The following is a 221368-nucleotide window of genomic DNA, read 5'->3' on the forward strand; positions in this document are numbered from 1 at the left end:
CGCCGCAGCGCTGCAGGCCCAGGCGATCGACTTTATCCACCGGCTGCGCGGCATCGACCTGTTCAAGGCGCCGGGCATCGCCGAGGCCATCGACTGGTGCCGCGCGCTGTCCGCGCTGGGCGCGACCGAGCTCGATCCGCAGTCCGTGCGCGACACGCTGGGCGTGCTGCTCAAGTACCAGGACGACCTGGCGCGCGTGGACGGCCCCACCGTGGCCGAGCTGCTGGCGGGTGCCACGCCGGGAGGCTGAAGATGGCCACGCTGCACGCCGCGGTACGGCCTGCCGCACCGGCCCTGCCGGTGCTGGCGCGCAACGTCACGCACTTCATGCGCCTGTTGCGCGACGGCGGCTTCGCGCTGTCGCCGGCCCATGCGGTCGATGCCTTGCAGGCGCTGCGCCATGTCGATATCGGCCAGCGCGACGAGGTGCGGGCCGCGCTGGCGGCGCTGGTGCTGTCCGGCCCCGACCAGCGCCCGCTGTTCGATGCCGCCTTCGACCTGTTCTGGCGCGACCCCGACTGGGAAGGCAAGCTGCGCGCGCTGCTGCTGCCGCGCGTCGACAGCGGCGCGCCGCCGCCCAAACGCAGCAACCGGCTGGCCGATGCCCTGGCCGCGCGCCAGCCCGAAGCGCAGTCACGCCCGGCACAGACAGAAGCCGAGCGCATCCACGTGCCGCTGACCTTCTCCGACCAGGAACGCCTGGCGCAGCGCGACTTTGAAACCCTGACCGCGCAGGAATGGCGCGCGCTGCAGCACCTGGTGCGCACGCGCCGCGCCCACCTGGCCTTGCAGCGCACCCGCCGCCTGCGCGCCGCCACCTGCGGCACCCATGCTGACCTGCGCGCCAGCGCGCGCCTGGCGGTGCGCCAGCATGGCGAGTGGCTGCGCTGGAAATTCCGCAAGCACGCCGAGCGCAAGCCGCCGGTGGTGCTGCTGCTCGACATCTCCGGCTCGATGAGCCAGTACTCGCGCGCGGTGCTGTACTTCTGCCATGCGCTGATGCAGTCGCGCGAGCGGCTGTCGGTATTCCTGTTCGGCACGCGGCTGACCAACATCACGCGATCGCTGCGCGAACGCGACCCGGACGAGGCCGTCGCGCTGATCACCGGCCAGGTGCGCGACTGGGCCGGCGGCACCCGCATCGGCGCCGCGCTGGCCAGCTTCAACCGCCACTGGGCACGCCGCACGCTGTCCGGGCGCGCCACCGTGCTGCTGGTCACCGACGGCCTGGACCACGAGCATATCGACCTGCTGGGCGACGAAATGGCACGGCTGCGCCGTTTTGCGCACCGCATCGTCTGGCTCAACCCGCTGCTGCGCTACCCCGGCTTCACCCCGCAGGCGCGTGGCGTGCAAGCCATCCTGCCGCACGTGGACGCACTGCGCCCGGCCCATAACCTGGACAGCCTGCTGGCGCTCGAGACGCTGCTGTCCGACCATGGCGGCCCGCCCCGGGCCGCCACCCCTGCCCTCGCCAGGCACAACAAGGAAGCCCCGCCATGGAAATGAACCAGAGCCAGCGCCTGCCGGTCCCGCAGCAGGTGGCATGGGAAGCGCTCAACGACACCGAGCTGCTCAAGCAATGCATCCCGGGATGTGAGAGTATCGAGCCCGACGGCGACAACGCCTACCAGCTGGCCCTGACGGCCGCGGTGGGCCCGGTCAAGGCGCGCTTCAAGGGCCGCATGGCACTGGAAGACATCCAGGCCCCCGACAGCTACACCATCCGTTTCGATGGCCAGGGTGGCGCGGCGGGCTTCGGCAAGGGCAGCGCCCAGGTCCGGCTGGAACCAGACGGTGACGAGACCGTGCTGACCTACACCGTCAACGCCCACGTGGGGGGCAAGATCGCACAGATCGGCTCGCGGCTGGTGGACGCCGCGGCACGCAAGATGGCAGATACCTTCTTTGCGCGCTTCACCGAGGCCGTCACCCCTGACGCCACAGACGACACGCCAGCGGCCGAGGGCGCCCCCGCCGCAGCCGCCGGCGACAATGAACCGACAGAGGAACCGAAGCGGAAACGATCATGGACAGCGTGGATCTCGAAGTCCTGAAGAACAGCGTGCAGTGGCAGCAGCAAGGCCATCGCGTGCTGCTGGTCACGGTAGTGCGGACCTGGGGCTCGTCGCCCCGGCCCGAAGGCGCGATGCTGGCCGTGCGCGACGACGGCCTGGTGGTGGGCTCGGTCTCGGGCGGCTGCATCGAGGACGACATCATCGACCGCGTGCGCCGGCAGGGCATCACCGCCGACCACCCGGAAGCGATCAAGTACGGCATCAGCGCCGAGGAAGCCCACCGCTTCGGGCTGCCATGCGGCGGCACCATCGAGCTGGTCACCGAACCGCTGACCCCGGCCAGCGGCATCGCCGAGCTGCTCGATGCGGTGGAGAACGGCCGCCTGGTCGCGCGCACGCTGGCCATGGCCACCGGCACCGCCACGCTGGGCCCGGCCAACGCCACCGACGGCCTGGTGTTCGACGGCAAGACCCTGCTGACCATCCACGGCCCGCGCTACCGCATGCTGGTGATCGGCGCCGGGCAGCTGTCCAAGTACCTGTGCCAGATCGCCGTGGGCCTGGGCTTCCAGGTCACCGTGTGCGACCCGCGCGAGGAATACACCGAGACCTGGGACATCCCCGGCGTGACCATGGTGCGCACCATGCCGGACGACACCGTCACCGACATGAAGCTGGACGAGCGCTGCGCCGTGATCGCGCTCACGCACGACCCCAAGCTGGACGACCTGGCGCTGATGGAAGCGCTGCGCACCCGGGCCTTCTATGTGGGCGCGCTGGGTTCGCGCCGCAACAACCAGGCGCGCCGCGAACGCCTCAAGGAATTCGACCTGACCGAGCTGCAGCTGGCGCGGCTGCATGGCCCCGTGGGCATCTACATCGGCAGCCGCACGCCGCCGGAGATCGCCATCTCGATCCTGGCCGAGGTGATCGCGGCCAGGAACCACGTATCGCTGCCCGACATCCTGCAGGTGGAAGGCGCCAAGGCCGCACGCGAGATGGCTGCCAGCACCGGCAGCAGCTGCGACGTCGCGCCCGATCCCACCTGACGACTTCGCGAGTGCCGCCATGACCGCCGCCCCCAACGCTCCCCTGCTCCGCACCGACCTGCCCACCGGCATCCTGCTGGCCGCAGGCTTCGGCCGCCGCTTCGACGCCGCCGGCAAACGCAACAAGCTGCTGGAGGTGCTGCCCGGCGGGCGCTCCGTGGCCTGGCGCAGCGCCCGCACGCTGGCCGCGGCGCTGCCGGAATCGATCGCAGTCATTCGTCCGGGCAACCCGGCACTGGCGGAGGAACTGCGCCGCGGCGGCTGCCGCGTGGTGGAGTCGCCCGACGCCGATGCCGGCATGGGCGCAGCCCTGCGTGCCGCCGTGGCAGCCACGCCCGAAGCGCGCGGCTGGGTGGTGGCGCTGGCGGATATGCCCTGGTTGCCGATGGAGCTGATCCGGGCGGTGGCGTTGACGATCACCACGCCCGATACCATCGCCGCGCCGTGGCGCAACGGGCAGCGCGGGCATCCGGTGGGTTTTGGCGCGGCCTGGCGAGAGGAATTGCTGAAGCTGGACGGGGATGAGGGCGCGCGGGCGTTGTTGAAAGACAAGCCTGTGACGCGGATCCTGACCGAGGATGAAGGAGCGTTTCGCGATATTGATACGCCAGGAGACTTGAAGTGACGCGGACAGCCGCGGTCTGCTTCGCTTCTTGAGCCTGCGCAGCAGCCGCAGGCGTCCCCGCGTTGCCGTTCGCAGCAGGCGGCCTACACCCTGCATGGGGATCGTTCAATAGTGGGTGATCGAAGGCACTGTCCCTGACTCACATGGCGTAGCAGGGTCGAACGAGCAACCACGCCCAAACGGCAAGCACCGCCGTATGAACCACCAACGCCGTGTAATGGATGGCCAGCCGCCCAGGCGACGCGTTCTTTGCCTACTTTCTGTCGCTCGGACAGAAAGTAGGTCGCCGGCTACGCCGGCGAAACAGCCACGCTAGTCAAAAGCGATGACGTACCGCACGCCCCCAACCAGCCCTCACTCACCCAATCCCCCCCGCCACCTCACTAGTCTTCACCGCCATGATGAAATCATTCCGGTGCAACCCCTTGATCTTCTTGGTCCGCCACGACACCGTGGCATGCCCCCACCCAAAGCTGATCTCCGGATGATGCCCCTGCGCCTCGGCCAGTTGCCCGACGCCGTTCACGAACGCCAGCGCCTGCGCAAAATTGCCGAAGGTGAAACGCCGTTCGAGCCGCGTCGCGCTATCGACCAGCTCCCACCCCGGCGCCTGCTGCAATAACACCTCGGCTTCAGCCGGCGTCAGCGGCGGCACCCCGCCACGGCAAGGCGTGCACGATTGCGCTGCCAGGTCTTCGCTCATGGTCATGCTCCCCGACCGGAAGACAGCCCGCCTCTCAGGCCCCTTCGGTCTCAGTCAGTGCGCGCAGGAACTCACCGCTCCACCAGTGCACATCCTGCGCGCGGATGCGCTCCAGCAGTTTCTGGTGCCGCTGCTGGCGCTCGGCCAGCGGCATGTGCAGCGCCTGCTGGATCGCCTGCGCAGTGGCGCGCGTGTCGTACGGATTGACCAGCAGCGCCTCGCGCAGTTGCTCGGCGGCGCCGGCAAAGCGCGACAGCACCAGCACCCCCGGGTCCTCCGGGTCCTGCGCGGCGATAAACTCCTTGGCCACCAGGTTCATGCCGTCGCGCAGCGGCGTCACCAGTGCCACGCGGCTGGCGCGGCACAGGCCGGGCAACCGCTTGCGCGCGGTGGTGCGGTGGATATAGCGCACCGGCATCCAGTCCAGCTCACCGAACTCGCCGTTGATGGCGCCGCTCAGCTGTTCCATCTCGCGGCGCAGGTCGGCGTAGGCATCCACCGACTCCCGCGACGGGGCGGCGATCTGCACCAGCGTTGCGCTCGAACGGTTCTCGGGATACTCGGCCAGCAGCCGGTAGAACGCCTTGAGCCGCTGCGGCAGGCCCTTGGAATAGTCAAGCCGGTCGATGCCCAGCAGCAGCCGGCGGCGCGCGTACTGCGCGCACATCATCTCGTAGGTTTCCTGCGCATCCGAGCCGCGGCCCAGCTCCATGAACTCGTCGACGTCGATGCCGATCGGGAAGGCCTGCGCCCGCACCGTGCGGTGGAAGGCGCGGTAGCGGTGCTCGCCCATGGGCTCGGCCTGCGCTTCGGCCTGCACGTAGCGCGAGAAGTGCTCGACGTCCGCATGGCTCTGGAAGCCCAGCAGGTCGTAGGCGAACAGCGCGCGCATCAGCCACTCATGCTGCGGGATGGCGGCCAGGATCAGCGGCGGCGGCAGCGGCACATGCAGGAAGAAGCCGATCTTCTGGCCACAGCCGATGGCGCGCAGCTCTGAGGCCAGCGGGATCAGGTGGTAGTCATGGATCCAGATGATGTCGTCGGGCTGCAGCAGCGGCGCCAGCCTGCGCGCGAACAACTGGTTCACGCGCCGGTACCCGTTCAGGAAGTTGGAGTCGAAGTCCGCCAGGTCCAGCCGGTAGTGGAACACCGGCCACAGCACGCCGTTGCTGTAGCCCAGGTAGTAGGCGTCGTGGTCCTCGCGGCTCAGGTCGACTGTGGCCAGCGTCACGTTGCCGGCCTGCTGCAGGTGCAGGTCGCCTTCACCCGGCGTGCCGCCCTGGGCGGTTTCCAGCGCCTTGCCGCTCCAGCCGAACCACATGCCGCCGGTCTGGCGCAGGGCTTCGGAAAGCGCGACGGCGAGGCCGCCCGCCGCCACGTTGCGGGGATCGGCGACCCGGTTGGATACCGCTACAAGTCTTGGCATATGTTGTTTTTTTGGAGTCCTCTGTTCTGGTTGCCGTGGATGCCGTGGGCGCAGGCGGTTCAGATCACCGTGTCCCACGGCGCCGACAGCCGCATCGCGCCATTGATCAGCCCGACCATCGAATACGTCTGCGGGAAATTGCCCCACATCTCACCGGTCACGGGATGGGTATCCTCGGACAGCAGCCCCAGCGGATTGCGCGCGGCCAGCATCGATTCGAAGATCTCGCGCGCTTCTTCGCGCCGGCCGATGCGCGCGAGGGCATCGATGCGCCAGAACGTGCAGATGTTGAACGCGGTCTCGGGCTTGCCGAAATCGTCGGGTGCCTCGTAGCGGCGCATATAGGGGCCGTCGCACAGCGATGCCTCCAGCGCCTTGACGGTGGCGATGAAGCGCGCATCGCGCGGCTCGATGAAATTGACTTCGCCCATCAGCAGCACGCTGGCATCCAGCTCGCGTCCGCCGAAGCTTTCGGCAAAGGCCTGGCGCTCCTCGCTCCAGGATTCGGCCAGGATGCGCGCCTTCATGCGGTCGGCATGGTCGTGCCAGTAGGCGGCGCGCGCCTGCAGTTGCAGCTTGTCCGCAACCTTGGCCAGGCGGTCGCACGCGGCCCAGCTCATCAGCGCCGACGACGTATGCACGCGCGCCCGCGTGCGCAGCTCCCACATGCCGGCGTCGGGCGTGCCGAACACTTTCACCGCCTGTTCGCCCACCTCTTCCAGCCGGCGGAATTCAGCGGGGCCGCCGCGGTGCAGCAGCCGGTGGTCATGGAAGGCCTGGGCCGCGCCCAGTACCACGTTGCCGTAGACATCGTGCTGGAAGTGCTCCTGCGCCTGGTTGCCCACGCGCACCGGGCCCATGCCGCGGTAGCCGGGCAGATGGTCGAGCATGCTTTCAGGCAGCTCGCGCTCCAGGCCGATGCCGTACAGCGGCTGGATATGCCCGTCCTGCGACTGCATCACCACATTGGACAGCCAGCGCAGGTAATCCTCCATGGTGCCGACCTCGGACAGGCTGTTGAGCGCGCGCACCACAAAGAAGGCGTCGCGCAGCCAGCAGAAGCGGTAGTCCCAGTTGCGGCCGCTGCCCGGCGCCTCGGGGATGCTGGTGGTCATCGCCGCGACGATGGCGCCGGTCTCTTCGAACAGCGACATCTTCAGCGTGATGGCCGCGCGGATCACCGCGTCCTGCCATTCGCACGGCACCGCCAGGCGGCGGCTCCACAGGCGCCAGTAGGCGGTGGTTTCCTGCTCGAAGTCGCGCGCGGTTTCTTCCACGCCATGCGCGAGGGTCTCGTCCGGGCCGAGGATAAAGTTGTACCCGCGCGTGACCAGGAACGGCGTATGCGACAGCACATAGGCCATCGGCGCGTCGGTGGTCATGCGCAGGGTCATGTCGTCGCCGATATAGCGCACATGGCTGCTGCCGCGCGTCATCTCCGGCGCCTTGCGGCCCCATTCGAAGCGCGGCGCCACCACCACGCGCACCCGCGGCGCACCGCGCACCGGGCGGATGCGCCGGACCAGCGCGGTCGGGCGGAAGTAGCGCCCCAGCCGGAAGAAGCGCGGCGCAAAGTCGGTGATTTCCAGGCAGTTGCCGTGGATGTCTGTCAGCCGCGTGCGCAGCACCGCGGTATTGGGCTCGTACCATTGCCGCGACGACTGGAAGTCCTCGATCTCGATCGAGAAATGGCCGGCGTTCTCGCTCGGGTCCAGCAGCGCGTTGAACACCGGGTCGCCATCGAAGCGCGGCAGGCACGACCAGACAATGCGCCCGCGGCAGTCCACCAGCGCAGAGATGGCGCAGTTGCCGATCATGCCAAGCGACAACGACGGATTGGCAAAGCGGCTGCCGCCGTCCACGGTCTTGTGCACGCCTTCGGTCGGCGGCTGGCCCGGTTCGCTCGGGCTGCTCGGATTGGTCACAGCGATACCTCCCTCAGGATGTCGTTGCGCGCCGGGCCGGGCCTGGCTCGGCCTCATTCGGCACGGCGCGCGGCTGGCCGCCGGCGCCTTCCAGCGCGCGGGCCGAGCGGTGCAGCCAGCTGCGCAGCGCGGCCGGCCCGGGCACGCTGACGCTGGCCACGGTCTCGCGCTGGCCCACCAGCACGCCCAGCCCGCCGAGCTTGCGCACGGCGGCAAAACCTGGCTCGTCGGTCAGGTCGTCGCCGGCAAAGAGCGGCACGCGCTCGGCGAAGGGCGCAGATTTCATGAATGCGGCGATGGCGTCGCCCTTGTCGACGCCGGCCGGCTTGATCTCGACCACCATCTTGCCGGGCAGCGCCTCCAGTCCGACGGCATGGCGCAGCACTTCGGTGACCGCTGCATCGACCACGCCGGCCAGTTCAGGGGCCTGGCGGTAGTGGATGGCGACGGCAACGGACTTGCGCTCCAGCCGCAGGGCGGGATAGGCACGCACCAGCGCTTCCAGGTGGGGGATCAGCGGTTCCAGGCCGGGGGCGGAAGTCCTGGACACCATGCCGCCGTCGGTGCGGAATTCAGCACCATGCACGCCGGCGGCCGGCAGCCGCAGGGGCTGCAGGAAGTGGTCGAGTTCAGAGATCGGCCGTCCGGAGATGACGGCCAGCGCGCCGTTCAGACGCTCGAACAGCGTGTGCAGCGTGCCGACCAGTTCGGGTTCGACCTGCACCAGTTCCGGGCGCGGGGCCAGGTCGGCCAGGGTGCCGTCGAAGTCGAGAAACAGGGCGGTATTGGGTTCGATTAGCGGTAGCTGTGGCATCGCGTTACACCGTAACACGTCGTTTTGAGCGGCGTCCACCGGGCGCCGTCCTACATGGCGCGTGCGTAACCTGGCGCAAATGCAAGTCCGGGGCCAGCGGCTTGCGGACCTGTTCCGCCGGCCTGCCGTTGTCACCGCAGGTGCCCCGTCCGCCACACCAAAGACGCTTTCCACCGGGCCCGGGCCGCGTACCGCTGGCGGCGGGAGCGTCGCCCGGGCCGGGTGGAAGTCGCCGCCATCCTTTATCATTGACGGTTTCCGCCAGAATTTCCGCCTTTTTTTGCGCCGCCCCACGGCCCGCCCTGAGACCATGACCCGCATGTCCGCCGCCCGACCCGACTACCTGAAGAAGATCCTGACCGCCAAGGTCTACGACGTGGCGCAGGAGACCGAACTGACCTACGCGCATCAACTGTCGGCGCGCACCGGCAATGCGGTCTGGTTCAAGCGCGAGGACACCCAGCCGGTCTTCTCCTTCAAGCTGCGCGGCGCATACAACAAGATGGCCTCGCTGACGCCGGAAGAGCTCAGGCGCGGCGTGATCGCCGCCTCGGCCGGCAACCACGCGCAGGGCGTGGCGCTGTCCGCGGCGCGCCTGCAGTGCAAGGCCATCATCGCCATGCCGGTCACCACGCCGCAGGTGAAGATCGACGCCGTGCGCGAACGCGGCGGCCAGTGGGTGGAAATCGTGCTGCACGGCGAGTCCTACAGCGACGCCTACAACCACGCGGCGGAGCTGGAGAAGAAGCACAAGCTGACCTTCATCCACCCGTTCGACGACCCCGAGGTCATCGCCGGCCAGGGCACCATCGCCATGGAGATCCTGCGCCAGCACCCGGGTCCGCTCCATGCCGTGTTCGTCGCCATCGGCGGCGGCGGGCTGATCTCGGGCATCGCCTCGTACATCAAGGCGGTGCGCCCGGAGATCAAGGTGATCGGCGTGCAGACGGTGGACTCTGACGCGATGAAGCGCTCGGTCGACGCCGGCAAGCGCGTCGAGCTGAAGGAAGTGGGGCTGTTCTCGGACGGCACCGCGGTCAAGCTGGTCGGCAAGGAGACTTTCCGCATCACGCGCGAGCTGGTCGACGACATCATCCTGGTGGATACCGACGCCATCTGCGCGGGCCTGAAGGACGTGTTCCAGGACACCCGCAGCATCCTGGAGCCGGCCGGCGCGCTGGCCATCGCGGGCCTGAAGGCCTATGCCGAGCGCGAGAAGCTCAAGGGCCAGCACCTGGTGGCGATCGCCTGCGGCGCCAACATGAACTTCGACCGCCTGCGCTTTGTCGCCGAGCGCGCCGAGGTGGGCGAGGCGCGCGAAGGCGTGTTCGCCGTGACCATCCCGGAAGAGCGCGGCAGCTTCAGGCGCTTCTGCGAGCTGGTGGGCACGCGCAGCGTGACCGAGTTCAACTACCGCATCGCCGACACCAGCATGGCGCATATCTTTGTTGGCGTGCAGATCGCCAGCCGCGCCGAGAACGACAAGATCGCCGCCAGCTTCCGCAAGCACGGCTTCGACACGCTGGACCTGTCCAACGACGAGCTGGCCAAGCAGCATATCCGCTACATGGTGGGCGGGCGCTCGGCGCTGGCGCATGACGAACTGCTGTACCGCTTCGAGTTCCCGGAGCGGCCGGGCGCGCTGATGAGGTTCCTGTCCAGCATGAGCCCGAACTGGAATATCAGCCTGTTCCACTACCGCAACCAGGGTGCGGATACTTCCAACATCCTGGTTGGCATCCAGGTGCCGAAGAATGAGAAGCGCGCCTTCCGCGCCTTCCTTTCGACCCTGGGTTACGTACACTGGGACGAGACCGAGAACCCGGTGTACAAGCTGTTCCTGTCCTGACACCTGCTGAGCGCCCCATGAGCCTCCCTGAACATTCGCCGCTGGGCAAGCCCTCGGCCTACAAGACCGAATACGACGCCTCGCTGCTGTTCCCGATCCCGCGCCAGCCCAAGCGCACCGAGATCGGCCTGCCCGAAGGCAAGCCGGTGCCGTTCTTCGGCGTCGATATCTGGAACGCGTACGAACTGTCGTGGCTGAACCTGAAGGGCAAGCCGCAGGTGGCGCTGGCCAGCTTCATCATCCCGTCGGACACGCCCAATATCATCGAGTCCAAGTCGTTCAAGCTGTACCTGAACTCGTTCAACCAGACCAGGATTGCTTCGCCCGAGGCGCTGCAGCAGTTGCTGCACCACGACCTGTCCGAAGCCACCGGCGGTACCGTGCAGGTGCGGCTGGTAACTGAAGCGGACCTGGGCACGCAGAAGATGGGTGAGCTCGACGGCCTGCTGCTGGACCGGCTCGATATCGAGGTGGACCGCTATGAGCCCGCGCCCGAGCTGCTCAGCGCGGACCAGGAAGAAACCCCGGTGGAAGAAACGCTGGTGTCGCACCTGCTCAAGTCCAACTGCCTGGTCACCGGCCAGCCGGACTGGGGCAGCGTGCAGATCCGCTACGTGGGTGCGCCGATCAACCAGGAAGGGCTGCTCAAGTACCTGATCTCGTTCCGCAACCACAACGAGTTCCACGAGCAGTGCGTGGAGCGGATCTTCATGGACGTAATGCGCGAGTGCAAGCCGGTCAAGCTGGCGGTCTACGCACGCTACACGCGCCGCGGCGGGCTCGATATCAACCCGTTCCGCACCAACTACAACACGGCGTGGCCGGACAACAAGCGCAACGCGCGGCAGTGAGGCAGGTGGGGAGGATCAGAACTCCCCGTGCAAGCGCACCCCGTAGAACTTCGCCGGCCCGCGGTCGCGGTTGTACCCGGGGTTGCGCACGTACTGGAAGTCCGGGCTGATGCTCAGGTACTTCACCGGCTGGAAGCTGTAGTAGATCTCCAGGATCTGCTCGGGCCCGTAGCGCAGCGCACCGTCGCCCAGGAACGCGCCCAGCCCGCCCGCGGCCAGGTAGTTGCGGTGGTTTGGGCCCAGCATGTTGATCGCCACCGCCACGCCCAGCGCATCGCGCGCCCGTCCCCACGCATCGCCCTTCAGCACGCCGCCCGCCGACACCTGGCGGCCGATCTCCGTGAAGGCGTAGGTCTCGGTCTTGTCATCGGACAGGCTGGCGCGCGCGAACATCCCCAGTGAATCGGTGATCTGCTGCAGCAGTGTCACGCCCACGCCGCTCTTGGCGTGCTCGCGCCGCACGTCGGCGACGTCCGGGGTAGTGTTATTGGCCATGCCGAAGCCGATGGCATCGCTGAACGCGCCCATGCGCGCCTTGTTGCGGAACCAAAGCAGCCGGGCGGTGCCGGGCCGGCCGGCCAGCTGGTAGCGCTTCTCCACTTCGATGATGTCGCCGTAGTGCTCGAACATGCGGGTGTCGAGCCGCAGCCCGTTGGATTCCAGCGGCTGCAGGAAGCGCCCGATGCGCGCCGACCAGCCGTCGCCAATGTACTCCAGCGACAGGCCCCAGCTATAGCCGCGCGCATCGGCCGGATAGTCGAAGGCGCCATGCGTCATGAACGACCAGTTCATGAACTGCGTGCGCGGGTCCGAGCCGAACTCGTTCTGGTCGAAGACGTCCAGCACGCCGAAGTTGCCCGCCGTCAGCACCACGCGCTGCTGGTCGACGGTGCGCGCAAACTGGTTGAAATCCGCTTCCAGCGCTTCGCTGCCACCGCCCAGGCCCCAAGTCTGCCGCACGAACGCGCGCGCCCGGTAGAACACCGGGTTGGTGCTGGCCGCCTTGCCCAGTTCACCGTTGGACAAGCCGCCCAGTCCGTGCAAGCCGGAAAACGGCACGCCTTGCGTGGCCTCCGGATTGAAGTGGAACTCCGCGCCTTGCCACAGCTTCAGTCCCAGATCCAGCGTCGCGCTGAACGAGTAGCTCTTGGCCCGTTCGGTACCCAGGCTGTTGGGGCCGGAGTATGCCGCGCCGAATGATGGCTTGCGCTGCCAGATGTAGGTGCTCTGGCCGTGAAAGGCGAACGGGCTTTCCGCTTCAGCCGGGCTTTGCACCGGCTCCGCTTGCTGCGCCATCGCTGGCAGGCACGCACAACAGGCCAGCGCGGCCAGCACACGACGAAAACGGAGCGCCCCACGAACGGGAGCGGTGGCAAGTGGCGGGAACGGCATCGGCAGAGGCGGTCGGCAAAGGATGTGCCGGAGACGGCGCGCTCAGGCGCCCGCAGCATAGCCAAGCGCCCATGACATGTCTACCTGCCATGGGTGTGCCGGAAGGCCGACGTTGTAACTGCCCTTGAATTAATTAACGCAAAAATTAATATTCACTGGAGACCGCTTGCATCCGTTTGCCCATGCCGCGCCCGCCCGCCAAACCGAAACCCTCCGCCCGCCGCAGCCCCGGTCGTCCTGCAGCCGGCCAGCCCGGCCAGCGCGAACGCATCCTCGATGCGGCCACCGACCTGTTCTCGCGCCAGGGCGTGGCCGGCACCCCGGTCAAGGCGATTGCCACCCAGGCCGGCGTGACGCCGGCGCTGGTCCATTACTACTTCAGCGACCGCGAATTGCTGCTGGACGCCGTGGTCGAGGAAAAGCTGCAGCCGCTGGTGGCCAGCGTCTTCGCTGCCGCCGGAGATGCCGAGCCGATGGCCATGCTGATCGGCATCGCCGGCCGGCTGATCCGCACCGCGGCCGCCACGCCCTGGTTTCCCGGGCTGTGGATCCGCGAAGTCTCCAGCGCCGAAGGCGCCCTGCGCGAGCGCGTGCTGGACCGCTTCGCGCTGCAGCGCGCCGGCGCACTGAGCGCGCCGCTGGCGGCCGCGATCGCGCGCGGGCAGCTCAATAGCGGACTGGAGCCGGCGCTGGTGATGCCGTCGCTGATCGGCCTGGCGCTGCTGCCGCTGGCCACCACCCATATCTGGCGCCGGCTTCCCGGCGGCGAAGCGGTCGATACCGACACGCTGGTGCGCCACGTATCCGCGCTGCTGACGCACGGGCTGGCGCCGGCGCCCGACGCCGGCAAGTCCAGGCTTTCTCCGGAGTCATCATGAACCACGCCCATCCCACCTGTCCGCAACTGCCGGCAGCGGTGCTTGCCACGCTCGCGGCGGTGCTGCTGGTCGCCGGTTGCAGCCGTGAACGCGCCGACACCTGGCAAGGCTATGTCGAAGGCGAATTCGTCAGCGTGGCATCGCCGTTCGCCGGGCGCCTCGACACGCTGTCGGTTCAGCGCGGCCAGCAGGTCGGCCGGGGCGCCGCGCTGTTTGCACTCGAATCCGACGATGAGCGCGCCGCGCGCCAGCAGGCCGAAGACCAGCTGCGCGCGGCCGAGGCACAGCTGCAAGACATGAAGACCGGCAAGCGCCCGGTCGAAGTCGAGGTCAGCCGCGCCCAGCTGGCGCAGGCACAGGCCCAGGCGCAGCGCAGTGCCGCGGCCTTTCGGCGCGACCAGCGCCAGTATGAGATCGGTGGCATCGCGCAGGCGCAGCTGGACGAATCGCGCGCACAGGCCAGCAGCGACGCCGCGCGTGTGCGCGAACTGCAGCGCGATATCGACGTGGCCCGGCTGCCGGGCCGAGATGCGCAGCAAGCCGCGCAGGCCGCACAGGTGGCCGCCGCGCGCGCGGCGCTGGCGCAGGCCGAGTGGAAGCTGTCGCGCAAGACCGTGGCCACGACACAGGCGGGGCTGGTCTACGACACGCCCTACCGCCTCGGCGAGTGGGTGCCAGCGGGCAGCCCCGTGGTGCGCATGCTGCCGCCGGGCAACGTCAAGGTGCGCTTCTATGTGCCGGAGACGGTGGTGGGCGCGCTGCGCAACGGCCAGGCGGTGCAGGTGCGCTGCGACGGCTGCGCCGCGCCGGTGGCGGCCACCATCAGCTACGTCGCCAACGAGGCCGAATACACGCCGCCGGTGATCTACAGCAACGAGACGCGGCGCAAGCTGGTGTTCCTGGTCGAAGCGCGCCCGGCGGCGGCCGATGCGCCCAAGCTGCGGCCGGGCCAGCCCGTCGAAGTGGTGCGGCAATGAACACCAGAGCGAACGGCGGCGCGGCCGGACTTGCCATCGACGTGCGTGGCCTGAACAAGCACTTCGGCGACAAGCACGTGGTCAACGACCTGAGCATGCAGGTCGCGCGCGGAGAGATCTTCGGCTTCCTCGGCCCCAACGGCAGCGGCAAGACCACCTCGATCCGCATGATGTGCGGGCTGCTGACGCCCGATTCCGGCGCGGGCACCTGCCTGGGCTACGACATCCGGAGCGAGTCCGACGAGATCAAGCGCAGCGTCGGCTATATGACGCAGAAGTTCTCTTACTGGGACGACCTGTCGATCCGCGAGAACCTGGACTTTGTCGCGCGCGTCTACGGCATGCCGAACCGGCGCGAGGCAGTCGACCGCGCGCTGGAAGACCTGGGCCTGGCCACGCGCTCGGCGCAGCTGGCCGGCGCGCTGTCGGGCGGCTGGAAGCAGCGGCTGGCGCTGGCGGCCTGCCTGCTGCACGAGCCCGAGCTGCTGCTGCTGGATGAACCCACCGCGGGCGTGGACCCCAAGGCCCGGCGCGACTTCTGGGAGCAGCTGCACCAGCTGGCCGCGCGCGGCATCTCGGTGCTGGTCAGCACGCACTACATGGACGAGGCCGAGCGCTGCCACAAGCTGGCCTATATCGCCTACGGCAAGCTGCTGGCACAGGGCACCGCCGATGAAGTGGTGGCCAGCCAGAATCTGTCGACCTGGAGCGTGGAAGGCGACGACCTCGCCGCGCTGTCGGAGCAACTGCAGGGTGCGCCGGGCGTGGAGCAGACCGTGGCCTTCGGCACTGCGCTGCATGTGACCGGGCGCGATGCGCAAGCGCTGGCCGATACGCTCGCGCGGCTGGCCGGACCGGGCCGGCGCGTCGAGCAAACCCAGACCAGCCTGGAAGACGTGTTCATCCACATGATGGGCGGGGCCGAGGACAATATGGCGGCCCGCAAGGCCAGGGAGGCGTCATGACAGCCGCCGCCCGCAAACCGGCCGCGCAACAGCGCTTCTCGCTGCAGCGCTGGTGGAGCATCGTGCTCAAGGAGTTCCTGCAGCTGCGGCGCGACCGCGTCACCTTCGGCATGATCATCGGGCTGCCGATCATGCAGTTGCTGCTGTTCGGCTTTGCCATCAACACCGATCCGCGCCACCTGCCGACCGCCGTGATTGCCGCCGACCAGAGCGAATTCACGCGCTCCTTCATCGCCAGCATGGAGCAATCGACCTACTTCAAGCTGGTCGGCACGCTGCCCGACGAGCAGGCCGGGCGCGAGGCGCTGATGAAAGGCGAGGTGCAGTTCGTGCTGACCATCCCGCCCGACTTCACGCGCCGGCTGCTGCGCGGCGAGCGGCCCGCGCTGCTGGTCGAGGCCGATGCCACCGATCCCTCCGCCACCGGCCAGGCCATCGCCGCGCTGCCGCAGCTGCCCTACCGCGTGGCCACGCATGACCTGAAGGGAGCACTGGCGCCGCTTGCCGGCGGCAAGCCGCCCTTCGACGTGCAGGTGCAGCGGCTCTACAACCCGGAAGGCATCACGCAATACAACATCATTCCCGGCCTGATGGGCGTGATCCTGACGATGACCATGGTGATGATGACCGGCCTGGCCATGACGCGCGAACGCGAGCGCGGCACCATGGAGAACCTGCTGGCCACGCCGGTGCGGCCGCTCGAGGTGATGACCGGCAAGATCGTGCCCTATATCTTCATCGGCCTGATCCAGTCGACCATCGTGCTGCTGGCCGCGCGCTGGATCTTCAGCGTGCCGTTCGTCGGCTCGGTGCTGGCGGTGTACCTGGCGGCGCTGCTGTTTATCGCGGCCAACCTGACGGTTGGCATCACGCTGTCGTCGCTGGCGCAGAACCAGTTGCAGGCGATGCAGCTGACATTCTTCTACTTCCTGCCCAACATCCTGCTGTCCGGCTTCATGTTCCCGTTCGCCGGCATGCCGGGCTGGGCGCAGGCCATCGGCAACATCCTGCCGATGACGTATTTCCACCGCATGGTGCGCGGCATCCTGCTCAAGGGCAACGGCTGGGTCGAGCTATGGCCCAATGTGTGGCCGATGGCGCTGTTCATCGTGGTGGTGATGGCGATCGCGGTGCGCTTCTACCGCCGCACGCTGGATTGAAGGGGTTCGCCATGTCTCGACTCACGCCTGTCTTTGTCGCCGCGGCACTGTTGTGCGGCTGCGCCGTCGGTCCCGACTTCCGCGCGCCCGCGCCGCCCGATGACGCCGGCTACGTGCCGGGCCCGCAGCCGGTGGCAACCGTCGCGGCCGACGCCGCGGACGCAGGCGGGCAATCCCACGCGCAGACCCTGGCCGCCGGCGCCGATGTGCCCGCGCAGTGGTGGGCGCTGTTCCGCAGCCCGGCGCTGGACGCCACCATCCGCAGCGCGCTGGATGCCAGCCCCACGCTCGCGCAGGCGCGCGCCCGGCTGCGCGAGGCGCAGGAGAACCTGGCCGCGCGCACCGGCGCCACGCGCTGGCCCGCCGTTGATGCAAAGCTGAACACCACGCGCCAGCAGGTCGATTTCCAGTCCCTGGGCATCACCGCGATCCCCAGCCCGGGCCCGTTCACGCTGTACGGCGCCACGGTGCAGGTGTCGTACGTGCTCGACCTGTTCGGCGGCCAGCGGCGCGAACTGGAGGGACTGCAGGCAGCGGTGGATTACCAGCGCTATGAACTGGAAGCCGCGCGCCTGGCGCTGGCCGCCAACGTGGCCACCGCGGCCATCCGCGAAGCCGGCCTGCGCGCGCAACTGGCCGATACGGCCGCCGTGGCGGCGGCCCAGCAGCGCCAGCTTGGCATCACCGAGGAACGCCTGCGCGCGGGCGGTGTCGCCCGTGTCGACGTGCAGCGCCAGCGGGCCGAACTCGCGCAAACCCAGGCCCTGGTGCCGGCCCTGCAACGCCAGCTCGATGCCACGCGGCACCAGCTCGCGGTGTACACGGGCCAGACCCCGGCCTCGGCCATGCTGCCCGAATTCCGCCTCGACGAACTGCAGCTGCCCGACACGCTGCCGGTCAGCCTGCCCGCCACGCTGGCACGCCGCCGTCCCGATATCCGCGCGGCCGAGGCCTTGCTGCACCAGGCCTCGGCCAATATCGGCGTGGCCACCGCCAATCTCTATCCACAGGTCACGCTGAGCGCCAGCGGCGGCACGCAGGCCACCGCGGCGCGCGACCTGTTCAGCAGCCTGAACGTATGGAGCCTGGCTGCGGGGCTGGTGCAGCCTGTATTCCGCGGCGGCGAGCTGCAGGCGCGCAAGCGTGCAGCGGAGGCGGCTTATGAGCAGTCGCTGGCCGCGTATCGGCAAGCCGTGCTGCAGGGCCTGCAGAACGTGGCCGATTCACTGCGCGCACTCGAAGCCGATGCCGCCGCGCTGCGCGAACGCGCCGACAGCGCGCGGCAGGCGCGCGATACGCTGACAGTGGTGTCGGAGCAGTACCGGCTCGGCGGGGTCAGCCAGCTGTCGGTGCTGGATGCCGAGCGGCAGTCGCGCCAGGCGTCGCTGGAACTGGCGCAGGCGCGCGCCGACCGGCTGGCGGACTCGGCGGCGCTGCTGCAGGCGTTGGGGGGTGGGTGGTGGGAGGAGGGTGATGCGATGGCGGTGACGGAAATCGAGCGCCGCTGAAAGTCACCGGGTCCCCGCCTGCGCGGGAACGACGGGCTTAGTGCCGCCTCGACCGGGTGAAGCGTCATCCCTGTGAATACCCCTTCGGGGCACGTGAACGGGGATCCAATGACTTGAGCCGTTGCCGCTTACTGCTTGTCGACTTGCGTGTACCAGTAAGTCCGCTTGCGCTTGCCGATCCCCGGTGGCGAGATCTTCTGCGCCCCGAGCGACGAGGTATTGTCGCCACCGCCCGGCCCGGTCTGGTTGCCGCCGCCGATCAGCACCGGCACGTTGCTGGTGTTGCCCTGGGCATCGCTCACCGCCACCACGCCGAACACCGGCGACGGCGGCAGGCCGCCATTGTTGAACTGGACATAGCGGTTGTCGTTGAGTCCCTTGCCCGTCAGGAACGACACTGCATAGCCCCTCGCGATACCCAGGTCCGGATAGCAGGCCCCGGGCTTGGGCACGCTGGGGGTATTGGTGCCGAAGTAGGTGTAGCCCGCCACCGTCAGCGGCGCGTTGACCACCTTCTCGCCGGTACCCAGCGTCAGGTAGAAGCCCTTGCCGGTACCCGAGTCGGCATACACCGTGGCGGTGGCGTTGAACAGGCTGCTCTCGGTCAGCGGCGTCCACGTCGCCGGCAGCCCGCCGGTGAGCGCCGTGTCCTTGAGCATGTAGAAGCGATTGATGACGTTATAGGCCAGCCCCGCAGTATTGCTGGTGGTGTACAACGGATGCTCGCGGTCGCCGCTACCGATCATCACCGCGTCGTAGGCGCCGGTGCTGATGACGTCGGGCGGGTACATGAACTTGCGCGCATCGTTGCTGCTCTGCGCGCCGCCCAGCGAGGCGAACTTGCCCAGCGTCCAGGCCGCCGGGCTCATGCCGGTGGCAGTCTCGAAATCCAGGCGCCAGACATTGCCGCCCATGTCGCCGACATAGGCCTTGTCGATCAGGCCGTCGCCATTGCGGTCCACCACCGCGACGTCTGACGGGATAGCGCGATTCATGCCGGCGGGTACCGAGCAGACGGTGGCGTCGAGCCCGGTGCAATCGGCCAGCCACGCCCGCACCACAGTACCCTTGAGCGCGTCGAACACGATCACGCCGCGCCCCTGCCCCGTCGCGCCGCCGCCCTGCGACGGCTCGGCGTCTTCGCCGGTGTCGTAGCCGGCGCCCATCACCACCAGCGGGTTGGTGTAGCCCTTGACGCGGATCACGCGCGGCTGCGACCAGGTCTGGCCCAGTTCGGCGATCTGGTTGCTGTCGGACTTCCACAGGAACTCGGGCGCCACCGGGTTGGTCACGTCCAGCGCATAGACCAGCCGCCCGCCGCGCCGCGCGGTCAGGTAGATCACCACGCGCGGATTGGCCGGATCGCGCAGGTCCTGGAACACCGTGGTGGTGCCGTCGAAGAAATAGTCGCGCGGCTTGGCGCCTGAGCCGGTCGGCGAACCGCTCAGCTGCACCTCGGGCGTGTTGGTGTAGAGGCGGCCGAGCTTGCCGTAGAACTCCGGCGGTACGAAACCCCACAGCTCGCCGCCGGGGCGCACGCCGTTGATGCCGGTGGTCTGGTTGCCGTTGACCGCATGGAAGACGCCGTCATTGGCGCCGTAGAAGACCACCACCCCGGTGGTGCCGCCGTAGTTGATCACCACCGGGCGCGAGTGCAGCACATCGCCGTGCACCGAGCCGCGCACCGTGACGCTGCCGCCGGGGCCCTTCTGCTGCTCCTTGCCGGCCACGGTGCTCTCGCCCAGCCCCTGCACGTCGCGGCCGCGCACCCAGTTGATCAGGTTGTTCACGTCGGCAGCGCTGCTGTTCAGCGCCGTCTGCCCGGTGGTATTGGTCAGCCAGGTGTTGGCGGTATCGAACGACGCCAGGGCCTTGGTGGCGCACGCGCCCGACGGGCAGGTGTAGAGCTTGCGCGCGGCCTGGTCGGTGACGATCTGCGCGCGCAGCATTTCGCCGGCGCCGCCCTTCTCGACGATCTCGCCGTCGCCGCCGGTGACGCCAGCGGCACCGTCCGCGGAGTCCAGCGCCCCGGCCGCGCCCGAGGGGCTATTGACCCAGAAGCCCTTGGCGGGCCAGCCGGTGACGGAACTGCCGGAATAGCTGCTGCCGCTGAACGCCAGCGGCGGCTCCGCGGTCCAGAAACTCTTGGCATTGGGCGAGATAAAGCCCGTGCCGGCATTGCTGATCGCGCTCTGCTGGTTGGGCCCGCTCGGATTCGCGTCCAGTACCACGATCTGCTTGCTGCTGTCGTAGCCGAGCTTGTATTGCTTCAGGTTGCCCATCCAGCGCGGCGCCGCGGTGGCGTCGGGACGGAACATGCCGATGTAGATCTGGTTCAGGTACGAGCCCTGACCGTTCACGCTGACCGGCAGGCTCACCGACGAGAACACGTTGTTGACTGCCTGCATCTCGTTGAAGATCTGCAGCAGCGCATCGACCAGCGCCTGCACGTCGCCCAGCTTCACCACGTAGCGCTTGCCGCCGCCGTTGTCGCCCATGCTGCGGGTCGACTCGACATAGTCCGGGTTCTTGTCGTCGGTGATGGCGATGGTGTAGGTGATGATGTTCTGGTTGTTCTCGACATTGCCGTTCACGTCCGTCTGGTACATGAACCGCGCCCATTCGTCGCCCCAGTTGCTCTCGTACTTGTTGGCGGCCGAATCCAGCTTGAGCGTTGTCAGCTGCGTCGCGTTGGCCCCGGCCGCCACCAGCGCATCCTGGGCGACGGTGCCAGTGTCCTGCGGCTTGCCGTTGTTAACCGCGTTGGCGATATAGATGACGAAGTTCTTCTGGCAGGGGTTGGTGATCGGAGACTTGTACTGCGTGCCCGACAACCCCTTCTTGCCGGCGAAGAAGGCCCACGCCTCCTGCATGCCGGAACCCACCTGCGAATTGTTCGCGTTGTCGGCCTGGCGGTCGATGCTCTTGATGTACTCGAGGAACTGGGCGCCGTTGGTCGCATCCAGCAGCGGCAGCGTGTAGGGCGCCGCCGCCGGATAGCGGAACTTGCCGCCGACGTTGGTGCCGGTGCCGAACATCATCAAGCCCATGTTGATGTTGCCGGACAGCTGCGGGTTGGTCGCCAGCGTGCTGACCGCCCGGTACAGCGCGCACTGGATCGCGCCGACATCGGTGCCGGCATTGTTGGCGCTGACCACATCGGGAATGTCGCAGCCCTTGATAGTGGTGCTGGCGTTCCAGGTGGACGCGTTGTCCAGCAGCAGCAGCACGTTGGGCTTGGTGCCGGCGTTGGTCTGCAGACCGGTGAACAGGTCGATGTCCTCGGCGCGCGCGCCGTTCACGCCCACAAAGGTAAGCAGGGAGATTGCGAAAGCCGCAAGGCGGCGCTGCCGGCAGGCGTTGGTCGTCATGCTGGTTCCCGTCCGTTCGATGGTGAAAAGGTCGTGGTGTCCTGCGCGGTCACGGACAGGCCGAACCGGTCGGCATGCGCACCGCCACGCCCTGGTGCACGGTGGCAACGGTGCCGGTATTGGCGGCATCGTTGACCGTGGCCGCCACATCCCATTGCGTGGCATTGCACAGCGAATTGCCGCCGCTATTGCCTGCAGTCACGATCCCGGTGTTCTGCACGCCGCTGCCGATCAGGCAAGACACGTCGTCGGCATCGCTCAGGTCAAGCTCGACGTTCTTCATCGGCTTGCTTGTCACGCACTCCGGCTGCGCCACCTGCGCCACGTAGTCCGCCTTGCCGTCGCCGCTGACGTCCACCGGCACCGCAACCGCCGCCGGCGCCTTGGTGAAATCGTTGCTGATCACCTGCTCGATCGCCTGCTGCGCCACGTCGCGCGCCTCGGCGGTGTGCTGCTGGTTGGCGGCCACCTTCACGTTGACCAGCCCGGAATTGACCATGGCCACGGCGATCAGCAGGAACAGGACCATGAACACCAGCGTCACCACCAGCGTGACCCCGTCCTGCCTGCGGCGCAGTGGCCGGCCCTGCGGTTGGCGACCCGATTGCTTGATCATTGCTTGCTCTTTGCGGGGTGAGGTCATTGCTCGCGCAGCCCGGCCACGTTGACCAGCCTCGCCACCTGGGCGTACACATGGCGCTTGAAACCATCGTTGAACGGGCCGCTGGCGGCGGCGCGGCCCAGGTCGTAGGTGCGGTTGTCGGACTGGCCGCCCGAGGGCTTCAGCGTGCGCGCCATCAGGTTCACGCGCACGGTGGTGACGTTGCCCCAGTTGGCGAGCGCGTTGGTCCAGTCATAGCCCGGCACGGTGGCGCAGGCGGCGGCGTTGTTGGCGCCGGGGTTGGCCACGTAGCAGTCGGCCGAGCCGTTGCTGTCCAGGTCCACGCCGTATTGCAGGTGCATGTCCTGCACGCCCTGCGCGACCGAGCGCGGCTGGAACGCGCCGCCCACCAGCTCGGCCATCTTCAGTGTGGGGACGCCGTCGCCGCCGTTGCTGCAGCGGTCGCAGCCCGCCAGGTAGAACACGCGCACCACGGCCTGTCGCAGCGCGGCCGGCTGGGCGGGATCGCAGGCCTTGGTGCGCAGGCCGAAGGCCGCTGCGGCGCTGGCGTCGAAGACGAAGGAATTGGTGTCCTGCGGGCAGGCCGAGACCTGCAGATAAGGCACGCCCGGCGTGGGTGCGGCCACCGGCGTGGTCGATACGCGCCGCACCACCAGCACCTCGGAGGTGGCCGCCAGGTCAGGCAGGCATGCCGCCGCCACCCCGGGGCCGTAGCCCGTCAGCGCCAGCGGCACGGTCAAGCCCGCCGGGGAGAAGCCCAGCGCCGCCGGGTCTGCCGCGCACAGCGCTGGCTCGGCCACGGTAGCGCCGCGCGCGATGCTGCCGGCGCCGAAGAACCCCGCCAGCTCCACTTCCCGCCGGATCTGGTCCAACGCGTAGCGCCCGTTCTCCACCTGCTCGGCCGACTTGACAAACTCTGTACGCGACAGGCTGTTGGCGTAGTACAGGCTCGCCAGCGCGGTCAGCAGCACCAGGCCGATGGTCATGCCGATCATCAGCTCGATCAGCGAAATGCCGCGCTGGCGGCGCAGGCGGCGCGCGGACAGGCGCAGGGGGCTCATGACACGGTTCCGAGGGTGCCGACGCGGATCTGCGTGCTGACCGCGCGGCGATAGGCATCGTTGCCGTACTGGTCCTTGCCGCAGCCCAGCGCGGGCGCGCCGGTGGTGGCCAGGCCCTGCCAGGCCACGGTGATGCGGTAGATATTGTTGACGGCGTCCACGGTCTCGATGCAGCCGCGCGCGCCGATCATGGCGCCGACGGCCTGGGCGGGATCAGCGGCGCTGGCCCCCGGGCGCTTCTCGGCACTACCCAGCAGCGCCGTGTTCCAGGCCTGCAGGTCCGCATCGGCGGTAGCCTTCTGCGCGGCGGTGCCCTGCGTGCACGCCGCCGGCGGCGCCGCCGCGCTGCCCAGCTGCATGCCGGTCGCGCCGTTGGCATAGCACGATGCCACCTGGCGGTTGGCGTTGAGGCGCGCAACCATGTCCTGCAGCAGCGCCAGCGCCTGCACGCGCTGGTAGGACTCCATCTCGGTCTGGCCCGAGCGCGCCACCAGTCCGGCGGTGCCGAGCAGCGCAACCAGCAGGATCACCACCGCCACCAGCACCTCGATCAGCAGGAAGCCGCCCTGCGTGCGGCGGACAGGCATGCGCGGCCGCAGCCGCTGGGTTCTTTGCTTCATGAGCAGGCTCCCGTGGCAGAGGCGACGCGGCCAGTCTCGCTGACCTGCACGCAGACGCGCGACGCCGCTGCCGTATCGCCGTTGGGTGCCACTTCGAAAGTCATGGCCGCGCCCGTGAGCCGGCCGTCGTTGCCAAGCGCAAGGGCACCGGCAGCACTGGGCGTGATGGTCAGGCCGCCGTAGGGCCCGAAGCTGCGCACCGTCTCGGCGCCTGCGGTGACCGCCCAGCCGGTAGTCCAGGCGGCACCGGTGGCTGCCAGCGTGACCGTGGCATTGCGCTTGACCGCCTCGCTGCGCGCCAGCAGCAGCGCCGAGGTCAGGTCAAGCGAGGCGCCGCGCACGCGCTGGTTGGCGATCAGTGAAGAGAACGACGGCGCCGCTGCGACCGCCAGGATCGCCAGCACCGACATGGCGCAAAGCAGTTCGACCAGGGTGAAGCCGCGGCGGGTGGGCCGGCCGGGCGAAGACGGCGGGAACGTGGTGCGCCGCATGGTCAGTTCCAGCAGTCGGTGCCTGAACCAGACGCGGATTTCGCGCCGGCACTGGTCAGCGTCAGCGAGCCGCAGTCGGCGTCGGCGGCGAGCTGGCTGCCCTTGGGCGTGGCCACGATGCTGTAGCCGGGCGGCAGCGCCGCGTTCGGCGTCACGGCGACGTCGTAGCGCGTTGCCTGCGCGGCCGGCACCGACATGCCCAGCGCGCCCAGATTGGCGGCATAGGCGCGGTTGTCGACCAGGTAGCGCTCCTGGGCGCCCGAGACCTCAAGCATGAAGGACTCGATCGAAGCCCGGTGCGAGCGCACGACGTGACGGCTGTAATTTGGAATGGCGACGGCGGCAAGAATGGCAATGATTGCCACGGTGATCATCACCTCGATCAGCGTGAAGCCATGCGCTGCCCTGGCGCCGCGCAGGCGCCAGCCCCGGCACGGATTGCCGGTTGCCCCAACTTCCCCAATGACCCGAAACGACGGGTTGACCCTCCCGCCGTGTCGCACTGCCGGGCTTCTATGTCCCATGCTCGCGCTCCGATACCAATTATGTTCCGGATGACCGAATTCCGGAGGTTATGGCGCGGAGTGTAAGTCACGATCCGTTAAGTGGGTAAGGAAAATATGATGCCGGCTGGCCGGCGTTGTAGCGAACAGACAGTGGCGTTACGAGATCTGCACAGGGCATACAGCCAAGGCAGACGGCAGACGTTATCCGTCAGTGAAGGGGAACCCTGGCCCGCCCTGTTCGACAGGCCCGATGCGCGCCCGGGCGCACCTGTGCAACAATCGTTACAAACACCGAATCCGGAATGCCCATGCCGCCCGACAGCCCCACCCCATCGCGGCAAGCGCCGCCGCAGGACTTGGAAGCCCTGCTGGCGCTGCTGCGCAGCAACTTCCCCACGCTCAGCACGCAGTTCCAGGGCGGCGCGCGCTACCTGCTCGACCATCCGCAGGACGTGGCGGTGCTGTCGATGCGCAAGATCGCGGCTAGTGCCGGGGTGCAGCCTGCCACCCTGGTGCGGCTGTCGCAGCATCTCGGTTTCGAGGGCTGGCAGGGGCTGCGTGAGTTGTTCGTCGATGCGCTGCGCGGCGGCAGCCAGCCGTACGCGCGCCGCGCGCGCAAGGTGGTGCGCGAAAGCAGCGCCAGCCGCATGCTGGGCGAGATGCTGGACGCGCAGCACCACAACCTGGACATGATCGCCGCCAACAATGAGAAGACCCTGCAGCAAGCGGCGGAACTGCTGTCGCATGCGGCGTGCGTGCATGTCGCGGGTTTCCGCTCGTGCTTCCCGATCGCGTTCACCTTCCACTATGTCTACCGGCTGTTCCGCAGTTCGGTGCACCTGATCCGCGCCGATGCCGGCACGCTGGAGATGGAGCTGCGCGGCCTGGCGCCCAAGGATGCGGTGCTGGTGGTCAGCTTTGCCCCCTACTCGCAGGAAAGCATCCGCGTGGCCGCGGCCGCGCGCGAGTGCGGCTGCAAGGTGATTGCGCTGACCGACAGCACGGTCGCGCCGATCGCGCTGGCAGCGGACTGCACGCTGCTGTTCTCGGTGGAAAGCCCGTCGTTCTTCCCGTCAGTCACCGCCGGCGTGGCCGTGGTCGAGGCCCTCGTCGAGCAGCTGCTTGCACGCAAGGGCAAGGGCGCGATCCGCGCGCTGGAGCAGGCCGAGGGCGAACTGCATCGGACCGGGGCGTATGTGGTGGCGGGGCGCGAGTGAGGGTTGAATGTATGTGGTTGATGGGCAGGGTGTCGCTCTTGGCCAGCGTGGCTGTTTCGCCGGCGTAGCCGGCGAAACAGCAGCACTAGTCAAGAGCGACAGCCGACCGCATGGCACCAAGCCAAACATCCACGCCCACAAAGAGCGACCAACGGCTCAACTGGCCGGCAAGCCCCACACACCCACCAACTCACTGCGTGCACTTCTCCCGGTACGCCTGCTGCAGCGACTTCTTCGGCCGGTCACGCTCCAGTTCCGGGATCATGCGGCCCTGGGCGGTCTCGATGGCCGGCTGGGTGGCGCGGTATTCGCGCTTGGGCGCCTCGGCGATCTGCGCGGCCAGGGCGCGGCATTCGTCCGACTGGATGCTGCCCGGCGTTGCGGCCGGGTCGGGACGGTAGGGCGTGGTGCCCTGCTGCACCGCTTCGTTGATGGCAGCGGCGGCGGCGCTGTCCCCGTCCGGCCTCTGCGCATGCGCGCTGCAGGCCATCGCCAGGGCGGCGATGGCGGCAATGCGGGTCAGGGTTCGCTGGCTCGGCATGATGACTTCTCTCCTGTGGCTCGATGAATTTATGCAAAGGCTGCCAGCTTAATCGTTCGCGGCCTGCCTGACACTACCAGCATCGGCAAACATGGCCACCCCCAGCAGCACGCTCAGGCAGCCCAGCCGCAGCAGGCCGCGCCAGCGCGTGCGCAGGGAGCCCACGCCCAGCAGGATCATCACCAGTCTTGCCATGTCCGGTCTTCCTCCTTCCGTTGCCGGGCCGCCGCTGAGGGCGGCCCGTGGTTGGGCCACATGAGCAGTGATGCCGCTAGGGCGCGCGGCGCCCGCCTCCCTCGTCGCGCTCAAGCTCCCAGTCGCGGCGCATCATCACATAGGTGAACGAGGTGGACCAGCCGATCAGGATCAGGCCGACCAGCGGCTCGACGCTGGCGATCAGGCGGCTGGCGCCCACCGGGACGATATCGCCCAGGCTCTGCGTGGTGAAGGTCTCCAGCGCAAAGTATGCGTAGACCAGCGCGCTTGGCTGCGTGTGGACGCCGGACGCGCCGGCACCGCCCATCCCGGTCAGCCCGCCCAGGCCGAGCACGTGGTCGGCGAACCAGAGGCCCAGCGCAAACACCAGCGCTTCCAGGCAATGGACCACGATGATGCAGACGATCAGCACGCCGATGTTCATGCGCCCGCTCCAGCGCCGGGGGTGTATCGCCGACAGCAGCCGCAGCGCCTCGTAGTGGATGCCGACCACGGTCACGGTCAGCACGGCGGCGCACAGCAGGGCCAGCGAATAGTGTTCGGCGGAGGTTTCCATGCGCAGCGGCAGGCCTGGTCGGTGTCCGGGAGGATCGGGAACAGCGCCAAAAAAAAAGCGCCCTCCAAAATAACACTGGAAGGCGTGCAGGAAAACCAGGGAGCGGGGTGCGGCTGGCGCGCGGCCGTGCTCGTAGCCCTGGCAGAGGGTTGGTGGCGGCCGGGTGGCCGCCGCATGGATCAGTTGCTGCTCTTGCAGGAGAGGTTGACGTACAGCCCGCCGCCCCATTGGAAGTTGCGGTTGCCACTGACCTGCACCTGGACAATGTCGTTAGCCGCCACCGTCGTCGTGGCCGGCGCCGAGCAGGTCCGCACGGTGGCGCCGAGCGAGCAGGCGGACGCGTCGGTGATGGCAAGCGGGGCGATCGTTTCCAGCGCCGCGCCGCTGGCGACACGGTATGCCGCCAGGGTGTACTTGACGTCGTCATCGGGCACCGTGCCCGCCAGGCTAGCGTTCAGGGTCAGGCCGCCGCTGCAGCCTACCGGCATCACCGCGCCGAAATTCGGATCGTTACTTTGCCGGTCCAGCGCGGTGCCGGTCATGACATAAGTGCCATTGCCATCCGGCGAGTCATACACAGCGAAGTTGGCCGTGTAGATCGTCGCTCCGCCGCCGCCAGTCTCTCCTTGCTGGCCCTGGGGGCCGGTGGCGCCAGTCTCGCCGGTATCGCCCTTTTCGCCCTTTTCGCCCTGCGGACCTTGCGCCCCGGCCGCGCCGTCGGACCCAGCCGGACCCGCCGGACCCGCCGGCCCGACCGGACCGGTCAGGCCGACCACGGAGACCCCGGCCGGCCAGCCCTCCGCCGTCTTCGGGCCGAACAGCGTGTTGGTGGTCGTATTGAGGTAGAAGCTGCCTTCGCCGCCATCGGCAGCGGTGGGATCTGCCGCGCCGTGCAGCAGCACGGCGCCGGGCGCGCCGGCCACGCCCTGCGGGCCGACCAGCGACACGCCGGCAGGCCAGGCCCCGTCAGCCTTGGGCCCGTAGAGCGTCGAGGTCGAGGCATTGAGGTAGAAGTCGCCGTCCGTGCCAACGTCCGCCGCGGGCGCATTGGTGCCGGACAGGATGGTCTTGCCATTCGCGCCGGCCGGGCCGGCCACGCTGGCGGATGGCGCGGCGCTGGCCGGCGCGGAATCGCCGCCACCGCCACCGCAACCGGAGAGCAGGATGGCGAGGCAGGCAAGCGGGATCGCCGCAAGTTTCAGGTCGATGTGTTGCATGATGGAAGCCCCCCGGTTCTCATAAATGGCATGCCCGGATCCGTGCCGGGTGAGCTCAATCTAGAGATCGCGGCGATTCCGATATATCGTGCATTCGCATGGGCTGTTTCATTAATGAAGCGCATTTCCGGTGCAGCGGAAAATTGCCCCCGGCCCAATAGCGCCAACGCCTGTTTAAAATGCAGATGACTCGGGATAATGATTATGAAAACACCCGGATTGCCGTGACCGGCGGTAACGCGGCGGGCGTCTGGCCCAATTCAGAGCGGGCGGATTCAAGCATCAAAGGACCGCATCCGCGCGTGCCGATGCAGACAGAAAATACCGGCAATATCTCGCCCAAATGGTTGAGTTCCGGATGAGGTGGCGTGGCTCCGGGCTGTTCAAAAGCGAAACGAATAATCGCCATTTACCCCTTCGTGGGGGGATATGCGCGGCACAGGCAAAACCAGCCCATTCATGCCGCACCCGGCCAGGCGCAGGACGGCGCGGCGATGGACTATGCTGGAAATCCCAACAGCGTCTTCGCGGAGGCCATCGTGCGCAAATCTGTCCTTGTCCTTACGGCACTGCTGCTGGCCGGCGCCCCCGGCCTGGCGCTGGCCCATAACTGCCCCAATGAGATGAAGGCCATCGACGCCAAGCTGTCGACCAAGCCGGCGCTGTCGCCGGAAGCTTCCGCCAAGGTTGCCAAGCTGCGCGCCGACGGCGCGGCCTATCACAAGGCCGGCAAGCATGACGAAGCGATGAAATCGCTGCTCGAAGCGAAGCAGATCCTGGGTATCTGATACCCATCGCCAAAAAAGAGCCGCCACGCACCCAGGCGTGGCGGCTTTGTTTCTTTTCCCGCGGTCGTCGCCGCAGCAGGCTGGGTCAGGAACCCGATCCGACCTGCTGGATCACGCCGTTGGGCGCCACCAGGTAATATTCCGCGCCAATCCCGACCCAGCGCGTGCCCTTGCGCGGCGCGGGCAGGTTGTATTGCTTGTGGTCGTCGATCACATACTGACGGTCCCTGAACTCGGTGGGCAGCCGGTCACCCTTTTTCCACTGCTGCACCTGCATATAGGGCGAGTTCTGCGCCGCCGGCGCGGGGGCGGCCATGGGATCCGTCATCGGCTTGGACTTGGCACCCTGCGCCATCGCAAACGGCGCCGCCAGCACGCTTGCCGCCAGCAAGAGCGCCGGCATCGCTTTTTTGGTCTTCATCGTGATCTCCTTGCGTACGGGAAAACCGAACTGCCGGAGGATCCGGACAGCATCTACCAGATTAGTCACAAATACGGACAACTGCGGCATCCGCCGTCCATGGCGCCGACGCTCGATGTGACCAGGGATCCATTCGCGCCCTGACAGATTGTTCACAATTGTTTGCCGGTTGGCACCCATCGGGGGGGAGCCGCTGACGCCACCCATGTCTAGAATGGGACCTGACAGAAACAATTTGTTACGGGCGGCCGCTACTCAGTCTGTCAGCGGGCACGCACCGCCTCTATGTTCCCTGGCTCACGCCCTGTTCACGGCGCTTCGCACGCGGGCATCCGTCCCTGCCAGAGAACCATAAAAACTTGGGACTCTCCGTGTTGCACGATGCTGGTCAATTCCTGGCCCTGGTCAATCCCGCCATTGCCATCCTGCTTTCGCTCTGCTTCCTGCTGGCCTGGAACCATGAGCGCACGCGGCACTACCTGCTGCAGCTCGGTGCCTGCTATTTCCTGTACGCGGTTGCCATCGGCCTGCAGATCGTCTGGCAACCGCGCAACGGCGGCGGCAACGCCACGGTCACCGGTGCGCTCTACCTGGGCAGTGCCGTGCTGATGCTGGGTGGCATGCTGGCGCGCATCGGCGCGCGCGTCGATACCTGCGCGCTGGTGTCGCTGCCGCTGGCCCTGTTTGCGGCGCTTGCCTGGTTTGACTTTGTGCAGCCCCAGCTGGTCGCCCGCATCTACATCCTGAATATCGGCATCGCGCTGATCCTGCTGCTGGGGATCGCGCCGCTTGCCCGCCTGCGCACAGGCAGCACCGCGGACCGGGTGCTGTTCTGGGTCTTCCTGTTGTTTGCCCTCCATTTCCTGCCGCGCACGGTGCTGACCATTGCTCCGGCCACCGGACAGGACGCTGCCGTCCTCACCCGCTCGGCCTACTGGCTGTGGCTGCAGGCCACCATGGCATTGCTGCTGCTCACGCTGGCGCTGGCGCTGCTGGCGGCGGCCGCGCAGGACGTGATCGACGGCCTGCGGCATGAACGCGACACCGATCCGATGACGCAGCTGCACACGCGCCGCAGTCTGGAGGCGCTGGCCGCGCGGGAAATCCCGCCACCTCAGGGCAAGCCGCTGAGCGTGCTGCTGTGCGATCTCGACTTCTTCAAGTTCATCAACGACAACTACGGCCACAGCGCCGGCGACGCGGTGCTGGCGCAAATCGGCCGGATCATCGCCGCCGGCATCCGCCGGCGCGATATCGCCGCGCGCCTGGGCGGCGAGGAGTTCGTCGTGCTGTTGCCCGATACCCCGCCCGATGCAGCCTTGCATCTGGCCGAACGGTTGCGCCAGACGCTGGAGAGCACGGAAATGGACGTCCTCCCAGGCATGCACACGGTGACCGCCAGCTTTGGCGTGGCCACGCTGCGGCCCGGCGAAGACCTGGAAGCGCTGCTGATGCGCGTGGACAACGTGCTGTATGCGGCCAAGAACAAAGGCAGGAATTGCGTGGAGTGGGAGCGGGAGGCCGGCTTGCCGGTGCTGGCCTGATGCCGCCGTGCCTCCCGTCCGGCGGCGGCTATGCAAACGTAGGCGCATCGCCCACAGCAAGCTCCGGCCCGTCATAGCCCTCAGCCACGGCCACGCCGCCATCGAGCAAGCGCTGGCTCCAGTGGTCGATCGCCGCGCGCGCAGCCGTGCTGACATCGCGGCCCAAGGCGAGCCGGACGGCCGCCGGCGCTTCCAGCCCGAAGCTGCGGGTGGCTCCCCACGCAATCCGGTCCCGTTTGAAATCCCCGATCGCCTGCTCGACGCACAAGCCGCTGTCGGCCACCGCGGAAGCCAGGAAGACATCAGGATGCCTGCTGGTCCAGTCGAGCACGTTGCCGATCTGGCGGATGCCCGCGGCACGGCAGGCGGCGATGGCTCCGTCGCGGCCACCGTCGATCATCGCAAAGACGATATCGGCACCGGCGCGGGCCTGCGCGGCAACAGCGTCGCCGGCCAGCGCCGGATCGTGCTGGTTGCCGCAGAAGGTCGTGAGTGCCGGCAGGCCAGGCACCACACTGCGCACGCCATGGAGAAACGCCGCGCGCCCCTTCAGCCCGGGGCGCACCTTCTCGCCCGACAAATGGGCCACCACGCCGGTGCGCGAATCCGTCGCCGCCAGCACGCCCGCAAGGAAAGCGGACTGTTCCTGCAGCACCGCATAGCTCGCGGTATTGGCGCACAGCACGCTGCCCTGCGTGACCACGAAGCGCCGGGCGGGATGGCGAGCCGCGGCAATAGAAACGGGATAGTCCCCCTGTCCGCCATGCGCAACGATCAGGTCCGGGCCGGTCTCGCACAGCGCCAGCAGGGCTGCGGCACGCGCCTGCGGATCCGGATCGGCAATCCACGTCACCGCCACGTCGTGGCCGGCATTGCGTGCGCGCATGGCGCCGGCATGCCCGGCTTCGTTGAAGCTGCCGCGTCCTTCGGGTCCGAACAGGACTACCTGGATGCGTGCGCTCATGACAGCGTCGCTCCGGTTGCCGCGACCACAGGACCCCAGGCCTGCGCCTGCTGGCGTACGTAGGCGGCAAACTCATCGGGCCGGCGCTCGGCCAGCACAAAGCCCTGGGCTTCCAGGCGGCCGCGCAGGGCCGGTTGTTGCAGGATGACCTGTAGTTGTTGATGCAAGCGTTGCACGATGTCCTCAGGCAGGTTGGCCGGCGCGGAGACGCCGACGAAGTTTTCGGCCACCAGGCCGGGATAGCCGGCTTGCGCCACGGTGGGCAGCTGGGGCGCCTGCGGCACGCGTTGTGCCGAGGTCACCGCCAGCAGGCGCAAGGCGCCGGACTGCAGCAACGGCAGGTTCTGCGGCAGGGCATCCACCGCAAACGGGATCTGTCCGCCGAGCAGGTCGGCGCGCATCGGCCCCGCGCCCTTGTACGGCACGTGCGTCAGCCGCAACCCCGCCTGCTGGCCAAACAGCTCGCCGACGATATGCGCCACCGACGCCGCCCCGCCGCTGCCGAACGGCACCGGGTCGCGCTGCGCGCGGATCCATGCCGCCAGTTCGGCTAGGTTGCGCGCGGGCACCGACGGATGCACGGCAAAGACCGTCGGCACCGCGCCGATGTAGTGCACGTGCGTGAAGCTGCGTACCGGGTCGTAGGCGGGCCGCCTGAGCAGGAACGGCGAGATGCTCAGCGCCGCCGAGTTCGACATCAGCAGCGTGTAGCCGTCATTGGGTGCCGCGGCGACCGCTGCCGCGCCAATTGTCGATCCCGCCCCCGGGCGGTTGTCGGGCACGAATGGCTGCCCCAGCTTTTCCTGCAGCACCGGTGCCAGCAGCCGCGCCACGATGTCGCTGGACCCGCCCGGCGGGAAGGTCACCACCAGCCGCACCGGATGGCGCGGCCATGCCGCGGCGCCGCTGTCCGCGCGCGCCGGCATCCCCGGCAATGCCGGCGCGGCCAGCGCCGCGGCAAGGAACTGTCTTCTTGAAATCACGATGGCCCTCCGGCTTTACAAGCGATGGCGCAGGCCGACGCCGCCGCCGAACTTGTTGCCACGCACGCCCATGAAGGCGGGCAGCGCATAGCTGCCACTGATGTGGTTGAAGTCGGCTTCCGCATAGACGCTGGTGCGTTTCGACAAGCTGTACTCAGCCACGCTCGTCAGCATCAGCCGGTGGCCGCTGGCGGCGGTCTGCCGGTCATAGCCGGCCGCCAGCGACACCGCCAGCGCGGGCGTTGCCTGCACCGTGGCGCCGCCGGTCAGCACATGGTTGCGGGTCGGGCTCAGGTGGAAGCGGTTGTCCAGGTAGCCGAGCGCCAGCTTGACGCGCCCCAGCTGGCTGCTGCCGCCGATGCCCCAGATCGTGCGCTTCTCTTCGGTCGCCAGGGCATTGGTGCTCTGGAACAGGGCACCCACGTCGATCCGTGCCGTGGTCCAGGCCAGCGCCAGCCCCCGGCTGCTGCTGGCCGCCGCATCGCCCGGCACTTCGCCGAAGGTGTAGTGCGCCGCTGCCGAGAACGCACCCCACTTGCCCGCGTACTTCGCCATGTTGTCTTGCCGCGGACCGGTATAGCCGTTGAGGATGGCCACCGCATCGAGATTGGGATGGCCATAGGGCTGGAAGCGGAAGGTCGCGTCATAGGCCGTGGTGAACTGGCGGCCGAACGTCAGCTTCCCCCACGCCTGGTGCTCGATCCCCAGGTAAGACTGCCGGCCGAACAGCCGGCCTGTACCGTGCGTGCCAACCTGTCCGTAGTTCGACGCCGCAGTGCCTTGCAGCGAAGTGCCTGTGGCCAGGTCGAAGCCGCTTTCCAGGTTGAACAGCGCCGACCATCCCGCACCCAGCGCCTCATTGCCGCGCACGCCCCAGCGCGAGCCGCTGAAGTAGCCCTCGCTCAGTTCAGCCAGGCGCTGGTCCCCGCGGTTGTTGTCCGAGTATCGGACCATGGTGTCGATCAGGCCATAGACCGATATGGAAGTCGATACTGATTGCGCCTGCGCCTGCTGCGTAATGCCGCAGATCGCCCCCGCCAGCACGCCGGCAAGCGCCATGGCGTGACTGCGCCTTGTGTTCCCCACCTTCACGCACCACCCTCCATTTTGCATACAAATTAAGAATGCAAAATATAGGGTGTGGCCGCACATCCGCATACGAATGTGTGCGCATGAGGAAATGCGGTTTGCGCGGAGAATGCGGGCGCAAAAAAGCCCGCGTAGCGGGCTTTCGGGGTGATGCTTAAAGCGAGGCCGTGCTCAGAACGGAATATCGTCGTCCATATCCTCGAAACCATTCGAGGCCGGCTGCTGCGGCCGGCGCGCAGCGCCACCGCTCTGGCCGCCACCCTGGCCGCCACCCTGGGCGCCCGCCTGACCGCCGCGGCCACCGCCGTAGCCGCCGCCCGACGCTTCGCGGCTGTAGCCACCGCCGCCGCCTGCGCCGCCACCGTAGCCGCCTTCTTCACCGCCACCGCCGCCACCCTGGCGCGAACCCAGCATCTGCATCTGGTCGGCAACGATTTCAGTGGAGTACTTGTCCTGGCCCGACTGGTCCTGCCACTTGCGGGTGCGGATGCGGCCTTCGATATAGACCGACGATCCCTTGCGCAGGTACTGGCCGGCGATTTCGGCGATCTTGCCGAAGAACGAGACGCGGTGCCATTCGGTGGCCTCCTTCATCTCGCCGCTCTGCTTGTCCTTGTAGCGATCGGTGGTCGCCAGGCGGATATTGGTCACGGCGTCGCCGCTGGGCAGGTAGCGGGTTTCCGGGTCTGCGCCGAGGTTGCCGACGAGAATGACTTTGTTGACCGATGCCATGTGAATGTTCTCCAAAAGCCACGCGCTGTGTTGAAAAGCGTGGCAATACGATGACGGTAAAGCGGATGTAGTGTGACGCGATACTGCGGTGACGTAAACGAACATCGCGCCCCCGGCCAGACGTCGGGTGGCGCGATCATGCTAGGCCTTTTCCAGGCCGGATTCTTTACGATGTGATGCGGATCAGGCCGGCGTTGCCGGTGCAGCTTCCTGCCCGCGCGCCGGCGGCGCCTTCATGCTCCAGGCGATTATAAGCCAGAGCAACAGCACCACCGCGCAACCGACGAACACGGCGCTGCGCCCCTCGTGCTTGAGCAGCCAGCCACCGGCCGCGCCGCCCAGAAACAGGCCCAGCGCCTGCGTGGTGTTGTAGACGCCCAGCGCCGCCCCGCGCGCGGCCGCGGCGTAGCGCGACACCAGCGAAGGCTGCATCGCCTCCAGCACGTTGAACGCGACGAAGAAGAGCAGCAAGACGCCGACGATGGCCCACAGCCCGTGCACAGCGGCAAACAGCAGCTGCACCGCCGTCATCAGCGCGACCGCGCCCAGCAGCACCGGGCGCACGCGGCCGTAGCGCTCGGCCGCCATCATCGGGCCCAGCATCAGCACGAAGGACACCAGCACCACCGGCAGGTAGACCTTCCAGTGCTGGTCCAGCGGCATGCCGGCATCGGCCAGCATTGCGGGCACCACCATGAACATGGCCACCTGGGAAGCGTGCAGCGCCAGCACGCCGACGTTCAGGCGCGCCAGGTCAGCGTTGAGCAGCACCTTGCGGAACGGCAGGCGCACCGGATGCGGCGGCGGCGGGGTCGGCACCAGGAACAGCGTCACGCCGATGGCCACCAGCCCCAGCACCGACATCAGCCCGAAGATGCCGGACATGCCGATGCTGTGCAGCAGCGGCGAGGCGATCACCAGCGACAGCGCGAAGGTCAGGCCGATGCTGCCCCCCACCATTGCCATCGCCTTGGTGCGATGGCGCTCGCGCGTCAGGTCGGCGATGCAGGCGGTGATGGCCGCGGAGATCGCGCCCATGCCCTGCAGCGCGCGGCCGGCGATGATGCCGCTGAGCGTGTCGGAGAAGGCGGCCACCAGCCCGCCGGCGATGAACAGCAGCAGCCCGGCCACCATCACCGGCTTGCGCCCGATGCGGTCGGACAGCCAGCCCAGCGGGATGTGCAGGAATGCCTGCATCAGGCCATAGATGCCCATGGCCAGGCCCACGCGCTGGACGTCATGCCCGTCGGGCAGGCTGTGCGCGAATTCGGCAAAGACGGGCAGGATCAGGAACAGGCCCAGCATGCGCAGCGCGAAGATGCTGGCCAGCGACACGGCAGCGCGCAGCTCGGCGCGGGTCATGCGTTCGCGGGCGGGGGCCTGGGATGCGTCAGCGGCACCCGCATCCGGGGAAGAAGACTGGATCGACGGCATTGCGATCGTGGGATCGTGGAATCTGTCAGGCTGGCTGCCGGTGCATCGCAACGGCAGTTTCGATCGGGATCGCGGGGGGAAGTTGCCGCCCGGAACCCGGGGCCGGCGGCGGCTTCGCCGGGCACCTGCATGGCGCGGGCCACCCCGGAAACCGAAGTTGGGTATATTAACAGGTTTGCTCCTTCGCGCTTCCCGGGTCACCTGGCCATGCCAGTGGCCCCCGGGCGTGTGCCCGGGCGCGCATTCCGGCCGTCGCCAGCGGTCGGAAGTGCCAATTAAGGTACTTGTTTCGGGTTCTGCGATTCCTTCAGACAGCCCTGCCAGCCCGGCAGGGCGGCCTGTCTGGCGACGACTTTTCGGCATATGGAAGAAATCAAGATCCGTGGGGCGCGTACCCACAACCTGAAGAACATCAATCTCGACCTGCCGCGCAACCGGCTGATCGTGATCACCGGCCTGTCGGGCTCGGGCAAGTCCTCGCTCGCCTTCGACACGCTCTATGCCGAAGGCCAGCGCCGCTACGTGGAGTCGCTGTCCGCCTATGCCCGCCAGTTCCTGCAGCTGATGGAAAAGCCGGACGTGGACCTGATCGAAGGCCTGTCGCCGGCGATCTCGATCGAGCAGAAGGCCACCAGCCACAACCCGCGCTCCACGGTAGGCACCGTCACCGAGATCCACGACTACCTGCGCCTGCTGTACGCCCGCGCCGGCACGCCCTACTGCCCCGACCACAACCTGCCGCTGCAGGCGCAGAGCGTGTCGCAGATGGTGGACGCCGCGCTGGCCCTGCCCGAGGACACCAAGCTGATGATCCTGGCGCCGGTGGTGGCCGACCGCAAGGGCGAGCACTCGGACCTGTTCGACAGCATGCAGGCGCAGGGTTTCGTGCGCTTTCGCATCCGCTCGGGCGGCGGCGCCGCGCACGAGGCCGAGGCCAAGGTCTATGAGGTCGATGCGCTGCCGAAACTGAAGAAGACCGAGAAGCACACCATTGAAGTGGTGGTGGACCGCGTCAAGGTGCGCGCCGACATCAAGCAGCGCCTGGCCGAGTCGTTCGAGACCGCGTTGCGCCTGGCCGATGGCCGCGCGCTTGCGCTGGAACTCGACAGCGGCAAGGAGCATATGTTCAGCTCCAAGTTTGCCTGCCCGATCTGCTCGTATTCGCTGCAGGAGCTGGAGCCGCGGCTGTTCTCGTTCAACAACCCGATGGGCGCCTGCCCGAGCTGCGACGGGCTGGGCCAGATCACCTTCTTCGACCCCAAGCGCGTGGTGGCCTTCCCCAACCTGTCGCTGGCCTCTGGCGCGATCAAGGGCTGGGACCGCCGCAACCAGTTCTACTTCCAGATGCTGCAAGGCCTGGCGGCGTACTACGACTTCGACACCGAGACGCCGTTCGAGGAGCTGCCGGAAAACGTCCAGCAGTCGGTGCTGCACGGCTCGGGCGAGCAGGAGATCCCGTTCACCTATATCAACGAGCGCGGCCGCACCACCGTGCGCGAGCATGTGTTCGAAGGGATCATCCCCAACCTGGAGCGCCGCTACCGCGAAACCGATTCCGTCGCGGTGCGCGAGGAACTGGCCAAGTACCAGAACAACCAGCCCTGCCCCGCCTGCCACGGCACCCGCCTGCGCACCGAGGCGCGCCACGTCAAGCTGGGCGAGGGCGAGCAGGCACGCGCGATCTTCGAGATCAACGGCTGGCCGCTGCGCGACGCGCTGACGTACTTCCTGACGCTGGACATGCACGGCGCCAAGCGCGAGATCGGCGACAAGATCATCAAGGAGATCTCCGCGCGGCTGAACTTCCTGAACAACGTCGGGCTGGACTACCTGTCATTGGAGCGCAGCGCCGATACGCTGTCGGGCGGCGAGGCCCAGCGCATCCGGCTGGCGTCGCAGATCGGCTCGGGCCTGACCGGCGTGATGTATGTGCTGGACGAACCCTCGATCGGCCTGCACCAGCGCGACAACGACCGCCTGATCGGCACGCTCAAGCACCTGCGCGACATCGGCAACTCCGTGCTGGTGGTCGAGCATGACGAGGACATGATCCGCGCCTGCGACTACGTGGTCGACATCGGCCCGGGCGCCGGCGTGCACGGCGGCATGATCGTGGCCGAGGGCACGCCGCAGCAGATCGAGGACTCGCCGGCATCTCTGACCGGGCAATACCTGTCCGGCCAGCGCCGCATCGAGGTGCCGAAGGAACGCGCCGCGCCCGACGATGAGCGCCTGCTGCGCATCGTCAACGCCAGCGGCAACAACCTGCGCAACGTCACCGCCGAGGTGCCGGTGGGCTTGCTGACCTGCATCACCGGCGTGTCCGGCTCAGGCAAGTCGACGCTGATCAACGACACGCTCTACCACGCGGTGGCGCGCCACCTGTACGGCTCAACGCCGGAGCCGGCGCCGCACGACCGCATCGAGGGGCTGGAGCATTTCGACAAGGTCATCAACGTCGACCAGAGCCCGATCGGCCGCACGCCGCGTTCCAACCCGGCCACCTACACCGGCCTGTTCACGCCGATCCGCGAACTGTTCGCCGGCGTGCCGTCGGCCAAGGAGCGCGGCTACGATCCGGGCCGCTTCTCGTTCAACGTCAAGGGCGGGCGCTGCGAGTCCTGCCAGGGCGACGGCGTGCTCAAGGTCGAGATGCACTTCCTGCCCGACGTCTATGTGCCGTGCGATGTCTGCCACGGCAAGCGCTACAACCGCGAGACGCTGGAAGTCCTGTACAAGGGCAAGAACATCTCCGAGGTGCTGGACCTGACCGTCGAGCAGGCGCACGAATTCTTCAGCGCCGTGCCGGTGGTGCGGCGCAAGCTACAGACGCTGCTGGACGTGGGCCTGGGCTATATCCGGCTGGGGCAGTCGGCGACCACGCTGTCCGGCGGCGAGGCGCAGCGCGTGAAGCTGTCGCTGGAGCTGTCCAAGCGCGATACCGGGCGCACGCTCTACATCCTGGACGAGCCGACCACCGGGCTGCACTTCCACGATATCGAACTGCTGCTCAAGGTCATCCACAAGCTGCGCGACCAGGGCAATACCGTGGTCATCATCGAGCACAACCTGGACGTGATCAAGACCGCCGACTGGCTCATCGACATGGGCCCCGAGGGCGGCGCCGGTGGCGGCCAGGTGATCGCGCGCGGCACGCCCGAGGATGTCGCCAGGAGCAAGGCGAGCTTTACCGGCAAGTACCTGGCGCCGCTGCTCAAGCGCGCATAAGCATGTGCAGGCGCATGTAGGCCGGCGAGGCCGCGCGGCTTGCATTCGCCACCCCGCGCCCTACCATGAACCCGATGGCGGCAAGCCCTGCGGCCATTCGGGAGCCTGCCATGGAACTGACGGTCGTACCGGTCACCAAGCCGGAAGCCACCAACTTCATCTTCGGCCATTCGCACTTCATCAAGACTGTGGAAGACCTGCACGAGGCGCTGGTTGGCACGGTGCCCGGCATCCGCTTCGGGCTGGCGTTCTGCGAGGCATCGGGCAAGCGCCTGGTGCGCTGGTCGGGCACAGATGAAGACCTGATCGACCTGGCCTGCGAGAACGCCCGCGCCATCGGCGCCGGGCATACCTTCCTGATCTTCCTCGGCGACGGGTTCTTTCCGGTCAACGTGCTGGCCGCGGTGCGGGCAGTGCCGGAGGTGTGCCGCATCTTCTGCGCAACGGCCAACCCGACCCAGGTGATCATCGCCCAGACCGATGCCGGGCGCGGCGTGGTGGGCGTGATCGATGGCGCCTCGCCGCTGGGGATCGAGACCGATGCCGATGTGGCCGAGCGGAAGGCGCTGTTGCGGAAGTTCGGCTACAAGCTCTAGCGTTGCCGATCAGTGCTGCGCTGCCTGCACGGTCGACACCGTCGGCAGGTCGTCTTCCTTCATCCTGCTGCGGTTGAGCACGCCAGCCTGCTCCAGCACCGGATAAGCCGTCGCACAGAACAGCGAATTCAGCCGCTTCAGCTCGCTGATCACGTCCAGGTGCAATGAGCTGGTCTCGATGCTCTCGGCGGTCTGCACCGCCACGCGCTGCAGGTGGGTGCGCGCGTACTTGCGCTCCAGCTCGCGGAAGTTCGCTTTCTCGGCCATCAGCGCCTGGGCGCTCTTGAGGTCGCCGTTGAGAAACACCGACAAGCCCAGCCGCAGGTTGGCGACCAGGCGCGCGTGCATCTCGGCGATCTCCTGCATGCCCGCCTCGGAGAACATCAGGTTGTGGGCGATCTTCTTGTCCTTGGTATCGAGCAGGATGCGCTCGATGATGTCGCCCGCGTGTTCCAGGTTGATGGTGAGCGAGATGATCTCGGTCCAGCGCTGGCCGTCGCGCTCGTCCAGCGCTTCCAGGCTGATGCGGGTCAGGTAGAGCTTGATCGCGGTGTAGAGGTCGTCCACCTCGTTGTCGATGCGGCAGGTGGCGTCGGCCAGCTTGGCGTCGTTGGTGCGCAGCACGCGCAGCATGTTGTCCAGCATCTGCTCGACGCGGTCGCCGATGCGCAGCACTTCGCGCGCGGCGTTGGCCAGCGCCAGCGTGGGCGTGGACAGCGCGGCCGTATCGAGGTGGCGCGGCGTGACCTGGCTGTCGCCGGTGTTGCGCCCGGGCAGCACCTTCTCGCACAGCCGCGCCAGCGGCGCGGTGGCGCCCAGCAGCAGCACCGCCAGCGCGACATTGAACAGCAGGTGGAAATTGACGATCAGCCGTTGCGGGTCATGGTCCAGCAGCGCCAGCAGCTCCTCGGCCTGGCCCAGCAGCGGCAGCGCCACCAGGCAGCCCAGCAGGCGCGACAGCAGGTTGCCCAGCGTCACGCGCTTGCCCGGCTGGTTGTTGCCCGAGGTGGTCAGCAGCGCCGAGATGCCCGAGCCCAGGTTGGCCCCCAGCACCAGCGCCAGCGCCACGTGGATCGACACCACGCCGGCCGAGGCCAGCGCGCCGCAGAACAGCACCACGGCCAGGCTGGAATAGCACAGGATGGTCAGGAAGGCGCCGACCAGCATGTCCAGCCCCGAGTCGCCGGTCAGCGAGGCGAACAGCACCTTGACCCCGGCGGCCTGCACCACGGGACGGGTGGCGATAGAGATCAGTTCCAGCGCCAGCGTGATCAGGCCCAGGCCGATCAGCACGCGGCCGACGTGGCCGGGCCTGCTGCCCTTCCAGGTCAGGTGGCAGATCACGCCGACAAAGATCAGCAGCGGCGACAGCCAGGACAGGTCCAGCGAGAACACCTGCACCATCAGCGCGGTGCCGACGTTGGCGCCGAGCATGATGGCCAGCGCCGGCGCCACGGCGATCAGGCCCTGGCCGACGAAGGAGCTGACGATGACCGCGGTGGCATTGCTGCTCTGGACCAGCCCGGTGACGCCGAGCCCGGCAAGGAAGGCGGTGAAGCGGTTGGAGACGCTGGTCGACAAGACATGGCGCAGGTTCGCGCCGTAGACGCGCAGGATGCCGACCTTGACGATGTTGGTGCCCCAGACGAGCAGGGCAACGCCTGATAGCAGGTGAAGGAGTACGCCCATTGTGCGCCTTTGTGTGACCAGTGCCGACAAAACCCTGGAGGCTCGGCCCGGTCATCGTGTAGTTGTCAATGGGGCATTATGCGCCCGTCACCCGACAGCGGCAACGGCACGGGTGCGGCGTGCGGGCAACGGGCAACACCAGCGGCACAGCGCCCGGGTGCGCGCCAGCGACGGCGCTCAGGGCAGCGCGACCTTGATCCCCAGCCCGACGAAGATTGCCCCGGCGGCGCGGTCCAGCCAGCGGCCGGTGGCCGGGCGGCGGCGCAGCCAGGCGCCCAGCCAGCCCGCGCACAGCCCGAACAGCGAGAACACCACCGCCGTCTGCAGCATGAAGACCACGCCCAGCAGCAGGAACTGCAGCCCCGGGTGCGCGGCATCGGCGCGCACGAACTGGGGCAGGAACACCAGGAAGAACAGCGTCACCTTGGGATTCATGATGTTGCCGAGCACGCTCTGGCGGAACACGCGCCCCAGCGGCACCGCATCGACATCACCGCCCTGCGCCAGCCCGCCCTTTGCGCGAAGCGCCTGGATGCCGATCAAGATCAGGTAGGCCGCGCCCGCGTACTTGATCAGCTGGAACGCCAGCGGCGACGAGCGCAGCACCGCGGCCAGCCCCACCGCCGCAATCACGGTGTGGAACAGGCACCCGACCGAAAAGCCCAGTGCCGCCACCAGCCCCGCGCGCCGGCCCTGCGCCATGCCGCGCGCCAGCACCTGCAGGTTGTCGGGCCCGGGGGCCACGGTGACCGCGATTGAAGTCAGCAGGAACAGCAGCAGGTCAGGCATGGGGTCTCCTTGCGTGGAAATCTTGCAGGCCGGTCAGCGTGGCTCAGTGACCTTCAAACTTGCACACGGTGAACAGCGGCAGCCCGCCGTCCTGCAGCAGCTTCGAGCCGCCCAGCTCGGGCAGGTCGACGATGGCGGCGCCCTCCACCACCGTCGCGCCCAGGCGCTCCAGCAGCTTGCGCCCGGCCATCATGGTGCCGCCGGTGGCGATCAGGTCGTCGACCAGCAGCACGCGGTCGCCGGCCTTGCAGGCGTCGGCATGGATCTCGACGGTGGCGCTGCCGTATTCCAGCTCATACTCCTCGGCCACGGTCTGGAACGGCAGCTTGCCCTTCTTGCGGATCGGCACGAAGCCCAGGTTCAGCTCATACGCGACGATCGCGCCCAGGATAAAGCCGCGCGCATCGATGCCCGCCACCAGGTCGAGCTGCGCATCCATGTAGCGGTGCACGAAGACATCGATCAGCACGCGCAGCGTCTTGGGGTTCTGCAGCAGCGGGGTGATGTCGCGGAACATCACGCCCGGCATGGGCCAGTCCGGCACGGTGCGGATGCGCTCGCGCAGGTAGCCGGTGACGTCGCCGAGCTCAGGGGACTGGATGATGGAATCTGCCATAGGGGTCTGGAAGCGGTAGGCGCGCGGCGTGGCGCGCCAGTCAGAAAGGGGTCGCAGTGGGTCGCGGCAAGGGTGGCCGCCGGCGCGGTAACCAGTTACCACCCGCGCCACCGGGGCGGCCAGCACAATGGCCCTGCCGGCCCGGTTGGCTAGCCAAGGGGCCGGGCTGCCGCGTCCGGCACCCGCCGGACACCCGTAACCATACAGGAGACCGCGATGGCAAAGAAGATTCTGATGCTGGTGGGCGACTACGCCGAAGACTACGAAACCATGGTGCCGTTCCAGGCACTGCAGATGGTCGGGCACACCGTCCATGCGGCCTGCCCGGACAAGCAGGCGGGCGACGCCTGCGCCACCGCGATCCATGACTTCGAGGGCGACCAGACCTACACCGAGAAGCGCGGCCACAACTTCACCCTCAACGCGACCTTTGCCGAGATCGACCCGGCCGCGTACGACGCACTGGTCATCCCCGGCGGCCGCGCCCCGGAATACCTGCGCCTGAACGCGCGCGTGCTGGAGATCGTGCGCCACTTCGCCCAGGCGGACAAGCCGATCGCCGCGGTCTGCCACGGCGCCCAGCTGCTGGCCGCGGCAGGCGTGCTCGAAGGCAAGACCTGCTCCGCCTACCCGGCCTGTGCGCCCGAGGTGAAGCTGGCCGGCGGCACGTATGCCGATATTCCCGTCGACCAGGCCCATACCGACGGCAACCTCGTCACCGCCCCGGCCTGGCCCGCGCATCCGGCCTGGCTGGCGCAGTTCCTTGCCGTGCTGGGCACGCGGATCGTACATTAGAGCTTTCCGCACGCGGCGCCCCCATGCGTGAAGGCACGGCCCGCCCCCTGCGGCGAGCCGTGCACATGACCGCCGGCTGCGCCGCCCGCACGGGAGCATCCATGTGTGAAATCTTTATCCGCGCCAATCCGGCGTCGTACCAAAGCCAGTCGCGCTCGCTGCGCCTGCATGGCGTGGCCACCAGCATCCGGCTGGAGAGCCTGTTCTGGGAAGTGCTGGAAGAACTGGCGCGGCGCGACGGCATGACCGTCAACCAGCTGATCACGCGCCTGCACGATGAACTGACCGAACATCGCGGCAGCGAGGCGGTGGCTGGCAATTTCTCGTCCTTCCTGCGCGTGTGCTGCCTGCGCTACCTGATGCTGCAGGGCGAAGGCCGCATCCCGGCCGATACCAGCGTGCCGATCCGGTCGCTGGATGCACGCGCCGTGCTCGACAACCTGCCGGAATCCTGGGTCGAAGCGCGTCCGCACTGACGCATCCGGCGGCCCCGCTCAGCCGTTCAGGATGCGCGTCTCTGCCGCTTCCAGCGCCTCGGGCGGGCCGCGCAGCACCACGATATCGCCCGGCTCCAGCACGGTCTCGGGCTCCGGGTCGAAGGCGCGGATGCCGCGGCGGCGCACAGCGGTCACTTCCACGCCGATCCGCTCCAGCCCCAGCACGCCAAGGCGCCGCCCCACCGCCGTGGATTGCGGCCCGAGCGACACGGAATGCAGCCGCACCGAATCGCGCTCGACCATGTCCTCATCATCGTCGCGGCCGTGGAAATAGCCGCGCAGCAGGCTGTAGCGCGCGTCGCGCGCCTCCTGCACGCCGCGCAGCACATGCCGCATCGGCACGCCAAGCAGCACCAGCGCGTGCGAAGCCAGCATCAGGCTGCCCTCGATGATCTCGGGCACCACCTCGGTGGCGCCGGCCTTCTGCAGCGTGTCGAGCTCTGAGTCATCCACCGTGCGCACGATCACCGGCAGCGCCGGCGCCAGTTCCTGCACGTGGTGCAGCACCTTGAGCGCCGACGGCGTGTTGGCATAGGTGACGATCAGGGCGGCAGCCCGGTGGATGCCGGCGGCGATCAGCGCCTCGCGCCGGCCCGCATCGCCGTAGACCACGGTATCGCCGGCCGCGGCGGCCTCGCGCACGCGGTCGGGGTCCAGGTCCAGCGCCACGTAGTTGATGCCCTCGCGCTCCAGCATGTGCGCCAGGTTCTGCCCGCTGCGGCCGAAGCCGCAGATGATCGCGTGCTTCTCGGTCTGCAGGCTCTGCGCGGCGATGCGGGTCATGTTCAGCGACTGCATCAGCCATTCGTTGGCGGCAAAGCGCAGCACGATGGCGTCGCTGTACTGGATCAGGAATGGCGCGGCCAGCATCGACAGCAGCATCGACGCCAGGATCACCTGGATCAGCACCGGGTCGACCAGGTTCAGGCCGTCGATCTGGTTCAGCAGCACGAAACCGAATTCGCCCGCCTGCGCCAGCCCCAGCCCGGTGCGGATGGCCACCCCCTGGCGCGAGCCGAAGACCCGCGCCAGCACCGCGATCAGCACCAGCTTGAACAGCACCGGCACCACCAGCAGCGCCAGCACCAGCCATACGTGGTCCAGCACCACGCGGATATTGAGCAGCATGCCGATGGTGACGAAGAACAGCCCCAGCAGCACGTCGCGGAACGGCTTGATGTCCTCTTCCACCTGGTGGCGGTAGGGCGTCTCGGAGATCAGCATGCCCGCCATGAAGGCGCCCAGCGCCATCGACAGGCCCAGCCGCTCGGTCAGCGCCGCCATGCCCAGCGTCACCAGCAGCAGGTTCAGCATGAACAGTTCCTGCGAGCGGCGCGCCGCCACCACATGGAACCAGCGGCTCATCAGGCGCTGGCCGAGGAAGAAGATGGCGCCCAGGGCCACCACGATCTTGACCGTGGCCAGGCCCAGCGCCACCATCAGGTCGCCCGGATCGCGCGACAGCGCCGGGATCACGATCAGCAGCGGCACCACCGCCAGATCCTGGAACAGCAGGATGCTGATGATGTTGCGGCCCTGCTCGCTTTCCAGCTCCATGCGCTCGGACAGCATCTTGGAGACGATCGCGGTGGAAGACATCGCCAGCGCCCCGCCCAGCGCCACCGACGCCTGCCAGGACAGTGGGAACAGCCAGTTGAAAGCCCAGCTGGCCGGCACCACCGCCAGCATCGACAGCACCACCTGCGAGCCGCCCAGGCCGAACACCAGCCGCTTCATCGAGCGCAGCTTGGTCAGGTTGAACTCCAGCCCGATCGAGAACATCAGGAAGACCACGCCGAATTCGGCCAGGTACTTGGTCTGCGCGGTGTCGCTGGCCAGCCCCAGCGCATGCGGACCGATCAGGGTGCCGACGGCCAGGTAGCCCAGCATCGGCGGCAGCTGCAGCATGCGGAATGCGACCACGCCGAAGACGGCGGCGGCCAGCAGCACCAGGGTCAGTTCCAGCGGAGAATGCATCAGGCGGTCTGGGTGACCGGCCAGGCGCGCGTCCGACCCGGCACGGGCACCCTGCCGGCAAAAAATACGGCGAGCACGGCAAGCACGACGTGCGCCATGGGTCGGGCCAGGCGCCATCGCATTCGTTGGTATACTTCGTCGCCATGATAGCCAATTTCGATGCGGATCGAGCACTCAGGCTCGCCCGCGACACTCTCCAGACCGAAGCCGATGCGGTTTCCGCACTTTCCGGACGCCTGAACGGCGACTTTGCCCGTGCCGTGCTGCTGATCCTGCAATGCACGGGGCGCGTGGTCGTCTCGGGAATCGGCAAGTCCGGCCATATCGGACGCAAGGTCGCGGCCACGCTGGCCTCTACCGGCACGCCGTCGTTCTTTGTGCACCCGGCCGAAGCCAGCCACGGCGACCTGGGCATGGTCACGCGCGACGACGTGCTGATCGCCTTCTCCAATTCTGGCGAGACCGGCGAGCTGCTGTCGATCATCCCAATCGTCAAGCGCATCGGCGCGCGGCTGATCTCGGTCACCGGCAACCCCGACTCCAACCTGGCCAAGCTGGCCGACGTCCACCTGGACGCGGCGGTCGAGAAAGAAGCCTGCCCGCTGAACCTGGCGCCGACGGCCAGCACCACCGCGGCGCTGGCGCTGGGCGATGCGCTGGCGGTGGCGGTGCTGGATGCGCGCGGCTTTGGCGAGGAAGACTTCGCCCGCTCGCACCCCGGCGGCGCGCTCGGGCGCAAGCTGCTGACCCATGTGCGCGACGTGATGCGCACCGGCAACGCCGTGCCCGAGGTGCGTGAAAACACGCCGCTGGCCCAGGCGCTGATGGAAATCACCCGCAAGGGCATGGCCATGACCGCCGTGGTGGACCCGGACGGACACGCCATCGGCGTCTTCACCGACGGCGACCTGCGCCGCCTGCTGGAAACCCCGCGCGACTGGAAGACCGTGCCCATCGGCGAGGTCATGCACCGCAATCCGCACGTGGTCAACGAGAACCAGCTCGCCGTCGAAGCGGTGCAGGTGATGGAAGCCAACCGCATCAACCAGCTGCTGGTGGTGGATGACGACGGCCGCCTGACCGGCGCGCTGCATATCCACGACCTGACCCGCGCCAAGGTCATCTGAGCGGGCGCGGGCCCGGCACAACCGGCACAACGCCAAGGACACCATGCAGGCACTCCTCGCCTCCCTCAGCGGCATCGTCATGCGGCTGCTGCCGCTGCTGCTGATGGCCTTCGTGGCGGGCAGCACGTTCTGGCTGGTCCAGATCAACTCCCCCAAGGAAGACCCGGCCGCGCAAAGCACCAGGAAGCATGAGCCTGATTACTTCATGGACCGCTTCTCGGCCACCGAGCTGGCGCCGGACGGCAGCACCAAGATCCGCTTCACCGGCGATCGCATGGTCCATTTCGAGGACGACCAGACCTACGAGGTGACCCGGCCCGCCATGCGCGCGTACGAGCCGGACCGCCCGCCGGTCACCGCCCGCGCCGATATGGGCCGCATGAACGCCGAGGGCTCGGTGATCGACCTGTACGGCAACGGCTTCGTCATGCGCCAGCAGGGCGTGGACGTGTCCAAGGACCCGCAGCTGACCGCCGCATCCAGTTATTTCCAGCTGCTGGTCAATGACGACATCGTCAAGACCGACAAGCCGGTCAAGCTTACGCGCGGCCCGTCGGTGATGACCGCCAACGGCCTGATCTTCAACAACGTCACGCGCGAAGTACAATTGCTCGGCAATGTACGCGGCACCATCATCACCGGGCCGTCCCCGGGCCGCGCGCCGGGGTCCTGATCCCGATCCCCGGCCCGGGGGCCGCGCACGCAGTGCCGGCATGCGCAGCCGGTCCGCACCAACCCGCACCAACGTACCCAGACGCCCTCAAGCAACCCCTGCCAACATGACTGCTTCCCTGACGACATCGTCCCGTCGACGCACCGCCCCGGCCCTGCTCGCCCTGGCCATGGCCTTCGGCCTGCTGGCCCAGCCCGCCCTGGCCGAGCGCGCGGACCGCGACAAGCCGATGGTGCTGGAGGCGGACAACGCCAGCTACGACGACGTCAAGCAGATCTATACGCTGACCGGCAACGTGGTGCTGACCAAGGGCACCATGATCCTGAAGTCAGACGCCGCCGAACTGCGCACCGACCCCGAGGGCTACCAGTTCGCGGTGGCCACCGCCAAGCCGGGCAAGCAGGCCTACATCCGGCAGAAGCGCGAAGGCGTCGACGAATACATCGACGGCTGGGGCGACCGCATCGAGTACGACGGCAAGCAAGAGTACTCCAAGCTGATCGGCAATGCCCGCATGGCGCGCCTGCAGGGCGCCAAGCAGGTCGACGAGATCCGCGGCGCGGTGCTGACCTACGACAGCCGCAAGGAGTTCTACACGGCCGCCGGCGGCGGTAGTGGCGACGCCACGGGCGCCAATCCGTCCGGCCGCGTGCGCGCGGTGCTGTCGCCGCGCCAGGACCAGAAGGCCGGCGCCACGGGCAACGGCGGCTCGCCGCTGGACCTGAAGCCGGCGCCCGCGCCTGCCAACAAACCCTGACGCCTGGCGCCGGCTTGCCTGCCCGCGCCAGAAACGCCTGAACGCCTGACTGTGCCTATGACCGATACCGCAACCATCGCCGACAAGCCTTCCGTCGAAGCCTCCGCCATCCTCCCCGGGGGCAGCACGCTGGTCGTGCGCCACCTGAAGAAGCGCTATGGCTCGCGCACGGTGGTCAAGGACGTCTCGCTCGACGTGAAGAGCGGCGAGGTGGTCGGCCTGCTCGGGCCCAACGGCGCGGGCAAGACCACGTCGTTCTACATGATCGTGGGCCTGGTGGCGCTGGACGAAGGCGATATCGTGCTCGACGGCGACCACATCAGCGGCCTGCCGATCCACGAGCGCGCGCGCATGGGGCTGTCGTACCTGCCGCAGGAAGCCTCGGTGTTCCGCAAGCTCAACGTCGAAGAAAACATCCGCGCGGTGCTGGAGCTTCAGGTGAACAACGGCAAGCCGCTGCCCAAGGCCGAGATCGAGCGCCGCCTGGATTCGCTGCTCGACGACCTGCAGATCGCGCACCTGCGCAACAACCCGGCGCTGTCGCTGTCGGGCGGCGAGCGCCGCCGCGTGGAAATCGCGCGCGCGCTGGCGTCGTCGCCGCGCTTCATCCTGCTGGACGAGCCCTTCGCCGGCGTGGACCCGATCGCCGTGGGCGAGATCCAGCGCATCGTCAGCTTCCTCAAGGCACGCAATATCGGCGTGCTGATCACCGACCACAACGTGCGCGAGACGCTCGGCATCTGCGACCACGCCTACATCATCAGCGAAGGCACGGTGCTGGCCGCGGGCCAGCCCGAGGAAATCATCGCCAATGACGCAGTGCGGCGCGTCTACCTGGGCGAGAACTTCCGCATGTGATGCAGCGGCCTGCCCTGGAGCGGCAGGCCTCTTCGCGGGCGCGCGTGGGCCCTCCCACAGCCAGCGGCGATCGGACCGCATAAGCGATAGCAATTTCCGTTCCAACAACGGATAGTTGCGCATAGAATAGGTCGCATGAAACCGTCGCTACAGCTCCGTCTTTCCCAGCATCTGGCCCTGACCCCGCAACTGCAGCAGTCAATCCGGCTGCTGCAGCTCTCTACGCTGGAACTGCAGCAAGAGGTCGAACAGGCGCTGACGGAAAACCCGCTGCTCGAGCGCGAGAACGACTGGATCGAAAGCCCGCTGCGCGTGGCGGCCGACGGCTCGGTCAACCTGCAGAGCGCACCGGCGCCCGCCCCGGCAGAGCCCCAGGGCAATGGCGAGGCCCGCGCCGACGGCGCGGGTGACGACGACAGCTATGGCGACAGCGGCAACGGCGACGACTATGGCAGCGGCGACTGGAGCCTGGACGACTTTGCCCGCCGCCCCCAGGGCGACGAGGACGAAAAAACGCCGATGCAGCTGCGCGAAGCCGAGCCCACGCTGCGCGAGTACCTGATGGAACAGCTCACGCCGCTGAAGGTCTCGGCGCGCGACAAGGGCCTGGCCATCTTCCTGATCGAATCGCTCGACGACGATGGCTACCTGAGCGCATCGCTTGAGGAGATCTGCACGGAGTTGCCGGAAGAACTCGAGTTCGAGATCGACGAAGTCCACGCGATCCTCACGCTGCTGCAGAGCTTCGACCCGCCCGGCGTGGGCGCGCGCAACGCCGCCGAGTGCCTGGCCCTGCAGTTGCGGCGCCTGACGCACCCGCAGCGCGAGCTGGCGCTGAACATCGTCACCAACCACCTGGAGTTGCTCGCAGTACGCGACTACACGCGGCTGAAGAAGGCGCTGCAGGTCGATGAAGTGGCGCTGAAGTCCGCACACGAACTGATCCGCTCGCTGGCGCCCTACCCCGGCCATGCATACAGCCGCCCGGAAGCCGACTTCGTGGTGCCGGACGTGTTCGTGCGCAAGGGTGGCGGCGGCTGGATCGCGCAGCTCAATCCGGATGTGATGCCGAGGCTGCGCATCAATGATATGTATGCACAAATCCTGCGTGGCGCGAAGGGTGAGTCCGGCACGGCCGGGCTGCAGCAGAAGCTGCAGGAGGCGCGCTGGCTGATCAAGAACATCCAGCAAAGGTTCGACACAATCCTGCGTGTCTCGCAGGCCATTGTCGAACGTCAAAAGAACTTTTTCAGTCACGGCGAAATCGCCATGCGCCCCTTGGTTTTGCGGGAGATTGCCGATACACTGGGTTTACACGAGTCAACCATCTCCCGGGTGACGACCAATAAATACATGGCAACGCCGATGGGTACTTTCGAACTGAAGTACTTCTTCGGCAGCCACGTGTCCACCGAAACCGGTGGCGCGGCTTCATCAACGGCCATCCGCGCCTTGATCAAGCAACTGATAGGAGCCGAAGACCCGAGGAATCCCCTTTCCGACAGTCGCATTGCCGAACTGCTGGGTGAGCAAGGCTTTGTTGTTGCGCGCCGCACTGTAGCCAAGTATCGCGAAGCCCTGAAGATCCCCGCAGTCAATCTCCGCAAGTCTTTGTAGCCGAGCCCACCGCCTGCCTGGTGAGGCTCTTTCAGAAGGAGAAGCGCTATGAACTTCAAGATCAGTGGACACCACCTGGACATCACGCCCCCTCTGCGTGAGTACGTGGAAACGAAGCTGGAGCGAATCGTCAGGCATTTCGATCAGGTCATTGGCGTTAGCGTGCTGCTCTCTGTCGACAACCACAAGGAAAAGGACCGGCGTCAGTACGCGGAAATCAATCTACATCTCAAGGGCAAGGACATCTTTGTCGAGGCGCATCACGAAGACCTATATGCAGCGATCGACGCACTCGTCGACAAGCTGGACCGTCAGGTGATCCGCTACAAGGATCGCGTGCAAGGCCACGACCGCGAAGCGGTCAAGTACCAGATGGCCGCAGCGCAAATGCAGCAATGACCGTGCCCGGCAGCCCCGCAGCGGGCTGCTGAATCAGGATTGAACAGGCAAGCCGCGCCACGAAGCGCGGCTTTTTTGCGCCCTCGCGTTCCGGGTTGCCGCCGGCATGCCGCGCCCGCACTGGCGGTGCGGCCCGGCTGTGGCGCCGGAGCCAACGCTTTTCACCCGAATGGGCAAGGGTGTTCGCAAGCGCTGCGCCAAGGTGTATGCTGCGCCATACAAAGAGAGGGAATCCTGGCCGCGCCCCGCATCGGTGCGCCGGCCCCCGGCCCGGAGGCACGATTGCATCACCATGTATCGTTCTGCACCGGCTTGCCCCGCTGCGCTGCACAATGCGGGGGTAGTCGCTGCTCTATAATGGGCCGGACGCCTCCGGCCAGGCCAACGGCAGCCCGGGGCCAGCCCACTGCCCGGCGGAACGATCCGCCCGCTAACTGAAATCCTGCGCATCGCCCATGAATCGTTTGGCCAAATTGCTGCCACCCGGCAACATCACCCTCGACGTCAGCGTCACCAGCAAGAAGCGTGTGTTCGAGCAGGCCGGGCTCCTCTTCGAGAACAACCATGGTGTGGCGCGCGCCATCGTGACGGACAACCTGTTCGCGCGCGAGTCGCTGGGATCGACCGGCCTGGGCGCCGGCGTGGCGATCCCGCACGGCCGCATCAAGGGCCTGAAGCAGCCGCTGGCCGCCTTCATGCGCCTGGCCGAGCCGATTCCGTTCGAATCGCCGGATGGCAAGCCGGTATCGCTGCTGATCTTCCTGCTGGTGCCCGAACAGGCTACCCAGCAGCACCTGGAAATCCTGTCAGAAATCGCGCAACTGCTTTCCGACCGCGACATGCGTGAAGGGCTGGCCACGCTGCCCACGCCCGATGCCGTCCATCAGTTGCTGATCGCATGGCATCCCTGATCCCCTGATCCCCCAGGCGGGCCGGCACCAGACCGGGCAGGCGCCAGGCGCTTAGCAAACCGCCCCACCAGTCATACCGCATGGAACTTACCGGCGTCACCTCCCAGTCCATCTTCGACGACAACGCGGCCGACATCAAACTCTCGTGGGTGGCCGGCCTGGAAGGCGCGGACCGCGCCTTCGACGTGGAGTTCGCCCGCGAAGCCACCTCCGCCGCCGACCTGGTGGGCCACCTGAACCTGATCCACCCCAACCGCATCCAGGTGCTCGGCAAGCCCGAGATCACTTATTACCAGCGGCTGGACGACGAGACCCGCAAGCGCCAGATGGGCGAGCTGATCCTGCTCGAGCCGCCCTTCCTGGTGATCGCCGACGGCATGGAGCCGCCGCCCGACCTGGAACTGCGCTGCACGCGCTCGTCCACGCCGCTATTCACCACGCCGGTGTCGTCGGCCGCGGTGATCGACCACCTGCGCCTGTACCTGTCGCGCATCTCCGCGCCGCGCGTGACCATGCACGGGGTATTCCTCGACATCCTGGGCATGGGCGTGCTGATCATGGGCGAATCGGGCCTGGGCAAGAGCGAACTTGGCCTGGAACTGATCTCGCGCGGCCACGGGCTGGTGGCCGACGATGCCGTGGACTTCGTGCGCCTGGGGCCGGATTTCATCGAAGGCCGCTGCCCGCCGCTGCTGCAGAACCTGCTTGAAGTACGCGGCCTGGGCCTGCTCGACATCAAGACCATCTTCGGTGAGACCGCAGTGCGCCGGAAGATGAAGATCAAGCTGGTGGTGCAGTTGGTGCGCCGCAACGACGGCGAGTTCGAGCGGCTGCCGCTCGATTCGCAATACCTGGACGTGCTGGGCCTGCCGATCCACATGGTCAAGATCCAGGTGGCGGCCGGGCGCAACCTGGCCGTACTGGTCGAGGCCGCGGTGCGCAACACCATCCTGCGCCTGCGCGGCATCGATACGCTGCGCGACTTCATGGACCGGCAGCGCGCCGCGATGCAGGCCGATGCGGTTTCGCGCGGCCAGGGCCGCCTGCTCTGAGCGCCAGCGTTTTCATTTGCTTACAACGGCGTTGACGCAGAACGTCAACGTTCTTCAGGCATGCTCCGTTTTGTGCTGTAATGGGCATCGCGCCCGTTACGGAAGCTGCAACGCCGGCAATGGCGCGCGGCCATGAAGTTTTCCACAGCCAGGAGAGCAAGCATGAAGAAACTGATCGCGATGTGCGCGCTGGTCACCCCGATGATCGCCGCCAGCGCTTTTGCACAGACCACCGCCACGCCGGCAACCCCCGCCACGCCAGCCAAGCCAGCGGCCACCGCACCGGCAACGCCGGCCATGCCTGCCACGCCCGCCACCCCGGCTACCCCGGACAAGCCCGCAGCCAACGCCCAGCAGGACAAGATGAAGGCCTGCAATACGCAAGCCGCCGGCAAGAAGGGCGACGAACGCAAGGCGTTCATGAAGGAATGCCTGTCCAAGGGCGCGTCCAAGACCCAGCAGGAGAAAATGGCCTCCTGCAGCAAGTCGGGCAAGGGCAAGAAGGGCGACGAATACAAGGCCTACATGAAGGAATGCCTGTCCAAGGCAGCCTGAGCGACGGCGCAAGCTGAAGAAGAATGGCGAACCGGGAGGCTCGCCATTTTTGCCTGTGTAAACTCCCTGTCATGACGCAGCCAGCACCTGATGCTATGCTTCAGGTGCTATGCGCATCATCCTCATCACCGGCATATCCGGTTCCGGCAAGTCCGTCGCACTGAACGTGCTTGAAGACGCAGGCTACTACTGCGTGGACAACCTGCCGGCTCAGTTCATCCCTGAACTGACCCGCTACCTCGACAGCCAGGGCTATACGCACCTGGGCGTCGCCACTGACATCCGCAGCCGCGAGTCGCTCGACCAGTTGCCCGACACCGTGCGCGCGCTGGCCGCGGAGCACCAGGTCGAGGTGGTGTTCCTGACCGCCAGCACCGACGCACTGGTGCAGCGCTACTCCGAGACGCGCCGCCGCCACCCGCTGTCGGTGCGTACCGACGGCGTGCCGGGCCCGGGCGGTGAACCCGCCTTCAACGACACCGCGCTGATGGAAGCGATCGAGATGGAGCGCGCGCTGCTGAGCCCGCTGGCCGAGGCCGCGCACCGCATCGACACCAGCAATGTGCGCACCAATACGCTGCGCAGCTGGATCAAGGAGCTGATCCGCGACGACAGCCAGCGGCTGACGCTGCTGTTCGAGTCGTTCGGCTTCAAGCACGGCGTGCCCAGCGATGCGGACATGGTGTTCGACGTGCGCTCGCTGCCCAACCCCTATTACGACGTGGCCTTGCGCCCGCTGACAGGGCGCGACACGCCGGTGATCGACTTCCTGCAGGCCCAGCCAATGGTGCTGGCAATGGCCGAGGATATTCGCGCCTACGTGGAAAAGTGGCTGCCAAGTTTCATTGCCGACAACCGCAGCTACCTGACCGTGGCGATCGGCTGCACCGGCGGCCAGCATCGCTCGGTCTATATTGCGGAAAGGCTTGCCAACTACTTCCGGGCGCATGGTAATGTGCTGGTGAGACACCGAGAGCTCGCACCGGCGGGCTGACGCAGGCGGGACTGCCACTGGCATCTGCGCGCCGCGTTGGCCGGCTGGCCCATTGCTGCGCGATACCCAAGCTGGCACTGCATGTCCTCGACCGACCTCTACCGTCCCACGGCATCAGAAGATCCGCCACGGACGCTCGACAACCTGCCGCTGTTCCCGTTGCACACCGTGCTGTTTCCCGGTGGACGGCTGCCCTTGCGCGTGTTCGAGGCGCGCTATGTCGACATGGTGCGCAACTGCCTGCGCGACAGCACACCCTTCGGCGTTTGCCTGATCGAAAGCGGCGAGGAAGTGGCCCGGCCGGACCAGCCCACCGTGCCCGAGCTGGTCGGCTGCCTGGCGGAGATCGTCGACTGCAACATGGAACAGCTGGGCGTGCTGCTGATCCGTGCGCGCGGCCGCGAGCGCTTCCATATCGTCAGCCATGACACCCGCGACAACGGCCTGCTGATCGCCCGCGCCGAGGTGCTGCCCCCCGACATCATCGACTGCAAGCTGGAGCTGCTGGGCGAATGCCTGGATGCGCTGCGGCGTATCGTCACGCGGCTGCATGCCGAGCAACCCGACCGACTGCCGTTTGACGAGCCCTACCTGTGGGACGACCCGAGCTGGGTCGCCAACCGGCTGTGCGAGTTGCTGCCGGTGCCGCTCAAGGCCAAGCAGATGCTAATGGCGCTGCCCGATGCCGGCATGCGCATCGAGATCGTGCACCGCTACATGCGCCAGAACCACATGCTCTAGCCGCGGATCCCCGAAACACGCCCGCCAGACTTCAGAACAGCCCGCCGCGCGCCTGGTCCTCCAGCAGCCTGCGCACCGGCGCGGGCGTACCCACCGCATCGAGATCGTCAAGCGAGATCCAGCGCTGCGCGGCTTCCGCGGCGCTGTCCTGCGCCATCAGGCTTGCGCCGTCCGCACTCACATCGACCCGGATGGCACGGATCAGCAGGCGGACGTGCGTGAACACATGGGTCAGCTCGCCGGTCAGCGCGGCGCGCGCGGGCTTGCCGAAGGCGCGGGCATAGTCGAGCGCCGCCGCCTCGGCGGCTTCCGCGTCGAAGGGCACGGTGTCGACCGGCATCTCCGGCAGGCTCCACAGGCCGCCCCAGATGCCGCTGCCGGGGCGCAGGCGCAGCAGCACTTCGCGCTGGCGCCGCACCAGCAGCATTACCGTGCTGCGCTCGGGGATAGCCGCGCGCGGCTTTGGCGTGGGCAGCACGCTGGTGAGCCCGTCACGGCGCGCCACGCAGTCGGCCGACAGCGGGCACGCACCGGCATCGGCCAGGCAGGCCGGCTTGCCGCGCGAGCACACCGTGGCGCCCAGGTCCATCAGCCCTTGCGTATAGGCGATCATGTCCTCGGCCTGGCGCGGGCCTGCCGCCGGCAATGCCAGCTCGGCCAGCTGCCACATGCGCGTTTCCACCACGCGCTCGCCCGGATGGCCGTGGATGCCGAAGCAGCGCGCGAACACGCGCTTGACGTTGCCGTCCAGGATCGGCGAGCGCACGCCGGCGCTGAACGCGGCGATCGCCGCAGCGGTGGAGCGGCCGATGCCGGGCAACGTGGCCAGCACCGCAGGATCCGTCGGGAAACGGCCGCCGTGCTCGCTCACCACCTGCATGGCGCAGCGGTGCAGGTTGCGTGCGCGCGAGTAATAGCCCAGCCCCGCCCACAGCGCCATGACCTGGTCGGCAGGCGCGGCCGCCAGCGCCTGCACCGTGGGCAGCTGCGAGACAAAGCGCTGGAAGTAGTCGATCACCGCGCTCACCTGGGTCTGCTGCAGCATGATCTCCGACAGCCAGATGCGGTACGGGTCGCGCGTGTTCTGCCACGGCAGGTCGTGCCGGCCATGCCGGCGCTGCCAGTCAACCACGCGGGCGCCGAAGTCGGGCGGCACGCGGATATCGTCGGGGATGGCGGGAATGGCGCGGGGGGCTGGTTTGCGGGGCATCTGGGTGAAACGTTCTGAAGCGCGGGGGCGCGGCGGCGCACCAAAGAAAAAGGCGCCGCTGAGTGCGGCGCCACATGATATACCGGCTTCAGGATCAGGCCACCGCAAGGCTCGCGCTGTCGGCGGCGGCCGTCGGCCGCAGCAGCCGCTGCGCGTAGCCCTCGATACGGCCGCTGCGCTCGTCCAGGCCGTTGAGCACTTCCTCGAGCTCGGCAATGCGGCTTTCCAGCGTGTCGGTGGCCTCGTGGATGCGCTCGATCGAATCGACGCGCCGGCGCAGCTGCTTCTGGTGCTCGCGCACCTGCGCTTCCAGCGGCGTCATCACCGACTTGAGCCAGACCTCGATATCGCGGTTCAGGTCGCGGAAGTTCTCCAGCACGCGGCTGGCCATGGTGTTGAAGGCGCTCTGCACCAGCTGCGGGCGCGAGCGCGTCAGCATGCTGACCGTGCCGAAGTGCGCATGCACCAGGCGCAGTGTTTCCTCAAGCTCGGCCACGTAGCGCTCGGCAGTGAACTGCATCGGCGTGGGCAGCGTGAAGCCGTGTTCGGCGTTGAAGCGCCGGTACATGCTTTCGATCAACTGGTGCAGCTGGCCGATCTTGTTGTCGGCATCGGTCACCAGCCTGGTCAGCTGCGCAAACAGCGCGTCCATGTCTTCGCGCAGGCCGCGCGAGAAGAAGCGCTCTTTCATCTGCTCGCGCGCGCTGCGCATGGTGAGGCGCACGTCGCGCAGCTGCAGGCTCTTGATGATGTCGGCACTGTGGCGGCCGAAGACCAGGCGCAGCGCCTGGAACTTGCTGATGCTCTGCTCGAACTCGTCCTTCTCGCCCTGCACCCGCATCAGCATGTGCTTGACCATCGCGTGGTTCTTGCCGCGCAGGCCGCGCAGCTCGAACAGCTGCTCGACAATATCGCGGCGGCGGCTCTGCAGCAGCTGCTGCGCGGCGCGCGCCATGTCCTGCACCAGCCGGTGCGCCTGGTCTGAAACGATCTCGCGCCGGCGCGGGATCAGCTGGTCGGACAGCACGTGCTCGAACTCGGGCAGGCCGCTGCGCGCCAGCAGCTCGTCGTCGTGCGTGACCTTGGCCACCAGGCCCTTCTGCGCCGACACCGGATAGACGCGTGACTGCTCGATGCCCAGCACCTGCCCGGTGGTGGACACCTGCCGCGCAATCTCCTGCGCGATCTCGCCCGGCTGGCGCAGCGGATCCCACAGCCCGTCGATCTTGTTGAGCACCGCCAGGCAGCCGCGCCGGTGGCCAGCGCCGACATGGCTGCGCCACAGCTCCAGGTCGCTCTTGGTGACACCCGCATCGGCGGCCAGCACGAACACCACCACATGGGCGTCGGGGATCAGCCGCAGCGTCAGCTCGGGCTCGGTGCCGATCGCGTTCAGGCCCGGCGTGTCCAGGATCACCAGGCCCTGGCGCAGCAGCGGGTGCGGGAAATTGATGACGGCGTGGCGCCAGCGCGAGATCTCGACCATGCCCTCGGCATCAACCGCGTAGGCGGCATCGGGATCGTTCTCGTGGTACAGGCCCAGCGCCTCGGCCTGCGCGGGCGGCACGCGCACGGTCTGCACCACGTGCTGGAACGCAGCCAGCATGCCCTCGGGCGAAGACGGGTCCAGCGGCACCGAATGCCAGTGCGAAGCCGAGGTGCCGGCCTCGAGGAAGTCAGCGGTAGAGGCCTCCTGCAGGCGTGTCTCGATCGGCAGCAGCCGGATGCACGGCGGCTCGGCCTCGTCATAGCGCAGCTCGGTCGGGCACATCGTGGTGCGCCCCGCCGACGACGGCAGGATGCGGCGCCCGTAGTCGGCAAAGAAGATGGCGTTGATCAGCTCGCTCTTGCCGCGCGAGAACTCGGCAATGAACGCGACCTTGAGGCGGTCGCTGCGCAGCACGCTCTGGATGCGCTGCACGCGGTCATCGGCCTGGGCGTCGTACAGGTCGTGCTGCTGCAGCCAGGACTGGAATTCGGCCAGTGACTGGAGGACCCCGGTTCTCCAGGCGCCGTATTGTTCGAATTGGTGGGCGAGCGTTGTCATGGAGCTGTTCGGCTGACTTGGTTTTACCTCGGGGCACGCCGCTTTCGCGCTGCGCCCGTGTTCGCGCAATGCCGGCCCGACCACTGTCTACCCTGCAAGCGGTTGGGCCATTTTGTAACTTTTTATAACTGCACACACGATACAGGTTTCCACAGCGGTTTTGTGGAATTCACGTCCCTCGGTCATGCCTTGCACAAGGAGTGTTGCGCCGACCCATCGACAATCACCGGCGGCGCGCATTGTGCGCCACACGGCGCCTGCCCGGGGGTGGCCGCCAGGGCTCAGTGCTGGCAGTTCGGGCAGTAGAAGGTGGAGCGCTGGCCCTGCACGATCTGGCGCACCGGCGTGGCGCAGACCCGGCACGGCTGGCCGGCGCGGTCGTAGACCAGGCAATCAAGCTGGAAATAGCCGCTGGCGCCGTCGCTGCCGACAAAGTCTCGCAGCGTGCTGCCCCCGCGCTCGATCGCCTGCGCCAGGGTCTCGCGCACCGCCTGCGCCAGGCGGTCGCAGCGCGCGCGGCTCAGGCGCCCGGCCGGGGTGGTCGGGCGGATGCCGGCGCGGAACAGGCTTTCGGACGCATAGATATTGCCCACGCCCACCACGATGCCGCCGGCCAGCAATACGGTCTTGATGGCGGCGCTGCGCCCGCGCGTGTGGCGGTGCAGCCAGGCGCCGTCGAAGGCGGGATCGAAGGGCTCGATGCCGAGCGTGCGCAGCAGCGGGTGCGACGGCAGTTCGGCCTCGGGCAGCGTGCTCCACAGGATGGCGCCGAAGCGGCGCGGATCGCGGAAACGCAGCACGATGGTGCCCGGTTTGGTGTCCGGTCCGGCGCCGGGCCCGGGGGCCAGCACCAGGTCAAGGTGGTCGTGCGCGCCAGGCGGCGGCGCGTCAGGCAGCACCCGCAGCGTGCCGGTCATGCCCAGGTGGACCAGCAGCCAGCCGGCCGGCTCGCCCGCCGCCTCGCTCACGCATTCCAGCAGCAGGTATTTGCCGCGGCGCTCGATCCGGCGCACCACGCGCTGGGCCAGCCGCATTTCCAGTTCCGGATCGACCGGCCAGCGCAGGCCGCGGTGGCGCACCGTGACCGCGGCGATGCGCCGCCCCACCACATGCGGCAGCAAGCCGCGCCGGGTCACCTCGACCTCGGGCAATTCTGGCATCGAACCTCTCCGTTGGTTACCGCTCAAAACTCCAGCGGCGCCTGCGGGCACCGGCCTGCGGCGCCAAGCAGCGCATTGTAGCGGCAGGCTACAATGCCCTTATCAATGCGCTTTCTCCCATCCTTCGCCAGCGCGCGCCGGAGCAATCACTACATGTCGGACCTCATGCCGGACCTGATGCCGGACCCCACGTTGCAAGCCACCGCGGGCGGCCTCCCGATCGCATTTCCAGGCGCCGTTTCCCGCACAGCGCGCATGGCTGGCGCCTTGGCCCGGTTTTTCCAGGCGCCCCGCCGCCATGCGCGTGCGCTGGCCGCCTCGGCATTGCTGGCCCTGGCCGCCGGTGCCAGCCATGCCGCGCCGCCTGCGGGCGCCATGCCATTGCCATCGCCACTGCAGCTGGCCGCGGCCGAAAGCGAGCGCCCCGCCGCCGGCAAGCCGGCACGCAGCGCGCTGCCGTCGCTGGAGCTGACCGACGACATCGTCTATATGGTGCTGGCCGCGGAGATTTCCATGCAGCGCGGCCTGGTCGGCCCGGCCTACCGGACCTACATGGAACTGGCCCGGCAGACCCGCGACCCGCGCTTCGCGCAGCGCGCCACCGAGATCGCCTTCAATGCGCGCATCCCGCAGCAGGCGCTGGACTCCGCGCGCCTGTGGAAGGAGATTTCGCCGACTTCGCCCGCGGCAACGCAGGTGCTGTCGACGCTGCTGGTGCTCAACGGCCGCTGGGACGATGCCCGGCCCCTGCTGCAGCAACAGCTGGCGGCGGTGCCGGCCAACCATCGCGGCGATGCCATCCTACAGCTGCAGCAGCAGCTGTCGCGCACCAGCGATCCGGCCGGCGCGGCCACACTGCTGCAGGACCTGACCAAGAATGACGCCAAGCTGCCTGAAACGCAGCTGGCCCTGGCGCGCGCCAGGGAAGTCGCCGGCGACGAGCCGGGCGCGCTCGCCGCGCTCGACCAGGCATTGCGGCTGCGCCCGGGCTATGAAGCGGCCGCGCTGATGGCGGCCGAGCTGCGCGCCGAGAAGCAGCCCGACGAAGCCGTCGCCATCCTGAAGCGCTTCCTGGACAAGTCGCCCGATTCGGTCAACGGCCATATCACGCTGGCGCGGCTGTACCTGCTGCGCAACGACATGCAATCGGCCCGGCAGGAGTTCGAGACACTGCGCAAGGTAGCCCCGGGCGACCCGCGCGTGCCGCTGGCATTGGGCCTGACCAGCCTGCAGGCCAAGAGCTACGGCGAGGCCGAGCAGTACCTGAAGGAATACCTGCAGCTGGTCGAGAAGCAGCCCACCGCCAACCCCGACATTGCCTACCAGTACCTGGCGCAGATCGCCGAGGAGCGCAAGGACTACGCCGGCGCCATCCAGTGGCTGGACCGCATCGAGGACATCCGGCTGGCGCCCGCGGCCACCGCCAAGCGCGCGCAGCTGCTGGCGCGCATGGGCAAGCTCGACGACGCCCAGGCGCTCTTCGGCGAGATGCTCACCGACGCCGAGGACATCCCCGATCCCGGCCAGCGCACGCAGCGCGTGACCGCCATCCGCCAGGCCGAGGTAGCCACGCTGATGGAAAGCAAGGCCTATGACCGCGCCCGCAAGCTGCTCAACGACCGCGTCACGGCCGAGCCCGACAACGCCGACTGGATCTACGAGCTGGCCATGCTCGACGAGCGCCAGAAGCGCTACGACAGCATGGAAAAGGGCCTGCGCAAGGTGATCGCGCTGCAGCCGCAGCAGAAGCAGGGCTACAACGCGCTGGGCTACTCGCTGGCCGACCGCAACGAGCGCCTGCCCGAGGCGCTCAAGCTGCTGGAGCGCGCCTCCGAGCTGGGGCCGGACGATCCGTACATCATGGACAGCCTGGCCTGGGTCAAATTCCGCATGGGCGACCTGCGCCCGGCGGCCGACCTGCTGCGCAACGCCTATTCCAAGGCGCCCGAGGCCGAGATCGGCGCGCACCTGGGCGAGGTGCTGTGGCAGCTCGGCGAGCACGACGAAGCGCGCAAGACCTGGACCGAGGCCGTCCGGATCGATCCCGAGAACGAGACCCTGGTCGACACGCTGCGCCGCTACAAGGTCAACGTGCAACTGGCCAAGTAACCCCGCTCGCCGCGGCCCGCAGCGCGGGTCCGCGGCGCCGGATTCCCGTCAGCCGGCGGCCGCCGTCGCGCCGCCGCTCTCACGACCAAGCCCATGAAACTATCCCGACGCCTGGCGCTCTTCTGCCTTGGCGCCCCGCTGCTGCTGCAGGCGTGTGCCAGCGTGGCACCGTCGCGCGGCTTTGATGGCGACCAGGCCGCCGCCAGCCAGCAATACACCGGCCGCTTCTCCGCCAACTACGTGCGCTACGGGCGCGACGAAGGCGTGCAGGGAAGCTTCCGCTGGGAAGAGCAGGGCCGCAACGTGCGGCTGGACCTGGTGTCCCCGCTCGGCCAGACCCTGGCCGTGGTCACCGCCACGCCGTCCGGCGCCACGCTCGACCTGCCCAACCAGCCGCCGCGCAACGCGCCTGAGGTCGACACCCTGATGGAGGAAGCGCTTGGCTTTGCGCTGCCGGTGGCAGGCATGCGCGACTGGCTGCACGGCCGCGCCACGCAGGGCGCGCCCGCGCGCACCACGCGCGACGAGCAGGGCCGGCTGGCCACGCTGGCGCAGAACGGCTGGACCGTGCGCTACGTCGCCTGGCAGGACGCGGCCGCCCAAGTGCCGCGCCGCATCGACCTGGCGCGCGACGCCGGCAGCAATCCGCTGTCGGTGCGTCTCGTGATCGATCCCCAGACGCCGTGAACCACGCCATGCATCGCAGCCAACCCCTGCCCCCGCCCGAACTGCGCGACTGCCCCGCGCCAGCCAAGCTCAACCTGTTCCTGCACGTGACCGGCCGCCGCGCCGACGGCTACCACACGCTGCAGACCGTGTTCCAGCTGGTCGACTGGTGCGACACGCTGCATTTCCGCCGGCGCGACGACGGCGTGGTCGCGCGCGTCACCGACGTGCCCGGCGTGCCGGCCGAGACCGACCTGGCGGTGCGCGCCGCGCGCGCCTTGCAGGCCGCCACCGGCACCGCGTTCGGCGCCGACATCGCCATCGACAAGGTGCTGCCGATGGGCGGCGGCATCGGTGGCGGCTCGTCCGATGCGGCCACCACGCTGCTGGCGCTGAATCACCTGTGGGGACTGGGCCTTGCGCGTGCCGAACTGATGCGCATCGGCCTGGCGCTGGGCGCCGACGTGCCGGTGTTCGTGTTTGGCCAGAACGCCTTTGCACAGGGCATCGGCGAGGACCTGACGCCAGTCGAGTTGCCCGACAGCTGGTTCGTGGTCATCCACCCGAAACAGCATGTCCCCACCGCTGAAATTTTTTCGGACGCGTGCTTGACAAGGGATACGCCGCTCTCCATAATTGCGGTCTTCGCTGCTCGCACAAACAAATTCGATTTCGGTCGCAACGACCTGGAACCGATAGCAACAGCGAAGTTCGGCGAAGTCGCCCGAGCCCTAGCATGGCTGAAGCAACACAATCAGCATGCCAGGATGACCGGTTCCGGAGCCTGCGTGTTTGCGCGTTTTCCCGACGCAGCAACAGCGCAGCAGGTTTTGGAAAGGTTGCCCCCCGAATGGGATGGTAGGTGTGTGCGCAGTCTGGCACGTCATCCGCTCGCAGCGCTCGCGTAAGCAAGTTTTCGTTCGGCGCGGTACGGTAGTCCGGTACCACGAAGAACGGCCCGGTTGTGTAGGGGAGTCGCCAAGTTGGTCAAGGCACCGGATTTTGATTCCGGCATTCGAAGGTTCGAATCCTTCTTCCCCTGCCATTACATTCCTATAGTGTCCTTACGGACCCTCTGTATCAGTCACCGGCTTTGCCGGTGACACCAAGCTCCCCCAGCAGCAAGACAGGTGCCCCGAATGAGCAGCGAAGGCTTGATGGTATTTACCGGCAACGCCAACCCCAAACTCGCGGAGGCTGTCGTACAGCACCTCGGCATTCCTCTGGGCAAGGCGTTGGTTGGCCGTTTCTCCGACGGCGAAGTTCAAGTTGACATCCAGGAAAACGTTCGCGGCAAGCACGTCATCGTGCTGCAGTCCACCTGCGCGCCGACCAACGACAACCTGATGGAGCTGATGGTGATGGTCGACGCGCTCAAGCGCGCCTCGGCACGCAGCATCACCGCCGCCATGCCCTACTTCGGCTATGCCCGCCAGGATCGCCGCCCGCGTTCGGCGCGCGTCGCGATCTCGGCCAAGGTCGTGGCCAACATGCTGGAAGTCGCCGGTGTCGAGCGCGTGCTGACGATGGACCTGCACGCTGACCAGATCCAGGGCTTCTTCGATATTCCCGTCGACAACATCTACGCTTCGCCGGTACTGCTGGGCGACCTGCGCGAGAAGAACTACGGCGACCTGCTGGTGGTGTCGCCGGACGTCGGCGGCGTGGTCCGTGCCCGCGCACTGGCCAAGGAACTGAACTGCGACCTGGCGATCATCGACAAGCGTCGTCCCAAGGCCAACGTGGCCGAGGTGATGAACATCATCGGTGAAGTCGACGGCCGCAACTGCGTCATCATGGATGACATGATCGACACCGGCGGCACGCTGTGCAAGGCCGCCCAGGTGCTGAAGGAGCGCGGCGCGCTGAAGGTCTTCGCCTACTGCACGCACCCGGTGCTGTCGGGTGGCGCGGCCGCCCGCATCGCGGACTCGGCGCTGGACGAAGTGGTGGTGTGCGACACCATCCCGCTGTCCGAAGAAGCCGCCAAATGCACCAAGATCCGTCAGCTCTCGACCGCCCCGCTGCTGGCCGAGACTTTCACCCGCATCGTCAAGGGCGACTCGATCATGTCGCTGTTTGCGGGTTCCTGATAAAATTTAAAGCTTTACTGCGTTGACTGCTGCTTTCTGGCGGTCAACGTGACTTGATCGGCGCTCATTTTTTCATTTGCGCCGCAACGAGGCTGTCTGGTCGCGGACGGCCTTCTTACTTTTGGAGTCATCATGAAAGTTGTCGCTTTCGAGCGTAGCGTACAGGGAACGGGTGCGAGCCGCCGCCTGCGCAATTCGGGCAAGACCCCCGGCATCATCTACGGCGGCACCGCCGAACCGAAGATGATCGAACTGGATCACAACGCGCTGTGGCACGCCCTGAAGAAGGAAGCGTTCCACTCGTCGATCCTGGAACTGGAAGTCGCTGGCAAGTCGGAACAGGCCCTGCTGCGCGCATTCCAGATGCACCCGTTCAAGCCGCTGGTGCTGCACGTCGATTTCCAGCGCGTGTCGGCCAACGACAAGATCCACGTCAAGGTGCCCCTGCACTTCATGAACCAGGAAACCGCTCCTGGCGTGAAGCTGGGCCACGGCATCGTCAACCACATCGTGAACGACCTGGAAGTGTCGTGCCTGCCGGCCGACCTGCCCGAGTTCATCGAAGTGGACCTGGCCGCCGCGGAGCTGAACCAGACCATCCACCTGTCGGACATCAAGCTGCCGAAGGGCGTGACCGTGATCACCCACGGTGACGACAACCCGGCCATCGCCAGCATCTCGCAACCGGCTGGTGCCGTGTCGGAAGCTGCCGAAGGTGGCGAAGCCGCTGGCGAAACGCCGGCTGCCTAAGCTGCAGCAGCGGTTGCGGCCTGCCGGCCGCGCCACGAAGAAACCGCCGCTACTTGCGGCGGTTTTTTTTCGCCCGGCAGCCGTCTGCCGGTTTTTCGGTATCCTTGGCGCTTGTGGCGCAGCCTTGCGCGCCAACGACCCAGTCAAACGCATGATCAAGCTCATCGTCGGCCTCGGCAATCCCGGTGCGGAGTACGAGGCCACCCGACACAACGCCGGCTTCTGGCTGGTGGACCAGCTGGCCCGCATGGGCGGCGCCACGATGCGCGTGGAAGGCCGCTTCCACGGCCTGGCCGCGCGTGCGCGGCTGTGGGACCAGGACATCTGGCTGCTCAAGCCGTCGACCTTCATGAACCGCTCCGGCCTGGCCGTGGTGTCGCTGGCGCGCTTCTACAAGGTCCTCCCCGACGAGATCGTGGTCGCGCACGACGAGATGGATCTGCCGGCGGGCGCGGCCAAGCTCAAGCGCGGCGGCGGCGCGGGCGGCCACAACGGGCTCAAGGACATCTCGGCCCACCTGTCCACGCAGGACTACTGGCGCCTGCGCCTGGGCGTGGGCCATCCGCGCAACGCGCCCGGCGGCGCCGGCGCCGGCGCGGGCCGCGAGGACGTGGTCAACTTCGTGCTCAAGCCGCCGCGGCGCGAGGAACAGGAAGCCATCGATGCCGCCATCGAGCGCTGCATCGACCCGCTCGGCCTGCTGGCACGCGGCGATGCCGAACGCGCCATGGCGCAGCTGCATACCACGCGCTGACAAATACGCACATCCCTGCGACAACAGCATGAAAACGGGCCGCATCTGCGGCCCGTCGTCCTTTGGCGGCCCAAGACTGCTATTGCAGACAATATGTCATCAAAGTGCCATGGGCGGCACATACATTCCGTGGTTTCCAATCGCGTCGGTATCGCATGGTGGCCGATGCGCATGACAACCCACAGGAGGAAGCCCATGTCGTACCTGACCGATGAAGCACGAGCCGCCAGTCGTGATGCCAAGCCCGACGTTGACGTGCCCGGCCAGATGCTCGAAGACATCGTAGCCGCCAACCCGGCCCGCCGCCGGGTGCTGCGCGGCGGCCTGGGCCTGTCGCTGGCCTCGGCGTTCGGCAGCGGCCTGCTGGCCGCCTGTGGCGGCGATGACGATCCCGCACCGGCACCGGCACCGGCCCCCGCACCCGCGCCCGCTCCGGCCCCCGCGCCCGCCGCGGTCGCCCCGAGCTACGACGTCACCTTCGAGCCGATCGCCAAGTCGACCGCCGATACCGTGGTCGTGCCCAACGGCTACAGCGTCGACGTGCTGTTCTCCGCCGGCGACCCGGTCGAAGCCGGCGCCACCGGCTATGCCGGCGCCTTCCAGTCCTCGGCCGAAACCGAGCGCCAGGCCGGCGGCAACCACGACGGCATGCACTACTTCGCGCTGCCGGGCGTCGATCCGCAGAAGGGCGGCCTGCTCGCGATCAACCACGAGCTGCCGGACTACAACATCCTGTTCCCGACCGCCTACGTTGCCGCCACCGCAACCCCGGAACAGAAGCGCATCGCGCTGTCGGCGGTGGGCATCTCGGTGATCGAAGTCGAACTGGCGGCCAGCGGCAAGTGGCAGGTCAAGCGCGATTCAATCTACAACAAGCGCTACACCGGCAACACGCTGTACCGCGTCGGCGGCCCGGCCGCTTCGGTGGTGGGCTCGACCGTGGTCGGCATGCTCAACAACTGCTCGAGCGGCCATACGCCGTGGGGCACCTACCTGACCTGCGAAGAAAGCACGGACAACTACATCGACCCGACCCAGGCCGAGAACGGCTACGGCTGGGTGGTGGAAATCGACCCATACGGCACGCTGGGCACGCCGGCCAAGCGTACCGCGATGGGCCGCTTCGACCATGAGAACGTCGCCTTCCTGACCGACGCCAGCAACAACGTCGCCTTCTACATGGGCGATGACGGCACGCCGGGCTGCATCTACAAATTCATCCCGAGCAAGGCCTTCGACCCGAACAACCGCGCCGCCAATGCCAACCTGCTGGACAGCGGCACGCTCTATGTGGCCAAGTTCAATGCCGACGGCAGCGGCCAGTGGATCGAGCTGACGCAGGGCAAGAACGGCCTGACCGTCGGCGCATCGGACCCGGGCAACTGGACCCAGTCGGCCGTCTCGCCGGCGCCGAGCACGGTCGACTTCGCCAGCCAGGCCGACGTGCTGATCAACACCAAGTCGGCAGCGCGCGTGGCCGGCGGCACGCTGATGGACCGCCCCGAGTGGATCACGGCCGCACCGGACAAGACGCTCTACTGCACGCTGACCAACAACAGCGGCCGCCAGCAGACCGACGCCGCCAACCCACGCAAGAACAACCTGCACGGCCATATCGTCAAGTGGAACGAAGCAGGCAATTCGCCGCTGGCCACGACCTTCACGTGGAGCATCCTGCTGCAGGCAGGCGACCCGTCGCTGGCCACCGACAACCTGAAGGGCAATATCAACGGCGACACCTTCTCCAGCCCGGACGGCCTGCGCGTCGACCCCAAGGGCCGCCTGTGGGTGCAGACCGATTCAAGCACCAGCGCCACCTATACCGGCACGTTCGGCAACAACAGCATGTACTACATCTCGCCGACGGGTCAGTCCCGGCGCTTCCTGGCGGGCCCGACGGGCTGCGAAATCACCGGCATTGCCTACACGCCGGACCTGACCACCTGCTTCATCAATATCCAGCACCCCACCGGCAAGTGGCCGGACGCGGCCAAGCTGCCGCGCTCGTCCACCATCGTGGTGCGCCGTAGCGACGGCAAGCCGATGGGTGCGTGACCGCGCAGTGTTGTAGGTAGTACCAGCAGTAACTGGGGAAAAGTTAAACCCCCGTCACCTTGCGGTGCCGGGGGCTTTTTTTGCCTGGCTGAAGCTGCGGGTCAGGCCGCGTGCTTGGCGGCCGTCAGCAGCCGGTAGCGCTGCATCAGGACCTCATGCGTTTCGACGCGGTTCGGATCCTTGGGGATACAGGCGACCGGGCAGACCTGCTGGCATTGCGGCTCGTCGAAGTGCCCGACACACTCGGTGCACTTGTTGGGGTCGATTTCATAGATCTCGGGCCCCATCGAAATGGCTTCGTTCGGGCACTCGGGTTCACAAACGTCGCAGTTGATGCAGTCGTCGGTGATCATCAGCGCCATGGTGTTTCCTTCCTGCGGACACGCCCGCGCCCGACTGGCCGCGACTCGACGTATCTAAGTCTACTATTTTATTCCGGTTTGCCGATTTTCTCTTGCAGCCAGCGTTCCACCGACGGGAACACGAACTTGCTGACGTCGCCGCCCAGCACCGCGATCTCGCGCACGAAGGTGCCGGAGATGAACTGGTACTGGTCCGACGGCGTCAGGAACATGGTTTCCACGTCGGGCAGCAGGTAGCGGTTCATGCCTGCCATCTGGAATTCGTACTCGAAGTCGGACACCGCGCGCAGGCCGCGCACGATCACGCGCGCATTGTTGTTGCGCACAAAGTCCTTGAGCAGGCCGGAAAAGCCTTCGACGCGCACGTTGGGATAGTGCCCGAGCACTTCACGGGCAATGCCGATGCGCTCTTCGAGCGAAAAGAACGGGCGCTTGTTGGGGCTGTGCGCCACGCCGACCACCAGTTCGTCGAAGATGTTCGACGCACGGCGGACCAGATCCTCGTGTCCCCGGGTCATTGGATCAAACGTGCCGGGATAGACCGCGATGACCATACTTCCTCCTTGATCTGCCCGCTGCCGGCCGTGGGCCGCCTCTTGCGCCGGCCGGACCGGCGTGGGTGCTGCGTCGCGAGCGTTGTGACAGCGGCGTAGTGTAACCCCAAATGCGCCACTTGGAAGTCGCCCGGTGCACCGTTTTGCCGCAGCGCAGCTAGGAACCCGTTTCCCATTCAGGAAGGGGACCTTCCTCATTGTGGAACAGGCATACCCGGACAATCGCCCCAGGCTGGTGCATCAGGCAGCGCCGTTGCCCGACACGCGATGCTGCAGCAGGTGGAAATGCACCGCGCCGGCGCGCGCGTGGCGCACGATTTCAAGCGATGCCGGCACCGGCGCGTCGGCACCGGTCAGCGCATGGTCGGTCTCGACATAGACTGCGCCGCCGGGCCGCGACAGCCGCGCCGCATGCTCCAGCGCCGGCCCGATCCAGTCCTCGGCGAAGGGCGGATCCAGGAAGACCACGTCAAAGCTGGCATCGGGCAGCTGCGCGGCAATGGCAAAGGCATCGCCCTGCATCACGCGCACCTGGGCCGCGTCGAGCCGGTACTGGTTGTCGCGCAGCTGCTTGGCCACGCGCGCATTGGACTCGACCAGCGTGACCGCGGCGGCGCCGCGCGAGGCGGCCTCGAAGCCGAGCGCGCCGGAGCCGGCGAACAGGTCCAGGCATTCCAGCCCGGACAGGTCCTGGCCGAGCCAGTTGAAGAGCGTCTCGCGCACGCGGTCGGGCGTGGGGCGCAGGCCCTGGGCGTCGGGAACGGGCAGCAAGGTGCGCTTCCAGCGGCCGCCGATGATGCGGACCTGGGACGGTTCCTGGCGCGGTGCCTGGCGCGGTGCCTGGCGTGGCGCTGCGGAAACGGGGGAACGCCCGCCGCTGGCAGCGGCAGGAGAGGCGGGTCGCCCGCCGGTGGCGGGCGACGGCAATCGGGTACGCGAATTCATCCCGTGATTGTAGAGCCTGCGGGCCGGTTCGCCGCACACGCCGGAGCCCCGGCGCGCATGGCGGGCCCAAGCGGTGCTGGCATCACTGCCTGGCGGCAGTCGCAGGCGCTGCGACCGGGCCGCCGACGATCACCGTCGCCATATTGTCCGGGCGCACATGGCGCTGGAAAGCGGCCCTGACCTGCTCGCGCGTGACCTTGCCAATCTGGTCGGTCCAGGTGTCCAGGTAATCCAGCGGCAGCCCGTACCAGCCGATATTGGCGACGTTGGTCAGCAGCTTGCGGTTGTTGTCGATGCGCAGCGGGAAACCGTTGATGAGGTTGTCCTTGGCCGCGCGCAATTCTTTCTCGGTCGGGCCCTCGGCGACAAAGCGCGCCAGCACCTGGCGCACCAGCGCCAGCGCTTCGTCGGTCTGCGCCTTCTTGGTCTGCAGGCTGATGCCGAACGGACCCGGCTGCTTGGACGGCGCGAAGTAGCTGTCCACGCCGTAGGTCAGGCCGCGCTTCTCGCGCACCTCGTCAGTCAGGCGCGAGCTGAAGCCGCCGCCCCCCAGCACGTAGTTGCCCACCAGCAGCGCGAAATAATCGGGGTCGCCGCGGGCAATGGCCGGCTGGCCGATGGCCACGCTGGACTGCTGTGCCGGATGCGGCATGCGCTGCTCGCTCGGGGCAATGTTCAGGCGCACCTGCGGCATGGCCGGCGCCGCGCTGCCGGGCGGCAGCCCGCGCGTGAGCTGCTCGGCAATGGCTTCGGCCTGCTTGCGGTCGACCGCGCCGATCAGCGTCACCACCGCTCGCTGCGCGCCGTAGTTGTCGCGCCAGAACCTGACGATGTCGTCGCGCGTGATCGACGCCACGCTGTCCGGGGTCGCGGCCACGCCGTAGGGGTGATCGGGATACATGGCCTTGGCCAGCGCCTTGTCGGCGATCACGCCGGGCTTGGCGTCGGCTTCGCGGATGGCGGTGATCAGGCGCTGCTTCTCGCGCCCGACCACGGCGTCCGGGTAGGTCGGCGCCTTGATCAGTTGCGCCGCCAGCGCGACCGACTGGTCCAGCTCCGGCTGCGCGGTCAGCGTGCGCAGCCCGATGCCGCCGCGGTCGCCGCCGGCAGCGCCGCCAAAGGCGGCACCGGTATCGGCAAAGCCATCGGCGATTTTCGCCTCATCGCGCGCCGGCTGGCCCTCCAGCGCCGCGGCGCCCTTGTCCAGCAGCGCGGCGGTCAGCGTGGCCAGCCCGGCCTTGCCCGGCGGGTCATAGCGGCTGCCGGCGTCGAAGTCGATATTGACGTCGAGCATCGGGATCGACGGGCTGTGCACGAAGAACACCTTGGCGCCGGTGGACGCGGTCCAGTGCTCGATGGGGATCGCGGCCTGCGCCAGTTGCGCAGCCAGCAGGACGACGGCGCCCAATGCGGCGCCGGCCAGTTTGCGCAGCGCACGCTGCGGGGTACCAATTTGGGTGACGAACTCAGACATCGCCTTTCCTCAGTGGCGCAGGCCCGACGGGGCCTGGGACTTGGGCTTGTTCGGATCGATCGGCTGCGGCACCAGCGTGGCCACGGTCAGGTTGTCGTCGTTGAAATACTTCGCGGCGACGGCCTGCACCTGCGCCGGCGTGACGGCCTTGATCTTGTCGAGCATGCGGTCGATCTGGCGCCAGGAGATATCCGAGATCTCGGACACGCCGATCTCCATGCCCTGCCCGAACACCGAGTCACGCTTGTAGATCTGGCCGGCCACCACCTGCGCCTTGACGCGCTTGAGCTCTTCCGGCGACACCCCTTCCTTGGCGATGCGCTGGACCTCGGCGCGCAGCGCGCGCTCGATCTCGTCGGTGTTGTGGCCCGCAGCCGGCGTGCCGTCGAGCACGAACAGCGACTCGCCGCGGTTGATGCTGTCGTAGCCAACGTTGACGTCGTCGGCCAGGCGCTGCTCGCGCACCAGTTCGCGCGTCAGGCGCGCGTTGTCGTAGCCGTTGAGCACGGCCGACAGCACCTCCAGCGCGTAGGGGTCGACGTCCTTCTCGATATCGCGCAGGCGCGGCACCTTGTAGGCCATCACCATGTACTGGTTCTCGGCCGGCGCCTTGACCCAGATACGCTTGATGCCCTTTTGCGCCGGCTCTTCCTGGTCCTTGCGCAGCGGCAGCGTGCGCGGCTTGATCTTGCCGTAATAGCGCTCGGCCAGGGCGCGCACTTCCTCGGCCTTGACGTCGCCGGTGACAATCACCATGGCGTTGTTGGGCACGTACCAGTGGCGGTACCACTCCTTGACGTCGTCCACGCGCATATTGACCAGGTCGTCCATCCAGCCGATCACCGGGTGGCGGTACGCGGCGGCGGTGTAGACCGTGGCCAGCAGCTGCTCATAGACGGTGCCGCGCGCGGAGTCGTCGGTGCGCAGGCGGCGTTCTTCCATCACCACCTTCATCTCGCGTTCGAACTCGTCCTTGGTGATGATGAGGTTGGCCATGCGGTCGGCCTCCAGCTCCATCATCCTCGGCAGGTACTGCTTGCCGATCTGCTGGTAGTACATGGTGAAGTCGCGGTTGGTCATGGCGTTCTCACGCCCGCCCAGCGCGGCCACCTGCTTGGAGAACTCGCCCACGCCGACCTTGGGCGTGCCCTTGAACATCATGTGCTCGAGCATGTGCGCCACGCCGGTGGTACCGCTGACCTCATCGATGCCGCCCACGCGGTACCAGATCTGGTGCGCCACCGTGGGCGCGCGGTGGTCTTCCTTGACGATCAGCCGCAGCCCGTTGGACAGGCGGTATTCGGTCGTGCCCTGGGCGGTCGCGCCGGCCAGGGCGGTCTGCGTGCCGGGCCTCGACGAGGCCACGGCTTCCTGCGCCCCCGCCGGCATCGACCATGGCAGCAAGGCCAGCAGCAGCGTGGGAATGACACGCCGCGCAAGACGCGCGGCGCGGGCAGAAAGCGGTTTGGAAGGTAGTGAGAGGCGTTGGATGCGCGTTTGGACGCAGGCTTTGGTGCCTTGTGCGCCCGCAGCGGTCAGGACAGCGCAATGGTTCATGCGACCCCGTCTGCTAGAATTTTGCCGATCGACTCACGTGCGCAAGCCTGCGCGCATGAATCTGCCATGTAGCGAACTATACGCAATCGCCGGCCGGGACCACAACGGTTTCTCCCCAGCCATCGCGATACCTGCGTAACCCCTTGATTATTAACCGGTTGCCTGCTGGCATTGGTTGCCGCCAGGGTATCGGCCACGGTATTGACCCCATTCCCCCATGTTTAGTTTCTGGAAGAAGCGCAAGGCCGAGCCCGCGCCCGTCGAGGCGCCAGCCCCGGCCCCCGCTCCGGTCGCGACGCCTGCACCCACCCCTGCGCCGGCCCCGACGCCCGCGCCGGCACCCGTCCCTGCGCCCGCTCCGGTGCCAACCCCGGTGCCGGTTCCGGCCCAGGTGCCACCCCCTGCCCCGGCACCCGCCGCAGCACCGACCCCGGCTCCGGCCGAGGCGCTCGAGCTGGTGCCGCCGCCCGCGCCCAGCGCGGAAGCCAGGCAGGGCTGGATGCAGCGGCTGCGCACCGGCCTGTCCAAGACCAGCCGCAACATCGGCACGCTGTTCGTCGGCGTCAAGGTCGACGAGGCCCTGTTCGAGGAACTGGAAACCGCGCTGCTGATGGCCGATGCCGGCGTCGAAGCCACCGAGTACCTGCTGGGCGAGCTGCGCAAGCGCGTCAAGGCCGAGCGCATCGAGACTGCTGAAGGCGTCAAGGCGGCACTGCGCGAGCTGCTGATCCAGCTGCTGCGCCCGCTGGAAAAGACCATGGCGCTCGGCCGCGAGCAGCCGCTGGTGATGATGATCGCGGGCGTCAACGGCGCCGGCAAGACCACCAGCATCGGCAAGCTGTGCAAGCACTTCCAGCGCTATGACCAGAAGGTGCTGCTGGCCGCCGGCGACACCTTCCGTGCGGCCGCACGCGAGCAACTGACGATCTGGGGCGAGCGCAACAACGTCACCGTGGTGGCGCAGGAAAGCGGCGACCCGGCGGCGGTGATCTTCGACGCCGTCAATGCGGCCAAGGCGCGCGGCATAGACATCGTCATGGCCGACACCGCCGGCCGCCTGCCGACGCAGCTGCATCTGATGGAAGAGCTCAGGAAGGTCAAGCGCGTGATCAGCAAGGCCATGCCGAGCGCCCCGCACGAGGTGCTGCTGGTGATCGACGCCAATACCGGCCAGAACGCCCTGCAGCAAACCCGCGCCTTCGACGACGCGCTGGGCCTGACAGGGCTGATCGTGACCAAGCTCGACGGCACCGCCAAGGGCGGCATCCTGGCGGCGATCGCGCGCCAGCGCCCGGTGCCGGTCTACTTCATCGGCGTAGGGGAGAAGGTGGAAGACCTGCAGCCATTCAAGGCGGATGAGTTCGCCGACGCGCTGCTGGGGTAAGGCCCGGCAACCCGCGCAAAGCAAAACGCCCCGGCAGTGCCGGGGCGTTTTGCTTTGCAGGCCTGCGGACGCTTATTCCGCGTCAGGCTGCGACTTCGGCTCTGCCTTCTGGAAAGCCGGCAGTGCCATGCAGGCCTCGTAGATCTTCGCGATCGCCGGGTAGCGGGCCAGGTCGATATTGAAGCGCTGCGCGTTGAACACCTGCGGCACCAGGCAGATATCGGCCAGCGTGGGGGTGTCGCCAAAGCAGAAGCGCCCGGCCTTGCCGCCGCGCTCCAGGTTGGCCTGCAGCGACGCAAAGCCCAGCTCGATCCAGTGGTGGTACCACGCGTCCTTGACCTCGTCGGTCACGCCCACGGTGTGCTTCAGGTACTTCAGCACGCGCAGGTTGTTCAGCGGGTGGATCTCGCACGCGATCTCCTGGGCCAGTCCGCGCACGTAGGCGCGGTCCAGCGCCGTGCCGGGCAACAGCTTCGGCTCGGGATGGACCTCATCCAGGTATTCGACGATCGCCAGCGATTGCTGCAGCACGTGCTCGCCGTCGACGAACGCCGGCACCAGGCCGTCAGGGTTCACGGCGCGGAATTCCGGCTTGAGCTGCTGGCCGCCTTCCTTCAGCAGGTGCACCGGCACGTAGTCATAGGACAGCCCCTTGAGCTCCAGCGCAATGCGCACGCGGAACGAGGCCGAGCTGCGGAAATAGCTGTAAAGCTTGAGCATCGGATCAGACTACCTTGAGGGTGAGATCGCCCACGCCGCCGACGTGGCACTGCATGACATCGCCCTTGACCACGGGGCCCACGCCTTCGGGCGTGCCGCTGAAGATCAGGTCGCCCGGCTGCAGCTCGAACAGCTTCGACAGGTACGACACCATCTCCGGCACCGACCAGATCAGGTCGGACAGGTCGCCGCGCTGCTTCTCCACGCCGTTGACCGCCAGCGTCACCGCGCCCTTCTCCGGATGGCCGATGGCCGACACCGGCACGATCGGGCCGATCGGCGCGGACTGGTCGAAGGCCTTGCCAGTCTCCCAGGGGCGGCCGGTCTTCTTCGATTCGTTCTGCAGGTCGCGGCGGGTCATGTCCAGCCCCACGGCGTAGCCGAACACGTGGCCGGCTGCCTGGTCGACCGGGATGTCGCGGCCGCCCTTGCCGATCGCCACCACCAGCTCCACTTCATAGTGGCAGTTGCTGGTGCCCGGCGGGTACGGGAAGGCACCTTCGGTGCCGTCGGCGACGTAGCTGACCGCGTCGGACGGCTTGCAGAAGAAGAACGGCGGCTCGCGGTCGGGGTCCGAGCCCATTTCACGGGCGTGGGCAGCATAGTTGCGGCCGACGCAGTACACGCGCCGGACCGGGAAGCTAGCGTTGCTGCCGCGCACCGGCACGCCAACGGGCGCGGGCGGGGCGAACACGAATTCGGTCATGCATCTCTCCAGATTGTTCTGATCGGTGCTGCAGCGCGGGTGGCCAGGTTGCACGATGCAGCCATGCGCGGCGTCGCCAGCAGACGCGCCCGGCGCAGCAGGGCAACAGGATACACCGCGAGAGTTGGCTCTGCGTACGACCGCATACAATGAATCCAGGCATCCTCGCAGCGCCGCCGCACCGGACTGGCGCAGGTGACCCGATACTTACCCGGCGCGAATCTTGCATGGCGCACTGCAACAGAGCCTAGCCATGACACGACGCCACCCGCCCCCATCGCCCACCCCCGCGGCACCTGCCCCGCCCACTGCCGGCGGCCGGGTGTTGCGGATCCTGCTCGTGCGCGACCCGCATGACGCCGACCCGCTGAACGTCGAAACCATCCGCGGCGGGCTAGTGAGCGCGGGCTTTACCGAGATCCAGATCGTCGATGCCGACCTGCGCCTGCCGGATGTGATCACGGCCACCCAGCCCGACATGCTGATCATCGCGTCTGAATCCGCCGCGCGCGACACCATCGAGCATGTCTGCGTCTCGACCCAGCATGCGCCGCGCCCGATCGTGCTGTTCACCGACAACGACGACAGCCAGCGCATCAAGGCAGCGCTGACGGCGGGGATCACCGCCTATATCGTCGACGGCCTGCGCGCCGAGCGCGTCAAGACCGTGCTCGACGTGGCCTACGCCCGCTTTGAACTGGACCAGCAGCTGCGCGCCGAGCTCGATGCCACCCGGCTCAAGCTGGCCGAGCGCAAGGTGGTCGAGCGCGCCAAGGGGCTGCTGATGCATGCGCGCGGCCTCAGCGAGGACGAGGCCTACAAGCGCCTGCGCAGCATGGCGATGGAGCGCGGCCTGAAGCTGGTGGACGCGGCCCAGCGCGTGATCGACGTAATGGGCTGAGCCGCTCCCGCCTGCCAGTCGTGGTGCGCTGCCGCACACGACTGGTGCAATGCACGCTCCTGGCGCTGCCGCGCTGCGTCACCTCCCTCCGCTGCTCCCCCGAATGTGGCGGCGGCCGCCGCGCGCGCGCCGCATCCGACCGTTTCCTCCCGATCCATCACAAATCCGCTCGCAAATGCTGCACCGCACAGGCTGGCACACGCCTTGCGTTATGCAGGTATCGGCCAACGGCGGCCGACCAACAATTTCGGCGGACACGGCCAACGCGGGCTGCGTCACGCCACGGACAACGGCGTCCCTGCGCCGCACCGGTCTTCTGGCGAAGCCGGTCGCGGAGGGGACGCCTTTTTTCTTGGAGCCATGCAATGCCCTCTCGCCTCAAGATTGCCAAGCCGCTGCACGCAGCCGTCCACGTTTCCGACGCGGCTGCCGACGCCGTCCCGGCCAGCAGCGGCCGCCGCCGCGCGCTGGCCACCATCGCCGGCGCCAGCGTGATGACGCTGATCGATCCGCTGGTGCGCGCCGGTGCGTGGGCAGCGGGCTCGGACGCGCCGGAGAAGACCGACGTGCGCATCGGCTTTATCCCGCTGACCGACTGCGCCTCGGTGGTGATGGCCGCCACGCTCGGGCTGGACAAGAAATACGGCATCAAGATCACGCCGACCAAGGAAGCCTCCTGGGCCGGCGTGCGCGACAAGCTGGTCAACGGCGAGCTGGACGCGGCGCACGTGCTGTACGGCCTGATCTACGGCGTGCAGCTGGGCATCGGCGGCCCGAAAAAGGACATGGCCGTGCTGATGAACCTGAACCACAACGGCCAGGCCATCACGCTGTCGTCCAAGCTCGCCGAGAAAGGCGTCAAGGACGGCGCCAGCCTGAAGGCGCTGATGATGAAGGAGAAGCGCGACTACACCTTCGCCCAGACCTTCCCCACCGGCACGCATGCGATGTGGCTGTACTACTGGCTGGCGGCCAACGGCATCAACCCGATGCAGGACGCCAAGGCGATCACGGTGCCGCCGCCGCAGATGGTGGCCAATATGCGCGTGGGCAATATGGACGGCTTCTGCGTGGGCGAGCCCTGGGGCGCGCGCGCCATCGCCGACAAGATCGGCTTTACCGCCGAGACCACGCAGGCCATCTGGAAGAGCCATCCGGAGAAGACCCTGGGCACCACCGCGGAGTTCGTGCAGAAGTACCCCAACACCGCGCGCGCGATGGTGGCCGCGGTGCTGGAGGCATCGAAGTTCATCGATGCGTCGGCCTCCAACCGCCGCAAGACCGCCGAGACCATCGCCGCCAAGTCCTACGTCAACACCGACATGGACATCATCCTGGACCGCATGCTGGGCCGCTACAACAACGGCCTGGGCAAGACCTGGGACGACCCCGACGCGATGAAGTTCTACCAGGACGGCAGCGCCAACTACCCATACCTGTCCGACGGCATGTGGTTCCTGACGCAGCACAAGCGCTGGGGCCTGCTGAAGGAACATCCGGACTATCTCGCCGTGGCCAGGCAGGTCAACCGCATCGACGTCTACAAGCAGGCCGCCGCCGCCGCCCAGGTGCCGCTGCCCAAGAGCGACATGCGCAGCGCCAAGCTGATCGACGGCGTGGTCTGGGACGGCAAGGACCCCAAGGCCTACGCCGACGGTTTCAAGATCAAGGCCTGACGCAAGCCTTCCCCCACTGATCCGCAGTGCCCCTGACGAAAGGAGCCAGACGTGAATGCCATTGCCCACCCCACACCCGATGGTGCAACCATAGCCACCCCCGCCGACCCCGACATCAAGGAGCGGGCGCGCCGGCGCGAGCAGGAAATCGCCGCGCAGGCCCGGCGCGCCCAACGCCGCGAGGCGGTCGCCGCGCTGGTGCTCAAGGCTGTGCCGCCGGCACTGGGCTTTGCCCTGTTCGTGCTGGCCTGGCACGGCATCGCCACGATGATCCCGGCCATCCCCACGCCGCAGGCCACATGGAACGCCGCGGTGCCGCTGTTTGCCGACCCGTTCTACCGCAACGGGCCCAATGACCAGGGCATCGGCTGGAACGTGCTGGCATCGCTGGCGCGCGTCGCGGCGGGCTTCGGCCTGGCCGCGCTGGTCGGCATCCCGGCCGGCTTCCTGATCGGGCGCTTTGCCTTCCTGAACGCGATGACCGCGCCGGTGATCAGCCTGCTGCGCCCGGTCTCGCCGCTGGCGTGGCTGCCGATCGGCCTGCTGCTGTTCAAGGCCGCCAACCCGGCCGCGATCTGGGCGATCTTTATCTGCTCGATCTGGCCGATGGTGATCAACACCGCGGTGGGCGTCACGCGCGTGCCGCAGGACTACCTGAACGTGGCGCGCGTGCTGGACCTGTCGGAATGGAAGGTGTTCACGCGGGTGCTGTTCCCCGCGGTGCTGCCCTACATGCTGACCGGCGTGCGGCTGTCGATCGGCACCGCGTGGCTGGTGATCGTCGCGGCCGAGATGCTGACCGGCGGCACCGGCATCGGCTTCTGGCTGTGGGACGAATGGAACAACCTGAAGGTCGAGCACATCGTGATCGCGATCTTCGTGATCGGCATCATCGGGCTGCTGCTGGAGCACGCGCTGCTGGCGCTGGCCCGGCGCTTCAGCTACGGCACCAACTGATACGCGGGGAGAATCGCCATGGACAAGTTCGTCAGCATCGAAAACGTCGGCCAGACCTTCAAGACCCGCAAGGGCCCGTTCGTCGCCCTGCGCGATATCAACCTGCATATCGCCGAGGGCGAGTTCATCACGCTGATCGGCCATTCCGGCTGCGGCAAGTCCACGCTGCTGAACCTGGTCGCGGGACTGGCCACGCCCACCACCGGCGCGCTGATCTGCGCCGGACGCGAGATCGCCGGGCCGGGGCCGGAGCGCGCGGTGGTGTTCCAGAACCATTCGCTGCTGCCGTGGCTGACGTGCTTCGAGAACGTCTACCTGGGCGTGGAGCGCGTCTTCGCCGCCAGCGAGAGCAAGCCGCAGCTCAAGGCGCGCACGCACGACACGCTGGCGCTGGTGGGCCTGACGCACGCCGAGAACAAGTACCCGCATGAAATCTCCGGCGGCATGAAGCAGCGCGTGGGCATTGCCCGCGCGCTGGCGATGGCGCCCAAGGTGCTGCTGATGGACGAGCCCTTCGGCGCCCTCGATGCGCTCACGCGCGCGCACCTGCAGGACGAGCTGATCAAGATCGTCGCGCGCACGCGCAGCACGGTGGTGATGGTGACCCACGACGTCGACGAGGCCGTGCTGCTGGCCGACCGCATCGTGATGATGACCAACGGCCCGGCCGCGACCATCGGCGAGATCCTGAAGGTGGCCCTGCCGCGCCCGCGCGACCGCGTCGCGCTGGCCGATGACAAGGCCTATCACGCCTGCCGCACCGCGGTGCTGGACTTCCTCTACCGCAAGCAACGCAACCCGGCGCTGCAGGAAGCCGCGTAGTCTCCTCAGGAGGCGATGCGCGGTGACCGGCGGCGGTGGGCGCGGCGGCCTGGCTCCGCTATCATGAACCCAGAACAGACAACCCCCACGCCGCCATGACCACGCCAGCCACGTCCTTCCCTGCTGCCCGCTATATCAAGGAGATCGGCCGCGGCGTCAACGGCGCCCGGGCGCTGCCGCGCGAAGACGCACAGGCCCTGTTTGACGCCATGCTGGCCGGGCGCGTCTCGGACCTGGAGCTTGGCGCCATCCTGATGGCCTACCGCATCAAGGGCGAGGCCCCGCACGAACTGGCCGGCATGCTGGAAGCCGCCCATGCGCACTGCCAGCCGCTGCCGGCGCCGCCTGACCGGCAGGTGGTGGTGATCCCCAGCTACAACGGCGCGCGCAAGCAACCCAACCTGGTGCCGCTGCTGGCACTGCTGCTGGCGCGCGAAGATGTCCCCGTGCTGGTGCACGGCACGCGCCTGTTCAATGGCCGCGTGACCAGCATGACGCTGTTCGAGGCGCTGGGCGTGCCCTTGTGCGCGACTACCGACGAGGCCTCGGCACGGCTGCGCGAGGGCAGCGACCTCGGGCCGCTGGCGGTGCTGCCGGTGGATGTGCTGTCGCCCGGGCTGTCGCAGCTGCTGGAGCGGCGCACCGTGATCGGCCTGCGCAATTCGTCGCATACGGTGGCCAAGATGCTGCAGCCAGTGGGCGAGCATTCGCCCGCGGAAGGGTTGCGCCTGTACAGCTACACCCACCCCGAATACCGCGAGACGCTGACCGACTACTTCTCGCATGAGCCCGCCAACGTGCTGCTGGCACGCGGCACCGAGGGCGAAGTGGTGGCCGATGCGCGCCGCACCAGCCGCATCGACTGGCTGCATGAGGGGCACCAGCAGACGCTGGTCGATCCGGCCGTGGGTTCGCTGGCCGAAGTGCCTGAACTGCCGCCCGGCAGCGACGCCGGCCAGACCGTGGCCTGGGTCCGGCGCGTGCTGGACGGCGCGGCGCCGGTGCCGGCACCGATCGCGATCCAGGTCGAGGCCATCTGCGAATGCCTGCGGCAAGGCACCCACGTGACCTGGGCCAGCCCGGTCTGAGCCAGCCCCGGGACCGCTGTCAGGGCTTGCGCGGGGGCAGTGGGATGCGCTCGGTCTCGCCCGGCACGTGCGGGAACTGATCGTCCTCCCAGCGCTGGGCGGCGGCTTCGATCGCCACCTTGCTGCTGGCAACGAAATTCCAGTAGATAAAGCGGTGCCCGTCGGTCGGGTCGCCACCCAGCAGCATCACGCGCGACGGCGCCGTGGCCGTCAGCGTCGCGGGCTGGCCCGGCGTGAGCACCACCATATGCTCGGCCGGCAGCGGCTCGCCGTCGAGCGCCACCGCGCCATCCACCGGATAGATGCCCCGCTCGGCATGATCGGCCGGGATCTCCACGCTCGCGCCCGCATCCAGCTCAATCGCCACATACAGGGTGCGGCTGAAGACCTTGACCGGAGAGATCTGGCCAAAGGCATCGCCCGCAATCACCACCATGCGCACGCCCGGCCGCTCGATCTGCGGCAGCGTGGCGGCGGGATGGTGGAAGAACGACGGCTCGGCACCCTCATGCTCCTGCGGCAGTGCCACCCAGGTCTGGATGCCGTGCAGGCGGGCCCCGGCGGGGCGCACATGCTCGGGCGAGCGTTCCGAGTGCACGATGCCGCGCCCGGCGGTCATCCAGTTGACGTCGCCCGGGCGGATCGCCTGGTCGCTGCCCAGGCTGTCGCGGTGGATGATCTCGCCCTCGAACAGGTAGGTGACCGTGGCCAGCCCGATATGTGGATGCGGGCGCACGTCAGCGCCGGCGCCCGGCGGCAGCTGCACCGGCCCCATATGGTCGAAGAAGATAAACGGCCCGACGGTCTGGGTCGCCGCGGCGGGCAGCAGCCGGCGCACGGTGAAATCGCCCAGGTCGCGCACATGCGGCTTGAGCAAGTGTTCGATAGCAGACATAACTCCTCCGGTGGAATAAGAGAGGCTCGCAAGAATGCCAGCGCGCCGCAGCTTGGTCGAGTGTAGCCGCTGCTGCAACAAATCATTGCAGCAGCGGGCAGAACCCCCGTGCCCCGCACCGCTCTAATATCCAGTGCGCCGAACCGTGGGTATCGTTCTCGCCGCTCGAAGTGGAAAATAGCTATGCCATCGGCAAGAGCAATCGAGGGGAACTATCACGGCCATCGGGGCTCCAATTAGCACTCACCCGGCCTGAGTGCTAATATGTGTTGCAGTGCCACCGCCCCCAAAGGCGCGGCACCCCGGCAACAGAACCGCCGGATGCGAAAGGAGCCATTGAGTGAACGCAGTCTTGTCTGCCGACCAAACCCTGAATAACCGTCTGCCGACGGCACCCCGGAGCACGGGCAGCTTTGCGCTGACCTTCCCGGCCACCGTTGGCAACCTCGACAGCTATATCCAGGCTATCCACCGGATTCCGCTGTTGACCGCGGAGGAAGAGCAGCGCCTGGCGCGCGAGCTCCGCGACCACGATTCCGTTGATGCTGCCCGCCAGATGGTGATGTCCCACCTGCGCCTGGTGGTGTCGATCGCCCGCCAGTACCTGGGCTACGGCCTGCCGCACGCCGACCTGATCCAGGAAGGCAATATCGGCCTGATGAAGGCCGTGAAGCGCTTCGACCCCGACCAAGGCGTGCGCCTGGTGTCGTACGCGATGCACTGGATCAAGGCCGAGATCCACGAATACGTGCTGAAGAACTGGCGCATGGTCAAGGTGGCCACCACCAAGGCCCAGCGCAAGCTGTTCTTCAACCTGCGCAGCCACAAGCAGGGCGCGCACACGTTCACGCCGGAGCAGGTCGAGGCCGTGGCGCGCGAGCTGAACGTCAAGCCCGAAGAAGTGATGGAGATGGAAACCCGCCTGTCGGGCGGCGACCTGGCGCTGGAAGGCCAGATCGACGACGGCGAAGAGGAATTCGCCCCCATCGCCTACCTGGCGGACAACCACAACGAGCCCACCCGCGTGCTGGAAGCCAAGCGCCATGACCGCATGCAGGTCGAGGGCCTGGAAGAGGCGCTGGGCAAGCTGGACGAACGCAGCCGCCGCATCATCGAGGCGCGCTGGCTGCACGTCGAGGACGACGGCTCGGGCGGCGCCACGCTGCATGAACTGGCTGACGAGTTCGGCGTCTCGGCCGAGCGCATCCGCCAGATCGAGGCCGCGGCCATGAAGAAGATGAAGGGGGCGCTGCAGGCGTTCGCCTGATCCGCCCCCCCCAGCCATGCAAAAGGCCGGTCCACTGGACCGGCCTTTTTGTTGCCCGCGAGAGGGCGAGTGCGACGTTATGCCGCACCCCTTCCCTCCCTTTCACGTCACGACAGCAGCTGTTTCAGGTCGTGCGCGATCGGATCCGGACCCTGGCCGTGGCGGATGAACAGCCGCAGCTTGCCCTCCGGGTCGAACACATAGCTGCCCGCGGAGTGGTCCACCGTGTAGTTGTTCGGGGAGCTGCCCGGCACCTTGGCGTAGAACACCTTGAAGTCCTTGGTCACCTTCTGCAGTGCGGCTTCGTCGGCCGGGCGCAGCCCCACGAAGCGCGCATCGAAGGCCGGCACGTACTGGGCCAGCAGCGCCTGCGTGTCGCGTTCCGGGTCCACCGTGACGAACAGCACCTGCACGCGGTCGGCGTCCGGGCCCAGTTTCTCCATCACCGCCTTCAGTTCGGCCATCGTTGTCGGGCACACGTCCGGGCAGTGGGTGTAGCCGAAGAACATCACCACCGCCTTGCCCTTGAAGTCGGCGATGGTGCGCACCTTGCCGTGATGGTCGGTCAGCGAGAAGTCCTTGCCGAAGTCCGCCGCGCCGGTGATGTCGACATTGCGGAACGAGGCCTTCTGCTGCCCGCAGGCAGCCACGGCCAGCGCAAGCGCTGCCAGCAGGGAAAAGCGGCGGAAGGCGGCGAACAGGCCGGAGGCGGGGCTTAGGCGGGGCATGCGGCGGAAACCGGTCAGGGGTGGGAGGAAACAGCGGCACCGGAGGGCGGCGACATCACGCAGTATCGCCGATCGTGCCGCCACGCTGCGCCGGCCGCGACAAGATGCCGCAGCCGGTGGACCACAGGTCAGACCTGCGGCACGAACTTGAAATAGTGATCGACCAGCAGCGCGGCGAACAGCAGCGACAGGTACAGGATCGAGAAGCGGAAGGTGCGCTGCGCCAGCTCGTCTGAATAGTTGCGGTACATCTTCCAGGCGTAGGCCAGAAAACCCGCGCCCAGCGCCAGCGCGGCCGCCAGGTAGATATAGCCGCTCATGCCGTAGACAAAGGGCAGCAGCGTCGCGGCGATCATGATCAGCGTGTACAGCAGGATATGCAGCAGCGTGTAGCGCTCGCCGTGCGTGACCGGCAGCATCGGCAGGCCGGACTTGGCGTAGTCGGCGCGGCGGTACAGCGCCAGGGCCCAGAAGTGCGGCGGGGTCCAGGTGAAGATGATCAGCACCAGGAACCAGGCTTCGGCCGGCACCTCGCCCGCCACCGCGGCCCAGCCCAGCGCCGGCGGCATCGCCCCGGACAGCCCGCCGATCACGATGTTCTGCGGCGTGGCCGGCTTGAGCAGGATGGTGTAGACCACCGCGTAGCCGAGGAAGGTGGCAAAGGTCAGCCACATCGTCAGGTCGTTGGCGTAGACGTGCAGCAGCCACATGCCGGCGCCGCCCAGGATGGCGGAGAACACCAGGGTCTGCGGCGTGGTGATCTCGCCGGTGGCCGACGGGCGCCATGCGGTGCGGCGCATCAGCGCGTCGATCTTCTGCTCGACCAGGCAATTGATGGCAAAGGCCGCGCCGGCCAGCAGCCAGATGCCGGCGGCGCCGCCGATCAGCACGCGCCACGGCACCATGCCGGGCGTGGCCAGGAACATGCCGATGATGGCGCAGAACACGGCCAGCTGCGTCACGCGCGGCTTGGTCAGGGCGGCATATTGTCGGGCAAGGTGCCGTATCCGGCTCAACTTGCCCAGCGAATGGGGGTGGGTAGCGGTAACCACGGAAGGGGTCTTGTCTTTCATGTGGCGCGGGCGGCGTTCGGCACGGCAGCGGGGGCGCCGGCGGCCCGCATCGTGAGCCCTGCAAGCCCTGTATTGTAGTGGAGGCGGACCAGCAGCAGCAGGAGCAGCGCCGCGCCGCCGTTGTGCGCAACCGCGGCCACCAGCGGCCAGTCGAACACGATATTGGACATCCCGGTGGCCAGTTGAAGTACCAGCGTGCCCAGCAGCCAGCCGGCCGCGCGCTCCAGCCCTTCAAGCCGGCGCGCGCGCAGGCCGAGCCACGCCAGGTAGCCCAGCACGACAAAGGCAAAGCCGCGGTGGACCCAGTGGATCGCCACCAGCGCCACGTGCGGGATGAAGTCGCCGTCGGCGGTCATGCCCAGCTGGCGCCACAGCGTGAAGCCGTGGCGGAAATCCATCTCGGGCACCAGCTGGCCGTTGCACAGCGGGAAGTCGGTACAGGCCAGCACCGCGTAGTTGGTGCTGACCCAGCCCCCCAGGAAGATCTGGATCACCAGCAGCAGCAGGCCGATGCGCACCGGCCAGCGCAGCCGCGCCGCCTGCGCCGCGACCGGGTGCGGCGGATCGTTGCGCGAGCCCAGCTGGATCAGCACGGCCAGCAGGGCCATGCCCAGCATCAGGTGCGTGACCACGATGACGGGCTGCAGCTTCAGGGTCACGGTGAAGGCGCCGAACGCGCCCTGCACGCACACCAGCAGCAGCACCCCGGTGGCGAACCACGGCGACTGCTTCAGCTCGCGCCGCTTGACCCATGCCAGCACCATCAGCGTGATGATCAGCACCCCGACCGCCATGGCGAAGTAGCGGTGGATCATCTCGATCCACGCCTTGGCCAGCGTCACCGGGCCGCTGGGCAGCGCGGTCTCGGCCGCGCGGATCGGCTCCATCGCGGCGTGCGGGTTGGAGTGCCCGTAGCAGCCGGGCCAGTCCGGGCAGCCCAGGCCGGAGTCGGTCAGGCGCGTGAAGCTGCCGAACATGATCAGGTCCAGCGTCAGGAACGCCGTGATCCAGGCGAGCTTGCGGTACTTGTTGCGGTCCCCTTTCACCAGCACGTAGGACAGCGGGAACAGCGCGATCAGGATGCCGATGATGGCCAGTTGCAGCAGCATGCCGTCCCCTTTAGCCGATGCGCGAGACCTTGAGCAGCTTCTTCAGGTCGCCGCTCAACTTCTTGGGGTCCGGATCCTGCGGGAAACGCATCATCAGGTTGCCCAGCGGGTCGACCAGGAACAGCGTGTCCTCGGCGCGCTTGCCGGGCTCGGCCGGCAGCCATTGCTGCGCGGCCTGGCGGTCGATGCGCAGGAAGCGCACACCGGCGTAGGGCTCGTTGTAGGCAGCGGTCAGGCGCTCGTCGATCTTGCCGTCGTCGGTCACCAGCCACACCGGCACGATGCGTTCGCGGTCCTGGCCCTGCCCGGCGCGAATCTGGCGGATGGTGAAGAGCTTCTTCGCGCAGGCCTCGTCGCAGGCGGACGGATCGGCGGTCACCAGCAGCCACTTGCCGCGGAACTGCTCCAGCGGCACGGCCCGGCCCTGCTCGTCGGTGACGCGCACCGGCGGCATCGGCCGCTGCGGGTCGACCAGCGCGCCGTAGTTGGTGGCGCCGCCGCGCGGCTTGATGACGTAGTAGGTGAAGTAAGAGGCGATCACCGGCGACGCGCACACCAGCAACAGCATCAGCATCTGCAGGCGGCCGCGGCGCGTGCGCGCATCGATGCGGGTATCCGGCGGCGAGGCCGCGGCGGCCGGGGCGGAGTCTTGCTGTGCCATGGAGTACGTCTGTCCTTTGTCTTCGGCGAGCGCATGCGCCCGGTTCATTCGAGTTACGGTGCGGCCACCCGGCGCGCGCGGCGCCAGCCCAGCACGACCACCAGCACCACCGTCAGCGCGGCCAGCCCGAACCACTGGAAGGCATAGCCGTAGTGCCGGTCCGCGCCCAGGTCGGCCGGGGCCCAGTCGCGCGCCAGGCCGTCGCCGGTGTCGCTGCGCTGCTCCAGCACCAGCGGGTGCAGCGCCAGGCCGGTTTCGGCCGCATAGGCAGCGATGTCCAGGTTCTGGCGGATCTTGCTGCCGGCGGCGTCCTGGCCCAGGCTATAGACCCGCGGCACGGCCGCCAGTGCCGTGCCTTCGATCGTTACCTCGCCCTCGGGCGTGGGGAACGGCGCAATCCGGGTGCGGTCCTGGGCATCGCGCGGCAGCCAGCCGCGCAGCACCAGCACCGCCTGCATGGCGCCGGCGGCACCCGCGGGCGCCGGCGAGGCGGCTGAAATCCGCAGCGGTGTCAGCACCAGGAAGCCGGCGCGGCTATCCCCGGGGCTGCTGACATTGCCGTGGGGGCGATTATCCAGCAATACGGTGCGGGCCGTGTCAAAGCGCCCGGTCACGCGGACCGTGCGGTCGGTCACAACTTGCGGCAGCGGGGCGGTGCCCAGCACCACCGGCGGCTGCGCCGACAGCGCCTGCAGCCGCGCCGCGCGCGCCTCCTTCTCGTGCGCGCGGTTGAGCTGCCAGTTGCCCAGCACGCAGGTCACGGCGATCACCACCAGCGCGGCGGCCAGCGGCAGCGGGCTGAAGAAGCGGCGCACTGTCATCGCCAGGCGGGACCACAACGCGGGCCGGTGCGATAATGGGTCTTCCCGTCGCTCTTTGCCCCGACCTGCCCCGCCATGCGCTTTGTCATCCTCGTTGCCTTCATCCTGATCATCGCCAGCCTGGCCTCCGCCCTGTTCTTCATGATGCGCGACCGCGGCACGACGCCCAACATGATGCGCTCGCTGATGCTGCGAGTCGGGTTCTCGGTGGCGCTGTTCCTGTTCATCCTGTTCTCGAACTGGATGGGCTGGATCCACAGCACGGGCATCCGCATGGCGCCCTGAACGCCAGGACGCGGGCACCAGGCTCGCAAAAGACAAACGCCGCAGGCTGGACAACCTCCTGCGGCGTTTCTCTTTTGCGTTGGCGCCGACGGCCCCCGGGGGGGCGCCGGCGGGTACGGCAGCCGGATTTACAGCCAGTACACCACGACGTAGAGGAACAGCCACACCACGTCAACAAAGTGCCAGTACCAGGCAGCGCCTTCGAACGCAAAGTGGTGGTCAGGCGTGAAGTGGCCCTTCAGCACGCGGACCAGCACCACGGCCAGCATGATCGCGCCCATGGTGACGTGGAAGCCGTGGAAACCGGTCAGCAGGAAGAAGGTCGAGCCGTAGATGCCCGAGGTCAGCTTCAGGTTCAGTTCCGAGTAAGCGTGCATGTACTCGTACACCTGCAGGCACATGAAGATCGCGCCCAGCAGGATGGTCAGCACCATGCCCTGGATCAGCTGGCTGCGCTTGCCGGCCAGCAGCGCGTGGTGCGCCCAGGTCAGCGTCAGGCCGGACATCAGCAGCAGCGCAGTGTTGATGGTCGGGATCGGCCACGGACCCATGGTCTGGAAGCTTTCCACCACGCCTGCCGGGCCGGTGTTGGGCCATACCGCGGCAAAGTCGGGCCACAGGATCTTGTTGTTCAGGTCGCCCAGCCAAGGCATGGCGATGGTGCGGGCATAGAACAGCGCGCCGAAGAAGGCCGCGAAGAACATCACCTCCGAGAAGATGAACCAGCCCATCGACCAGCGGAACGACAGGTCGATGTTCTTGCCATACAGGCCGCCCTCGGACTCGCTGATGGCGTCGCCAAACCAGCTCTTGAGCACGAACAGGAACCACAGCAGGCCGAAGCCGCACACGTACGGCGCCCAGGGCTGCCCGTTTACCCAACCGGCGGCGCCCGCGCCCGTCAGCAGCAGGCCGAAGCTTGCCGTGATCGGGTGGCGCGACGGGCCCGGTACGAAGTAGTACGGAGCGTTTGCGCGATTCGCACTCATTCTTTTATCTCCAGCTCAGAGTCTTTGATTCAGTATTCGTGATCCGCGCTTTGGCACTGCGGGCCGCCCACTCCTCTGGGCCAGCCCCGCCGCCGCGGTTGCTTTGTTCTGCGACTGCTTTTGTTGTCTACCCTTCCTGCCCTGCTATCCCGCTGCCTGTCCCACCACGATGCGCACGATGACCACCAGCACCGCGATGAAGATGGCCGCCGCGATCACTCCGGCGATCACCACATGCACCGGGTTCAGCCGGGCCATGTCGCGCTCGTGCTCGGCGCCCTTGCGCAGGCCGATGAACGACCACAGCACCGCGCGCATGGTCTGCCCGAACGACATCTTGCGCTTGACCGCGTCCTTCATCTCATCCATCGTCCGTCCTCCTCAGCCCCGGCATGCGCCGCGGCCGCTTCAGATGCCCTTGCCGGCCGGTGCCGGCTGCGGCGCCAGCTGGCCCTCGGGCGCCTGCGCCACCGGAGCACCCACCTCGAAGAAGGTGTATGACAGCGTAATGTTCTTCACATCCCTGGGCAGCGCGGGATCGATCACGAACACCACCGGCATCTCGCGCGCCTCTTTCGCCTTGAGCGTCTGCTGCTTGAAGCAGAAGCACTCCAGCTTCATGAAATACTGGGTCGCCTGCTTGGGCGCGTAGCTCGGGATGGCCTGCGCCGAGATATCGCGCGGCTGCCCGTTGGCCACCTCATAGACGATCGTCGCCATCTCGCCCGGGTGCACTTCCATGCTGTTCTTCACCGGCCGGAAGGCGAAGGGCCCGCGCGCGTTGGAGTCGAACTCCACCGTGATGGTGCGGCTCTTGTCGACCTGCGTGTTCTTCACCGCACCGTGCAGCTCGCGCGTGGTGATCACGTTGATGCCGGTGATCTCGCAGATCTTCTTGTACAGCGGCACCAGCGCGTAGCCGAAGCCGAACATCACGGCCACGATCACGACCAGGCGCAGCATCATGCCGCGGTTGAACCGCTTATCCGCTTCCCTGCCAGCCTGCTGGTCGATGCTCATCTCGCTACCCTGCCGCCTCAGCCAAGAAACATCATCTTGGCGAAGAACCCCAGAAAGAAAACCACCACGATCGACAGCAGGATCAGGCCAAGGCGCCGGTTGGCGGCCTTCTGGTCCGGGCGTGACGGGCTTTTGTCTGGAGACTGCATAGCTGCTTCTGTTGCCTGCCGGCGCGGGAGACGGACGCTGCCGCCTCCCGCTGCCTGATTACGCTGGCCGCGCCTTAGCGGACCTGCGGGGGAACTTCAAAGGTGTGGAACGGCGCCGGCGACGGCACGGTCCACTCCAGGCCCTCGGCGCCATCCCAGGGCTTGTCGGCGGCCTTCTCGCCACCGCGGTACGACGGCAGCACCACGAAGAAGAAGAAGTACACCTGCATCAGGCCGAAGCCCAGCGCGCCGATCGACGCGATCGCATTGAAGTCCGCGAACTGGGTCGGGTAGTCGGCATAGCGGCGCGGCATGCCGGCCAGGCCCAGGAAGTGCATCGGGAAGAAGGTCACGTTGAAGAAGATCATCGAACCCCAGAAGTGGATCTGGCCGCGGGTTTCGTTGTACATGAAACCGCTCCACTTCGGACCCCAGTAGTAGAAGCCCGCGAACAGCGCGAACAGCGAGCCGGCCACCAGCACATAGTGGAAGTGCGCCACGATGAAGTAGGTGTCCTGCAGCTGGATGTCGACCGGGGCCACGGCCGGCATCAGGCCGGTGAAGCCGCCGATGGTGAACACGAAGATGAAGCCGATCGAGAACAACATCGGGGTCTCGAAGCTCATCGAGCCGCGCCACATGGTGGCGATCCAGTTGAAGATCTTCACGGCGGTGGGCACCGCGATCAGCATGGTCGCGTACATGAAGAACAGCTGGCCGGTCACCGGCATGCCGGTCGTGAACATGTGGTGGGCCCACACGATGAACGACAGGATGGCGATCGAGGCGGTGGCATACACCATCGAGCTGTAGCCGAACAGGCGCTTGCGGGCAAACGCCGGCACCACCTGCGAGACGATCCCGAACGCCGGCAGGATCATGATGTACACCTCGGGGTGGCCGAAGAACCAGAAGATGTGCTGGTACATCACCGGGTCACCACCACCGGCGGCCGAGAAGAAGCTCGTGCCGAAGTGGCGGTCGGTCAGCACCATGGTGATGGCGCCGGCCAGCACGGGCATCACGGCGATCAGCAGGTAGGCGGTGATCAGCCAGGTCCAGCAGAACATCGGCATCTTCATCAGCGTCATGCCGGGGGCGCGCATGTTGAGGATGGTCACGATGATGTTGATCGAGCCCATGATCGACGACGCGCCCATGATGTGCATCGCGAAGATGGCCATGTCCATGCCCGGGCCCATCTGCACCGACAGCGGCGCATACAGGGTCCAGCCGGCGGCGGTGGCGCCGCCCGGGGCGAAGAACGAGCCGGCCAGCAGCAGCGCGGCCGGCGGCAACAGCCAGAAGCTGAAGTTGTTCATGCGCGCGAACGCCATGTCGGACGCGCCGACCTGCAGCGGGATCATCCAGTTGGCGAAGCCGACGAAGGCCGGCATGATCGCGCCGAACACCATCACCAGGCCGTGCATGGTGGTGAACTGGTTGAACAGCTCTGGGCGGAAGAACTGCAGGCCCGGCTCGAACAGCTCCAGGCGGATCAGCAGTGCCAGCACGCCGCCCGACAGCAGCATGATGAACGAGAACAGCAGGTACAGCGTACCGATGTCCTTGTGGTTGGTGGCGAACAGCCAGCGGCGCCAGCCATGCGGGTGGTCGTGCGCGTGGTCGTCATGCGCATGGTCGTGCGGATGGGCGAGCGCGTCCGGGGTAGCAGTACTCATCGCAAATGCTCCTCTAATCCTGTTCTGTCTTCAGCGGGTCAGCCCGCGACGCGGTTGCCCGCGAGGCTGGCCTGCTTGTCAGCCTTGTCGGCCGGCTTGGCTTCGGCCTTCGGCGCTGCGCCGCCTGCCGCGCCGCCGCCCTCGGGGAACTTGCCCGCACGGGCACCCACGAAGTCGCTCGGCTGGACCACTTCACCCGTCTTGTTGCTCCAGGCGTTGCGCGTATAGGTCATGACCGAGGCCAGCTCGGTGTCTGAGAGCTGCTTCCACGACGGCATGCCGCCCTTGCCTTCCAGCATGACGTGCATCTGGCCGGCCTTCGTGCCGTTCACGATCTTGGAGCCGTCCAGCGCCGGGAAGGCGCCGCCGCCCTTACCGTTGGGCTGGTGGCAGACCGCGCAGTTGGCGGCGTAGATCTTCTCGCCACGCACCTTCGACTCGTCCAGCGTCCAGGTCTTGTTGGGATCGTCGGCCTTGGCCGCCAGCTCCTTCTTCTTGCCGTCGACCCACTTGGTGTAGTCGGCGTCCGAGACCACGCGCACCACGATCGGCATGAAGGCGTGTTCCTTGCCGCACAGCTCGGCGCACTGGCCGCGGTACACGCCGATCTTCTCGGCCTTGAACCAGGTGTCGCGCACAAAGCCGGGGATCGCATCCTGCTTGACGCCGAAGGCCGGGATCATCCAGGCGTGGATCACGTCGTTGGCGGTGGTGACGATGCGGATCTTCTTGTTGACCGGCACGACCAGCTCGTTGTCCACCTCCATCAGGTAGGTGTTCGACTTGGGCTGCTCGTTGTTGATCTGCTCGCGCGGGGTGGTCAGGGTCGACACGAAGGAGATGCCTTCGCCTTCGCCCTTCAGGTAGTCATAGCCCCACTTCCACTGGTAGCCGGTGGCCTTGATGGTGATGTCGGAGTTGGTGGTGTCCTTCATCGCCACCACGGTCTTGGTGGCCGGCAGGGCCATCGCGATCACGATGATGAACGGGACGATGGTCCAGATCACTTCGACCGTGATGCTCTCGTGGAAGGCAGCAGGCTTGGCACCCTTGGACTTGCGGTGCTTGAAGACGGAATAGAACATCACGCCGAACACCGCGACGAAGATCACAGTGCACATGATCAGCATCATCCAGTTCAACCAGTGAATCTGTTCGGCAATCTTGGTAACCGGCTCGGTCAGGTTGAGCTGGCGCACGGCGGGGCCGCCCGGCATGTCGCTGACCGCGGACGCCGCCTGGCTGGCAAGCAGGGACGCGCCGGCCAGACAAACTGCGGATGCCTTCTTCCACATTTTCATTTGTTATCTACCCAATTTACAGATTCAAATCTGTCCCCGCCGCCGCCACCGCCGCCTCTCAGAGGCGGCGCAAGGCCGCTGCGAGCTCCTGCGCGAACTTGCGTCGCCGGTACGGGTCCACGTGACACCCCACCTGTACCTCACGCCCGCCCGAGCGCAGCGTCACCAGCGCCCGGAACGATTCACCCAGTTCGATCCGCACCCAGCGCGGATTGAATTCCTGGCGCGTCACCCGTCCGGCGCTGGCTGTCTCCACGACCAGCGTGCCGTCGGTGATGCTGACGCGCTCATAGTCTGTCGCATGGCGCGCATACACCAGCAGTGCGATGCCCAGCCCGATCAGCTCGATGCTCGCGAACGGCAGTACGAGCCAGGACCCTTGCCACGCAAAAAACAACGCGATGGCAAGCGAAACCGTGAGGATCGAGAGGTAAAACCAGCCGACCTGGCGTGGACTCAGCGAGCAATTCCGCTTCATCAGCCAGTCGTGGGGCGCGGGGGGAGGTCCGTCGAGATTTCCGCCGGAGTCACCACCTGCCGTCTGGAATGCGATACCCAAGTCTTGCATCGCCAACCACTCTGCATCGGATGCACACCCGGGACGATGGCGTCCGGGCCGCACAGTGCAAGTGCAAAACCAGGACGTTCTTGTGCCAGGGGACCACTGCGACAAACTGGCGCATTATAGGGCGCTTCCCATACACGGACAAGGGCGCGCCTTGACCGGACGGCTTGCGCGCCGCTTGATTCTGTGCATAGGGAAGAGTCCCGCCATCGCCCTGCCCGCCGCGCCGGCGCTATGTTTGCGGTAATCCCGCACCGGCGCAAGTTAACTCTGTTTTAACTTGTCCGACGCGGCCTTGCACGGCCGATCTGGTCCAGCGGCACCACCGCGCGGCCCTGCTCGTCGACCGCCTGGCCGCCACGCGGGGCCAACTTCCAGGCGTGGCCGTAGACGATCTCGAAGGTCAGCGGGATCACGCCATCGGCGTTGCGCCGCCGCTCCAGCGCCTGCGCCAGCGCCTGGTACCAGCCGCGGCCGCGCAGGCCCTGCGGCAGCGCCCCGGCCGGCCCGCGCAGGCCGCCGAAGGCCTGCACCTCGCGCAGCAGCGTGGCGGGGGACTCATAGGTCACGGTCAGCGTCTCCATGTCCATCACCGGGGTGGACCAGCCGCTGTGCACCAGCATGTCGCCGATATCGTGCATGTCGACAAAGCGCAACGTATGGGGTGCATCGTCGACTTCGGCAAAGGCCGCGCGCAGCTCCTTCAGCGTGTCCGGGCCGAACAGCGAGAACAGCACCAGCCCTTCGTCGCGGGCCACGCGGTGCCACTCCGGGAACACGCGGTGCGGCTCCGGATGCCAGTGCAGCGCCAGGTTGGACCACAGCAGGTCGAAGCTCGCGGGCGCAAAGGGCAGTGTGGCAAGATCGCCCTGGACCAGGTCGAAGAGCGGCCGCTTGCCCAGCATGCGGCCGATCCAGCCGGGCCGGCGCTGCGGGTCGCGCTGGCCGGCCTCGGCCAGCATCGCGCCGGAGATGTCCAGCCCGGCAATCTGCGCATCCGGGAAGCGCGCGCGCAGCCCGGCCAGGCCCTGGCCGTGGCCGCAGCCGATATCCAGCGCGCGCTGCGGCGCCAGGCGGATCACTTCCATGCGCTCCTGCATGCGGCGGCCGATCTCGCCCAGCAAAAAGTCCAGCTGGCCGAAGCCGCGGCTGCGCCGGTCGAAGGCGAGCCGGATCAGGCGCGCGGGCGGCAGGAAGGCATCGGGGGAATCAGCGGCATGCAGGGACACGGGCAGACAGGGCAGCAAGAAAACCAGGAACCAGCGCGGGGACAGATACAGGATCAGGCCCGGGCGCCGGATGAACGCGGCCGCCGCGCCCGATGGGCTGCGGCCGGACGGCAAGTATACGCGCGCGCCGCGCTGGCTGCCGGCGCCGCCGGCAAGGTGCTGGCCGGCGCCCGCGAGCTGCTGCTGCCGAGTGCCTGCGCGCTGTGCGGGGCGGTGCAGCGGCAGGTGGTCTGCGCGCCCTGTGCCGCCGACCTGCTGCGCCCGGTGCGGCGCTGCCCCGCCTGCGCGCTGGCGCTGGGGCGCCACTTCCACTGCCCGGCCTGCGCGGCATCGCCCCCGGCCTACGACCATGCCCACACGCTGGGCGACTACGCTTCGCCGCAGGACCAGCTGGTGCTGGCGCTCAAGTTCGGCCACGCCCTGCCGCTGGCAGGCTGGCTCGCGGCCAGGCTGGCTGCGGGACTGCCGGCGACCTGGGCCCAACAGGCCGCGCCCGACCTGCTAGCGCCGATCCCGCTGTCGCCGCAACGGCTGGCCGCGCGCGGCTTCAACCAGGCCTGGGAAATCGCGCGGCCGCTGGCGCGCCACCTGGGCCTGCGCGCCGACCCGATGCTGCTGCAGCGCCAGCGCGACACCGGCAGCCAGCGCGCGCTGGACCTGGCCGCCCGGCAGGTGAACCTGCGCGGCGCCTTCAGGCTGACGCGCGCCGTGCGGCTGGACGGCCTGCACGTGGCGCTGGTGGACGATGTGATGACCTCCGGCGCCACCCTGCACGAGGCCACCACCGTGCTCAAGGCGCATGGCGCGGCCTGCGTCAGCGTGATCGTCGCGCTGCGCACGCCGTAGCGTCTGGATGACAGTGGCCGGTGCGCGCGGTAAGCTGCGCACCGTTCTGACGAAGGGCGCAGCGCGCCCGCCATCCCCCCGCATCATGTTCAATGTCGTCCTGGTCGAACCGGAAATCCCGCCCAATACCGGCAATGTGATCCGCCTTTGCGCCAACACCGGCGCGCAGCTGCACCTGGTCAAACCCCTGGGTTTTCCGCTGGAAGACGCGCGCATGCGCCGCGCGGGACTGGATTACCACGAGTACGCCACCATGCGCGTGCATGAAAGCTGGGACGCGCTGATGGCCAGCGAGCAGCCCGACCCGGCGCGCATGTTCGCGCTGACCACGCGCGGCTCGACGCCGTTCGGCCAGGTGGCGTTCCGGCCGGGGGACTGGTTCGTGTTTGGTTCCGAGACGCGCGGGCTATCACCGGAGCGGCGCGACTGGTTCCCGCCCGCGCAGCGCATCCGGCTGCCGATGCGGCCTGACAACCGCAGCCTGAACCTGTCGAACACGGTCGCCGTGGTGGTGTTCGAGGCGTGGCGCCAGAATGGGTTCGAAGGCGGCAGCTGAGCCGCCCGGCCAGCGCCTACTCCGGCTGCACGCCGGCGGCGCGGATCACCTTGTCCCAGCGTGCCTTCTCGCTCACCATGGTCTGGCGCAGCGAGGCTGGCGCGGTGCCGGCCGGCACGAAATACTGCGCGCGCATCTTGTCGCGCACGTCGGCGCTGCCGATGATCGCCACCAGCTCGCGGTAGAGCCGGTCGATCACAGCCTGCGGCGTGCCCGCCGGCGCCAGCACCGCCTGCCAGGAAATCGCCTCGAAGCCCGGGTAGCCGGATTCCGCCACCGTCGGCACCGACGGCAACACCGCCGTGCGCCCCGTGGTGGTCACGGCCAGCACGCGCAGCTTGCCCGCGTTGACCTGCGGCATCGCGATCGCCGGCACCATGAAGCCCGCCTGCACCTGCCCGCCCACCATCGCCGTGGTGATCTGCGGGAAGCCGGGGTACGGCACGTGCTGCAGGTCGATGCCCGCCATCGCCTTCAGTTGCTCCATCGCCAGGTGCGAGGCGCTGCCGTTGCCGGGCGAGCCATAGTTCAACTCAGCCGGCTTCGACCGTGCCAGCGCGACGAACTCGCGCAGGTTGTGCACCGGCAGGCGTGCATCCACCACCAGCACGTTGGGCGAGGTCGCCACCAGCGTGACCGGCGCCAGCTGGCGGAACGGGTCGTAGTTCAGGTTGCGCGACAGCGTCGGCGCGGTCACCAGCGGGCCGTTGATGGTGAACAGCAGCGTATAGCCGTCGGGGGCGGCGCGCGCCACCATGCCGGTGCCGATATTGCCGCCGGCGCCGGGACGGTTTTCCACCACCACAGGCTGGCCCAGCGCGGCGGCCAGTTTTTCGGTCACGATGCGCGCGATCAGGTCGGGCGACGAGCCCGGCGGGAACGGCACCACCATGCGGACCGGCCGCGCGGGCCAGGGTTGGGCGAAGACGCTGCCGGAAGTCCCGGCGGCGCAGGCAGTCGCCAGCGCGATCAGCGCTTGTCGTCGTGTGGGCATGCGGTGCAGAGGATCAGGAGGTGGGTACGCGGGTAGTCATTCGTCGCGCGCGTCGCGCTGCAGCAGCTGCGCCACCGCATCGGCGGCGCTCAGCCCGTCGAACAGCACCGCGCAGACCGCGCGGGCGATCGGCATCTCGACGCCGTGCGTGGCGGCCAGCTCGGCCACCGCCTGGGCGCAGCGCACGCCTTCGGCGACGTGGCCCAGCCCGGCCAGGATCTGCTCCAGGCTCTGCCCCGCCGCCAGTTGCTGGCCGACCTTGCGGTTGCGCGACAGGTCGCCGGTGGCGGTCAGGATCAGGTCGCCCACGCCGGCCAGGCCCATGAAGGTCTCGACCCGGCCGCCCAGCGCCAGCCCCAGGCGCGTCATCTCGGCCAGCCCGCGCGTCACCAGCGCGGCGCGGGCGTTCAGGCCCAGGCCCAGCCCGTCGCTGGCGCCGGTGGCGATGGCCAGCACGTTCTTGACCGCACCGCCGACTTCCACGCCGGTCAGGTCGTCGCTGCCGTAGATGCGCATCGCATGATGGTGGAAGGCCGCCTGCGCGCGTTCGGCCAGCGACGGCTCGTTGCCCGCCACGGTCAGCGCGCACGGCAGCCCCAGCGCCACCTCGCGCGCGAAGCTGGGGCCGGTCAGCACGCCGTAGGCAAAGCCCTCGGTGCGCCCGGCGGCATCGAGCTCGGCCCGCACCATCTGGTGCGGCAGCAGGTGGGTGCCGGACTCGAAGCCCTTGCACAGCCACAGCATCGACACTGGCCTGGCGCTGCGCGCGGCCAGCCGGCGCGTCATCTCGCGCAAGCCCGCCACCGGCGTGGCCACCACCACGATGCCGTCCGGGTCGTCCGCGGCATGCGCCACGGCCTGCTCGAAATCCGCCTGCACCGCCAGCCGCCCGGACAGCGTCACGCCGGGCAGGTAGGCGGCGTTCTCACGCGTGGCCGCAATCGCCGCGAGCTGCGCGGGATCGCGTCCCCACAGCACCACGTCGTTGGTGGCCGCGGCATGGCTGGCGAGGGCGGTGCCCCAGGCACCGGCACCGAGGAAGGTCAGTTTCATGGCAGCTCGAACAGAAGATGGCGCGGAGGTTCACGCCACCGATGGTAGTCCAAAGTCAAAACGGGGCCGCAGCCCCGTTTCGATAGTGGCTCAGGACGCCGGAATCAGTGGCGGGCCTGGCTGCCGTCGGGCATCACGATGCCGCTGTTGCCGCCTTCGGCACCCTGGGCTTCTTCCATGGCGGCCTGCAGGCGTTGCTCATACAGCGCCTGGAAGTTGATTTCCGACAGGTGGATGGCCTGGAAGCCGGCGCGGGTGATCACGTCAGCGATATTGCCGCGCAGGTACGGGTACAGGATGGTCGGGCAGGCGATGCCCAGCAGCGGGTCCAGCTGCTCCACCGGCACGTTGCGGATATCGAAGATGCCGGCCTGGTGCGCTTCCACCAGGAAGGCAACCTTGTCCTGCACCTTGGTCGTCACGGTGCCCGTCACCACCACTTCGAAGATCCCTTCCTGCAGCTGCGAAGCGCCGACGTTGACCTGCACTTCCACCGACGGGGCTTCCGATTCCAGGAAGATGCCGGGCGAATTGGGCTGCTCCAGCGACATGTCTTTCAGGTAGACGCGCTGGATGTTGAAGAAGGGTTGATCGTCCTGCTGGGTGTTTTGCTGGTCGCTCATGAAAGGCTTCCGGGAGGATGGGCTGGATGTGCATCGGGCGCGGCGGCTGCAGTCCTTGCGTCGTGCAGGGCTGGCCGGTGCCCGGTTGGAAAACGCATATGGTACATGACGCGGGTGGCGAATTCACCCGCGCCGGGGGTGTGCCGGAACCAGCCCGGCGCGGAATCAGACGATTCCGCGCCAGCGCCGGCGCAACTGGCTCAGGCGGCCAGCAGCGGCACCAGGCCGCCCTGGCGGTCCAGCGCCGAGAGGTCGTCGAAGCCGCCCACGTGGGTCTCGTCGATGTAGATCTGCGGCACGGTGCGGCGACCGGTACGGGCCATCATCTCTTCACGCTTGCCGGGTTCGCGGTCGATCAGGATCTTCTCGATCATTTCCACGCCCTTGGACTTGAGTAGGCGTTCAGCCATCAGGCAATACGGGCACACCACGGTGCTGTACATGACGACACGGGCCATGCGGGTTCTCCTTGAATGCAATGCGCGCGCGGCCCGGCCTGGCCGGGGGGCGCGCGCTGTGACGGATACGGCGGTGCTGCCCGGGATTACTTCACCAGCGGCAGGCCTGCCTGCTGCCAGGCGGCGATGCCGCCCTCGAGCGCGTAGATCTCACTGTAACCGGCTTCCTTCAACGCTGCCTGGGCCTTGCCCGAGCGCTGGCCGGTCTGGCACACGACGATGATGGGGGCAGCCTTGTCCTTTGCAAGGCCGGCCGCGCGCGCGGGCAGGTCGGCCAGCGGCGCGCTCTTGGCTTGCGGCAGGTGACCCTTGGCATACTCGGCGGGCTCGCGGATGTCGACCACGACCGCGCCGCGCTTGTTGATCAGCTGGGTCGCGGCGGCCGTATTGACGGTCTTGCCGCGGGTGCTGCGCGAGATCGCGGGCCAGGCCAGCAGGCCGCCCGAGACCACGGCAAGGGCGATCAGAGCGAGGTTGTTGTAGTCGGCGAAGAAATTCACGTTGGCATTCCGGTAGGTTGGGTCGGCGGCATTATAAAATACGCGGTTTGGCGTCCAGGCCCTGCCGTCGCATGGCCATCCGCCATTGTCGCCTGTCTGAGACATGGGATGTCCACAAGGAACCCATCAGCCCCCTCCAGGTGACGGCGCGGACGCATGCAGGTTACCTACTCTCTGGAAGCAGCAGCATGTACAAGCTCGTCCTCATCCGCCACGGCGAATCCACGTGGAACCTTGAAAACCGCTTTACCGGCTGGGTCGACGTCGACCTGACCGAAACCGGCGCCGACCAGGCGCGCCAGGCCGGCAAGCTGCTCAAGGATGCCGGCCTGGGCTTTGACGTGGCCTATACCTCGGTGCTCAAGCGCGCCATCCGCACGCTGTGGCATGTGCAGGATGAAATGGACCTGATGTGGATCCCGGTGCGCAACGAATGGCGCCTGAACGAGCGCCACTACGGCGCGCTGGCCGGTCTGAACAAGGCAGAAACGGCCGCCAAGTTCGGCGACGAGCAGGTGCTGGTGTGGCGCCGCAGCTATGACACGCCGCCGCCCGCGCTGGAGCCCACCGATCCGCGTGCCTCGTACGACGATCCGCGCTACGCCAATGTGCCGCGCAACGAGATCCCGCTGACCGAGTGCCTGCAGGACACCGTGGCCCGCGTGATGCCGCTATGGAACGAATCCATCGCCCCCGACATCCAATCCGGCAAGCGCGTGGTCATTGCCGCCCATGGCAACAGCATCCGCGCGCTGGTGAAATACCTGGACCAGATCTCGGATGACGATATCGTCGGACTCAATATCCCCAACGGCACCCCGCTCGTCTATGAGCTGGACGCCGACCTGCGCCCCCTGCGCCACTACTACCTGGGTGACCAGGACGCCATCGCCGCCTCGCTGGCGGCCGTGGCCAGCCAGGGCAAGGCACGCTGACGCCGGCCCGGGCGGCCGCGCGCGGATGTGCGGCCGCCCACCCTGAGCAGGGACGGGACAGGCCCTTTTCACCACTCGCACTTATACTGTCGGACAAACCGCCCGGCGCCGGGCGGCCGCAGCCGGCATAATCCCCTTACCGTACACCAGTACTTCGAGTACACGTTCAGGCAGCCCTCATGCGCAAGACGCTCAAGAACATCAGCCTAGTTTCTGTCGGCCTCGTCGCCGGCGTGCTCGCCACGCTGCAGATTTCGGCGACCGCGCAGAATTCATCGGGGCCCTTGCCGCTGGACCAGCTGCGGCTGATGGCCGATATCTTCGGGCAGATCAAGCGCGAGTACGTGGAGCCGGTCGATGACAAGAAGCTGCTGACCGAAGCCATCAAGGGCATGGTCGCCAGCCTCGACCCGCATTCGTCCTACCTCGACGAGAAAGACTTCAAGGAACTGCAGGAAGGCACGCGCGGGCGCTTTGCCGGCCTGGGCATCGAGATCTCGCAGGAAGAAGGCCTGGTCAAGGTGATCAACCCGATCGAGGACACCCCTGCCTTCCGCGCCGGCATCCAGCCGGGCGACCTGATCACCCGCATCGACGACAAGCCCGTGCGCGGCCTGCCGCTGGAGCAGGCGGTCAAGCGCATGCGCGGCGAGCCCGGCACCAAGGTCACGCTGACCATCTACCGCAAGAGCGAGGAACGCACCTTCCCGGTCTCGATCACGCGCGCCGAGATCCGCGTGCAGTCGGTCAAGGCCAAGATGCTGGACAACAATATCGGCTGGATCCGCCTGACCAGCTTCCAGGAACGCACCATCTCCGACCTGTCCCGCAAGCTGGCCGAGCTGGCGCAGAAGAACCCCAACATGAAGGGCCTGGTGCTGGACCTGCGCAACAACGGCGGCGGCGTGCTGCAGGGCGCGGTCGGCGTGGCCGCGGCCTTCCTGCCGGAAGACGCCACGGTGGTGTCCACCAACGGCCAGGTGCCCGATGCCAAGCGCGTGTACAAGGCGACGTACAACAACTACCGCCTGTCGTCGCTGGAAGACGATCCGCTCAAGGACCTGCCCGCGCTCTACAAGAAGATCCCGATGGTGGTGCTGACCAACGCCTACTCGGCCTCGGCCTCCGAGATCGTGGCCGGCGCGCTGCAGGATCATCACCGCGCGCAGATCATGGGCAAGACCACCTTCGGCAAGGGCTCGGTGCAGACCGTGCGCCCGCTGACCAACGACACCGGCATCAAGCTGACCATCGCGTACTACTACACGCCGAGCGGCAAGTCGATCCAGGCCAAGGGCATCCGTCCGGACATCCCGGTCGATCAGAACCCCGAAGGCGATCCGGACGACGCGCTGATCACGCGCGAGATCGACACCGAGCGCCACCTGCACAACAAGCAGGAATCGGAAGAGCCGGAAATGACCGAGCGCGAGCAGCGCCGCGTGGAAGAGCTGCGCCGCCTGGAAGAAGAGAACGCGAAGAAGTCACCGGAAGAGCGCGAGAAGGATCGCCGCAAGAAGCCGGTGGAATTCGGCACGGCCGACGACTTCATGCTGCAGCAGGCCATTGCCCAGCTCAACGGGCAGCCGGTCAAGCGCTCCAAGTCGAAGCTGGAAACCAATCCGCCGGCCGACAACGGCAAGGCGGCAAAGCCCTCCAGCAAGAGCGGCGCCAAGGGCGCCAGTGCACCGGCAGCCAAGCCGGCGGCACCGGCCCCCGCCAAGCAGCCGCCGGCCAGCGCCCCGTTCGGCGAGCCGCTGGGCACGCCGACGGGCAAGGCACCCTGAGGCCCCTGGGGCTTTAGTCAGGCTGCCGGTTTGCTCCCCTCTCCCGCTTGCGGGAGAGGGGCAGGGGGAGAGGGCAGGCACGGGCATACCGACACGGGTCACTTCGTCGATACTCCGGCCCTCTCCCCGACCCTCTCCCGCAAGCGGGAGAGGGAGCACCCCGAGGGGCAACATCATGAGCGACGCCATCCAAGACGGACCGCAAGACGACCAGTCCGACGGCCTCAACGACGAACAACTGCTGCGCTACTCGCGCCACATCCTGCTGGATGAACTCGGCATCGAGGGCCAGCGGCGCCTGCTGGCCGGCCATGCGCTGGTGATCGGCGCCGGCGGCCTGGGCGCGGCCGCGCTGCCCTTCCTGGCCTCGGCCGGGGTGGGCCGCATCACGGTGGTCGACAACGATGAAGTCGACCTGACCAACCTGCAGCGCCAGATCATCCACACCACCGCCAACGTGGGCCGGCCCAAGGTGGATTCGGCGCGCGAAGGCATGCTGCGCATCAACCCGGGCCTGGAGATCGTGACGGTGCCCGCGCGCGTGGGCGACGCAGAGCTTGCCCAGCTCGTCGCCACGGCCGACGTGGTGCTCGATTGCTGCGACAACTTCGCTACGCGCCAGGCAGTCAACCGCGCCTGCGTGCGCCACAAGGTGCCGCTGGTGTCAGGCGCGGCGCTGCGCTTTGATGGCCAGATCAGCGTGTTCGACCGGCGCCAGCCCGAGGCGCCCTGCTACGCCTGCCTATTCCCGCCGGCCGAACCCGCGCCGGAAGTGGCCTGCGCCACCATGGGCGTGTTCGCGCCGCTGGTCGGCATGGTCGGCACGGTGCAGGCGGCCGAGGCGCTCAAGCTGCTCGCCGGTATCGGCGAGAGCCTGGCGGGCCGGCTGCTGATGGTCAATGCGCTGTCGATGGAATGGACCACCATGCGGCTGGCGCGTACGCCGGATTGCCCGGTCTGCGCCGGGCACTGAATCCGAAGGCTAGTCCTGCTGCGCCGTGTGCGCCCGCAGCCAGTCGGTAACGGCGGCGCGGTCGCCGCGAAAGACGATGCGCGCCTCGCGCTGTTCGCGCTGGAAGGCGTACATCGGATCGTAGTACTCGCGCAGCAGCACGGCGATCCAGTCGCGGTGCAGATCCACCTCGCCCCGCTCCGCCTGCTGCGCCAGCGCCTGGTCCAGCAACGCCGACAGCTTGCCGTAGCGGGCGCCGCCCAGCCGCGGCGAGATGCCTGCCATGGCCTCGCGCAGGCGCGTGGCGTAGGCTTCGAAGCCTTCCGTGCCGCCCTTCTCGGCGATGAACTCCGCCGCCAGCCCTTGCACATAGTCGCGCAGCACGCGCTCCACGCGTTCGTCGAACGACGCTTCCAGCCACACCAGCGGGCTGGCCTGCATGCGCTGCGTCAGCGCCTGCGGCACGTCGCGGCTGCCGATAAAGCGGCCCTCGTCCTCCACCACCAGCGCGCGCCAGCCTGCGTCAATATGCCGCAGCACATCGATGGCCAGCGCGTTCTCGAAATCGATCTGCGGCGGCTGGGCCAGCGCGCGCCGCCCGAAGGCCGAGCCGCGGTGCCGCGCATGGCCTTCGAGGTCGATCGCGGCGGGCACGTCGGCCAGCACATCGGTCTTGCCGCTGCCGGTCAGCCCGCCCAGCACGAACCACTGCTGCTGTGCCGCCGCGGCATCGGTGGTCTCGATCAGGAAGCCGCGCATCGCCTTGTAGCCACCGGTCGCGCGGGGGTAATCGACACCGGCCGCGTGCAGCCATTGCTGCACCAGCTGCGAGCGCAGCCCGCCGCGGAAGCAATACAGGTAGCCGTCCGGATGCGCGCGCGCAAACTCCGCCCAGGCTGCGATCCGCGCCGCCTTGCGCAGCCCCGTCACCAGCTGGTGGCCAAGTTCGATTGCCGCCTGCTGGCCCTGCTGCGCATAGCGCAGGCCCACCTCATGGCGCTCGGCATCGTCCATCAGCGGCAGGTTGACCGCGCCGGGGAAGGCCCCGCGCGCGAATTCCAGCGGCGCGCGCACGTCCAGCATGGCCACGCCGCTGAGGAACAGGGTGCGGAAGTCGGCGGTGTCAGGGCGCATCACCGGATCTCTACGGCAAGCGCGGAGCGCGCCACCATCTCGCCGATTGGAGCCAGTGCCAGCCCGAGCCGCTGGCATTCGACCAGGAACTCGGCTTCGCCAGCAGGCTCAACCGCCACCAGCAGGCCACCACTGGTTTGCGGGTCGCACAGCAGCGCGCGTTGCCCGTCGGTGAGCGGCGCAATGCGATGCCCGTAGCTGTCAAAGTTGCGCTGGGTGCCGCCCGGCACGCAGCCCTGGCCGATATAGTCGACCACATCGTCCAGCACCGGCACCGCCGCGTAGTCCAGGCGCGCGCTCAGGCCGCTGCCGTCGGCCATCTCCACCAGGTGACCAAGCAGGCCGAAGCCGGTGACATCGGTCATCGCACGCACGCCGGGCAGCCGCCCGAAGGCGCTGCCCGGACGGTTCAGCACGCACATCCAGTCGCGTGCCAGGTAGCGGTTGTCGGCGCGCAGCAGTCCCTTCTTTTCCGCCGTGGTCAGCACGCCGATGCCCAGCGGCTTGGTCAGGTACAGCCGGCAGCCAGGCGTGGCGGTGTCGTTGCGCTTCATGTGCGCGCGCTCGACCAGGCCGGTCACCGCCAGACCGAAGATCGGCTCGGGCGCGTCGATCGAATGCCCGCCCGCCAGCGGAATGCCAGCGTCGTCACAGGCGCGGCGCCCGCCCGCCACCACCTCGCGCGCCACCTCGGGCGGCAGCACATTGACGGGCCAGCCCAGGATGGCGATGGCCATCAGCGGGTCGCCGCCCATCGCATAGATATCGCTGATCGCATTGGTGGCGGCGATGCGCCCGAAGTCGAACGGATCGTCGACGATGGGCATGAAGAAGTCGGTGGTGGAGACCACCCCGCGCTGCCCGTCGGCGCCATCCAGCGCGTACACGGCGGCATCGTCGCGCGAGGCATTGCCGACCCACAAACGCGGGTCGAGATGCTGCGCGCCGCTGCCGGCCAGGATCACGTCGAGCACTTTCGGGGAAATCTTGCAGCCGCAGCCAGCGCCGTGGCTGTACTGCGTCAGGCGGATGGGACTGGTCATAGGGTGAGCTCCGCGCGGCGCCGTGGCGGGACAGGAGCCTTTGCCCGCCAGGGACGCCTGGATGAAGAACAGGAATCGGAATGAGAAGGGTTACTGCCTGCAGGCGAGCAACAAGGCGGTGCCGAATGGCGCCGCGCGCTGGGGCGGGCCGCTCATGAAGAGCGGCCACGCCGGAGACCGGCTTATTGCTCGCCCGGCTCCAACTGCGACTGCAGGTAGTTCTGCAGCCCGACCTTGTCGATCAGGTCCAGCTGCGTTTCCAGGTATTCGATATGTTCCTCGGTATCGGTGAGGATATCGACCAGGATTTCGCGACTGACGTAATCGCCCACGGATTCGCAGTAGGCGATGCCTTCCTTGACGGTGCCGTGCGCGGTCTGCTCGAGCTTCAGGTCGCACTTGAGCATCTCGGGCGTGTCTTCGCCGAGCAGCAGCTTGTGCAGGTCCTGCAGGTTGGGCAGGCCGTCCAGCATCAGGATGCGCTCGATCAGGCGGTCGGCGTGCTTCATCTCGCCGATCGATTCCTTGTACTCCACGTCGCCGAGCTTCTTCAGGCCCCAGTGGCGATACATGCGGGCGTGCAGGAAATACTGGTTGATCGCGGTCAGCTCGTTCTTGAGCTGGGCGTTCAGATGCTGGATGACCTTCTTGTCACCTTTCATTGGCGGCTCCTGTTGCATCGGGCCCGCGCAAAAACACGAAACGGCGCCAATGGCGCCGTGCAGTCAGTGAAAATGGAAAAAGCGCAAAAGCGCGCCGTGAACCGAATCTTCAGTTCATGGGCGCGTTCAGGCCACCAGCGCCTTGCGCCGGTCATTCGCGACTGCCGGGTCCCGAGTGTCCATTATGGTACATGGGCCCGATGCGGAACAGGAAGAAATCTCCACAACCTGGATGTTGGCGAGGGTCGCCACGGTGACGTTGCGCACCGCTGCCACGCCTTCCTGCAACACCTGGTGCGCGCACTCGCGGCAGCGGCCGCAGCACGTGCCGACGCCAAGCGTTTCGGCCAGTTCGTCGAGGGTTTCGATGCCCAGGTGCGCAGCACCGTGAATCTCACGATCGGTGATCTGGTTGCAGATACAGACGTACACAAGTCGCTCCGTTGGGGCGTGGCACCGGCATGCCACTGCGAATGAACGTCAGAATATCAGAGATCAATAATGATAACAATTCCCATTAAGCCACATCGGGAGAGGTCGGGTAGACGCCACAACGCACAAAAGAAAGGCGGCTGAGGCGGCACTTTCCAGCCTTGGAAAGTGCCGCCTCAGCCGCCTTGCCGCATCAGAAAACCCTGATGCCACTAGGGTCGTGCGAGCTGCTGCAGGGCGGTCGCCTGCTCCTCCGGATCGAAGGCCTGCAGGACCTGGTCGACCAGCGGCTCGAGCCGTTCGCAGTGGGCATGCAGGATCTCCTGCTTGACCCGCAGCAGCTGCGCCGGGTGCATCGAGAACTCGCGCAGCCCCATGCCCAGCAGCAGCCGGGTCATGGACGGGTCGCCCGCCATTTCGCCGCACACGGCCACCGGCACGCCGGCGCGGTTGGCCTCGCGGATGGTGCGCGCCACCAGTTGCAGCACCGCCGGGTGCAGCGGGTCAAACAGGTGCGCCACCGCGTTGTCGGCGCGGTCGATGGCCAGCGTGTACTGGATCAGGTCGTTGGTGCCGATGGACAGGAAGTCCATCTTGCGCAGGAACAGCGGCAGCAGCAGCACCGCCGCCGGGATCTCGATCATGGCGCCGACTTTCATGCCTGGATCGTAGGCCTCGCCGCGCTCGTCGAGCTGGCGCTTGGCCTTGGCGATCAGCGCCAGGGTCTGGTCGATCTCGCTGGCGTGCGCCAGCATCGGCACCAGCAGCCGCACCGGGCCGAAGGCCGAAGCACGCAGCAGCGCGCGCAGCTGGGTCAGGAACATGCCCGGCTCGGACAGCGACCAGCGGATCGCGCGCAGGCCCAGCGCCGGGTTCAGCGCAGTCTCGAACTCATCGCTGCGGCCGTCGCCCCGGGCATCGAGCGGCTTGTCGGCGCCGATGTCGATGGTGCGGATGGTCACCGGCAGCCCGTGCATGGCATCGACCGCGCCGCGGTAGGCCTGGAACTGCTCGTCTTCGCCCGGCAGCTCGTCGCGCCGGTTCATGAACAGGAATTCAGAACGGAACAGGCCCACGCCGACCGCGCCGGCCGACAGCGCCGCGCCGGCGTCCTCGGCCATCTCGATATTGGCCAGCAGGTCGATTTCCAGCCCGTCCAGCGTCACCGCCGGGGTATGCCGCAGCCGCTGCAGGCGCTTCTTTTCCAGCGCGCGCTCGCTCTGCCGGTGGCGGTACTCTTCCAGGATGATGGCGGTCGGGTCGACGATCACCAGCCCGGCATCGCCATCGATGATGATCCAGTCGTCCTGGCGGATCAGCTCGCTCGCGCTCTGCACGCCGACCGCGGCCGGGATGTCCAGGCTGCGCGCGACGATGGCGGTATGCGAGGTGCGCCCACCCATGTCGGTCACGAAGCCCTGGAAGATGGTATGGCGGAACTGCAGCATGTCGGCCGGGGAGATATCGTGGGCCACCACGATCACCCCGGTCGCGGCCTCGCCGTCGGCGGCCAGCGCCGGCACCGGCGCGGGCACCAGCACCGGGGCCCCGGCCAGCGCCTTCAGGATGCGCTCGACCACCTGCCGGATATCGGTCTTGCGCTCGCGCAGGTATTCGTCCTCGATCTCGTCGAACTGGCGCATCAGCTCTTCGAGGCGCGTGGTAAGTGCCCACTCTGCGTTGTAGCGCCGGCCCCGGATCAGGGCCTCGGGCTCGCGCGCCAGCGCCTCGTCGTCGAGGATCATCGCGTGCACGTCCAGGAACGCGCCCAGCTCCTCGGGTGCGTCGCGCGGCAGGTCGCGCTTGAGCGCGACCAGTTCCGCCCGCACCGAGGCACGCGCGGCGCGCAGCCGTTCGACCTCGGCGTCGAGCTGGTCTTCATCGACCAGGTAGTGCGACACGTCCAGCGCCGCGGGCGCAAGCAGGTGCGCGCGCCCGATGGCGACGCCGCGCGAGACCGGGATGCCGTGCAGGGCGAAAGGCATGTACCGCTCCGTCAGGAACGTTTAAGAATTCGGGTCGAGGCCGCCGGCCTCACTCTCCCTCACCAAAGCGGTTGGCGATCAGCGCCAGCAGCGCGTCCATCGCCTCCTGCTCGTCGGGGCCGTCGGTCTCGAGGGTCACCGTCGAGCCGATCCCGGCGGCCAGCATCATTACGCCCATGATGCTCTTGGCGTCGACCTGGCGACCATTGCGGGACATCTTGACCTGGCTGACAAAGTTTCCGGCGAGCTGGGTCAGCTTGGCGGACGCGCGGGCATGCAGTCCGAGCTTATTGATGATGGTGGTGTCCCTCTGCAGCATATTTGTCGGGATGGTTTGCGGTTTGGTTCTGGACAGTCGTGGTGCCGACCTGCAGCACACCCTGCGAGCCGCCGGCCAGGGCCTTGGTGGCAAGCTGGTCGAGCTTTTCGCCGCGGTAGCAGATCGCGCGCACGAGCATGGGAAGGTTGACGCCGGCCAGCACGCGCACGCGGCCCGGCTCGGCCAGGCGTGCGGCGATATTGGCGGGGGTGGCGCCGAAGATATCGGTGAGGACCAGCGCGCCGTTGTCTTCGCAGAGGGCCGCCAGCCGGCGCCTGGCCTCGGCCAGCACGACGGCGGGGTCGGCATCGGGAAGGACGTCGATGGCTTCCAGCCGCTGCGGCTGGCCGCAGTAGACGTGGGCGGCGCAATCGCGCAGGGCCGAAGCCAGCGGGGCGTGCGCGATGATCAGAATGCCTGCCATGATGGTGAATCCGTTGGATTGCCCCGATTGTAGCAGGCGGCCCCCGCGCTCCCGCTGCCGGCCAGGCTCAGCGGCCGGCAGCGTCCACGGCGTGCTCCAGCGCGTCGATGAACATCGCCGCGACATGGAAGCCGGTTTGCTGGGTGATCTCCTGGAAACAAGTCGGGCTCGTCACATTGACCTCGGTCAGGTAGTCGCCGATGACGTCCAGGCCCACCAGCAGCAGGCCCTGGTCCCACAGCCCCGGCGCCAGTGCCTCGGCGATCTCGCGGTCGCGCGGGCTCAGTTCCTGCGCGCGGCCGGTGCCGCCGGCAGCCAGGTTGCCGCGCACTTCGCCGGCCATCGGCACGCGCGCCAGCGAATACGGCACCGGCACGCCGCCGATCAGCAGGATGCGCTTGTCGCCATCCTTGATCGCCGGGATATAGCGCTGCACCATCAGCGTGCGGGCGCCGTCGTGGCCCAGCGTCTCGACGATCGCGGCCAGGTTCATGCCGTCCGCGCCGACGCGGAACACACCCATGCCGCCCATGCCGTCCAGCGGCTTGACGATGATGTCGCGATGCTCGGCGTGGAAGTCGCGGATGCGTGCCAGGTCGCGCGTGACCAGGGTCGGCGTGATGTATTCCGGATACTGGGCAATGGCCAGCTTCTCGGAATGGTCGCGGATCGCGCGCGGCTTGTTGAACACGCGCGCGCCCTGCGACTCGGCCAGCTCCAGCAGCCAGGTGCTGGTGACGTACTCCATGTCGAAGGGCGGATCCTTGCGCATCAGCACCGCGTCGAAGGCCGACAGCGGCTCCAGCGCGCTGTTGCCCTCGCGGTACCAGGCGCTGTGATCGGCGTCGCTGGTCTCGCCAGTCAGGTGCAGGCGCGTGGCCACGGTCTCGACCGTGCGGCCGGACAGCGACAGCTGCGGCTGCAGGCACCAGTACAGCTCGTGGCCGCGCGCGGCGGCCTCGGTCATCATGGCGTAGGTGGAGTCCTTGTAGGTCTTGAAGGTCTCCAGCGGATCGGTGATGAAGAGGATGCGCATGGTGGCGGCTCAGATAATCGGGTTCGGGTCGGTCTTCTCGAGTTCCAGCGACGCCGCCAGCAGTGCCAGCCGGGCCACCACGCCATACATGTAGAAGCGGTTCGGCACGGCGGCGCCAGGCTTGGCGTGGCTGTCCGGGATGCCGTTGGGCGCAAACGCCAGCGGCACGAAATGCATGCCCGGCGCATTCAGGTTCTCGTCGTTGCCGCGGCCCGTGTGCACGCGGTAGAAGCCGCCGACCACGTAGCGGTCGATCATGTACACCACCGGCTCGGCCACCGCTTCATTGACCTTCTCGAAGGTGTGCACGCCTTCCTGGATGATGACGTCGCTGACCTCCAGGCCTTCCTTGACGACGCTCATCTTGTTGCGCTCCTTCCGGTTCAGGCCCTTGACCTCGGAAGGATCGCGCACGGTCATGATGCCCATGCCGTAGGTGCCGGCATCGGCCTTGACCACCACGTACGGGGTTTCCTTGATGCCGTACTCGCGGTACTTCTTGGCGATTTTCTTGAGCACGCCCTCCACCGCGTCGGCCAGTTCCTCCTCGCCCACGCGCTCGTGGAAGTTCACGCCGGTGGTGCGCGCGAAGTACGGGTTGACCATCCACGGGTCGATGTCGATCAGCTTGGCGAACTTCTTGGCCACCTCGTCATAGGCGGCAAAGTGGCTGCTCTTGCGGCGGGTGGACCAGCCGGCGTGTAGCGGCGGCAGCAGGTACTGCTCGTTGATGTTTTCCAGGATCGGCGGGATCCCGGCCGACAGGTCGTTGTTCAGCAGGATCGAACAGGGGTCGAAATCCTTCAGCCCCAGCCGGCGGCCCTTGGTGCCCAGGCGCGCCAGCGGCTCGACCACCAGGGTCTGGCCGTCGGGCAGCTCGATCGGGGTCGGTTCGGTGATTTCCTCGGAGAGCGAGCCCAGGCGCACGTTCAGGCCCGCCTGGCGCATGATCAGGGACAGCCGCGCCACGTTCTGCAGGTAGAACATGTTGCGGGTATGCCGCTCGGGGATCAGCAGCAGGTTCTTGGCGTCCGGGCAAATCTTCTCGATCGCCGCCATCGCCGCCTGCACCGCCAGCGGCAGCATTTCCGGGGCCAGGTTGTTGAACCCGCCCGGGAACAGGTTGGTATCGACCGGCGCCAGCTTGAAGCCGGCGTTGCGCAGGTCCACCGAACAGTAGAACGGGGGGGTATGCTCCTGCCATTCCAGCCTGAACCAGCGCTCGATGGACGGCGTGGCGTCCAGGATCTTCTTTTCCAGTTCGAGCAGCGGACCGTTCAGCGCGGTGATGAGATGCGGGACCATATCCATCCTATAAATCGTCGTCTTAATCGTTCGCCCCGATTGTAGAGGAACGGCCAACCAGGCGCTGGCACACCCCTTATAAGGATATGCACGGCCGGGCCCGAGGGATAACGATATGGGGATGGGCGGCGCGAAATAAAGAGCCGGCCGCACAGGCAAAAAAAAGCGCGGCGATGCCGCGCTCTTAAATGGCCTGACAGATACGGGGAGCGTTCTGCAGGTGGAGGAAACTGCCTCACTGGCAATGTATGTGCCCCGCACATTAAAGACAATTGAAGCTTTTTAAGATCGGAGTTAAGCACTTTGCGAAAAGCCCGCGCGGAGCGCGTGGGGATCGCCAGCTAGCCCTTGCCAGCACTCGGCTGGCGGGTTTTGCGAGGAGCGTCGGAAGTCGTGCCGAAGCATTCGCAGCCCGCGTGGTTCGGCCACGGCTGACCGGCAAATGTCTGCAATCGCAGGCAATGCCGGAGATCGAGTAGGGTGAGGGGTTACCCCCTCAGCCCTCTCACACCACCGTACGTGCGGTTCCGCATACGGCGGTTCACAAACGAGACTGTAAGCGCCGCTGAGTATCCAGCAGCGAGACCAGCCCCATGACGTCGAAGTAGCGTTTGGGGAAGGCCGCACCCATGTGTTTGGCCCCGGCATTCCACCAAGGGCCACGCCCATTGCGGGCCGAGTGCCATGCGCGATCTCCCTCCAAGCCCTGCCGACGCAGCATCGCTGTACGGGTGGCGCGGTGCTTCGCCTGCCGCCATAGCAGGCAGCGCAGGCGCCGCCTGACCCACCCGTCCAGCGCCTCCAGTGCGCCCTTGGCCTGTGTGTATTGGAAGTACCCGACCCACCCGCGCAGCACCGGATTCAGCACCGCGATCGTGTGAGCCAGACTCCTTCCTCGCCCCGGACGAACCAACTCCCGCACCCGATCGGTCAGCCTTTGCAGGCTTTCCGGTGCAATGCGCAGCCGCGCCTGACGGTGTGCTGTCAGGCTGTAGCCCAGGAACTTGCGCGTCCATGGCCGCGCACACGTGCTCTTGGCCTCGTTGACCTGCAGCTTCAGTCGCTCCGCTAGGAACGCCGTCATCCCGGCCAACAGCCGCCGCCCCGCCGTCTCGCTTCGGACATAGATATTGCAGTCGTCCGCATAACGGCAGAACGCCAACCCGCGCTTCTCCAATTCGCGGTCCCAATCCGTCAGCAGGATGTTCGACAGCAGCGGTGACAGCGGCCCGCCTTGCGGCGTGCCTTGCCTCCTTGCATCGACCATCCCGCCACGCATCAGCCCCGCTTCCAGATACCGCCGGATCAGCTTGAGCACTCGGTCGTCCTTCACCTGCCGCGCCACCCGCGACATCAGGATGTCGTGGTTGACCCGGTCGAAGAACTTCTCCAAGTCGATGTCCACCACCCAGCGCCGGCCTTCCTGCACATACCGCTGTGCCTGCAAGACCGCCTGCTGAGCGCTGCGCCCCGGCCTGAAGCCGTAGCTCGACTCGGAGAACCCCGGTTCGTAGATCGGTTGGAGAACTTGCAGCAGCGCCTGCTGGATCAGCCGGTCCACCACCGTCGGGATGCCCAGTGTCCTCACCCCGCCCGCAGGCTTGGGGATATCCACCGCGCGCACCGCCTGCGGGATGTACTGACCGGTCAGCAACGCCGCCTTGACGCTCGGCCAGTGCACCTTCAGCCAGTCCCGCAACGCCGTCACTTCCAGGGCATCCACCCCAGCTGCGCCGCCATTGCCGACCACCCTTCGGTACGCCAGCCGCATGTTGCTTCTCTCTACCACCGCCTCCATCAGCGATGGCGCCTGCGCTTTCGTTTGCCCGACAGCCGCCGTGCCAGCCTCTGCACCCCCATCGGCCCCAGGCAGGTTCCGCCCGCCTTCCTCCGCTGTGGGCTGCACTCGTTCGTGCATTTGGGCTTCGTCGGTAAGCATCGAGGTCTGTCGTCCTAATCGCGCTCGTTCGTGTTCGGCCCTTCAGTGCCAACTGCGCACCTAATATGGCCTCTGCTGACTTCTGCACCGCCATCCCAGCGCCTCTCGACGCCGGTAGCACCGTGGCAGCGGTGCAGATCTCCCCGGGTATGACACACCCACCTTCACGCTTATGCCTGTCGGATCTACGCCGCATCGTTCCGTGCAAGTATTGGACTTTGGCAATTTCTGCTGCCTCATCCCGATACGGCGCCTCATCCGCTTCCTGTTCGTCAGGCCAGCGCTTTGCCTCGGGCTTCCTTCAGACCCCCAGTCGCCCGGGGAACCCTTGCCTCTGGCTAACACTTCCCCTTGCCGGGTGTGTAGGGGACTTCCACCCCCAAGTAGGTGCGCCCTGCCGGGCGCACAGAAAAAAGCCCGGCACGCGGCCGGGCAAAACTCCTGAGAGAAGATTCCCAATCAGCTCTCCAGCACAACACTTTTGCGATCAGACTTCATACGCGGTCTCGCCGTGCGAGGTGATATCCAGGCCCTCGCGTTCTTCGTCTTCCGGCACCCGCAGGCCGATCAGCATGTCCACCAGCTTGTAGGCCACGAAGGCGACCACGCCGGACCACACCACGGTGGTCAGCACGCCTTCGAACTGGATCCACAGCTGGCCGGCGATCGAGTAGTCGTCCGCCACCTTGTTGGCCACGTAGTCGTAGATGCCCGTGCCGCCCAGGCTGGGCGAAGCGAACACGCCGGTCAGCAGCGCACCCAGGATGCCGCCCACGCCGTGCACGCCGAACACATCCAGCGAGTCGTCCATACCCAGCATGCGCTTCAGGCCGGTCACGCCCCACAGGCACAGCAGGCCAGCGAGCAGGCCGATCACGATCGAGCCCATCGGGCCGACGAAGCCGGCAGCCGGGGTGATCGCCACCAGGCCGGCTACCGCACCCGAGGCACCGCCCAGCATCGACGGCTTGCCCTTGCCGATCCACTCGCCGAAGGTCCACGCCAGCACGGCGGCGCAGGTGGCCAGCAGCGTGTTGACGAAGGCCAGTGCGGCCGAGCCGTTGGCTTCCAGCGCCGAGCCGGCGTTGAAGCCGAACCAGCCGAACCACAGCAGCGAAGCGCCGACCATGGTGAAAGTCAGGCTGTGCGGACGGATCGCCTCGCGGCCGAAGCCGATGCGCTTGCCGAACATATAGGCACCCACCAGGCCAGCCACGGCGGCGTTGATGTGCACCACGGTGCCGCCGGCGAAGTCGAGCGCGCCCTTCTGGAACAGCCAGCCCGACTTGGCCGTCGCCGCGGCGCCCGCAGCAGCGTCGGTGTAGGCGTCCGGACCCGGCCAGAACCAGACCATGTGGGCCATCGGAATGTAGGAGAAAGTGAACCACAGCACCACGAACACCAGCACGGCCGAGAACTTGGCGCGTTCGGCGAAAGCGCCGATGATCAGGCCGCAGGTGATGCAGGCGAAGGCGCACTGGAAGGCGAAGTAGCCCAGTTCCGGCACCACCACGCCCTTGCTGAAGGTGGCAGCCACGGCATCGACCGTCAGCCCCTTCATGAAGAGCCGGTCGGTGCCGCCGAAGAAGGCGTTACCCTCGGTGAAGGCAAAGCTGTAGCCGTAGATCGCCCACAGCAGCGCCACCAGTGAGAAGATCACCAGGCACTGCATCAGCACCGACAGCATGTTCTTGGAGCGCACCAGGCCGCCGTAGAACAGCGCCAGGCCGGGCAGCGTCATCAGGATCACGAAGGCGGTCGAGACCAGCAGCCAGGCGGTGTCGCCCTTGTTGGGCGCCGGTGCGGCCGGCGCGGCGGCGGCTTCCGCGGGGGCGGCGGCCGGTGCGGCCGCGGCAGGCGCAGCGGCAGCGGGAGCAGCCGGCGCCGACGCTTCGGCAGCGGCTGCAGCGGGGGCGGCGGAGGCGGCCGGGGCTGATGCCTCGGCGGCCGGCTTGTCCTGTGCGGCGGCCGGCGTCGAGATGCCCACGCCCGCCGTGCCGATGGCCAGCGCCATCGCGCCGGCCGTCAGGAATCGCTTGAACCAGGTTTTCATGTGATTAACCTCTTGTCTTTATGCTGTCTCGGGTCACAGGGCATCGCCGCCGGTCTCGCCGGTGCGGATGCGGATGACCTGCTCGATCGATGCCACGAAGATCTTGCCGTCGCCGATCTTGCCGGTGCGGGCCGATTTCTCGACCGCCTCGATGGCGCGCTCGACCACGTCGTCGGGCACCGCCACCTCGATCTTCACCTTGGGCAGGAAGTCGACGATGTATTCGGCCCCGCGGTACAGCTCGGTGTGGCCCTTCTGGCGGCCGAAGCCTTTCACTTCGGTCACGGTAATGCCGGACACGCCCACGTCCGACAGCGCTTCGCGCACTTCGTCGAGCTTGAACGGCTTGATGACTGCGATGATGAGTTTCATCCGATTTCTCCTCGGGGCAGGCCGGCGCTGCCCGCCCGGCCTGCGGCAATGATTAGAAAGTCTTGGTGATCGAGGCCCAGGCCGTGGCCTTGCCCAGGTAGCGGCCGCGGTTGGCGCTGGTGTAGGCCACTTCCTTGGCATTGGTGTCGACATAGGCAACCGCCAGCGCGAAGCCCTTGCCCAGGTCCTTGGTCAGGCCGATCTTCCAGTCGGTGTATGAGGCATTGCTGTTGTGCTTGACGTCCTGGTAGCCGACGTGCGCGTTCAGGGTCAGGTCCCAGAAGTTCAGCGGCACGTTGGCGCTCAGGTCGATGTAGCCGCTGTTCTTGCTGTCGGCCCAGCCAAACAGGTTGGTGACCGAGTGCGAGTACTTCAGGAACACCGGGCCCCAGCCGACGCCGGCGTACAGCTCGGTGGTGTACGGGCGCGGGTTGTTGTAGCCGCCCGGGTAGTAGTACTCAAGCACGCCCACGTCATAGTTGAATTCGGTGCCGGCAACCTTGAAGGTGTTCTTGAAGCCGCCGTAGAAATCCATCTCGACCGGGGCCGAGACCGCCGGGTTGGCATCCTCGAGCCAGCTGATGCTGGAGTTCCAGTTGCCCACGTAGAAGCCGCTTTCGTGGGCGTAGTCAAAGCCACCCTGGATAGCCGGGCGCAGGTTGGTCTGGCTGATGCCGCGATAGCGGTAGTCTGAGACCAGCGACACGTTGGCCGTGAACGTATGCGGCGATGCCGGCTCGGCAGCGGCGGCGGCCGGTGCCGGGGCCGCCGCGTCCGTGCTCTGCGCGTAGGCAGTGGCGGCGGCACTGGTCAGGACAACCGCGCTGACTGCAAGGGCCAACTTCTTCATGGATTTCTTCTCCTTTTTCCTGATGGCTCGGATTTCGTTTATTGGATTTCGGTGATTCAATGAGGCAGGCGTACCTACTACTGCAACTGCCATGCCAGCTCCTCGGAAATCGGCGTTCCATGTCGGCCGTGATGGCGTGCTGTGACCAAAGCCAAACTTGAATCTGGCCTGCAGCGAAGCCAGATCGGGTTAAAAGGTGTGAACGCGGATACGCCGGAGCTTTCGCCCACGTGCCTCACGGGCGATAATTGAGTCCTGACGGTGGCTGCGTGCCGCGACACACAGGCCGCGCGCCCGCAATCGGGGCGCCCAATTCCTGTGCGAAAGCGCGCTAAACGCCAGATGCCCACCCGGATTGGCACCAGTTAGGTGCGCAAAGGAGAAACCATGAAACCGACCGATCTCTTCAACGACCTGCAGAACAAGGTCAGCGAGGCGCTGCGCAACTCGCCGGCAAGGGACATCGAAAAGAACGTGCGCAGCATGATGACCCAGGGCTTTGCCAAGCTGGACCTGGTCACGCGCGAGGAATTCGACGTCCAGTCGCAGGTGCTGGCCCGCACCCGCGCCCGCCTGGAGGAACTGGAGGGCCGCGTGGCGGAGCTTGAGCGCCGCGCCGGCATCCCGCCCGGCGCCGGCTCGGTGGACTCGACCGGGGGCGCGTGAGCACGCCGGTCCTGCCCGATCCCCCCAGCCTGTCTGAAGGCCGCCACTCCTGGCGGCCTTTTTTGTTAACAGTTCGATGACATGAGCCTTGCCGTCCTACGCAGCCGGGCACTGACCGGCATCGCCGCGCCGCCGGTGCGGGTCGAGACCCACCTTGCCAACGGCCTGCCGGCCTTCACCATCGTCGGCCTGGCCGACACCGGCGTGCGCGAAAGCCGCGAGCGCGTGCGCGCTGCCATCCTCAACAGCGGTTACGAGTTTCCCAACCGCCGCATCACCGTGAACCTGGCCCCGGCCGACCTGCCCAAGGAATCCGGCCGTTTCGACCTCGCCATCGCGCTGGGCATCCTGGCCGCCAGCGGCCAGATCCCGTCCGAGGCACTGGATGCGCATGAGTTCGCCGCCGAGCTGTCCCTGTCCGGCGAACTGCGCCCCGTGCGCGGCGCGCTGGCCATGGCCATGGGCCTGGCGCGCGACAACGCCGCCCGCGCCGCCGCCGGCGAGGCGCCGCGCGCCTTCCTGGTGGCTGAAGGCAATGGCGCCGAAGCCGCGCTGATCGAGGACCTGGCCGTGCATGCCGCCGCCACGCTGCGCCAGGCCTGCGACCACCTCTGCCCCCTGCCGGAGGCGCGGCTGCCCCGCGCCATGCCGGCGTTGCTGCCCTCCACCATGGACCGCGGCCCCGACATGCGCGACGTGCGCGGCCAGGCCCAGGCGCGCCGGGCCATGGAAGTGGCCGCCGCTGGCCAACACTCCGCCTTGCTGGTGGGCCCGCCGGGCACCGGCAAGTCGATGCTGGCGCAGCGCCTGCCCGGGCTGCTGCCGCCGATGACGCTGCAGGAAGCACTGGAATCCGCCGCGGTCATGAGCCTGACGCCGGGCGGCTTCCGCGCCGCGCTATGGGGCCAGCGCCCGTGCCGGTCGCCGCACCACACGGCATCCGGGCCGGCCATGGTCGGCGGCGGCGGCAACCCGCGCCCGGGCGAGATCTCGCTGGCGCACCACGGCGTGCTGTTCCTGGACGAGCTGCCCGAATTCGACCGCAGGGTGTTGGAAGTCCTGCGCGAGCCGCTGGAATCCGGCCGCATCACCATCGCCCGTGCTGCCGGGCATGCCGACTTCCCCGCCTGCTTCCAGTTCGTGGCCGCGATGAACCCCTGCCCGTGCGGCTACCTCGGCCATCCCGACCGCCCCTGCCGCTGCACGCCCGACCAGGTGCGGCGCTACCAGTCCCGCATCTCCGGCCCGATGCTCGACCGTATCGACCTGCAGGTGGAAGTCCCCGCGCAGGACCAGGGTGAGATGCTCGACGGCCCGCCCGGCGAACCCAGCGCCATGGTGCGCACCCGCGTGCTGGCCGCGCGCGAGCGCCAGCTGGCCCGGCAGGGCAAGCCCAACAATGAACTGGGCGGACGTGAGATCGAACAGCACTGCACGATGGAACCCCAGGCGCAGGCACTGTTGCGCGGCGCGATGACGCGGCTGGCTTGGTCGGCGCGGTCGTACTACCGCGTGCTGAAGGTGGCCCGCACCATCGCGGACCTGGAAGGTGCCGAGGTGCTGACCGCCGCGCACGTGGGCGAGGCGATCCAGTACCGGCGGGCGCTGCGGATGGCGGGCGGTTGAATGCCTCGACCTAACCTACAAGCGAAGCCAGCGTCGCAGCCCCCACCGGATCCATCTCCTTCGGCACCTCGCGCCGCGCCAGGCACGCCTGCATGTCCGACGCGATCGCCTTGCCCAGCTCCACGCCCCACTGGTCATAGGCGTGGATGCCCCAGATCGCGGCCTGCACGAAGACCTTGTGCTCGTACAGCGCGATCAGCGCGCCCAGGGAAGCGGCGTCGAGCGTGTCGAGCCAGAGCAGGCTGACCGGCACGTTGCCTGGGAAGGTGCGATGCGGTGCCAGCCGCTCGGTTTCCTGCGGCGGCAGGCCGGATGCCGACAGCGCAGCCAGCGTTTCATCGTGGGTGCGTCCGCAGGACAGCGCGCTGGCCTGCGCCAGCAGATTGGCCAGCACCAGCTGGTGATGCTTCTGCGCCTGCGGCAGCGGCACCTCGCAGCGGCGCGTGCCGATCAGGTCGGCGGGCACCAGGTGCGTGCCCTGGTGCAGCAGCTGGAAGTAGGCGTGCTGCCCGTCCAGGCCCAGGCCGCCCCAGACGATGGGGCCGGTATCGTGGCCCACTACCGTGCCCGCCGCGTCCACGCGCTTGCCGCACGACTCCATGTCCTGCTGCTGCAGGTAGGCGGGCAGCCTGGCCAGCGGCGCCGCGTAGGGCGCGACCAGCTGCGTCGGCGCGCCCAGGAAATTGCGGTTCCAGATGCCGCACAGTGCCATCGCCACCGGCATGTTTTGCGCCAGCGGGGCGCTGCGGAAATGCGTGTCCATGGCGTGCGCGCCATCCAGCAGCGCGCGGAACTGGCGCGGCCCGGCGGCGATCATCACCGGCAGGCCGATGGCCGACCACAGCGAATAGCGCCCGCCGACCCAATCCCAGAAGCGGAACACCTGCTGCGGCAGGTAGCCCTCGGCCACGGCACGCGCGGCGTTGGCGGTGATCGCGGCGAACTGCGCCGGCACTTGCTGCGCCGGGCAGCCGTGCTCCAGCAACCATTGCCGCGCCGAGGCGGCGTTGATCAGCGTGTCGTGCGTCGTGAAGGTCTTGGACGAGACCAGGAACAGTGTGGCGGCCGGATCGGCCTGGCGCAGCACGGCGTATAGCTGCGCCGGGTCCGGATTGGAGACGAAATGCAGCTGCACGGCGTCGCTGGCGTGCACGGCCAGCGCCTCGCAGGCCATGCGCGGGCCCAGGTCGGAACCGCCGATGCCGAGGCTGACCACATGCCGGATCGGCGCGCCGCCGAAGCCGCGCACGCGGCCATCGCGCACGGCATCGGCAAACTCGCAGGCGCGCGTCAGTTCCGCATCGATTTCCGTCGTCAGCTGGCTGCCCCAGGGTGGATGCGCGTCGGCGCCGCCACGTAGCGCGACGTGCAGCACGGCGCGGCCTTCGGTGGCGTTGACGGCCTCGCCGGCGAGCATGGCGTCGCGCTGCGCCTCGATGCCCGCGTCTTGCGCCAGGGCCAGCAGCGCTTCGTAGACAGCGCGGTTGATGCGTTGCCGCGTGAAGTCCAGTTCGATGCCGGCAGCCGACAAGCGCGCGTAGTCGCCGCGGCCCGGCTCGTGCACCAGTTCACGCAGATGCGGCAGCGGCTGCGCCGCCAGCGTGGCGAGAGCCCGCCATGCAGGGCGTTCGGTCAGCCGCATCACGCCTCCTCCGACCACTGCACGCCTTCGCGCGCCATGAACGCCGACGATGCCGCCGGGCCCCAGGTGCCGGCGGTATAGGGGCGCGGGCCTTCGTCCTGCTGGCGCCACGCTTCCAGGATCGGGTCGACCCAGGTCCAGGCGGCCTGCAGTTCGTCGCGCCGCACGAACAGCGCCAGCCGTCCGCGTATCACGTCGAGCAGCAGGCGCTCGTAGGCTTCGGCGCGCCGGGTGGTGAAGGCGGAGTCCAGGTTCAGCGCCAGGCTCAGCGGTTTCAGCTTCATGCCCTCGCCCGGCTGCTTGACCATCAGCGTGAGCCGCACCGACTCTTCCGGCTGCAGCCGGATCACCATGCGGTTGGGCTGGAGCGTGCTGCCGGCATCGAAGATCGAATGCGGCACCTCGGCGAAGTTGATCACCACCTCGGTCACGCGCTCCTGCATGCGCTTGCCGGTGCGCAGGTAGAACGGCACCTTGTTCCAGCGCCACGTACCCAGTTCGGCGCGCATCGCGACGAAGGTCTCGGTGCGGCTGTCGGGCGGAATGCCTCCTTCCTGCAGGTAGCCGCGCACCAGCTCGCCGGCGATGGCGCCCGCGGTGTACTGGCCGCGCACGGTATTGCGGCGCACGTCCTCGGGCGACATCGGCCGCAGCGAGCGCAGCACCTTGAGCTTTTCATCGCGCACCGCATCGGAGGTGAGCGATGCTGGCGGCTCCATCGCCAGGATGCTGACCAGCTGCAGCAGGTGGTTCTGCACCATGTCGCGCATGGCGCCGGCCTCGTCGTAGAAGCCGCCGCGCGTGCCCACGCCCACGGTCTCGGCCACGGTGATCTGCACGCTGCACACGAACGGCGTACGCCACAGCGGCTCGAAGATCGAATTGCCGAAGCGCAGCGCCATCAGGTTCTGCACCGTTTCCTTGCCCAGGTAGTGGTCGATCCGGTAGGTGCGGTCCTCGCTGAAGTAGCGGCTGACCACTTCGCCGATGCCGATGGCCGAGGCCAGGTCCACGCCCAGCGGTTTTTCCAGCACCAGCCGTGTGTCATTGGCGATCAGGCCATGGCTGGCAAGGTTGTCGCAGGTGGCCGCGAACAATCCGGGCGGCATCGCCATGTAATAGATGCGCAGCGCGTCCTGGCGCAACTGCGCGGCCAGCGCCGGGAAGTCCCCGGACTGCGAGGCGTCAACGTGCACGAAATCCAGCCGCTGCAGGAAGGTCTGCCATTGGGCCGGCTCGAGATAGCGCGCTTCGACAAAGGGTTGCGCACTTTCATCGGCAAAATTGACAAAGGCCTCGCGGTCCCAGCGGTGCCGGCCCACGCCGATGATGCGGGTGCCGTCGGGCAGGTTGCCGTCGCGGTGGCACATGTAGAGCGATGGCAGCAGCTTGCGCGCCGACAGGTCGCCGGCGCCGCCGAAGATGACGAGGTCCAGCGGTCGCGCGTCGGCAGTGCCGGAGGAAGAGGCGGTTCGGGTGGTTTGCATGACGGACTCCTTGCTTGCCGGGGCGGCGTGGGGCGGTATTGGGGCAGTATGGGCCGGCTCAGCGCGTCTCGGTCACCTTGCGCAGGTACTGCGGCTGGTCGGGATTGCGGCCGCGCGCCAGCGCCAGCGCCTGCGCGGCGACATAGAAGCTCTGGATGGCGCAGATCGGATCGAGCAGCGGATGGCCGGCCGGCACCAGTGGCAACTCTAGGGGCAGCTCCGCATCAACCGTGCCAGGAGGCGCCGCCAGCAGCACGCGCGCACCACGCTTGCGCATCTCGGCGGCCAGCGCCAGCAGCCCGGCCTGTTCCGGTCCGCGCGGCGCGAACACCAGCAGCGGGTAGCCGTCGCCGATGATTTCCATCGGGCCGTGCCGCACTTCGGCGCCGGAGAAGGCCTCGGCCTGGATGCCGGAGGTCTCCTTGAGCTTGAGCGCCGCTTCCTGCGCAATCGCCAGGCCCGCGCCGCGGCCCAGCACGATCATGCGCTCCACGTCGCGCAGCGCGGGCACCAGCGCCGACCAGTCCTGCGCGGCCGCTTGCGCCAGCGCGGCCGGCAAGCCTGCGCAGGCATCGACCAGTTCGTGCTCGCCGCTGCGCGCGGCCTCGAGTTGCCCCACCAGCAGCGCCGACATCGACAGCATGGCGATATAGCTCTTGGTCGCGGCCACGCTCTGCTCGGGGCCGGCAAGCAAGGGCAGTTCATGCGCACACGCCTGCGCCAGCGGCGAATCCGGGGCGTTGACCAGCGCCACGGTGGCGGCGCCGCCGTCGCGCAGCGCCTGCATGGTCTCGACCAGGTCCGGGCTGCGGCCCGACTGCGAGAACGCCACCGCCAGCTGCCCGGCCACGCGCAGCGCGCTGTCGTGCAGCGTCACCGTCGACATCGGCAGCGAGGCCACCGGAACGCCCAGCCGGCGCGTGACCAGCGTGGCGAAGTAGCTGGCGGCATGGTCCGAGCTGCCGCGCGCCACGGTCAGCGCCGCGGGCCAGGCCTGCGCGGCGAGTTGCGCAGCCAGCGCCGCCACGCGCGGCGCCTCTGCCAACTGCGCGGCCACCACGGCCGGCGCGCTCAGCGCCTCTTCAAGCATCCTCGACACAGCATTCTCCTTCGACATAAACGGTGCGCACCGAGAGTGCGCGGTCCAGCACGACCACGTCGGCCCAGCAGCCCTGTGCCAGCATGCCGCGGTCGGACATGCCCAGGTACTGGGCCGGATACAGCGACACGCGCCGCGACGCATCGGCCAGGTCCAGCCCGATCGACACAAAGTTGCGCAGCGCCTGGTCCATGGTCAGCACGCTGCCGGCCAGCGTGCCGTCGGCCAGGCGCACGCTGCCGTGGACCTTGTAGACGGTCTGGCTGCCCAGGTGGTACACGCCGTCCGGCATGCCCGCGGCGGCGGTGGCGTCAGTCACCGCATACAGCCGCGGGATCGCGCGCAGCGCGGCGCGGATTGCGCCGGGGTGGACGTGCAGCAGGTCGGGGATCAGCTCGGCAAACTCGGCATGCGCCAGCGCTGCCGCCACCGCGCCCGGCGCGCGGTGCTGCAGCGGGGTCATCGCGTTGAACAGGTGGGTGAAGCCGCTGGCGCCGGCATCCAGCGCGGCCACGGCGTCCTCATAGGTGCCCAGCGTGTGGCCCAGCTGCACGCGCACGCCGCGCGCGGCCAGCAGGCGGATGATGTCCAGATGCCCCGGCAGTTCGGGCGCCAGCGTCACTACCTTCAGCGGCGCGGCGCCCAGGTACTGCTCGAGTTCTTCGGGCGTGGCGGTGGCCGAGGTATCCGGCTGCGCGCCCAGCTTGCCGGGGTTGATATACGGCCCTTCCAGGTGCACGCCCAGCATGCGCGCCGCGCCGGGCGGGCGCTGCGCGCAGGCCCGGCCCAGCGCCTGCAGTGCGGGCAGCAGCACGTCGTGCGGCGAGGTCATGGTGCTGCCCAGCAGGCTGGTGGTGCCAAAGCGCACATGCGCGCGCAGGATCACCGGCACCGCGGCCTCGCCATCCATGAAGTCCTTGCCGCCGCCGCCGTGGTTGAGCAGGTCGACAAACCCCGGCAGCACGTACGGGGCATCGTTGTGCTCAGGCGTGGCGGGCACGCCCTCGATGCGCGCGATGCGTCCGTCCGGGCCGGCATGGATCTCTCCGAAGATCCAGCCGGCCGGCGTCAGGATGTTTCCTTTCATGGCAATGCTCTCCAATACATTTAAATCACCGGCCAGCCACCGTCAGAACAGGTGGATGATGCCGGCATAGGCGCCCTGCTGGTTCGCCCCGGCGCGCGGCATGGTGTCCGGCGACGCCTCCACCGAGAAGGTGGCATTGCGCGAGTTGAACACCGACGCCACCGTGCCATACAGCGAGGTGCGCTTCGACAAGTCATACTTTGCGCCCAGTGTGACAAGCGTGCCATGCCCGCCGCTTTTGTTCAGGGTGGCGTAGTAGACGCCGGACAGCAGCGTCAGCGCCGGCAGCACGCGGTAGTTGGCGCCGACCCATGCCATCTGGCTGCGCGTGGCGGCGTAGGGGTTCTCCGGCGTGGCCACGGTATCGCCCGAGGACACGGTCAGGTTGTAGCCGGCGAACAGGCGCAGGTTGTTCAGCGCGTAGCTGCCGCCCAGCGTGTACTGGCGCGAGTTGACATACAGGTTGTCCATGCGGCCCTGCGCGCCGCGCAGTTCCTCGTAGATGCCGGTCAGGTTCAGGTTGCCCTGCGCGTACTTGATGGCCGCGCTCAGCTGCTTGCCGCTGTTGAAGCTGCCCGCCACGCCGTCGCTGCCGGCCTGCGCGCGCGCGCTCAGCCCGCCCCACACCGGCGAGTTGTAGGTCACGGCATTGGGGCGCGAGCCCCAGTTGCGGCCATAGACCAGCGTGGCGACCGAGCTGGCCTGCAGGCCCATCGGGTCGATCGCGCCGCTCTCGTCGTCGGTCAGGCTCATGGCCCGGCCCAGCAGCAGCGTGCCCCAGTCGTTGCTGGCCAGGCCCACCTGCGCGCGGCGGTTGAAGAGCGGATCGGAGCGCCCGGTGCCGGAGGTGATCATGCCCTCCAGGTTGAAGACCCCGCGCAGGCCGCCGCCAAGGTCCTCGGCGCCGCGCATGCCCCAGAAGCTGACGCCGTACTGGTTGCTGCCGAAGCGGAAGGTGTCCACATCGCCGCCCGGGCGGGCGATGCCGTTGACATAGTCGAGGCCGGCCACGGCGCGGCCGTACAAGGTGATGCCGGTGCCGGCGGACTGGGCGCAGGCGCCCCCGGCCGACGCTGCGAGCAGCGCCGTCAGTGCAATGCGTTTCACGATCAATGACTCCTGGATAAGCAGACGGTATCCACCGGCGCGGCTGTCGTCGCGGCCGTCGTTGTTGTGGCCGATGGGGAAGGTCGACCGCAGCCGCGCACGGCTGCGGCGGCGGGGGTCAGGTGGGCATGGCTTGCAGGGCGCGCTCGAACGCGGCCGCGTGTCCGTCTGCCGCATGGCCGAAGGCGATGTGGGCGGTGTCATCGCCGATCCACATCAGCTGGCTGCCGGCAAGGTGGTCGGCACGCACCCGGGCGCGCTCGCGCACCACCACGCGCAGCCGCGTCAGTGCCACCACGCCGACCGAGGCGATATTGGCGGCGCCGCCCAGCGCATCGATCCACCAGGCGGGATCGAAGGCGCCGGCAGCCGGCGCGGACGCCTGGGTTGCAGCGGCGGGCGCAGCAGCCACGACAGCCGTGGCCTGCGGCGCCTGCTGCAACACCGCGCGGATATCACTGGCGATCTGCTCGGCCTGCGGCCCGATCACCACCTGCACCACATTGGGCGGGCGCTTGAGCACGCCGCGCACGCCCAGCGCCTTGAGCTGCGGCTCGGACACCGCGCCGATGTCGGCCACGTTCAGCCGCAGCCGCGTGGTGCAGGCATCGACCACGACCAGGTTGGCGGGGCCGCCCAGCGCTTCGACATAGCGTTGCGCCACGCTGCCCGCGGCTGGCTGCGCGGAACCGCCGGCGGCCACCACGGGCACCACTTCATCCCGGCCCGGCGTCAGCAGGTTGAAGCGGCGGATAAAGAAGCGGAACAGCCCGTAATAGACCAGCGCATAGGCCAGCCCCAGCGGAATCGCCAGCCAGCCGCGGCTGGACAGCCCGTAGCCCAGCACATAGTCGATCGCGCCCGCCGAGAAGGTGAAGCCCAGCCGGATATCGAGCGCATGGCACAGCGCCATCGACAGGCCGGTCATCAGCGCATGCAGGCCGTACAGCACCGGCGCCAGGAACATGAAGCTGAACTCGATCGGCTCGGTGATGCCGGTCAGGAACGAGGTCAGCGCCATCGAGAACAGCATGCCGCCCACCAGCGCGCGCCGCGCCGGCGGCGTCTCGTGGTACATCGCCAGGCAGGCGGCGGGCAGGCCAAACATCATCACCGGGAAGAAGCCGGTCATGAACAGGCCTGCGCCAGGGTCGCCGGCAAAGTAGCGGTGCAGGTCGCCCGATACTGCTGCCCCCGTGGCCGGATCGGCGTAGCTGCCGAACACGAACCACGCCAGGGTATTGATCAGGTGGTGCAGCCCGGTCACCAGCAGCAGCCGGTTCAGCAGCCCGAACACAAAGGCGCCGGCCGAGCCCGCCGTGGTCAGCCACGCGCCGGCCGCGTTGATGCCGGCCTGCACCGGCGCCCATGCGGAGGCCAGCACGATGCCCAGCAGCAGGCAGCACAGCGCGGTGACGATGGGCACGAAGCGCTTGCCGGCGAAGAAGCCCAGATAGGGTGGCAGCGCGACGTTGCGATAGCGGTTGTAGAGCCCGCCCGCCACCGCGCCGGCGACGATGCCGGCCAGCACGCCCATGTCGAGCGACTTGTCGATGGTCTTCATCACCGTGGTCAGCACCAGGTAGCCGATGGTGCCGGCCAGCGCCGCCGCGCCGTTGTTGTCGCGCGCAAAGCCCACCGCCACGCCGATCGCGAACAGCAGGGCCAGGTTGGCAAAGACCGCGTTGCCGGCCTCGGCCATCAGCTTGACGTCGAATACGTCGGGCTGGCCCAGGCGCAGCAGCAGGCCGGCCACGGGGAGCACGGCAATCGGCAGCATCAGCGTGGCGCCCAGGCGTTGCACCCTGGGCAGCAGGTCCATCTTCATTGGCGTTCTCCGAATCTGTGCGCGCGTGGCGCGTATTGGGTTGTGGTCGACCGGCGTTTATGCCGGCCAGTAGCGGCGGCACGCGTCGCGCACCGCAGCGGCTGACGGCAGCCGCAGCAATTCGCCTGCGCGCTGCCGGCAATCGGCATGCGAGAGCGCGCGCACGCGCGCCTTGACGCCCGGCACCAGCCCGGCGTCGACGGAAAGCTCGGTCACGCCCAGGCCGACCAGCACCGGCACGGCCAGCGAGTCGCCCGCCAGCGCGCCGCACACGCCCACCCAGCGCCCGTGGCGCGCGGCGCCCTCGGTGGTGGCGGCGATCATGCGCAGCACCGCGGGATGCAGGCCGTCCATGCGCGCCGCCAGCTCCGGCTGGCAGCGGTCCATGGCCAGGGTGTACTGGGTCAGGTCATTGGTGCCGATCGAGAAGAAATCGGCGTGCTCGGCCAGCTGGTCGGCCAGCAGCGCGGCGGACGGGACTTCGATCATCACGCCGACCTCGATATCGGGATCGGCGCCCGCTTCGGCCGCCAGCGCACGGATGCGTTCGCGCCAGGCCAGTAGTTCGCCGACCTCGCTGACCATCGGCAGCAGGATGCGCAGCGGCGCACTCGCGCGCACGGCCAGCAGGCCGCGCAACTGGTCGTCCAGCAGTTGCGGGCGCACCTGCGCCAGTCGCACGCCGCGCAGGCCCAGGGCGGGGTTGTCTTCGGCAGGCAGGTGCAGCCAGGCGGCGTCCTTGTCGGCGCCGATATCAAGCGTGCGCACGATCGCGCTGCGGCCCTGCAGGGCATCGGCAATGGCCTGGCAGCTGGCTGTGTGGTCCGCCGCCGCGGGGGCTGCGTCGCCGTGCAGGAACAGCAGTTCGGTGCGCAGCAAGCCGACCGCATCGGCACCATGCGCCACGGCATTGCGGGCGTCGTCGAGGCTGCCGATATTCGCGGCCACCTCGATATGCACGCCGTCGCGGGTGCTGGCCGCGGCGTACGCGGCGCGCAGGTCGGCCTCGCGCTGCTGCGTGCCCAGCCTGACGGCGCTGGCGGCAGCGGCCAGCAAGTGCGCATCGGGGCAGGCGTGCAGGCGGGCGCTGTCGCCGTCGGCGATGACCGGCGTGCCGTCCTGCAGGCGCTCCAGCGCGCTGCCCAGCGCCACCAGGCAAGGGATGCCGAGCTGGCGCGCGATGATGGCCGCGTGCGAGGTCGGGCCGCCGCGCGCCATCACCAGTGCGGCAACCCGGGTGCGGTCCAGTCCGGTCAGGTCGGAGGGCGTGAATTCCCCGGCGGCCAGCACGATGACATCGCCGTCGGCAGCCGGTGCGGGCAGCTGGACGGGGACACTGCCCGCCGGGGCCAGCGCACGCAGCACGCGCTTGCCCAGATCCAGCAGGTCGGCGGCACGTTCGGCCATGCGGCGGTCGGCCATCGCGGACAGCATGGCGGCTTCGGCCCGGGTGGCCTCGCGCCATGCAAAGCCCGCGCTCTTGCCGGCGGCGATCATGGTCTCGGCCGCGCCCTGCAGGGCCGGGTCTTCCAGCAGCGCGCGATGCATGGCGAAGATGCCGGCCTCGGCGCCGGCGCGGCGCGCGGTGGCGGCTTCGCTCTCATGCGCCAGCTGGGCGTCGATGGCCGCCAGCGCGGCGCGCAGGGCCTCGCGCTCGGCAGCAATGCCCTGGCCGGCCTCGGCCGGCTCCGGCGTGGTCTCGCGCCACCAGTGCAGCGTGCCGATCGCGATGCCGGGGGCGGCAGCCACGCCGGGGATGCCACCCGCCGGCAGGTCGGCGCCCGGGCCAGGCTGCGCCACCGGCGCGGCCACCGTGGGCACGGTTTCTTCTTCGCCCACGCCGGCGCGCTGCAGTTCGTACGCGACCGCATCGAGCGCGGCGCCGGCATCGCGGCCGGTCGCCACCAGCTCGACCGTAGCGCCCTCGCCGGCGGCCAGGCCCAGCAGCGCCACCAGGCTGGCCAGGCTCGCCTGCCGGCCGCCGTAGTGCAATGCGACGATGGCGTCCAGGCCGCGCGCGGCTTCGCGCGCCCGTGCTGCGGGCCGCGCGTGCAGGCCGCCAGGGCAGGCCAGCGTGACCGAGCGCCGCTGTTCCGCCGCGGTCGCGTGGCGTTCCTGCGCAGGCGCCGCAGCCCCCGTGGCACGCACCTGCAGCAGCACCGTGCGGCCCGCCTCGGCCTGCGCCGCGTCGGTCCTGCCGGCGACCGTGAAGGCATCGCCATTGGCGATTGCCATCACCGTCACCAGGCTCGGCGCCTGCTGCGCGACGCGGTCGACATCGAAACGGATCAGCGCATCGCCCTGGCGCACGGCAGCGCCCTGCGCCACGCAAGGCGCAAAGCCTTCGCCGCGCAGCGACACCGTATCGATGCCGACATGCAGCAGCACCTGCGCCCCGCACGGGGCCTGCAGCGTCAGGGCGTGGCCGGTGGCGGCCAGGTGGACGATGGTGCCGTCGCAAGGCGCCACCAGCGTGTCGCTCAGGGGGTCGATGGCCAGGCCGTCGCCGAACATGCCGTCGGCAAAAACCGGGTCCGGCACCGCCGCGAGGGGAAGCAGCACTCCGCTCACCGGAGCCCGCAGCAACAGGGTTTCGCTCGTCTCAGCCATTTTGCTTCCAGAAGTCGCGGCGGCCGGTGCAGGAATGCGACGGCGCCAGGGTCAGGGGAAAGATAGACGGCCATCGACAATAAAAATACCAGTGAAAACCACTATGACGACATTGTATCTAAGTGGCATCTTTATTGAGGTAACGCAAAGCAGCCCTTGCATGGCCCTCACATTCGCCTGATTCATCACATAACCCTTGAAGATACCTAGGATTTCTCCGAATCACGGCAGCGCTTTCCGGCAGCATAGCCAGCGAAACCTTTCCAATACCAGTTGACGTAAAGCGAGGTTGTGACGTTTCCATCGCCCAGGCGGCGCAAGTCCGGCCACATCGACCCGAAATGTCCTAAAGTGGTATCATCGCCGCCACATTCTGGTACCTACGAGGATTCGCAATGGATCAACGGCTGCAGGCCCTCAAGCCGGACGAAGCGGAGGCGACGCCGATCTACCTGCAAGTGGCGCGCAGGCTGGCTGCGGCCATCCAGGCCGGCCAATGGCGGGTGGGCGACGCGCTGCCGTCCGAGCGCACGCTGGTGGATTCACTGGGGATTTCACGCGTCACGGCCCGGCGCGCGCTGCAGGTGCTGGCGGAGGACGGCGCGATCACGCGCAGCCGCGGCGCGGGCACCTTTATCGCGCCGCGCCCTGAGCAAAAGGCGGCGCGGCTGGACAACTTCAGCGAGCTGGCGCGCCGGCGCGGCATGACGCCGGCCAGCGAGCTGGTGGCGTTCGAACGCCGTCGCGCCACGACGCAGGAGGCCGCGGCGCTGGCACTGCCGGAAGGCGATGAGATCGTCAGGCTGACCCGCCTGCGCAAGGCTGACGGGCAGATCTACTGGATGGATGTGACCACGCTGGCGCTGGCCGTGCTGCCCGACGCCAGCGCCATCGGCGAATCGCTGTACGCCTACCTGGAGCGGATCGGCAAGCCGGTGCTGCGCGTCACCGAGACCCTGCGCGCGATCGTGGCGACCGAGGAACTGGCCGCGCGCCTGGGCATCGAGCCGGGCGAGCCGCTGCTGCACATCCGACGCACCGGCTACACCCATGGCGACCAGCCGGTCGAACTGACCGACGCGTACTGCCTGAACGACTTCTACGAACTGAAGCAGTAGCGCCCGGCATGCCCGGCCACCGGCGGCTCAACCGGGGGCGGGGTCGGGTCTTCCTCTGGCGGCAACGGCAAGTCCGGGGGGATGCCCGGCGGCCCGGGCTCTTCGACCGGGGGCACGGTATGGCGCGGGTGCAAGCGCGCACCGGCGTGGGGGTTCGGCAAGGCGGGCATGCGGGGTCTCCGTGGCCGGGTTTCCTCCTCATTGAAGCAAACCCGGCCGGTGCGCGCCAGTATTGATGCAGAGACCCTGCTCAGGCGTGTTGCCGGCGCACGAAGAACAGCGCCGCGCCCACCGCCATCAGCACGCTGCCAAAGAAGCGGTTCTGCCAGCGCACCGCGCGCGCATTGCGGAACAGCCCCTGCATGCGCGAAGCCAGCAGCGCGTAGCCATGCATCACCACCAGGTCCACGCAGCACATGGTGGCGGCCAGGATCGCCAACTGCAGCGCCAGCGGCCGGTTGGGATCGATGAACTGCGGCAGCACCGCGACCATGAAGATGATGCCCTTGGGGTTGGTCACATTGGTCAGCAGGCCGGTGGCAAAGCGCCGGCGCCGGCTCATCACGGCCACGCGCACGGGGGCGGCGCTGCCACCCTGGTCCGCCCGGCTCTCCACCTTTGCGCGCCATTGCTGCACGCCGAGGTAGATCAGGTACAGCGCGCCAATCGTCTTGACCACCATGAAGGCCTGCTCCGAGGCCAGCAGCAGCGCGCCCAGCCCGCCCCCCGCCACCAGCAGCACGATCACCAGCCCGGCCTGCAGGCCGAAGATGGTGGTGGTGGTCCTGCGCAGCCCGTACGAGAGCCCATGGCTCATCGACAGCACCGCGCCCGACCCCGGCGACACGGCGATCACCCAGCACGCGGCGAAATAAGCCAACCACACTTCCCAACGCATCCCAACTCTCCTTTGACGACAACCATGCCGGGGCCACGATCCCGCAGCCACGGCACAAACAATCTTTCCTGCAGCGCGGCGCGTCAGAACGGGTGGAATCCGCCCAGGAACTGCTCCACCTGCTCGGCCTGGCGCGCGTCGCGCGCGGCATCGCCCGATTCCAGCACCACCGCCTGGTACGCGCGCGTACCCACGGCCACCAGGCGCGCCGTCAGCCGGCGCGGCGACTGGTCCTGCGGCGACACCCCGCTGGCCTGCACTTCCACGCCGGCAATCGGGCGGCCCGGACGGTCGGCACTCATCACGGTGACGGGCCGCGCGCGCGGCTCGCCCGACGGCGTGCCAAGGTTGGCCAGCAGGCCGGCCTGCATCGCCGCCAGCGCCTCGCGCCGCAGGGCTTCGTCATCGGCGGGCAGCGTCACCACGCCCACGGCGAACAGCGTGTCATCGACGCGCGCGGCTTCCATCGTCATCGGCAGCTTGCGCCCGGCAATGGTGACATCGCGCGCGGCGCTGGTGGGCTTGCCTGGATAAAGCGCGGCATAGGCGCCCTCGCCGGACTGGATGGTGCGCCAGTCATAGCGCGGCGAACAGGCGCACAGGGCGAATGCCAGCACGGCGGCACGGCACAGCAGCGGCCGGCGGACAGCGGCAGGAAAGCTCAGCGGGGGCGGCACAAGACGCATCGGGAATCTATGGGGGACGGCGCGCACAGGCTGCGGGCGGCGCTGGCGGGCGCCATCGCCTGCGGGCGGAAACCGGTATTATCCCGGAAGCGGCGCGCCAGTGCTTGCTGCGCCGCTCCCACTATCCCCCTGCCCCCACGTTCCAGCCATGCCTGCCGCCCGCATCGCCCGCCACGCCTTTGCCATCACCAGCCTGCGCTGGGTGGCCGCGAGCGCGTTGCTGGCAGCCGCGACCGGCATGCCCGCCGCCGCCGCCAGCCCCGCCCACCTGCCGCCGGCCACCGACCTGGCCGCCCACGGCACCGAGGCCGCGCGTCGCGGCGAGCCGCTGGTGGTGCTGGTGTCGATGCCGGGCTGCGGCTATTGCGACGCGGTGCGCCGCAACTACCTGGGCCCGCAGGCCGCCACCGGCGAGATCGCCGTGCGCGAGCTCGACATGACCGCCGACACCCCCCTGCGCGATGCCGACGGCAGCCTGACCACCGCGCGCGCCTGGGCCCGGGCGCACCAGGTGCGGGTGGCGCCCACGGTGCTGTTCCTGGACCGCCAGGGCCGCGCCGCCGCCGGCCCGCTGCGCGGCATGCAGCCGGATTTCTACGGCGCCTACCTGGAACAGGCGCTGGACCAGGCACGCGCCGCCATCGCCACCCGGCGCTGAATGGATTGGGGTGCTTGCGGCAGATTGCCGCAGCCCGGCCCCGCGCAGCGCGCGAACGCCCGCGGCATTAGAATGTCCCATTGCTGACCGAACCTGCCTGACCCGGATTCCATGACCACTGCTGCCCCTGCCACCCAATCCTCCCGCAAGCCCTGGCCCATCGTCGTGGCCGTGGTCGTGCTCGCGCTGCTGGGCTGGTTCGGCTACCGCGCGCTGTCGCCGGCCAATACGGCCCCGGCGGCCACCTTCACGCTGCTGTCGGGCGAGAAGGTCAGCACCGCGGACCTCAAGGGCAAGGTCTACATGATCAACTTCTGGGCCACCAGCTGCGCCACCTGCGTCAAGGAAATGCCGGACATGGTCCGCACCTATGAGCAGTTCAAGGGCAAGGGGCTGGAATTCGTCGCCGTGGCGATGAACTACGATCCGCCCATGTATGTGATGAACTACGCCAAGACGCGCGGCCTGCCGTTCAAGGTGGCGATGGATTCCGACGGCACCGCGGCCAAGGCCTTCGGCAATGTGCAGCTGACGCCGACCACCTTCGTGGTCGACAAGGACGGCCGCATCCTGAAGCGCTATGTGGGCGAGCCCGAGTGGGATGCCCTGCACAAGCTGCTGGATGGCGCGCTGGCAAAGTCCGCGTAACGCTCCCAGCGGCAACCGCAGCGAAAAGGTGCTCATCGAGCACCTTTTTTTGTTTTTACGCACGATCGCCAGGGCAGCAGGTTGCGCGACACCCCTGTATGGATATACAGTTTGCGCCAGCCTTTTCTGAGTTTTCCGAGCCTTCCCCGAGCCCTGCCTGTGACTTTGGACCTAGCCCCCGCCGCCGACCTCGCGGCCGTCCCTGAAGCCGATGACGTCCCCGCCTACCTGTCCCGGCTCAACCCGGAGCAGCGCGCCGCGGTGGCGCATGGCAGCGACGCGCCGCTGCTGATCATCGCCGGCGCCGGCTCGGGCAAGACCAATACGCTGGCGCACCGGGTCGCGCACCTGGTGCTGGCCGGTGCCGATCCGCGCCGCATCCTGCTGCTGACGTTCTCGCGCCGCGCCGCGGCCGAGATGGGCCGGCGCGTCGAACGCATCGTCGACCAGGCGCTGGGCACCCAGACCGGCGCGGGGCGCGCGGCACTGCAGTGGTCCGGCACCTTCCACGCCATCGGCGCGCGCCTGCTGCGCGAATACGCCGAGACCCTGGGCCTGTCGCCCGCCTTCACCATCAGCGACCGCGGCGATGCCGCCGACCTGATGCACGTGGTGCGCCACGACCTGGGCCTGTCGGAGACCACCAGCCGCTTCCCGAAGAAGGAAACCTGCCTGGCGATCTACTCGCGCGTGGTCAACACCCAGGCGCCGCTGGAAGACGTGCTCAAGCAGCAGTTCCCGCGCTACGCGATGTGGGCCGATGCGCTGCGCACCCTGTTCGCCGGCTATGTCGAGGCCAAGCAGAAGCAGCATGTGCTGGACTATGACGACCTGCTGCTGTACTGGGCGCAGGCCATGGCCGAGCCCACCATCGCACAGGACATGGGCGCGCGCTTCGACCATGTGCTGGTCGACGAATACCAGGACACCAATGCGCTGCAAGCGTCGATCCTGCTGGCTATGCGACCGGACGGCCGCGGCCTGACCGTGGTGGGGGACGACGCGCAGTCGATCTACGCCTTCCGCGGCGCCACCGTGCGCAATATCCTGGACTTCCCGGCGCAGTTCACGCCGGCCGCGCAGCAGGTCACGCTGTCGCAGAACTACCGCTCGACGCAGCCGATCCTGCAGGCCGCCAACGCCGTGATCGGGCTGGCGGCCGAGCGCTATACCAAGGACCTGTGGTCCGAGCGCGCCTCGGCCGAAAAGCCCGGCGTGATCGTGGTCAACGATGAGGCCGACCAGGCCCGCTACGTGGTCGAGCAAGTGCTGGCACGGCGCGAGGCCGGCCTGACGCTGATGGCACAGGCGGTGCTGTTCCGCGCCGCCGACCACAGCGCGCAGGTAGAGATCGAGCTGGCCCGGCGCAATATCCCGTTCGTGAAGTTCGGCGGACTGAAGTTCCTGGAATCGACCCACGTCAAGGACGCGCTGGCGGTGGTGCGCTGGCTGGAAAACCCGCGCGACCGCATGGCGGGCTTCCGCACGCTGCAGCTGCTGCCCGGCATCGGCCCCAAGACCGCGGCGCGCGTGCTGGATGCACTGGCGCTGGCGACCGAGCCGCTGTTCTCATTGGAAGCATTCGAGCCGCCGCCGGCCGCCGCACCCGCCTGGGCCGACCTGCTGGCGCTGGCGCGCGCGCTGATGGCACCCACCTCGCCGTGGCCGTCGGAGTTCGAGCAAGTGCTGGCCTGGTACGCGCCGCACCTGGAGCGCCTGCACGACGATGCCGCCGCGCGCCAGGCCGACCTGCAGCAGCTGGAGCGCATCGCCGCCACCTACGGCGCGCGCGAGCGCTTCCTGACCGAACTGACGCTGGACCCGCCCAGCGCCTCCAGCGACGAATCCGGCGTGCCCTCGCGCGACGAGGACTACCTGATCCTGTCGACCATCCACTCGGCCAAGGGCCAGGAGTGGAAGGCGGTGTACGTGCTCAATGCGGTCGACGGCTGCATGCCGAGCGACCTGGCGACCGGCACCACCGAAGAGATCGAGGAAGAACGGCGGCTGCTCTATGTGGCGATGACGCGGGCCAAGGACCACCTGGACATCGTGGTGCCGCAGCGCTTCTACGTGCACCAGCAGGTGGGCTTCGGCGACCGGCATGTGTACGCGTCGCGCACGCGCTTCTTGCCTAATCGCGTGATGCCCAACTTCCACAGCCGTGCCTGGCCGCCGCCGCCGATGCCGGGCGAGGCGCCGGCAAAGCCGGCGCTGGCACCGGTGGACCTGGCCAGCCGGATGCGCAATATGTGGCGCTGAGCCTGCGCGCTACCCCGGCGCCAGCGCGATGTGCTTGTATTCGACGAAGTCATCGATCGCGGCCACGCCGTTGAGCCGGCCCAGCCCCGACTGCTTGTAGCCGCCCTCCTCGAATTCGTCGTAGACCGACGCCCAGTTGTTGATCCACACGGTGCCCGCCTCGAGCGCGCGCGCCATGCGCAGCGCGCGGTCGACGTCGCGCGTCCACACGCTGGCAGCCAGCCCGTACTCGCTGTGGTTGGCCAGTGCCACCGCCTCGGCCTCGGTGTGGAAGACCTGCAGCGTCAGCACCGGGCCGAAGATCTCCTTCTGCACGATTTCCATGCCCGGGTCGTCCACCTCGAGCAGCGTCGGGCGGTAGAACGCGCCGCGCGCAAGCGGGCCTTCGGTGACCGGCCCGCCGCGCACTAGCACGCGCGCGCCGTCGGCAATCGCCGCTTCTACCATGCCGTCCACGCGCGCCACGTTGGCCTTGTCGATCAGCGGCCCCATCTGGCTGGCCGCCTCGGCGGCCGGGCCGACGCGTACCGCGGCCAGCCGTTCGGCCAGCCGCTGGCGCAGCGCGTCCGCCACGCCGCGCTGCACCAGCAGGCGCGAGCCGGTCATGCAGAACTGCCCGGCGAATACCGTGAGCGCCTTCTCCAGCACCGGCAGCGCCGCGTCGAGGCTGGCATCGTCGAACACGATCATCGGCGTCTTGCCGCCCAGCTCGAGCCCGAACCGCTTCAGGTGGCGCGCGCCCGCGGCGCTGATGGCGCGGCCCGTGGCCGAGCTGCCGGTGAAGCTGATCACCGGCACGTGCGGCGACTCCACCAGCGCGCGCGAGCCTTCCGCGCCCGACTCGCTGAACAGGTTGACCACGCCGCGCGGCAATGACGGCGCGTGCGCCATGATGCGCGCCACCAGCGCATTGGTCAGCGCCGTCTGCCCCGGCATCTTGATCACCGTGGTGCAGCCCGCGGCCAGTGCCGGCGCCAGCGAGCGCACCATCAGCACCACCGGCGAATTCCACGGCACGATGATGCCGGCCACGCCCATCGGCTCGCGCAGCACCAATGACAGCCGCCCCGGCCTCGGCTCGGCGGCGCGGCCGTATTCGGTGACCGCGAGCCCGGCGTAGTAGCGCAGCTTGGCCGGCACCATGCCGACCTCGAAGGCGGCCTCGGCGCGCACCTTGCCGTTCTCGGCGCAGAGCATGTCGACCAATGCGTCGGTATGGTTCTCGAAGGCAGCGGCCAGTTCATTGAGCACTTTCGCGCGCAAGGCGCGGTCATGCCGCCATGGCGTAGCATGCAACGCGCGGCAGGCGGCGCCGATAGCCTGTTCGGCCTCGGCCCGGCCGGCGTCGGCGTAGCGGCCGATGACGGCGGAGGTAGCGGGATCGATGCTGTCGCGGTACAGGCCGGAGTCCACCCATTCGCCGTCGATCCAGTTCAGGGCTGCTTGCATGGTGCTCATGTCGTTCCTATCCAGTTCAGGCGAAGCGGCTGGCGATGCGCTCGGCCGCGGCGATGGTGGTGATGTTGGTCGCCACCGAAGGCACATCGGGGAAGATCGAGGCATCGACCACGCGCAGGCCCTGTACGCCGTGCACATTGCCCTCCAGGTCGACCACCGCCGCCGGATCGCCGGCCAGGCCCATCGGCGCGGTCGAGGTGGGATGGTGGTAGGTGTCGAGCGTGGCGCCCACCGCCTGCAGCACGGCCTCGTCGCTGGTGGCCTGCGGTCCGGGGTTCAGCTCGGCATGGATCAGGTCCGCCAGCGGCGCGGTGCGGCCCAGGCTGCGCGCCAGCCTGATGCCTTCCAGCAGGCGCTCGCGGTCCTGCAGCATCGACAGGAAGTTCAGGTCGATCTTTGGCGCCACCGCCGGATCGCGGCTGGCCAGCCACAGCCGGCCGCGCGACTGCGGGCGCGTCAGCGCCACCGCCAGCACGAAGCCCACGCCGGTCGGGCTCTGGTCGTGCGGGAACAGGTGGGTGGCGGTGATATGGAGGTCCAGCTCGCCGGCCGTGGCGCCGGTGCTGCGGGTCCACACCTTGGCGCCGATCGCCGGCGACTGCGCGCCTACGCGGTCCGGCCGGGCCGCGTAGGCGTTGTAGAAGAACGGGTGGTCCACCAGGTTGCGCCCCACCGGCGCGTCCTTCACTACCGGGATGCCGAGTTCGCGCAGGTGGTCGAACGGACCCACGCCCGAGCGCAGCAGGATGGCGGCACTGCCGTAGCTGCCGGCCGACAGGATGACCTCGCCGGCTTGGATCTGCTCGCCATTGGCCAGTTGCACGCCGATCGCGCGACGGCCGGCGAACAGCACCTTGTCGACCAGCACGTCGGCGCGGATGGCCAGGTTCGGGCGGGCCCGCACCTCGTCGGTCAGGTAGGCCATGCCGGTGTTCACGCGCACATGGTCGACCACGTTCATCGGATACGGGCCGACGCCGTGCGCATCGGCGTCGTCGAAGTCGGCAATCGCGCGGAAGCCGTTGGCCAGCGCCGCATCGATAAAGGCGCGCTGCATCGGCGTGACGTCGGCACGGGTCAGCTGGCGCACCGGCAGAGGCCCGCTGCGGCCGTGCAGCGCGTCGCTGCCGCCGGTGCGGCGCTCCAGCTTGCGGAAGAAGGGCAGCATGTCGTCGTAGCTCCAGCCTTCCAGGTTCCAGCGCCGGAAGTCCTCCGGGCGCGCACGCAGCGCCACCGCGCCGTTGACCGCCGAGCTGCCGCCCAGCACCTTGCCGCGCACCGCGCCGATCGGATGGTCGATGTAGCCGGGCTCGGACTTGTAGCCCCAGTCGAACGCGGCCGGCGCCACGCTGTCGCTGCTGGCGATCGGTTCGGGATAGCCGTGCGGCGCATAGCTGTGCCCGGCTTCGAGCAGCAGCACCTTGCGCTGGCCGTTCTCGCTCAGCCGCCGTGCCATGACCGCGCCAGCCGAGCCGCCGCCGACCACGATCACGTCGACGGCGCGGGCCGGCCCGGCAGTGCGCGGCTGGTCGGCACTGGCGGCCTGGGCGAGGCGGCCGAACGAGCCGCCGCAGGTAACCGCCGCGGCGGCCAGCGTCAGGCTGTGGCTGAAGAACTTGCGCAGGGAAGGCTTGGGCTTGCGATGCTTGGAGCGGGTCATGGTGTCTGTGCGTTTCCGTGTTGGGGCAATGCCCCGGTGCACACAGACTAGTCAGCCCGCGCCGTCCGCAAAAGACGGCCGTTACAGAATCCGGAGTTCGTGTTTTACGAACCGAGCCCCGCGCTTGCCAGGCGGTCGGCAATGGCCAGCTCCCAGAGCGGCGGCTGGCCGATCTGCGCGGCCAGGAAATCCGCCAGCGCATGGATCTTGGGCGAGGCCCGGTGCGAGCGGCGGTAGACCGCGGAAATCTGCCCGCCGGACGGCTGGTAGCCGGGCAGCACGATGCAGAGTTCGCCGGCAGCGATGGCTTGCGCGGCGAGGAAGGCCGGCAGGATGGCCAGGCCCAGCCCGCCGCAGGCGGCCGCCAGCAGGTGATGGCCGCTGTCCGTGCGCAGGCGGCCGCGGATGCGGAACGACTGCAGCTCGCCCTGCACCGGCAGCTGCCACATGCCGTGCGGCTCGCGGTTGGAATAGAGCAGGCCCTCGTGGTGGCGCAGGTCGGTCGGGTGCGCGGGCGTGCCGTGCGCGGCCAGGTAGCCGGGGCTGGCGCAGATCAGGTGGAGGTTGGGCGCGATCGGGCGCGCCACCAGCGAGGAATCGGGCAGCTGGCCCATGCGGATGGCCAGGTCGAAGTTGCCGTCGTGCAGGTTGACGTAGCGGTCGTCGGACTCCACATCCAGGCGCAGCTCAGGGTAGCGCAGCGAAAACGCCGACAGCATCGGGCCCAGGTATTGCATGCTGAAGGCCATCGGCGCAGCCAGCCGCAGCGAGCCGCGCAGGCTGGTATTGGCGGCCAGCACGGCGTCCTCGGCCTCGCCCACCTCGGCCAGGATGCGCACGCAGTATTCGTGGAAGACCTGCCCCGCTTCGGTCGGCGCGGCACCGCGCCCGCGTTGCAGCAGCACGGCGCCGAGCCGTTGCTCAAGCAGCTGAACACGCTGGCTGATCACCGACTTGGTGGTGCCCAGCCGCCGTGCCGCCTCGGTAATGCTGCCGGCATCGACCACGGCCACGAAGGCATGCATTTCAGAGAGCTTGCTCATGACTCGCGCCTGCCCGTCCGTGAATGCGTCGCCTGGCTGGCCTACGCCACCTTTTCCAGCAGCAACCCCTTCAGGTACTCCCCTTCCGGGAACGCCGCCAGCATCGGGTGATCCGTGCCGGCGGACAGACGCCGCAGGATGCGCGCATCGGCGCGCGCATCGGTGACCGCGCCCGCCACGATCTTCTGGAACAGCTCCATGCTGATCGCGCCCGAGCACGAGTAGGTGAACAGCAGCCCGCCCGGGCGCAGCAGCTGCATGCCGACCAGGTTGATTTCCTTGTAGGCGCGCGCGGCGCGGTCGATATGCTGCGCCGACGGGGCGAACTTGGGCGGGTCCAGCACGATCAGGTCGAACTGGCGGCCTTCGGCGCGGAATTCACGCAGGGTCTTGAACACGTCGGCATCGAGCCAGGTGGCGCGCTCGGGTTCGAAGCCGTTGAGCGTGACATTGCCCGCGGCGATCTTCAGCGCCTCGCCCGACGAATCGATCGAAGTCACCGAGGTAGCGCCACCGCGCAGCGCCGCCAGCGAGAAGCCGCCGGTGTAGCAGAAGCAGTTCAGCACCTCGCGCCCGGCGGCGAGATCGCCCACCAGCTTGCGGTTGTCGCGCTGGTCGACATAGAAGCCGGTCTTGTGGCCGTTGCGCACGTCGACGTAGTAGCGCACGCCGTGCTCGGTGACCGACAGCGCCGGATCCGGCTCGGCGCCGGCCAGCACGCCGGTCACCAGCTCCAGGCCTTCGCGCTGGCGCACGGCGGCGTCGGAACGCTCATAGACGTTGGGGCAGCCCGTTTCCTTGACCAGCGCCTGCACGATCGCGGTCTTCCAGTGTTCCACGCCGGCCGAATTGAACTGGCACACCAGCTGGCCCTTTTCACCATTGCCGTAGTAGTCGACGATCAGGCCGGGCAGCCGGTCGGATTCGCCGAAGATCAGCCGCACCGCGTCGCTGTCCTTCACCCATTGGCGCCGGTAGGCAATGGCCGCGGCCACGCGGCGCTTGAACAGGGCGTGGTCGACCGGCTCGTTTTCATCGAAGGTCCACGCGCGCGCGCGGATCTGCGACTCGGGGCTGTAGGCTGCCTTGGCCAGGAAGCGGCCGTCGGCGGCGCGCACGATCACGGTCGCGCCCGGCTCGCAGCGCCCTTCGGTCGTGGCAATGCCGGTGGCGTAAATCCACGGGTGGCGGCGCAGCAGGGATTTTTCCTTGCCGGGTTTCAGGGTGATGGTGTTCATGTTGGTATCGGAAAACAGCGGAGCCCGGCCGTGGAAGCCGCGGATGAGCGTGCCGGAGGGCTCCCCTCTCCCGCCTGCGGGAGAGGGGTGGGGGTGAGGGCGGGAGCGTCGACGAAGTGGCGCGTGTCGGTATGCCAGTGCCTGCCCTCACCCCCTGCCCCTCTCCCGCAAGCGGGAGAGGGGAGAAAACAATGCGGTCGGAAAGCGGCAGCGCCTTTACAGCACCACCTTCACCATCGGATGCGAAGTCAGCGCCCGATACAAGTCGTCGAGCTGTTCGCGGCTGGTCACCCACACCGTCACGGTCAGGCCCAGGTAGTTGCCGCCGCTCGAGGGGCGCATTTCCATCTTGCCGGCGTGGAAGTCGGGATCGAATCCCTGCACCAGCTCGACGATGGACTCGGCAAAGCCGTCCTGCATGGCGCCCATCACCTTGATGGGGAAGTGGCTGGGATACTCGATCAGCGACTGCTCCGGCGGGATGTCGCCCGGCTTGCCGCCGCTGCCTTGGTTGTCGGTTGTCATGTCGGATTCTCCGGTACGAAACCGGCGCGCCTCATGGCGCGCCGGCTTGCGCGCATTCAGGTCACTTGCGCTTGAACCACAGGCGGATGGTGTCCCACAGGCGGCCGAAGAAGCCAGCCTCGGGCACTTCTTCCAGCGCCACCACCGGGAACTCCGCCACCTTGTTGGTGCCGTCCATCAGCTTGACCATGCCCACCTGCTGGCCCGCCGAGATCGGCGCGATCAGCAGTTCCTGGCGCTCCAGCACCGGCTTCAGGCGCCCGCCGGTGCCCTTGGGCACGGTGACGAAGGTCTCGTTCTGCACGCCGATCTTGACCGTGCCGCTCTTGCCCTTGTAGATGTCCGGCGTGGCCAGCACCTGGCCCTTGTCGTACAGACGCAGCGTGTCGAAGAACTGGAAGCCGTAGTTGAGGATCTTCAGGCTTTCCTGGGTGCGCACCTGTTCGGTGGTGGTGCCGATCACGATCGAGATCAGGCGGCGCGAGCCGTCCGGCACGTTGGCCAGCGGCCGCTTGGCCGACGAGATCAGGCAGTAGCCGGCGGACTTGGTGTGGCCGGTCTTGACGCCGTCCACGGTCGGGTCGATGTACAGCAGGCGGTTGCGGTTGGGCTGCCTGATCTTGTTATAGGTGAACTCCTTCTGCGAGTACATGGCGTAGTACTCGGGGAAGTCCTTGATCAGGCGCGTGGTCAGCGTCGCCAGGTCCACCGCGGTGGTGTAGTGGTTCGGGTCGGGAATGCCGTCGGTGTTGGTGAAGTGGGTGTTCTTCATGCCCATGCGCTGGGCCTCGCGGTTCATCATCGCGACAAAGCCCTCTTCCGAACCGCCCACGGCCTCGGCCAGCGCCAGCGCGGCGTCGTTGCCCGACTGCACGATCAGGCCCAGCAGCAGGTCCTGCACGGTGACCGGCTTGTTGGGCTCGATGAACATGCGCGACTCGTCGCTTTTGACCTTGAGCACCAGGCTGGTCGGCACCACGGACTGGTCCAGCGTCAGGCGCTTTTCCTTGAGTGCCTCGAACGCCAGGTAGGCGGTCATCAGCTTGGTCAGCGAAGCCGGCTCGATGCGCGCGTCGGCATTCTGCGACGCCAGGGCCTGGCCGCTGGTCACGTCATACAGCATCCACGACTTGGCTGCGACCTGCGGCATCGGCACGCCCTGCGCCAGGACGGCGGCAGGCGCGGCGGCCAGCACGACGGCGGCGGCGATGGCGGCGGGGGCAAAAGCGGACGAAAGGCGTGTCGTGGCTCTATTCAGCATGTTTCTGTTTTCCGACAGTAAGGAGGTGGCGCGGGGATGGTCCGGGTGGCGGCGTGCCTGCCTCACCGGTCCCACGCATTGACGACGAGCTGCTTGATCAGGTGCAGCTTGCGGTGAAAGAAATGGTCGGCGCCGGGGATCACGATCACCGGCAGCTCCTGCGGGCGGGCCCAGTCGAACACGCTGGCCAGCGGCACGGTGTCGTCCTGTTCGCCATGGATCACGATGGTGTCGGCGGGCACCTCGGCCACCTGCCAGCGGCTGGCGGCGGTGCCCACCAGCACCAGGCGCTGCGCGGGCGTGCCGGCCTCGGCCAGGCGGCGTGCCACGTGGGTGGTGACGAAGCTGCCGAACGAGAACCCGCCCATGGCCAGCGGCAGCGTTGCGGCCTGTGCCGACCACGCGGTCTGCTGGCGCATCCAGGCCACCACGGCCAGCAGGTCGTCCTGCTCGGCGATGCCGTTGTCATGCTCGCCGGCGCTGCCGCCCACGCCGCGGAAGTTGGGGCGCACCGTGGCATAGCCCAGCTGCACGAAGCTGCGTGCCAGCGTCTGCGCGACCTTGTTGTCCTTGGTGCCGCCGAACAGCGGATGCGGATGCGCCACCAGCGCCAGGCCGCGCGGCTCACCTTGCGGCAGGTCTACCGAGAGATCGATCGCACCGGCGGGACCGGCAATGGAAAGTACCTGGGTATGCGCGTTCATGATGGCGGTCAGGATGGCGGTGAAGCAAGCGCCCGGCGGGAAGCCCGGGCAAAAATGAAAAAACCGTCCGGCTGGCGGGCGGCGGGCAATACAGCAAAGCGGCAAAACAGGGAAACAACAAGCCGGCATGCGCCGGCTTCGGTTCGTTCAGCGGTCCACCATCAGCCGTTCGACAGGCTTGCCCTTCATCAGGTGGCTGTCGATGATTTCGTCGATGTCGTGCTCATCGACAAAGGTGTACCAGATGGCCTCGGGGTAGACCACCAGCACCGGGCCGAGTTCACAACGGTTCAGGCAGCCTGCCTTGTTGATGCGCACCCGGCCTTCGCCGCCGGCGATGCCCAGTTCCTTGCAACGCTTCTTGGCGTATTCCTGCATCGCCTGGGCGTTGTGGTTGGCGCAGCAGTTCTCGCCGGCCTCGCGCTGGTTCAGGCAGAAGAAGACGTGGTGCTGGTAGTAGCTGCTCATGCGTACGGTGTGAGAAGGCGGCCCCGGACGGCGGCACGGCCCGGACAGCATTGAACGGAAGCTCGGAATTATACGGTGTCGCGGCGGCATGGCCGCGATGGCGGCGCCCTGGCACGGCCGTCGAAGTTGCCGCCGGCTCCCGATGGGTGGCGCTTCGCGCACCTGCGATGCATCCGGCATTCCGAAACCCCGGAGCCGCACCGTCCGGATTTCCGGAATCCCGGAGGCCGAGCGCCCCTGCCAGGCCGGCGTTTCCTTGTGAATCAACCAGTTAGCAATGCCGCTTTGACTGGCACGGCGGTTGCGAACTCCCGTCCCTGAACGCGCCGCAACCGTGACGGCGCGCGGCCCGCGCGGCCCCGCGCCGGGTACGGTCAACACCGAGGACGACATCATGAGAAAACCCTTCTACAAGATCCTGTACGTGCAGGTCCTGTTCGCCATCTGCGTCGGCATCCTGCTCGGCCACTACTGGCCCGACACCGGCGTGGCCATGAAGCCGCTGGGCGATGGCTTTATCAAGCTGATCAAGATGATCATCGGCCCGATCATCTTCTGCACCGTGGTGACCGGCATCGCCGGCATGAGCGACATGAAGAAAGTCGGCCGCGTCGGCGGCAAGGCGCTGCTGTACTTCGAGGTGGTGTCGACCTTCGCATTGCTGATCGGGCTGGGCGCCGCGCACCTGCTCAAGCCGGGCGTGGGCTTCAACATCGACCCGGCCACGCTGGACACCAAGGCCATCGCCCAGTACGTGTCCAAGGCGCACGGCCAGAGCACGGTCGAGTTCCTGATGCACATCATCCCGGACACGGTCTTCAGCGCCTTCGCCAACGGCGACATCCTGCAGATCCTGCTGGTGTCGCTGTTCTTCGGCGCCGCGCTGGCCGTGCTCGGCGAACGCGCGCGCATCGTGGTGCAGCTGATCGAGCAGGTCTCCAAGGTGTTCTTCCATATCGTCCACGTGATCACCAAGGTGGCCCCGATCGGCGCCTTCGGCGCGATGGCGTTCACCATCGGCAAGTACGGCCTGGGCTCGCTGGTGCCGCTGCTCAAGCTGATCGGCACCTTCTACTTCACGGCCATCGTCTTCGTGGTGTTCGTGCTGGGCACGGTGGCGCGCCTGACCGGCTTCAGCATCCTGCGCTTCATCTCGTACATCAAGGAAGAACTGCTGATCGTGCTGGGCACCAGCTCGTCGGAAGCGGCGCTGCCGCACATGATGGAGAAGCTGGAAAAGCTCGGCTGCTCGCGCTCGGTGGTGGGCCTGGTGGTGCCCACCGGCTACTCGTTCAACCTGGACGGCACCAACATCTACATGACGATGGCGGTGATCTTCATTGCACAGGCAACCGGCATCGAGCTGACGCTGATGCAGCAGCTGACCATCCTGACGGTGGCGATGATCACCTCCAAGGGCGCCAGCGGCGTGACCGGCTCGGGCTTCATCACGCTGGCCGCGACGCTGGCGGTGGTGCCGACCATCCCGGTGGCGGGCATGGTGCTGATCCTTGGCATCGACCGCTTCATGAGCGAGTGCCGCGCGCTGACCAACATCATCGGCAACGGCGTGGCCACGGTGGTGGTCTCGGCATGGGAGCGCGAGCTTGACCGCAAGAAGCTCAACAGTGAGCTGCAACACGGCGGCCGCGATGCTGAAGTACTGGCCGACGCCGGCCAGAACGTCTGACGCCATGCGGGTGGCTGCCCCGGCCGCCCGCCAGCGAGTATCATCGGCGCGACAGCCTTCGCGCGCGCCGATGCCACACTCCGACGACTTTCTCGCCGTGCATGACCCCGCCGCCCCGTCTGCCGCGCATCCGGCCCATGCGCCGGACAGCGGCAACGGCCGCTGGTGGGGCTTTGCGGTCGCCCTGGCCGCGGGCCTGCTGCTGCTGTGCGCGCTGACCTGGCTGGTCTCGGTCCAGCGCGGCCTGGCCAGCCTGCAGCAAAGCACGGCCACGCGCGCCGACCGCTACGCCGCCACGCTGGAAAGCACCCTCGACCGCTACGAATTCCTGCCCGCGCTGGTCTCGCTGCACCCCTTCGTGCGCGGGCTGCTGGACTCCCCCAACGACCCGCAACGCGTGGCCGCCGCCAACCAGTACCTGGTGGAGGTCAATCGCCGCGCGCATGCCTCGGCTACCTATGTGATTGCCGCCAACGGCATTGCGCTGGCGGCCAGCAACCACGGCCAGCCCGGCAGCTTTGTCGGCACCGACTACCGCTTCCGCCCCTACTTCCAGACCGCCGCGGGCGGCAAGATGGGGCGCTTCTATGCCATCGGCATCACCAGCGACGAGCCCGGCTACTACCTCGCGCAGCCGGTCGAGTCCGGCGGCAAGGTCATCGGCGTGACCGTGGTCAAGCTCAACCTGGAGTGGTTCCAGCGCGCCGGCAGCGGCGCCGAGCCGCTGATGGTCAGCGACGACCATGGCGTGATCTTCCTGTCGTCGGTGTCGGCCTGGCAGTACCGCACCCTGCGCCCGCTGCCGCCGGCGCTGCAGGCCGAGATGGAAAAGACCCGCCAGTACCACGGCCGCGCGGTGACGCCGCTGCCGCTGGAGCCGCTGACCTCGCCAGTCACACGCTGGCTGGCGGACACCACACTGACCGACGGCGCGCGGCTGGTGCGCGTGCGCGACGAATCGCCCGCCGCCAAGACCACCTTTGCCCCGGACGGCGCCGAGCGCGCCGTCCGCTACCTGGAACTGGGCCGCACGGTCGGCCCCGCTGGCTGGACCATGCAGGTGATGGCGCCGCTGGAGCCGGTGCTGGCCAATGCGCGCAACGCCACCGTGGCGGCGGCGCTGGCCTATGCCTGCATCTGCCTGCTGCTGGTCAACTGGCGCCAGCGCCGCCAGCGCGCGCGCGACATGCAGTACAGCCGCCGCCTGCTGGAGGCCGCCTACGACCAGCTGGAGCGCCGCGTCGAGGCGCGCACCGCCGACCTGATGGCGATCAATGAAAAGCTCGAAGACGAAGTGGCCGAACGCACCCGTGCTGAAAGCGAGCTGCGCGCGGCCCAGGACGAACTGGTGCAGGCCAGCAAGCTGGCCGCGCTGGGGCAGATGGCGGCCGGCATCACGCATGAGCTGAACCAGCCGCTGGCGGCGCTGCGCACGTTCTCGGACAACACCCGCGTGCTGCTGGAGCGCGGCCAGCTGGCCGCGGCCGAAGGCAACCTCACCGCCATTGCCGACCTGACCGAGCGCATGGGCAAGATCACCGGCCAGCTCAAGCTGTTTGCCGGCAAGGCCCGCCCGGTGCGCCGGCCGGTGGCGCTGCGGGCGGCGGTCGATCACGTGCTGGCGCTGCTGGCGCCGCGGCTGGGCGCGGTCACGGTCAGCGTCGCCGGCCTGGACGCCCTGCCCGGGCTGGCCGTGCGCGCCGATGAGCTGAAGCTGGAGCAAGTGCTGCTGAACCTGCTCGGCAACGCGCTGGATGCGATTGCGGCGGCCGCACCGGCGCAGGGACAGATCGATCTCGACGTGCAGGCAGAAGACCACGCCGTCACCATCGTCGTGCACGACAACGGCACCGGCATCGCGCCGGAAGCGCTGCCGCGCCTGTTCGAACCCTTCTTCACCACCAAGGAAACCGGGCAGGGCCTGGGGCTGGGGCTGGCGATCTCGTCGTCGATCGTGCGCGAGTTCGCCGGCCAGCTGAGCGTGGCCAACGTGCCCGGCGGCGGCGCGCAGTTCACGCTGGTGCTGGCGCGCGCCCCCGCCATCGATCCGGCGCCATCGGTTTCCGCCTCTCAATGAGTATTGCCATGCAAGACGGTCTGCGTGTCCTGTTTGTCGAAGACGAGCCGCTGGTGCGCCAGGCCACCGCGCAGAGCCTGGAGCTGGCCGGCTTCCGGGTGCTGGCGCTGCCCTCCGCCGAGGCCGCGATCCCGCACCTGCACGGCGCCTTTGCCGGCGTGGTGGTGACCGACGTGCGCCTGCCCGGCGCCAGCGGCCTGGACCTGCTGCAGCACTGCCGCAACGCCGCGCCGGGCGTGCCGGTGATCCTGGTGACCGGCCATGGCGACATCACCATGGCCGTGCAGGCCATGCGCGAAGGCGCCTACGACTTTATCGAAAAACCCTTCGGCGCCGACCGCCTGACCGACACCGTGCGCCGCGCGCTGGAACGCCGCGCGCTGGAACTGGAAAACCAGGCGCTGCGCCGCGAACTGGCCGGCCCTGCGGCGGGCACGCGCATCATCGGCCGCTCGCCCGCGATCGGGCAGGTGCGCGCGCTGGTGGCCAATGTCGCACCCACCGACGTGCCGGTGATGATCAACGGCGAGACCGGCACCGGCAAGGAACTGGTCGCGCGCAGCCTGCATGCGCTGTCCGGCCGCGCCGAAGGCCCGTTTATCGCGCTGAACTGCGGCGCGGTGCCCGAGGCCATCTTCGAGAGCGAGATGTTCGGCCACGAGGCCGGCGCCTTCACCGGCGCCGGCAAGCGCCGCATCGGCAAGCTCGAACATGCCTCGGGCGGCACGCTCTTCCTCGACGAGATCGAGAGCATGCCGCTGGCGCTGCAGGTCAAGCTGCTGCGGGTGCTGCAGGAAGGCTCGCTGGAGCGGCTGGGGTCAAATGCCTCGGTGAAGATCGATGTGCGCATCGTCGCCGCGGCCAAGGGCGACATGGATGCGCTGGTGGCGCAGGGCAGCTTCCGCGAAGACCTGTACTACCGGCTGAACGTGGTCACCATCGCGCTGCCGCCGCTGCGCGAGCGGCGCGAGGACATCGTGCCGCTGTTCGAGCATTTCTCGCTGGTGTCTGCGGTGCGCTACCAGCGCCCGGCGCCGATCCTGTCCGAGGCGCAACGCCAGGCCCTGGCCCAGCGTCCCTGGCCGGGCAATGTGCGCGAGCTGCGCAATGCCGCGGATCGGATGGTGCTGGGCGTGCCGGAGGGCGGGCAGGCAGGTGCGCAGGCCGCGGCCCCCGATGAAGCCGCGCCGCTGCGCGAGCGGATGGAGCACTTCGAGCGCGCCGTGATTGCGGATGCACTGGCGCGCACCGGTGGCGCGGTCAGCCAGGCGGCGGACTTGCTGCAAGTCGGCAAGGCTACGCTCTATGACAAGATCAAGCGCTATGGGCTGTGATGTCACGCTGCCTTCATTGCGCTGCCATGCCGCCGTCACATTAGCGGCCTATTCTTCGGTGGCGGTCGCGGCATTGGCAGGTGCCCACCGTGTGTATCAATCTTCGTGGTAATTGACGGCCCCGCGTATGCGGGGCGTTTTTTTTGGGTTATTCACCCCGCCCCGCCACTTCACACTCCCCACACATTCCCCTCACCCCCGCTGGCCAGACTGGAGCTCTTCCATCTCCGGGAACTGCCATGCCCTCCTTCGACTACGACATCGTCATCGCCGGCGCCAGCTTTGCCGGCGCCGCCTGCGCCCTGGCCGCGGCACGCGCCGGCCTGCGCGTGCTGGTGCTGGAACGCAAGACCGATCCGGGCGACAAGCTCCACACCACCGGCATCCTGGTCAAGGAAGCCATCGAGCAAACCTGGCTGGGCCGCGCGCCGGCCGACTGCGTGCACCGGGTGGAGCAGGTGCGGCTGTACTCGCCGAAGCTGCGCAGCATCAAGCTGAGCGCGCCGGGCTATTACTTCCACACCACGGATACGCCGCGGCTGATGCGCTGGCTGGCTGCCGAGCTGGTGCGCCATCGGGTCGAACTGCGCCTGGGCCAGGCGTTTGTGGGCGCGGTGCCGCGCAACGGCGGCTGGCATGTGACCGGCGTGGGCAATACGCGCTATCTGGTCGGCGCGGATGGCGCGAAGTCGCGCGTGGCGCAATGTGCCGGGCTGGGGCGCGTGCACAGCTTCCTGTATGGCGTGGAATACGAGTTTCCGGGACTGGCGCTGCCCGAGCCAGGCGCGCTGCACTGCTTTATCACCCGGCGCTTCGCGCCCGGCTATATCGGCTGGATCGCGCAGAACCCCACCGGCGTGCAGGCTGGCCTGGCGCTGCGCTACCTGCCGCGGCACGGCCGCGCGCCGGACCTCGACGGGCTGCTGGCGCATGTGCGCAAGCGCGCCGGCCTGCCGCAACTGGCGCAGCCGGCGGCGACGCGCGCGGGCCTGATCCCGTGCGGCGGCCCGGTCTTCCCGCTGGCGCGCGATGGCGTGATCCTGACGGGAGATGCCGCCGGCATCGTGTCGCCGGTCACCGCGGGCGGCATCCACTATGCCTTTGCCCATGGCGAGTCGGTCGGCCAGGCCGTGGCCGCGCACCTGCTGCGCGGCGGCCCGGCCCCGGAGGCCGTCGCCACCGCCAGCGCGCCGCGCTTTCGCGCCAAGCGTGCGCTGCGCTGGATGTTCGACCGCTTCCAGTGCGACTGGCCCTTCGACCTGATGCTGTATTCGCCGCCGCTGCGCTGGGCCGCGGAGCAGATCTATTTCCACAAGCGCCGCGGCGAAGAACCCGCGCCGGCGGCCCGCACGGCAACCAGTGTCTGACCGGCTAGAATGCCGGGCATGGAACAACCGCGGATCCTGGTGGTGGAAGACGAGCAGGCCATCGCCGACACCATCCTCTATGCCTTGCGCACAGACGGCATGCTGGCCGAGCACTGCACGCTCGGCGGTGCCGCGCTCGAGCGCATGCGCGCCGGCGGCGCCGACCTGGTGATCCTGGACGTGGGCCTGCCGGATCTGAGCGGCTTCGAGGTCTGCCGCACGCTGCGCACCTTCAGCAATGCGCCGGTGGTCTTCCTGACCGCGCGCCATGAAGAGATCGACCGCATCGTCGGGCTGGAGATCGGCGCCGACGACTACGTGGTCAAGCCCTTCTCGCCGCGCGAACTGGCCGCGCGCGTGCGCGCCATCCTGCGCCGGGCGCGCGGCGGCAGCAAAGCGGTGGCGAAGGGCGACGAGGTCGCCGGCTTCACGCACGACAAGGACGGCGCGCGCCTGGCCTACCGCGGCCGCTGGCTGGAGCTGACCCGCTACGAGTACCTGCTGCTGGCCTGGCTGGTGGCGCATCCCGGCCGCATCTATTCGCGCGCGCAGCTGATGGAGTGCGTCTGGGAAGATGCACTCGACACCAGCGACCGCACCGTCGACACCCATATCAAGACCCTGCGCGCCAAGCTGCGGGAGGCTTCCCCCGACGGCGCCGAGCGCATCCGCACCCATCGCGGCATGGGCTATTCGCTGGAACCCTGAGCGCGCCATGCATATCGGCCTGCGCATCTTCTTCGGCTTCTTCCTGATCGTGGGACTGGCCACGGTGCTGACGCTGCGCGTGTTCGTGCAGGAGGTCAAGCCCGGCGTGCGCCAGGCCATGGAAGACACGCTGATCGACACCGCGCACGTGCTGGCGGCGCTTGCCGCCGACGACATGAAGGCCGGCCGCATTGCCGACGGCGATTTCGCGCGGCACATGGCGGCGCTGCGCGACATGCCGGTGGACGCCGATGTGTCGGGCCTGCACAAGGACAGCATCGGCTACCGCGTCTACGTGACCGATGCCAGGGGCATCGTGCGCTTTGACTCCACCGGCACTGACGTGGGCCGCGACTATTCGCGCTGGAACGATGTCTACCTGACGCTGCGCGGCAAGTACGGCGCACGCAGCACGCGCACCAACCCCGACGACGAGGCCAGCACCGTGATGCACGTGGCCGCGCCAATACGCGACGGGGACGGCAACGGCGAGCGCATCATCGGCGTGCTGACCGTGGCCAAGCCCAATGCGGCGATGGCGCCCTTTATCAAGCGCAGCCAGCGCAAGATCCTGCTCTACGGCGGCCTGCTGATCGGCGCTGCCTGCGTGATCGGGCTGGCCTGCACGCTGTGGCTGGCGCATGGACTGAGCCGGCTGCGCGGGTATGCGCGCGCGGTGGCGGCCGGCGAGCGCGCCGAGATGCCGCTGCGCGGCGGCAGCGAGCTGGCCGAGCTGGGCCGCGCGGTGCAGGGCATGCGCGAGCGGCTGGAAGACAAGCAGTATGTCGAGCACTACATCCACACGCTGACCCATGAGATGAAAAGCCCGCTGGCCGCGATCGGCGGCGCCGCCGAGCTGCTGCAGGAAGCGATGCCGGCGGCGGACCGCCAGCGCTTCGTCGCCAATATCCGTGCGCAATCCGGGCGGCTTGAAACCATGATCCGCAAGCTGCTGGCACTGGCCGACGTGGAGCAGCGCCAGCGCCTGGAAGTGCGCGAGCCGGTGCGGCTGGCCCCGCTGCTGGCCCAACTGGGCAGCGAGCTGGAACCGCGCGCCCGCCAGCGCGGCGTCACGCTGCGGCTGGCCGCCGACGCCAGCCCGGACCTGGTCGCCGGCGATCCGTTCCTGCTGCGCCAGGCCATCGCCAACCTGCTGGAGAACGCCATCGACTTCGCCCCGCCGGACAGCGAAGTCACGGTGCGGCTGGAGCGCCGCGGCGGCACGCTGGCCATCGCCGTGGCCGACCAGGGCCCGGGCATCCCCGACTACGCGCTGCCGCGCGTGTTCGAGCGCTTCTATTCGCTGCCACGCCCGCACGGTGCGGACAAGAGCACCGGCCTGGGCCTGTGCTTTGCACGCGAGGTGGCAACGTTGCATCATGGCGATGTGACGCTGGCCAACCGCCCCGGCGGCGGCGCGCTGGCGGAACTGACCCTTCCGGCCGGGTAGTTCCACGAGGTGACCGGACCGGCATAGACTGGGGCTTCTAACGTGATCGCGCTGAAACTCCCTATAATCGAACGACCGTTCATTTAGGGCGCCCGCGAGGCCCGCCCAGTAGTTCAGGAGACACCATGCCCGCCGCCAAGCAACTGCCCCAGGCCCTGCAGAACCTGGCCCTGCCCGTCATCGCCTCGCCCATGTTCATCGTCAGCTACCCGGAGCTGGTGCTGGCGCAGTGCAAGGCCGGCATCGTCGGCTCGTTCCCGGCGCTCAATGCGCGCCCGGCGGAGCTGCTCGACGAGTGGCTCACCCAGATCGAAGGCGAGCTGGCCACCTTCAAGGCCGCCAACCCGGGCGCGCAGGTGGGCCCGGTCGCGGTCAACCAGATCGTGCATACCTCCAACGCACGGCTCGAACACGACGTGAAGGTGTGCGTGGACCACAAGGTGCCGGTCTTCATCACCTCGCTGCGCGCCCCGGTCAAGGAGATGATCGACGCGGTGCACAGCTACGGCGGCATCGTGCTGCACGACGTGATCAGCATGCGCCATGCCGAGAAGGCGATCGAGGCCGGCGTCGACGGTCTGATCCTGGTGGCGGCCGGCGCTGGCGGCCATGCCGGCATGCTGTCGCCGTTTGCGCTGGTGGGCGAGGTGCGCAAGATCTTCGACGGCCCGATCGCGCTGTCGGGCTCGATCGCCACCGGCGAGGCGGTGCTGGCCGCGCAGGCCATGGGCGCGGACTTTGCCTACGTCGGCACGCGCTTTATCGCCTCGCAGGAGGCCCACGCGGCAGAAACGTACAAGCAGTCGATCACCAGCTCGGCCGCCGCCGATATCATCTACACCAACCTGTTCACCGGCGTGCACGGCAACTACATCCGCGAAAGCATCAGCAACGCGGGGCTGGATCCAGACAACCTGCCGGTGGCCGACAAGAGCAAGATGGACTTCTCCAGCGGCGCCTCCAAGGCCAAGGCGTGGAAGGACGTCTGGGGCGCCGGCCAGGGCGTGGGCCAGATCCACGACATCCCCACCGCCGGCGAAATCGTCGCGCGCATGAAAGCGGAGTACGATGCCGCCAAGGCGCGCCTGGGCATCGCGCGCTAAACCCTGGTCACCACCGGGCCGCTGTTGCGGCCCTTCCTCCATCCATTGCCTGGTCCTAGCCCCGCCACCCCGCCCGATTCCGCTCCGGACGCCGACGCCACGCTGAGCCGCCGGCAGCAGGCGCTGCGCGCCATGTGGGTGGTGCTGGGCGCAGCCTTCCTGCTGCTAGGTGTGATCGGCATCTTCCTGCCGGTGCTGCCGACCACGCCATTCGTGCTGCTGGCCGCGGCATGCTTCGCGCGGGGGTCCCAGCGATTCCATGAATGGCTGCTGGGGCATCCCCGCTTCGGGCCGCTGGTCAGCGACTGGCAGCGCTATCGCAGCATTCCCTTCCGGGCCAAGTGCCTGGCGCTGTCGATGATGTGGGTGTCGATGGGCACCACCGCATGGCTGCTGCGCGGACGGCCGCTGGCGTCGGCGGCGTTGCTGGCTTGTGCGGTGGGGGTGAGTGTGTGGATGGTCAGGCTGCCGACGCGGCCGGTGGAGGGGGGGAAGTCCTGACCTGCCCTGCATCAAAGGCCCCGCCCGTGCGGGGCCTTTGACTTGTCTTCAGTCGTATCGCCGCGCATCCTCGATCAGCCTCCCATCCTGCGGCAACGACCCCGCCGCCACGAAGGCCACCTCTCCGCGCAGCCGCATCACTTCGCGCAGCGATTCCGCCACCGCACGCTGCAAGTCATCATCCTCGCGCGTAGCCTCGCAGCGCAGCGTCATCACGTCCGCACCGGGGTCGCCAGTCACCACCAGCCGCGCCGCGCGGATCTCCGGATGGCGCCGCAGCACGTCCGCCACCTGCCCCGGATGCACGAACATGCCCTTGACCTTGGTGGCCTGGTCGGCACGCCCCAGCCAGCCCTTGAGCCGGATATTGGTGCGGCCGCACGGGCTGGGCCGTTGCGACGACTCCGCGACGATGGCCGACAGGTCGCCGGTGCCGAAGCGGATCAGCGGGTAGTCGCCGTTGCCCAGCACCGTCACCACCACCTCGCCGGTCTCGCCTTCGGGCATCGGCCGGGAACCGCCGGGCTCGACGATCTCTACCAGCACACCCTCGTCCACCACCCAGCCGTCGCCGCCCTCGGTCTCATAGGCAATCAGGCCGACGTCCGCAGTGCCATACATCTGCTGCACGCGCACGCCGCGCGCCTGGAACCAGGCACGCAGCGACGGCGGCAGCGCCTCGCCCGAGACCATAGCCTTGGCCAGGCTGGTGCAGGGCGTGCCCAGCTCGTCGCCACGCTCCAGCAGCAGCTTCAGGAACGACGGTGTGCCGGCGTAGGCCGTGGGCTGCAGGCTGGCCAGCGCCTGCACCTGCGAATCGGTCTGGCCGACACCGGCCGGGAACACGCAGCAGCCCAGCCGGTGCGCGCCTGTCTCCATCATCATGCCGGCCGGGGTGAAGTGGTAGGAGAAGGTGTTGTAGACCAGCTCGCCGGCGCGGAAGCCCGCCGCATGCATGGCGCGGGCCACGCGCCACCAGTCGGCGTCATGGCCGTCGGGTTCGTGGATCGGGCCGGGCGACTGGAACACATGGCGCAGCTTGCCCAGCGGCGTCGCGTTGAGCCCGCCCAGCGGCGGCAGCGCGCGCTGCCGCGCGGTCAGGTCCGACTTGCGCGTGACCGGCAGCGCCGCCAGCGCCGCGCGCGAGGTCAGCAGGCGCGGGTCGACGCCGTCCAGCATCTCGGCAAAGTAAGGCGCGTTGTCGCGCGCATGGGCCACCTGGCGTGCCAGGGCGGCAAGGAGCGCCTGCTCGCGGACTTCCGGCGCGCGGGTTTCGAGCGAATCGAAGTGTTCTGGCATGGTGCTGTGCGTCAGGGAATGGGATGCGGCATGCCGCCGCGCCGCAGGCGCGTGGTGGCAATGCCGGATGGAACCGGTCGGGTGCTTACGCCAGCCAGCGCTTGCGGCGCCGGTAGCTCTTCACGTCGCGGAACGACTTGCGGCCGGGGCCGTCGGCGTCGTTGGCGGCCACGCCGAGGTAAAACTCCTTGACGTCCTCGTTGGTGCGCAGCGACTCGGCGTCGCCGTCCATCACCACGCGGCCGTTCTCCAGGATGTAGCCGTAGTCGGCATAGCGCAGCGCCACCATGGTGTTCTGCTCGGCCAGCAGGAAGCTGACGTTCTCACGCGAATTCAGGCCGCGCACGATCTCGAAGATCTCCTCGACGATCTGCGGCGCCAGCCCCATCGAAGGCTCGTCCAGCAGGATCATCGCGGGCTTGGCCATCATGGCCCGGCCGATCGCGCACATCTGCTGCTCGCCGCCGGAGGTGTAGCCGGCCTGCGACTTGCGGCGCGTCTTCAGGCGCGGGAAGTACTCGTAGATCTTTTCCAGCTCGTCGCGCGTCTGGCCGCGCGACAGGCCGCGCGTGTAGGCACCGGTGAGCAGGTTCTCTTCGATGGTCAGGTGCGCGAAGCAGTGGCGCCCTTCCATCACCTGGATCACGCCGCGGCGCACCAGGTCGTTGGGCGTGAGCTGGTCGACGCGGTCGCCGCGATACTCGATCGAGCCCTTGGTGACATCGCCGCGCTCGGCCTGCAGCAGGTTGGAGATGGCCTTGAGCGTGGTGGTCTTGCCCGCGCCGTTGGCGCCGAGCAGCGCCACGATCTTGCCTTCCGGCACTTCGAGCGAGACGCCCTTGAGCACCAGGATCACGTGATCGTAGATGACTTCGATATTGTTGACGGACAGAAGGCTCATGGTGCGGCTCGTGTTGGTAAGACGGTTCGGCTCAGGCAGGCACGCGGCGCCAGGCACCGCATGCCCGCCAGGTTGCTATCAAGACTTCGAACAAGCCGGCGTAATCCCCTTCTCCTTCGCGTACTGCGCCGCCGTGGCCTTGAACAGCGGGTGGATCAGGCTCTTGTTGCCCTCGATCCAGTCCGATACCACCACCCACTTGGTGCCGTCCCACTGCTGGATCTTCACCTTGCCCGAGCCCTCGTGGTTGTCGCAGCTGGTCTTGATCTCAGGCAGCAGGCCGGTGGCGCCCAGTTGCTGCAGGCGCGCGTTGGTCAGGTTCAGGTTCTCGAAGGCCCAGCGCATCTGCTCGCCGGTCATGGGCTTGCCCTTGCCGAACTTGGCCTGCGCCACGCGCACCGCTTCCACCGTTACCACCGCCGCCGAGACGCCGCGGTTGTACAGCACCGAACCCACCTTGTTCTTGTCCTGCATATTGCCCTTGCCGGCACCGTAGACCACCTTCTCGATATCGGCGATCAGCGGCACGTTGCGGCCGGCCACGTTCCAGGTCGCGCTCATATAGCCCTTGGACGCGTCACCTGCCGGCACCGTGTCCTCTTCCGAGCCAGCCCACCAGGAGCCGATTATCTTGTCGCGGGCGAAGCCCACCTTCTGCGCGGCCTTCAGCGCGGTCTGGTTCATCACGCCCCAGCCCCAGAAGATCACGTAGTCGGGGTTCTCCTGGCGGATCTTCAGCCACTGCGCGCCCTGCTCGTTGCCCGGGTGCGCCACCGGGATCTCCACCAGGTTGAACTTGCCCAGCCTGGACTCGGCCTGCAGCGCCACGATCGGCTCCTTGCCATAGGCCGAGTCGTGGTACAGGTAGACGATCTTCTTGCCGGCCAGCGAGCCGCCGTTCTTCGAGGCCAGGTACTTGACGATGGCCGAGACCTGCATCTGGTACGTGGTCACCAGCGGGAACGCGTACGGGAACACCGAGCCATCCACCGCGTCGGTGCGGCCGTAGCCCATCATCACCAGCGGCACCTTGTCGGCAGCGGTCTTGTCGACCAGCGCGTACGAGATGCCGGTGGACATGGCGTGGTAGGCCGTGCCCTTGGTGGTGGCGTTCTTGGACTTCAGCCGTTCATAGCACTCCACGCCCTTGGCGTTGTTGTACTCGGTCTCGCACTCTTCCCACGACAGCTTGACGCCGTTGACCCCGCCTTCCTTCAGGTTGACGTAGTTGAGGTAGTCGATGAAGCCGCCATACCAGGACTGTCCGTTGGCGCCATACGGCCCCACGCGGTAGCTTGGCAGCGCCACGAACTGCTCGTTGCTCTGCGCCATGGCCGGCGCCGCCGGCGCCAGCAGTGCCGCCGCGGCGCTGACCACCAGGGCGGCGCGTTGCACATTGCGAATCAGGTTGGTCATGACAGTCTCCATCGCCCTCAAGGGAGCGTTTCGTTATGCGTAAGCTTCAGAACTTCACACAGGAACTGCGGTAACACAGGCACCCCTCCCGTCAATGAGGGAACGGCCACAGCCTCAGCTTCTCCTTGGCGATCTGCCACAGCCGGGCCAGCCCGTGCGGCTCCACGATCAGGAAGAAGATGATCAGCCCGCCGAACACCATCAGCTGGATGTGCGACACGGTGGCATTGGTGAACGGCAGGTGCAGCAGCGCGGCCAGCGTCGGCAGCACGTTATCCAGGAAGATCGGCAGCAGCAGGATGAAGGCCGCGCCCAGGAACGAGCCCAGGATGCTGCCCACGCCGCCGATGATGATCATGAACAGCACGCGGAACGACAGGTCCAGCGAGAAGCCGTCGGGCTCGACCGAGCCCAGGTAGCAGAACGCGTACAGCGCGCCGGCCACGCCGCAGTAGAACGAGCTGACCGCGAACGCGAGCAGCTTGGTGCGCATCAGCGGGATGCCGATCACCTCGGCCGCCACATCCATGTCGCGCACCGACATCCACGCGCGCCCGGTGGCCGAGCGCACCAGGTTCTTGGCCGCCAGCGCCAGCACCGTGACGATGGCCAGCACGAACAGGTACTTCTTCACCGGGGTGTCGATGGCGACGCCGAACAGGTCCAGCCGCTGCGCCGTGATCACGCCCGACGAGCTGTTGTTGGAGAACCAGGGGAACTTGGTCAGCGCCCACACCACGAAGAACTGCGCCGCCAGCGTCGCCACGGCGAGGTAGAAGCCCTTGATGCGCAGCGACGGCAGGCCGAAGGCCACCCCCACCAGCGCCGCCGACAGCCCGGCCAGCAGGAATGACAGCAACACCGGGATGCCTTCGATGCGCAACTGGAAGTTGTAGGCCGCGTAGGCACCCACCGCCATGAAGGCCGCGGTGCCGAGCGACAGCTGGCCGGCATAGCCGGTCAGGATATTCAGCCCCAGCGCCGCCAGCGAAAAAATCAGGAATGGGATCAGGATGGCCGAGAACCAGTATTCCGAGCCGACGAACGGGATCGCCACGAAGGCCACGGCCATCAGCACGGCAAAGCCGATGCGGTCCTGGCGGATGGGGAAGATCTGGCTGTCGGCGACGTAGCTGGTCTTGAACTGGCCGGCTTCACGATAAAACATGGCAAGTCTCCTGTGCGAAGGCGGTCAGACGCGATCAATATGTTTTTCGCCGAACAGCCCTTCGGGCCGAACCAGCAGGAACAGCAGGGCAAACACATACGGGAACCACCCTTCGATGCCGCCGAAGTTGCCCCCGAACATCGACTGGAACACCGGCGGGATATAGATCTCGGCCAGCTTCTCCGAGGCGCCGATGATCAGCCCGCCGACGATGGCGCCGGGCACCGAGGTGAAGCCGCCCAGGATCAGCACCGGCAGCGCCTTGAGCGCGGTCAGCGTGAGCGCGAACTGCACGCCATTGCGCGAGCCCCACAGCATGCCGGCCACCAGCGCAACGAAGCCCGCCACGCCCCATACGATCGCCCAGATGTTCTGCAGCGGGATGCCCAGCGACAGCGCCGCCTGGTGGTCGTCTGCCACCGCGCGCAGCGCGCGGCCGACCTTGGTGTACTGGAAGAACAGCGCCAGCGAGCCCACCAGGACGCCGGCGATGGCCGCCGCCGCGATGTCGAACTTGGACAGCACGATATTGAAATTGGTCAGAATCGACTCGATTGGCTCGTCGACGATGCCCAGGTTGATCGGGCGCACTTCATTGCCGAACAGCAGCGGCCCCAGGCCTTCGAGGAAGAACGACAGCCCGATGGTCGCCATGAACAGCGTGATCGGCGGCTGGTTGACCAGCTTGCGCAGCACGAAGCGCTCGGTGCTCATGCCGACCAGGATCATCACCACGAAGGCGCCGATCACGGCGGCCCACATCGGCATGCCCTTGTCCATCAGCCCCACCACCGCCAGCGCGGCAAAGTACACCATCGCGCCCTGCGCGAAGTTGAACACGCCCGAGGCCTTGTAGATCAGCACGAAGCCCAGCGCCACCAGCGAGTACATCAGGCCCGACAGCAAGCCGCCGATCAGGATTTCAAAGAAGAACGTCATGGTTCAGAGCCTCAGTGCGAAGTGCCCAGGTACGCCTTGATCACGTCAGGGTTGCCCTTGACCTCTTCCGGCGTGCCGTCGCCGATCTTCTTGCCGTAGTCGAGCACCACCACGCGGTCGGAGATATCCATCACCACGCCCATGTCGTGCTCGATCAGCACGATGGTGGTGCCGAACTGCCGGTTCACGTCCAGGATGAAGCGGCACATGTCCTGCTTCTCTTCCACGTTCATGCCGGCCATGGGCTCGTCCAGCAGCAGCATCGAGGGCTCGGCCGCCAGCGCGCGCGCCAGCTCCACGCGCTTCTGCAGGCCATACGGCAGGCGCCCCACCGGGGTCTTGCGGATCGACTGGATCTCGAGGAAGTCGATCACTTCCTCTACCTTCTGCCGATGGCGCATCTCTTCGTTGCGCGCCGGGCCCCACCACAGCGCGTGGGCAAAGACCCCGGTGCGGAACTGCGTGTTGCGCCCGGTCATGATGTTGTCCAGCACCGTCATGCCCTTGAACAGCGCGATGTTCTGGAAGGTGCGCGCAATGCCCTGGCGCGCCGCGGCGGTCGGGTGCATCTGCTTGCGCTCCTCGCCGCGGAACACGATGCGTCCCTGCTGCGGGTGGTAGACGCCGTTGATCACGTTGAGCATCGAACTCTTGCCGGCGCCGTTGGGGCCGATGATGGCGCGCACCTCGTGTTCGCACACATCGAACGAGATATCGGTCAGCGCCTTGACCCCGCCGAACGACAGCGAGATATGCTGCAGGTCCAGGATCACCTCGCCGCCGGTGCGCGCCTGCTCGCCGGTGCGCTGTGCGCGCTGCGTGCCGGGATGCGCGCCGCTGTCATCCGTCAGTTCCGCGGGAGACATCGGACCCGCCGGTGCGATCGCGCCGCCGCTGCCGGCACCGCTGGCATCCGTGCGTGCCGTCCCCGCCCATTCGCGCTGCCCCGCGCCTTGCCAGGCTACTTGCGTCATCTTGCTGCCCTCGCTCATGCCGCGCGCGCCGCCACCGGCAGGCGCTTCGCATTGACCAGCTTCAGCGTGGCCGACACGCTGCCCTCGCGTCCGTCTTCAAACTTGACGCGCGTCTCGATGAACTGCTCGGACTTGCCCGCATAGAGCGCCTCCACCAGCACGCCGTACTTCTCGGCGATAAAGCCGCGGCGCACCTTGCGCGTGCGCGTGAGCTCGTCGTCGTCCGGGTCCAGTTCCTTGTGCAGGACCAGGAAGCGTGCCACCTGCGAACCGGCCAGCATCGGGTCGTTGGCCAGGTCGGCATTCACCTGGTTCACGCATTCGCCGATCATTTCCAGCACCTCGGGCTGCGCGGCCAGGTCGACATAGCCGGCATACGGCAGGTGGCGGCGCTCGGCCCAGTTGCCCACGGCCTCGAAGTCGATATTGATGAAGGCGCAGACTTGGTCGCGGTCACTGCCGAAGGCCACCGCTTCCTTGATGTACGGGAAGAACTTGAGCTTGTTCTCGATGTACTTGGGCGCGAACATCGAGCCATCGGCCAGCTTGCCCACGTCCTTGGCGCGGTCGATGATCTTCAGGTGGCCGTCGGCGTCGATCACGCCGGCGTCGCCGGTCATGAAGTAGCCCTCGTCGTTGATGGCCTCGCGCGTGGCGTCGTCGCGCTTGTAGTAGGACTTGAGCAGGCCCACGCCGCGCACCAGCACCTCGCCGTTGTCGGCGATGCGGATTTCCATCCCCGGCGCAGCCGGCCCCACTGAATCGAACTTGACCTTGCCGTCAGGCTGCAGGCACACATAGGCGCAGGTCTCGGTCTGGCCGTAGAACTGCTTCAGGTTCACGCCGATCGAGCGGTAGAAGCGGAACAGATCCGGTCCGATCGCCTCGCCCGCGGTATAGCCCACGCGGATGCGGCTCATGCCCAGCACATTGCGCAGCGGGCCGTAGACCAGCGCTTCGCCCAGGGCGTAGCGCGCGCGGTCCGCGAGCGATACCGGCTGGCCGTCGAGGATATCGGTGCCGCAGCGCTTCGCCACGTCCATGGCCCAGTGGAACAGTTTGCGCTTGATCCAGCCGGCGTCCTCCATGCGGATCATCACCTGCGTCAGCAGGCCTTCATAGATGCGCGGCGGCGCAAAGTAGTAGGTGGGGCCGATCTCGCGCAGGTCGGTCATCACCGTTTCGCGCGATTCCGGGCAGTTCACCGTGAAGCCCGCCACCATCGCCTGCGCGTACGAGAACAGGTTGTCGCCCACCCATGCCATCGGCAGGTAGGACAGCACGTCGTCGTCCGCGCTGAGCTTGTCGAAGGCGCAGCCGTTGCGCGCCGCGCCGATCAGGCCGTAGTGCGAATGGCATACGCCCTTGGGCTTGCCGGTTGTGCCGGAGGTATAGAGGATGATCGCGGTGTCGTCGGGCTGGCCGGCGGCGATGGCCTCGTCATAGAAGCCCGGGTGCGCCTGGTCGAACTCGCGGCCCAGCTCCTGCAGCCGTTCATAAGACATCAGCGACGGGTGGTCGTAGTCCATCAGGCCGCGCGGGTCTTCAAAGATGACGTGGCGCACGGCGCGGCCGGACTCGGCCAGCTGCGCTTCCACTTCCAGCAGCTTGTCAACCTGCTCCTGGTCCTCGACGATGGCGAACTCGATTTCCGCATCGTTGAGCACGTAGACCATCTCGTTGGCGATGGCGTCCTGGTACAGCGGCACCGGCACGCCACCCAACGCCTGCGCCGCGGTCATGGCCCAGTACAGCCGCGGGCGGTTGTCGCCCACCACCGCCAGGTTCATGCCTCGCCTGAAACCGAGCGCGGCCAGCCCGCAAGCCAGCGCCCTCACCTGCTGGGCCGCCTGGGCCCAGCTGTATGTCTGCCAGATGCCGAGATCCTTCTCGCGATGAGCCGGATGATCCGGCCGCTGCTGGGCGTGCGCCAGCAGCCATCGCGGGAAGGTCGTCGCCGACGATTCCTGCATCGCTGTCTCCTGTCCCTCCGGCGTGGGGATCCACGCCCGGTGTCAAGCGTCGGTCCGGTGGTTATACTTGGCTTGTTTTGCCTGGCGGCAGTCATGCCGCAGCGCATCAAGCCCGTGGTGCCTTGTTTTGCGGCACTTCCCGGCTCCGTGGTGATCGTAAGATAGCCCATGCCTTCCACCCGGGTTGTCACGCCGGTGACAATTCCGGGTTAATCCCTACCGAGCGAATTCAGGCCATGCTGAACGATTTTGTCGACCGCTGCGTGTGGGCAGCAGACCTGAGCCCGGAGCAGCGCGAGCGCGTGCGCCGCGCCATGTTCGTGCACGAGTACACCCAGGGCGACTACGTCTGTCACAAGGGTGACAAGGCCGAGCACTGGATGGGCGTGCTCGACGGCATCGTCAAGATCACCACGGTGTCGCCGTCGGGCAAGTCGGTCACCTTCACCGGCGTACCCACCGGCGGCTGGTTCGGCGAAGGCGCGGTGCTCAAGTCGGAGATCCGCAAGTACGACGTGATGGCGCTGCGCCGCTCGACCATCGCCTTCCTGCCGCGCGACACTTTTCAGTGGCTGCTGGATACCAGCCTGCCGTTCACGCGCTTCCTGCTGACGCAGTTCAACGAGCGCCTTGGGCAGTTCATCGCGGCGGTGGAATATGAGCGGCTGCTCGACATCGATTCGCGCGTGGCGCGCGCGGTGTCGTCGCTGTTCAATGAGCACCTGTATCCGGGGATCGGCAAGACGCTGGAGATCTCGCAGGAAGAGATCGGCCTGCTTGCAGGCATTTCGCGCCAGCGCGCCAACCAGGCGCTCAAGGTGCTGGAACAGCAGGGCCTGGTGCGGGTGGACTACGGCGTGATCGAGGTGCTGGACCTGGAGGGGTTGCGGCAGTACGGGGAATAGCATGGCCAGCACCATCGATGCCGCCACGCTGCAGGCCTATCGCGAGACGCATTACCGCGTGCTGGGCGACCTGCCGATGATATTGCGGGTAGACCAACCCAGCGCCCCGCTGGCGGCGCTGCACCGCGCGCTGGGCGTGGCATCGAGCGCCTTCATTACCGCCGCCAACCCGTTCAGCCTGCGCTGCGACGACGACGCCAACGCATGGCGCCAGCAGGCGCTGGCGCAGGACGTGGCAAAGATGGGGTTGCGCGCAATCGAAGCCGCCGGCGAACACCCGTGCAATGGTTGGCCGGCCGAGCCGAGCCTCCTGGTGCCGGGGCTGTCGCTGGCGGATGCACAGGCACTCGGCGAGAAGTACGAACAGAACGCGGTGGTCTGGAGCGACGCGGACGCGGTGCCGCGGCTGGTGCTGCTGCGCTGAGCGCCGGGCCGAGCGGAGGTGCCGGCCGGCGCCTCAGCCGGTGCGGCGCTCAGTGGCCGTGGCCGCGATGGCCGTGATGCCCGTGATGACCGTGATGCCCATGGCCGTGGTGGCGGTAGTGATGATGCCGATGGTAGTGGTGATGGCGGCCGCGCCACTCACCGCGGCCATACCAGCGGCGTCCGTCCCAATAGCGGTCGCCATGCCAGCCGTGGTAGCGCGGCGCATAGACCACGGGCGGCGGGGGCGCCACATACACAGGGGCCGGGGCCACATAGACCGGCGCGCCGATCTGCACGCCCACATCCACATGAGCCATCGCCGAACGGGCCGCCAGCAGGGACATTGCGCCCGCGAGCAGCGCAGCAAAGAGAATCGGGTGAGCCATGGAGCTTGTCTTGTCGTAAACGGAAGGGTGCACTCTACCGCGCATTCCTGTTACCGGATGCGGCGGAGTGTTTCGGCATATAACGCCGTGTAAGCGGGATTTGGCGGCGGGCGTCGTGGCACGGGGCATGCGCCGTTGTGCATGTTCGGCCGCCCGTCACCATTCGGCATGCCGGGCGTCGCATGCAGCACAATAGGCTCAATAAACTGGGGTCGCCGAGGTCAAGCGATATCGCTTATTTTCTGCGCGTCTTCCGTTGGCCCTCCAACTGTTGAGCGATCTCCTCCAGCGCATTTGCATCCTGTGCATCCGCCGAAAGACGCGCTGCCTCACGGCGCTTGCCGGCGAACTCGGCGTAGCGCTCCAAGGCCACGCGCTCGGCGACCTGCGCTGAGATCTTTCCCGCATTCCTCAGGACATCGCGCTCATTGAATTCCAGGAACGCATCAAGCTTTTCTGCCCATTGCTGCATGGTCACGACTTTGCGCCGCTGCGCCATGCTATCGGCGTAGTCGAGATACATCACAACAATGCGGTTGAGCGCATCCACTTCTGCTGGCTGCAGGTAGTTCTTGGCTACCGTGACGTCAGCCTGCCGCACGCGCCCGCCTTTCCAACTGGTCAAGCCCATATTGGGCCGGCCGGCATCTGCTCGGGCTGAAATGAGTTCCGCCGCCGTGTGGCCGGTGATGGCCCATAGCATCTTGTTCTGAACCTTTGCAAAGAATCGCTGGGCTTCCTCGGCCTTGCCGTCGTAGTCGACAGCCGTGGCATAGATGTCGCGCACTTTCTGGTAGAACCGCTGTTCAGATGCCCGGATGTCCCGGATGCGCTCTATCAGCTCATCGAAATAGTCCCAGCCGTCCGGGTCTTTAAGCCGCTCGTCGTCCATGACGAAGCCCTTGACCAGGAGTTCTCGCAAGTGAGTCGTGGCCCACTGGCGGAACTGCGTGCCGCGGTGCGAGCGAACACGGTACCCAACCGCCAGGATCATGTTGAGGTTGTACTGCTTCAACCGGCGCTGGACCTGGCGACCGCCTTCAACGCGAACTTGTAAGTCTTCCTTACAAGTTGCTTCTACCGCCAGTTCCCCCTCCGCGTAGACAGCCTTGATATGCAAGGTCATGTTTTGCGGACTCGTCTGGAACAGCTCCGCCATTTCCGCCTGCGTCAGCCAAACCGTGCCGTCAGCCGTCCTGAGCCGGATCTGGGCCGCACCGTCCTCAGTGGTGTACAGGATAAGTTCGCCAGCGCTCATAGGCGTAGATCCTCTCGAAAGCCGTTCTTTGCACTACCCGGAAACGATTCCATGGAAAAACAATGTGGCAGCCCAGCCCAAGAGACTAACCGAAGGAATCGCCGAATTTGTTATGGACAGTTGCGATGCGATTTTCGACGGGCAGCAAGAATGGAAAGGGCCAGCGCTGAACCCTAGTCCAGTCGCCGGCCCTTTACCAACAAACCCGCCCTGCAAAGGGGCGGGCCAACGCACTGATTACTTGCTGTAGACGTACACGCCGCGGCCGGTCTTGCGGCCCAGGTAGCCCGCGGCCACCATTTCGCGCATCAGCATCGCCGGGCGGTACTTCGGATCGGCAAACTCCGTGTACAGCACTTCCATCACGGCCAGCATGGTGTCCAGGCCGATCATGTCAGCCAGCGCCAGCGGCCCGATCGGGTGGTTGCAGCCCAGCTTCATGCCTTCGTCGATCTCTTCCGGCGAGGCCAGGCCTTCGCCCAGCACGCAGAAGGCCTCATTGATCATCGGGCACAGGATGCGGTTGACGACGAAGCCCGGGCTGTTCTTGACCGTGATCGGGTACTTGCCGAGCTGCTTGGACAGGGCCTCGACGGCGGCGTGGGTGGCGTCGCTGGTCTGCAGGCCGCGGATCAGCTCCACCAGCGCCATCACCGGCACCGGGTTGAAGAAGTGCATGCCGATAAAGCGGTCGGCGCGCGAGGTCACCGCGGCCAGCTTGGTGATCGAGATCGACGAGGTGTTGGACGCGATGATCACGTTGTCGCCGACGATGCCGTCGATCTGCTTGAGGATCTTGACCTTCAGGTCGTAGTTCTCGGTGGCGGCCTCGATCACGATATCGGTGGCCTTGAGATCGTCATACGAGGTGCTGCCCTTGATGCGCGCCAGCGCGGCGGCCTTGTCGGCCTCGGTCAGCTTTTCCTTCTTGATCAGCCGGTCCAGGCTGCCCGCCACGGTGGCAACACCCTTCTGCACGGCGGCGTCGCTGATGTCGACCATCACCACGTTGAGACCTACCACTGCGCAGGCCTGGGCGATGCCATTGCCCATGGTGCCGGCACCGACGATGCCCACTGTCCTGATGCTCATCTTGTCTTCCTCTGCTTGGTTGGATTGCTGATTGATCGGTTCAGGCGCGGTTCAGGCGCCCTGCTCGCGCAGCGCGGCAATGATGCGCTCGGCATGGCCCTTGAGCTGTTCCGGGTCCTGCATCTCGCGCGCGTGGCCGCGCAGCGCGCTGTCGGCATAGCGCGGCACGATATGGAAATGCACGTGCGGCACGGTCTGGCCCGCGGCCGCGCCGTTGAACTGGCCGATGGAGATGCCGTCGGGCGCAAACGCCGCGCGCACCGCGCGCGCCACCCGCTGCGTGGCAACGATGGCGGCCTGCGCGCCCTGCTCGGACAGGTCGAACAGGTTGACCGCGGCTTCCTTGGGCACCACCAGCGTATGGCCGTCGGCCTGCGGCATGATGTCCATGAAGGCGATGGTGTCGTCGTCCTCGTACACCTTGATGCACGGCAGCTCGCCGCGCAGGATCTTCGCGAAGATATTGGTCGGGTTGTACTGGGTGTTCATGGTCTTTGGCTTGCGGTTGTCTCGAATACGTTTGCCGTGGCGCGGCCGCCGGCGCAGCCTTCGAGTGTAACGCAGGGCGGCCCTTCACTGCGGCCGCCCTGCGCGGTAATCGGGCACTGCTTGCTGCGCGGTGCCGCCGGGTCTACATATTGCGCCGGTACTGCCCGCCCACCTCGAACAGCGCATGGGTGATCTGCCCCAGCGAGCAAACCCGCACTGCGTCCATCAGCACCGCGAATACGTTCTGGTTGTCGATCACGGCCTGGCGCAGCTGCGCCAGCACCGCCGGCGCCTCGGCCGCATGGGCCTGCTGGAACGCCTGCAGGCGGTCGAGCTGGCTCTGCTTCTCGGCCTCGCTGGAGCGCGCCAGTTCCAGCTTCTGCGGGATCGGGTCGCCGTCCGGGTTGCGGAACGTGTTCACGCCGATGATGGGCAGCGTGCCGTCGTGCTTGAGCTGCTCATAGTAGAGCGACTCTTCCTGGATCTTGCCGCGCTGGTAGCCGGTCTCCATCGCGCCCAGCACGCCGCCGCGCTCGGCGATGCGCTCGAATTCCTGCAGCACCGCCTCTTCCACCAGGTCGGTCAGCTCTTCGATCAGGAAGCTGCCCTGATTGGGGTTCTCGCATTTGGCGACACCCCACTCTCGGTTGATGATCAGCTGGATCGCCAGCGCGCGGCGCACCGACTCGCCGGTGGGCGTGGTGATGGCCTCGTCGTAGGCGTTGGTGTGCAGCGAATTGCAGTTGTCGTAGATCGCGATCAGCGCCTGCAGCGTGGTGCGGATATCGTTGAAGTCGATCTCCTGCGCATGCAGCGAGCGGCCCGAGGTCTGGATGTGGTACTTCAGCTTCTGGCTGCGCTCGTTGGCGCCGTACTTGTCGCGCATGGTCACGGCCCAGATGCGGCGCGCCACGCGGCCCAGCACGCTGTACTCGGGGTCCATGCCGTTGGAGAAGAAGAACGACAGGTTGGGCGCGAAATCATCGATATGCATGCCGCGCGCCAGGTACGCTTCCACATAGGTGAAGCCGTTGGACAGCGTGAACGCCAGCTGCGAGATCGGGTTCGCGCCGGCCTCGGCAATGTGGTAGCCGGAGATCGACACCGAGTAGAAGTTGCGCACCTGGTGGTGGACAAAGTACTCCTGGATATCGCCCATCACCTTGAGCGAAAACTCGGTGGAGAAGATGCAGGTGTTCTGGCCCTGGTCTTCCTTGAGGATGTCCGCCTGCACCGTGCCGCGCACGTTCTGCAGCACCCAGGCGCGGATCTTGGCTTCCTCGTCGGCGGTGGGCTCGCGCTGGTTGTCGGCGCGGAACTTGTCGAGCTGCTGGTCGATGGCGGTGTTCATGAACATCGCCAGGATGGTCGGCGCCGGGCCGTTGATGGTCATCGACACCGAGGTCGACGGGTTGGTCAGGTCGAAGCCGTCGTACAGCACCTTCAAGTCGTCGAGCGTAGCGATCGACACGCCGGAGTTCCCGACCTTGCCGTAGATGTCCGGACGCACATGCGGGTCTTCGCCATACAGCGTGACCGAGTCGAACGCGGTCGACAGGCGCTTGGCATCCATGCCTTCGGACACCAGCTTGAAGCGCCGGTTGGTGCGGAAGGCATCGCCCTCGCCAGCGAACATGCGCGTGGGATCCTCGTTCTCGCGCTTGAAGGCGAACACGCCGGCGGTGTAGGGGAAGCTGCCGGGCACGTTCTCGCGCATCAGCCACTTCAGCACCTCGCCGTCATCCTCGAAGCGTGGCAGCACCACCTTGCGCACCTTGGTGCCAGACAGCGTGGTGGTGACCAGCCCGGTGCGGATCTCCTTGTCGCGGATCTTCACCACGTACTCGTCGCCGCTGTAGGCTTCGCGCATCTGCGGCCACATCGCCAGCAGCTTGCGCTCGACCTGGCCGAGGGCAGTGTCGCGCTCCGCCGCCAGCGCATCCAGCGCGGCGCCATCTCCCTGCACGGCTTGCAGCATGCGGCTCGATTCACGCAGTTGCTGGCGCTCGCGCGCGATGCGGCTCTGTTCCATCACACGGCGGTGGTAGCCGCGCACCGTGTCGGCCAGTTCCGCCAGGTAGCGGCTGCGCGCGGGGGGCACGATCACGTTCTGGCCGGTGGAGATGCGCCCCCACAGCGCGGGCAGCGTGCCCGGCTGCAGCTTCAGGCCGCGTTCGGCCAGTGCCTCGCGCAGGCCCTGGTACAGCATGGTCACGCCGTCGTCATTGAAGCGCGAGGCCTGCGTGCCGTACACCGGCATGTCTTCGGCCTTGCCGTGCCATTGCTCGCGGTTGCGCTGCACCTGCTTGGCCACATCGCGCCACGCGTCCTGCGCACCCTTGCGGTCGAACTTGTTGATGGCGACGAAGTCGGCGAAGTCCAGCATGTCGATCTTCTCGAGCTGGCTGGCCGCGCCGAATTCCGGCGTCATGACGTACAGCGACCGGTCCACGTGCGGCACGATGGCCGCGTCGCCCTGGCCGATGCCAGAGGTCTCAACGATCACCAGGTCGAAGCCCGCCACCTTGCACGCGGCGATCACGTCCGGCAGTGCCTGCGAGATCTCGGAGCCCGCCTCGCGCGTGGCCATCGAGCGCATGAAGATGTTCGGGTGGTTGATCGCGTTCATGCGGATGCGGTCGCCCAGCAGCGCGCCGCCTGACTTGCGCCGCGACGGGTCGATCGAGATCACGGCGATCGACAGTGCATCCTGCTGGTCGAGGCGGAAGCGGCGGATCAGTTCGTCGGTCAGTGACGACTTGCCGGCGCCGCCGGTGCCGGTGATGCCGAGCACCGGGATCGATGCCGCTGCCGCTTGCGCATGCATCGCCTGCACCAGCGCCGGATCGGCCTTGCCGTTCTCTAGTGCGGTAATGAGCTGCGCCAGCGCGCGGCGGTCGCCGCCGGCGACGGGGTCGAGCGAGGCCGGCGCATAGCGCGACAGGTCGATGTCGCAGCGCTGCACCATGTCGGCAATCATGCCGGCCAGGCCCATGCGCTGGCCGTCCTCGGGGCTGAAGATGCGCGCCACGCCGTAGGCCTGCAGCTCGCGGATCTCGTCCGGCACGATCACGCCGCCGCCGCCGCCAAAGACCTGCACATGCTCGCCGCCCTTCTCGCGCAGCAGGTCGACCATGTACTTGAAGAACTCGACATGACCCCCCTGGTAGCTGGAAATCGCGATGCCCTGCGCGTCTTCCTGCAGCGCCGCCGTCACCACTTCCTCGACCGAGCGGTTGTGGCCGAGGTGGACCACCTCGCAGCCATGCGACTGCAGGATGCGGCGCATGATGTTGATCGAGGCGTCATGGCCGTCGAACAGCGACGCCGCCGTGACAAAGCGCACCTTGTTGACCGGACCGCGGCCTTGCGCGGTGGGCTTGGGCTGGGGCGCACCGCGGCGCACATCATGCACATCGGAAAGGTCGGTCATTGTCTCCACCGTTTCTGGTGTTGGCTGCTACCGCGACGTGCGCCGGACGTGCCGTTCTGTGCCGGCTTAGCTGCAAATGCGCGGGCTGTGCCCCGGGTCGGGGCCGATCGATTATATGAAGTTGACGTTAACGTAAAGCAATGGGGCGGAACCCCGAGACCGGCGTGCGTGGGACGGGGCTGTCCCTATAGAGTAGGCGCCCGCGGCAGGCGCCGCGCAAGCGCCCGGGCAAACAAAAGGCCACCCGCAGGTGGCCGTTCCGGCAAAGCGTGAGTGGCCGCTCAGGCCCAGATCCTGGGGCACTCCCCGAACGCATCCGTGCTGTGCTCCTCCACCCGGTGCCGCATCACCCGCAGCCACGCCGCCAGCCGCCGCAGCGACCACGGTGCCGGCACCTGTGCCAGCGTGAAGCGCGCGCCCGCGCCATCGCCCGACAGCCACACCCGGTAGCCCTCCGGCAACGGCAGTTCGGCGCCCGGCTCCAGCCAGATGTCGTTGGGATTGCCTTCCACCGTCACCCACAGCTTGCCCGCCGCCGCGCAGACGGTCTGCCCGTAACCGGCGCGCCAGCTCACTGGCTGTCCGGGCTCGTCCAGTTCGAAAGTCCGTAGTTCGCGCATGTCGCACTCCTCATCAGCCCGGCGGTCTGGTCCGGTGCCGACTCCTGGATGCCGAATGACCACAGGAGCCGGCGCCTTTCTCCGCCACGCTTCCATTATTCGCATCCTTCACTACAATCCCATGTACAGTTGTGAACAGTTTTCGGTGAACTGTTCAGTAGTTTTCCCTGACAGTTGCGTCCTCCGGTTTCCCCCGGCTGCCCTGCCTTATGAAACTAATCTTAGATGCTTCTACCGGAATTCCACTGACCGATCAGATCGTCAACGGCGTGAAGTCGTGGATCGGCAACCGCGAGGCTCGGCCTGGCGCAAAGCTGCCGTCGATCCGTCAGCTGGCAGCCGCGAACGGCATCAGCCGCTTCCCGGTGATCGAAGCCTATGACCGGCTGGTATCGCAGGGGCTGCTGGATTCGCGCCAGGGTTCGGGCTTCTATGTGGCGGATAGTCCGCTGGCGGGGCGCTCAGCGTGCGGCTGGTCCGATCCGAGCCTGGCCGAGGAGCTTTCCGACCACATCCTCGAGCAGTTCAACCACCCCAGCGGCACGCTCAAGCTGGCCGGCGGTTTCGTGCCCGAGACCTGGCGCGACGTTGAGGGGCTGACGCAGGCGATCCGCGCGATCTCGCGCAACGAGATCGACAGCGTGATCCACTACGCCACGCCGATGGGGCATCCGGAACTGCGCCGCCAGGTGCTGCTGCGCGTGCACCAACTGGGCATCGCCGCCGAACTGCCGCAAGTGCTGATCACCACCGGTGCCAGCCAGGCGCTGGACCTGGTGGTGCGCCACCTGCTCAAGCCCGGCGATACGGTGTTCGTGGAAGATCCCGGCTACTACAACCTGTTCGGCCTGTTGCGGCTGCACGGGGTGCAGCTGGTGGGCGTGCCGCACACGCCCAAAGGCCCCGACCCGGACGCCACCGAGGCGCTGCTGCGCCAGCACAAGCCCAAGCTGTTCTTCACCAACAGCGTGCTGCAGAACCCGACCGGGTCGACGCTGGCGCCGCCGGTGGCATTCCGGCTGCTGGAGCTGGCGCGCCGGCATGGCTTCCGCTTTGTCGAGGACGACATCTTCTCGGACTTCCAGACCCACTTCACCGACCGGCTGGCCACGCTGGACCAGCTCGAGCACGTGATCTACATCGGCGGCTTTTCCAAGACGGTGTCGGCCTCGCTGCGGGTCGGTTACCTGGTGGCCGACAAGGCGCTGATCAAGGACCTGGTCGATGTGAAGGTGCTCACCAGCGTGGCCGGCTCGCACTTTGCGGAAGCGGTCACCGCGGCGCTGCTGGAACGCGGCGGCTACCGCAAGTATGTGGAGCGGCTGCGCCTGCGCGTGCGCGAGGCCTCGGCCAATGCCGTGCGGCAGCTGACCGGCAACGGCTGGGAGGTGTTCTGCCAGCCGTCCGGCGGCAACTTCCTGTGGGCGCGCCCGCCCGGCATCGAGGATTCGCGCGAACTGGTGACGCTGGGCGAGGAATACGGCGTGACGCTGGCGCCGGGCAACTACTTCCGCCCGGGCGGCGAGACCTCGGCATGGATCCGGATCAACGCCGCCTACGCCAACGAGCCGCGCGCGGTGGCCTTCATGAAGGCCGCCGCCGAGCGCGGCAGTTGAGCACTGGTAAATGAAGGCGCTCAGCCGCCGTGGTTATGCAGCACGGCATGCATGAGGACGACGTCAGCCGCCGCAGCCAGGCGCCGACAAGATGCCGTCCACGCGCGCCAGTGCGGCGGCAAGCGGATCGAGCGCCAGCAGTGCGGCGCCGGCAAGGGCCAGTGCCGCCAGCGCGGCAATCCTTGCGCGCAGCGCCCACGGCATCGCCCAGGCCGCCAGACCCAGCGGAGCGAAGGCCGCGCAGGCAAGAAGGAGCCGCGGCAGCATCAGCACTTCAGCGGCTGGCAGCCTCGGGCACCGCGGCGTGCGCCGGGCCTTTGGCCAGTGCCGGCAACGGCCCCGCGCGGCGCAGGCCAAACCATGAGCACGCGGCGGAGCACAGCGTCACCGCCACCAGCGCCGTGATAGTGTGCTGGTAGCTGCGCGTGGCATCGAACGACCACGCCCCCAGCTGCACCGTCAGGAAGGCACCCAGCTGGTGCCCCAGGAACAGCAGGCCGAACACCTTGCCCTTGATCCGGCTGCCGTAGCGCTCGAAGCAGAACATCGAGGTCAGGATCACCGTGCCCAGGTAGCTGGCGCCAAAGCCGATCGCAAACGGCAGCACGCCCAGGCCCGGCACCAGCAGCAACAGCATCGATGCCGAGCGCAGCGCGTAGAACGCGGCCAGCAGCCGGTGCTTGTCCCAGCGCAGTGCCAGCGCGCCGGAGACCAGGCCGCTGGCCAGCTCCAGCGCGCCGAGCGTGCTCATCGCATAGCCCATCGCCAGCCGCGGCACGCCCTGCCCCTGCCAGTACGCGATCAGGTGCACGTCGATAAAGGCCATCGTGGCGCCGCAGCCGAAGAAGCCGGCCGCCAGCGCATAGAACACCGGGTCGCGCCGCACCACCGTCCATGCCGACACTTCGGCCTCGGCCGTGCGTGGCGCCGGTGCGGACGCCGGCTCCCAGCGCGAAGCCAGCCACAAGGCGCCGGCCACCGGCAACGCAAACACCGCACCCGCCACGCCGAACGCCGTGATCCAGCCCGCCTGCGGCTGCAGCCAGATCCACAGCGGCGACAGCACGATAAAGCCGATCGCGGTGCCGTTGGTAACCACCGCATAGGCCAGCCCCTTCTTGCGTTCCTCGAACAGCCGGTCCACCAGGATGCCCATCGGCACAAAGGTCATGGCCGCCAGCCCGAACGCGCCGGCAAGGCCGAACATCAGCACGAAGAACGTCAGCGATCCCGGCCACAGCGCCGCGCTACCCAGCGCAATGCCTGCCGCCAGCGCACCAGCGGCCGCGGTGCGCAGCGGGCCGACGCGGTCGCTGAGCGCGCCGACGACCGGCGACATCAGCCCGGTGGCCAGCATAAAGACACTGCCGGACCAGGCAAACTGCGCACGGCCCTGCCCGAAGTGCGTGGCGAGGTCGACGAAGTACACCTGGTAGAGGCCCTTCACCGCGGTCGACACGAACATCACGGCAAAGCCGATGGCGACCAGGGCCACGGTGACTGCGGGCAGGCGGGTGCGGTGCATGGCGATCTCTCTTTGGCAGGGGGTTCGTTGACCATGCTAAGGAAAGCCGGCGGCCTGCCGGAGCAACGCAATGGACCAGAAAAGCAAATTTTCGGCCATCGCCAATACAAAGCCTGCCATTCGCGCGAGAATGCCGGCATCGGCCTTGCGATCTCCACACTGGTGATGACTACCGCCTATTTCCTGGTGCTGCCCAATGTCCACATGCTCGACCTCGGCGGGCCGCTACAGATCCTGTCGAGTGTGGCTGAACTTGGGCTTGCGCCACTCACTGTGCGTTGCGTCGGCCCGCATTCCAGCGTCACTTCCTTCCAGGGTCCGGCGCTTGGCCGCGTTGAACGCCTGCCCGCCCGGCTCGAAGCCGGCGACGTGGTCATTGCCATTGGCAGCAAACTTCTGGACACATTGACTACATCGCCTGCGTGGCACGATAGCGCGGCATGGTTGAGGGAAAGCTTTGGTGAGGGCAGGAATGGCGGCGTGCAGGTGGCCGCAGTCTGCACCGGCGCCTTCCTGCTCGGCGCAGCGGGCCTGCTCGACGGGCGCCTGTGCACGACACACCATGCACATATCAAGCGCCTGCGCGCGCGCCATCCGGATGCCTCCGTGATCGACAACCGGGTGTTCGTCCGCGACGGCAATGTCTGGACCTCGGCCGGCGTGGCCTCCGGCATCGACCTGGCGCTGCGGCTGGTGGCCAACGCCTACGGCGACGAGGCCGCGATTGCGGTGGCGCGCGATAACGTAGTGCCGTTCCGGCGCTTCGGCGCCGATCCGCAGCTTGATCCACAGTTCAGCGCACGCTCGCACGGCAACCCGCTCGTGCATGCAGTGCAGGATGCGATCTCGCGCGACCTGGAAGCCAACGTCGCTGACCCGCGCTTTGCGCAGCGTTTCGCGGTCAGCGTCAGGCACCTGTCGCGCCTGTTCCATGAGGAAACCGGCCTCACGCCGAAGCAATACCAGCTGACCCTGCGCATGGCACGCGCGCGCAAGCTGCTGGCCGCATCGACGCTGCCAGTGGAAGAAATCGCGTTGAAGAGCGGCTTCGCCAGCGTACAGGCCTTCCGCGCCTGCTGGAACAAGGGAGAAGCCGGCACGCCAAGCGCCTACCGGCAAGCCAGCACGCGCAGCGCGGGGTAACCGCGCTCAGGCATCGACATCTTCCTCCAGCCCCGGATGCGAGGAGCCACTCCGAGTGCGCGCAATCGGTAGGACGGCACTTGAAAGCCGTCCACCACAACAACCTACTTAGCCACCGGCATCGTGAACTCAGCGCCCTTGGCAATCGAATCCGGCCAACGCTGCATCACGCTCTTGTAGCGCGTGTAGAAGCGCACGCCCTCTTCGCCATAGGCATGGTGGTCACCGAACAGCGAGCGCTTCCAGCCGCCAAACGAATGCCACGCCATCGGCACCGGAATCGGCACATTGATGCCGACCATGCCCACCTGGATCTGCCGTGCGAACGCGCGCGCAATGCCGCCATCGCTGGTGTAGCACGACACGCCGTTGCCGTACTCGTGCGCATTGATCAGCGACACCGCTTCGGCAAAGTCATGCACACGCACCACCGACAACACCGGACCGAAGATCTCCTCCTTGTAGATCGTCATGTCGGGCTTGACGTTGTCGAACAGCGTGCCGCCGACATAGAAGCCATTCTCATGGCCATCGACTTTGTGACCGCGGCCATCGGTGACCAGCGTCGCGCCCTCTTCCACGCCCTTGGCGATATAGCCTTCGACCTTGGCCTTGTGCGCACCGGTCACCAGCGGGCCCATCTCGGCATCGGACTCCATGCCGTTGCGGATCTTCAGCGTGCGCGCGCGCTCGGCGAGGCGCGGCACCAGCTTGTCGGCAACATCGCCGACTGCCACGGCTACCGAGATCGCCATGCAGCGCTCGCCAGCGGAACCATAGGCCGCGCCAATCAGCGCATCGACCGCCTGATCAAGATCGGCATCGGGCATTACCACCAGGTGGTTCTTGGCGCCGCCCAGCGCCTGCACGCGCTTGCCATGCTTCGTCCCTTCCGTGTAGATGTACTCCGCGATCGGCGTCGAGCCGACGAACGACAGCGCCTGCACGTCCGGATGTGCGAGCAGCGCGTCCACGGCTTCCTTGTCACCCTGCACGACATTGAACACGCCGTCGGGCAAACCAGCCTGGCGCAGCAGGTCGGCAATCAGCAGGCTCGGCGACGGATCGCGCTCCGACGGCTTCAGCACGAAGGTATTCCCGCACGCCAGCGCCACCGGGAACATCCACATCGGCACCATCACCGGGAAGTTGAACGGCGTGATGCCGGCCACCACGCCCAGCGGCTGGCGCAGGTTCCAGTTGTCGATGCCGCCGCCGATGTTGTCGGTGAAGTCGGTCTTGAGCAGGTTGGGGATGCCGCAGGCAAACTCCACCACTTCGATGCCGCGCGTGACTTCGCCCTTGGCGTCCGAGAACACCTTGCCGTGCTCGCGCGTGATCAGCGCGGCCAGGTCGTCGTGGTGCTGGTCGAGCAGTTCCTTGAACTTGAACAGGATGCGCGCGCGGCGCAGCGGCGGGGTGTCGGACCAGGCCGGGAATGCGGCATGGGCGGCGGCGACGGCATCGGCCACGTCCTGCGTGGTGCCGAGCGCCACGCGTGCTGCAACTTCGCCGGTGGCGGGGTTGAATACGTCCGCCAGGCGCTGGCCGCCGGCGCGGCGCACGGCGCCGCCGATGAAATGGTGGATCTCGGCCAGTTGCCGGTTTTCTGCGATGCTCACTTGGGATTTCCTTCGATTGCCGCGGCACGCAAGTCAGCGCGCGCCCCGGCGTGCAATCAGAGAGGCCGGACCCGCAGGTCCGGCGGCAATGCGATGCGGCGCGCGCCGCTTACTTGATGTCCTGCAGCACCTTCTTCACCGTATCGAACAGTTCGCCGATCTGGGCTTCAGAGATGATCAGCGGCGGCGAGAACGCCAGGATGTCGCCGGTGTAGCGCACCAGCACGCCGAGCTCCAGGCACTTCAGGAAGGCCTCATACGCGCGCGCGCCGGGCTGGCCGGGACGCGGCTCCAGCTCGATGCCGGCGACCAGGCCGTAGTTGCGGATGTCCTTCACGTGCGGCGCGCTGCGTACGCCGTGCACTGCGGCCTCGAATACCGGCGCCAGTTCGGCGGCGCGGCCGAACAGGTTCTCGCGCTGGTACAGGTCGAGGGTGGCAATGGCGGCAGCCGCGGCCAGCGGGTGGCCGGAGTAGGTGTAGCCATGCAGCAGCTCGATCGCGCCCGGCGCGGCCGAATTGACCACGGTGTCATGCACTTCGCGGCGCACGGCGACGGCGCCCATCGGCACCGCGGCGTTGTTGATCGCCTTGGCCATGGTGATCAGGTCCGGCGTGACATTGAAGCGCTCGGCCGCGGTGGCGGCGCCCAGGCGGCCGAAGGCGGTGATCACTTCGTCGAAGATCAGCAGGATGCCGTGGCGGCTGGTGATCTCGCGCAGCTTTTCCAGGTAGCCGACCGGCGGCACCAGCACGCCGGCGGAGCCGGCCAGCGGCTCGACAATCACGGCGGCAACGTTGGATGGGTCGTGCAGCGCCAGGATGCGCTCCAGCTCATCGGCCAGGTGCGCGCCCCATTGCGGCTGGCCCTTGGAGAAGGCGGCCTCGGCGATATTCAGCGTGGCCGGCAGGTGGTCGGTGCCCGGCATCAGGTTGGCCGAGAACGCCTTGCGGTTGGGGCCGATGCCGCCCACCGCCATGCCGCCGAAGCCCACGCCGTGGTAGCCGCGCTCGCGCCCGATAAAACGCGTGCGCTGGCCTTCGCCGCGTGCACGGTGGTAGGCCAGCGCGATCTTCAGCGCGGTGTCGACCGACTCCGAGCCCGAGTTGGTGAAGAAGATGCGGTCCAGCCCCTGCGGCATGATCGCGGCCACCTTGGTGGCGGCCTCGAACGACAGCGGATGGCCCATCTGGAACGGCGGCGCATAGTCCAGCGTGGCAGCCTGGCGCGCTACGGCCTCGGAGATTTCCTTGCGGCAGTGGCCGGCGGCCACGCACCACAGGCCGGCGCAACCGTCCAGGATCTGGCGGCCGTCGTGGGTGGTGTAGTACATGCCGCTGGCCGACGCCAGCAGGCGCGGCGCCGCCTTGTACTGGCGGTTGGCGGTGAAGGGCATCCACAGGGCATCGAGATCGGGAATCACGGTCTTGGCGGCGTCCATACGTCCTCCTAGGGGGAATCAGGTCGGATTGGCGGGTAGCACGCTGGCTGGCAGCGCGGCGGCAATGAGGGCCACTCTACCGGCGGCGTCTGGCCGACAAAATATACAGTCCGGACAAGACTGCCTTACCGTGCAGTTTGAACACGCCAAACCGTACAGGCAAGCGCCATCGGGGTGCCGCCAGCCCGCCACCGTGCCACGACCCGCCCTGGACCGCGGTGCGTCATCCCACGCTGCACTGCGGCAAATTTCGCTTTGCGGAAGACCACCGCAGCCTGGCCTGCCTCCAGCCGCTAAACTGTACAGGTTCACGCCTGCCAGAGTGCCTGATGCTGACCCTGAACCTGACCCGCAGCCGCCGCGACGGCGACACCCTGACCGAGCAGATCGTCGCCGGCATCGCCGCACTGGTGGAGCAGCGCGCGCTGCGCGCCGGCACCGCCCTGCCCTCGGTGCGCCGCTTTGCGCAGCACCACCACGTCAGCACCTTCACCGTGGCCGAGGCCTACGGCCGGCTGACCGCGCTGGGCTACCTGGCGGCGCGCCCGGGCTCGGGCTATACCGTGGCGCACCGCCATGCCCCGGCCGGGCACGCGCGCGCGCCGCACTGGGAGGCGCCGGGACTGAACGCGGCGTGGCTGCTGTCGGATGTGTTCGCCGACCACTCGGTGCCGATCAAGGCCGGCGCCGGCTGGCTGCCCGGCGACTGGCTCAACGAGGAAGGGCTGCACCAGGCCATGCGCGCCTCAGCGCGCGTGCCGGCGGCGCAGCTGTCGGGCTACGGCCATCCGTACGGCTTTGCACCGCTGCGCGAGCATATCGCCGCCGGCCTGGGCCAGTACGGCATCCCGCTGCAGGCGCAGCAGGTGGTACTGACGCAGGGCGCCACGCAGGCGCTGGACCTGGTGGTGCGCACGCTGCTGCGTGCCGGCGATACGGTGCTGGTGGAATCGCCCTGCTACTGCAACCTCTTGCAGATCCTGCGGCTGGCGGGGCTGCGCGTGGTGGGCGTGCCGCGCTCGGCGGCGGGGCTGGATACCGACGCGTTGGACGATGCCATCCGCGCCCATGCCCCGCGCGCGCTCTTTATCAACACCGTGCTGCAGAACCCGACCGGCGCCAGCCTGAGCAGCATGAACGCCTTCCGCGTGCTGCAGCTGGCCGAGCAGCACCGGCTGCTGGTGGTGGAGGACGATATCTACCGCGAGCTGGCGCCGGCCGGCTCGCCGATGCTGGCGGCCATGGACGGGCTGTCGCAGGTGGTCTACATCAACGGCTTTTCCAAGACCATCACGCCGTCGCTGCGCGTCGGCTATCTGGCCGCCAGCCCCGACCTGGCCAAGGCCTTCGCGCGCACCAAGATGGCGGTCGGCCTGACCTCATCGGAAGTGACCGAGCGGCTGGTCTACTCGGTGCTGACCAGCGGCCACTACGGCCGCCACGTGGCGGCGCTGGCCGAGCGGCTGCGCGCGCAGCAGGATCGCGTGACGGAAAAGATGGAAGCCCACGGGCTGGAGGTGCTGCTGCGCCCGGAGGGCGGGATGTTCGCCTGGGCGCGCCTGAACGAGGCGGCACAGGCGCGGCTGCAGGCCAGCCGCCGCGGCGAGCCGCTGCACGGCAACCGCCTGGCCACGCTGGCGCTGCAGCATGGCATCTGGCTGGCGCCAGGGTCGTATTTCGAGCCGGACGAGACGGATTCGCCGTGGATCCGCTTCAACGTGGCCACCGGCGATGCGCCACAGCTGTGGCAATTCTTTGACCGACTGGCGCAGGCGCCGCGCGCCGCGTAGCACGCGCGCAAGACGGAGGGGTCAGCTCCAGAGGCGCTCGACGAACCAACCCGCGGTGGCGCAGAGGCCCAGCCAGGCGGTCAGGCAGATAGCAATAAATCGATAACTCATCTCGGAATGGACAACAAAATCGTTAAGGCAGTGTGAATTCTTCGTTGAATCATACATCCATTCATGAATGTATGTAAGGATCGTGTGGATTTCCCGCTGGCAGCCAGGGGCTATTTGTATCTCGGGCAGCACACAAAGTACGCGCCAGCTGTCCCTGCCGCCGTCAGGGACGCGGCCGCCGAAGCGCCGGGGCTCTGCTACCCTTGTGCCTGCATTGCCCCACGCGGGGTGACGATTTCAGCTCTCAAGCGCTCAGCAGAACCCGACCATGCATAGCCACGACCTGTCCGCCTGGACCCACAGCCACGCCTTCGACGCCGGCAACCGCGCCGCCGAATGCGGCACACGCCTGGTGATGGCAATCACCGCCGCCACCATGGTGGTAGAGATCGCTGCCGGCCTTTGGTTCAACTCGATGGCGCTGCTGGCCGATGGCTGGCACATGAGCTCGCACGCCCTGGCCATCGGCCTGTCGGCCTTCGCTTACACCGCCGCGCGCCGCTACGCCGGCGACCGGCGCTTTGCCTTCGGCACGTGGAAGATCGAAGTGCTGGCCGGCTTTGCCAGCGCGGTGTTCCTGCTTGGCATCGCGGCGCTGATGGCGGCCGGCTCGGTCGAGCGGCTGTTCAGCCCGCAGGACATCCACTACCGCGAGGCCATGGCCGTGACCGCGCTCGGCCTGCTGGTCAACCTGGGCTGCGCGCTGATCCTGGGTGGCCATGCGCACGGGCACGACCATGACCACCATCACCACGGCCATGACCATGATCACGGCCACGGCCACCACCACGACATCAACCTGCGCGCCGCCTATGTGCATGTGCTGGCCGACGCCGCGACCTCGGTGCTGGCGCTTGTCGCGCTGGCCGGCGGCTGGTGGCTGGGCTGGGCGTGGCTGGATCCGGTGATGGGCCTGGTGGGCGCCGTGCTGGTCGGCAGGTGGGCTGTCGGCCTGCTGCGCCAGAGCGGCGCCGTGCTGCTGGATCGCGAGATGGACCACCCGGTGGTGGAAGAAGTGCGCGAGGTGCTGGCGGGCCTGGACCCTGCCGACGCCAACGGCGAGGAGCGCACCCGTGTGACCGACCTGCATGTCTGGCGCGTGGGCCGGCAGCAGTTTGCCTGCATCGCCTGCCTGGTCACGCACGATCCGGCGCTGACCCCGCAGCGCGTGCGCGAGGCGCTATCCGTGCATGAGGAACTGGTGCACGTGACGGTGGAGATCAGCCGCTGCGAGGGCGCGCACTGAGGCGTGCCATCGGTGCGTGCGGGTTCAGTCCAGCTCGCACCACATGCATAGCGGCGGTGTATCGGTATGGCGGTGGAATTCGCTCGATGACATGACCTCGGCCGGCAGCTTCGCCGCCGGCACCAGCGTAAAACCGTAGCGCGCGAAATAGCTCGGGCAGCTTGAGGCCAGCAGCACCGCGCGCCGCGCGCCATTGGCGCGTGCGCGCATCAGCGCGGCGCGCACCACATGCGTGGCCACGCCCTGGTCGCGGTGTTCCGGCAATACGGCAACGCTGCGGATCACCACGGTCTCGCCGAAACGCTCGCCGGCAGCGCAAGCAATGATCTGCGATCCAAGGATGGCAACGTGGAAGTGCTCGAGCAAGCGGACCACATCGTCCACGGGCAGGCCGCAGCGTTCCAGCACGCTGCCCACGGCTGGCGCGTCCGAGGGCATGGCCGCCCGGATCCGCAAGTCTTTGATCATCTGGAGCCTCTCTTTTTCACATCACCTCGCGACGGGAACACCATGGAAGCCCGGACATGGTTGTGCCGCCATCCGGCGGCACGGGTTGCACGCAGGCCATGTGGCCTGTCAGGCAACATTACCCGATTCGGTGGCGTTGTTCTATTGGGGAAGTAACGGAAAAAGGGGGGTGAAATGGCCCGCGCCATCGCGGCAATTACGCGCACCACGGCATGGCTGCCGTGCATGACGGGTCACTGTGACAGGCGCATGAAAATCGGGGAAATTGCGCGGGCGCGCGCAAGACTGCCCGGCAACTAGTGCCAGGCAAAGAAAAACTGGAGGCGGGGATACGGAATCGAACCGTCGTATACGGCTTTGCAGGCCGTTGCATCACCACTCTGCCACCCCGCCGCTGACGCCGCGTCTGTGCGACGCTACGTGCTGCGGGCCGCAGTGTAGCGGGAAATGGAAATCTTTGCAGGAGACGGGGCCGGACCCTAACCCATCGCGGACTGGATGTAGTTCTGCAGCCCGACCTTGTTCACCAGTTCCAGCTGCGCCTCGAGCCAGTCGATATGTTCCTCGGTGTCAGCGAGGATATCGACCACGATCTCGCGCGAGACATAATCGCCGACCGACTCGAAAAACTTGATCGCTTCCTTGCAGCTGGCCTGCGACACCTGTTCGAGCTTCAGGTCGCAGCCGAGCATCTCCTCGGTGTTCTCGCCGACCAGCAGCTTGTCCAGGTCCTGCAGGTTGGGCAGGCCATCGAGCAACAGGATGCGCTCGATCAGCTTGTCCGCGTGCTTCATTTCCTCGATCGATTCCTCGTACTCGTGCTTGCCCAGGGCACCGAGCCCCCAATGCCGGTACATGCGGGCATGCAGGAAATACTGGTTGATCGCGGTCAACTCATGGCGGAGCTGGCCATTGAGCAACTGGATCACCTTCTTGTCGCTTTTCATGACTGCCCCCAACGACCCCTCGAAACTGATGGACCCACTCTCATTTTCGTAATCACGAAAACCCCGCAGTGATAATCCCGCCGCGAATTTCATGGTAGTCCGGCAAGAGCGGACATCAAGCAAATTCGGCCTCGCCGCCGCATTTTTGCCGGGTTTTCACGCGCCATTGCGGATGCGAATGCCAATGGTTTCCATTCGGTTTTCAAAAGCGCTCCGCGCGGCATTGTGCAAATAGAAAAGCGGGCGCACACGGCAATTGCCGCGCCGCCCGCCATCGGGAGCCAGTCGTGAAAATCAGTCGAGCTTCGCGCCCGAATCCGCCACCAGCGTCTTCAGCACCGGCCAGTCGCGCGCATACAGCGCCTGCGCCTCGGCCGGCGAGCTGCCCACCGTGCGCAGCCCCAGCGCGACCAGTCGCTCCTGCATGTCGGGCGCCTGCAGGATTGCGCGCACTTCGCCTTCAAGCCTGACGAGAATCGGCGCGGGCACGCCCACCGGCGCCACCAGGCCGATCCAGCCCACGGTCTTGAAGGCGCTGTCCTGCATGCCGGACTCAGCGAAGGTGGGCATGTCAGGCAATGCGCTGCTGCGCTGCGTGCCGGTGACCGCCAGCGCCTTGAGCTTGCCGCTCTGGATATAAGGCTTGGCGGTCAGGATGCTGGCAAAGCCAAACTGCACCTGCCCGCCCAGCAGGTCCTGCATCATCGGCGCCTCGCCCTTGTAGGGCACGTGCGTGGCCTGGCCATGCACCAGCTTGCTGTAGTAGGCGCCGCTCAGGTGCGACAGCGAACCCACGCCCCACGAGGCATAGCTGAGCTTGCCCGGCCGGCTGCGCGCGTATTCGCCCAGTTCACGCACGGTGCGCGCCGGCACCGACGGATGGGCCACCAGCACCAGCTGCGCATCGGCCAGCACGCTGATCATGGTCAGGTCCTTGCGCGGGTCGTAGGGCAGCTTCTGGTACAGGAACTGGTTGGTCAGCACCGACTGCGTCAGGGTCATCAACAGCGTGTAGCCATCCGGCGCGGCCTTGGCCACGGCGTCGGTGCCGATGATGCCCGAGGCGCCCGCCTTGTTGTCCACCACCACGGGCTGGCCCAGGCGCTTGCTGAGCTTTTCGCCCATGGCACGGGCGATGGTGTCAGTGCCGCCACCGGCCACATAAGGCACCACGATGCGGATCGGTTTGGCGGGATAGGTCTGTGCCGCGGCGGGCAGGGCCAGGCTGAGCGAAAGCCCGCCAATCAGCCAAACAGCGGCCAGCGCGAGCCATGCGCGTCGGTTCATGTCGTCTCCAGGTCGTCTTTATGGTTTTGGAGGACAACGTTAGCGGGCTTGAGAAATTACGTCCAATGCAATATTTTTCAATTTTTGATGCAGAATTGGTTAATTCATGGGGCTAACGTGGGGCTAAGGCAGCTGCATCACTTCGTCACGCTGGTCGAGCAAGGCAGTTTTGCCCGTGCCGCCAGCGCCCTGCACCTGTCGCAGCCGGCGCTCACACGCAGCATCCAGGCGCTGGAAGCGGACCTGGGGCCGCTGATCGACCGCAGCTACGGCAAGGTGCGGCCAACCGCGGCCGGCATGCTGGCGCTCGAGCGCGCGCGCCGCATGCTGCGCGAACAGCGCGAGCTGCAGCGCGACCTGCAACTGCTGGAGGAAGTAGAGATCGGCACGATCCGCGCGGGCTTCGGGCCGTTTGCGGCATCGTTCCTGCTCGATCCCGTGCTCGAGGCGCTGGTGCGGCGCTACCCACATCTGCGCATCGACCTGGAGACCGCGGACACGCCGGCCATGCGGCGTTCGCTTGAAGCGGAACGCCTCGATGTCTTTGTCGGCGAAAGCCGCAGCCTGGCGGAACTGGGACATCTGCAGATTGACCGGCTGCCGGCACTGGAAACGGCATTCTTCGTGCGCAGCGGGCATCCGCTGGCCTGGCAGCGCGAAGTCACCCTGGCTGAGCTGCGCGCCTATCCGGTGGCCGGGACCCGGCTGCCGGCGCATATCCTGCGCTTCTTCCGGCAGGCACTGCATGAGGCCAGCGGTGGCAGCGGCCCGGTCTCCGAGGACGCGCCCGGGCTGATGACCGTCACCTGCAACGACATGCACGCGCTGCGCTCGCTGCTGCTGGCCGTCGATGCCGTGGCGCTGGTGCCCGTGGCGATGATGGCCGACGCCTGCGCGCAAGGCATGGCCGTGGCCCTGCCGATGCACCCGCCAACCGAGCTGAGGGCGCAGTATGGGATCGTGTCGCTGGCCGGGCGCTCACCGTCGCCGGCCATGCGCGCATTCACGGCGCTGGTGCATGAAGCGGTGGCGCAAGCCAGCGGCGGTGCCGGGCCGTAGGCCCACGCGCCGCCAATGCAAAGAGGCCCCGCGGGGCCTCTTGGTTCTTCCAGCAAGCGCAGCGGGGCTGCCCTCGCCTTACTCCACCGTCACCGACTTCGCCAGATTACGCGGCTTGTCCACGTCAGTGCCACGCGCGCAGGCCGTGTGATACGCCAGCAGCTGCAGCGGCACCACGTGCAGGATCGGCGAGAGGTCGCCGTAGTGCTCAGGCAAGCGGATCACCTGGATGCCGTCGGACGACTGGATCTGCGTGTCGCTGTCGGCAAACACGTACAGGCGGCCACCGCGGGCGCGCACTTCCTGGATGTTGGACTTGAGCTTTTCCAGCAGTGCGTCGTTGGGGGCGACGGTAACCACCGGCATCGCTTCGGTGACCAGCGCCAGCGGGCCGTGCTTGAGCTCGCCGGCCGGGTAGGCCTCGGCGTGGATATAGGAGATTTCCTTGAGCTTGAGTGCACCTTCCAGGGCGATCGGGTAATGCAGGCCGCGGCCGAGGAACAGTGCGTTCTCGCGGCGCGCGAAGTCTTCCGACCAGGCGATGATCTGCGGCTCCAGCGCCAGCACGCCATGCAGCGCCGCGGGCAGGTGGCGCAGGTTGGTCAGGGCCTTGGCCTCGGCGTCTTCGGTCAGCAGGCCGCGCACCTTGGCCAGCGCCAGCGTCAGCATGTAGAGCGCGGCCAGCTGCGTGGTGAAGGCCTTGGTCGAGGCCACGCCGATCTCGGTGCCGGCGCGCGTCAGGAAGCGCAGCTCGGTCTCGCGCACCATGGCGCTGGTGGCCACATTGCAGACCGCCAGCGTGTGCACGTGGCCAAGCGCGCGCGCATGGCGCAGCGCGGCCATGGTGTCGGCGGTCTCGCCGGACTGCGAGATCACCACCACCAGCGCGCGCGGGTTGGGCACGGTTTCGCGGTAGCGGTATTCGCTGGCGACCTCGACCTGGGTCGGGATCTTGGCAATGCTCTCCAGCCAGTATTTGGCGGTGCAGCCGGAGTAGTAGCTGGTGCCGCAGGCCAGGATCAGCACGCTGTCGATGCCGGCAAAGACCTCGGCGGCGCCGCTGCCGAACAGCTCCGGCGAAATGCTTTCAATGCCTTCCAGCGTGTCGCCCAGCGCGCGCGGCTGCTCGAAGATCTCCTTCTGCATGAAGTGGCGGTACGGGCCCAGTTCCACCGATGCGGCGTGCGCTTCGACCACGCGCGCCTCGCGCTCGACCGGGTGGTCGTCGACGTCGTGGATGGTCACGCCGTCCAGCGTGATCTCGACCACATCGCCCTCTTCCAGGTAGATGATGCGGTTGGCGGTGCCGGCCACGGCCAGCGCGTCGGAGGCCAGGAAGGCCTCGTTCTCGCCCAGCGCCACCACCAGCGGCGAACCGGCGCGCGCGCCGACCACCACGCCGGGCAGGTCCTTGGCGAACACGGCGATGGCGTAGGCGCCGTGCAGGCGCTTGGTGACCGCGCGCACCGAGGCGAACAGGTCGCCGCGCGTGGCACTGCTGGGGTAGGTGTAGGCCTGGTGGATCAGGTGGGCAACCACCTCGGTATCGGTCTGCGATTCAAAGCCGTAGCCGACCGCGCGCAGTTCTTCGCGCAACGGCTCGTAGTTCTCGATGATGCCGTTGTGCACCAGGGCGATGGTCTCGCCCGACAGGTGCGGGTGGGCGTTGACGGTATCGGGCTTGCCATGCGTGGCCCAGCGCGTATGCGCCACGCCGGTGAAGCCGGACAGGCCGGAAGCCTGCGTCTGCGCCTCCAGGTCGGCCACGCGCGACACGGTGCGCGCGCGCTCGACCGCATCGTCGCGCACGACGGCGACGCCGCACGAGTCATAGCCGCGATACTCCAGGCGGCGCAGCCCTTCGATCAGGACCGGAACGATATTGCGCGTGGAAACCGCGCCGACGATGCCACACATGCTGAACCCCCGTTTGCTGGCGCCTGCCCGTAGACTTCCGGCGCCGGTATGAATCCTGTGGCGCCGCCTCGCCGAGGCGGCGCGTGCCCTGGCCGCCCGCGGGCGGCCCTCTGACGCTTACTGCTTCGGCTGCTTGACCGGGCGCTGCCAGGCGTCGATGGTCAGCTGCTTGGCCCGCGACAGCGTCAGCTTGTCGGCGGGTGCCTCCTTGGTCAGCGTGGTGCCGGCGCCCAGCGTGGCGCCGCGGCGCACCGTCACCGGGGCCACCAGCTGGGTGTCGGAGCCGATAAAGACATCGTCCTCGATCACCGTGCGGTGCTTGTTCACCCCGTCATAGTTGCAGGTGATGGTACCCGCGCCAATATTGACGCGCGACCCCACCGTGGCATCGCCCACATAAGCCAGGTGGTTGGCCTTGCTGTGCGCGGCCACCTGGGCGTTCTTGACCTCGACAAAATTGCCGATATGCACGTCCTCGCCCAGCTCGGTGCCAGGGCGCAGGCGCGCGTACGGCCCGATGCGGCCGGCGGGGCCAACCTTGGCCTCGTCGATATGGCAGAACGGGTGCACCTGGGCGCCGGCGCCGACGGTGCTGTTGCGGATCACGCAATGGGCGCCGATGCGCGCACCGTCGTCCAGGTGCACGCGCCCTTCGAATACGCAGCCGACGTCGATGGTAACGTCGCGCCCGCAGCTCAGTTCGCCGCGCACGTCGATGCGGGCCGGATCCAGCAGCGTCACGCCGGCTTCCAGCAGGCGCCGGGCCTGGTTGCCCTGGTGGATGCGCTCGACCTCGGCCAGTTGCAGCTTGCTGTTGACGCCGAGCGTCTCCCAGATCGCCGCCGGCTGGGCCGAGACGGTCTCCACGCCATCGGCCACGGCGCGCTCGACCGTGTCGGTCAGGTAGTACTCGCCCTGGGCATTGTCGTTGCGCAGCGTCGACAGCCACTTGCGCAGGTGGCCAGTGGGGCACACGATAATGCCGGTGTTGATCTCGCGGATCGCCTTCTCGGCGTCGCTGGCGTCTTTCTGCTCGACGATGCGGACGATGCTGCCCGCAGCATCGCGCACGATGCGGCCATAGCCGGTCGGGTCGGGCATTTCCACGGTCAGCACGCCAAAGCGCTGCGTGCCGGCTTCGGCCACGAGTGCCTGGAGCGTGGCAGCGCTGGTGAGCGGCACGTCACCGTACAGAACCAACGTGGGCTGGCTGTCGTCCAACAAGGGAAGTGCCTGCATCACCGCATGGCCCGTGCCAAACTGCTGGGGCTGTTCGGCAAAGGCGACATCGTCGGCGGCAACAGCCTCGCGCACGCGCTCGGCACCGTGGCCGACCACGACCACCAGCCGCGACGGCGACAGCGCACGTGCCGTGTCCAGGACATGCGCGAGCATGGGCCGCCCGGCTACCGGGTGCAGTACCTTGGGCAAATCGGAATACATCCGCTTGCCCATGCCCGCGGCGAGAATGACGATATTCACAAGGAGACCCCTAAGTGAGTGTGTCCGAAAATATTCTTGAAAACGCCAGCCGGGTGTTTGGCGGACTGCGCCGCCAGGCTTGGCGAAAACGTGCGACCAGGCCTGCGCATAATCCCGCAAACCCTTGCCAGGACTTGGCTGGCAGTCATCTGGGTGGCCCGGTTGCGATGCGTGCCGATTTTAACATGGCGGTTTCTGCGCATCGGACCGCCGTTTCTGAATTTCACAATTGCTGGGTCCGGCGGATTTTCGCGATTCTGGGCGCGGCGGCTTTGTGCGCCTGCAGCGCCATGAAGCTGGGATACCAGCAGGGTGACCACCTGGCGTACTGGTGGATCGACAACTATGTCGATGTCAGCACGGCCCAGGAGCCGCTCACGCGCGAGGCCATTGCGCGCTTTTTTGCCTGGCATCGCAAGGCGCAGTTGCCGGAAATCGCCACCTTGCTGCAGCAGGCCAAGGCCGACGTGCGCCAACCGGTGACACCGGCCACGGTCGAGCACTTCCAGGAGGCCTCGCAGCAGCTGGCGCGCAAGTCGTTCGAACAGGCGATGCCCGACCTCGCCGACCTGTTGCTGACGCTGACGCCTGAGCAGATCGGCCGCATGGAAAAGAAATTTGCCGACGGCAATGCCAAGTACCGCAAGAAATTCCTGAATCCAGACCCTGCCGAGCGCGAGGAGGCGCGCTATGACAAGGTGATGGACTACGCGCGGCTGGTCTACGGCAGCTTCTCCAGCGATCAGGAAAAGGCCATCCGCGCCAGGATGGGCCCGGTGGTGCAGAATGCCGAGGCGCGCTACGCCGAGCGCGTCGCCCGGCAGCAGGAATGGCTCAGGATGGTGCGCTTCGTGCAGGCCACGCAGCCACCCAAGGCGCAGGTGATAGACGTGCTGCGCCGCTTCCGCGAATACTGGCAGAACCCGCCAGCCAAGTATGCTGCCAGCCATGAAGCCAGCAACAATGCGGGCATTGCGCTGACCGTGGCGATCGCCAACATGGCCACGCCGCAGCAGATGGCGCATGCGCAAGACCGGTTCCAGAAATGGATCGACGACACGCATGCGCTGGTACGCGAGAAGGCAAAGGCCCCGGTGCAGTCGGCGGCGACGAACTGAAGCCCTGCTCAAAACGAAGTACGCCCGCGCAAGCGGGCGTTTTGCCATGCGGCGGGCGCTGGCGCTACTGCGTGCCGGCCTGCTCCGCCGCCGGTGACGCGGCAGCCGCTGGCGGACGCTCGAAGCGCACGAACTCCATCCGGTTCTCTTCCACATTTCCGGCAAACATCAGCGGCTGCTGCTGGAAGGTGGTTTCGCCGAACAGTGACGCTTCATCCACCTTGGCCAGGCCGGTGGCCAGCCCGGTGAACGGGAACAGGTCGGTATCGGCCAGGTGCGACGGCACCACGTTGCGCAGCGCCGCGAAGATATTGTCGATACGGCCCGGGTTCTGGCGCTCCCAGTCCTGCAGCATCTCGCTGACCTTCTTGCGCTGCAGGTTTTCCTGCGAGCCGCACAGGTTGCACGGGATGATCGGGAACTCCATGGCGCGCGCGTACGACGCGATGTCCTTCTCCGAGCAGTACGCCAGCGGGCGGATCACGATGTGCTGGCCGTCGTCGGTCGACAGCTTGGGCGGCATCGCCTTCATCTTGCCGCCGAAGAACATGTTCAGGAAGAAGGTCTGGACGATGTCGTCGCGGTGGTGGCCCAGCGCGATCTTGTTGGCGCCCAGCTCCTTGGCGGTGCGGTAGATCACGCCGCGGCGCAGGCGCGAGCACAGCGAGCAGGTGGTCTTGCCCTCGGGCACCTTCTCCTTGACGATCGAGTAGGTATCCGCCTCGACGATCACATATTCCACGCCGACCGACTTCAGGTACGCCGGCAGGATGTGTTCCGGGAAGCCAGGCTGCTTCTGGTCCAGGTTCATCGCGATCAGCTTGAACTGGATCGGCGCGCGCTTCTGCAGCGCCATCAGGACCGACAGCATGGTGTACGAGTCCTTGCCGCCGCTCATGCAGACCAGCACGGTGTCGCCGTCCTCGATCATGCCGAAGTCGCCGATGGCCTTGCCGGTTTGCGATTGCAGCCTCGTCTCGAGGCGGTAGAAGTTGTTCGAGTGGCTCATGGAGCATCCTGTTGCGTGGCGCCCGCCGGATGGAATGGCCGGCGCGGCGCGAAGGGGCAACATCTTACTTTAGGCGCCCGCACGGTGCTGGCGCCAGTGGCCCGCGGCTCAGGCCTGCTTGATATGGAATACCTCTACGCCGACCGAATCGCAATCCGGGTACACGTCAGGCTTCTCGGTCGACACGCGCACGGCGCGCACCTTGGGGTGCTTGAGCATGGCGCGCGCCACGTCGTCGCACAGCGTTTCCTGCAGGTGCACGTGGCCCTGCGCCATGCGCTCGGCCACGGTGTTGCGCATGAAGTCGTAGTCGACCACTTCATCGAGCTTGTCGGCCTGCGGGGTGCTCTGCGCCAGCGGCACGAACAGGTCGATATTGATCAGCACCCGCTGTTCGCCCTTCTTCTCGAATTCGTGCACGCCGATATTGATCTGCACTTCGTAGTTGCGCAGGAACATGCGTCGGCAGTCTTGCAGGCTGGGGTGGGAAAGGGCGGCGAGCATGGTCATGAGCGGGCTGCTGAGGGGAAAAAGGAAGCCGCGCCCGGCGGGCGCGGCACATCAGGCACTACGGTATTCGGTTGCTGGCTTCCAGCTTACTCGGTCAGGAACATCACGTCGCGCGCCAGCGGCATCAGGTGCTGGCCGCCGTCCACATACAGCGTGGTGCCGGTCACGGCGCGCGCCTGCGCCAGGTAGGCCACCGCCTGGGCGATGTCCTCGGGCGTGGACGACTGGCCCAGCGGCGTCACGCGATGCGCGCGGCGGAAGCTCTGCTCGGACTGCTCGCCCGACACCAGCGTGATGCCCGGGGCCACGCCGACCACGCGCAGGCGCGGCGCCAGCGCCTGCGCCAGCTGCACCGTGGCGGTCTGCAGCGCGGCCTTGGACAGCGTGTACGACAGGAAGTCCGGGTTCAGGTTATCCAGCTTCTGGTCCAGCAGGTTGATCACCACGCCGCGCGGCTCGGCGGCCTTGTCGTTGCTGGCAGCGGCGCCCAGCGCCTTGTGCAGCTCGCGCGCCAGCAGCAGCGGCGCGGCGACGTTGGTGCGCATATGCGTATCCAGCGACGCATATGAGAAGCTGGTCGCCACATCGTACTGGAACAGCGAAGCGTTGTTGACCAGGCAAGTGGGCACGCCCAGCGCGGCGGTGCAGTCGGCCACCAGGCGGCCGGTGGCGGCCTCGTCGGCCAGGTCGGCGCGCAGCACCGCGGCACGGCGGCCCAGCGCGCGGATCTGCGCGGCCAGGGCCTCGGCCTCGTCCACCGAGCGATGGCAGTGCACGGCCACGTCCCAGCCCTGCGCGGCCAGTTCAAGCGCGATGGCGCGGCCCAGGCGGCGCGCGCCGCCGGTCACCAGCGCCACGCCGCGGGCGGTGGCGCGCTGGCCACCGGTCTGGTCACTGGTCTGGCTGGCAGGAGTTTTGGATGCGGGCATTGCTACAATCGCAGGATGCAGAAAGCCGCTAGTTTACCCCTTCCCCCCGCCGACGCGCAGGCTGCGTCCGATACCCTTACGGCCCGCATTGGCGAATCCATCGATGCGGCCGGCGGCTGGATCGGCTTTGACCGCTATATGGCGCTGGCACTGTACGCACCCGGCCTGGGCTATTACAGCGGCGGCTCGGCCAAGTTCGGGCGCGATGCCCGCGACGGCAGCGACTTCATCACCGCCCCGGAGCTGAGCCCCTTTTTCGCGCGCACGCTGGCGCGCCAGTTCGCGCCGCTGCTGGCGCAGGGATTGCCGCGCATGCTGGAATTCGGCGCAGGCACCGGCCGGCTGGCGGCGGACCTGCTGCTGGGGCTGGAGCAGGAAGGCCAGTTGCCGGACACCTACGCCATCGTCGAGCTGTCGGGCGAACTGCGCGCGCGCCAGCAGGCCACACTGGCGCAGCGCGCGCCACACCTGGCGGACCGCGTCACCTGGCTCGATACGCTGCCTGCCAGCTTTGAAGGCGTGATCATCGGCAATGAAGTGCTGGATGCGATGCCGGTACAGCTCTACGCACGCAGCGGCGGCCGCTGGCATGAGCGCGGCGTAGTGCGCGGCGACGATGCCACACCCGCCTTCCGCTTCAAGGACCGCCCGCTTGCCGATGCCGACGTGCCCGAGGCACTGCGCGCCATCCCCGGCGACCACGACCTCGTCACCGAGACCCATGCCGAAGCCGAGGGCTTTGCACGCGCGGTCGGCGCCATGCTGGCGCGCGGCGCGGCCTTCTTTATCGACTACGGCTTCCCGGCGGGCGAGTACTACCACCCGCAGCGCGCCGGCGGCACGCTGATGTGCCACTACCGCCATCATGCGCACCCGGACCCGTTCCTGTACCCGGGCCTGCAGGACATCACCGCGCACGTGAATTTCAGCGGCATCGCCCATGCCGCGGTGGATGCGGGGCTGAACGTGGCGGGCTTTGCCTCGCAGGCGCGCTTCCTGATGAATGCAGGCATCACCGAGCTGCTGATGGCGCTGGACCCGTCCGACGCCCGCGCCTTCCTGCCGCAGGCCAATGCGGTGCAGAAGTTGTTGTCAGAAGCCGAGATGGGCGAGCTGTTCAAGGTGATCGCGCTCACGCGCGGCCTGGACGACAGCGAACCGATGGACGGCTTTGCCCGCGGCGACCGCTGCCACACCCTGTAACGGCACCGGAGCCACCATGCTGCGCTGGACCCTGACGATTTTCCTGAGCGTGATCATCCTGTCCGCGGCGCTGCCGTGGCTGCAGAAGGTCGGGCTGGGACGGCTGCCCGGCGATGTGCGCTTCCGCGTGTTCGGGCGCGAGTTCGTGCTGCCGTTTGCGTCGACGATCCTGATTTCGATGATTGCGCTGGTGATCGGCAAGCTGCTTTAGTGCAGTGAATCACTTGATCGCGCCGACGGTAAACCCGGCGACGAAGCGGTCAAGGAAACTGTTGTAGAGCGCAGCCACCGGCACGCTGACGATCAGGCAGGCGCCCATCAGCGAACCCCAGAAATAGACATCGCCCCGCACCAGGAAGGTCGGCACGCCGACGCTGACCGTGTACTGCGATGAACTGGTGATGAAGGTCAGCGCATAGATGAATTCCTGCATCGCCAGCGTAGCGCTGAAGATGACCACGGTCAGTATCCCGCTCGACGACAGCGGCACTACCACCTTCAGGAACGCGCCGAAACGGCTCAGGCCATCCATCATCGCGGCTTCCTCGATGTCGCGCGGCACCGCCTTGAAGAACCCCATCATCAGCCAGCTGCAGAATGGCACCGTGAAGCTGGGGTACACCAGCACCAGCGACCACAGCGAATCCTGCAGGCCCAGCGCGCCGATGATGCGCGAGAACGGGATGAACAGGATGGTGGGCGGAATCAGGTAGGTCAGGAAGATGCCGATGGCCCACTGCCGGCCCCAGCGGCCCGACAGCCGGGCCAGGCTGTAGCCAGCGGGCACGGCCAGCAGCAGCGTGATCAGCACTACGCCTACGGACACGACCAGGGTATTGAGCACCCAGCGCAGATAGCGGGTCTCGCCGAACAGGATCCGCAGGTTCTCCATCGTCGGCGGCAGGTTGAACAGGAACGGGTTGTTGGCGGTGTTGATCAGGTCGTGCACATCCTTGAAGGTCGTGATCAGCATCCAGTAGAAGGGAAACGCGCAGAACGCCGCGAACGCGGCGAGGACGCCGAAATGGGCGCTGCGCGCGGCCCAGCGTCGCCAGGTGATGGCAGCGTGGCGCATTTCAGGTCACCTCGGTGCGGCGCGCCACGGTCAGCAGCGCAATCACGACCGCCACCAGCACCGGGAACAGGAACAGCGAGATGGCGGCCCCTTCCGCCAGGTCGCCGCCCTGGATGCCGGTGAAGAAGGCCAGGCTGGCCAGCACCTGGGTGGTGTCGTACGGCCCGCCCCGGGTCAGCACGTAGATGATGATCATGTCGGTGAAGGTGAACACGATGCCGAACAGCAGCGCCACCAGCATGATGGGCATCACCAGCGGAATGTTGATGAGGAACAGGTGCCGCCAGAAGCCGGCGCCATCCATGGCGGCGGCGTCGTGGATGTCCTGCGGGATGCCGCTCAGCCCGGCGAGGATGATCACCGTGGCCAGCGGCAGCAGGCGCCAGACGTCCACCACGATGACCGAGGCCATCGCCAGTTCCGGCTGGCCGAGCCACACCGGCCAGTTGCGCGGCCCCAGCACGCCGACCGCGGCCAGGGTCCAGTTGATGATGCTGTAGACCGGATCGAAGATCCACAGCCAGCCGATGGTGCCGAGCGAGATCGGCGCCACCCACGGCAGCAGGATCAGCAGCCGCACCAGCCATTTGCCGCGGAAGTCCTGGTACAGGGCCATTGCCAGTATCTTGGCCAACACCACTACCAGCGCCTGCGATACCAGCGTGAAGACCAGCGCGTTGCGCAGCGAACGCCAGAACGTGTCGCTTTCCAGCACGCGACGGAAGTTCTCCAGGCCGACGAAGTGCAGCACCTGGCTGCCTACCGTGGCATCCGAAAGGCTGTAGTAGATCGACAGCATGAACGGAAAGCCGACCAGCAGCGCGATGTAGATCACCGCCGGGGCGAGCATGGCACGGCCGAGCCAGCGGTCGTCGTCAGTCAGGCGCTGCGCGGGCTGCAACGCCAGATCCGTCGCCGGCCGCCCGGTGACGATGTGCAGGGGCTTCACGGCGCGGCTCCCAGGCTGGCCCCGGATTTCGCATCGAAGCGGCGCAGGTCGCGCTCGCGCACCACGAAGCGGTGGCCGGTGCCGGCCTCGATCGGGACCGTCACCGTGCAGGGAATGCGCGAAACCACGCTGGCCGGCGGCAGCGGCGCTTCCAGCTTGCCATACACCAGGCGGTCCGAACCCAGGTTCTCGATGCGCGTCACGTCCACGGCAAAGGCGCGCAGCGCATCCGCCGCGGGATAGGCTTCGCGCGGCAGGAAATGCTCGGGCCGGAACCCGGTCACGACCCCGTCGGCCTCGATCAGGTTCATCGGCGGCGAGCCGATAAAGGTGGCGACGAAGAGATTGGCGGGATGTTCATAGACCTCCTGCGGCGTGCCGATCTGGTGAATCCTGCCATGGTCGAGGATGGCGATGCGATCGCCCAGGCCCAGCGCCTCGATCTGGTCATGCGTGACGTAGATGGTGGTGATGGCCAGCCGGCGCTGGAAGCGCTGCAGCTCGTCGCGGGCCGAGGTCCGCAGCTTGGCGTCGAGATTGGACAAGGGCTCGTCGAGCAGGAACGCCACCGGCTCGCGCACCACCGCGCGCGCCAGCGCCACCCGCTGGCGCTCGCCGCCCGACAGCTGGCGCGGCTTGCGCTGCAGCAGATGGCCGATGCCGAACAATTGTGCGGCCCAGTCCACCTTGCGCCCGACCTCCTCGCGCGACATGTGCCTGGCCCGCAGCGGGAAGGCGATGTTGTCGAACACATTGAGGTGCGGGTACAGGGCGTAGCTCTGGAACACCATCGCCATGTTGCGCAGCCTGGGCGGCAGCGCCGTGACGACCCGGCCATCCACCAGGATATCGCCGCGGCTGGGCGCCTCGAGCCCGGCAATCAGGCGCAGCAGCGTGGTCTTGCCGGAGCCGGACGGCCCCAGCAGGACCAGGAACTCGGCATCGCGGGCGCCAAGGTCGACGTTGTCGACCGCGTTGGCGCCATCGAAATGCTTGGTGAGCGAGCGAACTTCTACGGAAGCCATATCCAGCCGCGCGCTACACCATGCCCTTGTCGCGCCACTTGGCGAAGATGCGCTTGCACGCGGCATCGGCGATCCGGACCGCGTTCTCCGGCGTCTCGTCGCCCGTGGCGGCCTTGGCGAACATGGTGTTGAGGACCCAGGTATTGAAGATCTCGTCGACGGCCGCGTTGGCGTAGCCGGGGTAGCCGACATTGGTCGCCTGGTTCATCAGCGCGCCAAGCACCTTGTACTTGTCGCGCGGCGTGGCCTTCGGGTCGTCGGCGATCAGCTTCTGCAGGTCGGGCACGGTGCTGGGGAAGCAGGGGAAGTTGTAGAACTCGCTGCCCAGGAATCCCTGCCGGAAGTTGTCGATATAGTCGACCAGGAACTTCTTCGCGCCGGCGATGTTCTCGGCGAATTTCCAGATCACGTAGCAGTCCATCACGTGCTCCAGCGCGATGCGCCGCACCGGCCCCTGCAGCGCCTGCGTGAGCCAGATGTCCCGCCCGATCGGCAGGTTCTTGCTCTCGGCCTCGCGGGTGATGGAGATGGCGTTCAGGCAAAGCGAGATCTTGCCTGCCAGCATGGCGCGATTGTTGGACGACGGGTCCCATGCCAGCACTTCCGGCGTCATGGCTTCCTGGAACAGCGCCTTGACGAACTTCACCGCTTCCAGGGTGTTCTTCGAGTTCAGCACCACGGTGTGCCGGTCGTCCTGGACCGAGCCGCCGAAGGCATACAGGATGGCGCGCATCGCCATCGCGGTGTCAAGTTCCGCGGACAGCCCGACGCCAACTGGAATGCCATGCTTGGCCTTGATCTTGCGGCCGGCGGCGAGGACGTCCAGCCAGGTGTCCGGCGGCTTCATGCCGACGTCGTCCCAGAGGTCCTTGCGGTAGTTCATCGGGTCGGGCACGAAGCTGTCAGAGAAGCCGAAGTACTTCTTCGTCTTCGGGTTGTAGGTGCTCTTGATCGCCAGCTCCATCGGCTTGCCATGCTTGCGCTGGCATTCCTCATAAAGCTCGCGATGGTCGATCACCTGCTCCTCGTAGACCGGCGGCGGCGACAGGAACATGAACAGGTCATGTCCCTTCTGTGCCGACACTTCGGCGGCGGCACGCGTGGCCAGCGCGGGAATGCCGACGTGGTCGACCACCACCTCGGTGTCATTCTTCTGGCCCCACTGCTTCACATAGGTGTCGTCGAACCACTTGTCGTAGCCCGGCACGAAGTGGTTCCACTGCAGGATCTTGAGGGTGTGCTTTGCCGCATGGGCATGCCTGGGGATCAGGAAGGGCCCGAGGCCGGCCGCAAGCCCGACGGCGCCCGTGGTCCGGATGAATCTGCGCCTGCCGGTGCTGGTGTCCGCATTGGTGCTGGTGGCGGCGGCCGTGTCGGTACCACCTGGATGCACTGTCTTGGCCATGGCTATCTCCTTGTACGAGAAAGCGGTCGGCTCCCACCCCGGTTCAGGTAGCCAGCTACCCCACCCTCAAGGGTAGGCTTCATTTCATGAATAGGAAATCCCGATACATGTCATGAAGTGATGGAACCGTGACTTGCAGCCCTTCCCCTTTCCGAAATGAGTCCTAAGCTGGAAAGAGTGAGGAGGTGATATGAAAACCGCATCCACACGCAGCTTGCCAGCCGGTGCCAGGCGCGCCTTCCACATACGCCTTGCCACCCTCTGCACCCTGGCCGGCCTTGGCCTGGCCCTGTCGTTCCCCGTGGCAGCCAAGGTGGAGGGCGACACCATCGTCCTCGGTGCCGCGGTCTCGCTGACCGGCAAGTACTCCACCAATGGCAAGAACACCCAGGACGGCTACACGCTTGCCGCGAAGCGCATCAACGAGATGGGCGGCGTCAAGGTCGGCGGCAAGGCCTACCAGCTGAAGATCATCTTCTACGACGATGAATCCACCTCGGCCCGCGGCGCGCAGCTGGCCGAGCGGCTGATCAGCCAGGACGGCGTCAAGTTCGTGCTGGGGCCCTACAGCTCCGGGCTTACCAAGGCGATCGCCCCGGTCACGGAGAAGTACCGGATCCCGATGGTCGAGGGCAACGGCGCGGACCGCAACCTGTTCACACAGGGCTACCGCTACATGTTCGCGGTGCTCAACACTTCCGACTACTATCTGCGCTCGGCCGTCCAGCTCGCCGCCGAGGAAGCGCAGCGGGCAGGCAAGTCGCCGAAGAACCTCAAGGTGGCCATCGCCATCGAGAACGACAACTTCTCGCAGGACGTGCGCGACGGCGTGGAAGAGGATGCGAAACGCCTGGGCATGCAGGTGGTCATCGACGACAAGCTGCCGCCCGAGCTGAACGACATGTCGGTCACGTTGGCCAAGGTGAAGGCGCTCAAGCCGGACATCCTGGTGGTATCCGGCCATGAAAAGGGCGCGGCGCTGGCGGTGCGGCAGGTGGCAGAGATGCGCATTGACGTGCCGATGCTGGCCCTGACCCACTGCGACTCCGCGCAGATCATCGAGAAATTCGGCAAGAGCGCCGAGTACGCGGTGTGCGGCTCGCAATGGGACCGCACGCTGAGCTACAAGGACCGCTGGTTCGGCACGGCCGACCAGTACGCGCAGCGCTTCGAGCAGGAGTACCGCTACGAGGCGCCATACCAGGCGGCCGAGTCCACCGCCGCGGTGCTGGCCTTTGCCGACGCCTTCGAGCGCGCCGGTTCGTTCGATACGGAAAAGGTCCGAGATGCCCTGGCCAAGACCGACTTGATGACGTTCTACGGCCCGCTCAAGTTCGACCAGAGCGGCAAGAATATCGCCAAGTCGATGGTGCTGTACCAGGTACAGGACGGCAAGTTCAAGGTGGTCGCGCCGGGCAAGTGGGCGTCGTCGAAGGTCATCTATCCGGCACCTGCCTGGGCGCGGCGCAAATAGGGGGCTGCTGCGCGGCCTGACGCAGATGAGCAATCTCGCGGTCCTCGTCCAGAGTCCTGAGCTGAACCTGCAGCTCGTGGTGGATGGCCTGCTGGCCGGCGCGATCTTTGCGCTGGCCGCCTACGGCATGGCGCTGGTATGGGGCGTGATGAACCTCATCAACGTGGCCCAGGGGGAGCTGGTGATGCTGGGCGGCTATATCGTGATCTGGCTGGTTGGCAAGGGCGTGCCCGCAATGCTGGCTGTGCCGGTTGCCGCGGCGGTGATGTACGGCGTGGGCTGGGGACTCTATCGCCTCGTCATCTTCCGCCTGGTCGAGCGCGATCTCTTTGTCTCGGTGCTGGCCACCTTCGGCCTGAGCATCGTGCTGCAGCAGCTCGCCAACCTGGCCTTCGGCGCCAATGTGCGCACGGTCGATGCAGGGCTGGGCAGCCTGCTCCTGCCGGGCGGACTGGTGGTGCCGAAAATCAAGCTGGCGGCGTTCGCCGCAGCCCTGGCGCTGGGCGCCAGCCTGATGCTGTTCCTCAGGCATTCGCGCCGCGGCCAGGCGATCCGGGCTACCGCCCAGAACGCGCGCGCTGCCCGTGTGCTGGGGGTGGACGCCGATCGCATCTACGCCTCGACCTTCGCCCTCAATGCCGCCATCTGCGGCGCGGCCGGCGCACTGGTGGCAATGACCTGGATCATCCACCCCTACCTGGGCCTGCCCTATACCGTGCGCGCCTTCATGATCGTGGTGGTGGCCGGGCTGGGCAGCATGCTGCCGGTGCTCGGCGCAGGGGGCGGGCTGGGCATTGCCGAGAACTATGCCGGCTTCCTGCTCGGCACCGAATACCAGACCGCCTTTCTCTACGCGCTGCTGGTGGTGATCCTGGTGAGCCGCAACCTGATGCTGCGCCGGCGGCGCGGCTACCTGCGATGAACCCGCACCTGCGCGGCGCGCGCCGGTCCGCATCGGATGTCCCGGCCACCTCCCCGGTGGCCTGGCTGGCGCTGCTTGCGGGCAGCCTGGGCGCGCTGACAGCGCCGTGGCTGTTCGCCGGCATCACCACGCAACTGACCTTTCTCTGGCTGATGGTGCTGTTCGCGCTGACGTGGGACGTGATGGGCGGGCAGATGGGCTACAACTCCTTCGGCAACATCGTGTTCTTCGGCGTGGGCGCCTATGTCTGCGCGGTGGCGCAGCGCGACTTCGGACTGGGCTACTTCGCCGGCCTGGCAGCAGGTACCGGCCTGGCGGCGCTGGCGGCCGTGGCTGCGGCGCTGGCGCTGGGCCCGGCCATGCTGGGCTTGCGCGGCCACTACTTCGCCATCGGCACGCTGGGCCTGGGCATCGCCTGCGCCGATGGCGCCGCCGGCTGGGATTTCATCGGCGCGGGATCGGGCATGACGCTGCCGCTGTTCCCGGGTGCTGCCGGCAGCCGCGAGCCGTTCTTCTACTACGCGATGCTGGTGCTGGCCGTGGTGACCCTGCTGGCGCTGCGCTGGCTCTATGCGCGGCCATTCGGTCTCGCGCTCAATGCCATCCGCGACGACGAGGACAAGGCCGAGGCGCTCGGCCTGCACACCACGCGCTACAAGATCCTGGCCTGGTGCGTGTGTGCCGTCTTCCTCGGCATGGCGGGCGCCCTGACGGGCAACCTGGTGGGCTTCATCGATCCCCGCGAGCTGGCCTTTGCCGGCGCCACCTTCGGCGTGTGGATGGTGGTGATGGCAATCCTGGGCGGCAAGGGAACGCTGTGGGGGCCGGTGATCGGCGCCGCGCTGTTCCACCTGACCCAGGAGCTGTTCTGGACTTACCTGCTGAACTGGCAGCGCGTTGCGCTGGGCGTGCTGATCGTGTTGATCGTGGTGCTGTTCCCGACCGGCATCATGGGCTGGCTGCGCGACTACAGTGCAAACCGCCGCCGCATGACGGGGAGTGCCGCGCCATGACCGACCTGCTTGCGGTGCGCGGCGTCACCAAGCGCTTCGGCGGCGTCGTCGCCAACCATGAGATCTCCCTGCAGGTGCCGCACGGCAGCATCGTGGGCCTGATCGGGCCGAACGGTTCGGGCAAGACGACCCTGTTCAATTCGATTGTCGGCTACCACCCGATCGACGGCGGATCGATCGCATTCGACGGGCGCGAGATCTCGCGGCTGCGCGTTCCCGAGATCGCGCGTCTGGGCCTGGTACGCACCTTCCAGCAGACCCGGGTGTTCGGCAAGATGAGCTGCCTGCAGAACCTGCTGGTCAGCGTGCCCCATGTGCATGAGGGACTCGCCGCCATGTGCACGCGGCAGGCACCGGCAGTGGCAGAACAGGCCCACAAGACCCTGCGCATGGCCGGGCTGCAGGACCACGCGGACCAGCGCGGCGCCGACCTGTCGTTCGGGCAGCAGAAGCTGCTCGAGATCTGCATGGCCCTGATGAACGAGCCCAGGCTGCTGCTGCTCGATGAGCCGACCGCTGGCGTGAATCCGGTGATGATCGACAGCCTGATCGCCCTGCTCAGGGACATCAACGCGCGGCTCGGCATCGCGCTGCTGGTGATCGAACACAATATGCGGGTGATGATGCAGCTGGCCGGCCACGTCTACTGCCTGGCGCATGGCGAGGTACTGGCGCAAGGTTCGCCGGCGCAGATCACCGCCAACCGTGCAGTGATCGAGGCCTACCTGGGAGGACAGCCATGATCGCCGCGCACACCGCGGCCCAGCCGCTTGCCCAGGCGCCTGCCGCCACGCTCGCCGCCGCCCTCTCGCGCCCCCGGCCAACCCTCGCGCAACTCGAGCAACTGGCCGGCGGCACGCCGATGGTCGCCGTGGACAACCTGGTCGCCGGCTACGGCGGCATGGAGATCCTGCACGGCTTCAGCCTGCGCGTGGCGCGCGGCGGTTCGCTGTGCCTGATCGGCCCGAACGGCGCGGGTAAGTCCACGGTGCTGCGCGCCATCTACGGCCTGGCCCGGGTCATGTCGGGGACCATCACCGTGGCCGGCGCGCCGGTCACCCATCTGCGTGCCGAGCAGAAGCTGCGGCAGGCAGGCATAGCCTATGTGCTGCAGGAGGGTTCGCTCTTCCCCGACATGACGGTCGAAGAAAACCTGCTGATGGGCGGGTACCTGATGCGGCACCCGCGAGACGCCGCGGCCGCCGCCGAGCGCATCTTCCAGCGCCATGGCGCGCTCGCGCTACGGCGCGGCCAGCGCGCCAGCGTGCTCTCCGGCGGGGAACGCAGGCTGCTGGAAATCTCGCGCGCGCTGATAATGGACCCCGCCGTGCTGCTGGTGGACGAGCCCTCGATCGGGCTGCAGCCGCGCTTTGTCGACATGGTGTTCGAACTGCTGCGCCATCTGCAGCAAGACGAGGGCAAGACCATCATCCTGGTCGAACAGAATGCCCGCAAAGGGCTAGCATTCGCCGACCTCGGCTATGTCCTGGTGGCCGGGCAGCTGGCCATGGCCGGCACCGGTGGCGAACTGGGCCGGGACCCGGAAGTCGGCCGGCTGTTTCTCGGCGCCTGAGCGACACCAGCGGTCGGGCGCCAGCTTGCAAGGAGACCAAAATGTTCAAGCATCTGCTCGTGGCGGTCGACGGTTCGACCTTGTCCGATACGGCCTATCGCAACGCCATCGCGCTGGCCCAGCCGCTGCAGGCCAGCATCACCGCCATCCAGGTCATTGCGCACTATGACGTGATGCGCCTGCAGACCGCCATGCTGAGCGAAACCCGGGAGCGCTATATGCAGGAAGCCTACCGGCAGGCCGAAGCGTACCTGGAGACGATTGCGAAGGACGCCGCTGCGGCTGGCGTGACCTGCGATACCGCCTGCGTCACCGGCGACCACATCTTCCAGGCCATCATCGACGAGGCCGAACGCCGGCAATGCGACCTGATCGTGATGGCCTCGCACGGGAGGCGCGGGGTGCAGGCACTGCTGATCGGCAGCGAAACGCACAAGGTGCTGACGCATACCAAGATTCCAGTGCTGGTCTATCGCTAGCTGTCTATCCGCTGCGCCACCGCCGCCACGCGCGCCGCATGGATGCGGTCGCGGATCTGGCCGACATCGTCACCGCAGGCGCGCGCAATGGCGCCGGCGTCGACGGCCGCCGCTGCGCCCAGCGCGGTCAGCAAGCGCGCCGCCTGGGGGTACGCGCTCGATTCGAAGCCCTTGCGTCCGCGCATGTCGGCCTCGCAGGCCTGCAGTGCTTCGGCAAAGCGGGCCGGCTTGCGCAATGCATCGCAGCGTTCGAGCAGGCGCATCACGGCCGCCGCGCCGATCTCCAGCGAGCGGTGGATATTGCCGTGCTCGCGCGCCACCACCAGTGCCAAGTCGCGGCACTCGTTGGGCACGCGCAGGCGCGCGCAAACGTCCTCCAGCAATTTCACGCTGCGCATCTCGTGGCCGGTATGGCGCGGCAGCACGTCCTCGGGCGTGGTGCCCTTGCCCAGGTCGTGCACCAGCGCGGCAAAGCGCACCGGCAGCGGCGTGCCCATCGCGGCGGCGCGGTCAATCACCATCATTACGTGCACGCCGGTATCGACCTCGGGGTGGTAGTCGGCGCGCTGCGGCACGCCCCACAGCCGGTCCAGCTCGGGCAGCAGCCGCGCCAGCGCGCCGCATTCGCGCAGCACCTCGAACATGCGCGACGGGCGCGCCTCCATCAGCCCGCGCGCCAGTTCCTGCCAGACGCGCTCGGGGACCAGGGCATCGACTTCGCCAGCGGCCACCATCTCGCGCATCAGGCGCATGGTCTCGGCGGCAACGGTGAAGTCCTGGAAGCGCGCGGCAAAGCGCGCCAGCCGCAGGATGCGCACCGGGTCTTCGGCAAAGGCGTCGGAAACATGGCGGAACAAGCGCGCGGCCAGGTCGCGCTGGCCGCCGTGCGGATCGATCACGGGACCGGCCAGGTTGCCGTCGGCATCGACGGCGCGCGCCATTGCGTTGATGGTCAGGTCGCGCCGGACCAGGTCGTCCTCAAGCGTGACATCGGGCTCGCAGTAGAAGGCAAAGCCCTTGTAGCCCATGGCGGTCTTGCGCTCGGTGCGGGCCAGCGCGTACTCCTCCTGGGTGCGCGGATGCAGGAAGACCGGGAAATCCTTGCCCACCGGGCGAAAGCCCGCGGCCTCCATCTGCGCCGGGGTCGCGCCAACGACCACGTAGTCGCGGTCCTGGCTGGGCTTGCCCAGCAATTCGTCGCGGATCGCGCCGCCGACGGCATACACCTGCATCGTTCTGGCCTCGTCATGGGCCGGCGCCGGGCAGGTGCCCAACGCCGGCGGTGTTGCTGGTCCACTGAATCACTGAAATTGTTCGGTGCCTGCCATGTCAATGATTCAGTGGACTAGTGATTGACGATTATCGCATCAGGGCGATCCGGGACCAGGCGGTACGGCTCGTCGTCGGCCAGGAAGTCGCGTTCCTCGCGTGCGCCGGCAATCCATTGCTGCATCGCGGGCAGAGCCAGCATGAAGTCGGCGTAGGCCTTGGCCGCTTCGGCGTCATCGGGCAGGTGGATGCCGTAGGTGGCAAAGCGGCTCACCACCGGCGCAAAGAACGCGTCGGCCACGGTGAAGTCGCCGAACAGGAACGGCCCGCTCGCGCCGTGCTGCTTGCGCAGCCCTTCCCAGATCGCGGCGATGCGCTCCACGTCGCGCTGCACGGCCACGTTCCAGCCGCACCCGGGCAGCACCGCAGTCACGTTCATCGGCAACTGGCTGCGCAGGTTGCCGAAGCCCGAATGCATCTCGGCGCAGACGGCGCGCGCCACCGCGCGCTGGGCGCGGTCGGCCGGCCACAAGTGCTTTTCCGGGAAGCGCTCGGCCAGGTATTCGGAGATCGCCAGCGAATCCCACACCGTGACCTCGCCATCGACCAGCGCCGGCACCTTGCCCGCGGGCGAATAGCGCGCGATCTCGGCGGCGAAGCTGCCGGTGAACAGGCGCACCTGCACTTCTTCGAAATCAATGCCGGCCTGGCGCAGCAACAGCCACGGGCGCAGCGACCAGGAGGAATAGTTCTTGTTGCCGATGACGAGCTTCATCGTGGGTCCTTGGGGGAGGAAACGGAGGGAGACGGCGCAGGCGCGGCGCCTGCGGCCTGCAGGACGGCGTGGCGGCCGCGCGCCGGACTGGTCATTCTGCCAGTGCGGCCGCCCGCGTCAAAGTGAATTGCGCTAGCAACCGATATGAAATCCGGTCACATAGGCCGCACCGGGCCGCCGGCGCGTCAGCGGTGCACGCTGGCCCGCATATGCGTCATCGCGGTATCGCGGTTGCGCCCGGCCAGCGCGTCGGTCATGACCGACTCCAGGCTGGCCGGATGCAGGTTCAGTTCGGGTGCGACCGGGTGTTCCAGCACATTGTCGAGCCGCATCGAGTCCAGGTTGTCGCGCGACAGCAGCGGTTCGCCCGGCATATGCTCCATGATGCTGGCCTGCACCCGTGCCAGCGCATCGGGCAGCGCGATCACCGGGCGCGGATGCCCGGAAGCACGGCCGGCAAAGCGCACCAGCTCTTCCAGCGTATAGACCTGCGGGCCGCCCAGCTCATAGCCGTGGCCGATCGTGGCCGGGTTCACCATGGCATTCAGGTAGGCCTGCACGACATCCTGCACGAATACCGGCTGGAAGCGCGCATGCGCGCACGCCAGCGGCACCACCGGCGCCATCTGTTGCATATGGGCGAACAGGTTCAGGAAGTGATCATCGGGGCCGAACACCACCGAGGGCCGGAAGATGGTCCAGTCCAGCCCGCTGACGCGCACGACGCGCTCGCCGTCGCCTTTGCTGCGCAGGTACATCGACGGCCCGTTGCTGTCCGCGCCCAGCGCGCTCATATGCAACAGCCGGCGCACGCCGGTGGACAGGCACGACGCCGCGATCTGCCGCACCATCTCCACATGCGCGCTGGCAAAGGCTTCGCCGTAGGGGTCGGCGCGCTCGCCGTGCAGCACGCCCACCAGGTTGACGACGATGCCATCCACGCCCAGCGAGCCGATGGCGTCGTCCAGCGCGGCATTGTCGGCCAGGCCCAGCTCCACCACTTCCACGCGCGGCAGCAGCAGCAGGTGCTGCGCGTGCTCGATATTGCGCGTGCCGACTACGATGCGGTCGGGGGCGATGGGGGAATCGGGGTTGGCGCCGGGCTCCAGCGGCGCGCCCGAGGCCGAGGCAGCCCCGGCCAGGCGCGAGACGAGGTGGCTGCCGATAAAGCCGGCGCCACCGATGACGAGGACGTTGCTGGTCTGCATGATGCCTCCGTGCCAAGAAAACTGCACGCCGCGGCACCCTGCGCCAGCCCGGGCCCGCCGGATCGTCCCGGCAGGGCCCGTCCTGCCCGCCCCCGCAGGGGCAACTTCAGGGCAGGCTGGTGGTAGTCACCGCCGACGGCGCGACCATGCCCAGGCGCGATTTCAGCGACTGCGGCCGGCCACTCATCAATGCAGCATAGTACGTGGCGTTGGAAAGCACATTCTTCACATAGCCGCGCGTTTCATTGAACGGAATGGTCTCTGCAAAGATCGCGCCTTCCACCGGCCGCGCCAGCGTGCTGCGCCAGGCCTTGGGCCGGCCCGGGCCGGCGTTGTACGCAGCCGAAGCCAGCGTCCACGAGCTGTCCAGGTCGGTCAGCACCATGCTCAGGTAGTTGGTGCCAAGCAGGATGTTGATATTGGGATCGGCCATCATCGACGGCGAAAAGTCGGCCATGCCGATCTTGCGCGCGACGTACTTGGCCGTGGCCGGCATCACCTGCATCAGGCCATGTGCGCCCGCCGACGAGCGCGCGTTCATGAGGAAGCGCGATTCCTGGCGGATCAGGCCGTACACCCACGCCATGTCCAGGCCGACATCGTCGGTGGCACGCTGCATGATGTCGCGGTACGGCATCAGGAAACGCAGCGTGAAGTCATGTTCGTTGCGGGTGCGGTCAGCGGAGTTGACGGTGCGGTCCAGCAGTTCCAGGCGGCGCGCATACTCAGCCGCGGCCAGCAGCTCGCGGTCGCTCATATTGCGCAACTCCCAGTTCCACTCGCGGTTGCCTTCGAAGCGCAGGTTCATGGCATAGAATTTCTGCGCCCGCTGAAAACCGGCGCGCGTGCGCATGGCCATGGCCTCGGCGTCGCTGACGGTGGTGCGCGCCGGCAGCGTGATGCGGTTGCCCAGCTCTTCGCTGGCCAGCTGGCCGTAGAAGTTGAACTGGCCGGCGATCTGCTGGAAGTTCTGCTGGGCCTCGGTGTCGCGGCCGTCGGTCTTGAGCGCGCGGCCATACCAGTAGATCCAGGCCGGGTCCTTGGCGCGCAGTTCGGGGCGCATCAGCTCCACCGCCTGGCGCACCTGCTTCCAGTCGCCCTGGCGCAGCGCGGCGCGCACGCGCCATTCCTGCGTGTCGTCGGAGAGCCACTGGTTGCCGCCCAGGTCCATCTGGCGGCGGTAGTAGCCAGCCGCATCGGGCAGCAGCTTCTTGGCGGCGAACTGGCCGATCACGCCCCAGGCCGCGCCCTGCTCGTCACGCGACAGCGCGCCCTGGGCCGTGCCGAGGTAGGCCACCGCCTGCAAAGGGTCGTTGCGTGCCATCTTGACGACGGTGGCGAGCGTATCGCCGTCCACGCGCTCGTCAGGCAGCAGCGCGGCGATCTTGCCGGCCAGCGTGAGGTAGTTCTGCTCCAGCGCCAGACGCGCCTGGTAGGCGACATCGCTGCGCTGGATCTGCTGGCTTTGCGCCAGGTAGCCGATCAGGTCGACACAGCCTTCGCCGTAGTACTTGGGGTCGCTCAGCACATTGCGCGCATCGGCGGCCACGTTCTGGCCCTTGAGCGCGCGCGACAGCAGCGCATAGCACTCGACCTGGGTATCGTCCTTGAGCGCAAACTGCGGGTATTCGACATCGAAATTGGCCCAGTCGCGCTTCTTGCCCAGCACCAGCAGCCAGTCATTGCGCATGCGGTCGGCAATGGCGTCGCCCTTGTAGCGCTGCAGGAACACGCGCACCTGGTCGTCGGGCGCATCGATGCGCGCCAGGCCGCTGGCGTCGAACAGCTGCGGCTTGATGCGGAAGTACTCGACATAGGACGGGACCGGGTAGTCCACCAGCGTGGCCGAGATCGCGTAGGCACGCTCCACGTCGTTCTTGCGCGCGGCTTCGCGCAGCGCGGTGAAGGCCTCGTCGGGATCGCTCGGGATCACCGCCGCCTGCGGGCGCGACACCGCCTGCGGGCGCTTCTGCGCATGGACGGGCGTGACAAGCAGTGCACATGCCAGCGCGATCCAGGCGGCCCGGCCGGCACGCTGCAGATATACTCCCTTCAGCATTCTTTGCTTCCTTGTCGATGACGGCGGCGCCGGCGCCTGGAACCTTGTGCCCAGCCGCGGTTCCGCCGTCCGTGTTTGGTTCGGACGAGGGGCATTATCCCACGCCATGTCATCCACTCCTGTCACGACTGCACCCAACCCCGCCGCCGACGACCGTCGTGCACTGCGCACGCAGCTGCTGGCGCAGCGCGCCGGCCTGCCCGCACGCGCCGAAGCCGACGCGCGCATCGCTGCCGCGCTGTCCGGATTGCTGGCCGGCCTGGCCGTGCGCTGCCTGGGTTTCTACTGGCCGATCCAGCAAGAGTTCGACGCGCGCGACGCGGTCGGCCGCTGGCTCGCCGCCATGCCTGGCCGCAGCGCCGCGCTGCCGTCGGTCAGCCGCCCGGGCGCGCCGCTGGATTTCCACCTGTGGACACCGGACACGCCCATGGCCACCGGCCACTACGGCATCCCGGTGCCGGACGGCACTGAGGCCGTGACGCCCGATGCGCTGCTCATTCCTTGTGTCGGTTTCAGCCCGGACAAGTTCCGCCTGGGCTACGGCGGTGGCTTCTACGACCGCACGCTGGCAGCCATGGCGCAGCGGCCAGTGGCGATCGGCATTGGCTATGAAACCTGCCGGGTACCGTTGCAGGCGCAGCCGCATGACATCGCCATGGACTGGATCGTCACGGAATCCGGCCCGTTCTAGCCCGGCTCGGCCTCAGCGCCCCGCACCAGCTCATCCACCAGCGCACGCATGCAGCGCCAGTGCGAGCCCTCCCAGAACACGCGCCGGCACTGGTCGCAGGTGACAAAGCTGCGATGGCGCTCGAGCACCCCCTCCGGCACGCGCCCGGCCGCGCCGGCCGCATCCAGCGCGCGCAGCGGCGTGTTGCAGTCCAGACATAGCGAAAACGGCCGTGCGCTGCGCGCCAGGTCCAGCCGCGCAAAGATTTCCCGCACCTGCAGTTGCGATTTGATCGCGCGCACATAGCAGCCGTGGGTGATGCCGCGGCGCTTGAGCAGCTCGCGGTCGCGCGTCAGCACGACGCGGCCCTGGTCGACGGCGATGCGCTCGATCTCGCTGTCTTCGAAATGGTTGTCGTAGAGGGTGTCGAAGCCGGTCATGCGCAGCAGGTGCGCCAGGCCGCCCAGGTGCGCGTCGGCGACAAAGCGCATCACCCGCAGCGGCTGCTCGCGTACCCGCAGCAGCGGGGACACGTCGAGCCGTTCGAACTTGGGATAGACCGAGACCCGGTCGCCATGGCACAGCTGCCGCTCGAACCCGGACGATTCGCCATTGACCAGGATCAGCTCGACTTCGGTATGCGGCACGCCCAGCGCCTCGATCATGTGCTTGACCGTGGCGGCGCGCGCGCAGGCGCAGGACAGGTCACGCCGGCGCTGGTCCGGCGCGAGGAAGTCGTTCAGTTCCTCGTAGAAGCGGAAGGTGGCAGTGACCATGGTGCCGAGTATGGCACTGTCGGCAGTTCGGCGCGATAGCGGGTCGTTGCCTCAGCCCGCGTTCCCCAGCCGCAGCGCCGCCTCCACCGCCAGCTTCGCCCAGGGCGTCATCGCGCCGGGCGATTCCAGCGCCGCCGGCGGCAGGCTCAGGTAGTGGCGCATGGTGACCTCGCGCTTTGCCGACTGGTAGCGGAAGGGCTCGCTGCCCTCGGCCTCGAACTTGCCGCGCGTGGCGTCATCCGCCTTCAGGTAGCAGGTGCCGCCCGACACCAGCGCAAACATCAGCCCGTCATAGAACAGGCCATGGCCGCCAAACATGCGCTTGGCGCTGACAGGGCCGATGCGCGCCGCCAGCGGCCCCATCAGCTCGAGCAGATGTTCGATGAAGGGATCGGGGCGGCGCGTGGCCATGGCGGGCTTTACAGCTTCAGGCGCTGCCAGATCGCCTTGGTGGCGCCGGCGGCATTGAGCGTGTAGAAATGCAGGCCCGGCACGCCCGCGGCGAGCAGGCGCTCGCACAGCGCGGTGACCACGTCCAGGCCGAAGGCGCGGATCGATTCGCGGTCGTCGCCGAAGCTCTCCAGCCGCTTGGCCACCCAGCGCGGCACTTCAGCCCCGCACGTCTCGGAGAAGCGCATCAGCTGCGTGTAGTTGGTGATCGGCATGATGCCCGGCACGATCGGCACCTCGAGGCCCGTCGCGCGCACGTCATCGACAAAGCGGAAGTAGGCGTCAGCGTTGTAGAAATACTGCGTGATCGCCGAGTTGGCGCCGGCCTTGACCTTGCGCACGAAGTTCTCGAGATCGTGGCGCGGCGACTTGGCCTGCGGGTGGTACTCGGGATAGGCGGCGACTTCGATGTTGAACCAGTCGCCGGTCTCGGCGCGGATGAACTCGACCAGTTCGTTGGCGTAGCGGAACTCGCCGATCTCGCCCATGCCCGAGGGCATGTCGCCGCGCAGCGCGACGATATGGCGGATGCCGCCGTCGCGGTACTGCTGCAGGATCGCGCGGATGCTCTCGCGCGACGAGCCCACGCACGACAGGTGCGGCGCGGCCTCGATGCCTTCGCGCTGGATTTCCAGCACCGCGTCCAGCGTGCCCTGCTGCGTGGTGCCGCCGGCGCCGAACGTCACCGAGATGTACTTGGGCTTGAGCGGGGCCAGCTGCGCACGCGTGTTGCGCAGTTTCTCCGTGCCCTCCGCCGTCTTGGGCGGGAAGAATTCAAAGCTGAAGTAGCGGTCTTGCATGATGGTGGCGCGCCGCGTTGGCGCGGCGCGTGAAATGGGATTCGTGACAGTGCAGCCGCTTCAGGCGTTGCGTTCGCCCAGCAGCAGGCTGGCCAGCAGCCACGAGATCACGCTGTACAGGATGGAGCCCAGCAGGGCCGCCCAGAAACCGCCGACGGTAAAGCCCGACAGCAGGTTGCCGACAAACAGGAACAGCAGCGCGTTGATGACGAAGATAAACAGCCCCAGCGTCAGCAGCGTGACCGGCAGCGTCAGGATCACCAGGATCGGACGGATCAGCGTATTGACCAGGCCCAGCACCAGCGCCGCCAGCATCGCCGAGCCGAAGCTCTTGATGTGGATCGACGAGATGAGGTACGGCAACACGAACAGCGCAACGGCGTTGATGACCCAGACGACCAATAGTCTCATGACGGCTCCTTGAATGTGGTTTCTCCCCCTCTCTCGCAAGCGGGAGGGGGAGCCCTGCCTTCCTGCGCGGATCAGTAGCGGTAGTGGTCGGCCTTGTACGGGCCTTCCTTCTTCACGCCGATGTACGCGGCCTGCTGTTCGGTCAGCTCGGTCAGTTGGGCGTTCAGCTTGCGCAGCTGCAGGCGCGCCACCTTCTCGTCCAGGTGCTTGGGCAGCGTGTAGACGCCGACCGGATACTTGCCGCTGTCGCGTTCCTGCCAGAGTTCGATCTGGGCGATGGTCTGGTTGGCGAACGAGCTGCTCATCACGTACGACGGGTGGCCGGTGGCGCAGCCCAGGTTCACCAGGCGGCCCTTGGCCAGGATGATCAGCTTCTTGCCGTCAGGGAACTTGACGTGGTCAACCTGCGGCTTGATCTCATCCCATTCGTACTTCTCGATCGAGGCGATGTCGATCTCGTTGTCGAAGTGGCCGATATTGCAGACGATGGCCTGGTCCTTCATCCTGGCCATGTGGTCATGGGTGATGACATGGTAGTTGCCGGTGCAGGTGACGAAGATATCGCCATGCTCTGCGGCGTAGTCCATGGTCACCACGCGGTAGCCTTCCATCGCGGCCTGCAGCGCGCAGATCGGGTCGATCTCGGTCACCCACACCTGCGCCGACAGCGCGCGCAGCGCCTGTGCGCTGCCCTTGCCCACGTCGCCGTAGCCGGCCACGATGGCAACCTTGCCGGCGATCATCACGTCGGTGGCGCGCTTGATGCCGTCCACCAGCGACTCACGGCAGCCGTACAGGTTGTCGAACTTGCTCTTGGTCACCGAGTCGTTGACGTTGATGGCCGGGAAGCGCAGTTCGCCCTTCTGGGCCATCTGGTACAGGCGGTGCACGCCGGTGGTGGTTTCCTCGGTCACGCCGCGGATGGCCTCCAGGTTGCGGCTGTACCAGCTCGGATTCTTGGCCAGCTTTTCCTTGATGGCGGCGAACAGGTAGGTCTCTTCCTCGCTGCCCGGCTTGGCGATGAGCGACGCGTCCTTCTCGGCGCGTGCACCCAGGTGCAGCAGCAGCGTGGCGTCGCCGCCGTCGTCCAGGATCATGTTGGGGGTGCCGCCGTCCGACCAGTCGAAGATGCGGTGCGTGAAGTCCCAGTATTCCTTCAGCGATTCGCCCTTGAAGGCGAACACCGGCGTGCCGCCGGCGGCGATCGCGGCAGCGGCGTGGTCCTGGGTCGAGTAGATGTTGCACGAGGCCCAGCGCACGTCGGCGCCCAGTGCCTTGAGCGTCTCGATCAGCACGGCGGTCTGGATGGTCATGTGCAGCGAGCCGGCGATGCGCGCGCCCTTGAGCGGCTGCGCGGCGGCGAATTCGTCGCGGATCGCCATCAGGCCGGGCATTTCGGTCTCGGCAATGGCGATTTCCTTGCGGCCCCAGCCGGCCAGCTTGATGTCGGCGACGAGGTAGTCTTGCTTCAGGTCGGTCACAGCGTTCATGTTTCACTCCCGGTGAAGAGTGGCACGCAGGTGACGAGTACGGGGGAACCTGGTAGCTGTGGCATGGCGCAAGGGCACATGCGAAGCACGCGGATAGGTCGACTCGCCTCCGTGCGGACCACGGATCAGCGAGCGCCGTTGAAGACAGTCCGAGCCTGGCGGATGGCATGGGGCGGCTGTGCCGCCGGCCGCGCGATGTGCTTCGCAGGCCTCCATCCGTTGCAACGCTCCTCGGAGTGGCGGTATTGTAGCGTGCCCGGGCGCCTTGCGCACCGGCTCCCTCCGATTCCTGCACAGATGATCCCAACGCCACCCCGCACCCTGACCATCGCCGGTTCCGACTCCGGCGGCGGCGCCGGCATCCAGGCCGACCTGAAGACCTTTTCCGCGCTGGGCTGCTTCGGCATGAGCGCCATCACCGCGATCACCGCGCAGAACACGCTGGGCGTGACCGGCGTGCACGCCATTCCCGCCGACATGGTGGCCGCGCAGATCGATGCCGTGGCCAGCGATATCGGCGTGGACGCGGCCAAGACCGGCATGCTGGGCACCGCCGCTATCGTCGAGGCCGTGGCCGCGGCGGCGGACCGGCACGGCATCCGCAAGCTGGTGGTGGACCCGGTGATGATCTCGACCTCGGGCGCGACGCTGTCCGATGACGCCACCACGCAGGCCATGGTGCGGCTGCTGTTCCCGCGCGCGCTGCTGGTCACCCCCAACCTGCCGGAAGCGTCGTACCTGCTGGGGCGCAGGATCGCGCATCGCGCCGAGATGGAACAGGCCGCCGCCGACCTGATCGCCATGGGCTGCCCCGCGGTGCTGCTCAAGGGCGGCCACCTGGAAGACGGCGCCGGCGCCGGCGGCCTGGACGACCTGCTGATGCTGGCCGACGGCAGCGTGCGCGTGTTCACGCATCCGCGCGTCGATACCCGCAACCTGCACGGCACCGGCTGCACGCTGGCCGCCGCGATTGCCGCGCAGCTGGCGCGCGGCGATGCGCTGGAGGCGGCCGTGGGCACGGCGCTGGACTATGTGGCGCAGGCCATCGCGGCGGGCGCGGGGCTGCGGCTGGGCGCCGGCAACGGGCCGCTGAACCATTTGTTCGCGCCGCGCGCGCTGGGTTGACGGACATGACGATGCTGGCCGATATCGACCTGCGCAGCGACCCGGCTGCCGCGTTCTACCTCAAGCATGAAGTCGTCGACGTGGTGTTCGCCACCGAGCCCGGCGAGCTGATCAGCCGGGAGGGACCCAACCGCTACCAACCTGGCGATGCGCTCATCACCAGCCGCGGCGGCGACCGCTGGTGCGTCTCGCGCGACCGCTTCGACCCCAAGTACGAGGCCGTGCCGCCGCTGGCGCACGGCCAGGACGGCGCCTACCGCAACAAGCCGATCCCGGTACTGGCGCGCGAGATGCACGAGGCCTTCAGCATCGCGCGCAGCGCCGGCGGCGACGTGCTGCACGGCAAGCCAGGCGACTGGCTGATGCAATACGCGCCCGGCGACTATGGCATCACCGAGCGCGCACGCTTCGAACAGGTGTACCGGCCACTGCAGGACTGAGCGGCCAGGCCGACGCCGGGGTCAGTTGCCGCCGGCGGACAGCGGCACCAGCTTGAATGCGGCCCGCGCCACGCACACCACGGTGCCGGCAGCATCCTTGACCTCGCCCTCGCAGAACGCAATGCGCGCGCCGCGGCGCAGGCAGCGCGCCTCCAGCGTCAGCTCGCCGCGCGCTGCCGCCAGGAAATGCGTGGACATATCGATCGTGATCACGCCGGTTTCCAGCGGCGCATGCGAGCGCGCGGCGCCGCTCAGGGTGAAGTCCAGCGTCGCCATCAGCGTGCCGCCATGCACATCGCCGCGGCTGTTGACCAGCGACGGGTGCGCCGGCAGCCGCGTGCGGCACAGGCCTTCCTCGATCTGCACCGGCTGCAGGCCGAAATAGCGCATCAGCGGCACGTCGATGCCGAAGTAGGGCTTTTCGGGCGTGCCGGGGGCGACGGGGATGATTTCGGGGGCGGTCTGGCTGGACATGATGGGGGATGCTGGGTGGTTGGCGGGGAATGCTGCCCAACATCATAACGGTGGGGTCCCGTTCGGTTCCCGCGGCTGGGCGAATGTCGCACAAATCCTGGCGCCGCGCGCGCCCTTCAGAGCACCTGCCGCATCGCCACCCGCTGCCGCAGCCCCGCAGCACGCTGCGCCGCCAGCGCATCGGCCAGCAGCGGACACAGCTCGTCGTCACGCAGCTGGCGAAACCCGAGCGACGCATAGAACGGCGCATTCCAGGGCAGGTGGGCAAAGGTGGTCAGGTTGAGCGAGTGCGATCCCCCCGCCCGCGCCCAGCCCTGCACCGCCCCTACCAGCGCCCGCCCGATGCCGCGGCGCCCGTGGTCGGGGTGCACATCCATTTCATCGAGATAGGCGTACTCGCGGTTGCGGCTGGCCAGTGCAAAGCCAGCGAGTTCCCCATCGCGCTCGGCCACCCACAGGCGCGCTTCGCGCTGCGCGGCGGCCAGCACCGGCTCCGGCGTGCTGACCAGGCGCAGCAGCGCCGGCAGGTCCGCGTCAGGGAAGAGCGCCGCGGCGGCCAGTTCGATATCGGCCAGGCGCGGCACCTCGTCGGCCGCTGCCAGGCGGATGTGCGCAGCAGCAGCCATGGCTGGCTCCGCGCTCAGGCAGCGGGGAACAGGCTGACCAGGCGGGCCACCGCGGCCGGCACGTCATCAGCCTCGGTCACCGCGCGCACCACGGCGGCACTGCCGACGCCGACGGCCAGCACCTCGCGCATATTGGCGGCGTTGACGCCGCCGATGCCCACCAGCGACGGGATCACCGGCTGCATCAGCTTCACATAGGCGCGGAAGCGGCCCATGCCCTGCGGCTGGGTCGGCATCACCTTGGTGGTGGTCGGGAAGATCGCGCCCAGCGCCAGGTAGCTGGGGCGGATCGCGGCCACGCGCAGCATCTCGGCATAGCCGTGGGTGGAGACACCCAGCCGCAGACCCGAAGCGCGGATCGCATCGAGGTCGGCATCATCCAGGTCTTCCTGGCCAAGGTGGATGCCGTAGATGCCGCTCCGCTCGCCACCGTTGGCGGCGCGGTAGTCGATCGCGGCCTGCCAGTGGTCGTTGACGAACAGGCGCGAAGACGAGCCCTGCATCGCCTTCGCCGCGCGTGCGATCTCGGCGCGCACCGCGGCCGGGTCGTCGGACTTGAAGCGCAGCTGCACCGTCGGCACGTTCAGCGGCGCCAGGCGCTCGATCCATTCGGCGCTCGGCACCACCACGTACAGGCCCAGCGCGGGGCACGGCGCGAACGGCGCCTCGACCTGCTCTGGCGCCACCAGGGCGGCGTGCCGCACGTGCGGGAAGCGGGCAAAGTCAGACGGCCAGTCGGCCGAGCCCGGCTCCCAGGCGCGCGCCAGGCACAGCGCGTCGTGCGCGGGAAAATGCAGCGACAGGCTGGCCAGCAGCACCGCGACAAAGGCAGGCGAATGCGGCTGGTCGGTGTCGGCGGCAACGGAGAAGACCCACGTGCCCATCGGCGAGCGCACGGTGTCGATCCACTGGCCGCCCTCGCGGTCGGTCCCGATCAGCGTGGCGCCTGCCGCGGCCACGCGCGCGATCGTGCCTGCGTCGGCTTCGCCGTCGGACAGGAGCACATCGTGGGCGCCGGGCTGCGCGGGCGCGTCGGCCAGGCGCCAGGCCTGCCACGGCTTGTCATCGACGCCAAAGATCTCGCCATAGTGTTCCAGCACCGCCTGGCGCAGCGGGCCGTCGCTGGCGGCATGCACCGCACGGCGGGTCATGCGCGCTGCTCCGTGCTGTCGGCGTGCCAGAACGGCATGCCGACCACCGGGGTGCTGGCCTGCGCCACCTCGCGCTCGGGCATCGGCCCGGCCAGGTAGGCCGTGCGGCCGGCTTCCACGGCCTGCGCAAAGGCGCGCGCCATATTGACCGGGTAGGCGGCCTGCGCCACCGCAGTATTGAGCAGCACGCCGTCGTAGCCCCACTCCAGCACCTGCGCCGCATGCGACGGCAGGCCCAGGCCGGCATCGACGATCAGCGGCGTGTCGGGCAGGCGCTCGCGCAGCACGCGCATCGCGTGCGGGTTGACTGCGCCGCGGCCGGTGCCGATCGGGGCGGCCCACGGCATCAGCGCCTGGCAGCCCACGTCGAGCAGGCGGCGGCACAGCACCAGGTCCTCGGTGCAGTACGGCAGCACCTTGAAGCCTTCCTTGATCAGGGTCTCGGCCACGGCCGGCAGGTTCAGCGTATCGGGCTGCAGCGTGTAGTCGTCGCCGATCAGTTCCAGCTTGATCCAGGGCGTTTCGAAGACCTCGCGCGCCATCATCGCGGTGGTGATCACTTCCTGCGCGGTGAAGCAGCCGGCGGTGTTGGGCAGCACCGGCACGTCCAGCGCCTTGAGCATCTGCCAGAAGGCCTGGCCGCCCTCGCCAGCGCCCACCGCGCCCTGGCGGCGCAGCGCAACGGTGATCATGGCGGGCCTGGAGGCCTGCACGGCGGCCTCCAGCGTGGCCGGCGACGGGTAGCGCGCGGTGCCCAGCAGCAGGCGCGAGCCGAACGACTCGCCATACAGCACGAACGGGTCGCGCAAGGTTTCGGAAGGTTCGAATGTCATGGGTCAGCCTCCCGTCACGGGTTGCACGAGGTCGATGCGGTCGCCGGCCGCAAGCAGGGTGTTGGCGTGGGCGCCGCGCGGCACGAACTGGCCGTTGACCGCCGCGGCAAAGGGGGGCGCGATCTGCGCCGCGCTTACCGCGTCCGCCAGCGTGGCGGAATCGGCAAGGGCGAGCGGTCGGCCGTTGAGCAGGATATCCATGTCTGTCATGCGTTAGTGCAGCAGTCCGCCGGGTGCGGCCATGGTGGTCGTGGCGGGCGCTTCGGTCACGGCCTCGATCATGCCAGGCCAGCGCAGCGCGGCCGGCACCGCATGGGCTGCGGGATCGCCCTTGAGCAGCGCGCCCACCACCGCGCACGCGGCCTCGGTCACCGCCGGCGCAATCAGAAAGCCATGCCGGTACAGCCCGTTGACGCGCACCACGCGCGAGCGCTGATCCACGCGGATCGCCGGCAGGTGGTCGGGCCGCGTCGGGCGGCGCTGTACGTTCAGCTCCAGCACGCGCGCTTCGCCGAAGGCGGGATGCAGCGAATGCGCGGCCGACAGCAGCTCCAGCGCGGAACGCACGCTCATGGGCGAATCATCCTCGCTTTCCAGCTCGGTGGCGCCAATCACGTACAGGTCGTTGGGCTTGGGCGCGATATAGATCGGGTAGCGCGGATGCAGCAGCCGTACCGGCCGGTGCAGCCTGACGTCGGGCGCATGCACGCGCACCACTTCGCCGCGCAGGCCGCGCAGCCCCGGCTGAGTGCCGCCGGGTTGCGCCGGCCAGGACGCGC

General features: G+C 67.8%; 213 protein-coding genes, 2 tRNA genes and 1 riboswitch (2 of these 216 running past the window's edge). Of the genes, 84 read left to right on the forward strand and 131 right to left on the reverse strand.

The genetic code is table 11. The annotated features are described in order from the left end of the window. The 5 genes in view from ACW4E8_RS03255 to ACW4E8_RS03275 are tightly spaced (at most 19 nt apart) and all read left to right on the forward strand, a layout consistent with a single transcriptional unit that may run on beyond the window. Nucleotides 1-250, forward strand: partial view of an AAA family ATPase gene (locus ACW4E8_RS03255; RefSeq protein WP_456803198.1) — the 3' portion only. Its footprint begins 647 nt before the window's first position; only the last 250 of its 897 coding nucleotides appear in the window; its start codon lies off the left edge, out of view; the stop codon is at nucleotides 248-250. A gap of 2 nt (nucleotides 251-252) precedes the next feature. Continuing rightward, nucleotides 253-1509, forward strand: coding sequence for a vWA domain-containing protein (locus ACW4E8_RS03260; RefSeq protein WP_456803199.1), 1257 nt, complete (start codon nucleotides 253-255; stop codon nucleotides 1507-1509). Next, nucleotides 1500-2057, forward strand: a complete 558-nt coding sequence (locus tag ACW4E8_RS03265; protein WP_013955523.1) for a CoxG family protein — start codon at nucleotides 1500-1502, stop codon at nucleotides 2055-2057. The genes ACW4E8_RS03260 and ACW4E8_RS03265 overlap by 10 nt, the downstream gene beginning before the upstream one ends. After that, nucleotides 2030-3067: an XdhC family protein gene (locus ACW4E8_RS03270; protein WP_456803200.1), complete on the forward strand. Its 1038-nt coding sequence runs from the start codon at nucleotides 2030-2032 to the stop codon at nucleotides 3065-3067. Before ACW4E8_RS03265 ends, ACW4E8_RS03270 begins: the two co-directional genes overlap by 28 nt. A gap of 19 nt (nucleotides 3068-3086) precedes the next feature. Beyond that, the gene (locus ACW4E8_RS03275; RefSeq protein WP_456803201.1) at nucleotides 3087-3692 is read left to right on the forward strand and encodes a nucleotidyltransferase family protein; all 606 of its coding nucleotides are present in this window, start codon (nucleotides 3087-3089) and stop codon (nucleotides 3690-3692) included. A gap of 358 nt (nucleotides 3693-4050) precedes the next feature. Here the strand turns inward: ACW4E8_RS03275 and ACW4E8_RS03280 are convergent, their stop codons facing one another. From ACW4E8_RS03280 to otsB, 4 genes are read right to left on the reverse strand one after another with little or no spacing between them, the layout of a single operon-like run. Further along, entirely contained in the window at nucleotides 4051-4395 is a 345-nt protein-coding gene (locus tag ACW4E8_RS03280) for a 4a-hydroxytetrahydrobiopterin dehydratase (protein WP_456803202.1), read from the reverse strand. A 34-nt stretch (nucleotides 4396-4429) separates the two neighbouring features. Next, the gene (gene otsA, locus ACW4E8_RS03285) at nucleotides 4430-5821 is read right to left on the reverse strand and encodes an alpha,alpha-trehalose-phosphate synthase (UDP-forming) (protein ID WP_456803203.1); all 1392 of its coding nucleotides are present in this window, start codon (nucleotides 5819-5821) and stop codon (nucleotides 4430-4432) included. Between the two features lie 59 nt (nucleotides 5822-5880). Then, nucleotides 5881-7746 carry a glycoside hydrolase family 15 protein gene (locus ACW4E8_RS03290; RefSeq protein WP_456803204.1) on the reverse strand — a complete coding sequence of 622 codons (1866 nt, stop codon included), beginning with the start codon at nucleotides 7744-7746 and terminating at the stop codon, nucleotides 5881-5883. A 13-nt stretch (nucleotides 7747-7759) separates the two neighbouring features. After that, nucleotides 7760-8560: a trehalose-phosphatase gene (gene otsB, locus ACW4E8_RS03295; protein WP_456803205.1), complete on the reverse strand. Its 801-nt coding sequence runs from the start codon at nucleotides 8558-8560 to the stop codon at nucleotides 7760-7762. A 310-nt stretch (nucleotides 8561-8870) separates the two neighbouring features. On the opposite strand from otsB, the gene ilvA reads away from it, so the two are divergent. Together ilvA and queF are read left to right on the forward strand one after the other, a co-directional pair. Beyond that, nucleotides 8871-10409, forward strand: a complete 1539-nt coding sequence (ilvA, locus tag ACW4E8_RS03300; RefSeq protein ID WP_456803206.1) for a threonine ammonia-lyase, biosynthetic — start codon at nucleotides 8871-8873, stop codon at nucleotides 10407-10409. Between the two features lie 17 nt (nucleotides 10410-10426). Then, a complete protein-coding gene (queF, locus tag ACW4E8_RS03305; protein WP_456803207.1) occupies nucleotides 10427-11260 on the forward strand; it encodes an NADPH-dependent 7-cyano-7-deazaguanine reductase QueF in 834 nt (277 codons plus the stop codon). A 15-nt stretch (nucleotides 11261-11275) separates the two neighbouring features. Here queF and ACW4E8_RS03310 read toward each other — a convergent pair whose 3' ends face one another. Beyond that, nucleotides 11276-12652: a carbohydrate porin gene (locus tag ACW4E8_RS03310; RefSeq protein ID WP_456803208.1), complete on the reverse strand. Its 1377-nt coding sequence runs from the start codon at nucleotides 12650-12652 to the stop codon at nucleotides 11276-11278. 182 nt (nucleotides 12653-12834) lie between these two features. On the opposite strand from ACW4E8_RS03310, the gene ACW4E8_RS03315 reads away from it, so the two are divergent. Genes ACW4E8_RS03315 through ACW4E8_RS03335 form a run of 5 tightly spaced genes read left to right on the forward strand, consistent with a single transcriptional unit; the run spans nucleotide 12835 to nucleotide 18140 of the window. After that, entirely contained in the window at nucleotides 12835-13530 is a 696-nt protein-coding gene (locus ACW4E8_RS03315) for a TetR/AcrR family transcriptional regulator (RefSeq protein WP_456803209.1), read from the forward strand. Then, nucleotides 13527-14507, forward strand: coding sequence for an HlyD family secretion protein (locus tag ACW4E8_RS03320; protein ID WP_456803210.1), 981 nt, complete (start codon nucleotides 13527-13529; stop codon nucleotides 14505-14507). The genes ACW4E8_RS03315 and ACW4E8_RS03320 overlap by 4 nt, the downstream gene beginning before the upstream one ends. Continuing rightward, nucleotides 14504-15472, forward strand: coding sequence for an ABC transporter ATP-binding protein (locus ACW4E8_RS03325; RefSeq protein WP_456803211.1), 969 nt, complete (start codon nucleotides 14504-14506; stop codon nucleotides 15470-15472). Before ACW4E8_RS03320 ends, ACW4E8_RS03325 begins: the two co-directional genes overlap by 4 nt. Next, on the forward strand, nucleotides 15469-16632 hold the full coding sequence (locus ACW4E8_RS03330; protein WP_456803212.1) for an ABC transporter permease: 1164 nt from the start codon (nucleotides 15469-15471) through the stop codon (nucleotides 16630-16632). Before ACW4E8_RS03325 ends, ACW4E8_RS03330 begins: the two co-directional genes overlap by 4 nt. 11 nt (nucleotides 16633-16643) lie before the next feature. Then, nucleotides 16644-18140 (forward strand): efflux transporter outer membrane subunit, encoded by a 1497-nt coding sequence (locus ACW4E8_RS03335; protein ID WP_456803213.1) that lies wholly within the window; start codon nucleotides 16644-16646, stop codon nucleotides 18138-18140. 128 nt (nucleotides 18141-18268) lie between these two features. On the opposite strand, the gene ACW4E8_RS03340 is transcribed toward ACW4E8_RS03335, so the two are convergent. Genes ACW4E8_RS03340 through ACW4E8_RS03365 form a run of 6 tightly spaced genes read right to left on the reverse strand, consistent with a single transcriptional unit; the run spans nucleotide 18269 to nucleotide 24829 of the window. Next, complete coding sequence (locus ACW4E8_RS03340) at nucleotides 18269-21511, reverse strand: pilus assembly protein (RefSeq protein ID WP_456803214.1); 3243 nt, start codon at nucleotides 21509-21511, stop codon at nucleotides 18269-18271. 49 nt (nucleotides 21512-21560) lie between these two features. After that, the gene (locus ACW4E8_RS03345; protein ID WP_456803215.1) at nucleotides 21561-22127 is read right to left on the reverse strand and encodes a pilus assembly PilX family protein; all 567 of its coding nucleotides are present in this window, start codon (nucleotides 22125-22127) and stop codon (nucleotides 21561-21563) included. A 23-nt stretch (nucleotides 22128-22150) separates the two neighbouring features. Beyond that, nucleotides 22151-23194 carry a PilW family protein gene (locus ACW4E8_RS03350; RefSeq protein ID WP_456803216.1) on the reverse strand — a complete coding sequence of 348 codons (1044 nt, stop codon included), beginning with the start codon at nucleotides 23192-23194 and terminating at the stop codon, nucleotides 22151-22153. Continuing rightward, nucleotides 23191-23814 (reverse strand): type IV pilus modification protein PilV, encoded by a 624-nt coding sequence (gene pilV, locus ACW4E8_RS03355; protein WP_456803217.1) that lies wholly within the window; start codon nucleotides 23812-23814, stop codon nucleotides 23191-23193. The genes ACW4E8_RS03350 and pilV overlap by 4 nt, the downstream gene beginning before the upstream one ends. After that, the gene (locus ACW4E8_RS03360; RefSeq protein ID WP_456803218.1) at nucleotides 23811-24305 is read right to left on the reverse strand and encodes a GspH/FimT family pseudopilin; all 495 of its coding nucleotides are present in this window, start codon (nucleotides 24303-24305) and stop codon (nucleotides 23811-23813) included. The genes pilV and ACW4E8_RS03360 overlap by 4 nt, the downstream gene beginning before the upstream one ends. Nucleotides 24306-24307: 2 nt before the next feature. Beyond that, nucleotides 24308-24829 carry a type IV pilin protein gene (locus tag ACW4E8_RS03365; RefSeq protein ID WP_456803219.1) on the reverse strand — a complete coding sequence of 174 codons (522 nt, stop codon included), beginning with the start codon at nucleotides 24827-24829 and terminating at the stop codon, nucleotides 24308-24310. A 290-nt stretch (nucleotides 24830-25119) separates the two neighbouring features. Between ACW4E8_RS03365 and ACW4E8_RS03370 the strand changes: the two genes are divergently transcribed. Next, a complete protein-coding gene (locus ACW4E8_RS03370; protein ID WP_456803220.1) occupies nucleotides 25120-26028 on the forward strand; it encodes a MurR/RpiR family transcriptional regulator in 909 nt (302 codons plus the stop codon). A 190-nt stretch (nucleotides 26029-26218) separates the two neighbouring features. On the opposite strand, the gene ACW4E8_RS03375 is transcribed toward ACW4E8_RS03370, so the two are convergent. The 5 genes from ACW4E8_RS03375 to ACW4E8_RS03395 all read right to left on the reverse strand — a co-directional run bounded on the left by ACW4E8_RS03375 (nucleotide 26219) and on the right by ACW4E8_RS03395 (nucleotide 28967). Next, the gene (locus ACW4E8_RS03375; protein WP_035822695.1) at nucleotides 26219-26569 is read right to left on the reverse strand and encodes a hypothetical protein; all 351 of its coding nucleotides are present in this window, start codon (nucleotides 26567-26569) and stop codon (nucleotides 26219-26221) included. Nucleotides 26570-26617: 48 nt separating this feature from the next. Continuing rightward, entirely contained in the window at nucleotides 26618-26764 is a 147-nt protein-coding gene (locus ACW4E8_RS03380) for a hypothetical protein (RefSeq protein WP_456803411.1), read from the reverse strand. Nucleotides 26765-26840: 76 nt separating this feature from the next. Then, complete coding sequence (locus ACW4E8_RS03385; RefSeq protein ID WP_456803221.1) at nucleotides 26841-27341, reverse strand: ion channel; 501 nt, start codon at nucleotides 27339-27341, stop codon at nucleotides 26841-26843. A gap of 179 nt (nucleotides 27342-27520) precedes the next feature. Beyond that, nucleotides 27521-28558 (reverse strand): collagen-like protein, encoded by a 1038-nt coding sequence (locus tag ACW4E8_RS03390; protein ID WP_456803222.1) that lies wholly within the window; start codon nucleotides 28556-28558, stop codon nucleotides 27521-27523. Nucleotides 28559-28760: 202 nt separating this feature from the next. After that, complete coding sequence (locus ACW4E8_RS03395) at nucleotides 28761-28967, reverse strand: hypothetical protein (RefSeq protein WP_456803223.1); 207 nt, start codon at nucleotides 28965-28967, stop codon at nucleotides 28761-28763. Nucleotides 28968-29052: 85 nt separating this feature from the next. Between ACW4E8_RS03395 and ACW4E8_RS03400 the strand changes: the two genes are divergently transcribed. Beyond that, the gene (locus ACW4E8_RS03400) at nucleotides 29053-29346 is read left to right on the forward strand and encodes a hypothetical protein (protein ID WP_456803224.1); all 294 of its coding nucleotides are present in this window, start codon (nucleotides 29053-29055) and stop codon (nucleotides 29344-29346) included. 85 nt (nucleotides 29347-29431) lie between these two features. On the opposite strand, the gene ACW4E8_RS03405 is transcribed toward ACW4E8_RS03400, so the two are convergent. Further along, nucleotides 29432-29767, reverse strand: coding sequence for an RcnB family protein (locus ACW4E8_RS03405; protein ID WP_456803225.1), 336 nt, complete (start codon nucleotides 29765-29767; stop codon nucleotides 29432-29434). A gap of 371 nt (nucleotides 29768-30138) precedes the next feature. On the opposite strand from ACW4E8_RS03405, the gene ACW4E8_RS03410 reads away from it, so the two are divergent. Further along, nucleotides 30139-31311, forward strand: a complete 1173-nt coding sequence (locus ACW4E8_RS03410; protein WP_456803226.1) for a GGDEF domain-containing protein — start codon at nucleotides 30139-30141, stop codon at nucleotides 31309-31311. A 28-nt stretch (nucleotides 31312-31339) separates the two neighbouring features. Here the strand turns inward: ACW4E8_RS03410 and ACW4E8_RS03415 are convergent, their stop codons facing one another. The 5 genes from ACW4E8_RS03415 to ACW4E8_RS03435 all read right to left on the reverse strand — a co-directional run bounded on the left by ACW4E8_RS03415 (nucleotide 31340) and on the right by ACW4E8_RS03435 (nucleotide 36513). Then, nucleotides 31340-32275, reverse strand: coding sequence for a BMP family ABC transporter substrate-binding protein (locus ACW4E8_RS03415; protein ID WP_456803227.1), 936 nt, complete (start codon nucleotides 32273-32275; stop codon nucleotides 31340-31342). After that, nucleotides 32272-33258 carry a Bug family tripartite tricarboxylate transporter substrate binding protein gene (locus tag ACW4E8_RS03420; RefSeq protein ID WP_456803228.1) on the reverse strand — a complete coding sequence of 329 codons (987 nt, stop codon included), beginning with the start codon at nucleotides 33256-33258 and terminating at the stop codon, nucleotides 32272-32274. Before ACW4E8_RS03420 ends, ACW4E8_RS03415 begins: the two co-directional genes overlap by 4 nt. A 15-nt stretch (nucleotides 33259-33273) precedes the next feature. After that, on the reverse strand, nucleotides 33274-34317 hold the full coding sequence (locus ACW4E8_RS03425) for a porin (RefSeq protein ID WP_456803229.1): 1044 nt from the start codon (nucleotides 34315-34317) through the stop codon (nucleotides 33274-33276). Between the two features lie 201 nt (nucleotides 34318-34518). Further along, nucleotides 34519-35079, reverse strand: coding sequence for a single-stranded DNA-binding protein (locus tag ACW4E8_RS03430; RefSeq protein WP_456803230.1), 561 nt, complete (start codon nucleotides 35077-35079; stop codon nucleotides 34519-34521). A gap of 183 nt (nucleotides 35080-35262) precedes the next feature. After that, on the reverse strand, nucleotides 35263-36513 hold the full coding sequence (locus tag ACW4E8_RS03435) for an MFS transporter (RefSeq protein ID WP_456803231.1): 1251 nt from the start codon (nucleotides 36511-36513) through the stop codon (nucleotides 35263-35265). A gap of 363 nt (nucleotides 36514-36876) precedes the next feature. Between ACW4E8_RS03435 and uvrA the strand changes: the two genes are divergently transcribed. Continuing rightward, a complete protein-coding gene (gene uvrA / locus ACW4E8_RS03440) occupies nucleotides 36877-39741 on the forward strand; it encodes an excinuclease ABC subunit UvrA (protein WP_456803232.1) in 2865 nt (954 codons plus the stop codon). 110 nt (nucleotides 39742-39851) lie between these two features. Further along, a complete protein-coding gene (locus ACW4E8_RS03445; protein ID WP_456803233.1) occupies nucleotides 39852-40337 on the forward strand; it encodes an adenosine-specific kinase in 486 nt (161 codons plus the stop codon). Between the two features lie 9 nt (nucleotides 40338-40346). On the opposite strand, the gene ACW4E8_RS03450 is transcribed toward ACW4E8_RS03445, so the two are convergent. The 3 genes from ACW4E8_RS03450 to ACW4E8_RS03460 form a co-directional block, all read right to left on the reverse strand. Continuing rightward, nucleotides 40347-42026: a Na/Pi cotransporter family protein gene (locus tag ACW4E8_RS03450; protein WP_456803234.1), complete on the reverse strand. Its 1680-nt coding sequence runs from the start codon at nucleotides 42024-42026 to the stop codon at nucleotides 40347-40349. Nucleotides 42027-42203: 177 nt separating this feature from the next. Further along, nucleotides 42204-42815, reverse strand: coding sequence for a LysE family translocator (locus tag ACW4E8_RS03455; RefSeq protein ID WP_456803235.1), 612 nt, complete (start codon nucleotides 42813-42815; stop codon nucleotides 42204-42206). A gap of 43 nt (nucleotides 42816-42858) precedes the next feature. Then, a complete protein-coding gene (locus tag ACW4E8_RS03460; RefSeq protein WP_013955479.1) occupies nucleotides 42859-43431 on the reverse strand; it encodes an adenine phosphoribosyltransferase in 573 nt (190 codons plus the stop codon). Nucleotides 43432-43647: 216 nt separating this feature from the next. On the opposite strand from ACW4E8_RS03460, the gene ACW4E8_RS03465 reads away from it, so the two are divergent. Together ACW4E8_RS03465 and ACW4E8_RS03470 are read left to right on the forward strand one after the other, a co-directional pair. Beyond that, complete coding sequence (locus ACW4E8_RS03465; RefSeq protein WP_456803236.1) at nucleotides 43648-44226, forward strand: DJ-1/PfpI family protein; 579 nt, start codon at nucleotides 43648-43650, stop codon at nucleotides 44224-44226. Nucleotides 44227-44327: 101 nt separating this feature from the next. Further along, entirely contained in the window at nucleotides 44328-44702 is a 375-nt protein-coding gene (locus ACW4E8_RS03470) for a ribbon-helix-helix domain-containing protein (protein ID WP_456803237.1), read from the forward strand. Nucleotides 44703-44720: 18 nt separating this feature from the next. Here ACW4E8_RS03470 and ACW4E8_RS03475 read toward each other — a convergent pair whose 3' ends face one another. Next, nucleotides 44721-46700 carry a cation:proton antiporter domain-containing protein gene (locus tag ACW4E8_RS03475; protein ID WP_456803238.1) on the reverse strand — a complete coding sequence of 660 codons (1980 nt, stop codon included), beginning with the start codon at nucleotides 46698-46700 and terminating at the stop codon, nucleotides 44721-44723. Between the two features lie 143 nt (nucleotides 46701-46843). On the opposite strand from ACW4E8_RS03475, the gene ACW4E8_RS03480 reads away from it, so the two are divergent. The 11 genes from ACW4E8_RS03480 (at nucleotide 46844) to ACW4E8_RS03530 (ending at nucleotide 56384) form a co-directional block, all read left to right on the forward strand. Then, nucleotides 46844-47827, forward strand: a complete 984-nt coding sequence (locus ACW4E8_RS03480; RefSeq protein ID WP_456803239.1) for a KpsF/GutQ family sugar-phosphate isomerase — start codon at nucleotides 46844-46846, stop codon at nucleotides 47825-47827. Between the two features lie 43 nt (nucleotides 47828-47870). Then, entirely contained in the window at nucleotides 47871-48500 is a 630-nt protein-coding gene (lptC, locus tag ACW4E8_RS03485; RefSeq protein WP_456803240.1) for an LPS export ABC transporter periplasmic protein LptC, read from the forward strand. Between the two features lie 106 nt (nucleotides 48501-48606). After that, the gene (gene lptA, locus ACW4E8_RS03490; protein WP_456803241.1) at nucleotides 48607-49257 is read left to right on the forward strand and encodes a lipopolysaccharide transport periplasmic protein LptA; all 651 of its coding nucleotides are present in this window, start codon (nucleotides 48607-48609) and stop codon (nucleotides 49255-49257) included. A gap of 57 nt (nucleotides 49258-49314) precedes the next feature. Then, nucleotides 49315-50115, forward strand: a complete 801-nt coding sequence (gene lptB, locus ACW4E8_RS03495) for an LPS export ABC transporter ATP-binding protein (RefSeq protein WP_456803242.1) — start codon at nucleotides 49315-49317, stop codon at nucleotides 50113-50115. A 135-nt stretch (nucleotides 50116-50250) separates the two neighbouring features. Continuing rightward, nucleotides 50251-51732 carry an RNA polymerase factor sigma-54 gene (locus tag ACW4E8_RS03500; protein ID WP_456803243.1) on the forward strand — a complete coding sequence of 494 codons (1482 nt, stop codon included), beginning with the start codon at nucleotides 50251-50253 and terminating at the stop codon, nucleotides 51730-51732. 48 nt (nucleotides 51733-51780) lie between these two features. Further along, entirely contained in the window at nucleotides 51781-52131 is a 351-nt protein-coding gene (hpf, locus tag ACW4E8_RS03505; protein WP_010814386.1) for a ribosome hibernation-promoting factor, HPF/YfiA family, read from the forward strand. Nucleotides 52132-52586: 455 nt separating this feature from the next. After that, the gene (gene ptsN, locus ACW4E8_RS03510; protein ID WP_010814385.1) at nucleotides 52587-53042 is read left to right on the forward strand and encodes a PTS IIA-like nitrogen regulatory protein PtsN; all 456 of its coding nucleotides are present in this window, start codon (nucleotides 52587-52589) and stop codon (nucleotides 53040-53042) included. A gap of 80 nt (nucleotides 53043-53122) precedes the next feature. After that, complete coding sequence (gene hprK / locus ACW4E8_RS03515) at nucleotides 53123-54094, forward strand: HPr(Ser) kinase/phosphatase (RefSeq protein ID WP_010814384.1); 972 nt, start codon at nucleotides 53123-53125, stop codon at nucleotides 54092-54094. 162 nt (nucleotides 54095-54256) lie between these two features. Next, nucleotides 54257-54649 carry a PsiF family protein gene (locus ACW4E8_RS03520; protein ID WP_010814383.1) on the forward strand — a complete coding sequence of 131 codons (393 nt, stop codon included), beginning with the start codon at nucleotides 54257-54259 and terminating at the stop codon, nucleotides 54647-54649. A gap of 109 nt (nucleotides 54650-54758) precedes the next feature. Next, a complete protein-coding gene (gene rapZ, locus ACW4E8_RS03525) occupies nucleotides 54759-55643 on the forward strand; it encodes an RNase adapter RapZ (RefSeq protein ID WP_456803244.1) in 885 nt (294 codons plus the stop codon). 81 nt (nucleotides 55644-55724) lie between these two features. Beyond that, on the forward strand, nucleotides 55725-56384 hold the full coding sequence (locus ACW4E8_RS03530; RefSeq protein ID WP_456803245.1) for an LON peptidase substrate-binding domain-containing protein: 660 nt from the start codon (nucleotides 55725-55727) through the stop codon (nucleotides 56382-56384). Nucleotides 56385-56415: 31 nt separating this feature from the next. Here ACW4E8_RS03530 and mutY read toward each other — a convergent pair whose 3' ends face one another. The 3 genes from mutY to mutM form a co-directional block, all read right to left on the reverse strand. Further along, complete coding sequence (gene mutY / locus ACW4E8_RS03535) at nucleotides 56416-57594, reverse strand: A/G-specific adenine glycosylase (protein WP_456803246.1); 1179 nt, start codon at nucleotides 57592-57594, stop codon at nucleotides 56416-56418. Nucleotides 57595-57688: 94 nt separating this feature from the next. Continuing rightward, on the reverse strand, nucleotides 57689-59641 hold the full coding sequence (locus ACW4E8_RS03540; RefSeq protein ID WP_456803247.1) for a dynamin family protein: 1953 nt from the start codon (nucleotides 59639-59641) through the stop codon (nucleotides 57689-57691). A gap of 281 nt (nucleotides 59642-59922) precedes the next feature. Beyond that, nucleotides 59923-60801, reverse strand: coding sequence for a bifunctional DNA-formamidopyrimidine glycosylase/DNA-(apurinic or apyrimidinic site) lyase (mutM, locus tag ACW4E8_RS03545; protein ID WP_456803248.1), 879 nt, complete (start codon nucleotides 60799-60801; stop codon nucleotides 59923-59925). A 153-nt stretch (nucleotides 60802-60954) separates the two neighbouring features. On the opposite strand from mutM, the gene ACW4E8_RS03550 reads away from it, so the two are divergent. The 8 genes from ACW4E8_RS03550 to ACW4E8_RS03585 all read left to right on the forward strand — a co-directional run bounded on the left by ACW4E8_RS03550 (nucleotide 60955) and on the right by ACW4E8_RS03585 (nucleotide 69228). Continuing rightward, complete coding sequence (locus ACW4E8_RS03550; protein ID WP_456803249.1) at nucleotides 60955-62910, forward strand: tetratricopeptide repeat protein; 1956 nt, start codon at nucleotides 60955-60957, stop codon at nucleotides 62908-62910. A gap of 93 nt (nucleotides 62911-63003) precedes the next feature. Next, nucleotides 63004-63597, forward strand: a complete 594-nt coding sequence (gene lolB / locus ACW4E8_RS03555; RefSeq protein ID WP_456803250.1) for a lipoprotein insertase outer membrane protein LolB — start codon at nucleotides 63004-63006, stop codon at nucleotides 63595-63597. 8 nt (nucleotides 63598-63605) lie between these two features. After that, complete coding sequence (ispE, locus tag ACW4E8_RS03560; RefSeq protein WP_456803406.1) at nucleotides 63606-64484, forward strand: 4-(cytidine 5'-diphospho)-2-C-methyl-D-erythritol kinase; 879 nt, start codon at nucleotides 63606-63608, stop codon at nucleotides 64482-64484. A gap of 60 nt (nucleotides 64485-64544) precedes the next feature. Next, nucleotides 64545-64621, forward strand: a tRNA-Gln gene (locus tag ACW4E8_RS03565). 94 nt (nucleotides 64622-64715) lie between these two features. Beyond that, nucleotides 64716-65669 (forward strand): ribose-phosphate pyrophosphokinase, encoded by a 954-nt coding sequence (locus ACW4E8_RS03570; protein ID WP_010814374.1) that lies wholly within the window; start codon nucleotides 64716-64718, stop codon nucleotides 65667-65669. 132 nt (nucleotides 65670-65801) lie between these two features. Beyond that, nucleotides 65802-66419, forward strand: coding sequence for a 50S ribosomal protein L25/general stress protein Ctc (locus ACW4E8_RS03575; protein ID WP_456803251.1), 618 nt, complete (start codon nucleotides 65802-65804; stop codon nucleotides 66417-66419). Nucleotides 66420-66570: 151 nt separating this feature from the next. Next, entirely contained in the window at nucleotides 66571-67173 is a 603-nt protein-coding gene (gene pth / locus ACW4E8_RS03580) for an aminoacyl-tRNA hydrolase (RefSeq protein ID WP_456803252.1), read from the forward strand. Between the two features lie 195 nt (nucleotides 67174-67368). After that, nucleotides 67369-69228: a PhoX family protein gene (locus ACW4E8_RS03585; RefSeq protein WP_456803253.1), complete on the forward strand. Its 1860-nt coding sequence runs from the start codon at nucleotides 67369-67371 to the stop codon at nucleotides 69226-69228. 101 nt (nucleotides 69229-69329) lie between these two features. On the opposite strand, the gene ACW4E8_RS03590 is transcribed toward ACW4E8_RS03585, so the two are convergent. The 5 genes from ACW4E8_RS03590 to ACW4E8_RS03610 form a co-directional block, all read right to left on the reverse strand. Further along, nucleotides 69330-69590 (reverse strand): YfhL family 4Fe-4S dicluster ferredoxin, encoded by a 261-nt coding sequence (locus tag ACW4E8_RS03590; protein WP_010814370.1) that lies wholly within the window; start codon nucleotides 69588-69590, stop codon nucleotides 69330-69332. Between the two features lie 68 nt (nucleotides 69591-69658). Beyond that, nucleotides 69659-70144 (reverse strand): pantetheine-phosphate adenylyltransferase, encoded by a 486-nt coding sequence (gene coaD / locus ACW4E8_RS03595; RefSeq protein ID WP_010814369.1) that lies wholly within the window; start codon nucleotides 70142-70144, stop codon nucleotides 69659-69661. 240 nt (nucleotides 70145-70384) lie between these two features. Further along, the gene (rsmD, locus tag ACW4E8_RS03600) at nucleotides 70385-71089 is read right to left on the reverse strand and encodes a 16S rRNA (guanine(966)-N(2))-methyltransferase RsmD (protein ID WP_456803254.1); all 705 of its coding nucleotides are present in this window, start codon (nucleotides 71087-71089) and stop codon (nucleotides 70385-70387) included. Nucleotides 71090-71171: 82 nt separating this feature from the next. Further along, nucleotides 71172-72563 carry a M16 family metallopeptidase gene (locus ACW4E8_RS03605; protein ID WP_456803255.1) on the reverse strand — a complete coding sequence of 464 codons (1392 nt, stop codon included), beginning with the start codon at nucleotides 72561-72563 and terminating at the stop codon, nucleotides 71172-71174. Nucleotides 72564-72572: 9 nt separating this feature from the next. Beyond that, on the reverse strand, nucleotides 72573-74120 hold the full coding sequence (locus tag ACW4E8_RS03610; protein WP_456803256.1) for a M16 family metallopeptidase: 1548 nt from the start codon (nucleotides 74118-74120) through the stop codon (nucleotides 72573-72575). A 217-nt stretch (nucleotides 74121-74337) separates the two neighbouring features. Between ACW4E8_RS03610 and ftsY the strand changes: the two genes are divergently transcribed. Further along, nucleotides 74338-75504, forward strand: coding sequence for a signal recognition particle-docking protein FtsY (gene ftsY / locus ACW4E8_RS03615; RefSeq protein WP_456803257.1), 1167 nt, complete (start codon nucleotides 74338-74340; stop codon nucleotides 75502-75504). A 72-nt stretch (nucleotides 75505-75576) separates the two neighbouring features. On the opposite strand, the gene maiA is transcribed toward ftsY, so the two are convergent. Then, nucleotides 75577-76224 (reverse strand): maleylacetoacetate isomerase, encoded by a 648-nt coding sequence (gene maiA, locus ACW4E8_RS03620; protein ID WP_456803258.1) that lies wholly within the window; start codon nucleotides 76222-76224, stop codon nucleotides 75577-75579. A 4-nt stretch (nucleotides 76225-76228) separates the two neighbouring features. Next, nucleotides 76229-76930 (reverse strand): fumarylacetoacetate hydrolase family protein, encoded by a 702-nt coding sequence (locus tag ACW4E8_RS03625; RefSeq protein ID WP_456803259.1) that lies wholly within the window; start codon nucleotides 76928-76930, stop codon nucleotides 76229-76231. A 253-nt stretch (nucleotides 76931-77183) separates the two neighbouring features. Here ACW4E8_RS03625 and ACW4E8_RS03630 point away from each other — a divergent pair, with 253 nt between their 5' ends. The 5 genes from ACW4E8_RS03630 to ybiB all read left to right on the forward strand — a co-directional run bounded on the left by ACW4E8_RS03630 (nucleotide 77184) and on the right by ybiB (nucleotide 82374). Next, nucleotides 77184-77831 carry an ANTAR domain-containing response regulator gene (locus ACW4E8_RS03630; RefSeq protein WP_456803260.1) on the forward strand — a complete coding sequence of 216 codons (648 nt, stop codon included), beginning with the start codon at nucleotides 77184-77186 and terminating at the stop codon, nucleotides 77829-77831. Nucleotides 77832-78196: 365 nt separating this feature from the next. Then, on the forward strand, nucleotides 78197-79507 hold the full coding sequence (locus tag ACW4E8_RS03635) for a CmpA/NrtA family ABC transporter substrate-binding protein (RefSeq protein WP_456803261.1): 1311 nt from the start codon (nucleotides 78197-78199) through the stop codon (nucleotides 79505-79507). Between the two features lie 51 nt (nucleotides 79508-79558). Further along, nucleotides 79559-80464: a nitrate ABC transporter permease gene (gene ntrB / locus ACW4E8_RS03640; RefSeq protein ID WP_456803262.1), complete on the forward strand. Its 906-nt coding sequence runs from the start codon at nucleotides 79559-79561 to the stop codon at nucleotides 80462-80464. An 18-nt stretch (nucleotides 80465-80482) separates the two neighbouring features. Next, on the forward strand, nucleotides 80483-81286 hold the full coding sequence (locus ACW4E8_RS03645; protein ID WP_456803263.1) for an ABC transporter ATP-binding protein: 804 nt from the start codon (nucleotides 80483-80485) through the stop codon (nucleotides 81284-81286). 95 nt (nucleotides 81287-81381) lie between these two features. Next, nucleotides 81382-82374, forward strand: a complete 993-nt coding sequence (gene ybiB / locus ACW4E8_RS03650) for a DNA-binding protein YbiB (protein WP_456803264.1) — start codon at nucleotides 81382-81384, stop codon at nucleotides 82372-82374. Nucleotides 82375-82393: 19 nt separating this feature from the next. Here the strand turns inward: ybiB and ACW4E8_RS03655 are convergent, their stop codons facing one another. Then, nucleotides 82394-83269: a pirin family protein gene (locus ACW4E8_RS03655; protein ID WP_456803265.1), complete on the reverse strand. Its 876-nt coding sequence runs from the start codon at nucleotides 83267-83269 to the stop codon at nucleotides 82394-82396. Nucleotides 83270-83609: 340 nt separating this feature from the next. Here ACW4E8_RS03655 and rpoH point away from each other — a divergent pair, with 340 nt between their 5' ends. Then, the gene (rpoH, locus tag ACW4E8_RS03660; RefSeq protein ID WP_456803266.1) at nucleotides 83610-84536 is read left to right on the forward strand and encodes an RNA polymerase sigma factor RpoH; all 927 of its coding nucleotides are present in this window, start codon (nucleotides 83610-83612) and stop codon (nucleotides 84534-84536) included. A gap of 107 nt (nucleotides 84537-84643) precedes the next feature. On the opposite strand, the gene ACW4E8_RS03665 is transcribed toward rpoH, so the two are convergent. From ACW4E8_RS03665 to ACW4E8_RS03685, 5 genes are all read right to left on the reverse strand, one after another. Further along, nucleotides 84644-85264 (reverse strand): SCO family protein, encoded by a 621-nt coding sequence (locus tag ACW4E8_RS03665; RefSeq protein ID WP_456803267.1) that lies wholly within the window; start codon nucleotides 85262-85264, stop codon nucleotides 84644-84646. 128 nt (nucleotides 85265-85392) lie between these two features. Then, entirely contained in the window at nucleotides 85393-86337 is a 945-nt protein-coding gene (cyoE, locus tag ACW4E8_RS03670; protein WP_013955446.1) for a heme o synthase, read from the reverse strand. Next, nucleotides 86334-87446 (reverse strand): COX15/CtaA family protein, encoded by a 1113-nt coding sequence (locus tag ACW4E8_RS03675; RefSeq protein WP_456803268.1) that lies wholly within the window; start codon nucleotides 87444-87446, stop codon nucleotides 86334-86336. The genes cyoE and ACW4E8_RS03675 overlap by 4 nt, the downstream gene beginning before the upstream one ends. A gap of 10 nt (nucleotides 87447-87456) precedes the next feature. Further along, complete coding sequence (locus ACW4E8_RS03680; RefSeq protein ID WP_114132178.1) at nucleotides 87457-88107, reverse strand: SCO family protein; 651 nt, start codon at nucleotides 88105-88107, stop codon at nucleotides 87457-87459. A gap of 53 nt (nucleotides 88108-88160) precedes the next feature. Then, nucleotides 88161-88928: an SURF1 family protein gene (locus ACW4E8_RS03685; protein ID WP_456803269.1), complete on the reverse strand. Its 768-nt coding sequence runs from the start codon at nucleotides 88926-88928 to the stop codon at nucleotides 88161-88163. 75 nt (nucleotides 88929-89003) lie between these two features. On the opposite strand from ACW4E8_RS03685, the gene ACW4E8_RS03690 reads away from it, so the two are divergent. Further along, complete coding sequence (locus ACW4E8_RS03690) at nucleotides 89004-89213, forward strand: twin transmembrane helix small protein (RefSeq protein ID WP_456803270.1); 210 nt, start codon at nucleotides 89004-89006, stop codon at nucleotides 89211-89213. A 128-nt stretch (nucleotides 89214-89341) separates the two neighbouring features. Here the strand turns inward: ACW4E8_RS03690 and ACW4E8_RS03695 are convergent, their stop codons facing one another. The 8 genes from ACW4E8_RS03695 to ACW4E8_RS03730 form a co-directional block, all read right to left on the reverse strand. Further along, nucleotides 89342-90202 carry a cytochrome c oxidase subunit 3 gene (locus tag ACW4E8_RS03695; RefSeq protein ID WP_456803271.1) on the reverse strand — a complete coding sequence of 287 codons (861 nt, stop codon included), beginning with the start codon at nucleotides 90200-90202 and terminating at the stop codon, nucleotides 89342-89344. A 144-nt stretch (nucleotides 90203-90346) separates the two neighbouring features. Then, nucleotides 90347-90571 (reverse strand): DUF2970 domain-containing protein, encoded by a 225-nt coding sequence (locus ACW4E8_RS03700; RefSeq protein ID WP_114136416.1) that lies wholly within the window; start codon nucleotides 90569-90571, stop codon nucleotides 90347-90349. A gap of 39 nt (nucleotides 90572-90610) precedes the next feature. Next, the gene (locus ACW4E8_RS03705; RefSeq protein WP_456803272.1) at nucleotides 90611-91222 is read right to left on the reverse strand and encodes a cytochrome c oxidase assembly protein; all 612 of its coding nucleotides are present in this window, start codon (nucleotides 91220-91222) and stop codon (nucleotides 90611-90613) included. Between the two features lie 17 nt (nucleotides 91223-91239). Beyond that, a complete protein-coding gene (locus ACW4E8_RS03710) occupies nucleotides 91240-91371 on the reverse strand; it encodes a cytochrome oxidase small assembly protein (protein WP_010814819.1) in 132 nt (43 codons plus the stop codon). 74 nt (nucleotides 91372-91445) lie between these two features. Beyond that, nucleotides 91446-93053 (reverse strand): cytochrome c oxidase subunit I, encoded by a 1608-nt coding sequence (gene ctaD / locus ACW4E8_RS03715; protein ID WP_456803273.1) that lies wholly within the window; start codon nucleotides 93051-93053, stop codon nucleotides 91446-91448. Between the two features lie 38 nt (nucleotides 93054-93091). Next, nucleotides 93092-94354 carry a cytochrome c oxidase subunit II gene (gene coxB, locus ACW4E8_RS03720; RefSeq protein ID WP_456803274.1) on the reverse strand — a complete coding sequence of 421 codons (1263 nt, stop codon included), beginning with the start codon at nucleotides 94352-94354 and terminating at the stop codon, nucleotides 93092-93094. Nucleotides 94355-94412: 58 nt separating this feature from the next. After that, the gene (locus tag ACW4E8_RS03725; protein ID WP_011614466.1) at nucleotides 94413-94922 is read right to left on the reverse strand and encodes a DUF2244 domain-containing protein; all 510 of its coding nucleotides are present in this window, start codon (nucleotides 94920-94922) and stop codon (nucleotides 94413-94415) included. A gap of 272 nt (nucleotides 94923-95194) precedes the next feature. After that, the gene (locus ACW4E8_RS03730) at nucleotides 95195-96148 is read right to left on the reverse strand and encodes a methyltransferase domain-containing protein (RefSeq protein WP_456803275.1); all 954 of its coding nucleotides are present in this window, start codon (nucleotides 96146-96148) and stop codon (nucleotides 95195-95197) included. On the opposite strand from ACW4E8_RS03730, the gene ACW4E8_RS03735 reads away from it, so the two are divergent. After that, the gene (locus ACW4E8_RS03735; RefSeq protein ID WP_456803276.1) at nucleotides 96137-96994 is read left to right on the forward strand and encodes a ComF family protein; all 858 of its coding nucleotides are present in this window, start codon (nucleotides 96137-96139) and stop codon (nucleotides 96992-96994) included. The genes ACW4E8_RS03730 and ACW4E8_RS03735 overlap by 12 nt on opposite strands. 85 nt (nucleotides 96995-97079) lie before the next feature. After that, nucleotides 97080-97550, forward strand: coding sequence for a tRNA (uridine(34)/cytosine(34)/5-carboxymethylaminomethyluridine(34)-2'-O)-methyltransferase TrmL (gene trmL / locus ACW4E8_RS03740; RefSeq protein WP_018310528.1), 471 nt, complete (start codon nucleotides 97080-97082; stop codon nucleotides 97548-97550). Nucleotides 97551-97566: 16 nt separating this feature from the next. On the opposite strand, the gene ACW4E8_RS03745 is transcribed toward trmL, so the two are convergent. The 5 genes from ACW4E8_RS03745 to ACW4E8_RS03765 all read right to left on the reverse strand — a co-directional run bounded on the left by ACW4E8_RS03745 (nucleotide 97567) and on the right by ACW4E8_RS03765 (nucleotide 101178). Further along, nucleotides 97567-98544, reverse strand: coding sequence for a Bug family tripartite tricarboxylate transporter substrate binding protein (locus ACW4E8_RS03745; protein ID WP_456803277.1), 978 nt, complete (start codon nucleotides 98542-98544; stop codon nucleotides 97567-97569). Between the two features lie 36 nt (nucleotides 98545-98580). Further along, complete coding sequence (locus ACW4E8_RS03750; RefSeq protein ID WP_456803278.1) at nucleotides 98581-99597, reverse strand: NAD(P)H-dependent glycerol-3-phosphate dehydrogenase; 1017 nt, start codon at nucleotides 99595-99597, stop codon at nucleotides 98581-98583. A 104-nt stretch (nucleotides 99598-99701) separates the two neighbouring features. After that, nucleotides 99702-100220 (reverse strand): protein-export chaperone SecB, encoded by a 519-nt coding sequence (gene secB / locus ACW4E8_RS03755; protein ID WP_010814828.1) that lies wholly within the window; start codon nucleotides 100218-100220, stop codon nucleotides 99702-99704. A gap of 200 nt (nucleotides 100221-100420) precedes the next feature. Beyond that, entirely contained in the window at nucleotides 100421-100678 is a 258-nt protein-coding gene (gene grxC / locus ACW4E8_RS03760) for a glutaredoxin 3 (protein ID WP_013955430.1), read from the reverse strand. A gap of 86 nt (nucleotides 100679-100764) precedes the next feature. Next, complete coding sequence (locus tag ACW4E8_RS03765; protein WP_456803279.1) at nucleotides 100765-101178, reverse strand: rhodanese-like domain-containing protein; 414 nt, start codon at nucleotides 101176-101178, stop codon at nucleotides 100765-100767. Between the two features lie 188 nt (nucleotides 101179-101366). Between ACW4E8_RS03765 and gpmA the strand changes: the two genes are divergently transcribed. From gpmA to ACW4E8_RS03780, 3 genes are all read left to right on the forward strand, one after another. Continuing rightward, nucleotides 101367-102113, forward strand: coding sequence for a 2,3-diphosphoglycerate-dependent phosphoglycerate mutase (gene gpmA, locus ACW4E8_RS03770; RefSeq protein WP_456803280.1), 747 nt, complete (start codon nucleotides 101367-101369; stop codon nucleotides 102111-102113). A gap of 179 nt (nucleotides 102114-102292) precedes the next feature. Beyond that, a complete protein-coding gene (locus ACW4E8_RS03775; RefSeq protein ID WP_456803281.1) occupies nucleotides 102293-103900 on the forward strand; it encodes a S41 family peptidase in 1608 nt (535 codons plus the stop codon). A 175-nt stretch (nucleotides 103901-104075) separates the two neighbouring features. Beyond that, the gene (locus ACW4E8_RS03780; protein WP_456803282.1) at nucleotides 104076-104873 is read left to right on the forward strand and encodes a HesA/MoeB/ThiF family protein; all 798 of its coding nucleotides are present in this window, start codon (nucleotides 104076-104078) and stop codon (nucleotides 104871-104873) included. A 9-nt stretch (nucleotides 104874-104882) separates the two neighbouring features. On the opposite strand, the gene mnmH is transcribed toward ACW4E8_RS03780, so the two are convergent. The 13 genes from mnmH to ACW4E8_RS03845 form a co-directional block, all read right to left on the reverse strand. Then, nucleotides 104883-105986, reverse strand: coding sequence for a tRNA 2-selenouridine(34) synthase MnmH (mnmH, locus tag ACW4E8_RS03785; RefSeq protein WP_456803283.1), 1104 nt, complete (start codon nucleotides 105984-105986; stop codon nucleotides 104883-104885). Next, nucleotides 105986-107029: a selenide, water dikinase SelD gene (gene selD, locus ACW4E8_RS03790; RefSeq protein WP_456803284.1), complete on the reverse strand. Its 1044-nt coding sequence runs from the start codon at nucleotides 107027-107029 to the stop codon at nucleotides 105986-105988. The genes mnmH and selD overlap by 1 nt, the downstream gene beginning before the upstream one ends. 182 nt (nucleotides 107030-107211) lie before the next feature. After that, nucleotides 107212-107691, reverse strand: coding sequence for a bacterioferritin (gene bfr / locus ACW4E8_RS03795; RefSeq protein WP_018310539.1), 480 nt, complete (start codon nucleotides 107689-107691; stop codon nucleotides 107212-107214). 126 nt (nucleotides 107692-107817) lie between these two features. Further along, nucleotides 107818-108123 carry a (2Fe-2S)-binding protein gene (locus ACW4E8_RS03800; protein WP_456803285.1) on the reverse strand — a complete coding sequence of 102 codons (306 nt, stop codon included), beginning with the start codon at nucleotides 108121-108123 and terminating at the stop codon, nucleotides 107818-107820. Nucleotides 108124-108335: 212 nt separating this feature from the next. Further along, a complete protein-coding gene (ptsP, locus tag ACW4E8_RS03805; RefSeq protein WP_456803286.1) occupies nucleotides 108336-110108 on the reverse strand; it encodes a phosphoenolpyruvate--protein phosphotransferase in 1773 nt (590 codons plus the stop codon). Nucleotides 110109-110157: 49 nt separating this feature from the next. Next, nucleotides 110158-110427, reverse strand: a complete 270-nt coding sequence (locus ACW4E8_RS03810; protein WP_010814838.1) for an HPr family phosphocarrier protein — start codon at nucleotides 110425-110427, stop codon at nucleotides 110158-110160. Next, nucleotides 110396-110851 (reverse strand): PTS sugar transporter subunit IIA, encoded by a 456-nt coding sequence (locus tag ACW4E8_RS03815; protein WP_456803287.1) that lies wholly within the window; start codon nucleotides 110849-110851, stop codon nucleotides 110396-110398. Before ACW4E8_RS03815 ends, ACW4E8_RS03810 begins: the two co-directional genes overlap by 32 nt. Before the next feature lie 67 nt (nucleotides 110852-110918). Further along, nucleotides 110919-111887, reverse strand: a complete 969-nt coding sequence (gshB, locus tag ACW4E8_RS03820; protein WP_456803288.1) for a glutathione synthase — start codon at nucleotides 111885-111887, stop codon at nucleotides 110919-110921. 9 nt (nucleotides 111888-111896) lie between these two features. Further along, complete coding sequence (gene gshA, locus ACW4E8_RS03825; protein ID WP_114131492.1) at nucleotides 111897-113192, reverse strand: glutamate--cysteine ligase; 1296 nt, start codon at nucleotides 113190-113192, stop codon at nucleotides 111897-111899. Between the two features lie 541 nt (nucleotides 113193-113733). Next, nucleotides 113734-115131 carry a group II intron reverse transcriptase/maturase gene (ltrA, locus tag ACW4E8_RS03830; RefSeq protein ID WP_456803289.1) on the reverse strand — a complete coding sequence of 466 codons (1398 nt, stop codon included), beginning with the start codon at nucleotides 115129-115131 and terminating at the stop codon, nucleotides 113734-113736. A gap of 487 nt (nucleotides 115132-115618) precedes the next feature. Continuing rightward, complete coding sequence (locus ACW4E8_RS03835; RefSeq protein WP_456803290.1) at nucleotides 115619-117184, reverse strand: ammonium transporter; 1566 nt, start codon at nucleotides 117182-117184, stop codon at nucleotides 115619-115621. Between the two features lie 33 nt (nucleotides 117185-117217). Beyond that, the gene (locus tag ACW4E8_RS03840) at nucleotides 117218-117556 is read right to left on the reverse strand and encodes a P-II family nitrogen regulator (protein WP_456803291.1); all 339 of its coding nucleotides are present in this window, start codon (nucleotides 117554-117556) and stop codon (nucleotides 117218-117220) included. A 52-nt stretch (nucleotides 117557-117608) separates the two neighbouring features. Further along, nucleotides 117609-118406: a TorF family putative porin gene (locus tag ACW4E8_RS03845; RefSeq protein ID WP_456803292.1), complete on the reverse strand. Its 798-nt coding sequence runs from the start codon at nucleotides 118404-118406 to the stop codon at nucleotides 117609-117611. 387 nt (nucleotides 118407-118793) lie between these two features. Between ACW4E8_RS03845 and ACW4E8_RS03850 the strand changes: the two genes are divergently transcribed. Further along, a complete protein-coding gene (locus ACW4E8_RS03850; protein WP_035819871.1) occupies nucleotides 118794-119072 on the forward strand; it encodes an accessory factor UbiK family protein in 279 nt (92 codons plus the stop codon). 81 nt (nucleotides 119073-119153) lie between these two features. Beyond that, nucleotides 119154-120698 carry a YifB family Mg chelatase-like AAA ATPase gene (locus ACW4E8_RS03855; protein ID WP_456803293.1) on the forward strand — a complete coding sequence of 515 codons (1545 nt, stop codon included), beginning with the start codon at nucleotides 119154-119156 and terminating at the stop codon, nucleotides 120696-120698. 10 nt (nucleotides 120699-120708) lie between these two features. Here the strand turns inward: ACW4E8_RS03855 and pgi are convergent, their stop codons facing one another. From pgi to ptsP (ACW4E8_RS03890), 7 genes are all read right to left on the reverse strand, one after another. Beyond that, on the reverse strand, nucleotides 120709-122340 hold the full coding sequence (gene pgi / locus ACW4E8_RS03860) for a glucose-6-phosphate isomerase (RefSeq protein ID WP_456803294.1): 1632 nt from the start codon (nucleotides 122338-122340) through the stop codon (nucleotides 120709-120711). Beyond that, a complete protein-coding gene (zwf, locus tag ACW4E8_RS03865; protein WP_456803295.1) occupies nucleotides 122340-123827 on the reverse strand; it encodes a glucose-6-phosphate dehydrogenase in 1488 nt (495 codons plus the stop codon). The genes pgi and zwf overlap by 1 nt, the downstream gene beginning before the upstream one ends. A 58-nt stretch (nucleotides 123828-123885) precedes the next feature. Beyond that, on the reverse strand, nucleotides 123886-124917 hold the full coding sequence (locus tag ACW4E8_RS03870; protein WP_456803407.1) for an SIS domain-containing protein: 1032 nt from the start codon (nucleotides 124915-124917) through the stop codon (nucleotides 123886-123888). Then, complete coding sequence (gene nagA / locus ACW4E8_RS03875; RefSeq protein WP_456803296.1) at nucleotides 124910-126013, reverse strand: N-acetylglucosamine-6-phosphate deacetylase; 1104 nt, start codon at nucleotides 126011-126013, stop codon at nucleotides 124910-124912. The genes ACW4E8_RS03870 and nagA overlap by 8 nt, the downstream gene beginning before the upstream one ends. A gap of 42 nt (nucleotides 126014-126055) precedes the next feature. After that, entirely contained in the window at nucleotides 126056-127120 is a 1065-nt protein-coding gene (locus ACW4E8_RS03880; protein ID WP_456803297.1) for a porin, read from the reverse strand. A gap of 118 nt (nucleotides 127121-127238) precedes the next feature. Continuing rightward, entirely contained in the window at nucleotides 127239-128942 is a 1704-nt protein-coding gene (gene nagE, locus ACW4E8_RS03885) for an N-acetylglucosamine-specific PTS transporter subunit IIBC (protein ID WP_456803408.1), read from the reverse strand. Between the two features lie 63 nt (nucleotides 128943-129005). Further along, nucleotides 129006-131558, reverse strand: coding sequence for a phosphoenolpyruvate--protein phosphotransferase (ptsP, locus tag ACW4E8_RS03890; protein ID WP_456803298.1), 2553 nt, complete (start codon nucleotides 131556-131558; stop codon nucleotides 129006-129008). Between the two features lie 395 nt (nucleotides 131559-131953). Between ptsP (ACW4E8_RS03890) and ACW4E8_RS03895 the strand changes: the two genes are divergently transcribed. Continuing rightward, nucleotides 131954-132676 carry a GntR family transcriptional regulator gene (locus ACW4E8_RS03895; protein ID WP_456803299.1) on the forward strand — a complete coding sequence of 241 codons (723 nt, stop codon included), beginning with the start codon at nucleotides 131954-131956 and terminating at the stop codon, nucleotides 132674-132676. On the opposite strand, the gene ACW4E8_RS03900 is transcribed toward ACW4E8_RS03895, so the two are convergent. The 3 genes from ACW4E8_RS03900 to ACW4E8_RS03910 all read right to left on the reverse strand — a co-directional run bounded on the left by ACW4E8_RS03900 (nucleotide 132658) and on the right by ACW4E8_RS03910 (nucleotide 134260). Further along, a complete protein-coding gene (locus ACW4E8_RS03900) occupies nucleotides 132658-132846 on the reverse strand; it encodes a hypothetical protein (RefSeq protein ID WP_456803300.1) in 189 nt (62 codons plus the stop codon). The two genes, ACW4E8_RS03895 and ACW4E8_RS03900, sit on opposite strands and share 19 nt — an antisense overlap. Before the next feature lie 80 nt (nucleotides 132847-132926). Continuing rightward, complete coding sequence (locus tag ACW4E8_RS03905) at nucleotides 132927-133574, reverse strand: LysE family transporter (RefSeq protein ID WP_456803301.1); 648 nt, start codon at nucleotides 133572-133574, stop codon at nucleotides 132927-132929. An 83-nt stretch (nucleotides 133575-133657) separates the two neighbouring features. Further along, nucleotides 133658-134260, reverse strand: coding sequence for a hypothetical protein (locus ACW4E8_RS03910; protein ID WP_456803302.1), 603 nt, complete (start codon nucleotides 134258-134260; stop codon nucleotides 133658-133660). 148 nt (nucleotides 134261-134408) lie between these two features. Here ACW4E8_RS03910 and ACW4E8_RS03915 point away from each other — a divergent pair, with 148 nt between their 5' ends. The 3 genes from ACW4E8_RS03915 to ACW4E8_RS03925 all read left to right on the forward strand — a co-directional run bounded on the left by ACW4E8_RS03915 (nucleotide 134409) and on the right by ACW4E8_RS03925 (nucleotide 137828). Further along, entirely contained in the window at nucleotides 134409-134918 is a 510-nt protein-coding gene (locus tag ACW4E8_RS03915; RefSeq protein WP_456803303.1) for a SoxW family protein, read from the forward strand. Nucleotides 134919-135029: 111 nt separating this feature from the next. Continuing rightward, entirely contained in the window at nucleotides 135030-135566 is a 537-nt protein-coding gene (locus tag ACW4E8_RS03920; RefSeq protein WP_456803304.1) for a TlpA disulfide reductase family protein, read from the forward strand. A 159-nt stretch (nucleotides 135567-135725) separates the two neighbouring features. After that, nucleotides 135726-137828 carry an ATP-dependent helicase gene (locus ACW4E8_RS03925; RefSeq protein ID WP_456803305.1) on the forward strand — a complete coding sequence of 701 codons (2103 nt, stop codon included), beginning with the start codon at nucleotides 135726-135728 and terminating at the stop codon, nucleotides 137826-137828. A 9-nt stretch (nucleotides 137829-137837) separates the two neighbouring features. Here ACW4E8_RS03925 and ACW4E8_RS03930 read toward each other — a convergent pair whose 3' ends face one another. The 8 genes from ACW4E8_RS03930 to ACW4E8_RS03965 all read right to left on the reverse strand — a co-directional run bounded on the left by ACW4E8_RS03930 (nucleotide 137838) and on the right by ACW4E8_RS03965 (nucleotide 146185). Beyond that, complete coding sequence (locus tag ACW4E8_RS03930) at nucleotides 137838-139286, reverse strand: aldehyde dehydrogenase family protein (protein WP_456803306.1); 1449 nt, start codon at nucleotides 139284-139286, stop codon at nucleotides 137838-137840. A gap of 16 nt (nucleotides 139287-139302) precedes the next feature. Beyond that, the gene (locus ACW4E8_RS03935) at nucleotides 139303-140946 is read right to left on the reverse strand and encodes a GMC family oxidoreductase N-terminal domain-containing protein (RefSeq protein WP_456803307.1); all 1644 of its coding nucleotides are present in this window, start codon (nucleotides 140944-140946) and stop codon (nucleotides 139303-139305) included. Between the two features lie 104 nt (nucleotides 140947-141050). Then, nucleotides 141051-141989, reverse strand: a complete 939-nt coding sequence (locus ACW4E8_RS03940; RefSeq protein ID WP_456803308.1) for a LysR family transcriptional regulator — start codon at nucleotides 141987-141989, stop codon at nucleotides 141051-141053. Nucleotides 141990-142030: 41 nt separating this feature from the next. Next, the gene (locus tag ACW4E8_RS03945; RefSeq protein WP_436220710.1) at nucleotides 142031-143227 is read right to left on the reverse strand and encodes a class I SAM-dependent methyltransferase; all 1197 of its coding nucleotides are present in this window, start codon (nucleotides 143225-143227) and stop codon (nucleotides 142031-142033) included. Nucleotides 143228-143443: 216 nt separating this feature from the next. Beyond that, nucleotides 143444-143752, reverse strand: a complete 309-nt coding sequence (locus ACW4E8_RS03950) for a YbeD family protein (protein WP_456803309.1) — start codon at nucleotides 143750-143752, stop codon at nucleotides 143444-143446. A gap of 61 nt (nucleotides 143753-143813) precedes the next feature. Beyond that, nucleotides 143814-145013 (reverse strand): D-alanyl-D-alanine carboxypeptidase family protein, encoded by a 1200-nt coding sequence (locus ACW4E8_RS03955; protein WP_013955398.1) that lies wholly within the window; start codon nucleotides 145011-145013, stop codon nucleotides 143814-143816. 62 nt (nucleotides 145014-145075) lie between these two features. Continuing rightward, nucleotides 145076-145717 carry an alpha/beta hydrolase gene (locus tag ACW4E8_RS03960; protein WP_010814862.1) on the reverse strand — a complete coding sequence of 214 codons (642 nt, stop codon included), beginning with the start codon at nucleotides 145715-145717 and terminating at the stop codon, nucleotides 145076-145078. 147 nt (nucleotides 145718-145864) lie between these two features. After that, nucleotides 145865-146185, reverse strand: coding sequence for a (2Fe-2S) ferredoxin domain-containing protein (locus tag ACW4E8_RS03965; RefSeq protein ID WP_010814863.1), 321 nt, complete (start codon nucleotides 146183-146185; stop codon nucleotides 145865-145867). A gap of 394 nt (nucleotides 146186-146579) precedes the next feature. Here ACW4E8_RS03965 and ACW4E8_RS03970 point away from each other — a divergent pair, with 394 nt between their 5' ends. The 8 genes from ACW4E8_RS03970 to ACW4E8_RS04005 all read left to right on the forward strand — a co-directional run bounded on the left by ACW4E8_RS03970 (nucleotide 146580) and on the right by ACW4E8_RS04005 (nucleotide 156415). Next, nucleotides 146580-147875 carry a dicarboxylate/amino acid:cation symporter gene (locus ACW4E8_RS03970; RefSeq protein WP_456803310.1) on the forward strand — a complete coding sequence of 432 codons (1296 nt, stop codon included), beginning with the start codon at nucleotides 146580-146582 and terminating at the stop codon, nucleotides 147873-147875. Between the two features lie 70 nt (nucleotides 147876-147945). Further along, nucleotides 147946-149952: a sensor histidine kinase gene (locus ACW4E8_RS03975; RefSeq protein WP_456803311.1), complete on the forward strand. Its 2007-nt coding sequence runs from the start codon at nucleotides 147946-147948 to the stop codon at nucleotides 149950-149952. An 8-nt stretch (nucleotides 149953-149960) separates the two neighbouring features. Then, entirely contained in the window at nucleotides 149961-151286 is a 1326-nt protein-coding gene (locus ACW4E8_RS03980) for a sigma-54-dependent transcriptional regulator (protein ID WP_456803312.1), read from the forward strand. 239 nt (nucleotides 151287-151525) lie between these two features. Next, nucleotides 151526-152653, forward strand: a complete 1128-nt coding sequence (locus ACW4E8_RS03985; protein WP_456803313.1) for an NAD(P)/FAD-dependent oxidoreductase — start codon at nucleotides 151526-151528, stop codon at nucleotides 152651-152653. A 9-nt stretch (nucleotides 152654-152662) separates the two neighbouring features. Next, a complete protein-coding gene (gene creB, locus ACW4E8_RS03990) occupies nucleotides 152663-153361 on the forward strand; it encodes a two-component system response regulator CreB (protein WP_456803314.1) in 699 nt (232 codons plus the stop codon). Nucleotides 153362-153368: 7 nt separating this feature from the next. Next, entirely contained in the window at nucleotides 153369-154811 is a 1443-nt protein-coding gene (gene creC / locus ACW4E8_RS03995; RefSeq protein ID WP_456803315.1) for a two-component system sensor histidine kinase CreC, read from the forward strand. Nucleotides 154812-154936: 125 nt separating this feature from the next. Continuing rightward, nucleotides 154937-155914 carry an NAD(P)H-dependent flavin oxidoreductase gene (locus ACW4E8_RS04000; protein ID WP_456803316.1) on the forward strand — a complete coding sequence of 326 codons (978 nt, stop codon included), beginning with the start codon at nucleotides 154937-154939 and terminating at the stop codon, nucleotides 155912-155914. Nucleotides 155915-156046: 132 nt separating this feature from the next. Then, a complete protein-coding gene (locus ACW4E8_RS04005; RefSeq protein WP_456803409.1) occupies nucleotides 156047-156415 on the forward strand; it encodes a YbaN family protein in 369 nt (122 codons plus the stop codon). Between the two features lie 48 nt (nucleotides 156416-156463). Here ACW4E8_RS04005 and ACW4E8_RS04010 read toward each other — a convergent pair whose 3' ends face one another. The 7 genes from ACW4E8_RS04010 to ACW4E8_RS04040 form a co-directional block, all read right to left on the reverse strand. Beyond that, entirely contained in the window at nucleotides 156464-157714 is a 1251-nt protein-coding gene (locus ACW4E8_RS04010; protein ID WP_456803317.1) for a phenylacetate--CoA ligase family protein, read from the reverse strand. Nucleotides 157715-157799: 85 nt separating this feature from the next. After that, nucleotides 157800-158615 carry an ABC transporter ATP-binding protein gene (locus ACW4E8_RS04015; RefSeq protein ID WP_018003769.1) on the reverse strand — a complete coding sequence of 272 codons (816 nt, stop codon included), beginning with the start codon at nucleotides 158613-158615 and terminating at the stop codon, nucleotides 157800-157802. 78 nt (nucleotides 158616-158693) lie between these two features. Further along, complete coding sequence (locus ACW4E8_RS04020) at nucleotides 158694-160031, reverse strand: ABC transporter substrate-binding protein (protein WP_456803318.1); 1338 nt, start codon at nucleotides 160029-160031, stop codon at nucleotides 158694-158696. 91 nt (nucleotides 160032-160122) lie between these two features. After that, nucleotides 160123-161199 (reverse strand): branched-chain amino acid ABC transporter permease, encoded by a 1077-nt coding sequence (locus ACW4E8_RS04025; protein WP_456803319.1) that lies wholly within the window; start codon nucleotides 161197-161199, stop codon nucleotides 160123-160125. A 24-nt stretch (nucleotides 161200-161223) separates the two neighbouring features. Next, nucleotides 161224-162138 (reverse strand): branched-chain amino acid ABC transporter permease, encoded by a 915-nt coding sequence (locus ACW4E8_RS04030; protein WP_116355461.1) that lies wholly within the window; start codon nucleotides 162136-162138, stop codon nucleotides 161224-161226. Between the two features lie 11 nt (nucleotides 162139-162149). Next, nucleotides 162150-163112 carry an ABC transporter ATP-binding protein gene (locus ACW4E8_RS04035; protein ID WP_456803410.1) on the reverse strand — a complete coding sequence of 321 codons (963 nt, stop codon included), beginning with the start codon at nucleotides 163110-163112 and terminating at the stop codon, nucleotides 162150-162152. Between the two features lie 14 nt (nucleotides 163113-163126). Then, nucleotides 163127-165085 (reverse strand): AMP-dependent synthetase/ligase, encoded by a 1959-nt coding sequence (locus ACW4E8_RS04040; RefSeq protein ID WP_456803320.1) that lies wholly within the window; start codon nucleotides 165083-165085, stop codon nucleotides 163127-163129. Between the two features lie 236 nt (nucleotides 165086-165321). Between ACW4E8_RS04040 and ACW4E8_RS04045 the strand changes: the two genes are divergently transcribed. Next, nucleotides 165322-165990 (forward strand): Crp/Fnr family transcriptional regulator, encoded by a 669-nt coding sequence (locus tag ACW4E8_RS04045; protein WP_456803321.1) that lies wholly within the window; start codon nucleotides 165322-165324, stop codon nucleotides 165988-165990. 1 nt (nucleotide 165991) lies between these two features. Continuing rightward, complete coding sequence (locus ACW4E8_RS04050; protein WP_456803322.1) at nucleotides 165992-166414, forward strand: DUF3293 domain-containing protein; 423 nt, start codon at nucleotides 165992-165994, stop codon at nucleotides 166412-166414. Between the two features lie 49 nt (nucleotides 166415-166463). Here the strand turns inward: ACW4E8_RS04050 and ACW4E8_RS04055 are convergent, their stop codons facing one another. From ACW4E8_RS04055 to ACW4E8_RS04080, 6 genes are all read right to left on the reverse strand, one after another. Next, entirely contained in the window at nucleotides 166464-166802 is a 339-nt protein-coding gene (locus tag ACW4E8_RS04055) for a hypothetical protein (RefSeq protein WP_456803323.1), read from the reverse strand. A 235-nt stretch (nucleotides 166803-167037) separates the two neighbouring features. Further along, nucleotides 167038-168060 (reverse strand): virulence RhuM family protein, encoded by a 1023-nt coding sequence (locus ACW4E8_RS04060; RefSeq protein ID WP_456803324.1) that lies wholly within the window; start codon nucleotides 168058-168060, stop codon nucleotides 167038-167040. Nucleotides 168061-168297: 237 nt separating this feature from the next. Then, the gene (locus tag ACW4E8_RS04065) at nucleotides 168298-169152 is read right to left on the reverse strand and encodes a 3-hydroxybutyryl-CoA dehydrogenase (protein WP_456803325.1); all 855 of its coding nucleotides are present in this window, start codon (nucleotides 169150-169152) and stop codon (nucleotides 168298-168300) included. Between the two features lie 51 nt (nucleotides 169153-169203). After that, nucleotides 169204-169641, reverse strand: coding sequence for an HIT domain-containing protein (locus tag ACW4E8_RS04070; RefSeq protein WP_436220696.1), 438 nt, complete (start codon nucleotides 169639-169641; stop codon nucleotides 169204-169206). Between the two features lie 142 nt (nucleotides 169642-169783). Further along, entirely contained in the window at nucleotides 169784-173074 is a 3291-nt protein-coding gene (gene icmF, locus ACW4E8_RS04075) for a fused isobutyryl-CoA mutase/GTPase IcmF (protein WP_456803326.1), read from the reverse strand. Nucleotides 173075-173355: 281 nt separating this feature from the next. Further along, nucleotides 173356-173694, reverse strand: a complete 339-nt coding sequence (locus ACW4E8_RS04080) for a DUF2917 domain-containing protein (RefSeq protein WP_035819806.1) — start codon at nucleotides 173692-173694, stop codon at nucleotides 173356-173358. Between the two features lie 209 nt (nucleotides 173695-173903). On the opposite strand from ACW4E8_RS04080, the gene ACW4E8_RS04085 reads away from it, so the two are divergent. Then, nucleotides 173904-175310, forward strand: a complete 1407-nt coding sequence (locus ACW4E8_RS04085) for an aminotransferase-like domain-containing protein (protein ID WP_456803327.1) — start codon at nucleotides 173904-173906, stop codon at nucleotides 175308-175310. 63 nt (nucleotides 175311-175373) lie between these two features. Here the strand turns inward: ACW4E8_RS04085 and ACW4E8_RS04090 are convergent, their stop codons facing one another. Both ACW4E8_RS04090 and ACW4E8_RS04095 read right to left on the reverse strand, forming a co-directional pair. Beyond that, complete coding sequence (locus ACW4E8_RS04090; protein ID WP_456803328.1) at nucleotides 175374-175577, reverse strand: hypothetical protein; 204 nt, start codon at nucleotides 175575-175577, stop codon at nucleotides 175374-175376. A gap of 7 nt (nucleotides 175578-175584) precedes the next feature. Continuing rightward, nucleotides 175585-176835, reverse strand: coding sequence for an MFS transporter (locus tag ACW4E8_RS04095; RefSeq protein WP_456803329.1), 1251 nt, complete (start codon nucleotides 176833-176835; stop codon nucleotides 175585-175587). A 165-nt stretch (nucleotides 176836-177000) separates the two neighbouring features. On the opposite strand from ACW4E8_RS04095, the gene ACW4E8_RS04100 reads away from it, so the two are divergent. Further along, nucleotides 177001-177978, forward strand: coding sequence for a GlxA family transcriptional regulator (locus ACW4E8_RS04100; protein ID WP_456803330.1), 978 nt, complete (start codon nucleotides 177001-177003; stop codon nucleotides 177976-177978). Nucleotides 177979-178082: 104 nt separating this feature from the next. On the opposite strand, the gene ACW4E8_RS04105 is transcribed toward ACW4E8_RS04100, so the two are convergent. Beyond that, nucleotides 178083-179600: a CoA-acylating methylmalonate-semialdehyde dehydrogenase gene (locus tag ACW4E8_RS04105; RefSeq protein WP_456803331.1), complete on the reverse strand. Its 1518-nt coding sequence runs from the start codon at nucleotides 179598-179600 to the stop codon at nucleotides 178083-178085. 109 nt (nucleotides 179601-179709) lie between these two features. Continuing rightward, nucleotides 179710-181041 carry an aminotransferase class III-fold pyridoxal phosphate-dependent enzyme gene (locus ACW4E8_RS04110; protein ID WP_456803332.1) on the reverse strand — a complete coding sequence of 444 codons (1332 nt, stop codon included), beginning with the start codon at nucleotides 181039-181041 and terminating at the stop codon, nucleotides 179710-179712. A 329-nt stretch (nucleotides 181042-181370) separates the two neighbouring features. On the opposite strand from ACW4E8_RS04110, the gene ACW4E8_RS04115 reads away from it, so the two are divergent. Further along, nucleotides 181371-182831, forward strand: coding sequence for an aminotransferase-like domain-containing protein (locus tag ACW4E8_RS04115; protein WP_456803333.1), 1461 nt, complete (start codon nucleotides 181371-181373; stop codon nucleotides 182829-182831). Nucleotides 182832-183210: 379 nt separating this feature from the next. Further along, entirely contained in the window at nucleotides 183211-184188 is a 978-nt protein-coding gene (gene dmeF, locus ACW4E8_RS04120; protein WP_456803334.1) for a CDF family Co(II)/Ni(II) efflux transporter DmeF, read from the forward strand. 24 nt (nucleotides 184189-184212) lie between these two features. Here the strand turns inward: dmeF and ACW4E8_RS04125 are convergent, their stop codons facing one another. From ACW4E8_RS04125 to ACW4E8_RS04140, 4 genes are all read right to left on the reverse strand, one after another. Further along, nucleotides 184213-184656, reverse strand: coding sequence for a GNAT family N-acetyltransferase (locus tag ACW4E8_RS04125; protein WP_456803335.1), 444 nt, complete (start codon nucleotides 184654-184656; stop codon nucleotides 184213-184215). 318 nt (nucleotides 184657-184974) lie between these two features. Then, nucleotides 184975-185049 (reverse strand) — tRNA-Cys (locus ACW4E8_RS04130). Between the two features lie 86 nt (nucleotides 185050-185135). Further along, complete coding sequence (gene bfr, locus ACW4E8_RS04135; RefSeq protein WP_035820638.1) at nucleotides 185136-185603, reverse strand: bacterioferritin; 468 nt, start codon at nucleotides 185601-185603, stop codon at nucleotides 185136-185138. Nucleotides 185604-185897: 294 nt separating this feature from the next. Then, complete coding sequence (locus ACW4E8_RS04140; RefSeq protein WP_456803336.1) at nucleotides 185898-186890, reverse strand: Bug family tripartite tricarboxylate transporter substrate binding protein; 993 nt, start codon at nucleotides 186888-186890, stop codon at nucleotides 185898-185900. A 117-nt stretch (nucleotides 186891-187007) separates the two neighbouring features. On the opposite strand from ACW4E8_RS04140, the gene ACW4E8_RS04145 reads away from it, so the two are divergent. Beyond that, nucleotides 187008-187949 (forward strand): LysR family transcriptional regulator, encoded by a 942-nt coding sequence (locus ACW4E8_RS04145; RefSeq protein WP_456803337.1) that lies wholly within the window; start codon nucleotides 187008-187010, stop codon nucleotides 187947-187949. A gap of 78 nt (nucleotides 187950-188027) precedes the next feature. Here the strand turns inward: ACW4E8_RS04145 and glmS are convergent, their stop codons facing one another. Beyond that, nucleotides 188028-189866: a glutamine--fructose-6-phosphate transaminase (isomerizing) gene (gene glmS / locus ACW4E8_RS04150; protein WP_456803338.1), complete on the reverse strand. Its 1839-nt coding sequence runs from the start codon at nucleotides 189864-189866 to the stop codon at nucleotides 188028-188030. 117 nt (nucleotides 189867-189983) lie between these two features. After that, nucleotides 189984-191348, reverse strand: a complete 1365-nt coding sequence (gene glmU, locus ACW4E8_RS04155; protein WP_456803339.1) for a bifunctional UDP-N-acetylglucosamine diphosphorylase/glucosamine-1-phosphate N-acetyltransferase GlmU — start codon at nucleotides 191346-191348, stop codon at nucleotides 189984-189986. Between the two features lie 290 nt (nucleotides 191349-191638). Between glmU and ACW4E8_RS04160 the strand changes: the two genes are divergently transcribed. Further along, a complete protein-coding gene (locus ACW4E8_RS04160) occupies nucleotides 191639-192466 on the forward strand; it encodes a DUF6279 family lipoprotein (RefSeq protein ID WP_456803340.1) in 828 nt (275 codons plus the stop codon). A gap of 64 nt (nucleotides 192467-192530) precedes the next feature. On the opposite strand, the gene ttcA is transcribed toward ACW4E8_RS04160, so the two are convergent. The 3 genes from ttcA to ACW4E8_RS04175 all read right to left on the reverse strand — a co-directional run bounded on the left by ttcA (nucleotide 192531) and on the right by ACW4E8_RS04175 (nucleotide 194914). Continuing rightward, the gene (ttcA, locus tag ACW4E8_RS04165) at nucleotides 192531-193475 is read right to left on the reverse strand and encodes a tRNA 2-thiocytidine(32) synthetase TtcA (protein WP_456803341.1); all 945 of its coding nucleotides are present in this window, start codon (nucleotides 193473-193475) and stop codon (nucleotides 192531-192533) included. A 108-nt stretch (nucleotides 193476-193583) separates the two neighbouring features. Further along, a complete protein-coding gene (locus ACW4E8_RS04170) occupies nucleotides 193584-193985 on the reverse strand; it encodes a dihydroneopterin aldolase (RefSeq protein ID WP_011614433.1) in 402 nt (133 codons plus the stop codon). A gap of 86 nt (nucleotides 193986-194071) precedes the next feature. After that, the gene (locus ACW4E8_RS04175) at nucleotides 194072-194914 is read right to left on the reverse strand and encodes an SDR family oxidoreductase (protein WP_456803342.1); all 843 of its coding nucleotides are present in this window, start codon (nucleotides 194912-194914) and stop codon (nucleotides 194072-194074) included. Nucleotides 194915-194929: 15 nt separating this feature from the next. Between ACW4E8_RS04175 and ACW4E8_RS04180 the strand changes: the two genes are divergently transcribed. Continuing rightward, complete coding sequence (locus ACW4E8_RS04180; protein ID WP_456803343.1) at nucleotides 194930-196117, forward strand: class I SAM-dependent methyltransferase; 1188 nt, start codon at nucleotides 194930-194932, stop codon at nucleotides 196115-196117. Nucleotides 196118-196133: 16 nt separating this feature from the next. Further along, entirely contained in the window at nucleotides 196134-196328 is a 195-nt protein-coding gene (locus ACW4E8_RS04185; protein ID WP_456803344.1) for a DUF2905 domain-containing protein, read from the forward strand. A gap of 9 nt (nucleotides 196329-196337) precedes the next feature. Here the strand turns inward: ACW4E8_RS04185 and ACW4E8_RS04190 are convergent, their stop codons facing one another. Genes ACW4E8_RS04190 through ACW4E8_RS04205 form a run of 4 tightly spaced genes read right to left on the reverse strand, consistent with a single transcriptional unit; the run spans nucleotide 196338 to nucleotide 200571 of the window. Further along, nucleotides 196338-197192 (reverse strand): carbohydrate ABC transporter permease, encoded by an 855-nt coding sequence (locus ACW4E8_RS04190; protein ID WP_456803345.1) that lies wholly within the window; start codon nucleotides 197190-197192, stop codon nucleotides 196338-196340. Nucleotide 197193: 1 nt separating this feature from the next. Continuing rightward, the gene (locus tag ACW4E8_RS04195) at nucleotides 197194-198141 is read right to left on the reverse strand and encodes a carbohydrate ABC transporter permease (RefSeq protein WP_456803346.1); all 948 of its coding nucleotides are present in this window, start codon (nucleotides 198139-198141) and stop codon (nucleotides 197194-197196) included. Continuing rightward, a complete protein-coding gene (locus tag ACW4E8_RS04200; protein WP_456803347.1) occupies nucleotides 198138-199166 on the reverse strand; it encodes an ABC transporter ATP-binding protein in 1029 nt (342 codons plus the stop codon). Before ACW4E8_RS04200 ends, ACW4E8_RS04195 begins: the two co-directional genes overlap by 4 nt. A gap of 13 nt (nucleotides 199167-199179) precedes the next feature. Next, entirely contained in the window at nucleotides 199180-200571 is a 1392-nt protein-coding gene (locus tag ACW4E8_RS04205) for an ABC transporter substrate-binding protein (RefSeq protein ID WP_456803348.1), read from the reverse strand. Nucleotides 200572-200761: 190 nt separating this feature from the next. Between ACW4E8_RS04205 and ACW4E8_RS04210 the strand changes: the two genes are divergently transcribed. Genes ACW4E8_RS04210 through ACW4E8_RS04235 form a run of 6 tightly spaced genes read left to right on the forward strand, consistent with a single transcriptional unit; the run spans nucleotide 200762 to nucleotide 206032 of the window. Further along, nucleotides 200762-202045, forward strand: a complete 1284-nt coding sequence (locus ACW4E8_RS04210) for an amino acid ABC transporter substrate-binding protein (RefSeq protein ID WP_456803349.1) — start codon at nucleotides 200762-200764, stop codon at nucleotides 202043-202045. Nucleotides 202046-202070: 25 nt separating this feature from the next. Beyond that, on the forward strand, nucleotides 202071-202967 hold the full coding sequence (locus tag ACW4E8_RS04215) for a branched-chain amino acid ABC transporter permease (protein ID WP_456803350.1): 897 nt from the start codon (nucleotides 202071-202073) through the stop codon (nucleotides 202965-202967). Beyond that, entirely contained in the window at nucleotides 202964-203980 is a 1017-nt protein-coding gene (locus ACW4E8_RS04220) for a branched-chain amino acid ABC transporter permease (protein ID WP_456803351.1), read from the forward strand. The genes ACW4E8_RS04215 and ACW4E8_RS04220 overlap by 4 nt, the downstream gene beginning before the upstream one ends. Continuing rightward, nucleotides 203977-204723, forward strand: a complete 747-nt coding sequence (locus tag ACW4E8_RS04225; protein ID WP_456803352.1) for an ABC transporter ATP-binding protein — start codon at nucleotides 203977-203979, stop codon at nucleotides 204721-204723. Before ACW4E8_RS04220 ends, ACW4E8_RS04225 begins: the two co-directional genes overlap by 4 nt. After that, a complete protein-coding gene (locus ACW4E8_RS04230) occupies nucleotides 204720-205553 on the forward strand; it encodes an ABC transporter ATP-binding protein (protein WP_456803353.1) in 834 nt (277 codons plus the stop codon). The genes ACW4E8_RS04225 and ACW4E8_RS04230 overlap by 4 nt, the downstream gene beginning before the upstream one ends. 41 nt (nucleotides 205554-205594) lie before the next feature. Next, a complete protein-coding gene (locus ACW4E8_RS04235) occupies nucleotides 205595-206032 on the forward strand; it encodes a universal stress protein (RefSeq protein WP_456803354.1) in 438 nt (145 codons plus the stop codon). Here ACW4E8_RS04235 and ACW4E8_RS04240 read toward each other — a convergent pair. From ACW4E8_RS04240 to ACW4E8_RS04255, 4 genes are all read right to left on the reverse strand, one after another. Beyond that, a complete protein-coding gene (locus ACW4E8_RS04240) occupies nucleotides 206029-207264 on the reverse strand; it encodes a multifunctional CCA addition/repair protein (protein ID WP_456803355.1) in 1236 nt (411 codons plus the stop codon). The genes ACW4E8_RS04235 and ACW4E8_RS04240 overlap by 4 nt on opposite strands. Nucleotides 207265-207377: 113 nt before the next feature. Then, entirely contained in the window at nucleotides 207378-208076 is a 699-nt protein-coding gene (locus tag ACW4E8_RS04245) for a glutathione S-transferase family protein (protein ID WP_456803356.1), read from the reverse strand. A gap of 185 nt (nucleotides 208077-208261) precedes the next feature. Next, a complete protein-coding gene (locus ACW4E8_RS04250) occupies nucleotides 208262-209284 on the reverse strand; it encodes a complex I NDUFA9 subunit family protein (RefSeq protein WP_456803357.1) in 1023 nt (340 codons plus the stop codon). Between the two features lie 106 nt (nucleotides 209285-209390). Further along, entirely contained in the window at nucleotides 209391-211343 is a 1953-nt protein-coding gene (locus tag ACW4E8_RS04255; protein ID WP_456803358.1) for a transglycosylase SLT domain-containing protein, read from the reverse strand. A 106-nt stretch (nucleotides 211344-211449) separates the two neighbouring features. Here ACW4E8_RS04255 and ACW4E8_RS04260 point away from each other — a divergent pair, with 106 nt between their 5' ends. After that, entirely contained in the window at nucleotides 211450-212034 is a 585-nt protein-coding gene (locus tag ACW4E8_RS04260) for a 5-formyltetrahydrofolate cyclo-ligase (protein ID WP_456803359.1), read from the forward strand. Here ACW4E8_RS04260 and ACW4E8_RS04265 read toward each other — a convergent pair. The 5 genes from ACW4E8_RS04265 to ahcY form a co-directional block, all read right to left on the reverse strand. Beyond that, nucleotides 212031-212789, reverse strand: coding sequence for a Mut7-C RNAse domain-containing protein (locus ACW4E8_RS04265; RefSeq protein ID WP_456803360.1), 759 nt, complete (start codon nucleotides 212787-212789; stop codon nucleotides 212031-212033). The two genes, ACW4E8_RS04260 and ACW4E8_RS04265, sit on opposite strands and share 4 nt — an antisense overlap. A gap of 51 nt (nucleotides 212790-212840) precedes the next feature. Beyond that, a complete protein-coding gene (locus tag ACW4E8_RS04270) occupies nucleotides 212841-213200 on the reverse strand; it encodes a TfoX/Sxy family protein (RefSeq protein ID WP_456803361.1) in 360 nt (119 codons plus the stop codon). Nucleotides 213201-213208: 8 nt separating this feature from the next. Further along, nucleotides 213209-214039 carry a methylenetetrahydrofolate reductase [NAD(P)H] gene (metF, locus tag ACW4E8_RS04275; protein WP_456803362.1) on the reverse strand — a complete coding sequence of 277 codons (831 nt, stop codon included), beginning with the start codon at nucleotides 214037-214039 and terminating at the stop codon, nucleotides 213209-213211. Between the two features lie 60 nt (nucleotides 214040-214099). After that, complete coding sequence (locus ACW4E8_RS04280) at nucleotides 214100-214450, reverse strand: phage holin family protein (protein WP_316152481.1); 351 nt, start codon at nucleotides 214448-214450, stop codon at nucleotides 214100-214102. Between the two features lie 71 nt (nucleotides 214451-214521). Then, a complete protein-coding gene (ahcY, locus tag ACW4E8_RS04285) occupies nucleotides 214522-215940 on the reverse strand; it encodes an adenosylhomocysteinase (protein ID WP_456803363.1) in 1419 nt (472 codons plus the stop codon). 123 nt (nucleotides 215941-216063) lie between these two features. Then, a riboswitch (S-adenosyl-L-homocysteine riboswitch) is annotated at nucleotides 216064-216179 on the reverse strand. A 58-nt stretch (nucleotides 216180-216237) separates the two neighbouring features. On the opposite strand from ahcY, the gene thiD reads away from it, so the two are divergent. Then, a complete protein-coding gene (gene thiD / locus ACW4E8_RS04290; RefSeq protein ID WP_456803364.1) occupies nucleotides 216238-217065 on the forward strand; it encodes a bifunctional hydroxymethylpyrimidine kinase/phosphomethylpyrimidine kinase in 828 nt (275 codons plus the stop codon). 5 nt (nucleotides 217066-217070) lie between these two features. Continuing rightward, nucleotides 217071-217505, forward strand: coding sequence for a PGDYG domain-containing protein (locus tag ACW4E8_RS04295; RefSeq protein ID WP_436220657.1), 435 nt, complete (start codon nucleotides 217071-217073; stop codon nucleotides 217503-217505). Between the two features lie 21 nt (nucleotides 217506-217526). Here the strand turns inward: ACW4E8_RS04295 and ACW4E8_RS04300 are convergent, their stop codons facing one another. From ACW4E8_RS04300 to ACW4E8_RS04325, 6 genes are all read right to left on the reverse strand, one after another. Then, entirely contained in the window at nucleotides 217527-217979 is a 453-nt protein-coding gene (locus ACW4E8_RS04300) for a PaaI family thioesterase (RefSeq protein WP_456803365.1), read from the reverse strand. Nucleotides 217980-218095: 116 nt separating this feature from the next. Next, nucleotides 218096-218605 (reverse strand): GNAT family N-acetyltransferase, encoded by a 510-nt coding sequence (locus tag ACW4E8_RS04305; protein ID WP_456803366.1) that lies wholly within the window; start codon nucleotides 218603-218605, stop codon nucleotides 218096-218098. A 14-nt stretch (nucleotides 218606-218619) separates the two neighbouring features. Next, nucleotides 218620-219756 carry a thiamine phosphate synthase gene (locus tag ACW4E8_RS04310; protein ID WP_456803367.1) on the reverse strand — a complete coding sequence of 379 codons (1137 nt, stop codon included), beginning with the start codon at nucleotides 219754-219756 and terminating at the stop codon, nucleotides 218620-218622. Next, on the reverse strand, nucleotides 219753-220589 hold the full coding sequence (locus ACW4E8_RS04315; protein WP_010813326.1) for a thiazole synthase: 837 nt from the start codon (nucleotides 220587-220589) through the stop codon (nucleotides 219753-219755). The genes ACW4E8_RS04310 and ACW4E8_RS04315 overlap by 4 nt, the downstream gene beginning before the upstream one ends. A gap of 3 nt (nucleotides 220590-220592) precedes the next feature. Then, a complete protein-coding gene (thiS, locus tag ACW4E8_RS04320; RefSeq protein WP_114131108.1) occupies nucleotides 220593-220790 on the reverse strand; it encodes a sulfur carrier protein ThiS in 198 nt (65 codons plus the stop codon). A 12-nt stretch (nucleotides 220791-220802) separates the two neighbouring features. Further along, on the reverse strand, nucleotides 220803-221368 hold the 3' portion of the coding sequence (locus ACW4E8_RS04325; protein WP_456803368.1) for an FAD-dependent oxidoreductase. The gene runs 628 nt beyond the window's last position; 566 of the gene's 1194 nt are visible here — the last part of the coding sequence; its start codon lies off the right edge, out of view; it ends in the stop codon at nucleotides 220803-220805.

This window comes from Cupriavidus sp. CP313 (assembly GCF_054072015.1).

What these genes read in the sequence shown, in the direction of transcription:
- ftsY (WP_456803257.1), top strand. Translation starts at nt 74,338, where the DNA reads ATGTTTAGTTTCTGGAAGAAGCGCAAGGCCGAGCCCGCGCCCGTCGAG.
- gshB (WP_456803288.1), bottom strand. Translation starts at nt 111,887, where the DNA reads ATGCGCATCCTCTTCATCACCGATCCGCTGGAGACCTTCAAGACCTAC.
- ACW4E8_RS04110 (WP_456803332.1), bottom strand. Translation starts at nt 181,041, where the DNA reads ATGGACGCCGCCAAGACCGTGATTCCCGATCTCGATGCCCTGTGGATG.
- ACW4E8_RS03630 (WP_456803260.1), top strand. Translation starts at nt 77,184, where the DNA reads ATGACACGACGCCACCCGCCCCCATCGCCCACCCCCGCGGCACCTGCC.
- nagE (WP_456803408.1), bottom strand. Translation starts at nt 128,942, where the DNA reads ATGGACCTGCTGCCCAGGGTGCAACGCCTGGGCGCCACGCTGATGCTG.
- ACW4E8_RS03695 (WP_456803271.1), bottom strand. Translation starts at nt 90,202, where the DNA reads ATGAGTGCGAATCGCGCAAACGCTCCGTACTACTTCGTACCGGGCCCG.
- ACW4E8_RS04270 (WP_456803361.1), bottom strand. Translation starts at nt 213,200, where the DNA reads ATGGCCACGCGCCGCCCCGATCCCTTCATCGAACATCTGCTCGAGCTG.
- selD (WP_456803284.1), bottom strand. Translation starts at nt 107,029, where the DNA reads ATGACCAGTCCCATCCGCCTGACGCAGTACAGCCACGGCGCTGGCTGC.
- lptA (WP_456803241.1), top strand. Translation starts at nt 48,607, where the DNA reads ATGACTGCTTCCCTGACGACATCGTCCCGTCGACGCACCGCCCCGGCC.
- ACW4E8_RS03260 (WP_456803199.1), top strand. Translation starts at nt 253, where the DNA reads ATGGCCACGCTGCACGCCGCGGTACGGCCTGCCGCACCGGCCCTGCCG.
- ACW4E8_RS04065 (WP_456803325.1), bottom strand. Translation starts at nt 169,152, where the DNA reads ATGAGCATCAGGACAGTGGGCATCGTCGGTGCCGGCACCATGGGCAAT.
- ACW4E8_RS04310 (WP_456803367.1), bottom strand. Translation starts at nt 219,756, where the DNA reads ATGACCCGCCGTGCGGTGCATGCCGCCAGCGACGGCCCGCTGCGCCAG.
- ACW4E8_RS03970 (WP_456803310.1), top strand. Translation starts at nt 146,580, where the DNA reads ATGAGAAAACCCTTCTACAAGATCCTGTACGTGCAGGTCCTGTTCGCC.
- ACW4E8_RS04045 (WP_456803321.1), top strand. Translation starts at nt 165,322, where the DNA reads ATGCTGAACGATTTTGTCGACCGCTGCGTGTGGGCAGCAGACCTGAGC.
- ACW4E8_RS03460 (WP_013955479.1), bottom strand. Translation starts at nt 43,431, where the DNA reads ATGGCAGATTCCATCATCCAGTCCCCTGAGCTCGGCGACGTCACCGGC.
- otsA (WP_456803203.1), bottom strand. Translation starts at nt 5,821, where the DNA reads ATGCCAAGACTTGTAGCGGTATCCAACCGGGTCGCCGATCCCCGCAAC.
- ACW4E8_RS03815 (WP_456803287.1), bottom strand. Translation starts at nt 110,851, where the DNA reads ATGGCAGGCATTCTGATCATCGCGCACGCCCCGCTGGCTTCGGCCCTG.
- ACW4E8_RS04050 (WP_456803322.1), top strand. Translation starts at nt 165,992, where the DNA reads ATGGCCAGCACCATCGATGCCGCCACGCTGCAGGCCTATCGCGAGACG.
- bfr (WP_018310539.1), bottom strand. Translation starts at nt 107,691, where the DNA reads ATGAAAGGTGACAAGAAGGTCATCCAGCATCTGAACGCCCAGCTCAAG.
- ACW4E8_RS03435 (WP_456803231.1), bottom strand. Translation starts at nt 36,513, where the DNA reads ATGCCGTCGATCCAGTCTTCTTCCCCGGATGCGGGTGCCGCTGACGCA.
- mutM (WP_456803248.1), bottom strand. Translation starts at nt 60,801, where the DNA reads ATGCCAGAATTGCCCGAGGTCGAGGTGACCCGGCGCGGCTTGCTGCCG.
- ACW4E8_RS03965 (WP_010814863.1), bottom strand. Translation starts at nt 146,185, where the DNA reads ATGAGCAGCTACTACCAGCACCACGTCTTCTTCTGCCTGAACCAGCGC.
- ACW4E8_RS03415 (WP_456803227.1), bottom strand. Translation starts at nt 32,275, where the DNA reads ATGAGCGCACGCATCCAGGTAGTCCTGTTCGGACCCGAAGGACGCGGC.
- ACW4E8_RS03645 (WP_456803263.1), top strand. Translation starts at nt 80,483, where the DNA reads ATGGACAAGTTCGTCAGCATCGAAAACGTCGGCCAGACCTTCAAGACC.
- zwf (WP_456803295.1), bottom strand. Translation starts at nt 123,827, where the DNA reads ATGCAAACCACCCGAACCGCCTCTTCCTCCGGCACTGCCGACGCGCGA.
- ACW4E8_RS03680 (WP_114132178.1), bottom strand. Translation starts at nt 88,107, where the DNA reads ATGGCACAGCAAGACTCCGCCCCGGCCGCCGCGGCCTCGCCGCCGGAT.
- ACW4E8_RS03735 (WP_456803276.1), top strand. Translation starts at nt 96,137, where the DNA reads ATGCAGGGACACGGGCAGACAGGGCAGCAAGAAAACCAGGAACCAGCG.
- ACW4E8_RS03385 (WP_456803221.1), bottom strand. Translation starts at nt 27,341, where the DNA reads ATGGAAACCTCCGCCGAACACTATTCGCTGGCCCTGCTGTGCGCCGCC.
- ACW4E8_RS03400 (WP_456803224.1), top strand. Translation starts at nt 29,053, where the DNA reads ATGGACTATGCTGGAAATCCCAACAGCGTCTTCGCGGAGGCCATCGTG.
- ACW4E8_RS03350 (WP_456803216.1), bottom strand. Translation starts at nt 23,194, where the DNA reads ATGAGCCCCCTGCGCCTGTCCGCGCGCCGCCTGCGCCGCCAGCGCGGC.
- ACW4E8_RS04210 (WP_456803349.1), top strand. Translation starts at nt 200,762, where the DNA reads ATGAAAACCGCATCCACACGCAGCTTGCCAGCCGGTGCCAGGCGCGCC.
- ACW4E8_RS03750 (WP_456803278.1), bottom strand. Translation starts at nt 99,597, where the DNA reads ATGAAACTGACCTTCCTCGGTGCCGGTGCCTGGGGCACCGCCCTCGCC.
- thiD (WP_456803364.1), top strand. Translation starts at nt 216,238, where the DNA reads ATGATCCCAACGCCACCCCGCACCCTGACCATCGCCGGTTCCGACTCC.
- ACW4E8_RS04115 (WP_456803333.1), top strand. Translation starts at nt 181,371, where the DNA reads ATGCTGACCCTGAACCTGACCCGCAGCCGCCGCGACGGCGACACCCTG.
- ACW4E8_RS03810 (WP_010814838.1), bottom strand. Translation starts at nt 110,427, where the DNA reads ATGCTGCAGAGGGACACCACCATCATCAATAAGCTCGGACTGCATGCC.
- ACW4E8_RS03280 (WP_456803202.1), bottom strand. Translation starts at nt 4,395, where the DNA reads ATGAGCGAAGACCTGGCAGCGCAATCGTGCACGCCTTGCCGTGGCGGG.
- ACW4E8_RS03270 (WP_456803200.1), top strand. Translation starts at nt 2,030, where the DNA reads ATGGACAGCGTGGATCTCGAAGTCCTGAAGAACAGCGTGCAGTGGCAG.
- ACW4E8_RS04080 (WP_035819806.1), bottom strand. Translation starts at nt 173,694, where the DNA reads ATGCGCGAACTACGGACTTTCGAACTGGACGAGCCCGGACAGCCAGTG.
- creC (WP_456803315.1), top strand. Translation starts at nt 153,369, where the DNA reads ATGCATATCGGCCTGCGCATCTTCTTCGGCTTCTTCCTGATCGTGGGA.
- ttcA (WP_456803341.1), bottom strand. Translation starts at nt 193,475, where the DNA reads ATGAGCCACTCGAACAACTTCTACCGCCTCGAGACGAGGCTGCAATCG.
- ispE (WP_456803406.1), top strand. Translation starts at nt 63,606, where the DNA reads ATGCATCGCAGCCAACCCCTGCCCCCGCCCGAACTGCGCGACTGCCCC.
- ACW4E8_RS04010 (WP_456803317.1), bottom strand. Translation starts at nt 157,714, where the DNA reads ATGCCAGAACACTTCGATTCGCTCGAAACCCGCGCGCCGGAAGTCCGC.
- ACW4E8_RS03370 (WP_456803220.1), top strand. Translation starts at nt 25,120, where the DNA reads ATGCCGCCCGACAGCCCCACCCCATCGCGGCAAGCGCCGCCGCAGGAC.
- ACW4E8_RS03930 (WP_456803306.1), bottom strand. Translation starts at nt 139,286, where the DNA reads ATGAGCACCATGCAAGCAGCCCTGAACTGGATCGACGGCGAATGGGTG.
- coxB (WP_456803274.1), bottom strand. Translation starts at nt 94,354, where the DNA reads ATGAAAATGTGGAAGAAGGCATCCGCAGTTTGTCTGGCCGGCGCGTCC.
- ACW4E8_RS04160 (WP_456803340.1), top strand. Translation starts at nt 191,639, where the DNA reads ATGAAGCTGGGATACCAGCAGGGTGACCACCTGGCGTACTGGTGGATC.
- secB (WP_010814828.1), bottom strand. Translation starts at nt 100,220, where the DNA reads ATGAGCGACCAGCAAAACACCCAGCAGGACGATCAACCCTTCTTCAAC.
- lptB (WP_456803242.1), top strand. Translation starts at nt 49,315, where the DNA reads ATGACCGATACCGCAACCATCGCCGACAAGCCTTCCGTCGAAGCCTCC.
- ACW4E8_RS03700 (WP_114136416.1), bottom strand. Translation starts at nt 90,571, where the DNA reads ATGGATGAGATGAAGGACGCGGTCAAGCGCAAGATGTCGTTCGGGCAG.
- ACW4E8_RS03425 (WP_456803229.1), bottom strand. Translation starts at nt 34,317, where the DNA reads ATGGCGCTTGCCGGCGTGCTGGCGGGGGCGATCTGCGGCATTACGCAG.
- ACW4E8_RS04175 (WP_456803342.1), bottom strand. Translation starts at nt 194,914, where the DNA reads ATGCCCGCATCCAAAACTCCTGCCAGCCAGACCAGTGACCAGACCGGT.
- ACW4E8_RS04300 (WP_456803365.1), bottom strand. Translation starts at nt 217,979, where the DNA reads ATGTCCAGCCAGACCGCCCCCGAAATCATCCCCGTCGCCCCCGGCACG.
- ACW4E8_RS03835 (WP_456803290.1), bottom strand. Translation starts at nt 117,184, where the DNA reads ATGAAAACCTGGTTCAAGCGATTCCTGACGGCCGGCGCGATGGCGCTG.
- rsmD (WP_456803254.1), bottom strand. Translation starts at nt 71,089, where the DNA reads ATGAATTCGCGTACCCGATTGCCGTCGCCCGCCACCGGCGGGCGACCC.
- ACW4E8_RS03380 (WP_456803411.1), bottom strand. Translation starts at nt 26,764, where the DNA reads ATGGCAAGACTGGTGATGATCCTGCTGGGCGTGGGCTCCCTGCGCACG.
- ACW4E8_RS04180 (WP_456803343.1), top strand. Translation starts at nt 194,930, where the DNA reads ATGCAGAAAGCCGCTAGTTTACCCCTTCCCCCCGCCGACGCGCAGGCT.
- ptsP (WP_456803298.1), bottom strand. Translation starts at nt 131,558, where the DNA reads ATGGCTGAGACGAGCGAAACCCTGTTGCTGCGGGCTCCGGTGAGCGGA.
- ACW4E8_RS03365 (WP_456803219.1), bottom strand. Translation starts at nt 24,829, where the DNA reads ATGGGACATAGAAGCCCGGCAGTGCGACACGGCGGGAGGGTCAACCCG.
- ACW4E8_RS04070 (WP_436220696.1), bottom strand. Translation starts at nt 169,641, where the DNA reads ATGAACACCCAGTACAACCCGACCAATATCTTCGCGAAGATCCTGCGC.
- queF (WP_456803207.1), top strand. Translation starts at nt 10,427, where the DNA reads ATGAGCCTCCCTGAACATTCGCCGCTGGGCAAGCCCTCGGCCTACAAG.
- ACW4E8_RS04170 (WP_011614433.1), bottom strand. Translation starts at nt 193,985, where the DNA reads ATGACCATGCTCGCCGCCCTTTCCCACCCCAGCCTGCAAGACTGCCGA.
- ACW4E8_RS03980 (WP_456803312.1), top strand. Translation starts at nt 149,961, where the DNA reads ATGCAAGACGGTCTGCGTGTCCTGTTTGTCGAAGACGAGCCGCTGGTG.
- pilV (WP_456803217.1), bottom strand. Translation starts at nt 23,814, where the DNA reads ATGAAGCAAAGAACCCAGCGGCTGCGGCCGCGCATGCCTGTCCGCCGC.
- ACW4E8_RS03975 (WP_456803311.1), top strand. Translation starts at nt 147,946, where the DNA reads ATGCCACACTCCGACGACTTTCTCGCCGTGCATGACCCCGCCGCCCCG.
- ACW4E8_RS03340 (WP_456803214.1), bottom strand. Translation starts at nt 21,511, where the DNA reads ATGACGACCAACGCCTGCCGGCAGCGCCGCCTTGCGGCTTTCGCAATC.
- ACW4E8_RS03665 (WP_456803267.1), bottom strand. Translation starts at nt 85,264, where the DNA reads ATGCCCCGCCTAAGCCCCGCCTCCGGCCTGTTCGCCGCCTTCCGCCGC.
- ACW4E8_RS04140 (WP_456803336.1), bottom strand. Translation starts at nt 186,890, where the DNA reads ATGAACCGACGCGCATGGCTCGCGCTGGCCGCTGTTTGGCTGATTGGC.
- ACW4E8_RS04095 (WP_456803329.1), bottom strand. Translation starts at nt 176,835, where the DNA reads ATGCACCGCACCCGCCTGCCCGCAGTCACCGTGGCCCTGGTCGCCATC.
- ACW4E8_RS03405 (WP_456803225.1), bottom strand. Translation starts at nt 29,767, where the DNA reads ATGAAGACCAAAAAAGCGATGCCGGCGCTCTTGCTGGCGGCAAGCGTG.
- ACW4E8_RS03955 (WP_013955398.1), bottom strand. Translation starts at nt 145,013, where the DNA reads ATGCTGAATAGAGCCACGACACGCCTTTCGTCCGCTTTTGCCCCCGCC.
- ACW4E8_RS04060 (WP_456803324.1), bottom strand. Translation starts at nt 168,060, where the DNA reads ATGAGCGCTGGCGAACTTATCCTGTACACCACTGAGGACGGTGCGGCC.
- ACW4E8_RS04020 (WP_456803318.1), bottom strand. Translation starts at nt 160,031, where the DNA reads ATGACCAACCTGATTCGCAATGTGCAACGCGCCGCCCTGGTGGTCAGC.
- gshA (WP_114131492.1), bottom strand. Translation starts at nt 113,192, where the DNA reads ATGGTCCCGCATCTCATCACCGCGCTGAACGGTCCGCTGCTCGAACTG.
- ACW4E8_RS04055 (WP_456803323.1), bottom strand. Translation starts at nt 166,802, where the DNA reads ATGGCTCACCCGATTCTCTTTGCTGCGCTGCTCGCGGGCGCAATGTCC.
- lolB (WP_456803250.1), top strand. Translation starts at nt 63,004, where the DNA reads ATGAAACTATCCCGACGCCTGGCGCTCTTCTGCCTTGGCGCCCCGCTG.
- ahcY (WP_456803363.1), bottom strand. Translation starts at nt 215,940, where the DNA reads ATGAACGCTGTGACCGACCTGAAGCAAGACTACCTCGTCGCCGACATC.
- creB (WP_456803314.1), top strand. Translation starts at nt 152,663, where the DNA reads ATGCCGGGCATGGAACAACCGCGGATCCTGGTGGTGGAAGACGAGCAG.
- ACW4E8_RS03900 (WP_456803300.1), bottom strand. Translation starts at nt 132,846, where the DNA reads ATGCCCGCCTTGCCGAACCCCCACGCCGGTGCGCGCTTGCACCCGCGC.
- ACW4E8_RS03775 (WP_456803281.1), top strand. Translation starts at nt 102,293, where the DNA reads ATGCGCAAGACGCTCAAGAACATCAGCCTAGTTTCTGTCGGCCTCGTC.
- ACW4E8_RS03940 (WP_456803308.1), bottom strand. Translation starts at nt 141,989, where the DNA reads ATGAGCAAGCTCTCTGAAATGCATGCCTTCGTGGCCGTGGTCGATGCC.
- ACW4E8_RS03895 (WP_456803299.1), top strand. Translation starts at nt 131,954, where the DNA reads ATGGATCAACGGCTGCAGGCCCTCAAGCCGGACGAAGCGGAGGCGACG.
- ACW4E8_RS03635 (WP_456803261.1), top strand. Translation starts at nt 78,197, where the DNA reads ATGCCCTCTCGCCTCAAGATTGCCAAGCCGCTGCACGCAGCCGTCCAC.
- ACW4E8_RS04230 (WP_456803353.1), top strand. Translation starts at nt 204,720, where the DNA reads ATGATCGCCGCGCACACCGCGGCCCAGCCGCTTGCCCAGGCGCCTGCC.
- lptC (WP_456803240.1), top strand. Translation starts at nt 47,871, where the DNA reads ATGCAGGCACTCCTCGCCTCCCTCAGCGGCATCGTCATGCGGCTGCTG.
- ACW4E8_RS03675 (WP_456803268.1), bottom strand. Translation starts at nt 87,446, where the DNA reads ATGCTGCTGCAACTGGCCATCATCGGCATCCTGATCGCGCTGTTCCCG.
- ACW4E8_RS03325 (WP_456803211.1), top strand. Translation starts at nt 14,504, where the DNA reads ATGAACACCAGAGCGAACGGCGGCGCGGCCGGACTTGCCATCGACGTG.
- rapZ (WP_456803244.1), top strand. Translation starts at nt 54,759, where the DNA reads ATGCGCATCATCCTCATCACCGGCATATCCGGTTCCGGCAAGTCCGTC.
- ltrA (WP_456803289.1), bottom strand. Translation starts at nt 115,131, where the DNA reads ATGCTTACCGACGAAGCCCAAATGCACGAACGAGTGCAGCCCACAGCG.
- ACW4E8_RS03950 (WP_456803309.1), bottom strand. Translation starts at nt 143,752, where the DNA reads ATGACAACCGACAACCAAGGCAGCGGCGGCAAGCCGGGCGACATCCCG.
- thiS (WP_114131108.1), bottom strand. Translation starts at nt 220,790, where the DNA reads ATGGATATCCTGCTCAACGGCCGACCGCTCGCCCTTGCCGATTCCGCC.
- icmF (WP_456803326.1), bottom strand. Translation starts at nt 173,074, where the DNA reads ATGACCGACCTTTCCGATGTGCATGATGTGCGCCGCGGTGCGCCCCAG.
- ACW4E8_RS04240 (WP_456803355.1), bottom strand. Translation starts at nt 207,264, where the DNA reads ATGCAGGTGTATGCCGTCGGCGGCGCGATCCGCGACGAATTGCTGGGC.
- ACW4E8_RS04220 (WP_456803351.1), top strand. Translation starts at nt 202,964, where the DNA reads ATGAACCCGCACCTGCGCGGCGCGCGCCGGTCCGCATCGGATGTCCCG.
- ACW4E8_RS03690 (WP_456803270.1), top strand. Translation starts at nt 89,004, where the DNA reads ATGCGCTTTGTCATCCTCGTTGCCTTCATCCTGATCATCGCCAGCCTG.
- ACW4E8_RS04315 (WP_010813326.1), bottom strand. Translation starts at nt 220,589, where the DNA reads ATGACATTCGAACCTTCCGAAACCTTGCGCGACCCGTTCGTGCTGTAT.
- ACW4E8_RS03375 (WP_035822695.1), bottom strand. Translation starts at nt 26,569, where the DNA reads ATGCCGAGCCAGCGAACCCTGACCCGCATTGCCGCCATCGCCGCCCTG.
- ACW4E8_RS03905 (WP_456803301.1), bottom strand. Translation starts at nt 133,574, where the DNA reads ATGCGTTGGGAAGTGTGGTTGGCTTATTTCGCCGCGTGCTGGGTGATC.
- mnmH (WP_456803283.1), bottom strand. Translation starts at nt 105,986, where the DNA reads ATGCGCCCTGACACCGCCGACTTCCGCACCCTGTTCCTCAGCGGCGTG.
- ACW4E8_RS04305 (WP_456803366.1), bottom strand. Translation starts at nt 218,605, where the DNA reads ATGGCTGCTGCTGCGCACATCCGCCTGGCAGCGGCCGACGAGGTGCCG.
- uvrA (WP_456803232.1), top strand. Translation starts at nt 36,877, where the DNA reads ATGGAAGAAATCAAGATCCGTGGGGCGCGTACCCACAACCTGAAGAAC.
- grxC (WP_013955430.1), bottom strand. Translation starts at nt 100,678, where the DNA reads ATGGCCCGTGTCGTCATGTACAGCACCGTGGTGTGCCCGTATTGCCTG.
- ACW4E8_RS03705 (WP_456803272.1), bottom strand. Translation starts at nt 91,222, where the DNA reads ATGAGCATCGACCAGCAGGCTGGCAGGGAAGCGGATAAGCGGTTCAAC.
- ACW4E8_RS03275 (WP_456803201.1), top strand. Translation starts at nt 3,087, where the DNA reads ATGACCGCCGCCCCCAACGCTCCCCTGCTCCGCACCGACCTGCCCACC.
- ACW4E8_RS03445 (WP_456803233.1), top strand. Translation starts at nt 39,852, where the DNA reads ATGGAACTGACGGTCGTACCGGTCACCAAGCCGGAAGCCACCAACTTC.
- ACW4E8_RS03855 (WP_456803293.1), top strand. Translation starts at nt 119,154, where the DNA reads ATGAGCCTTGCCGTCCTACGCAGCCGGGCACTGACCGGCATCGCCGCG.
- ACW4E8_RS04015 (WP_018003769.1), bottom strand. Translation starts at nt 158,615, where the DNA reads ATGAGCCTTCTGTCCGTCAACAATATCGAAGTCATCTACGATCACGTG.
- cyoE (WP_013955446.1), bottom strand. Translation starts at nt 86,337, where the DNA reads ATGAAAGACAAGACCCCTTCCGTGGTTACCGCTACCCACCCCCATTCG.
- dmeF (WP_456803334.1), top strand. Translation starts at nt 183,211, where the DNA reads ATGCATAGCCACGACCTGTCCGCCTGGACCCACAGCCACGCCTTCGAC.
- ACW4E8_RS04035 (WP_456803410.1), bottom strand. Translation starts at nt 163,112, where the DNA reads ATGACGCAAGTAGCCTGGCAAGGCGCGGGGCAGCGCGAATGGGCGGGG.
- ACW4E8_RS04040 (WP_456803320.1), bottom strand. Translation starts at nt 165,085, where the DNA reads ATGCAGGAATCGTCGGCGACGACCTTCCCGCGATGGCTGCTGGCGCAC.
- ACW4E8_RS03625 (WP_456803259.1), bottom strand. Translation starts at nt 76,930, where the DNA reads ATGACCGAATTCGTGTTCGCCCCGCCCGCGCCCGTTGGCGTGCCGGTG.
- ACW4E8_RS03320 (WP_456803210.1), top strand. Translation starts at nt 13,527, where the DNA reads ATGAACCACGCCCATCCCACCTGTCCGCAACTGCCGGCAGCGGTGCTT.
- metF (WP_456803362.1), bottom strand. Translation starts at nt 214,039, where the DNA reads ATGCAAGACCGCTACTTCAGCTTTGAATTCTTCCCGCCCAAGACGGCG.
- ACW4E8_RS04030 (WP_116355461.1), bottom strand. Translation starts at nt 162,138, where the DNA reads ATGACGTTCTTCTTTGAAATCCTGATCGGCGGCTTGCTGTCGGGCCTG.
- ACW4E8_RS03550 (WP_456803249.1), top strand. Translation starts at nt 60,955, where the DNA reads ATGTCGGACCTCATGCCGGACCTGATGCCGGACCCCACGTTGCAAGCC.
- ACW4E8_RS04250 (WP_456803357.1), bottom strand. Translation starts at nt 209,284, where the DNA reads ATGCAGACCAGCAACGTCCTCGTCATCGGTGGCGCCGGCTTTATCGGC.
- ACW4E8_RS03845 (WP_456803292.1), bottom strand. Translation starts at nt 118,406, where the DNA reads ATGAAGAAGTTGGCCCTTGCAGTCAGCGCGGTTGTCCTGACCAGTGCC.
- ACW4E8_RS03520 (WP_010814383.1), top strand. Translation starts at nt 54,257, where the DNA reads ATGAAGAAACTGATCGCGATGTGCGCGCTGGTCACCCCGATGATCGCC.
- ACW4E8_RS03910 (WP_456803302.1), bottom strand. Translation starts at nt 134,260, where the DNA reads ATGCGTCTTGTGCCGCCCCCGCTGAGCTTTCCTGCCGCTGTCCGCCGG.
- gpmA (WP_456803280.1), top strand. Translation starts at nt 101,367, where the DNA reads ATGTACAAGCTCGTCCTCATCCGCCACGGCGAATCCACGTGGAACCTT.
- otsB (WP_456803205.1), bottom strand. Translation starts at nt 8,560, where the DNA reads ATGCCACAGCTACCGCTAATCGAACCCAATACCGCCCTGTTTCTCGAC.
- ACW4E8_RS04200 (WP_456803347.1), bottom strand. Translation starts at nt 199,166, where the DNA reads ATGGCTTCCGTAGAAGTTCGCTCGCTCACCAAGCATTTCGATGGCGCC.
- ACW4E8_RS04190 (WP_456803345.1), bottom strand. Translation starts at nt 197,192, where the DNA reads ATGCGCCACGCTGCCATCACCTGGCGACGCTGGGCCGCGCGCAGCGCC.
- trmL (WP_018310528.1), top strand. Translation starts at nt 97,080, where the DNA reads ATGTTCAATGTCGTCCTGGTCGAACCGGAAATCCCGCCCAATACCGGC.
- ACW4E8_RS04100 (WP_456803330.1), top strand. Translation starts at nt 177,001, where the DNA reads ATGACTACCGCCTATTTCCTGGTGCTGCCCAATGTCCACATGCTCGAC.
- hprK (WP_010814384.1), top strand. Translation starts at nt 53,123, where the DNA reads ATGGAACTTACCGGCGTCACCTCCCAGTCCATCTTCGACGACAACGCG.
- ACW4E8_RS03335 (WP_456803213.1), top strand. Translation starts at nt 16,644, where the DNA reads ATGTCTCGACTCACGCCTGTCTTTGTCGCCGCGGCACTGTTGTGCGGC.
- ACW4E8_RS03390 (WP_456803222.1), bottom strand. Translation starts at nt 28,558, where the DNA reads ATGCAACACATCGACCTGAAACTTGCGGCGATCCCGCTTGCCTGCCTC.
- mutY (WP_456803246.1), bottom strand. Translation starts at nt 57,594, where the DNA reads ATGCCCCGCAAACCAGCCCCCCGCGCCATTCCCGCCATCCCCGACGAT.
- ACW4E8_RS03330 (WP_456803212.1), top strand. Translation starts at nt 15,469, where the DNA reads ATGACAGCCGCCGCCCGCAAACCGGCCGCGCAACAGCGCTTCTCGCTG.
- ACW4E8_RS03590 (WP_010814370.1), bottom strand. Translation starts at nt 69,590, where the DNA reads ATGGCGCTGATGATCACCGACGACTGCATCAACTGCGACGTTTGTGAA.
- ACW4E8_RS03500 (WP_456803243.1), top strand. Translation starts at nt 50,251, where the DNA reads ATGAAACCGTCGCTACAGCTCCGTCTTTCCCAGCATCTGGCCCTGACC.
- pgi (WP_456803294.1), bottom strand. Translation starts at nt 122,340, where the DNA reads ATGCGGCTGACCGAACGCCCTGCATGGCGGGCTCTCGCCACGCTGGCG.
- ACW4E8_RS03395 (WP_456803223.1), bottom strand. Translation starts at nt 28,967, where the DNA reads ATGGCGATTATTCGTTTCGCTTTTGAACAGCCCGGAGCCACGCCACCT.
- ACW4E8_RS03475 (WP_456803238.1), bottom strand. Translation starts at nt 46,700, where the DNA reads ATGCATTCTCCGCTGGAACTGACCCTGGTGCTGCTGGCCGCCGCCGTC.
- ACW4E8_RS03575 (WP_456803251.1), top strand. Translation starts at nt 65,802, where the DNA reads ATGAAAGTTGTCGCTTTCGAGCGTAGCGTACAGGGAACGGGTGCGAGC.
- ACW4E8_RS03985 (WP_456803313.1), top strand. Translation starts at nt 151,526, where the DNA reads ATGCCCTCCTTCGACTACGACATCGTCATCGCCGGCGCCAGCTTTGCC.
- ACW4E8_RS03465 (WP_456803236.1), top strand. Translation starts at nt 43,648, where the DNA reads ATGGCAAAGAAGATTCTGATGCTGGTGGGCGACTACGCCGAAGACTAC.
- ACW4E8_RS03725 (WP_011614466.1), bottom strand. Translation starts at nt 94,922, where the DNA reads ATGCAAGACTTGGGTATCGCATTCCAGACGGCAGGTGGTGACTCCGGC.
- ACW4E8_RS04215 (WP_456803350.1), top strand. Translation starts at nt 202,071, where the DNA reads ATGAGCAATCTCGCGGTCCTCGTCCAGAGTCCTGAGCTGAACCTGCAG.
- maiA (WP_456803258.1), bottom strand. Translation starts at nt 76,224, where the DNA reads ATGCTCAAGCTTTACAGCTATTTCCGCAGCTCGGCCTCGTTCCGCGTG.
- ACW4E8_RS03655 (WP_456803265.1), bottom strand. Translation starts at nt 83,269, where the DNA reads ATGTCTGCTATCGAACACTTGCTCAAGCCGCATGTGCGCGACCTGGGC.
- coaD (WP_010814369.1), bottom strand. Translation starts at nt 70,144, where the DNA reads ATGGTCATCGCGGTCTATCCCGGCACGTTTGATCCAATGACCCGGGGA.
- ACW4E8_RS03935 (WP_456803307.1), bottom strand. Translation starts at nt 140,946, where the DNA reads ATGACCCGCTCCAAGCATCGCAAGCCCAAGCCTTCCCTGCGCAAGTTC.
- ACW4E8_RS03360 (WP_456803218.1), bottom strand. Translation starts at nt 24,305, where the DNA reads ATGCGGCGCACCACGTTCCCGCCGTCTTCGCCCGGCCGGCCCACCCGC.
- ACW4E8_RS03605 (WP_456803255.1), bottom strand. Translation starts at nt 72,563, where the DNA reads ATGTCTGAGTTCGTCACCCAAATTGGTACCCCGCAGCGTGCGCTGCGC.
- ACW4E8_RS04245 (WP_456803356.1), bottom strand. Translation starts at nt 208,076, where the DNA reads ATGAAGCTCGTCATCGGCAACAAGAACTATTCCTCCTGGTCGCTGCGC.
- ACW4E8_RS03920 (WP_456803304.1), top strand. Translation starts at nt 135,030, where the DNA reads ATGACCACTGCTGCCCCTGCCACCCAATCCTCCCGCAAGCCCTGGCCC.
- ACW4E8_RS04025 (WP_456803319.1), bottom strand. Translation starts at nt 161,199, where the DNA reads ATGTTTTATCGTGAAGCCGGCCAGTTCAAGACCAGCTACGTCGCCGAC.
- hpf (WP_010814386.1), top strand. Translation starts at nt 51,781, where the DNA reads ATGAACTTCAAGATCAGTGGACACCACCTGGACATCACGCCCCCTCTG.
- ACW4E8_RS03915 (WP_456803303.1), top strand. Translation starts at nt 134,409, where the DNA reads ATGCCTGCCGCCCGCATCGCCCGCCACGCCTTTGCCATCACCAGCCTG.
- ACW4E8_RS03470 (WP_456803237.1), top strand. Translation starts at nt 44,328, where the DNA reads ATGTGTGAAATCTTTATCCGCGCCAATCCGGCGTCGTACCAAAGCCAG.
- ACW4E8_RS03585 (WP_456803253.1), top strand. Translation starts at nt 67,369, where the DNA reads ATGTCGTACCTGACCGATGAAGCACGAGCCGCCAGTCGTGATGCCAAG.
- ACW4E8_RS03960 (WP_010814862.1), bottom strand. Translation starts at nt 145,717, where the DNA reads ATGAACGCGCATACCCAGGTACTTTCCATTGCCGGTCCCGCCGGTGCG.
- ACW4E8_RS03850 (WP_035819871.1), top strand. Translation starts at nt 118,794, where the DNA reads ATGAAACCGACCGATCTCTTCAACGACCTGCAGAACAAGGTCAGCGAG.
- ACW4E8_RS03745 (WP_456803277.1), bottom strand. Translation starts at nt 98,544, where the DNA reads ATGCCCACACGACGACAAGCGCTGATCGCGCTGGCGACTGCCTGCGCC.
- ACW4E8_RS03345 (WP_456803215.1), bottom strand. Translation starts at nt 22,127, where the DNA reads ATGATCAAGCAATCGGGTCGCCAACCGCAGGGCCGGCCACTGCGCCGC.
- ACW4E8_RS04235 (WP_456803354.1), top strand. Translation starts at nt 205,595, where the DNA reads ATGTTCAAGCATCTGCTCGTGGCGGTCGACGGTTCGACCTTGTCCGAT.
- ACW4E8_RS03480 (WP_456803239.1), top strand. Translation starts at nt 46,844, where the DNA reads ATGATAGCCAATTTCGATGCGGATCGAGCACTCAGGCTCGCCCGCGAC.
- ACW4E8_RS04295 (WP_436220657.1), top strand. Translation starts at nt 217,071, where the DNA reads ATGACGATGCTGGCCGATATCGACCTGCGCAGCGACCCGGCTGCCGCG.
- ilvA (WP_456803206.1), top strand. Translation starts at nt 8,871, where the DNA reads ATGACCCGCATGTCCGCCGCCCGACCCGACTACCTGAAGAAGATCCTG.
- pth (WP_456803252.1), top strand. Translation starts at nt 66,571, where the DNA reads ATGATCAAGCTCATCGTCGGCCTCGGCAATCCCGGTGCGGAGTACGAG.
- ACW4E8_RS03840 (WP_456803291.1), bottom strand. Translation starts at nt 117,556, where the DNA reads ATGAAACTCATCATCGCAGTCATCAAGCCGTTCAAGCTCGACGAAGTG.
- ACW4E8_RS04185 (WP_456803344.1), top strand. Translation starts at nt 196,134, where the DNA reads ATGCTGCGCTGGACCCTGACGATTTTCCTGAGCGTGATCATCCTGTCC.
- nagA (WP_456803296.1), bottom strand. Translation starts at nt 126,013, where the DNA reads ATGAAAGGAAACATCCTGACGCCGGCCGGCTGGATCTTCGGAGAGATC.
- ACW4E8_RS03450 (WP_456803234.1), bottom strand. Translation starts at nt 42,026, where the DNA reads ATGGGCGTACTCCTTCACCTGCTATCAGGCGTTGCCCTGCTCGTCTGG.
- bfr (WP_035820638.1), bottom strand. Translation starts at nt 185,603, where the DNA reads ATGAAAAGCGACAAGAAGGTGATCCAGTTGCTCAATGGCCAGCTCCGC.
- ACW4E8_RS04000 (WP_456803316.1), top strand. Translation starts at nt 154,937, where the DNA reads ATGCCCGCCGCCAAGCAACTGCCCCAGGCCCTGCAGAACCTGGCCCTG.
- ACW4E8_RS04255 (WP_456803358.1), bottom strand. Translation starts at nt 211,343, where the DNA reads ATGCTGAAGGGAGTATATCTGCAGCGTGCCGGCCGGGCCGCCTGGATC.
- ctaD (WP_456803273.1), bottom strand. Translation starts at nt 93,053, where the DNA reads ATGAGTACTGCTACCCCGGACGCGCTCGCCCATCCGCACGACCATGCG.
- ACW4E8_RS03455 (WP_456803235.1), bottom strand. Translation starts at nt 42,815, where the DNA reads ATGCCTGACCTGCTGCTGTTCCTGCTGACTTCAATCGCGGTCACCGTG.
- ACW4E8_RS04005 (WP_456803409.1), top strand. Translation starts at nt 156,047, where the DNA reads ATGTGGGTGGTGCTGGGCGCAGCCTTCCTGCTGCTAGGTGTGATCGGC.
- ACW4E8_RS03265 (WP_013955523.1), top strand. Translation starts at nt 1,500, where the DNA reads ATGGAAATGAACCAGAGCCAGCGCCTGCCGGTCCCGCAGCAGGTGGCA.
- glmS (WP_456803338.1), bottom strand. Translation starts at nt 189,866, where the DNA reads ATGTGTGGCATCGTCGGCGCGGTTTCCACGCGCAATATCGTTCCGGTC.
- ACW4E8_RS04225 (WP_456803352.1), top strand. Translation starts at nt 203,977, where the DNA reads ATGACCGACCTGCTTGCGGTGCGCGGCGTCACCAAGCGCTTCGGCGGC.
- ACW4E8_RS03870 (WP_456803407.1), bottom strand. Translation starts at nt 124,917, where the DNA reads ATGCTTGAAGAGGCGCTGAGCGCGCCGGCCGTGGTGGCCGCGCAGTTG.
- ACW4E8_RS04280 (WP_316152481.1), bottom strand. Translation starts at nt 214,450, where the DNA reads ATGAGACTATTGGTCGTCTGGGTCATCAACGCCGTTGCGCTGTTCGTG.
- ACW4E8_RS03945 (WP_436220710.1), bottom strand. Translation starts at nt 143,227, where the DNA reads ATGAACACCATCACCCTGAAACCCGGCAAGGAAAAATCCCTGCTGCGC.
- ACW4E8_RS03540 (WP_456803247.1), bottom strand. Translation starts at nt 59,641, where the DNA reads ATGACAACGCTCGCCCACCAATTCGAACAATACGGCGCCTGGAGAACC.
- ACW4E8_RS03530 (WP_456803245.1), top strand. Translation starts at nt 55,725, where the DNA reads ATGTCCTCGACCGACCTCTACCGTCCCACGGCATCAGAAGATCCGCCA.
- ACW4E8_RS04260 (WP_456803359.1), top strand. Translation starts at nt 211,450, where the DNA reads ATGTCATCCACTCCTGTCACGACTGCACCCAACCCCGCCGCCGACGAC.
- ACW4E8_RS03315 (WP_456803209.1), top strand. Translation starts at nt 12,835, where the DNA reads ATGCCGCGCCCGCCCGCCAAACCGAAACCCTCCGCCCGCCGCAGCCCC.
- ACW4E8_RS04205 (WP_456803348.1), bottom strand. Translation starts at nt 200,571, where the DNA reads ATGGCCAAGACAGTGCATCCAGGTGGTACCGACACGGCCGCCGCCACC.
- ptsP (WP_456803286.1), bottom strand. Translation starts at nt 110,108, where the DNA reads ATGCCTTTCGCCCTGCACGGCATCCCGGTCTCGCGCGGCGTCGCCATC.
- ACW4E8_RS03710 (WP_010814819.1), bottom strand. Translation starts at nt 91,371, where the DNA reads ATGCAGTCTCCAGACAAAAGCCCGTCACGCCCGGACCAGAAGGCCGCC.
- ACW4E8_RS03570 (WP_010814374.1), top strand. Translation starts at nt 64,716, where the DNA reads ATGAGCAGCGAAGGCTTGATGGTATTTACCGGCAACGCCAACCCCAAA.
- ybiB (WP_456803264.1), top strand. Translation starts at nt 81,382, where the DNA reads ATGACCACGCCAGCCACGTCCTTCCCTGCTGCCCGCTATATCAAGGAG.
- ACW4E8_RS04090 (WP_456803328.1), bottom strand. Translation starts at nt 175,577, where the DNA reads ATGCTGCCGCGGCTCCTTCTTGCCTGCGCGGCCTTCGCTCCGCTGGGT.
- ACW4E8_RS04125 (WP_456803335.1), bottom strand. Translation starts at nt 184,656, where the DNA reads ATGATCAAAGACTTGCGGATCCGGGCGGCCATGCCCTCGGACGCGCCA.
- ACW4E8_RS04085 (WP_456803327.1), top strand. Translation starts at nt 173,904, where the DNA reads ATGAAACTAATCTTAGATGCTTCTACCGGAATTCCACTGACCGATCAG.
- ACW4E8_RS04265 (WP_456803360.1), bottom strand. Translation starts at nt 212,789, where the DNA reads ATGGTCACTGCCACCTTCCGCTTCTACGAGGAACTGAACGACTTCCTC.
- ACW4E8_RS03610 (WP_456803256.1), bottom strand. Translation starts at nt 74,120, where the DNA reads ATGAACCATTGCGCTGTCCTGACCGCTGCGGGCGCACAAGGCACCAAA.
- ACW4E8_RS03310 (WP_456803208.1), bottom strand. Translation starts at nt 12,652, where the DNA reads ATGCCGTTCCCGCCACTTGCCACCGCTCCCGTTCGTGGGGCGCTCCGT.
- ptsN (WP_010814385.1), top strand. Translation starts at nt 52,587, where the DNA reads ATGAATCGTTTGGCCAAATTGCTGCCACCCGGCAACATCACCCTCGAC.
- ACW4E8_RS03685 (WP_456803269.1), bottom strand. Translation starts at nt 88,928, where the DNA reads ATGACAGTGCGCCGCTTCTTCAGCCCGCTGCCGCTGGCCGCCGCGCTG.
- ACW4E8_RS03780 (WP_456803282.1), top strand. Translation starts at nt 104,076, where the DNA reads ATGAGCGACGCCATCCAAGACGGACCGCAAGACGACCAGTCCGACGGC.
- ACW4E8_RS03430 (WP_456803230.1), bottom strand. Translation starts at nt 35,079, where the DNA reads ATGGCATCGGTCAACAAAGTCATTCTCGTCGGCAACCTCGGCGCAGAC.